This is a genomic window from Salegentibacter sp. 24, from assembly GCF_004362395.1.
In the GTDB taxonomy this organism is placed as follows: Bacteria; Bacteroidota; Bacteroidia; order Flavobacteriales; family Flavobacteriaceae; genus Salegentibacter.
Window position 1 is genome coordinate 1 of record NZ_SNWE01000002.1, and the last position, 230,686, is coordinate 230,686.

202 protein-coding genes, 3 tRNA genes and 1 pseudogene are annotated in these 230,686 nt (G+C 36.6%); 103 read left to right on the forward strand and 103 right to left on the reverse strand.

Annotated features, from left to right (window positions below; all coding sequences use genetic code 11):
• Positions 1 to 97 precede the first annotated feature (97 nt).
• The 6 genes from DET49_RS01375 to DET49_RS01400 all read left to right on the forward strand — a co-directional run bounded on the left by DET49_RS01375 (position 98) and on the right by DET49_RS01400 (position 8,318).
• On the forward strand, positions 98 to 2,122 hold the full coding sequence (locus DET49_RS01375) for a SusC/RagA family TonB-linked outer membrane protein (RefSeq protein ID WP_243729488.1): 2,025 nt from the start codon (positions 98 to 100) through the stop codon (positions 2,120 to 2,122).
• Between the two features lie 24 nt (positions 2,123 to 2,146).
• On the forward strand, positions 2,147 to 3,931 hold the full coding sequence (locus DET49_RS01380; RefSeq protein ID WP_133546369.1) for a RagB/SusD family nutrient uptake outer membrane protein: 1,785 nt from the start codon (positions 2,147 to 2,149) through the stop codon (positions 3,929 to 3,931).
• Positions 3,932 to 4,043: 112 nt separating this feature from the next.
• Positions 4,044 to 5,393, forward strand: a complete 1,350-nt coding sequence (locus tag DET49_RS01385) for a Gfo/Idh/MocA family protein (protein WP_133546370.1) — start codon at positions 4,044 to 4,046, stop codon at positions 5,391 to 5,393.
• Between the two features lie 18 nt (positions 5,394 to 5,411).
• Positions 5,412 to 6,938, forward strand: coding sequence for a TolB family protein (locus tag DET49_RS01390; RefSeq protein WP_133546371.1), 1,527 nt, complete (start codon positions 5,412 to 5,414; stop codon positions 6,936 to 6,938).
• Between the two features lie 27 nt (positions 6,939 to 6,965).
• Positions 6,966 to 7,721, forward strand: a complete 756-nt coding sequence (locus DET49_RS01395; RefSeq protein WP_133546372.1) for a DUF1080 domain-containing protein — start codon at positions 6,966 to 6,968, stop codon at positions 7,719 to 7,721.
• A 3-nt stretch (positions 7,722 to 7,724) separates the two neighbouring features.
• Positions 7,725 to 8,318, forward strand: a complete 594-nt coding sequence (locus DET49_RS01400; protein WP_133546373.1) for a DUF1080 domain-containing protein — start codon at positions 7,725 to 7,727, stop codon at positions 8,316 to 8,318.
• Between the two features lie 117 nt (positions 8,319 to 8,435).
• On the opposite strand, the gene DET49_RS01405 is transcribed toward DET49_RS01400, so the two are convergent.
• Entirely contained in the window at positions 8,436 to 9,308 is an 873-nt protein-coding gene (locus DET49_RS01405; protein WP_133546374.1) for an AraC family transcriptional regulator, read from the reverse strand.
• A gap of 572 nt (positions 9,309 to 9,880) precedes the next feature.
• Between DET49_RS01405 and DET49_RS01410 the strand changes: the two genes are divergently transcribed.
• The 7 genes from DET49_RS01410 to pncA all read left to right on the forward strand — a co-directional run bounded on the left by DET49_RS01410 (position 9,881) and on the right by pncA (position 16,890).
• A complete protein-coding gene (locus DET49_RS01410) occupies positions 9,881 to 11,719 on the forward strand; it encodes a sodium:solute symporter family protein (RefSeq protein WP_133546375.1) in 1,839 nt (612 codons plus the stop codon).
• A 606-nt stretch (positions 11,720 to 12,325) separates the two neighbouring features.
• Positions 12,326 to 12,727 (forward strand): glycoside hydrolase family 97 C-terminal domain-containing protein, encoded by a 402-nt coding sequence (locus DET49_RS01415; protein WP_410527955.1) that lies wholly within the window; start codon positions 12,326 to 12,328, stop codon positions 12,725 to 12,727.
• Positions 12,728 to 13,561: 834 nt separating this feature from the next.
• Positions 13,562 to 13,687: a hypothetical protein gene (locus DET49_RS18795; RefSeq protein WP_262707958.1), complete on the forward strand. Its 126-nt coding sequence runs from the start codon at positions 13,562 to 13,564 to the stop codon at positions 13,685 to 13,687.
• Between the two features lie 128 nt (positions 13,688 to 13,815).
• Complete coding sequence (locus DET49_RS18365) at positions 13,816 to 13,989, forward strand: helix-turn-helix domain-containing protein (RefSeq protein WP_166636521.1); 174 nt, start codon at positions 13,816 to 13,818, stop codon at positions 13,987 to 13,989.
• Positions 13,990 to 14,327: 338 nt separating this feature from the next.
• Positions 14,328 to 14,855 (forward strand): macro domain-containing protein, encoded by a 528-nt coding sequence (locus DET49_RS01420; RefSeq protein WP_133546376.1) that lies wholly within the window; start codon positions 14,328 to 14,330, stop codon positions 14,853 to 14,855.
• 14 nt (positions 14,856 to 14,869) lie between these two features.
• Positions 14,870 to 16,282 (forward strand): nicotinate phosphoribosyltransferase, encoded by a 1,413-nt coding sequence (locus DET49_RS01425; RefSeq protein ID WP_133546377.1) that lies wholly within the window; start codon positions 14,870 to 14,872, stop codon positions 16,280 to 16,282.
• The gene (pncA, locus tag DET49_RS01430) at positions 16,279 to 16,890 is read left to right on the forward strand and encodes a bifunctional nicotinamidase/pyrazinamidase (protein ID WP_133546378.1); all 612 of its coding nucleotides are present in this window, start codon (positions 16,279 to 16,281) and stop codon (positions 16,888 to 16,890) included. The genes DET49_RS01425 and pncA overlap by 4 nt, the downstream gene beginning before the upstream one ends.
• On the opposite strand, the gene DET49_RS01435 is transcribed toward pncA, so the two are convergent.
• Complete coding sequence (locus DET49_RS01435) at positions 16,877 to 17,656, reverse strand: THC0290_0291 family protein (protein WP_133546379.1); 780 nt, start codon at positions 17,654 to 17,656, stop codon at positions 16,877 to 16,879. The genes pncA and DET49_RS01435 overlap by 14 nt on opposite strands.
• Positions 17,657 to 17,858: 202 nt before the next feature.
• On the opposite strand from DET49_RS01435, the gene gdhA reads away from it, so the two are divergent.
• From gdhA to DET49_RS01465, 6 genes are all read left to right on the forward strand, one after another.
• Entirely contained in the window at positions 17,859 to 19,202 is a 1,344-nt protein-coding gene (gene gdhA, locus DET49_RS01440; RefSeq protein WP_133546380.1) for an NADP-specific glutamate dehydrogenase, read from the forward strand.
• Between the two features lie 82 nt (positions 19,203 to 19,284).
• Positions 19,285 to 20,004: a DNA repair protein RecO gene (gene recO, locus DET49_RS01445; RefSeq protein ID WP_133546381.1), complete on the forward strand. Its 720-nt coding sequence runs from the start codon at positions 19,285 to 19,287 to the stop codon at positions 20,002 to 20,004.
• Positions 20,005 to 22,410, forward strand: a complete 2,406-nt coding sequence (locus DET49_RS01450; protein WP_133546382.1) for a TonB-dependent receptor — start codon at positions 20,005 to 20,007, stop codon at positions 22,408 to 22,410.
• 145 nt (positions 22,411 to 22,555) lie between these two features.
• Positions 22,556 to 25,954 carry an isoleucine--tRNA ligase gene (ileS, locus tag DET49_RS01455; protein ID WP_133546383.1) on the forward strand — a complete coding sequence of 1,133 codons (3,399 nt, stop codon included), beginning with the start codon at positions 22,556 to 22,558 and terminating at the stop codon, positions 25,952 to 25,954.
• A gap of 4 nt (positions 25,955 to 25,958) precedes the next feature.
• A complete protein-coding gene (locus tag DET49_RS01460; RefSeq protein WP_133546384.1) occupies positions 25,959 to 26,342 on the forward strand; it encodes a TraR/DksA family transcriptional regulator in 384 nt (127 codons plus the stop codon).
• A gap of 148 nt (positions 26,343 to 26,490) precedes the next feature.
• Entirely contained in the window at positions 26,491 to 27,117 is a 627-nt protein-coding gene (locus DET49_RS01465; RefSeq protein ID WP_133546385.1) for a lipoprotein signal peptidase, read from the forward strand.
• Here the strand turns inward: DET49_RS01465 and DET49_RS01470 are convergent.
• From DET49_RS01470 to DET49_RS01495, 6 genes are read right to left on the reverse strand one after another with little or no spacing between them, the layout of a single operon-like run.
• Positions 27,114 to 27,536 carry a response regulator gene (locus DET49_RS01470; protein WP_133546386.1) on the reverse strand — a complete coding sequence of 141 codons (423 nt, stop codon included), beginning with the start codon at positions 27,534 to 27,536 and terminating at the stop codon, positions 27,114 to 27,116. The genes DET49_RS01465 and DET49_RS01470 overlap by 4 nt on opposite strands.
• Before the next feature lie 18 nt (positions 27,537 to 27,554).
• Positions 27,555 to 29,003: a PAS domain-containing protein gene (locus tag DET49_RS01475; protein WP_133546387.1), complete on the reverse strand. Its 1,449-nt coding sequence runs from the start codon at positions 29,001 to 29,003 to the stop codon at positions 27,555 to 27,557.
• A 49-nt stretch (positions 29,004 to 29,052) separates the two neighbouring features.
• Positions 29,053 to 29,622 carry a 5-formyltetrahydrofolate cyclo-ligase gene (locus DET49_RS01480; protein WP_133546388.1) on the reverse strand — a complete coding sequence of 190 codons (570 nt, stop codon included), beginning with the start codon at positions 29,620 to 29,622 and terminating at the stop codon, positions 29,053 to 29,055.
• The gene (locus DET49_RS01485; RefSeq protein WP_133546389.1) at positions 29,615 to 30,595 is read right to left on the reverse strand and encodes a succinylglutamate desuccinylase/aspartoacylase family protein; all 981 of its coding nucleotides are present in this window, start codon (positions 30,593 to 30,595) and stop codon (positions 29,615 to 29,617) included. Before DET49_RS01485 ends, DET49_RS01480 begins: the two co-directional genes overlap by 8 nt.
• 3 nt (positions 30,596 to 30,598) lie before the next feature.
• Complete coding sequence (gene rimK / locus DET49_RS01490; protein ID WP_075325212.1) at positions 30,599 to 31,471, reverse strand: 30S ribosomal protein S6--L-glutamate ligase; 873 nt, start codon at positions 31,469 to 31,471, stop codon at positions 30,599 to 30,601.
• Entirely contained in the window at positions 31,468 to 31,893 is a 426-nt protein-coding gene (locus tag DET49_RS01495) for an ATP-dependent zinc protease (protein ID WP_133546390.1), read from the reverse strand. The genes rimK and DET49_RS01495 overlap by 4 nt, the downstream gene beginning before the upstream one ends.
• A gap of 176 nt (positions 31,894 to 32,069) precedes the next feature.
• Here DET49_RS01495 and uvrC point away from each other — a divergent pair, with 176 nt between their 5' ends.
• The 12 genes from uvrC to DET49_RS01555 all read left to right on the forward strand — a co-directional run bounded on the left by uvrC (position 32,070) and on the right by DET49_RS01555 (position 50,872).
• Positions 32,070 to 33,869: an excinuclease ABC subunit UvrC gene (uvrC, locus tag DET49_RS01500; protein ID WP_133546391.1), complete on the forward strand. Its 1,800-nt coding sequence runs from the start codon at positions 32,070 to 32,072 to the stop codon at positions 33,867 to 33,869.
• Positions 33,870 to 33,907: 38 nt separating this feature from the next.
• Positions 33,908 to 36,136: a patatin-like phospholipase family protein gene (locus tag DET49_RS01505; RefSeq protein ID WP_133546392.1), complete on the forward strand. Its 2,229-nt coding sequence runs from the start codon at positions 33,908 to 33,910 to the stop codon at positions 36,134 to 36,136.
• Positions 36,137 to 36,355: 219 nt separating this feature from the next.
• On the forward strand, positions 36,356 to 37,528 hold the full coding sequence (locus DET49_RS01510; protein WP_133546393.1) for a homogentisate 1,2-dioxygenase: 1,173 nt from the start codon (positions 36,356 to 36,358) through the stop codon (positions 37,526 to 37,528).
• 44 nt (positions 37,529 to 37,572) lie between these two features.
• Positions 37,573 to 38,712 carry a 4-hydroxyphenylpyruvate dioxygenase gene (hppD, locus tag DET49_RS01515; RefSeq protein ID WP_133546394.1) on the forward strand — a complete coding sequence of 380 codons (1,140 nt, stop codon included), beginning with the start codon at positions 37,573 to 37,575 and terminating at the stop codon, positions 38,710 to 38,712.
• A gap of 302 nt (positions 38,713 to 39,014) precedes the next feature.
• On the forward strand, positions 39,015 to 39,794 hold the full coding sequence (locus tag DET49_RS01520) for a DUF3108 domain-containing protein (protein WP_133546395.1): 780 nt from the start codon (positions 39,015 to 39,017) through the stop codon (positions 39,792 to 39,794).
• 3 nt (positions 39,795 to 39,797) lie between these two features.
• Complete coding sequence (locus DET49_RS01525; protein WP_133546396.1) at positions 39,798 to 40,766, forward strand: tryptophan 2,3-dioxygenase family protein; 969 nt, start codon at positions 39,798 to 39,800, stop codon at positions 40,764 to 40,766.
• Between the two features lie 4 nt (positions 40,767 to 40,770).
• A complete protein-coding gene (locus DET49_RS01530) occupies positions 40,771 to 42,009 on the forward strand; it encodes a M23 family metallopeptidase (protein WP_208109603.1) in 1,239 nt (412 codons plus the stop codon).
• Positions 42,010 to 42,122: 113 nt separating this feature from the next.
• Positions 42,123 to 43,757: a glucose-6-phosphate isomerase gene (gene pgi / locus DET49_RS01535; protein WP_133546397.1), complete on the forward strand. Its 1,635-nt coding sequence runs from the start codon at positions 42,123 to 42,125 to the stop codon at positions 43,755 to 43,757.
• A 187-nt stretch (positions 43,758 to 43,944) separates the two neighbouring features.
• A complete protein-coding gene (locus tag DET49_RS01540) occupies positions 43,945 to 46,494 on the forward strand; it encodes a TonB-dependent receptor (RefSeq protein WP_133546398.1) in 2,550 nt (849 codons plus the stop codon).
• Positions 46,495 to 46,504: 10 nt separating this feature from the next.
• The gene (locus tag DET49_RS01545) at positions 46,505 to 48,211 is read left to right on the forward strand and encodes a hypothetical protein (protein ID WP_133546399.1); all 1,707 of its coding nucleotides are present in this window, start codon (positions 46,505 to 46,507) and stop codon (positions 48,209 to 48,211) included.
• Between the two features lie 99 nt (positions 48,212 to 48,310).
• On the forward strand, positions 48,311 to 49,954 hold the full coding sequence (locus DET49_RS01550; protein WP_133546400.1) for an Ig-like domain-containing protein: 1,644 nt from the start codon (positions 48,311 to 48,313) through the stop codon (positions 49,952 to 49,954).
• Between the two features lie 480 nt (positions 49,955 to 50,434).
• Complete coding sequence (locus DET49_RS01555; RefSeq protein WP_133546401.1) at positions 50,435 to 50,872, forward strand: hypothetical protein; 438 nt, start codon at positions 50,435 to 50,437, stop codon at positions 50,870 to 50,872.
• 154 nt (positions 50,873 to 51,026) lie between these two features.
• On the opposite strand, the gene DET49_RS01560 is transcribed toward DET49_RS01555, so the two are convergent.
• The 12 genes from DET49_RS01560 to DET49_RS01615 all read right to left on the reverse strand — a co-directional run bounded on the left by DET49_RS01560 (position 51,027) and on the right by DET49_RS01615 (position 61,339).
• The gene (locus DET49_RS01560) at positions 51,027 to 51,755 is read right to left on the reverse strand and encodes a hypothetical protein (RefSeq protein ID WP_133546402.1); all 729 of its coding nucleotides are present in this window, start codon (positions 51,753 to 51,755) and stop codon (positions 51,027 to 51,029) included.
• Between the two features lie 73 nt (positions 51,756 to 51,828).
• Positions 51,829 to 53,049, reverse strand: coding sequence for a GTPase HflX (gene hflX / locus DET49_RS01565; protein WP_133546403.1), 1,221 nt, complete (start codon positions 53,047 to 53,049; stop codon positions 51,829 to 51,831).
• Positions 53,050 to 53,272: 223 nt separating this feature from the next.
• Entirely contained in the window at positions 53,273 to 54,166 is an 894-nt protein-coding gene (locus DET49_RS01570) for a DUF3078 domain-containing protein (protein ID WP_133546404.1), read from the reverse strand.
• Between the two features lies 1 nt (position 54,167).
• Positions 54,168 to 54,680: a DUF2480 family protein gene (locus DET49_RS01575; RefSeq protein ID WP_133546405.1), complete on the reverse strand. Its 513-nt coding sequence runs from the start codon at positions 54,678 to 54,680 to the stop codon at positions 54,168 to 54,170.
• Between the two features lie 80 nt (positions 54,681 to 54,760).
• Positions 54,761 to 55,084, reverse strand: a complete 324-nt coding sequence (locus tag DET49_RS01580; RefSeq protein ID WP_133546406.1) for an iron-sulfur cluster assembly protein — start codon at positions 55,082 to 55,084, stop codon at positions 54,761 to 54,763.
• A 1-nt stretch (position 55,085) separates the two neighbouring features.
• The gene (locus DET49_RS01585) at positions 55,086 to 55,514 is read right to left on the reverse strand and encodes a SufE family protein (RefSeq protein ID WP_262707959.1); all 429 of its coding nucleotides are present in this window, start codon (positions 55,512 to 55,514) and stop codon (positions 55,086 to 55,088) included.
• Between the two features lie 100 nt (positions 55,515 to 55,614).
• Positions 55,615 to 56,853: an aminotransferase class V-fold PLP-dependent enzyme gene (locus DET49_RS01590; RefSeq protein ID WP_133546407.1), complete on the reverse strand. Its 1,239-nt coding sequence runs from the start codon at positions 56,851 to 56,853 to the stop codon at positions 55,615 to 55,617.
• 47 nt (positions 56,854 to 56,900) lie between these two features.
• Positions 56,901 to 58,217 (reverse strand): Fe-S cluster assembly protein SufD, encoded by a 1,317-nt coding sequence (gene sufD / locus DET49_RS01595; RefSeq protein WP_133546408.1) that lies wholly within the window; start codon positions 58,215 to 58,217, stop codon positions 56,901 to 56,903.
• Between the two features lie 72 nt (positions 58,218 to 58,289).
• Complete coding sequence (gene sufC / locus DET49_RS01600) at positions 58,290 to 59,042, reverse strand: Fe-S cluster assembly ATPase SufC (protein WP_133546409.1); 753 nt, start codon at positions 59,040 to 59,042, stop codon at positions 58,290 to 58,292.
• Between the two features lie 41 nt (positions 59,043 to 59,083).
• The gene (locus tag DET49_RS01605; protein ID WP_133546410.1) at positions 59,084 to 59,470 is read right to left on the reverse strand and encodes a lipoprotein; all 387 of its coding nucleotides are present in this window, start codon (positions 59,468 to 59,470) and stop codon (positions 59,084 to 59,086) included.
• A gap of 24 nt (positions 59,471 to 59,494) precedes the next feature.
• Positions 59,495 to 60,940, reverse strand: coding sequence for a Fe-S cluster assembly protein SufB (gene sufB, locus DET49_RS01610; protein WP_133546411.1), 1,446 nt, complete (start codon positions 60,938 to 60,940; stop codon positions 59,495 to 59,497).
• A gap of 69 nt (positions 60,941 to 61,009) precedes the next feature.
• Positions 61,010 to 61,339 (reverse strand): HesB/IscA family protein, encoded by a 330-nt coding sequence (locus DET49_RS01615; protein ID WP_133546412.1) that lies wholly within the window; start codon positions 61,337 to 61,339, stop codon positions 61,010 to 61,012.
• 271 nt (positions 61,340 to 61,610) lie between these two features.
• Here DET49_RS01615 and thiL point away from each other — a divergent pair, with 271 nt between their 5' ends.
• The gene (gene thiL, locus DET49_RS01620) at positions 61,611 to 62,684 is read left to right on the forward strand and encodes a thiamine-phosphate kinase (RefSeq protein WP_133546413.1); all 1,074 of its coding nucleotides are present in this window, start codon (positions 61,611 to 61,613) and stop codon (positions 62,682 to 62,684) included.
• 32 nt (positions 62,685 to 62,716) lie between these two features.
• On the opposite strand, the gene DET49_RS01625 is transcribed toward thiL, so the two are convergent.
• The 6 genes from DET49_RS01625 to DET49_RS01645 all read right to left on the reverse strand — a co-directional run bounded on the left by DET49_RS01625 (position 62,717) and on the right by DET49_RS01645 (position 66,828).
• Entirely contained in the window at positions 62,717 to 62,968 is a 252-nt protein-coding gene (locus DET49_RS01625) for a hypothetical protein (protein WP_133546414.1), read from the reverse strand.
• A gap of 72 nt (positions 62,969 to 63,040) precedes the next feature.
• A complete protein-coding gene (locus tag DET49_RS01630; protein WP_133546415.1) occupies positions 63,041 to 63,811 on the reverse strand; it encodes an alpha/beta fold hydrolase in 771 nt (256 codons plus the stop codon).
• A gap of 180 nt (positions 63,812 to 63,991) precedes the next feature.
• Entirely contained in the window at positions 63,992 to 65,284 is a 1,293-nt protein-coding gene (locus tag DET49_RS01635) for an aminopeptidase P family protein (protein ID WP_133546416.1), read from the reverse strand.
• A 22-nt stretch (positions 65,285 to 65,306) separates the two neighbouring features.
• A complete protein-coding gene (locus DET49_RS18370) occupies positions 65,307 to 65,522 on the reverse strand; it encodes a hypothetical protein (RefSeq protein WP_166636522.1) in 216 nt (71 codons plus the stop codon).
• Between the two features lie 74 nt (positions 65,523 to 65,596).
• Entirely contained in the window at positions 65,597 to 65,887 is a 291-nt protein-coding gene (locus DET49_RS01640) for a chaperone modulator CbpM (protein WP_133546417.1), read from the reverse strand.
• Entirely contained in the window at positions 65,884 to 66,828 is a 945-nt protein-coding gene (locus tag DET49_RS01645; protein WP_133546418.1) for a DnaJ C-terminal domain-containing protein, read from the reverse strand. The genes DET49_RS01640 and DET49_RS01645 overlap by 4 nt, the downstream gene beginning before the upstream one ends.
• A gap of 276 nt (positions 66,829 to 67,104) precedes the next feature.
• Between DET49_RS01645 and DET49_RS01650 the strand changes: the two genes are divergently transcribed.
• The 6 genes from DET49_RS01650 to DET49_RS01675 all read left to right on the forward strand — a co-directional run bounded on the left by DET49_RS01650 (position 67,105) and on the right by DET49_RS01675 (position 73,436).
• A complete protein-coding gene (locus DET49_RS01650; RefSeq protein WP_133546419.1) occupies positions 67,105 to 67,767 on the forward strand; it encodes a succinate dehydrogenase cytochrome b subunit in 663 nt (220 codons plus the stop codon).
• A 12-nt stretch (positions 67,768 to 67,779) separates the two neighbouring features.
• Positions 67,780 to 69,783, forward strand: a complete 2,004-nt coding sequence (locus tag DET49_RS01655; protein WP_133546420.1) for a fumarate reductase/succinate dehydrogenase flavoprotein subunit — start codon at positions 67,780 to 67,782, stop codon at positions 69,781 to 69,783.
• A 68-nt stretch (positions 69,784 to 69,851) separates the two neighbouring features.
• Entirely contained in the window at positions 69,852 to 70,598 is a 747-nt protein-coding gene (locus tag DET49_RS01660; protein WP_133546421.1) for a succinate dehydrogenase/fumarate reductase iron-sulfur subunit, read from the forward strand.
• 82 nt (positions 70,599 to 70,680) lie between these two features.
• Positions 70,681 to 71,835 (forward strand): methionine aminotransferase, encoded by a 1,155-nt coding sequence (locus tag DET49_RS01665; RefSeq protein ID WP_133546422.1) that lies wholly within the window; start codon positions 70,681 to 70,683, stop codon positions 71,833 to 71,835.
• A gap of 166 nt (positions 71,836 to 72,001) precedes the next feature.
• The gene (gene pdeM / locus DET49_RS01670) at positions 72,002 to 72,637 is read left to right on the forward strand and encodes a ligase-associated DNA damage response endonuclease PdeM (RefSeq protein ID WP_133546423.1); all 636 of its coding nucleotides are present in this window, start codon (positions 72,002 to 72,004) and stop codon (positions 72,635 to 72,637) included.
• A gap of 1 nt (position 72,638) precedes the next feature.
• The gene (locus DET49_RS01675) at positions 72,639 to 73,436 is read left to right on the forward strand and encodes a tryptophan-rich sensory protein (protein WP_133546424.1); all 798 of its coding nucleotides are present in this window, start codon (positions 72,639 to 72,641) and stop codon (positions 73,434 to 73,436) included.
• A gap of 39 nt (positions 73,437 to 73,475) precedes the next feature.
• On the opposite strand, the gene DET49_RS01680 is transcribed toward DET49_RS01675, so the two are convergent.
• Positions 73,476 to 74,834 (reverse strand): dihydrolipoyl dehydrogenase family protein, encoded by a 1,359-nt coding sequence (locus DET49_RS01680; RefSeq protein ID WP_133546425.1) that lies wholly within the window; start codon positions 74,832 to 74,834, stop codon positions 73,476 to 73,478.
• A 167-nt stretch (positions 74,835 to 75,001) separates the two neighbouring features.
• Between DET49_RS01680 and mfd the strand changes: the two genes are divergently transcribed.
• Positions 75,002 to 78,391 carry a transcription-repair coupling factor gene (gene mfd, locus DET49_RS01685; RefSeq protein WP_133546426.1) on the forward strand — a complete coding sequence of 1,130 codons (3,390 nt, stop codon included), beginning with the start codon at positions 75,002 to 75,004 and terminating at the stop codon, positions 78,389 to 78,391.
• A gap of 164 nt (positions 78,392 to 78,555) precedes the next feature.
• Here mfd and DET49_RS01690 read toward each other — a convergent pair whose 3' ends face one another.
• Positions 78,556 to 79,356: an NAD(P)H-binding protein gene (locus DET49_RS01690; protein WP_133546427.1), complete on the reverse strand. Its 801-nt coding sequence runs from the start codon at positions 79,354 to 79,356 to the stop codon at positions 78,556 to 78,558.
• Positions 79,357 to 79,467: 111 nt separating this feature from the next.
• Positions 79,468 to 81,783, reverse strand: coding sequence for a M28 family peptidase (locus DET49_RS01695; RefSeq protein WP_133546428.1), 2,316 nt, complete (start codon positions 81,781 to 81,783; stop codon positions 79,468 to 79,470).
• A 135-nt stretch (positions 81,784 to 81,918) separates the two neighbouring features.
• Between DET49_RS01695 and DET49_RS01700 the strand changes: the two genes are divergently transcribed.
• Positions 81,919 to 82,389 (forward strand): CBS domain-containing protein, encoded by a 471-nt coding sequence (locus DET49_RS01700; protein ID WP_133546429.1) that lies wholly within the window; start codon positions 81,919 to 81,921, stop codon positions 82,387 to 82,389.
• On the opposite strand, the gene DET49_RS01705 is transcribed toward DET49_RS01700, so the two are convergent.
• The 5 genes from DET49_RS01705 to DET49_RS01725 form a co-directional block, all read right to left on the reverse strand.
• Positions 82,386 to 82,733, reverse strand: coding sequence for a DUF2116 family Zn-ribbon domain-containing protein (locus tag DET49_RS01705; protein WP_133546430.1), 348 nt, complete (start codon positions 82,731 to 82,733; stop codon positions 82,386 to 82,388). The two genes, DET49_RS01700 and DET49_RS01705, sit on opposite strands and share 4 nt — an antisense overlap.
• A 78-nt stretch (positions 82,734 to 82,811) precedes the next feature.
• Positions 82,812 to 83,240 (reverse strand): DUF4174 domain-containing protein, encoded by a 429-nt coding sequence (locus DET49_RS01710; RefSeq protein WP_133546431.1) that lies wholly within the window; start codon positions 83,238 to 83,240, stop codon positions 82,812 to 82,814.
• A gap of 22 nt (positions 83,241 to 83,262) precedes the next feature.
• Entirely contained in the window at positions 83,263 to 83,880 is a 618-nt protein-coding gene (locus DET49_RS01715; RefSeq protein ID WP_133546432.1) for a DEAD/DEAH box helicase, read from the reverse strand.
• A 142-nt stretch (positions 83,881 to 84,022) separates the two neighbouring features.
• Positions 84,023 to 84,388 carry a cupin domain-containing protein gene (locus DET49_RS01720; protein ID WP_133546433.1) on the reverse strand — a complete coding sequence of 122 codons (366 nt, stop codon included), beginning with the start codon at positions 84,386 to 84,388 and terminating at the stop codon, positions 84,023 to 84,025.
• 21 nt (positions 84,389 to 84,409) lie between these two features.
• Positions 84,410 to 85,051, reverse strand: a complete 642-nt coding sequence (locus DET49_RS01725) for a hypothetical protein (RefSeq protein WP_133546434.1) — start codon at positions 85,049 to 85,051, stop codon at positions 84,410 to 84,412.
• A 354-nt stretch (positions 85,052 to 85,405) separates the two neighbouring features.
• Between DET49_RS01725 and DET49_RS01730 the strand changes: the two genes are divergently transcribed.
• A complete protein-coding gene (locus DET49_RS01730; protein WP_133546435.1) occupies positions 85,406 to 85,741 on the forward strand; it encodes a single-stranded DNA-binding protein in 336 nt (111 codons plus the stop codon).
• Here the strand turns inward: DET49_RS01730 and DET49_RS01735 are convergent.
• Both DET49_RS01735 and metG read right to left on the reverse strand, forming a co-directional pair.
• Positions 85,732 to 86,634 (reverse strand): histone deacetylase, encoded by a 903-nt coding sequence (locus DET49_RS01735; protein ID WP_133546436.1) that lies wholly within the window; start codon positions 86,632 to 86,634, stop codon positions 85,732 to 85,734. The genes DET49_RS01730 and DET49_RS01735 overlap by 10 nt on opposite strands.
• 71 nt (positions 86,635 to 86,705) lie before the next feature.
• The gene (gene metG, locus DET49_RS01740; RefSeq protein WP_133546437.1) at positions 86,706 to 88,793 is read right to left on the reverse strand and encodes a methionine--tRNA ligase; all 2,088 of its coding nucleotides are present in this window, start codon (positions 88,791 to 88,793) and stop codon (positions 86,706 to 86,708) included.
• A 166-nt stretch (positions 88,794 to 88,959) separates the two neighbouring features.
• On the opposite strand from metG, the gene DET49_RS01745 reads away from it, so the two are divergent.
• Positions 88,960 to 89,529: a hypothetical protein gene (locus tag DET49_RS01745; protein WP_133546438.1), complete on the forward strand. Its 570-nt coding sequence runs from the start codon at positions 88,960 to 88,962 to the stop codon at positions 89,527 to 89,529.
• A gap of 419 nt (positions 89,530 to 89,948) precedes the next feature.
• Here DET49_RS01745 and DET49_RS01750 read toward each other — a convergent pair whose 3' ends face one another.
• The 3 genes from DET49_RS01750 to DET49_RS01760 form a co-directional block, all read right to left on the reverse strand.
• The gene (locus tag DET49_RS01750; protein ID WP_133546439.1) at positions 89,949 to 92,018 is read right to left on the reverse strand and encodes a M13 family metallopeptidase; all 2,070 of its coding nucleotides are present in this window, start codon (positions 92,016 to 92,018) and stop codon (positions 89,949 to 89,951) included.
• 278 nt (positions 92,019 to 92,296) lie between these two features.
• A complete protein-coding gene (locus DET49_RS01755; RefSeq protein ID WP_133546440.1) occupies positions 92,297 to 92,776 on the reverse strand; it encodes a nuclear transport factor 2 family protein in 480 nt (159 codons plus the stop codon).
• A 73-nt stretch (positions 92,777 to 92,849) separates the two neighbouring features.
• A complete protein-coding gene (locus DET49_RS01760; protein WP_133546441.1) occupies positions 92,850 to 93,407 on the reverse strand; it encodes a hypothetical protein in 558 nt (185 codons plus the stop codon).
• 155 nt (positions 93,408 to 93,562) lie between these two features.
• Between DET49_RS01760 and DET49_RS01765 the strand changes: the two genes are divergently transcribed.
• Positions 93,563 to 94,522 carry an NAD-dependent epimerase/dehydratase family protein gene (locus DET49_RS01765; protein ID WP_133546442.1) on the forward strand — a complete coding sequence of 320 codons (960 nt, stop codon included), beginning with the start codon at positions 93,563 to 93,565 and terminating at the stop codon, positions 94,520 to 94,522.
• A 100-nt stretch (positions 94,523 to 94,622) separates the two neighbouring features.
• Here the strand turns inward: DET49_RS01765 and DET49_RS01770 are convergent, their stop codons facing one another.
• The 4 genes from DET49_RS01770 to aspS form a co-directional block, all read right to left on the reverse strand.
• Positions 94,623 to 94,817, reverse strand: coding sequence for a cold-shock protein (locus tag DET49_RS01770; protein WP_037318850.1), 195 nt, complete (start codon positions 94,815 to 94,817; stop codon positions 94,623 to 94,625).
• 105 nt (positions 94,818 to 94,922) lie between these two features.
• Positions 94,923 to 95,162: a hypothetical protein gene (locus tag DET49_RS01775; protein ID WP_133546443.1), complete on the reverse strand. Its 240-nt coding sequence runs from the start codon at positions 95,160 to 95,162 to the stop codon at positions 94,923 to 94,925.
• Positions 95,163 to 95,166: 4 nt separating this feature from the next.
• On the reverse strand, positions 95,167 to 96,879 hold the full coding sequence (locus DET49_RS01780; protein WP_133546444.1) for a chloride channel protein: 1,713 nt from the start codon (positions 96,877 to 96,879) through the stop codon (positions 95,167 to 95,169).
• 135 nt (positions 96,880 to 97,014) lie between these two features.
• The gene (aspS, locus tag DET49_RS01785; RefSeq protein WP_133546445.1) at positions 97,015 to 98,763 is read right to left on the reverse strand and encodes an aspartate--tRNA ligase; all 1,749 of its coding nucleotides are present in this window, start codon (positions 98,761 to 98,763) and stop codon (positions 97,015 to 97,017) included.
• A gap of 319 nt (positions 98,764 to 99,082) precedes the next feature.
• On the opposite strand from aspS, the gene DET49_RS01790 reads away from it, so the two are divergent.
• Positions 99,083 to 99,442 carry a toxin-antitoxin system YwqK family antitoxin gene (locus tag DET49_RS01790; RefSeq protein ID WP_133546446.1) on the forward strand — a complete coding sequence of 120 codons (360 nt, stop codon included), beginning with the start codon at positions 99,083 to 99,085 and terminating at the stop codon, positions 99,440 to 99,442.
• Positions 99,443 to 99,519: 77 nt separating this feature from the next.
• On the opposite strand, the gene DET49_RS01795 is transcribed toward DET49_RS01790, so the two are convergent.
• The 5 genes from DET49_RS01795 to DET49_RS01815 all read right to left on the reverse strand — a co-directional run bounded on the left by DET49_RS01795 (position 99,520) and on the right by DET49_RS01815 (position 106,771).
• Positions 99,520 to 99,984 (reverse strand): cupin domain-containing protein, encoded by a 465-nt coding sequence (locus DET49_RS01795; RefSeq protein WP_133546447.1) that lies wholly within the window; start codon positions 99,982 to 99,984, stop codon positions 99,520 to 99,522.
• A gap of 148 nt (positions 99,985 to 100,132) precedes the next feature.
• The gene (locus DET49_RS01800) at positions 100,133 to 103,606 is read right to left on the reverse strand and encodes an efflux RND transporter permease subunit (RefSeq protein ID WP_133546448.1); all 3,474 of its coding nucleotides are present in this window, start codon (positions 103,604 to 103,606) and stop codon (positions 100,133 to 100,135) included.
• A gap of 7 nt (positions 103,607 to 103,613) precedes the next feature.
• Complete coding sequence (locus DET49_RS01805) at positions 103,614 to 104,786, reverse strand: efflux RND transporter periplasmic adaptor subunit (protein WP_133546449.1); 1,173 nt, start codon at positions 104,784 to 104,786, stop codon at positions 103,614 to 103,616.
• A gap of 22 nt (positions 104,787 to 104,808) precedes the next feature.
• Positions 104,809 to 106,164, reverse strand: coding sequence for a TolC family protein (locus tag DET49_RS01810; protein ID WP_133546450.1), 1,356 nt, complete (start codon positions 106,162 to 106,164; stop codon positions 104,809 to 104,811).
• The gene (locus DET49_RS01815) at positions 106,154 to 106,771 is read right to left on the reverse strand and encodes a TetR/AcrR family transcriptional regulator (RefSeq protein WP_133546451.1); all 618 of its coding nucleotides are present in this window, start codon (positions 106,769 to 106,771) and stop codon (positions 106,154 to 106,156) included. Before DET49_RS01815 ends, DET49_RS01810 begins: the two co-directional genes overlap by 11 nt.
• A gap of 140 nt (positions 106,772 to 106,911) precedes the next feature.
• Between DET49_RS01815 and DET49_RS01820 the strand changes: the two genes are divergently transcribed.
• From DET49_RS01820 to odhB, 3 genes are all read left to right on the forward strand, one after another.
• Positions 106,912 to 107,886 carry a polyprenyl synthetase family protein gene (locus DET49_RS01820; protein WP_133546452.1) on the forward strand — a complete coding sequence of 325 codons (975 nt, stop codon included), beginning with the start codon at positions 106,912 to 106,914 and terminating at the stop codon, positions 107,884 to 107,886.
• Positions 107,887 to 108,102: 216 nt separating this feature from the next.
• Complete coding sequence (locus tag DET49_RS01825; protein ID WP_133546453.1) at positions 108,103 to 110,871, forward strand: 2-oxoglutarate dehydrogenase E1 component; 2,769 nt, start codon at positions 108,103 to 108,105, stop codon at positions 110,869 to 110,871.
• A 60-nt stretch (positions 110,872 to 110,931) separates the two neighbouring features.
• Entirely contained in the window at positions 110,932 to 112,206 is a 1,275-nt protein-coding gene (gene odhB, locus DET49_RS01830; RefSeq protein WP_133546454.1) for a 2-oxoglutarate dehydrogenase complex dihydrolipoyllysine-residue succinyltransferase, read from the forward strand.
• A gap of 255 nt (positions 112,207 to 112,461) precedes the next feature.
• On the opposite strand, the gene DET49_RS01835 is transcribed toward odhB, so the two are convergent.
• Positions 112,462 to 112,899, reverse strand: a complete 438-nt coding sequence (locus DET49_RS01835; RefSeq protein WP_133546455.1) for a retropepsin-like aspartic protease — start codon at positions 112,897 to 112,899, stop codon at positions 112,462 to 112,464.
• Positions 112,900 to 112,951: 52 nt separating this feature from the next.
• Here DET49_RS01835 and DET49_RS01840 point away from each other — a divergent pair, with 52 nt between their 5' ends.
• The 9 genes from DET49_RS01840 to DET49_RS01880 all read left to right on the forward strand — a co-directional run bounded on the left by DET49_RS01840 (position 112,952) and on the right by DET49_RS01880 (position 119,377).
• Complete coding sequence (locus DET49_RS01840; RefSeq protein ID WP_133546456.1) at positions 112,952 to 113,719, forward strand: TatD family hydrolase; 768 nt, start codon at positions 112,952 to 112,954, stop codon at positions 113,717 to 113,719.
• 50 nt (positions 113,720 to 113,769) lie between these two features.
• Positions 113,770 to 114,912: a 1-acyl-sn-glycerol-3-phosphate acyltransferase gene (locus DET49_RS01845; protein WP_133546457.1), complete on the forward strand. Its 1,143-nt coding sequence runs from the start codon at positions 113,770 to 113,772 to the stop codon at positions 114,910 to 114,912.
• Positions 114,896 to 115,924 carry an asparaginase gene (locus DET49_RS01850; protein WP_133546458.1) on the forward strand — a complete coding sequence of 343 codons (1,029 nt, stop codon included), beginning with the start codon at positions 114,896 to 114,898 and terminating at the stop codon, positions 115,922 to 115,924. Before DET49_RS01845 ends, DET49_RS01850 begins: the two co-directional genes overlap by 17 nt.
• Positions 115,925 to 115,996: 72 nt before the next feature.
• Positions 115,997 to 116,084 (forward strand) — tRNA-Ser (locus tag DET49_RS01855).
• 75 nt (positions 116,085 to 116,159) lie between these two features.
• The gene (locus DET49_RS01860) at positions 116,160 to 116,960 is read left to right on the forward strand and encodes a MotA/TolQ/ExbB proton channel family protein (RefSeq protein WP_133546459.1); all 801 of its coding nucleotides are present in this window, start codon (positions 116,160 to 116,162) and stop codon (positions 116,958 to 116,960) included.
• 14 nt (positions 116,961 to 116,974) lie between these two features.
• A complete protein-coding gene (locus tag DET49_RS01865) occupies positions 116,975 to 117,412 on the forward strand; it encodes a hypothetical protein (RefSeq protein WP_133546460.1) in 438 nt (145 codons plus the stop codon).
• A 4-nt stretch (positions 117,413 to 117,416) separates the two neighbouring features.
• Entirely contained in the window at positions 117,417 to 118,028 is a 612-nt protein-coding gene (locus DET49_RS01870) for an ExbD/TolR family protein (protein ID WP_133546461.1), read from the forward strand.
• A gap of 37 nt (positions 118,029 to 118,065) precedes the next feature.
• A complete protein-coding gene (locus tag DET49_RS01875; protein WP_133546462.1) occupies positions 118,066 to 118,548 on the forward strand; it encodes an ExbD/TolR family protein in 483 nt (160 codons plus the stop codon).
• A gap of 103 nt (positions 118,549 to 118,651) precedes the next feature.
• Positions 118,652 to 119,377 carry a porin family protein gene (locus DET49_RS01880; protein WP_133546463.1) on the forward strand — a complete coding sequence of 242 codons (726 nt, stop codon included), beginning with the start codon at positions 118,652 to 118,654 and terminating at the stop codon, positions 119,375 to 119,377.
• A 148-nt stretch (positions 119,378 to 119,525) separates the two neighbouring features.
• On the opposite strand, the gene DET49_RS01885 is transcribed toward DET49_RS01880, so the two are convergent.
• The 8 genes and pseudogenes from DET49_RS01885 to pyrH form a co-directional block, all read right to left on the reverse strand.
• Positions 119,526 to 120,131, reverse strand: coding sequence for a hypothetical protein (locus DET49_RS01885; protein WP_133546464.1), 606 nt, complete (start codon positions 120,129 to 120,131; stop codon positions 119,526 to 119,528).
• Positions 120,131 to 121,597: an RNA polymerase factor sigma-54 gene (gene rpoN / locus DET49_RS01890; RefSeq protein WP_133546465.1), complete on the reverse strand. Its 1,467-nt coding sequence runs from the start codon at positions 121,595 to 121,597 to the stop codon at positions 120,131 to 120,133. The genes DET49_RS01885 and rpoN overlap by 1 nt, the downstream gene beginning before the upstream one ends.
• A 142-nt stretch (positions 121,598 to 121,739) precedes the next feature.
• Positions 121,740 to 122,597: an RluA family pseudouridine synthase gene (locus DET49_RS01895; protein ID WP_133546466.1), complete on the reverse strand. Its 858-nt coding sequence runs from the start codon at positions 122,595 to 122,597 to the stop codon at positions 121,740 to 121,742.
• 168 nt (positions 122,598 to 122,765) lie between these two features.
• Positions 122,766 to 124,208 carry an asparagine--tRNA ligase gene (asnS, locus tag DET49_RS01900; protein ID WP_133546467.1) on the reverse strand — a complete coding sequence of 481 codons (1,443 nt, stop codon included), beginning with the start codon at positions 124,206 to 124,208 and terminating at the stop codon, positions 122,766 to 122,768.
• An 85-nt stretch (positions 124,209 to 124,293) separates the two neighbouring features.
• Positions 124,294 to 126,702: pseudogene (locus tag DET49_RS01905) on the reverse strand (efflux RND transporter permease subunit).
• A 78-nt stretch (positions 126,703 to 126,780) separates the two neighbouring features.
• A complete protein-coding gene (locus DET49_RS01910) occupies positions 126,781 to 129,234 on the reverse strand; it encodes a DUF5686 family protein (RefSeq protein ID WP_133546468.1) in 2,454 nt (817 codons plus the stop codon).
• A 189-nt stretch (positions 129,235 to 129,423) separates the two neighbouring features.
• Positions 129,424 to 129,978, reverse strand: coding sequence for a ribosome recycling factor (gene frr, locus DET49_RS01915; protein ID WP_133546469.1), 555 nt, complete (start codon positions 129,976 to 129,978; stop codon positions 129,424 to 129,426).
• Between the two features lie 30 nt (positions 129,979 to 130,008).
• The gene (pyrH, locus tag DET49_RS01920; protein WP_133546470.1) at positions 130,009 to 130,716 is read right to left on the reverse strand and encodes a UMP kinase; all 708 of its coding nucleotides are present in this window, start codon (positions 130,714 to 130,716) and stop codon (positions 130,009 to 130,011) included.
• Positions 130,717 to 130,933: 217 nt separating this feature from the next.
• On the opposite strand from pyrH, the gene DET49_RS01925 reads away from it, so the two are divergent.
• On the forward strand, positions 130,934 to 131,620 hold the full coding sequence (locus DET49_RS01925) for a zinc metallopeptidase (RefSeq protein ID WP_208109604.1): 687 nt from the start codon (positions 130,934 to 130,936) through the stop codon (positions 131,618 to 131,620).
• Positions 131,621 to 131,722: 102 nt separating this feature from the next.
• Here the strand turns inward: DET49_RS01925 and DET49_RS01930 are convergent, their stop codons facing one another.
• The 4 genes from DET49_RS01930 to DET49_RS01945 form a co-directional block, all read right to left on the reverse strand.
• On the reverse strand, positions 131,723 to 132,253 hold the full coding sequence (locus tag DET49_RS01930) for a ferritin (RefSeq protein ID WP_133546472.1): 531 nt from the start codon (positions 132,251 to 132,253) through the stop codon (positions 131,723 to 131,725).
• Positions 132,254 to 132,336: 83 nt separating this feature from the next.
• Entirely contained in the window at positions 132,337 to 132,651 is a 315-nt protein-coding gene (locus DET49_RS01935) for a hypothetical protein (protein WP_133546473.1), read from the reverse strand.
• A 43-nt stretch (positions 132,652 to 132,694) separates the two neighbouring features.
• Entirely contained in the window at positions 132,695 to 133,165 is a 471-nt protein-coding gene (locus tag DET49_RS01940; RefSeq protein WP_133546474.1) for an Lrp/AsnC ligand binding domain-containing protein, read from the reverse strand.
• A 50-nt stretch (positions 133,166 to 133,215) separates the two neighbouring features.
• Entirely contained in the window at positions 133,216 to 134,589 is a 1,374-nt protein-coding gene (locus DET49_RS01945) for a saccharopine dehydrogenase family protein (protein WP_133546475.1), read from the reverse strand.
• Between the two features lie 103 nt (positions 134,590 to 134,692).
• Here DET49_RS01945 and DET49_RS01950 point away from each other — a divergent pair, with 103 nt between their 5' ends.
• Complete coding sequence (locus DET49_RS01950) at positions 134,693 to 135,082, forward strand: DUF423 domain-containing protein (protein WP_133546476.1); 390 nt, start codon at positions 134,693 to 134,695, stop codon at positions 135,080 to 135,082.
• 76 nt (positions 135,083 to 135,158) lie between these two features.
• Positions 135,159 to 136,760, forward strand: a complete 1,602-nt coding sequence (gene pckA / locus DET49_RS01955; protein WP_133546477.1) for a phosphoenolpyruvate carboxykinase (ATP) — start codon at positions 135,159 to 135,161, stop codon at positions 136,758 to 136,760.
• A gap of 124 nt (positions 136,761 to 136,884) precedes the next feature.
• Here pckA and DET49_RS01960 read toward each other — a convergent pair whose 3' ends face one another.
• Together DET49_RS01960 and DET49_RS01965 are read right to left on the reverse strand one after the other, a co-directional pair.
• Positions 136,885 to 137,631 (reverse strand): uroporphyrinogen-III synthase, encoded by a 747-nt coding sequence (locus DET49_RS01960; RefSeq protein WP_133546478.1) that lies wholly within the window; start codon positions 137,629 to 137,631, stop codon positions 136,885 to 136,887.
• 28 nt (positions 137,632 to 137,659) lie between these two features.
• Entirely contained in the window at positions 137,660 to 138,337 is a 678-nt protein-coding gene (locus tag DET49_RS01965) for a DUF4271 domain-containing protein (RefSeq protein ID WP_317130292.1), read from the reverse strand.
• 85 nt (positions 138,338 to 138,422) lie between these two features.
• Here DET49_RS01965 and DET49_RS01970 point away from each other — a divergent pair, with 85 nt between their 5' ends.
• From DET49_RS01970 to DET49_RS01980, 3 genes are read left to right on the forward strand one after another with little or no spacing between them, the layout of a single operon-like run.
• Positions 138,423 to 139,157, forward strand: a complete 735-nt coding sequence (locus tag DET49_RS01970) for a polyprenol monophosphomannose synthase (protein ID WP_133546479.1) — start codon at positions 138,423 to 138,425, stop codon at positions 139,155 to 139,157.
• The gene (locus DET49_RS01975; RefSeq protein ID WP_133546480.1) at positions 139,154 to 140,497 is read left to right on the forward strand and encodes a dihydroorotase; all 1,344 of its coding nucleotides are present in this window, start codon (positions 139,154 to 139,156) and stop codon (positions 140,495 to 140,497) included. Before DET49_RS01970 ends, DET49_RS01975 begins: the two co-directional genes overlap by 4 nt.
• Before the next feature lie 19 nt (positions 140,498 to 140,516).
• Complete coding sequence (locus tag DET49_RS01980) at positions 140,517 to 141,029, forward strand: DUF4296 domain-containing protein (RefSeq protein ID WP_166636523.1); 513 nt, start codon at positions 140,517 to 140,519, stop codon at positions 141,027 to 141,029.
• Here the strand turns inward: DET49_RS01980 and DET49_RS01985 are convergent.
• Positions 141,026 to 142,042, reverse strand: a complete 1,017-nt coding sequence (locus tag DET49_RS01985) for an NAD-dependent epimerase/dehydratase family protein (RefSeq protein ID WP_133546482.1) — start codon at positions 142,040 to 142,042, stop codon at positions 141,026 to 141,028. The two genes, DET49_RS01980 and DET49_RS01985, sit on opposite strands and share 4 nt — an antisense overlap.
• Positions 142,043 to 142,125: 83 nt before the next feature.
• Here DET49_RS01985 and tyrS point away from each other — a divergent pair, with 83 nt between their 5' ends.
• On the forward strand, positions 142,126 to 143,421 hold the full coding sequence (gene tyrS / locus DET49_RS01990) for a tyrosine--tRNA ligase (RefSeq protein ID WP_133546483.1): 1,296 nt from the start codon (positions 142,126 to 142,128) through the stop codon (positions 143,419 to 143,421).
• A 232-nt stretch (positions 143,422 to 143,653) separates the two neighbouring features.
• On the opposite strand, the gene DET49_RS01995 is transcribed toward tyrS, so the two are convergent.
• From DET49_RS01995 to DET49_RS02010, 4 genes are all read right to left on the reverse strand, one after another.
• Positions 143,654 to 144,631, reverse strand: coding sequence for an acyl transferase (locus tag DET49_RS01995; RefSeq protein ID WP_133546484.1), 978 nt, complete (start codon positions 144,629 to 144,631; stop codon positions 143,654 to 143,656).
• Between the two features lie 63 nt (positions 144,632 to 144,694).
• A complete protein-coding gene (locus DET49_RS02000) occupies positions 144,695 to 145,039 on the reverse strand; it encodes a T9SS type A sorting domain-containing protein (RefSeq protein WP_133546485.1) in 345 nt (114 codons plus the stop codon).
• A 156-nt stretch (positions 145,040 to 145,195) separates the two neighbouring features.
• Entirely contained in the window at positions 145,196 to 147,166 is a 1,971-nt protein-coding gene (locus DET49_RS02005) for a hypothetical protein (RefSeq protein ID WP_133546486.1), read from the reverse strand.
• A gap of 41 nt (positions 147,167 to 147,207) precedes the next feature.
• On the reverse strand, positions 147,208 to 150,003 hold the full coding sequence (locus tag DET49_RS02010; RefSeq protein WP_133546487.1) for a TonB-dependent receptor: 2,796 nt from the start codon (positions 150,001 to 150,003) through the stop codon (positions 147,208 to 147,210).
• A gap of 175 nt (positions 150,004 to 150,178) precedes the next feature.
• Between DET49_RS02010 and DET49_RS02015 the strand changes: the two genes are divergently transcribed.
• Complete coding sequence (locus DET49_RS02015; protein WP_133546488.1) at positions 150,179 to 150,862, forward strand: response regulator transcription factor; 684 nt, start codon at positions 150,179 to 150,181, stop codon at positions 150,860 to 150,862.
• Positions 150,862 to 151,947 carry a sensor histidine kinase gene (locus DET49_RS02020; RefSeq protein WP_133546489.1) on the forward strand — a complete coding sequence of 362 codons (1,086 nt, stop codon included), beginning with the start codon at positions 150,862 to 150,864 and terminating at the stop codon, positions 151,945 to 151,947. The genes DET49_RS02015 and DET49_RS02020 overlap by 1 nt, the downstream gene beginning before the upstream one ends.
• On the opposite strand, the gene DET49_RS02025 is transcribed toward DET49_RS02020, so the two are convergent.
• Positions 151,879 to 152,937: a glycosyltransferase family protein gene (locus DET49_RS02025; protein WP_133546490.1), complete on the reverse strand. Its 1,059-nt coding sequence runs from the start codon at positions 152,935 to 152,937 to the stop codon at positions 151,879 to 151,881. The genes DET49_RS02020 and DET49_RS02025 overlap by 69 nt on opposite strands.
• 68 nt (positions 152,938 to 153,005) lie before the next feature.
• Between DET49_RS02025 and trmB the strand changes: the two genes are divergently transcribed.
• The 7 genes from trmB (at position 153,006) to DET49_RS02060 (ending at position 158,142) form a co-directional block, all read left to right on the forward strand.
• On the forward strand, positions 153,006 to 153,680 hold the full coding sequence (gene trmB / locus DET49_RS02030; protein WP_133546491.1) for a tRNA (guanosine(46)-N7)-methyltransferase TrmB: 675 nt from the start codon (positions 153,006 to 153,008) through the stop codon (positions 153,678 to 153,680).
• Positions 153,681 to 153,686: 6 nt separating this feature from the next.
• On the forward strand, positions 153,687 to 154,310 hold the full coding sequence (locus DET49_RS02035) for a LysE family translocator (protein WP_133546492.1): 624 nt from the start codon (positions 153,687 to 153,689) through the stop codon (positions 154,308 to 154,310).
• Between the two features lie 5 nt (positions 154,311 to 154,315).
• Complete coding sequence (locus DET49_RS02040) at positions 154,316 to 154,648, forward strand: MGMT family protein (RefSeq protein WP_133546493.1); 333 nt, start codon at positions 154,316 to 154,318, stop codon at positions 154,646 to 154,648.
• A 554-nt stretch (positions 154,649 to 155,202) separates the two neighbouring features.
• The gene (locus DET49_RS02045) at positions 155,203 to 156,336 is read left to right on the forward strand and encodes an Mrp/NBP35 family ATP-binding protein (protein WP_133546494.1); all 1,134 of its coding nucleotides are present in this window, start codon (positions 155,203 to 155,205) and stop codon (positions 156,334 to 156,336) included.
• A complete protein-coding gene (locus DET49_RS02050; protein ID WP_133546495.1) occupies positions 156,337 to 156,579 on the forward strand; it encodes a NifU family protein in 243 nt (80 codons plus the stop codon).
• Positions 156,580 to 156,608: 29 nt separating this feature from the next.
• Complete coding sequence (locus DET49_RS02055) at positions 156,609 to 157,670, forward strand: NAD(P)/FAD-dependent oxidoreductase (RefSeq protein ID WP_133546496.1); 1,062 nt, start codon at positions 156,609 to 156,611, stop codon at positions 157,668 to 157,670.
• Between the two features lie 136 nt (positions 157,671 to 157,806).
• Positions 157,807 to 158,142, forward strand: a complete 336-nt coding sequence (locus DET49_RS02060) for a 2Fe-2S iron-sulfur cluster-binding protein (RefSeq protein WP_133546497.1) — start codon at positions 157,807 to 157,809, stop codon at positions 158,140 to 158,142.
• Positions 158,143 to 158,186: 44 nt separating this feature from the next.
• On the opposite strand, the gene DET49_RS02065 is transcribed toward DET49_RS02060, so the two are convergent.
• The 7 genes from DET49_RS02065 to rplM all read right to left on the reverse strand — a co-directional run bounded on the left by DET49_RS02065 (position 158,187) and on the right by rplM (position 164,278).
• Positions 158,187 to 158,996: a DUF3050 domain-containing protein gene (locus DET49_RS02065; RefSeq protein ID WP_133546498.1), complete on the reverse strand. Its 810-nt coding sequence runs from the start codon at positions 158,994 to 158,996 to the stop codon at positions 158,187 to 158,189.
• 401 nt (positions 158,997 to 159,397) lie between these two features.
• Positions 159,398 to 160,576, reverse strand: coding sequence for an acyl-CoA dehydrogenase family protein (locus DET49_RS02075; protein WP_133546500.1), 1,179 nt, complete (start codon positions 160,574 to 160,576; stop codon positions 159,398 to 159,400).
• Positions 160,577 to 160,632: 56 nt separating this feature from the next.
• The gene (locus DET49_RS02080; protein WP_133546501.1) at positions 160,633 to 161,355 is read right to left on the reverse strand and encodes a tRNA1(Val) (adenine(37)-N6)-methyltransferase; all 723 of its coding nucleotides are present in this window, start codon (positions 161,353 to 161,355) and stop codon (positions 160,633 to 160,635) included.
• A 106-nt stretch (positions 161,356 to 161,461) separates the two neighbouring features.
• Entirely contained in the window at positions 161,462 to 162,289 is an 828-nt protein-coding gene (tsf, locus tag DET49_RS02085; protein WP_133546502.1) for a translation elongation factor Ts, read from the reverse strand.
• 88 nt (positions 162,290 to 162,377) lie between these two features.
• Positions 162,378 to 163,271, reverse strand: a complete 894-nt coding sequence (gene rpsB, locus DET49_RS02090) for a 30S ribosomal protein S2 (protein WP_133546503.1) — start codon at positions 163,269 to 163,271, stop codon at positions 162,378 to 162,380.
• Between the two features lie 165 nt (positions 163,272 to 163,436).
• The gene (rpsI, locus tag DET49_RS02095) at positions 163,437 to 163,823 is read right to left on the reverse strand and encodes a 30S ribosomal protein S9 (RefSeq protein WP_075325081.1); all 387 of its coding nucleotides are present in this window, start codon (positions 163,821 to 163,823) and stop codon (positions 163,437 to 163,439) included.
• The gene (gene rplM, locus DET49_RS02100) at positions 163,823 to 164,278 is read right to left on the reverse strand and encodes a 50S ribosomal protein L13 (protein WP_133546504.1); all 456 of its coding nucleotides are present in this window, start codon (positions 164,276 to 164,278) and stop codon (positions 163,823 to 163,825) included. Before rplM ends, rpsI begins: the two co-directional genes overlap by 1 nt.
• Before the next feature lie 390 nt (positions 164,279 to 164,668).
• Here rplM and DET49_RS02105 point away from each other — a divergent pair, with 390 nt between their 5' ends.
• A complete protein-coding gene (locus tag DET49_RS02105; protein WP_166636524.1) occupies positions 164,669 to 165,211 on the forward strand; it encodes a lipocalin family protein in 543 nt (180 codons plus the stop codon).
• Positions 165,212 to 165,373: 162 nt separating this feature from the next.
• On the opposite strand, the gene polA is transcribed toward DET49_RS02105, so the two are convergent.
• Complete coding sequence (polA, locus tag DET49_RS02110; protein WP_133546506.1) at positions 165,374 to 168,205, reverse strand: DNA polymerase I; 2,832 nt, start codon at positions 168,203 to 168,205, stop codon at positions 165,374 to 165,376.
• 493 nt (positions 168,206 to 168,698) lie between these two features.
• Between polA and DET49_RS02115 the strand changes: the two genes are divergently transcribed.
• Together DET49_RS02115 and DET49_RS02120 are read left to right on the forward strand one after the other, a co-directional pair.
• Positions 168,699 to 169,925 (forward strand): metallophosphoesterase, encoded by a 1,227-nt coding sequence (locus DET49_RS02115; protein ID WP_133546507.1) that lies wholly within the window; start codon positions 168,699 to 168,701, stop codon positions 169,923 to 169,925.
• A 79-nt stretch (positions 169,926 to 170,004) separates the two neighbouring features.
• Entirely contained in the window at positions 170,005 to 170,301 is a 297-nt protein-coding gene (locus tag DET49_RS02120; protein WP_133546508.1) for a thioredoxin family protein, read from the forward strand.
• Here the strand turns inward: DET49_RS02120 and DET49_RS02125 are convergent.
• Both DET49_RS02125 and DET49_RS02130 read right to left on the reverse strand, forming a co-directional pair.
• Positions 170,298 to 170,939: a polysaccharide deacetylase family protein gene (locus DET49_RS02125; RefSeq protein ID WP_133546509.1), complete on the reverse strand. Its 642-nt coding sequence runs from the start codon at positions 170,937 to 170,939 to the stop codon at positions 170,298 to 170,300. The two genes, DET49_RS02120 and DET49_RS02125, sit on opposite strands and share 4 nt — an antisense overlap.
• Positions 170,940 to 171,072: 133 nt before the next feature.
• Positions 171,073 to 174,381 (reverse strand): DUF2723 domain-containing protein, encoded by a 3,309-nt coding sequence (locus DET49_RS02130; protein WP_133546510.1) that lies wholly within the window; start codon positions 174,379 to 174,381, stop codon positions 171,073 to 171,075.
• Positions 174,382 to 174,617: 236 nt separating this feature from the next.
• Here DET49_RS02130 and DET49_RS02135 point away from each other — a divergent pair.
• Positions 174,618 to 174,690 (forward strand) — tRNA-Gln (locus tag DET49_RS02135).
• Between the two features lie 93 nt (positions 174,691 to 174,783).
• On the opposite strand, the gene DET49_RS02140 is transcribed toward DET49_RS02135, so the two are convergent.
• The gene (locus DET49_RS02140; protein ID WP_133546511.1) at positions 174,784 to 175,542 is read right to left on the reverse strand and encodes a DUF481 domain-containing protein; all 759 of its coding nucleotides are present in this window, start codon (positions 175,540 to 175,542) and stop codon (positions 174,784 to 174,786) included.
• Between the two features lie 181 nt (positions 175,543 to 175,723).
• Between DET49_RS02140 and DET49_RS02145 the strand changes: the two genes are divergently transcribed.
• From DET49_RS02145 to DET49_RS02160, 4 genes are all read left to right on the forward strand, one after another.
• Positions 175,724 to 176,950, forward strand: a complete 1,227-nt coding sequence (locus DET49_RS02145) for a PAS domain-containing sensor histidine kinase (RefSeq protein ID WP_133546604.1) — start codon at positions 175,724 to 175,726, stop codon at positions 176,948 to 176,950.
• 40 nt (positions 176,951 to 176,990) lie between these two features.
• Positions 176,991 to 178,022 (forward strand): response regulator, encoded by a 1,032-nt coding sequence (locus DET49_RS02150; protein ID WP_133546512.1) that lies wholly within the window; start codon positions 176,991 to 176,993, stop codon positions 178,020 to 178,022.
• An 85-nt stretch (positions 178,023 to 178,107) separates the two neighbouring features.
• Positions 178,108 to 178,851: a universal stress protein gene (locus tag DET49_RS02155; RefSeq protein ID WP_133546513.1), complete on the forward strand. Its 744-nt coding sequence runs from the start codon at positions 178,108 to 178,110 to the stop codon at positions 178,849 to 178,851.
• A 196-nt stretch (positions 178,852 to 179,047) separates the two neighbouring features.
• Positions 179,048 to 179,677 (forward strand): carbonic anhydrase, encoded by a 630-nt coding sequence (locus DET49_RS02160; RefSeq protein WP_133546514.1) that lies wholly within the window; start codon positions 179,048 to 179,050, stop codon positions 179,675 to 179,677.
• A gap of 186 nt (positions 179,678 to 179,863) precedes the next feature.
• Here DET49_RS02160 and DET49_RS02165 read toward each other — a convergent pair whose 3' ends face one another.
• The 8 genes from DET49_RS02165 to DET49_RS02195 form a co-directional block, all read right to left on the reverse strand.
• Positions 179,864 to 180,256 carry a group III truncated hemoglobin gene (locus tag DET49_RS02165; RefSeq protein WP_133546515.1) on the reverse strand — a complete coding sequence of 131 codons (393 nt, stop codon included), beginning with the start codon at positions 180,254 to 180,256 and terminating at the stop codon, positions 179,864 to 179,866.
• A 9-nt stretch (positions 180,257 to 180,265) separates the two neighbouring features.
• Complete coding sequence (locus DET49_RS02170; protein WP_133546516.1) at positions 180,266 to 180,547, reverse strand: hypothetical protein; 282 nt, start codon at positions 180,545 to 180,547, stop codon at positions 180,266 to 180,268.
• A 121-nt stretch (positions 180,548 to 180,668) separates the two neighbouring features.
• A complete protein-coding gene (locus DET49_RS18865; RefSeq protein ID WP_317130289.1) occupies positions 180,669 to 181,217 on the reverse strand; it encodes an acetyl-CoA hydrolase/transferase C-terminal domain-containing protein in 549 nt (182 codons plus the stop codon).
• 269 nt (positions 181,218 to 181,486) lie between these two features.
• Positions 181,487 to 181,672: a hypothetical protein gene (locus DET49_RS18870; protein ID WP_317130293.1), complete on the reverse strand. Its 186-nt coding sequence runs from the start codon at positions 181,670 to 181,672 to the stop codon at positions 181,487 to 181,489.
• 279 nt (positions 181,673 to 181,951) lie between these two features.
• On the reverse strand, positions 181,952 to 182,530 hold the full coding sequence (locus DET49_RS02180) for a YceI family protein (protein ID WP_166636525.1): 579 nt from the start codon (positions 182,528 to 182,530) through the stop codon (positions 181,952 to 181,954).
• A gap of 128 nt (positions 182,531 to 182,658) precedes the next feature.
• A complete protein-coding gene (locus DET49_RS02185; RefSeq protein ID WP_133546518.1) occupies positions 182,659 to 183,960 on the reverse strand; it encodes a hypothetical protein in 1,302 nt (433 codons plus the stop codon).
• A 24-nt stretch (positions 183,961 to 183,984) separates the two neighbouring features.
• Complete coding sequence (locus tag DET49_RS02190) at positions 183,985 to 184,572, reverse strand: YceI family protein (protein WP_133546519.1); 588 nt, start codon at positions 184,570 to 184,572, stop codon at positions 183,985 to 183,987.
• 265 nt (positions 184,573 to 184,837) lie between these two features.
• Positions 184,838 to 185,716 (reverse strand): cell division protein FtsX, encoded by an 879-nt coding sequence (locus DET49_RS02195; protein ID WP_133546520.1) that lies wholly within the window; start codon positions 185,714 to 185,716, stop codon positions 184,838 to 184,840.
• Between the two features lie 152 nt (positions 185,717 to 185,868).
• Here DET49_RS02195 and DET49_RS02200 point away from each other — a divergent pair, with 152 nt between their 5' ends.
• Positions 185,869 to 186,816 carry a ketopantoate reductase family protein gene (locus DET49_RS02200; protein WP_317130291.1) on the forward strand — a complete coding sequence of 316 codons (948 nt, stop codon included), beginning with the start codon at positions 185,869 to 185,871 and terminating at the stop codon, positions 186,814 to 186,816.
• Here DET49_RS02200 and DET49_RS02205 read toward each other — a convergent pair.
• The 4 genes from DET49_RS02205 to DET49_RS02220 form a co-directional block, all read right to left on the reverse strand.
• Positions 186,813 to 189,227 (reverse strand): glycoside hydrolase family 31 protein, encoded by a 2,415-nt coding sequence (locus DET49_RS02205; RefSeq protein ID WP_133546521.1) that lies wholly within the window; start codon positions 189,225 to 189,227, stop codon positions 186,813 to 186,815. The two genes, DET49_RS02200 and DET49_RS02205, sit on opposite strands and share 4 nt — an antisense overlap.
• Positions 189,228 to 189,331: 104 nt before the next feature.
• A complete protein-coding gene (gene glgB, locus DET49_RS02210; protein WP_133546522.1) occupies positions 189,332 to 191,242 on the reverse strand; it encodes a 1,4-alpha-glucan branching protein GlgB in 1,911 nt (636 codons plus the stop codon).
• Between the two features lies 1 nt (position 191,243).
• On the reverse strand, positions 191,244 to 192,512 hold the full coding sequence (locus DET49_RS02215) for a glucose-1-phosphate adenylyltransferase (protein WP_133546523.1): 1,269 nt from the start codon (positions 192,510 to 192,512) through the stop codon (positions 191,244 to 191,246).
• 2 nt (positions 192,513 to 192,514) lie between these two features.
• Positions 192,515 to 193,924, reverse strand: a complete 1,410-nt coding sequence (locus DET49_RS02220) for a glycogen synthase (RefSeq protein ID WP_133546524.1) — start codon at positions 193,922 to 193,924, stop codon at positions 192,515 to 192,517.
• A 712-nt stretch (positions 193,925 to 194,636) separates the two neighbouring features.
• Here DET49_RS02220 and DET49_RS02225 point away from each other — a divergent pair.
• A complete protein-coding gene (locus DET49_RS02225; protein WP_133546525.1) occupies positions 194,637 to 197,570 on the forward strand; it encodes a leucine--tRNA ligase in 2,934 nt (977 codons plus the stop codon).
• A 174-nt stretch (positions 197,571 to 197,744) separates the two neighbouring features.
• Here DET49_RS02225 and rimM read toward each other — a convergent pair whose 3' ends face one another.
• Entirely contained in the window at positions 197,745 to 198,272 is a 528-nt protein-coding gene (gene rimM / locus DET49_RS02230) for a ribosome maturation factor RimM (protein ID WP_133546526.1), read from the reverse strand.
• Positions 198,273 to 198,286: 14 nt separating this feature from the next.
• The gene (locus DET49_RS02235; protein ID WP_133546527.1) at positions 198,287 to 198,865 is read right to left on the reverse strand and encodes a 30S ribosomal protein S16; all 579 of its coding nucleotides are present in this window, start codon (positions 198,863 to 198,865) and stop codon (positions 198,287 to 198,289) included.
• Positions 198,866 to 199,124: 259 nt separating this feature from the next.
• On the opposite strand from DET49_RS02235, the gene DET49_RS02240 reads away from it, so the two are divergent.
• The 6 genes from DET49_RS02240 to DET49_RS02265 all read left to right on the forward strand — a co-directional run bounded on the left by DET49_RS02240 (position 199,125) and on the right by DET49_RS02265 (position 207,789).
• Positions 199,125 to 199,574, forward strand: a complete 450-nt coding sequence (locus DET49_RS02240) for a ferritin-like domain-containing protein (RefSeq protein WP_133546528.1) — start codon at positions 199,125 to 199,127, stop codon at positions 199,572 to 199,574.
• 551 nt (positions 199,575 to 200,125) lie between these two features.
• Positions 200,126 to 204,517 (forward strand): DNA polymerase III subunit alpha, encoded by a 4,392-nt coding sequence (gene dnaE, locus DET49_RS02245; RefSeq protein ID WP_133546529.1) that lies wholly within the window; start codon positions 200,126 to 200,128, stop codon positions 204,515 to 204,517.
• Positions 204,518 to 204,776: 259 nt separating this feature from the next.
• Positions 204,777 to 205,094, forward strand: a complete 318-nt coding sequence (gene trxA / locus DET49_RS02250; protein WP_133546530.1) for a thioredoxin — start codon at positions 204,777 to 204,779, stop codon at positions 205,092 to 205,094.
• Between the two features lie 102 nt (positions 205,095 to 205,196).
• Entirely contained in the window at positions 205,197 to 206,129 is a 933-nt protein-coding gene (locus DET49_RS02255; protein ID WP_133546531.1) for a DUF58 domain-containing protein, read from the forward strand.
• Positions 206,130 to 206,216: 87 nt separating this feature from the next.
• Positions 206,217 to 206,290: transfer RNA gene (locus tag DET49_RS02260), tRNA-Asp, on the forward strand.
• Positions 206,291 to 206,592: 302 nt separating this feature from the next.
• A complete protein-coding gene (locus DET49_RS02265; protein WP_133546532.1) occupies positions 206,593 to 207,789 on the forward strand; it encodes a site-specific integrase in 1,197 nt (398 codons plus the stop codon).
• A 59-nt stretch (positions 207,790 to 207,848) separates the two neighbouring features.
• Here DET49_RS02265 and DET49_RS02270 read toward each other — a convergent pair whose 3' ends face one another.
• Positions 207,849 to 208,091 (reverse strand): helix-turn-helix domain-containing protein, encoded by a 243-nt coding sequence (locus DET49_RS02270; protein WP_133546533.1) that lies wholly within the window; start codon positions 208,089 to 208,091, stop codon positions 207,849 to 207,851.
• Between the two features lie 84 nt (positions 208,092 to 208,175).
• Between DET49_RS02270 and DET49_RS02275 the strand changes: the two genes are divergently transcribed.
• Entirely contained in the window at positions 208,176 to 208,628 is a 453-nt protein-coding gene (locus DET49_RS02275) for a hypothetical protein (protein ID WP_133546534.1), read from the forward strand.
• 16 nt (positions 208,629 to 208,644) lie between these two features.
• A complete protein-coding gene (locus DET49_RS02280) occupies positions 208,645 to 209,457 on the forward strand; it encodes a hypothetical protein (protein WP_133546535.1) in 813 nt (270 codons plus the stop codon).
• Between the two features lie 15 nt (positions 209,458 to 209,472).
• Here DET49_RS02280 and DET49_RS02285 read toward each other — a convergent pair whose 3' ends face one another.
• Genes DET49_RS02285 through DET49_RS02295 form a run of 3 tightly spaced genes read right to left on the reverse strand, consistent with a single transcriptional unit; the run spans position 209,473 to position 211,647 of the window.
• On the reverse strand, positions 209,473 to 210,102 hold the full coding sequence (locus DET49_RS02285; protein ID WP_133546536.1) for a hypothetical protein: 630 nt from the start codon (positions 210,100 to 210,102) through the stop codon (positions 209,473 to 209,475).
• 40 nt (positions 210,103 to 210,142) lie between these two features.
• Complete coding sequence (locus tag DET49_RS02290) at positions 210,143 to 211,126, reverse strand: adenylate/guanylate cyclase domain-containing protein (RefSeq protein WP_133546537.1); 984 nt, start codon at positions 211,124 to 211,126, stop codon at positions 210,143 to 210,145.
• A 2-nt stretch (positions 211,127 to 211,128) separates the two neighbouring features.
• Positions 211,129 to 211,647: a hypothetical protein gene (locus DET49_RS02295; RefSeq protein ID WP_133546538.1), complete on the reverse strand. Its 519-nt coding sequence runs from the start codon at positions 211,645 to 211,647 to the stop codon at positions 211,129 to 211,131.
• 132 nt (positions 211,648 to 211,779) lie between these two features.
• Here DET49_RS02295 and DET49_RS02300 point away from each other — a divergent pair, with 132 nt between their 5' ends.
• The 4 genes from DET49_RS02300 to rpmH all read left to right on the forward strand — a co-directional run bounded on the left by DET49_RS02300 (position 211,780) and on the right by rpmH (position 213,778).
• On the forward strand, positions 211,780 to 212,427 hold the full coding sequence (locus DET49_RS02300; protein ID WP_166636526.1) for a sigma-70 family RNA polymerase sigma factor: 648 nt from the start codon (positions 211,780 to 211,782) through the stop codon (positions 212,425 to 212,427).
• Positions 212,428 to 212,739 carry a hypothetical protein gene (locus DET49_RS02305; RefSeq protein ID WP_133546540.1) on the forward strand — a complete coding sequence of 104 codons (312 nt, stop codon included), beginning with the start codon at positions 212,428 to 212,430 and terminating at the stop codon, positions 212,737 to 212,739.
• Entirely contained in the window at positions 212,723 to 213,535 is an 813-nt protein-coding gene (locus DET49_RS02310) for an ImmA/IrrE family metallo-endopeptidase (protein ID WP_133546541.1), read from the forward strand. The genes DET49_RS02305 and DET49_RS02310 overlap by 17 nt, the downstream gene beginning before the upstream one ends.
• Before the next feature lie 84 nt (positions 213,536 to 213,619).
• Positions 213,620 to 213,778, forward strand: coding sequence for a 50S ribosomal protein L34 (gene rpmH, locus DET49_RS02315; RefSeq protein WP_133546542.1), 159 nt, complete (start codon positions 213,620 to 213,622; stop codon positions 213,776 to 213,778).
• A gap of 101 nt (positions 213,779 to 213,879) precedes the next feature.
• On the opposite strand, the gene DET49_RS02320 is transcribed toward rpmH, so the two are convergent.
• The 4 genes from DET49_RS02320 to DET49_RS02335 are packed head-to-tail and all read right to left on the reverse strand — an operon-like array spanning position 213,880 to position 222,890.
• Complete coding sequence (locus tag DET49_RS02320) at positions 213,880 to 214,551, reverse strand: DUF4391 domain-containing protein (RefSeq protein WP_133546543.1); 672 nt, start codon at positions 214,549 to 214,551, stop codon at positions 213,880 to 213,882.
• Positions 214,552 to 217,785, reverse strand: a complete 3,234-nt coding sequence (locus tag DET49_RS02325) for a helicase-related protein (RefSeq protein ID WP_133546544.1) — start codon at positions 217,783 to 217,785, stop codon at positions 214,552 to 214,554.
• A complete protein-coding gene (locus DET49_RS02330) occupies positions 217,769 to 220,924 on the reverse strand; it encodes a type III restriction-modification system endonuclease (RefSeq protein ID WP_133546545.1) in 3,156 nt (1,051 codons plus the stop codon). The genes DET49_RS02325 and DET49_RS02330 overlap by 17 nt, the downstream gene beginning before the upstream one ends.
• 1 nt (position 220,925) lies before the next feature.
• Positions 220,926 to 222,890 carry a site-specific DNA-methyltransferase gene (locus DET49_RS02335; RefSeq protein ID WP_133546546.1) on the reverse strand — a complete coding sequence of 655 codons (1,965 nt, stop codon included), beginning with the start codon at positions 222,888 to 222,890 and terminating at the stop codon, positions 220,926 to 220,928.
• 159 nt (positions 222,891 to 223,049) lie between these two features.
• Here DET49_RS02335 and DET49_RS02340 point away from each other — a divergent pair, with 159 nt between their 5' ends.
• Complete coding sequence (locus DET49_RS02340) at positions 223,050 to 223,865, forward strand: DNA-deoxyinosine glycosylase (RefSeq protein ID WP_133546547.1); 816 nt, start codon at positions 223,050 to 223,052, stop codon at positions 223,863 to 223,865.
• Positions 223,866 to 223,939: 74 nt separating this feature from the next.
• Here DET49_RS02340 and DET49_RS18375 read toward each other — a convergent pair whose 3' ends face one another.
• Positions 223,940 to 224,116 carry a hypothetical protein gene (locus DET49_RS18375; RefSeq protein WP_166636527.1) on the reverse strand — a complete coding sequence of 59 codons (177 nt, stop codon included), beginning with the start codon at positions 224,114 to 224,116 and terminating at the stop codon, positions 223,940 to 223,942.
• A gap of 278 nt (positions 224,117 to 224,394) precedes the next feature.
• Between DET49_RS18375 and DET49_RS02345 the strand changes: the two genes are divergently transcribed.
• The 8 genes from DET49_RS02345 (at position 224,395) to DET49_RS02380 (ending at position 230,592) form a co-directional block, all read left to right on the forward strand.
• Positions 224,395 to 224,739, forward strand: coding sequence for a hypothetical protein (locus tag DET49_RS02345; RefSeq protein WP_166636528.1), 345 nt, complete (start codon positions 224,395 to 224,397; stop codon positions 224,737 to 224,739).
• Between the two features lie 114 nt (positions 224,740 to 224,853).
• On the forward strand, positions 224,854 to 225,720 hold the full coding sequence (locus DET49_RS02350; protein ID WP_133546549.1) for an AAA family ATPase: 867 nt from the start codon (positions 224,854 to 224,856) through the stop codon (positions 225,718 to 225,720).
• A gap of 4 nt (positions 225,721 to 225,724) precedes the next feature.
• Positions 225,725 to 226,708, forward strand: coding sequence for a DUF3871 family protein (locus tag DET49_RS02355; protein ID WP_133546550.1), 984 nt, complete (start codon positions 225,725 to 225,727; stop codon positions 226,706 to 226,708).
• Between the two features lie 18 nt (positions 226,709 to 226,726).
• Entirely contained in the window at positions 226,727 to 226,981 is a 255-nt protein-coding gene (locus DET49_RS02360; protein ID WP_133546551.1) for a hypothetical protein, read from the forward strand.
• 142 nt (positions 226,982 to 227,123) lie between these two features.
• Complete coding sequence (locus DET49_RS02365; RefSeq protein WP_133546552.1) at positions 227,124 to 227,948, forward strand: hypothetical protein; 825 nt, start codon at positions 227,124 to 227,126, stop codon at positions 227,946 to 227,948.
• Positions 227,949 to 228,118: 170 nt separating this feature from the next.
• The gene (locus DET49_RS02370; protein WP_133546553.1) at positions 228,119 to 229,504 is read left to right on the forward strand and encodes a primase-helicase family protein; all 1,386 of its coding nucleotides are present in this window, start codon (positions 228,119 to 228,121) and stop codon (positions 229,502 to 229,504) included.
• 3 nt (positions 229,505 to 229,507) lie between these two features.
• Positions 229,508 to 230,155, forward strand: a complete 648-nt coding sequence (locus DET49_RS02375) for an NUMOD1 domain-containing DNA-binding protein (protein ID WP_133546554.1) — start codon at positions 229,508 to 229,510, stop codon at positions 230,153 to 230,155.
• 134 nt (positions 230,156 to 230,289) lie between these two features.
• On the forward strand, positions 230,290 to 230,592 hold the full coding sequence (locus DET49_RS02380; RefSeq protein ID WP_133546555.1) for a hypothetical protein: 303 nt from the start codon (positions 230,290 to 230,292) through the stop codon (positions 230,590 to 230,592).
• The last annotated feature ends 94 nt before the right edge of the window (positions 230,593 to 230,686 follow it).

Consider the following 230,686-nt stretch of genomic DNA (forward strand, 5'->3'; position numbering starts at 1 on the left):
AGAAAAACAAACCAAAAAATTTCCTGATTCAACAAAAACTATAATTCAATCTGAAAAAATTCTTTGGCTAAACTACTCATGAATAAAGCGGGTTAGGGTGGGTGAAAATATTTCTTATGCACTTACTACCGACAATAGGATTTCTGTAATCGGGGAAAATCCGATTAACCATGCCTATCGGTCTCAGCCTATAATTCCAGTTTATGATATTGCAGGTAATTTTGCAGGTACCCAGGCTCCTTCTTTAGGTAACTCTCAAAATGCTGTAGCTATTTTAGAGCGGAACAGAAACAATTTTAGTAAAACCAGTCGCATTTTTGGAAATATTTTTGCAGAATTAAATTTCCTGGAAAAATTTACCGCAAGAACTAGTTTCGGTGGTAGTTATTCAAATACAAACGGACAGGTTTTTGCTTATCCAACCTATGAAAATGCTGAGAATACCACTTATAACCAATTAACTGAAAATGCCTTTACTGGATATAACTGGACCTGGTCTAACACCCTCCAATATCAAAATATCTTTAATGACTTGCATAATGTGACTGTTCTAGTTGGAACTGAAGCTTATCATAATCAGTTTGAAACGGTTAGTGCACTTACACAAGGTTACTATTCTTTTGATCCGGATTATGTAAACTTAAGTACTGGGTCCGGAACACAGACCAACTCTGGTTTTTATACTGAAGACGCACTTTTTTCTGTATTCGGTAGACTGGATTATACCTTTAACGACAGGTATCTGCTGGGAGCCACAATTAGAAGGGATGCCACTTCCAGATTTACCAATCCAAGACATGGTTGGTTCCCGGCAGTTAGTGCTGGCTGGAGAATAAGTGAAGAGGCTTTTATGGACGACGTATCCTGGGTTGATGAACTGAAACTAAGAGGAGGTTATGGTGTGATGGGTAATCAAAATAATGTTGATCCTGCCAATGCTTTTACCACCTACGGCGCAAGTAGAGTATCTTCTTATTATGATATAAATGGAACTAATAATTCGATTGTAGAAGGATTTCTGCGTTCACGAATTGGAAATCCCAACGCTAGCTGGGAAAAGAACATTAATGCCAATATTGGAATAGATGCAAATTTATTTAATAGTAAACTTCAGATTTCTGCCGATTATTATCGTAAGGATGTAGTTGACCTTTTATATAATCCAGAACTTACTGCTACCGCAGGGGTATCAACTGCACCCTATGTTAATATTGCAGAAATGAAAAATAGTGGTTTAGACCTGTCTGCTACTGCTTTTTTTGATTTTACATCAGAACTAAAAATGAATACCACACTTACATTTACAACTTTTGAAAATGAGATTGTAAATATAGCTGATGGGGTTTCTTATTTTGACCAGGAAGCACGCCGTTTTAATGGAAGTAGCATTGTTAGAAATGCAGTGGGACACTCTGTAGGACAGTTCCATGGTTATAATATAGTTGGATTCTGGAATAGTCAGGAAGAAGTTGATGCGGCGAACCAGGAGGCCCAAAATGCATTAAATAGCCCAGATGCCGAATATCAGTCAGATATAGGAGTTGGTCGTTTTCGTTATGAAGACATTAATGGAGATGGCGTTATTACAAGTGATGATAGAACTTTCCTTGGGAATCCTAACCCGGATTTCAGTGGAGGTCTTAACCTGGAATTCACCTATAAGAATTGGGACTTAAGTGCATTTCTTTATGGAGTATATGGAAATGATATCTGGAATCAGGTTAAATGGTGGCATGATTTCTATAGTTCCTTTAATGGAGCTAAGAGTTATACCGCACTATATGATTCCTGGACGCCAACTAACCAGAATGCATCTGCTCCTATACAGGAAACAGGCGGAAGTTTTAGTACCGCAAATGTGCCGAACTCCTATTTTGTGGAGGATGGCTCATACCTGAGACTTAAAAATATTCAATTAGGATATAACTTGCCAACCACAATTTTAGATAAGGTAGGATTAGATAGATTAAGATTATATGTACAAGGCGCAAATTTGTTTACGATAACTAATTATTCCGGAGTAGACCCAGAATTAACAGGTTCTGCTACGGCCTTTGGAATTGATGAAGGAGCTTATCCAACTCCTAAACAAATAATCTTAGGTGTAAATCTTTCATTATAAGATAATAAATTAAAAATTTCAGATATGAAAAAAATAGTATATACAATAGTTTGTTTAATGATGGGAGTGGGAATCTTCCATAGCTGTACAGAAGATTTTTTAGATAAACCTGCCTATGGAGCTTTGAGTGATGAGGTTTTAGCAGATGAGAAAGGTATTAATGCGCTTTTAATTGGCGCTTATGGTGCCCTGGATGGTCAGGATGAGAATAATGGTAGTGTTCTGGCCCTTGGAGGAGGTAATGCTTGGGAATCTACACCTTCTAACTGGATATATGGAGATATAACCGGGGGTGATGCCCATAAAGGTAGTGACGGAGGAGATCAACCTCCAATTAACTCCATAGCAACTTACAGTGTAGATCCAAGTAATGGGTTTTTTAACACAAAATGGAAAGCCTTATATGAAGGAGTGACTAGAGCCAATGCAGTTTTACGTTTACTTAATCAGGCGGAAAGTATTTCTGAAGCATCAAAAGCGAATATTGCCGGGCAAGCTCGTTTTCTGCGAGGCCATTATTACTTTGAACTAAAGAAAATGTTCAATATGGTACCATGGATTGATGAAACTACTGAAAACACCAACGTGCCAAATGATGTAGATATTTGGCCTATGATAGAAGAAGATTTTCAGTTTGCTTATAATAATCTTCCAGCAACCCAGGGCGAAGTAGGCCGTGTAAATAAGTGGGCTGCCGGGGCTTATCTTGGTAAAACTTACTTATACCAGGAAAAATTCCCGCAAGCTAAAACTGTTTTCACAGAAGTGATAAACTCGGGAGTAACCTCCAATGGATTAAGCTATGGACTTGTAGATAATTTTAACCATAACTTTAATGCTGAATTTGAAAATAACGCTGAATCGGTATTCGCTATTCAAATGGTAGCTAACGATGGTACAAATACAATTGCCAATTCAAACCAGGCATTAATGCTGGCATATCCTTATAATAGTCCTTTTAGATGTTGCGGCTTTTACCAGCCTACCCAGGACCTTGTAAATTCTTATCGTACTCAGGAATCAACAGGTCTTCCGTATATTGATAATTATAATAGTAATCCTGTTAAGAATGATATGGGGATTCTTTCAGATGAACCATTTACACCAGATACACAATCTTTGGACCCCAGACTGGATTGGACGGTCGGCAGAAGAGATATACCATATCATGATTGGGGATATCACCCGGGTTATGATTGGATAAGAGAGCAGTCATCTGGTGGTCCTTATGCTCCTAAAAAACACATTTACTGGCAGTATCATGCCGATACATATTCAGATCAAAGTGCTTGGGCGCCCGGAAATGCAATAAATGTAAATATAATAAGATTTGCAGATGTGCTACTGATGGCAGCTGAAGCGGAAGCTAGAACGGGAAATTTAGCTACTGCATTAGAGTATGTGAATATGGTGAGAGGAAGAATGGTCGATAATCCAGAGAATTGGCTTAAAGATTATGTGGACCCGGAAAATCCATTAGATGGTTTTTCTCAAGAATACGCTGCAAATTATAATATAGAAAGATATCCGGAAGGTTACTTTACTTCCGAAGAACAGGCGATGGAAGTAATCATGTATGAAAGACGTATTGAATTAGCAATGGAAGGCCATAGATTCTTTGATCTTGTGCGATGGGGTGAAGCCGAGGAAGTTCTTAACAATTATATAGAATATGAAGGTCAAATCACTACTGATGTTAGAGGTGGAGATTTTAGTGCCAACGATAGATATTTTCCGATTCCACAAAGACAAATAGATTTAAGTACCACGGCAGACGGACCGGTTCTGCAACAAAATCCCGGATATTAAACTTTGTAGACAACAATTATCTTAAAGAGAGTGTTTTTTAGCACCTTCTTTAATATTCAAATTTGCTTAACCAAACCAGGGGTTTAACCTATCCCTGGATAACTTATTAGTAATGAAAAAACAAAGACGTTCTTTTTTGAAGAATCTTGGGCTTGCGGGAGCTGCCGCAGCCTTTATACCTTCTGCTTTTGCCGCTGAAACTCAAAAAACATTGTTCCTGCAAAGAAATGCTGCAAATATATTCGGTGCTGAACCCCTGGGGCTGGCTTTAATCGGAGCTGGTGGAATGGGTGTTGCCGATGCCGAAACAGCACTGGAACACGATAATATTAAGTTGCTAGCAGTTTGTGATCTGTATGAAGGAAGACTGGAAGATTCTAAAACTCGATGGGGTGAAGATATATTTCTAACTAAAGATTATAAAGATATTCTGAAAAGAGAGGATATCGATGCAGTTATAGTTGCCACTCCAGATCACTGGCATAAACAAATAAGCATTGATGCATTAAAAGCAGGTAAACATGTTTACTGCGAAAAACCTATGGTGCATTCTGTGGAGGAAGGCCACGAACTGATCAATGCCTGGAAAAAATCGGGTAAAGTTCATATGGTAGGGAGCCAGGGTTTATCTTCCCTGGGGAATGAAAAAGCTAAACAATTACTCGCCCAGGGTGCAATTGGAGATATAAATTATGCCGAAGGTTTCTGGGCAAGAAATTCCCCTTTCGGAGCCTGGCAATATCCAATTCCGCCAGATGCGTCCCCTCAAACTGTAGACTGGCAGAAATTTATTGCCAATACCGAAGAACGTCCCTTCGATGCAAAAAGGTTCTTTCGGTGGAGGAATTATCTTGATTATGGTACCGGAATGGCGGGAGATTTATTTGTTCATCTTTTTTCCAGCCTTCATTTTATAACGGGTTCCATGGGACCTAACAAAGTTGCAGCTACCGGCGGGCTTAGATACTGGCACGATGGCAGGGAAGTACCGGATGTACTATTGGGAATGTTTGATTACCCCAAAACCGATAGTCATCCTGCCTTTAATCTTTCTTTGCGATGCAATTTTGTTGATGGTACCAGCGGAAGCACCTACCTGAAAATTGTGGGTAGTAAAGGTTCTATGGATGTTACCTGGGATGATGTAACATTAAAACAGAATGATGTTGCCGCTTCAAATGATCCTTTTATGGAGGAAAAGGCTAAGGAGCAGAATCAAACACGTAGTGACCGTAAAAAGATCCTTCCCCCCTCAGAAACATTATACCAGGTAGAAAAAGGTTATAAAGGGGCTCATTACGATCATTTTGCTAATTTCTTTCATGCTATAAGAACTAATGGACAGGTCGTAGAAGACCCGGTATTTGGATTCAGGGCTGCTGCTCCGGCTTTGCTTTGTAATGAAAGTTATCGGCAGGATAAATTTATGGGTTGGGATCCGGAGAAGATGAAAGTAATATAAGTCATTAAAATACTGCAGATGAAAAAACTAATCCTCGGAAGCTTTTTACTTTCCTTTTTAATTGCTGCTATTCCTTATGAAAATCAAATTCATAAAGTTTTGGATTCTGTCGAAAGAGATCTGGGTGATTTTGAGAATGAGGTTACTATCGGGGATACTTCTCCCATTGGGGAGCTGGAGTATAATCCAGATCTGCAGGAATATTTGTTTGTATTTACCGTAGATGCAAAACCAGTGGAATCTAACCCATTTCATTATCTATATAAATCCATACAAGGGGACTTTATTCTTAGGGCGCATTTAAGCTTTAAAGGTGAAACCGGTTCAGGATCAACTGCCGGATGGATAATTCGTGATAATCTGGGTTCCAAATCTGCTGAGGTTATTGCCCAGGTAGATAATTCAGGCACAGCTTCCCTTATAACCAATACAACTGTAAAATTAGAGGAAGTTCCCGTGCCTCAGGTAAATGTGTTGCAGCTTGAGCGAAGAGGGGATGTCTATTATTTTTCTTCAGCGAAATGGGGCGATCCTTTTACAACAGTAAAAATTGAAAATGAAAACCTGGAAAACGAGGTCTTCGCAGGCCTTTTCTTTAGCCCTGGAAATAGCGAAGCGAGTGGAAAAGTTATTGTAAGTAATGTTAGGTTCATAAAGCCTGCCGGGCCGGATTTTGAACAGTATCAGGAATATCTTGGAAGTAATTTGGAGGTGCTGAATGTGGAAACCGGGAAGCGGAAGATTCTATATACTTCTGCTCATTCCATTCAGGCTCCTAACTGGGTGAACAAGGATAGGGACTTGGTGTATAATTCGAATGGTTACCTTTACCGCTTTGATTTAAATTCTGAAAGAGTGGAGCAAATTGAAACGGGATTTGCAACCAGTAATAACAATGATCACGTTTTTTCTTTTGACGAAAGTATATTAGGGATCAGTCATCATAACCAGGAAGATGGAGGGGTGTCGTCCCTTTATATAATGGACCCTGCAGGAGATACACTTCCCGAGAAAATAACAAAAGATGGAGTAGGAGCTTCTTATCTGCATGGGATCTCCCCAGATAATAAAACCCTTCTTTTTACCGGAGATCGTAAGGGGAAAATGGATATCTACAGCATTGATATTGAAACAAAAAAAGAGATTCAGTTAACAGATACCGAATACCTGGACGACGGCTCAGAGTATTCTCCAGACGGGAAATATATTTTCTTTAACTCCAACCGTAATGGAAAGATGCATCTGTGGAGGATGAAACCCGATGGAAGTGAACAGGAGCAACTGACCTTTAACCCGAATCATAATGACTGGTTTCCGCATATTTCTCCGGATGGAAAATGGATCGCATTTATCTCTTTCCCTCCGGAAATTGATTCAGGAGACCATCCGTTTTATCAGCATTGTCTGTTAAGGTTAATGCCGGTAGATGATGGTAAGCCAAGAGTTATAGCCTACATATATGGCGGGCAGGGTACAATCAATGTCCCCAGTTGGTCCAGTGATAGTAAGCATATTTCTCTTGTTACTAATACCGCATGTTATTAAAACTTATTAAAACCATAAATGTTAATTATGAAAAAAATAATCTTAAGTGTCTTTACGGTTTCCGCATTGATGGCCTGTAAAAATTCTCCTGAAAATTCAGAAAATGAATCGGAAGTAAAAGCAGAAGCAAAGAAAGAACAATCAAGTGAGGAAGAAGAGTGGCAGTATCTCTTTAATGGCGAAAATGCAGATGGCTGGCGGGCATACAATGAGGAAGACAGAGCAGGCTTGCCTGATGGTTGGATCATAGAAGATGGCACCTTGAAGTCACTTGGTAAAGGAGGCGATATTGGGGGCGATATAGTCTATGGAGAGGAAGAATTTGGAGAATTTGAACTTTATCTCGAATGGAAGATTTCTCCTGAGGGAAATAGTGGTGTATTTTACCATGTGGTAGAGGATGAAAAATATGATGCGCCTTACTTTGCCGCTCCCGAATACCAGATTATAGATCAACTTGGTTTTCCTCAGGAACTTGCGTCATGGCAATCAATTGGAGGAGATTATGGAATGTATGATCCTGAATATAATGAGGATGATCTAAAAGAAATTGGCGAATGGAATTCCAGCAGGATCAGGTTTACCAACGAGAAAGTTACCTATTGGTTAAATGGCGAGAAAACCCTTGAGTTTGAACCCTGGTCTGAAGACTGGCAGAAAAGAAAAGAAGAAGGGAAATGGAAAGATTTCCCGGATTACGGGAAAGCAAAATCCGGACTAATTGGCCTGCAGGATCATGGTAGTTTTACCTGGTTTAGAAATATAAAAATCAAAAAACTATAAAAGATGAAGAATATAGGAATTTTATTAAGCCTTTCCCTGGTGACTTTAGTGGGCTGTAAATCGGAGGCGAATCTTTTTAATGGAAAGGACCTTGATGGATGGCAGGTGTATGGTACCGAAAAATGGTATGTGGAAGACGGTTTGCTGGTTGCCGAAAGCGGCCCGGATGCACAATACGGATACCTGGCGACCGAAAAGAAGTATGAAGATTTTGAACTGGAGGTGGAGTTCCTGCAGGAAGCTGATGGAAATAGCGGAGTGTTTTTCCGCTCAGATATTGAAGGCACAAAAATTTCAGGTTGGCAGGTTGAGGTTGCACCCCCAGATTTACATACAGGCGGTGTCTATGAATCCTACGGGAGAGGATGGCTTATTAAACCCGAGGACAAGGAAGATGTTCTCAATTATGGGGATTGGAATAAGATGAAGATAAGGGTTGAGGGTGATAAGGTGCAAACCTGGCTCAACGGGAAGGAAATGGTTGATTTTTCTGATGAGAAAATTGGTGATGCTAATGGAAAAATAGCCCTGCAGATCCACGATGGTGGTGGCATTAAAGTATTTTGGAGAAATATTAAAATTAAAGAATTAGAATAAGTTTTTTAGTGTAGTTAGCAGTGTTACAGTTGATTTGTTAGCTAGCGTCTGTTTCTTTGGGAACAGGCGCTTTTTTTATCTTCTTAAATCTGGAAATGTCTTTTAAAAGTATCATATCTAGAGCACTCTTTTTATTCCACTAAATTTATCACGGTACTGGCTTGGGGTACAGTCTTTACACTTTTTAAAAACACGGTTGAAATTAGCAATATTATTAAACCCACATTTAAAAGCGATCTCGGCAATGCTCAAGTCTTTTTCTATTAACCATCGTGAGGCATAACCAATTCTGGTATCATTGATATATTCTATAAAAGTTTTTCCGGTTCTCTTTTTTATAAAACGGTTAAAAGATACCTGGCTCATATTTACCAGTTCTGAAATTTCTGAGAGTAAGATCTTATTATGATAATTTTCCTGAACGTAATCATAGATTATTTTGATCTTGTCACTGTTTTCGAAATCCTTGTAGTTAGAAGTATAAGAAGATAACAGCCTTTGGTTTCTTGAGTTTGCCAAATCGTGAAGTATGGAGATAAGCTGTAGAAGATAATCTATACTATCAATTTTAGATAATCTAGTTAACTTGGGTTTTATTTCAGCAGTAATTTTTTCTGAAAATAGAATGCCATGGGCAGATCTTTCGAACATATCTTTAATAGGCTTCATAATACGTCTGCTAAGTAACTTGGAATCAAAGAGATTCTCGTTAAACTGAACGGTAACCTCGTGTATTTGGTTACTGGTACACTTGTGTAGTTGCCATCCGTGCGGTATATTTGGTCCTACCAGCACTAGTTCAATATTATTTATCTCTTCCATACTATCTCCCACTACTCGTCTTACCCCTTTTCCGTTAATTATAAGGTTGAGTTCAAACTCCGGATGAAAATGGATAGGAAAATCAAATTCGTTCTTAATTCGGTCAAAAACCAGAAAACTATCCTCAGGTGATAAAGGTGTGATTTCCCGGTGTATATCTTTATGCATAGTGAATAGGACTTGGGGTAGAAAGAATCTTACCAATAAATGATAAAATCATATAAAGTTAATAAAATGAAGCTTGCTATTTTTAAATTTTTCTAAAAACTAACTTTTAAAAAAATAGGATTACTAAATTTTATGGGCTAAAAATAAAATAAGATTTAATTAATCCTAATTATTTTTCTCTTCTATGGTATTAAAAATACTTTTTTTTGAATAAATAATCAAAATTCCTCATCTTCAAACCACCGTCTGTGCTTTTTTATTTCTGCAAAATATTAAAGGATAAACCTTGCTGATTAACAATCCTGAATGGAGATCAATTATAAATCAAAGAAAACAGGGTATCACTAAAGCAGGAATCGCTTTTGTCTACAAGAAGTTACGGCTTTCTGGTAAAGTTAGGAAGATAGTGGGGGAAAAGCTTTGAGAAAAAGTTATCGGAAAATTCGGATATTGCCCGGATATTGGTTAGGTGAAGTGCCTTCCCCACTCATTATTTTGCCTCTTATTAGGGAAATGTTGCCCAAGAAGGTTTTAAGGGAGTCGAAGAATTATTATTAACTAACATACCATTGATGCTACAGGGTCTTGATATCCTTATTATACTATCTTATCTAATTGGCACCATAGTTATTGGTCTGGCTTTTAGAAGAAAAGCTCAAAAAAGTAAAGACGATTATTTAATGGGGGGTAAAAGCTTGCCGTGGTATATGATGGGGCTTTCCAATGCTTCGGGTATGTTTGATATATCGGGTACCATGTGGCTGGTTACCCTCACCTTTGTGTATGGCTTTAAAAGTATTTGGATCCCGTGGCTTTGGCCGGTTTTTAACCAGGTCTTTCTTATGGTCTATCTCTCGGCCTGGTTGAGAAGGTCTAATGTAACCACCGGGGCCGAATGGATCCTGTTCAGGTTCTCTAACGGGCGGGGTGGTCGGCGGTCTCATGCCATAATAGTTATATTTGCTATTTTAAGTTGTCTTGGCTTTCTGGCCTATGGCTTCATTGGCTTGGGGAAATTTGTAGAAATATTTATTCCCTGGAACCTCGTTTCAACTTATATTCCATTTGATGTTCCACCTGCTTACCTTCCTCATTTTTATGGAATAATATTCACCCTTTTTGCTGTGTTTTATTCAGTAATAGGCGGGATGTCTGGAATTGTATGGACAGATCTACTGCAGTATACAATTATGACTGTTTCTTCTATTGCCATTGCGGTAATTGCCTGGCAGGCCATGGAAGAAAACACCCTTACTGTACCCGAGGGATGGTTTGATCCATTTTTTGACTGGAAACTAAATATGGACTGGTCTGGAATTATAAGTGAGGTAAATACCAAAATCGCCTCAGATGGGTATTCTCTCTTCGGAATTTTCTTTATGCTTATGGTCTTTAAAGGTATTCTCTCCAGTATTGCAGGGCCTGCCCCAAATTATGATATGCAGAAGATTCTATCGACAAAATCTCCCCTGGAGGCCGCAAAGATGAGTGCGTTTTCTATAGCCGCGCTTATTCCTACCAGGTATCTTATGGTGGGTGGATTTTCTATATTGGGAATCCTTTTTTACGAAGACCTAAAACTTAGCACGGCAGGAGTCATAGATTTTGAACAGGTTTTACCGGCAGCAATAGAACAGTTTGTACCCGTAGGTCTGTTCGGTCTGCTACTTGCCGGATTGCTGGCAGCATTTTTGTCTACCTTTGCGGGTACCCTGAATGCAGCCCAGGCTTATATTGTTAACGATATCTATTTAAAATATAAAAACCCGTTAGCCAGTGCTTCCAAAATTAAACTGATGAACTATTCCAGTGGAATTGTGGTGGTGCTGATAAGCATTGTTCTCGGTTTTTTTGTACAGGATGTAAATTCCATTTTACAATGGATCGTTTCGGCATTGTACGGAAGTTACGTGGTGTCAAATGTTTTAAAATGGCACTGGTGGCGCTTCAATGGGGAAGGTTATTTCTGGGGAATGCTTTCCGGAATAATCCCAGCCATGATTTTTCCAATTTTTACAGATACCTTAGATTTATATTATTTCCCCATTATTCTGCTTATCTCCATTGCCGGCAGTATCCTAGGAACCTACTCTGCCCCACCCACCGATAGGACCGTGCTCAAGGATTTTTATAAAAACACCAGGCCATGGGGTTTTTGGGGCCCAATACACCGTGAGATCACCGCAGAGGATCCAGAGTTCACTAAGAATAATGGGTTTAGCCGGGACATGGTTAATGTAATAGTGGGCACCCTCGGGCAAACCCTACTGGTAGTTATTCCGCTATACCTGATCCTGCATAAAACCCTACCCCTGGTGCTGTGTATTGCAATTTTGATCATATGCATCATTTTTATTAAGAAGAACTGGTGGGACCATATAAAACAAGAACCAAATATTACTAACCGTTAAGATCAACTTATGGATACAGAAAACACACCCCGGTCAAATCCCCGGTTACGATAAACTTCTCCAAAAGCATCGTGAGCTCCTAGAGACCCCTAATAAACCGGTGAATTTTTCCAACGGAATCTTTAAACGCTATAAAAATCCAATCTTTACGGGAAGCCATGTTCCGTTGGAGTGGCGGAAGGATTTTAATTCCAGTACCAATCCCCTGGGTTTAGAACGCATGGCATTAATTCTACATTTAACCCCGGGGCAATGAAGTGGAAAGCTAATTATGTGTTGCGGTATGGGTAGAAGGGAATGACCGGAAATCTTTCTTTGCTATAACCGAAAGTCCAAATGGGGTAGATATTTTTCGATTATGGGAGAAACCCATCCTGCTTCCCCAAGTGGAAATCCCGGACACTAACGTTTATAATATGCGACTTACCCGGGCTGAAGACGGATGGATCTACGGTGTTTTTTGTACGGAAAAAAAAGATCATAATGCCCCCTGCTGATACCACCGCAGTGGTTGCCAATGCAGGAATAATAAGAACAAAAGACCTTTTAACCTGGGAGCGCCTACTTGACCTTGGGTGACCGGAAAAAGAACTTTTCTAAAAATGGTTGAAAGCTATTTTCGATAATAACCTGACCTATCTCACCAATGATAATTTGAGCAGCCAGTTTAATGCAGACTGGTCAAACAAGCTCCTTATCTGTATTGATGATGTAACCATGTACAATTCTTTACAAATTGCAGCTGATTTACCTGAGAACTACGACAGGTTCCCTGATGCTTTTCAATTTATCAAGGATGTGGCAGTCGATAGTTGGTATTTAGAGGCCGAACCGGGTGATTATGTTACTGTTGCCAGAAAAGAAAGGTACAAAAATGAATGGTTTGTAGGAAGTATGACAGATGAAAATGAAAGGGAAGCCACATTTGATTTTAGCTTTTTACCGGAAGGAGAAGAGTTTGTAGTAACCATTTATGCTGATAAGAAAGACGCTAGCTGGGATAAATAGCCTCAAAGTTATACCATTTAAAAAGTTCTTATAACCTCGGAAACTGTATTAGATAATTTTATAGCCCGAGGAGGTGGTTTGGCCATTAGCATAAAGAAAGCAACCGAAAATGATTTGAATAAGCTTGATAGTGTGGAATAAAATTTTGGATTGAATAATCTTTAGCATTATGGTCTAGCAAAGGTAATAGGGAGATTTATTTCTATTTTTTTTACTTTAAGTTACCTCTTCAATGCTGAATTTTTTAAACTCCTATTTCTTTTAGCTATATTTAATAGCCTGAAGTGTTAGTGGTTATGGAAAAATTTATTCTTGAATTTGGAAAAGCACTGGCTAGACAAAGATCTGGGATAAATTTTTTCATTGAGGATAAAATAGAGGGGAATGTTACCAACGTGATTCTTTTTATCCTTGCTTTTTTTACTCTTTTCGTTACCAGCTTCAGTTTAATCTTTGGGATCCAGACTATCATAAATGGTTATGTCTATTATTTGATTCTTTTATAATCCTGCCGGTAATTTTGGTTTGGCTTGCTATATTCTATGAATCAGATAAGTACCTGGAGACCGACGGCATAATTTTAAGGTGGTACCCATTGAGAAATACCGGATACGTTTGTTTTGAATATATCAATCTTGATATATATTCTTAAGATTACTTTAAGGCCGGCTGGTGCCGCAGAAGATCAATTTCACCGTTGGAAATAAAAGCGGGGACTCCGCGAACCATAATATTCTCTTCGTCTTATTCGATGAACTATTAGATGGAGGAATCCAGGATCTTTCCGGTGAGAGGAAACAGGATTTTTTTCGATGACTGATGAATTCTTTCCTTATGAACAACGAACCGCTTAAAAAGAACACTGTAAAGACCAGTTTTTCCGTCTGGAAAAACGGCCAGGAAAAAATTAATTCCCGAAACCAGCGAAAATTCATTCGTCAGATGCTGAATAAAGAATAATTATAGCATAATTTCCTTCCTATTTGAATTATGCTATTGATTTATAGGTATTTGCTTTCCTAAGTTTGTCCTGTACAAAAATGTAAAAGGCCTTTTACTCATTTCTAATTTTAACCATATAGTTATGAATGAGTAAGGAACAAATAGTGGGTTTACTGGAAGATAGTAAAACCCTTCTTTCCCACACCAAGAAAGTAATGAACGTCGAAGACCTGGCACAATATACCGGGCTTTCCAAAAGTAAGATCTACAAGCTTACCCCGATGGGGAACAACCCCGAACATCCGCCAGAAGTTTTATGATAAGGACAAGATCGATGCCTGGCTCCTGGGCGAACCGGGCCTCTCCGATGCCTTCCTGGAGGATCAGTTCAACAAGGACCTGATAAAGAACCGGAAGTAGGCTTTTGCCTTTTACTCATCTCTTAAAAATGTTAACCCTATATTACTTACGAAGTGCACTGGGGGCTTCAAAGAAGCCTGGGCTGCAATTTCATATTTAACATGCATATTGGGCTTAGCTTTGTAAGTGATTTTGATACCAGTAGCACAGCTTTCTCTCCTACCTTTGGTCTGGCATTCGGATATCGCCTATTTTAATTTGTTTGAATTCTTAAGGTAGTTTTCGTAAATTCTGAATTATGAAAAGGACTATTCAGAATGTAGAAATTGAAGTTTCTAAAGGAGACATTGCCAGTCAGCCTGAAATTGAAGCTGTGGTAAATGCAGCAAATGCTCAACTCACCACTGGCGGTGGCGTGGCTGGAGCAATTCATAGTGCTGCAGGACCGGGACTTTATGAAGAGTGTAAGCCTCTTGCGCCTATCGCACCTGGAGAAGCCGCTATTACCAGCGCTTATAAATTACCGAACAAATATGTGATTCATTGCCTGGGGCCAGTCTACGGGCATGATAAACCTGCGGACAAACTGTTGGCAAATTGCTATAAAAATGTTTTGAAGTGTTCAGAAGAGAAGCAGGTGAAGTCTCTGGCTTTTCCCGCTATTTCTACCGGAGTTTTTGGTTATCCTATAAAAGAAGCGACCAGGATCAGTTTTAATACAATTTTAGCCGAAATCCCAAAGCTTAAACATCTGCAAAAGCTTAAATTTGTTTTGTTCAGTGAAGCAGATCTTGAAATTTATAAAGCGATGCTTGACGATGTTTAAACTAACTAAAAGCTATGCTAAATTTTTCAGCTACTTATACCGACCAGTATCAACTGGCGATGGCGCAGGTATATTTTAAAAAAGGCCAAAAAGATTACACCGCAATTTTTGATTATTATTTTAGAAAACTTCCTTTCAATGGTGGCTACGCAATTTTTGCCGGGCTTCAGGATCTATTGGAGATTATTGAAGATTTAAAATTTAGCGATAAAGACCTTGAATACCTTAAAAAGCAGGATTTTGATAATGATTTCCTGGAATACCTTAAAGATTTTAAATTCCGCGGAAATATTAATTCGGTTCAGGAAGGAGACGTGGTTTTTCCTACCCGGCCTGTTTTGCAGGTGGAAGCCAATATCATTGAAGCGCAAATAATTGAAACTATTTTACTGAATTTACTCAATTTTCAAACCTTAATTGCAACAAAAGCGAGTAGGATAAAATTGGTTTCGGGAGAGCGCATTTTGCTAGATTTTGGTTTGCGACGGGCACAGGGACCTGGAGGTTACTTTGCTACCCGCGCGGCTATTGTTGGTGGTTTTAATGGGACAAGCAATGTGGTTGCCGGACGGGATTTTGATATTCCGGTTTCTGGAACTATGGCGCACTCTTTTATTCAAAGCTATGATGAGGAAATCACCGCTTTTCGGGATTTTGCGGAAGGAAGACCAAAAGATTGTGTGTTGCTAGTAGATACTTACGATACGCTTAAAAGCGGTGTTCCAAATGCGATTACGGTCGCAAAGGAAATGGAGGAGCGCGGCCAAAAATTAATGGCTATTAGGCTTGATAGTGGAGATTTAGCTTATCTCTCTAAACAAGGCAGAAAAATGCTGGACGAGGCCGGACTCGATTACGTAAAAATTGCAGCTTCCAACCAATTGGAGGAAAATGTGATAAAAAGTTTGCTGGAACAAGGCGCAAGGATCGATGTTTTTGGCGTGGGGACCAACCTTGTTATTGGAAGTCCAGATGCCGCTTTAGACGGGGTTTATAAATTGGCTTATTCTCATGGGAAACCAAGAATTAAAATTTCTGAAAGCATAGTTAAGGTGACGCTTCCGCATAAAAAACAAGTGTATCGTTTAAGGGATGCTGAAGGAAATTGCGTTGGAGCCGATCTAATAACTCTTTTTGAAGAAAATGATATTGAAAATATGATACATCCCTTTGAGCCTTATAAGCAGATGCGAATTGGAGAGTTACAAAAAGAACCCTTACTTCAGTCAGTAATGGAAAATGGAGAAAATAAATTAGAGCATAAATCCCTTCAGGAAATTGCTGAATACAGCAAAAACAGACTTGGAGAGCTTTCTATAGAATATAAACGCTTTAATAATCCGCATATTTATAAGGTGGGAATTAGTGAAGCTTTAAAAGCGGAACGTGATAAATTAATTGCATCTTTTAAAATTAAAGAAAAATGAAAACCTTGATTATTATTGATCCACAAAATGATTTTATGCCTGGTGGGTCCTTGCCCGTGCCTAAAGGAGATGAAATTATTCCTGTAATAAATAATCTTCAGGAAAAGTTTGATTTGGTGATCGTTTCCCAGGATTGGCACCCTAAGGGTCACGCTAGTTTTGCGATCAGCCACAATGGCAAGAAGGAATTTGAAACAATTGATCTTGACGGAATTCAACAAGTTATGTGGCCAGAACATTGTGTCCGAAACACCTTTGGTGCCGAATTTCATAAGGACTTAAAAACTGCAAAAATCGAAGCTATCTTTAGAAAAGGAACCGATTCTGAAATAGATAGCTACAGTGCTTTTTATGACAATAAACATTTAAAATCTACAGGGCTTTCCGGTTATCTAAAAGAAAAGAAAGCAGACCATCTTTATTTCTGTGGTCTTGCTGCTGAAATTTGCGTGTATTTTACGGCTAAAGATGCCTTAAAAGAAGGATTTAATGCTACAATTATAGAAGATGCTACAAAAGCACTTGATACTGAAGATTTCGAAAAAGCAAAAGCTGATTTAGTGGAATTGGGAGGAGGAATTATTACTTCTGAAGCTATTGAAAGTTAATGTAGTATACATAACCCACATTGACCCAAAAAATATAATCGTTAAATTTGTTTTGAGGTGCATCAATATTTAAGCCATCAATCCAATCGTCACCATAATATTGGCCTCTCCCTTCAATCAGGAGATCATGTCTAAATCCCAATCGGTAACGTACACCGAACCCACCAATTATAGAATAAGTACTGCCGCGTTCAAAATTCATTCCGCCAACAAAAGTTGGAAAAACATTTTTGGGATTTTCCAAGGAACCTAAATCAGAATATGCATTAGCCTTGTAAGACACAAAATGTCCGCCTAAGCTTACATACGGAGAAAACATGTAGCCAGAATGGGTGAAATCACGAATTCGAAAAGGATGATATTCTAAATGTATTCCACCTTCAATAATTTCACTTTCCCCATGCATAGCTCTTAATAATTGTCCGCCAAGGGTTTGTTTTTTGGCAACGGGGCCAAAATGCTCTAGTTTGGAATAAAAATAATCCAGTTCATTTCTAATTCGAAAGTGATTAGTGAAAAAAGAAGTGGTTGCTAAGTAGTGGCAATCAGTTTTATAGGCAAAATTCATATAATGAGAAATCCCTACCCCGTAACCCGCATTATTAATATTGTTCTTTAAGTTCCACCGTTCACCATAATCTGTGAAAAAAGAGGCGGGTCCAGCCTTAACTGCGATTTCATGCGCAATTCCAAATTGAGAATAGCCCTTTATCTGAAAGAGTAGTATAAAAAATATAAGAGCTAAAAATATCTTGCGATGGTACATTCCTTCAGGCTTGAGCGGACAACAAATATATAAAAACTACTCTAAGGAAAAATCACATTAATTAACTGAATTATAAAACGCTCTATACAAGACGTTAATTTTATATGAAAAGATAAAAATTTGAGGTGATTTTTTATAGAACCCATATATTTGCAGTGCAAAACACAGCTTTTATTATAAACTATTTGTAGTATAACATAATATGGAACAAAATATACAAGCTTTCTTGGATAAAGTATCACAACGAAATCAAAACGAACCAGAATTCATGCAGGCAGTGCACGAAGTAGCTGAGACTATTATTCCTTTTATAGAGAAGAATAAAAAGTATCAGAACATGCAATTGCTGGAGCGCATGGTAGAACCGGAACGAGTAATTATGTTTAGGGTTTCCTGGTTGGATGACCAGGGAAATATTCAGGTAAATCGAGGATTTAGAATACAAATGAATTCCGCAATTGGACCCTATAAAGGGGGATTGCGTTTCCATCCCTCTGTAAATCTAAGCATTCTTAAATTCCTTGCTTTTGAGCAGGTATTTAAAAATAGCCTTACAACCTTGCCTATGGGCGGAGGAAAAGGTGGATCAGATTTTGATCCAAAAGGAAAATCTGATAATGAGGTAATGCGTTTTTGTCAAAGTTTTATGAATGAACTTTACCGTCATATTGGTGCAGATACCGATATTCCTGCTGGAGATATTGGAGTTGGAGGCCGTGAGGTTGGTTATTTATTTGGGCAATATAAAAGATTGCAAAATGAATTTACTGGAATTTTAACTGGCAAAGGACTTTCTTATGGCGGTTCCCTTGTTCGACCTGAAGCAACAGGCTACGGAAACGTATATTTTGCACAAAACATGCTAAGAACAAAAGATGAATCTTTTGAAGGAAAAACGGTTGTTATTTCAGGATCTGGTAATGTAGCTCAATACGCTGCCGAGAAAGCACTGGAATTTGGAGCAAAGATCTTAACGTTAAGTGATTCCGGTGGGTATATTTATGATAAAGCAGGGATTGATGAGGAAAAGCTTCGATTTGTTATGGATCTTAAAAATGTGAAGCGTGGAAGAATAAAGGAATATGTTGAAAAATATCCTACAGCTGAATATTATGAAGGTAAAACACCTTGGGGAGTGGAATGTGATGTTGCTCTGCCTTGTGCAACTCAAAACGAACTTTTAGAAGTTGATGCTAAAAAATTGGTGAAAAATGGTTGTATTTGTGTTGGAGAGGGCGCCAATATGCCATGTACACCAGATGCGGTTGAGGTTTTTAAAGAAGCAAAAATTCTATTTTCTCCCGGTAAAGCCTCTAACGCTGGAGGAGTTGCAACTTCCGGTTTGGAAATGAGTCAAAACTCTATGAGATATAACTGGACGTCTCAGGAAGTAGATAAAAAACTTCATGCGATTATGAACGATATCCATGATCGATGTGTTGAATTTGGAAAGGAAGAAGATGGTTATATAGACTACGTGAAAGGTGCAAATATTGCAGGTTTTGTTAAAGTTGCCGATGCAATGCTTGCCCAGGGAGTAGTTTAATTCTTACTTCTTATTAATTTAAATTGAGGTCGCTTTTTTAGCGACCTTTTTTAATTACCTTCGAAAGACGAAACCTTTAGAAATGCTTGTTACCACTCCAGCAATTGTAATTAGCGCGTTGAAATACGGCGAAGCTGATTTGATCGTAAAAGCGTATACTTATAGCGATGGTTTAAAGACATATATGCTTAAGGGCGTGCTAAAATCTAAAAAAGGAAAATTTAAAGCTTCCCATTTTCAGCTGCTTACACAATTAGAGATCGTAGCAAACCATCGCAATCAGGGTAGAATGGAATATCTAAAAGATATTAAAGTATTGTATTCTTACACCAGTTTGCATACCAATATAAAAAAAAGCTCAATACTGATATTCATTGCCGAAGTTTTAAAAAACGCAATTCGGGAAGAGGAGGCGAATCCACAGCTGTTTAATTATCTTGAATCCTCACTTATATGGCTGGATTTACACGACAAATTTGCTAATTTTCATCTACTTGTATTGTTGAATTTAACTCGATATCTTGGCTTTTATCCAGATGTGACTGCTAAAGAACATACTTATTTTAATCTTTTGGACGGTGTTTTTGAAATGAAAAGTATCAATAAATACTGCATTGAGGGACGAAATGTTGAGATTTTACGCCAATTCTTAGGCACAAATTTTGATGCTTTAAACGAGCTTAAACTTAATCAACATGGTAGATCGAACTTCTTAGATATGATGCTTTTATATTATGAGCTACATATTGAAGGGTTCAAAAAGCCAAACTCACTTGCCATACTCAACGAAATTTTTAGCTAAATGCGAAATCTAACAGGAGTAATTCTCCTTTTTTTTGTGGTTAATAATATCTTTAGTCAGGAGATCCAGGTTTTAGATGATGAAAGTCAAAAACCTCTTGCTAGTGTGGCATTGTATAATACTAATAAGTCTAAAAGCACGCTTACAAATTTTGATGGGATAGCTGATATATCGGCATTTGAGAACGATGAGGTGATACATTTCAATCACATTAATTACAGCGATAAAAGTTTAAATAAATCCCAGATTTTACAGAACAATAATATAGTCTTTCTAAGAAGTGATGGGAATGAGCTAGATCAGGTGATACTTTCCGTAGCTAAATTTGAGATGAATAAGGATGAAATTCCGCAGAGGATTGTTAGTTTTTCAGCCCGTGATATCATAATGTCAAGTCCGCAAACTTCTGCTGATCTTTTAGAAAATAGTGGTCAGGTTTTTGTTCAGAAAAGTCAGTTAGGGGGTGGAAGTCCTATGATTCGGGGTTTCTCCACCAACCGACTTTTAATTACAGTTGACGGTGTAAGAATGAATACTGCTATTTTTAGAAGTGGAAATCTTCAGAATATAATTTCTATAGATCCTTTGGCAGTAGAAAGCACTGAAGTAATCCTTGGACCGGGTTCCGTTGTTTATGGAAGCGATGCCATTGGCGGGGTAATGAATTTCTATACTTTAAAACCAAGATTTTCTTTTGGCCAAAAAACTTCTTTCTCCGGAAATGCATATTCCCGATATTCTTCTGCTAATAGCGAAAAAACCATACATACAGATATTAATATTGGGCGGGAGAATTGGGCATTTGTGAGCAGCGTAACTTATTCGGATTTTGGGGATTTAAAAATGGGTTCATACGGTCCCCAGGAATACTTGCGAAATGAATATGTTTTAAATAGAAATGGCGAAGATATTGTGGTTGCAAATAAAAACCCTAGAGTACAAAAACCCACCGGTTATGAGCAAATTAATTTATTACAAAAGATGAAGTTCATGCCACATCATGATTGGGATCTTAATTTGAGTTTGCTCTATTCTACAACTTCCAATTTTCCTAGATTCGACAGGTTGTCCCAGAAAAAAGACGGTTCGCTTCGTTCAGCTGAATGGTATTATGGACCTCAAAAATGGTTTATGGGGAGTTTTAAAATCAATAAAAAGGGTCACGGCCCAGTATATGATAAAGCCCAGATGACCGTAGCTTACCAGTTTTTTGAAGAAAGTCGTCATAACCGTGATTTAGGGGAAGTCTTAATGTTTAATAACAAAGAGAATGTGGATGCCTATTCGATTAATTTTGATTTTGAAAAATCTTTCGAAAAAAGCCGTTTGTTTTATGGAACTGAATATGTTTTTAATAAAGTAAACTCCATTGGGCATGTGCAAAATATTTTAACTGGAGAAGAAAATTTCTCAGCTTCAAGATACCCTGATAATTCATCCTGGCAATCAATTGCCGCGTATTCAACTTATCAATGGAAGATCAGAAAAAACCTTTCCTTTCAATCGGGTCTTCGATATAATCATATTTTAGTGGATGCTGAATTTGATAATTATTTATACGATCTTCCATTCCAGGAGGTAAATCTAAATACCGGGGCTTTAACCGGAAGTATCGGAATTAACTGGCAGCAAAACCGTTTTATCGGTTGGCGATTAAATCTATCAACAGCGTTTCGCGCACCAAATATAGATGATATTGGGAAAATTTTTGATTCTGAACCTGGTGCTGTAGTAGTGCCAAATCCAGATCTAAAACCGGAATATGCCTATAGTAGTGAGCTTGGTTTCGACTGGAGACCGGCAGAGAATATCAATCTTATAGCTACCGCTTTTTACACTTATCTTGATGATGCTATGGTGCGCAGGGATTTCAATTTAAATGGAGAAACCTTTATAGACTATCAGGGAGAATCCAGTCGGGTTCAAGCGATTCAAAATACAGCAGAAGCACAAGTTTATGGTTTTGAGGGGGGAATTGAAATCGATCTTTCGGTGGCTTTAAGACTGAGTACCCAAATAAGCATTATCGAAGGAGTAGAAGAACAGGAAGATGGTTCTAGAGCGCCCTTACGTCATGCTGCTCCTTTATTTGGTAACATGCATTTGACCTGGCATAAAAAAAGATTAAAACTTGATCTGTTTACGGAATATAACGGGCAGTTCGATTATGAAGATCTTGCGCCTTCAGAACAAGGAAAGGCCTATCTTTATGCAATAGACGTCAATGGAAATCCGTACTCACCTTCCTGGTATACCATTAATTTCACTGGGCAATATGAGCTAACAGAAAATTTGTTGGCAACCTTTTCTTTAGAAAATATTACCGACCAGCGTTACAGGACTTATTCATCTGGACTTGCTGCTGCAGGAAGAAATTTAATTTTTGCACTAAGGTATAGTTTTTAATCACTTTTCTTAATTCTAAAGGGTTTTGAAAACCTTTCTGTTTTTATTCAATATCAAATTCATTTAGACTAGCTTTTTCCGTTTTTCTAACCTGCTTTTTTCTTAAAATTGATTATTTTCGCACATCATTGGAAAAATCGATAAAATGAGCAATAAGTTCCCTGAATATAAAGGACTTGACTTACCGAAAATAGCTGAAGAGATATTAAGTTATTGGAAGGAGAATGATATTTTTGAAAAAAGCATTTCTACCCGGAAAGACAAGGAACAGTTTGTTTTTTTTGAAGGTCCACCTTCTGCAAACGGACTTCCGGGAATTCACCACGTGATGGCGCGGGCTATTAAAGATATTTTTTGTCGTTATAAAACCCAAAAAGGATTTCAGGTAAAACGAAAAGCTGGTTGGGATACTCATGGGTTACCTGTTGAATTAGGAGTTGAAAAGGAACTGGGTATTACAAAAGAAGATATTGGGACAAAAATTTCTATTGAAAAATATAATGAAGCCTGTAAAAATGCAGTGATGCGTTATACCGATGTGTGGAACGACCTTACCGAAAAAATAGGCTATTGGGTAGATATGGAAGATCCATATATTACCTATAAATCTAAATATATGGAAACTGTTTGGTGGCTGCTTTCCGAAATTTATAAAAAAGGCCTTATTTATAAAGGTTACACCATTCAACCATATTCACCAAAGGCTGGCACAGGATTAAGTTCCCACGAACTTAACCAGCCGGGAACTTATCAGGATGTTACCGATACTACGGTGACAGCGATGTTTAAAATTACTGATGCTTCCGCATCTTTAACAAAGGATCTCGAAGGCACTTTTTTAATCGCCTGGACAACCACACCCTGGACTTTACCTTCTAATACAGCTCTAACAGTTGGACGAAAAATTGAATATGTTTCGGTTCAAACTTATAATCAATACACATTTGAACCGATTACAATTCTGGTTGCTAAGGTTCTGGCTAAAAAGCAATTTAGCAAAAAGTTTACAGAAGTTGATACTGAAGAAAACTTAAAAGCTTACAAAAAAGGCGATAAAAAGATTCCTTTTTTAATCGGGGAAACTATTTTAGGAAAGGACCTTGTGGGGATAAAATATGAGCAGTTATTGCCATATGCATTACCTGCTGAAAATCCTGAAAATGCATTTCGTGTAATATCAGGAGATTTTGTAACTACAGAAGACGGAACAGGAATAGTTCATACTTCACCAACTTTTGGGGCGGACGATGCGCTTGTAGCAAAACAGGCTTCACCTGAAATCCCCCCGCTATTGGTAAAAGATGAAAATGGAAATCTTGTACCATTGGTAGATCTTCAAGGTAAATTTAGACCTGAATTGGGTGAGTTTGCAGGGAAGTATGTCAAAAATGAATATTATGATGAGGGACAGGCGCCAGAGAAATCTGTGGATGTAGAACTTGCCATTAAACTTAAGGAGGAAAATCGTGCTTTTAAAGTTGAAAAATACCTCCATAGTTATCCCAATTGCTGGAGAACCGATAAACCTATTTTGTACTACCCACTGGATTCTTGGTTCATTAAAGTTACCGAATTCAAAGAACGTATGTACGAACTTAATAAAGGTATAAACTGGAAACCGAAATCGACTGGGGAAGGCCGGTTTGGAAACTGGTTGGCCAATGCTAATGACTGGAATTTGTCCAGAAGTCGTTATTGGGGGATTCCATTACCGATTTGGAGAACGGAAGATGGCAAGGAAGAAAGGCTAATTGGTTCTATTGCAGAATTAAAAGAGGAAATGGCAAAGGCGGTAAAAGCCGGGCTGATGAAAAAAGATATTTTTGAAGGTTTTGAACCCGGAAATATGAGTGAAGAGAATTACGATTTGGTAGATCTTCACAAAAATGTAGTAGATCAAATCACATTGGTTTCAGATTCTGGAAAACCTATGAAACGTGAAGCCGATCTTATAGATGTTTGGTTTGATTCTGGTTCTATGCCATATGCGCAATGGCATTATCCATTTGAAAATAAAGAGAATGTAGAAGCAGGAGACAGGCAAGCTGATTTTATTGCCGAAGGAGTGGATCAAACTCGAGGTTGGTTTTATACCCTACACGCAATTGCTACAATGATTTTTGATGATGTAGCTTATAAAAATGTAGTTTCCAATGGCCTAGTTTTAGATAAAAACGGACAAAAAATGTCTAAACGTCTTGGGAACGCTGTAGATCCATTTGAGACTTTGGCCATTTACGGTCCGGATGCAACGCGGTGGTATATGATCTCAAACGCAAACCCCTGGGATAACCTAAAATTTGATATTGAAGGGATAGCTGAGGTCCGGCGTAAATTTTTTGGGACACTCTACAATACCTATTCTTTCTTCACTTTGTATGCGAATATTGATCATTTTACTTATGAGGAAAAAGATGTGGCTTTGGAAGAAAGACCTGAAATAGATCGGTGGATACTTTCAGAATTACATTCACTTATTAAGAGAGTGGATAAATTTTATGCTGATTATGAGCCTACCAAAGCAACTAGAGCCATTTCAGAATTTGTACAAGAAAATCTTAGTAACTGGTTTGTACGCTTAAGCCGAAGAAGATTCTGGAAAGGTGACTACCAACAGGATAAGATTTCTGCCTATCAAACCCTTTATACGTGTTTGGTTGAAGTTGCAAAACTGGGTGCTCCCGTAGCTCCATTTTTTATGGACAAGCTTTACAAAGACTTAAACAAGAGTACACATAAAGAGAACTTTGAGTCAGTACATTTGGCTGAATTTTCAAGGTTCGATGATAAATTTGTTGATAAATCTTTGGAGCGAAAAATGGAAAAAGCACAAACCATTTCTTCGCTGGTTTTATCGCTCAGAAAAAAGGAAATGATAAAAGTGCGTCAGCCATTGCAAAGAGTAATGATTCCGGTGCTTCACGACCAACAAAGGGAAGAAATTCGAGCGGTGGAAGACTTGATTAAATCTGAAGTGAACGTGAAAGAACTTCAGCTTATTGATGACGCTTCAGGATTACTGGTGAAGCAAATTAAACCAAATTTTAAGGTTCTTGGACCAAGATTTGGGAAGGATATGAAGTTGGTAGTCAATGAGATAAACAAGTTGACTCCCAAGGATATCAAAATGTTAGAGCGCGAAGGTAATATCGCTATTAACCTTAATGGAGAAATGATTAAATTAGCTGCAGAAGAAGTAGATATAACTTCACAGGATATCGAAGGCTGGTTGGTTGCAAGTAGTGGTAATATTACAGTAGCTTTAGACGTTAGTATTTCTGAAGAATTAAAAAAAGAAGGTATTGCGAGGGAATTGGTGAACAGGATCCAGAATATGAGAAAAGATTCTGGTTTTGAAGTTACTGATGCAATTGAAGTGACCCTACAAAGAGATGGTATTGTCGAGGATGCCGTTAACCAAAATATAACCTATATCAAGAATGAAACATTAACTGCAAGTCTCGAATTTGCGGAGGTGGTAACTGAAGGAGCCGAAGTGGCTTTTGACGATATTACTACTAGAATGTTTATTAAAAAACATTAGAATTATGGCAACTGAATTAAAAGAGCGTTATAGTGATGCCGAATTGGCTGAGTTTAAAGCCCTAATAAAGGGGAAAATCGAAAAAGCACAGGAACAATTGGCTATTTATCAAAATGCTTATAAAAATGACGGAAACAATGGTACTGATGATACCTCTCCTACATTTAAAGCTTTTGAAGAAGGTAGTGAGACTATGAGTAAGGAAGCGAATTCTCAACTGGCAATTAGACAGGAAAAATTTATTCGGGATCTTAAAAATGCCTTAACGCGAATTGAAAATAAAACTTATGGAATATGCCGTGTAACCGGGAAACTGATTGCAAAAGAGCGTTTAAAGTTGGTGCCGCATGCTACATTGAGTATCGAAGCAAAAAATATGCAGAAATAGAATTTTTCTGAATTTTATAAATAAAGCGTCCCGTGGCTATGCTTTGGGGCGTTTTTGTTTTAATTAAAAATGCTTTAGAAGGTGATTTTATCCAGTTTAAAATTAATAATATTACTATTTTAGCATCGTTTTAAATTCCACAGAGTTCATGTCCTTAAAAAAAGCGGGTATTATTATCATTTTGGTACTATTAGTAGACCAAATTTCAAAATTTTATATCAAGACAAATTTTGCGCTGGGCGAAGAAGTTCCGGTTTTTGACTGGTTTAGGATTTTATTTGTAGAAAATGAAGGAATGGCCTGGGGGACTAAAATCCCAGGGGAATACGGAAAGCTGTTTCTAACACTTTTTAGGTTGGTGGCTATTGTTGGAATAGGTTACTGGCTATGGGACTCGGTTAAAAAAAATGGTTCTAGAATTTTAATAACGGCAATAGCTCTAATTTTCGCTGGCGCTTTTGGGAATATAATTGACTCTGTTTTTTATGGAATAATCTTTAATGATAGTTATGGTCAGGTTGCTGAATTTATGCCGGCGCAAGGTGGCTACGGCACCTTATTTCATGGCAAGGTGGTAGATATGCTTTACTTCCCATTGTGGCAGGGAAATTTACCCCACTGGATTCCCTTGTGGGGAGGAAATTATTTCACATTCTTCGAACCTGTATTTAATATAGCAGATACCGCCATTAGTGCGGGTGTGATTTTACTTCTGCTGTTCAATAAGCGCGCCTTCCCTAAAGAAGAAGATGGCACTAAAAATGAAAATAACTAAGCTGCAGCATGTCCGTTGCGGTCAAAAATCTTTTCGAATTTTTTCAATTCTATAGGTTTGATTAAATAATCTGTTACCAGGTTAAAAGATTTTGCTCGTTCCAGATCTCTTGGATCTATCGAGGAGCTCACAACATATAGCGTGATTTTCTTTTCAAAGTTATTTTTTATTTTAATAAATTCATTAAGAAACTCCCAGCCATCCATTATCGGCATATTGATATCTAAAAAAATAATATCGGGAAGTTTTTCTTCGGTAGCGTTTTCCAGGATCAGTTTAAAATGATCCAAGGCCTCCATCCCGTTCTTAAAAATGAGAAGATTTTCTGAAAGTTTCTTGATCTCAATAATCTTCTTAACCAGGTTTACGTATATTTTGTCATCGTCAATAATACACGCCAATTCTACTTTTTGCCCCATGAGAATTAATTTAGTTTTTTAAAATTTAATCTTAAATGTAGTACCTACATCTACAGTGCTGGTTACCGAGATTGAACCACCAAGTGTTTCTACCTGGTTTTTGGTAATAAATAGTCCAATTCCACGTGAATCCAGGTTCTCATGAAAGGTTTTGTACATCCCAAACATCTTATCACCATATTGATCCAGGTCAATGCCTAAACCGTTGTCACTAACCTCCATAAATGGAGTGTCATTCTTAATGTAGGTCTGAATATAAATCACCGGTTTTCTTCCCGGATGTTTATATTTGATGGCATTTGTGATTAAATTTAGCAAAATACTTTCAAGATATTCAGGTATATAGCTAATTTCTTTTAAACCGTGAAATTCAGCTACGATTTTTGCATTTTCTCGATTTATTAAAGATGAAGTTGAAGCCATTACCCCACTTAAAGCTTTCTCGAAGGAAACTATGCGGCGTTCCTTTCTCAAAATAGTTTGTTTGTTTACAATTTCATTCAATTGATTTATAGCTAAATCCAGATTTTCAGAAATATCCGTTACATTGGGGATTAATTCTATTTTATCCGAATTGTTTTTTGCTTCTTTCAGCAATTCTACTATAAGGCAAAGATTACTACTGTGTGAGCGCAGATGATGCGAGACGATATGTGCGAAATTGAATAACCTGGAATTTTGGCTGGCAATGATATCTAATGAATTCTGTAGATTAAGTTCATTAACTTTTTGCTCGTTTATATCCTGAAAAACCCCGCGAATCCCTATTATATTTTGGTCCTCATTATATACGGGTTTACCAGTGGCACGGACCCAAAAATCTTTATTGTAAAGATTTCGCATTTTTAATTCTATTTTAAAAGGAATACCGTATTTCTCACATTTTTCAAAAGCTGAAATCACTACCGGGTGTTCCTCTGGGGCATAAAAACGAAAATGCTCTTGGTAAGGTGGTTGATAATCCTGGGGGCAATCAATTATTTTTTTGGTTACATTATCCCAGTATATATTCTGGTTTAGGATGTCAATGTACCAACCCCCGGTGTTAGTCATCTGAGCAGTCTCCTTATAATAAAAAAAGTTTTCTTCAATGGTGTACTGGTCACGTTTGCTTTGATGAATATTGACAAAAAGCAAAACAGCAGTTTCTTTGTTCTTTTCTTTATTCTTTAGGTTACGGCATTCAAACCATCGGTATTTTCCGTTACTGAGTTTTAGTTTTAGTTCTATGCTAAAAGCTTCGTTTTCTTCCGTAAGCTTATGAAAATAAAGTCTAAAATCATAACGATAATCCTGGTGTAAGATTTCCTTTAGAAAATACTCAAAATGAGATTCTGAAAAATTTGGTTTACCAACAAGGGTGTTAAAATGTTCCGACCAATTCACATCTTTGTTGAGAAGATTAATCTTCCAGTAGGCGATATCAAAATCTTCAAGAATGTTGTTTAATTGAAGGTCGTTTAGCATTAAAAAGTGAGAAAGTTTTTCTAAAAATAAAAGATTACTTCCTAATTCCCTAATTTTTAAAGCTATATATTTTATCTGGGGTAATGCAATAGTCTAAAGGAATATCACTACTAAATACTTCTTTAAATGCCGGTTCCGCATCAAAAAAGGAAAGTCCGATTTTTATTACTTTAGAATTGCATTCACTTAGAAAATTATCGTAGAAACCTTTGCCATATCCAATGCGATGGCCCTGGACATCAAATGCTAGAAGCGGTACAAATACGACATCTATTTGTTGTGGCGAAATTTGAATTCCACCTTCAGGCTCCGGTATATTCCAACGATTTATTCTGATTTTACTGTTGTCGGTAAGTAAGAAATGCTCTAATTTATGTTTTTTGATATTGGTTTTTGAAAGTACCACATTTTTATCTTTTCCTTGGAGAATATGAAGTATGTTGCTGGTGTCTACTTCTTTTTGTTTGGCTATGCTTAAAAAAAGATGATAAAATTCTTCTTCCCAAATTGGTAACAGCAGTAGTTGATTCGCAATTTCCAGGCTTAGTTCCTCTATTTTTTCTTGAGAGATTTCTAAGCGTAAAGCTTTGTATTTTTTTCTTAGTTCGGCTTTATTCATCTTTTGGTGGTGCTGAAATATGAAAGATCGCGTCGCCCTGGTAAACAATGGGAGATTCATTGATATTGATCACATAACCTGTGTTTATCGCCTTAACTTTATGTCTAAATTTTCCATACGGATCGGTTATAGTACCGATGTATTCCCCTTTTTCAACGTGTTTGCCGCAAGGAATTTTAATATGTAAGAGTCCACTGTATTTTGCGCGCATCCAGTTGGTATTTTCAATTACTACAGTTTCGGTTATCGCATCAGGGTATTCAAATTTTGGATTGAGCATTTCTAGAAAGCTTAAAATGCGCATTGCTCCTTCTACTCCGTGTTTGGCTATATCACGGTTGCTGTCCATAGATTTTCCACCTTCAAAAAGCAATACCGGAATACCTTTTTTAGCACAGGTTTCACGATATGATTTTGTAATTGTTTTAGAATGAATTGTGAAAGGTGCGCTGAAAATTCGGGCATACTTCAAACTTTGTTCATCGCCTCGTTTTACCCGGATTTGCGGTGCGTTAAACCTGCTTGCGCCGCCGGTATGAAAATCCAAACAGAAATTAGCCAAAGGAAGTATTTTCTTGACAAATTGAAATGCAAATCGACTGGCTAGGGAACCGTGTTTAGTACCGGGAAACATACGATTTAGATCTCGACCATCGGGAAATTCCCTGCGTAAATTGAGAAATCCGAAAATATTAACTACCGGAATACAAATTACTGTTCCTTTTTGAGGTTTATTAATTCCTTTGGAGATAATTTGGCGGACGATTTCTACTCCGTTAATTTCATCACCGTGAATGCCTGCAGTAATCAAAACTACCGGGCCGGGTTTTTTAGAGCGTTCAATAATTACAGGGACCTCTACTGAAGTTGTAGTGTAGAGTTTGGCCATATTGAAATTAATCGTGGCGCTTTTTCCCGGCTTTACTTTCTCGCCGAGGATTTCCAGAACATTGTCACTGGTTATTTTTGCCATGGGCTAAACGTTCCTTTCAATATATCTAATTATAGATTTGGCGATGTCTTTTCCAGTAGCTTTTTCAATTCCCTCTAATCCTGGAGAGGAATTAACTTCCAAAATTAACGGACCGCGTGCACTTTGTAGCATATCTACTCCGGCTACCCCAAGTCCCATTGCTTTGGTTGCTTTTACTGCAGCGATTTCTTCCTCATCGGTAAGTTCTACCACCTCGGCGCTACCACCACGATGAAGATTGGATCTAAACTCTCCTTCTTTTCCCTGTCTTTTCATAGCTCCAACAACGTGGCCATCCACCACAAAAGCTCTGATGTCTCCACCCTTGGCTTCCTCGATGAATTCCTGAACAATTACCCGAGCCTGTAAGCCATTAAAAGCTTCAATAACAGATTCAGCTGCATTATTGGTTTCGGCTAGAACAACTCCAACTCCTTGGGTTCCTTCCAGTAATTTTATAACTAAAGGGGTGCCTCCGACTTGTTTAATTACTCCAGAAACATCCCTGGAATAGTTAGTGAAAACAGTTTTTGGTAATCCGATTTTGGCCCGGGAAAGCACCTGTAAACTTCTTAGTTTGTCACGGCTTCTTACCAAAGATTCAGATTCTGTTGTGGTAAATGCACCCATCATCTCAAATTGTCGTACGACTGCGGTTCCGTAAAAAGTAACGGAGGCCCCAATTCTTGGTATTACCGCATCTACACCTTCTATATAACCACCTTTATAATAAATATTTGGTTTACGTTTCTCAATAACGATATCACACTTAAGAGGATCTATAACTTCTACTTCGTGTTTGCGTTTAGTAGCGGCTTCTACAAGACGTTTTGTAGAGTAAAGATGACTATTACGCGAGAGGATTTTTATTTTCATTGTTGTTTAAGATTGTAAGAAACGTCAGTTAATTCGGTGTCCACGATAAATTTTTTGGTAAGGAATTTTCGGCCAATTAATACCGGAAACCTCATTTCCTGTCGGGATGACAAAGAAAGGGAAATTTTATAGACCTTATTAAAAATTTTAATGGTTGATATTACCTGATATCTTTTCTGAATAATGCCATTACTACTGCGCACGAAAACGATATCATAATCTGTAAATGTAAACTTTTTTCCATTGTATAAAGGATGCTCTTCATCGAGGAAGGTGCATTCTAAAACTCCATCTTTTTCAACAATATTTTCGCAGTGAATAGATGAAGTGTAAGCGCCGGTATCAATTTTAATAGCGATATCGTTTAAATGCAACGCAGGAAATTCTGCTTTGTCAAAACGCCCAATTACTGTTTTCTTCATACCGCAAGATAATAAAATGCCTATGCAATATTTTTATAGAAATTATAAAATTTGAATGGTCTTAGCCCTGAGCAGGGTCGATTAAGCGCAATAAATAACTCGATTTAATACAAATTTAACATTTCTAAGCTTCGGCAATTTTAAAGCTACGCATAATAAATTTTACCTTTGGGAAGATGGAAACGCCTACCTTAGAAGTACAAGTACAAACCCTACCCAATAGTCCAGGAGTCTACCAGTATTATGATAAGAATGGAAAGATCTTATATGTTGGGAAAGCCAAAAACCTTAAAAAGAGGGTGACTTCCTATTTTACCAAACGTCATGATAGCCACAGAATTGGTGTGATGGTGAAAAAGATCAAAGAAATAAAGCATATCGTAGTGGCCTCTGAAACTGATGCTTTACTTTTAGAAAACAATCTTATCAAAAAGCATCAACCGCGTTTTAATGTCATGCTTAAGGATGATAAAACCTATCCCTGGATTTGCATTAAAAATGAACGTTTTCCAAGGGTTTTTCCCACACGAAAATTAATAAAAGACGGAAGTGAATATTATGGACCATTTACCAGCTTTAAAACGGTAAATACATTGCTGGAACTAATTAAAGGCCTTTACAAGCTTCGGACCTGTAATTACGATCTTTCCGAAGACAAAATAAGGCAGGGAAAATATAAGGTTTGTCTGGAATATCATTTAGGAAACTGTAAAGGGCCTTGTGAAGCAAAACAGGATGAAATAGAATATAACAGCAATATTGAGGCGATTAGGCAAATTGTAAAAGGGAATTTTAAAGATTCTTTACAACAATTTAGAGAGCTTATGAAAGAACACGCTGGAAAAATGGAGTTTGAAGATGCGCAGCGTATTAAAAATAAAATTGACGTTCTCGAAAATTACCAGTCTAAATCTACCGTGGTAAACCCAAAGATCACCAATGTAGATGTATTTTCTATTGTTTCCGATGAAGGCTATGGATATGTGAATTTTCTTCAGTTATCTCACGGCGCGATTATTAGATCTCATACCATTGAGATGAAGAAAAAACTTGAAGAAACCGATGAGGAATTACTTGAACTCGCAATCACGGAAATACGACAGCGTTTTAGTTCCAATTCAAAAGAAATTTATGTACCGTTCAAAGTGGATGCAGGAGAAGATGTGAAAGTAAGTATCCCGAAACTGGGCGATAAAAAGAAGATTGTAGATTTATCGCTTCGCAATGCCAAGTATTACCGCCAGGAGCGTTTTAAACAAATGAAGATTATAGACCCAGACCGGCATGTAAACCGTATAATGGCGCAAATGAAAGAAGATCTTAGGCTTAGTGCGGAACCAAGGCACATTGAGTGTTTTGATAATTCGAATATACAGGGAACCAATCCGGTTGCGGCTTGTGTAGTTTTTAAAAACGGAAAACCTAGCAAGAAGGATTATCGTAAATTTAATATTAAAACCGTTGAAGGACCAGATGATTTCGCGTCTATGGAAGAAGTTGTTTTTAGAAGATATAAGCGTTTGCTAAATGAAGGGGAAGAATTACCCCAGCTTATCATTGTTGATGGGGGGAAAGGACAACTTTCTTCTGGAGTGAAAGCTTTGGAAAATTTAGGTTTACGCGGGAAAATAGCCATTATTGGTATCGCAAAACGCCTGGAAGAGATTTTTTATCCAGAAGATACTATACCGCTTTACTTAGACAAAAAGTCAGAAACATTAAAGATTATCCAGCAGCTTCGAAATGAAGCACATAGATTCGGAATTACTTTTCATCGTAACAAAAGAAGTAAAACTGCGTTAAATACAGAATTGGAGAATATTACCGGAATTGGGGAAAAAACCGTTGTAGAATTATTAAAACAATTTCGTTCAGTAAAACGAATAAAAGAAGTTTCGGAAGTGGAGCTCGCTGAGGTTGTCGGAGTATCTAAAGCTGGAATAATATACAATCATTATCATCAACAAAAAAAATAGAACCAGCATATGGCTGGAGCCAAAAACAGGAAATACGGATGAAAAAACTTCTTATTTTAGTTCTTTTACTTATCACGTTTCCTGGTGTTTCACAGGAAGAAGAAGATTTAAAAGTAGGTCTTGTTTTAAGTGGCGGCGGTGCAAAAGGCCTTGCCCATATTGGAGCATTAAAAGTTATTGAAGAAGCAGGAATTAGGATAGATTATATTGGCGGCAGTAGTATGGGCGCGATTATTGGCGGGTTATATGCGGCGGGGTATTCGGCCCATCAGTTAGATTCTATTTTTCATGAAACCAATTTTAATATTTTAATTCAGGATAATATTCCGCGTAGCGCAAAATCTTTTTATGAAAAAGAGGATGACGAAAAATATGCACTTAGTCTTCCTTTTGATAATTTTAAAATTGGTTTGCCATCCGGACTTTCCCGTGGTCAGAACATTTACAACCTTATGTCTCAGCTTACCATGCATTTAGGAAATGTAGATGATTTTAGTGAATTACCTATTCCGTTTTTTTGTATTGCAGCCGATGTAGAAACCGGGGAGGAGGTAATTTTAGATGAAGGTTCCTTGGCTCAGGCCGTTTCTGCTAGTGGCGCAATTCCTTCTATTTTCAGTCCTGTAAAGATAAAGGGGAGATTGCTTACCGATGGGGGTGTGGCAAATAATTATCCGGTAGAAGAACTTAGAGAAAGAGGGGCAGAAGTTATTATAGGGGTAGATGTGCAGGATAGCCTTGTAAAAAGAGAGGATTTACAAAGCGTTTTCGATATACTTACCCAAATTAGCAATTTCCGAACTATTAGCGATATGAAGGAAAAAATTCCGAAAACAGATATATACATCAAACCAGATATTAGTCCATTTTCGGTATTATCTTTTGAAAAAGGTAATGCGATTATAGATTCTGGAAGGGTTGCTGCGTTAGAAAGGAAAGAAGAATTGGTGAAGCTGGCTGCAAGACAAGTAGGTGGGCGGCAAAATGTTGTTATTCCTGAAATAGATACCCTCCAAATTAGTACACTCACCCTGGAAGGTAATAATACATATCCACGGGCCTATATTTTGGGTAAGCTACGGTTAAATTATTTTACAGATTTCACATTAAGTGATCTTGGAGAAGGTATTAATAACCTTTCCGCCACAGGAAATTTTAACCGGATTAATTATCGTTTAATTCCTAATAACGATGATGGTTTATATACCCTTTCTATGAAGATTGAAGAAAGCCAAAACAAAAGCTTTTTACGGTTGGGTCTGCATTATGATGAACTTTATAAAATAGGAGCTTTAATTAATTACACAAGAAAAAGTCTGCTGCTTACCAATGACGTAGCTTCTCTTGATGTGGTTGTGGGGGAGCAATTCCGTTATAATTTCGATTATTATATCGATAAAGGTTTTTACTGGAGTATCGGTGTGAAATCTCGATTTAATAATTTTAATCACACGATTTCTTTTGATTTCGCCCAGGAAAATGCCGAGTTGGATGATATTGGCCTCAATAGTATTGACATAGATTACCGTGACTTTACCAATCAATTTTATGCTGAAACACTTTTTAAACAGGTTTTTTCTTTTGGGCTGGGAGCAGAGCATAAATATTTGAGAATTGCTTCAGAAACTATAGATGATCCAAATATGGAGGTTGGAAACAACACTTTATTTGAAAACAGTCATTTTTACAGTGCTTTTGGATACTTAAAATACGATTCCTACAACAATAAATATTTTCCATCTCGAGGAATTTATTTTGATGGTAACTTTCACGTTTATCTGTTTTCTTCAGATTATAATAATGATTTTAATGAATTTTCTATTGCTAAAGGAACTGTAGGTTACGCCTTTTCTCCCTTCAATAAATTTTCTACAAGAATTGCTAGTGAAGCCGGATTCAAAATAGGGAGCGATGGAGTGAATACACTTGATTTTTTTTTAGGCGGTTATGGAAACAACCTGATAAATAACTTCATTCCGTTCTATGGCTATGATTTTATAAGCCTTTCGGGAGATAGCTTTATCAAAGGTTTAGTGGAGTTTGATTATGAGATTTTCAGAAAAAACCATGTGATCTTAAGTGCAAATATCGCCAATGTTGGTAATAAATTGTATTCCACAGGAGATTGGTTTAAAATGCCGGATTATACAGGTTTTGCTCTCGGCTATGGTGTGGATACCTTTGTGGGACCTTTGGAATTAAAATACACTTACTCGCCCGAAATAGAATCAAGCCAATGGTTCTTTAGTCTAGGATTTTGGTTTTAAGCCTATTCTTAAGTTTAGGTCGACTTTTTAAAATTAATTTTTTAGTGTAATTTGGTTGGTGATCGTTTTGTATTTAGCTCCATCTAGTTTTTAAAGATGTTTTAAGAATATTTCCTTAAAAATTCACGATATTTGTTTTAAGCCAAAATAACATCGAAATAAATAACAAATTCTCAAAATTCTTTCAAAAACTGGAAGTTGAATTAAAAAAATCAGATTATGCCTTTTTATCATAAACTTGGTAAGATTCCTCATAAACGTCATACTGTTTTCAAAAAGCCAGATGGAACCCTTTATTATGAACAACTATTTGGAACTATTGGTTTTGACGGGATGTCTTCTAATCTTTATCATGAACATCGCCCTACTCAGGTGAAAGAGGTTAAAGGAAGTTATGACGTAAAACCTAAGATAGCGGCCGAGAACAACATTAAATCTTATCGTTTTAAAGGATTCCAGATAAAACCTAATCCCGATTATCTTGAAAGTCGAAAGGTGGTTTTAACCAATAGTGATGTGAACATCGTACTAGCTTCTCCCCAGGGATCTACAAATGATTATTTCTATAAGAATTCAGATTCAGATGAACTGCTTTTTATTCATAAAGGAAGTGGAAAATTAAGAACACATCTTGGTAACCTTGATTTTAAGTACGGAGATTATTTATTAATTCCACGAGGAACTATTTATAAAATTGATTTTGATGATGATAACAACCGGTTGTTCATTGTGGAATCAAGGAGACCAATATATACTCCTAAACGCTATAGAAACTGGTTTGGGCAATTATTGGAACATTCGCCATTTTGCGAACGTGATCTAAGGCAACCACACGAATTAGAAACAAATGATGAAAAAGGTGATTTTTTGATTAAAATAAAAAAGCAAGGCGAAATTTTCGATATGGTTTACGCAACACATCCTTTTGATGTGGTAGGCTATGATGGATATAATTATCCATACGCTTTTTCCATCCATGATTTTGAGCCAATAACGGGAAGAATTCATCAACCGCCGCCAGTACACCAAACTTTTGAGACCGATGCTTTTGTGGTATGCAGTTTTTGTCCTCGTAAATACGATTACCACCCAGAAAGTATTCCGGCACCATATAGCCATAGTAATATAGATAGTGACGAGGTTTTGTATTATGTAGACGGGGATTTTATGAGTAGAAACGATATTGAAGCCGGGCATATATCTTTGCACCCTGCCGGAATTCCACACGGTCCTCACCCAGGGGCTGTAGAACGTAGTATAGGCCAGGTAGAAACTGAAGAGTTGGCGGTGATGGTGGATACCTTCAAGCCATTAATGCTCACCGAAGACGCGATGAAAATCGCAGATGAGACCTATCATAAATCCTGGTTGGAAGAAAACCATAAGAAATAATAGAAGTGTCAAATAGCTAGTAAGTAGCAGTAAAAAATATTAAAATGAGTACTGATAATACATCACTAAAATTAGAAAAAGTAATTCAGGATGCAGAAGATTTTCTTCCAATACTGGGTACCGATTTCATTGAACTTTATGTAGGAAATGCCAAACAGGCTGCCTATTATTACCAACAAGCGTGGGGCTTTCAGCCAGTAGCCTATTCGGGTTTGGAAACAGGAAGAAAAGACAGTGTTTCTTATGTCTTACAGCAGGGGAAAATTAGAATAGTACTTACTTCCCCTCTTCAGCCCGAAGGGGGTATTAATGCCCATATCAATAAGCACGGTGATGGTGTGAAAATGATTGCGCTTTGGGTGGATGACGCCAGAAAGAGTTACCAGGAGACAATCAAAAGAGGTGCAGAGTCTTATGTAGCACCATATGTGATGGAGGATGAACACGGGAAAGCTGTGATTTCCGGTATTCATACTTATGGTGAAACGATTCACTTATTTATAGAACGTAAGAATTATGAAGGGCCCTTTCTTCCCGGTTATAAAACCTATGCTTCTAGGGTAAAAACTAATGACACCGGGCTAAAATTTATAGATCATATGGTGGGAAATGTAGGTTGGAATGAAATGAATAAATGGGTGGATTTTTACGCTAAAGTAATGGGCTTTGCGCAAATGGTGTCGTTTGATGATAAAGATATTTCTACTGATTACACGGCGCTAATGAGCAAAGTGATGAGCAATGGTAATGGGAGAATTAAATTTCCAATTAATGAACCTGCGGAGGGTAAAAAGAAATCTCAAATTGAGGAGTATATAGATTTTTATAACGGGGCTGGAGTTCAACATATTGCACTGGCAACGGATAATATTATTGAAACTGTAACCAAACTTAGGGACCGAGGGGTGGAATTCTTATATGTTCCGGAGACTTACTATGATACCTTACTTGATAGGGTGGGAAAAATAGATGAAGATCTCGAGCCTTTAAAAGAACTAGGCGTTTTGGTGGATCGAGATGATGAAGGCTATTTATTGCAAATTTTTACCAAACCGGTTTTGGACCGTCCAACAATGTTTTTTGAGATTATTCAGCGAAAAGGAGCCCAATCTTTCGGAAAAGGCAACTTCAAAGCTCTTTTTGAAGCAATTGAGAGAGAGCAGGATTTACGAGGAACCTTATAATAGTATTAAAATATTTAAATTAAGTAAAATTTAAATATCAAAAATTATCAACTTTAAAAATATTATGTTAAAATTAATTTTGGTATTGTATTAACTCTTTTAAATGCAGAGTTTTGCACTCGCATTTTTGGAGTGGTTACCAATATTGCATTTAATTTTTTCATAATTTAAGTTTTAGTTGGTTAATAAGACAAAAACCCCGTCATTAATTTGATGGGGTTTTTTGTTTTAATACATTTGGAATAGAAATTGTAAATATTCTTAGCCCAATCAATCTGAAAATCAGTTTATAAAATTTTGGTATGAAAAAAAGTCTATTTACAATATTCCTTTTTGTTTTAACAAGTCTAGCGCTTCAGGCGCAATCTCAGAAAGCTTTTGAAGGAGGGGAATGGTTTAAATTCAGAATACATTATGGTCCTTTTAATGCCAGTTATGCTACTTTAGAGGTAGATGAAACAAGTTTAAACGGCAATCCTGTTTATCATATAGAAGGCAAAGGGAAATCAACTGGGTTGTTGCATTGGTTTTTTAAAGTAGATGATAATTATCAAACTTATATTGACAAACAAACTGGGAAACCTTATAAGTTTATTCGGAAGATCGATGAAGGGGGGTATACTAAAGATTTGGAAATTGATTTTGATCATAATGATAATAGGGCTTATGTTTTAGATAAAAAAAACAACGAAAATCATACTTACACCACTCAGCCGAATGTGCACGACATGTTATCGGCATTTTATTATATTCGCAACAATATTGAAAATGACAAGCTTCAGCCCGGCGATGAAATGCATCTTAATATATTTATAGACGATGAAAACATGGATTTTAAACTTAAATTTCTGGGCCGCGAAGTGATAAGAACTAAATTTGGGAAAGTGGCAACCTTGAAATTTAGACCATACGTTATGGCTGGTCGGGTCTTTAAGGAACAGGAAAGTCTTACTTTTTGGGTAAGTGACGATGCCAATAAAATGCCTATTAAGATTGAAGCAAATTTAGCAGTTGGATCTCTTGATGCTGATCTGGATTCTTATAAAGGTTTAAAGCATCCGTTTAAAATAATTATGAATTAATACATGGAAATAAAGCCGGAAATTGCAGAGCGTATTTTTGCATTAGAAGAGAAGTTTAAAAATTCTGGCCAAGATCTGGCGTCTTATTTGGATGGACTTTTGTATGATAGGTATCTTACCTATTGGGATTATTTAAGTATAGATACCCTTTTAAGTTTGCAGAAAACCTTAACACATTTTCCTGATGAAAAGATTTTTATTTCCTACCATCAAATTTCCGAATTATACTTTAAACTTATAATTCATGAACAGCAACAAATAATTGATGCTAAAAATCCAGACGTGGATTTTCTAATCGAAAAGTATAATCGTTTAAATCGTTACTTTAGAATTCTTACAGATTCCTTTGATGTTATGATTAAGGGAATGGATAAAGAACAATTTCTAAAATTTCGAATGTCATTATTGCCGGCCAGCGGATTCCAATCCGCGCAATTCAGAATGATAGAGATGTATGCTACACCTTTAGAAAATCTGGTTTCTTTTGAAATTAGAGATCAATTTTCAGAAAGGAATAATTTAGAAGATTTGTACGAAAATATTTACTGGAAGAAAGGTGGTATAGATCTAAAAACTGGCGAAAAAACCTTGACCCTGAAGCAGTTTGAAAAGCGCTATACCGCACGTTTTCTAAGAATAGCTACGACATATAAAGGAGAAACACTATTTCATAAATATCGAGATCTTCCAGATTCGATTAAAAATAATAAGCTATTAAAAGAAGCATTGCGTAATTTTGACGTTAATGTAAATATTAACTGGCCCCTTATGCATATGGGTGCCGCTTATAGGTATTTAAATAAAGATGATAAAAGCATAGCTGCTACGGGAGGAACAAATTGGAAAGAATTTCTGCCTCCTGGCTTTCAGAGAAATAGTTTTTTCCCTTATTTATGGAAAAAAGAAGAATTAGATAATTGGGGCAAGGAATGGGTGAATCATATGTTTAACACTGAGAAAAAAAATTACTAAAAAATTGAAAAAACTTAGTTTCCTATTGGTAATGATGTTGGCTTTTACAGCCTGTGAAAACGAAACAAAAGAAACTGCTCTTAATAAGGAAAGAGTAGAAAAGAAAATGCCTAGACCCGTCGATAAAGAATTTGGGTTTACGCTAAATAAATATGAGGTCGTAAAGGATACCATCGAGTCTGGAGATAGCTTTGGCTACCTTCTTGATCAACACGGGGTGGACCGTGGAAAAATTTATCTGATTTCAGAGAAGGTTAGAGATACATTTAATCCTGCAAAAATTACAGCGGGTAAAAAATATATGATTCTAAAATCCAAAGATTCTGCAAATACCCCTCAGTATTTTATTTATCAAAATGATAAAATAAACTATACCGTGGTTGGTATCGGCGATAGTATTAGTGCGACTCGTAAAAAGAGGCCGGTAAGTATAAAGAAAAGAGAGATTTCTGGAGTAGTTAGTTCTTCACTTTCAGAAGCTATAGTAGAGCAAGGGCTTAGTAATTTGCTGGTTTACGAACTTTCTAATATATATCAGTGGAGTATCGATTTTTTTAAACTTCAGAAAGGCGATCAGTTTAAAATGATTTATTCTGAGAAGTATATCGATGACACTATTTTTGCAGGAATTGAAAATGTTGAAGCCTCTGTTTTTAAACATGGGGACAGATCTTTTTATGCCTTTGAATATAAAACAGATTCCATTACTGGGAAATCTAATTTTTACGACGAAGAAGGAAAAGCTTTACAAAGCTTCTTTTTAAAGGCTCCACTAGATTACAGCAGGATATCCTCACGCTACACCAAAAGAAGATTTCATCCTGTTCAAAAGCGTTGGAAAGCCCACCTAGGCACCGATTATGCCGCATCCCACGGCACCCCAATTGTAAGTACTGCAGATGGAACTGTGATCGCTTCAAGTTATACTTCTGGCAACGGAAATTATGTAAAAGTGCGGCATAATAGCAAGTACACTACCCAATATTTGCATATGAGTAAGAGAAATGTACGCCATGGACAACGCGTAAAACAAGGCGATGTAATTGGTTACGTGGGTAGCACCGGTTTGGCTACAGGTCCTCACGTTTGCTATCGTTTTTGGGTTCACGGCAGACAAGTTGATCCTTACCGCCAAAACCTACCAACTGCAAAACATATAGAGGATGAGCATAAAGATGAATATTTTGCTTCGATAGAGGATTTGAAAATCGCACTTGACGAAATACCATATAAAAAGATTTAAAAAAATCTTTAATGAATGTTATGAGTTGAAGAGAAAACTTTCATAAACGGAAAGTTTTATTACAGAAAAATGATTATAAAGTTAAGCGAGAGCTCCGGAAAAGAAAGAATTGAATGAAAAATATTAATCCAACCAAAACTACGGCCTGGAAAAAATTAGAAAAACATTTTAGTGAGGTGCACCAATTGCAGCTTAAAGAGCTATTTGAAAAAGATTCTAATAGAGCTTCGAGATTTTCTATTGCCTGGGAAGATTTTTACCTTGATTATAGTAAAAACCGAATTACTTCTGAAACCCGGGATTTACTTCTGGAATTGGCTAAAGAATGTGATCTATCTTCCGCTATTGAATCTTACTTTAAGGGCGATACGATTAATAAAACCGAAAATCGTGCGGTTTTACACACTGCCTTGAGATCTCCTGCAGATGCTGAGATAAATTATGATGGCAAAAATGTTGTTCCTGAAGTACAGGAGGTCAAAGAAAAAATTAAAAAATTCTCTAACAAAATAATAGGTGGAGAGAAAAAGGGATATACCGGTAAAGCTTTTACCGATGTTGTGAATATTGGAATAGGAGGTTCTGATCTTGGTCCGGTGATGGTGACTGAGTCACTTCAGTATTATCAAAACCATTTAAAAGTTCATTATGTTTCTAATGTGGATGGCGATCATGTTCATGAGATTATAAAGAAATTAGATCCTGAAACTACACTTTTTCTTGTAGTTTCAAAAACCTTTACGACCCAGGAGACCCTCTCTAATGCAACTACAATTAGAAATTGGTTTAGAAAAACTGCTCCCCAAAAAGCGGTAGCTGAACATTTTATAGCGGTTTCGAGTAACTTAAAGAATGTTGAGGAATTTGGAATTGCGATAGAGAATGTTTTTCCAATGTGGGACTGGGTTGGCGGCCGTTTTTCTTTATGGAGTGCAGTGGGACTCTCCATAAGCCTTGCTGTTGGTTACAGTAATTTTGAAGCTTTACTCAAAGGTGCTCAAAAAATGGACGAGCATTTTAAAAAATCGGAATTTATTGAAAATATTCCCGTTCAACTGGCTTTGCTGAGTATATGGTACAACAATTTTTATAAAGCTGAAAGTGAGGCGATAATTCCATATACCCAATACTTGCATAGGCTTCCTGCATATCTGCAGCAGGCAATTATGGAGAGCAATGGAAAAAGCGTAGACAGAAATGGAAATAGAGTGGATTACCAAACTGGAACTATTATTTGGGGAGAGCCAGGTACAAATTCTCAACACGCTTTCTTTCAGTTAATTCATCAGGGGACTAAACTAATCCCTGCAGATTTTATTGGTTTTAGGAAATCTCTGCACCAAGATGAAGATCATCATAATAAACTAATGGCTAATTTCTTTGCACAAACTGAAGCTTTGCTACAGGGTAAATCTAAGACTGAGGTTCAGCATGAACTTCAAGGCAGTGGGGTAACTAAAAGTACCATTAAGGAATTATTGCCATTTAAAGAATTTGAAGGGAATAAACCGACAAATACCTTACTCGTGGATAAGCTTACTCCTGAAAGTTTAGGAAAACTTATTGCTATGTATGAACATAAAATATTTGTACAGGGAATAATTTGGAATATTTTTAGTTATGATCAATGGGGTGTGGAATTAGGAAAACAGCTTGCGAGTGAAATCCTTGCCGAAATCAAAAATAAATCCATGAATGATCACGATTCTTCTACCAAAAACTTGTTAAAACTCTTTTTAAGAGAATAAATTTAGATTTGTTGATATCCTGTTGAAATCAATAACTGTCAATGAGTCAATAGGTTAAAAATTTGTTTTAGCTTTGTGCTGAATTAGATGTTAAAGTTAAATTTCTTAACATTCCGTTAAACTTTGGAAGATAGGATTTGGCTTCATTTGCATCGAAATTTAAACTCAAAACAAACAAATTTTAAACATGAGGAAATTATTACTCTTGGCCTTGTTTTTGACATCGGCTACAATTTTTGCTCAAGGAACTATTACCGGTACGGTAATGGATTCTGAACTGGATGGTCCGCTACCAGGTGCAACCGTAATGGTAGTAGGAACAAACAATGGAACCACAACGGATTTTGATGGCAACTTTTCTTTGAATGTAGATTCAAACTCAGGAGAAGTGAAAGTTAGCTTTGTTGGGTACACAACAAAAACTTTGGATTTTAATCTTACCAATGGGTCACAGAATTTTGGAGAAATAGGTTTAAGTCCAGATGCAGGTGCTTTAGATGAAATTGTTGTTACGACTTTTTCTTTAGCTATTGATAGGAAAACCCCTGTAGCGGTTTCTACTATTAAGGCCGGGGAAATTGAAATGAAATTAGGAAATAAAGAATTTCCCGAAATTTTAGAATCTACTCCGGGTATATATGTTCACAAACAAGGTGGAGGTTTTGGAGATGCCGAACTTAGATTAAGAGGTTTTGACTCTGAAAACGTAGCGGTGATGATAAACGGTGTGCCGGTCAACGATATGGAAAACGGTAGAGTTTATTGGAGTAACTGGGCTGGACTTTCAGACGTTACACAAACTATGCAGGTGCAGAGAGGTCTTGGTGCTTCTAAAGTAGCTGTACCTTCAATAGGTGGTACAATTAATATTGTGACCAAATCTACAGATATCGAAGAGGGTGGTAGTATTTTTGCGACTACTGGTAACGATGGATATCAAAAATATGGCGGAACTGTTTCTACTGGACTTTTAGAAAATGGTTTTGCTGCTACAGTTTCTTTGTCTAAAACAACCGGTAACGGGTTTGTGGATGGAACTGAATTTGAAGGATATTCATATTTTGTAAATCTTGCCAAGAGATTTAACGAGAATCATGAGCTTTCTTTTACTGCTTTTGGTGCTCCACAAAGACACGGGCAAAGAGAGACTTCTCATCTAATTGAAGTTTATCGTGCAAGTGAGCGAGGAATTAAATTCAATGGAGACTGGGGTTATCTAAACGGAGAAGTAAAGCACGTACAGGATAACTTCTATCACAAACCACAAATGTCATTAAATCACTATTGGGATATTTCTGATAAAACTGAATTATCTACTGCTCTGTACGCATCTGTTGGAACAGGTGGTGGTGGTGGATATGAAGGTGCCGCCAATTTGAGAAGTGTTGATTCCCCTTACAGAAGTGGATATTTACAGCCTTTAAACTTAGATCTTGTTGTTGAAGAAAATGTTGAAAATGGCGCCCTTGGTTCAGCAACGATTCTTTACAATTCTAGAAACGATCATGTTTGGTATGGCGCCCTTTCTACATTAACTACAGAGATTACTGAAGATATAGATTTACTTGCTGGGGTAGACCTTAGATATTACCAGGGAAAACACTTCCAAGAAGTAAAGGACCTTTTAGGGGGTACTTATTGGTTAGATCAAGGAAGTAATGAAAACAACCTGATAAACGTGGCAAGAGTTGGAGATAAAATCAACTACTATAATGACGGTTTGGTAAATTGGGTAGGTGGATTCCTTCAAGCGGAATATTCTAAGAATGACCTTTCTGCTTTTATTTCGGCAGCAGCTTCAAATACAGCTTATAAAAGAATCGATTACTTTAATTATTTAGATTCTGACCCGCAACAGGAAACTGATTGGATTAGCTTTTTTGCGCCTAGTGTAAAAGGTGGTGCAAACTATAATATAGACGATGCTCACAATATTTTTGCCAATGTAGGATTTTTTGAAAGAGCACCATTTTTTGATCAGGTTTTCCAAAACTTTCAAAATGATATTAATGACGAAGCGAAAAATCAAACTATTTTCAGTGCAGAACTCGGTTACGGTTTTAGAACTTCAAAATTAAGAGCTAACTTAAACGTATATAGAACTTCCTGGCAGGACAAACCTTTCACCCAATCATTTTTTGACCAGGAAACTGGAGAAAATTATTTCGCAAATATACTTGGGGTAAATGCATTACACCAAGGGGTTGAATTGGATTTTAGTTACAAACCAATAGATAATCTTACCATTAATGGTATGGCATCTTTCGGAGATTGGAAATGGGACAGTAATGTTGAAGACGTAATGATCTTTGATGAAGAACAAAATCCTGTCTTAGAAGAAGGGATAGATCTTTTCCTTGAAGATATTCCTGTAGGTGGTAGTGCCCAAACTACTATGGCCCTTGGTGGAGATTATGAAGCTCTTCCAGGAACAATAATTAGAGCAAACTGGACCTATGCTGACCGATTATTTTCAGAATTTGATCCTCTTGGTGTGAGTTCTGGAGATAACTATACTCCATGGGAGATTCCATCCTACGGTTTATTAGATGTTGGTTTAACTCATAAATTTGAATTTGGAGGATTAGACGCTACCTTGAATAGTAATGTAAACAATGTACTGGATACTGAATTTGTAAGTTTTGCATTTGATGGTGCAGCCTCTAATGCAGAAACTGCATCAGTATGGTATGGTTTTGGGCGTACCTATACAGTAGGATTGAAAATAAATTTCTAAAAATATAAAAATGAAAAATACTTTATACATTTTATTGCTTTTCATAGGGATAGCCATTACTGGTTGTGAACCTATGGAAGAGATTCATAACGACATTGATGAAGGACTAGAAAATGTTGAAGGATCTTTGGATTATACTTTGGTAGAAGAAGATTATACTGAAAACCTTGGACTTAGTTTTCCAAATTTCAGTTCAGAGGATGAGGCAAGGGAATTAATTCCGGTGCTTTTATCAGATCTTTATCCCGCATTGGGTCAAAACTCTTCTGTGAATGCTACTTTTAATATTTACGATCCAATTGTGGTCGAAGAATATATGGTGACTGCAGCGGATTATGAAGCAATAGGTTTAAGTGAAAATTATTTTTCTGGATTGGGAGATGTGATGGATTTCCTTGCATACCAATTTCCACAAGCGGAAGAGGGAGATTATGTAGAGTTAACATACAATACCCTAGCCGATGAGGTAGCCTATATGCTTACCGATACGGACTTTAGTTTAATAGAGGAAGAATTGGCTGACGAGTATCCACTCCCAGCTGCCAGCGCTTCTGAGTATGGAAACTTCGAGAGAAGAGAAAGTAATGATGCCTATTGGAGCAACGAAATGATTCTTGAGGCTGTCAATGTGGTTCTTTCAGAAAATATAGACGGAATAGAAGGTCAAAAATACAATGTCTCTTACGAAATCTATAATGGGGAATCAGGAACACAAAGTATGACTGTTCAGTTTAATGGAAATATGTATGTCGCCGTAGGTGGAACTCCTTATGAACTTACTACGGATGATTATGATTTTGTGGGAGCAGAACTACTTGAGGAATATCCTGGGCCGGCAGCAAACGCAGCGCAATATCATAGTTTTGATGTTAATGAAGACAGCGATAACTACTGGAGTATGGATATGCTTTTAGAAGCTTTCAATCTAGTTTTAAATGAAAATTATCCAGATGCAGCAGATGGTGATAAATTTGAAGTTAGTTATGATGTTTACAGTGGAGGGGTTTCCACTAGAGTTCAGGCTCTAGTTTTAGAAAACGGCACCTATATTGTGGATGAAGAAGCTGCAGTTTCTACTATTGAAGCTACAAATGTATTTGCATATACCAACGGAAGCTGGAACACTCCGCTTACTCTTGAAGAGGAGGATTATACGGCGATGGGGCAATCTTATCCTAATTTTGATGATGAAGATGAAGCGATTTATAAGCTTTCCATCTTTTTGGAAAATCAGTTTCCCTATGCCCAAGAAGGTGATTTTGTAGCCGTAGCTTACAATTTCTATTCAGGAGAAACTACTACTGAATATGCAAATTTCGTATTTGAAGATGGTGAATTCAATTACATCCCTAGTGTTGTGGAAAGAAGTCTACAGTTTGGAAATGACGGGACCGAATGGGTTCCGGATAATACCATTCGTTATTCACTTAGCGGAAGTGATTATGCTACAATAGCTTCTGCTTTAGCAGATGAATACCCTGCACCGGTTGAAAGTATGGGTAACTACTCTAACTTTGATCGAAGAGAGGGAAATGCTGCTTATTGGAGCGATGAGATGCTTCTTGAAGCTATGCGGGTACTACTTAATGATATTGCTCCAAATGCAGAAGTTGGTCAGCAATATGTTATGACATTCGATATTTACAATGGTACCAATACTACAGAATCATTAAGTCTAATTAAAAATGAAGCTGGAGTTTGGGTGATTAATGAGTAGCCCAAAATTCATATAAATAAAAAACCTCTTATCGGTCTTTATCGGTAAGAGGTTTTTATTTTTGATAAACTTTATATTATTAAAATTTAAAATCCAAAAATGAAAAAGTTCCTATTTTGTGCTTTTACAATCCTGGCTTTTGCCGGATGCAGTAGTGAAGACGATAGCTCAGACCCGATTGACAAACCCGAAATCGAAAATCCTGTGGCCATAGCAGATAAAGTTGCGACTTCAGAAAATGAAGAATTAAGTATTGAAAAAGAATTTTTACTAGAAAATGATGAAATTATAGATCGTGCTAGAATAAGTTTTTTTGATTCAGAATCTGCCGAGGGTGGAGAAATAATTGATAACCGAAATGGGACCTTATCTTATTTCCCTCCTGAAGGTTTTATAGGCGAAGATAGTTTCTCATATAAGCTATGTGTGCCTGGAAGTGAAAATCGTTGTTCTTCAGCCGTGGTCACGATTAATATTGGAGATGCGGGCGCTCCAATGGCTGAAGATGATACATACGAAACCGACGAAGGAAACGAATTTCGTATCAATAATTACTTATCTAATGACATTTTGCTGGATAATGCCGGAATAATAGAAGTTCAAACCGAAGATACCAATGGTACTGTTATATTGGAGGACGATGGCAGTATTACCTATATTCCATCAGAAGGCTTCTCAGGAAAAGACACCTTTATTTATACCATATGCGATAGTGATGAAGAGCCTGAGTGTGCTTCCGCTATGATTACGATGAATGTGATTGACCAGGGATCTCCTGTAGCAAATGATGACATTATAGTTGTTGATATGAACACTTCAGTATTCACGATCAACACTTTACTCAATAATGATGAACTTACAGATGATGCGGTAATTTCTTCTATAGACGGTAGTAATAGCCAGGGAACAGTAGTTTTAAATGAGGACGGTAGTATTTCTTATAGGCCTGAAGCCGGGCTTGTGGGGGAAGATACTTTTAATTATTCCATCTGTGATGATGATCAGCCAAATGCAACTTGTTCAACAGGTAAGGTAACTGTTACTTTAATAGATCCAGTTAGCTTTGATATTCCAGCTGAAATCGCTCAATATTACGATGGTCTTTCTATTTCTCAGGATAAGGATCTCAACTACAAAGTAGTTTCAGGTCTCACCAAAGAAATGCATACCACTATCCTTTCCTATGGACAACGTCACGAATTTCTTTATGAAGCTGATGAAGATCTGGATAATCCAGAAAATGTAATTTTAATGTATTCAGGAGAAAGCAGATATTGGAAAGAATATACTTCTGGTAGTAATGCTTATACACCTCAAACCTTTAATACTGAACATGTTTTTCCACAATCCCGTTTATCCAGTGATGAGGCTGTGACAGATTTGCATCACCTAAGAGTTGCGGATGCTGATTTAAATGGATTGCGTTCTAATTATCCTTATACCGATGGAAGCGGGGATTATGGATTAATAAACAATGCTGCTTTTTTTCCCGGTGATGAGTGGAAAGGTGATGTTGCTCGCATGATTCTTTACTTAAATGTTCGTTACAATGAAGATATAAGTAAAGTTGGAAATCTGGAACTTTTTCTTGAATGGAATAGGGAAGATCCGGTTTCAGCTTTCGAAATGCAACGAAACAATGTGATAGAAGGTGCACAGGGAAACCGTAATCCTTTTATAGATAATCCATACCTGGTAACCCTTATTTGGGGGGGGGATCCTGCTGAAAATACCTGGGATTAATTTTAAACAGTAAATTTTATTAAAAAGGGCCATCTAAAAGTTAATTTGGATGGCCTTGTTTTATTAATAAGTTAAGTGTAAAAAGACTTCCTTTAAGTGGTACTAATAAGATGCTATATGAAAAAGAAATGCTAGAGAATGTTTAAGCAATTTGTCTTGATCATAATCAAAGAGCAATTTTCCAGGAAAAAAATCTATTCCGTGTAATGGCTGATGCGAATTTCATGGACGAGCTTCTTATTATCTAAAATAGCCAAGGAAGAGAACATAAATACAAACATATAAGAGTGTTTTTAAGTTGATTTAATCCAAAGCGGGAAGATTATGTGAAATAACTACGCTAAAAACTGACAGTTTTTAAAAATTTATAATAAACTGTTTTCTTCCTAAAAATTGTAATTGATTAATCCTTATAAACTAAACAGCAAAATAAAATCGCCTTTTTGTAGAAAATCCTATCTTTACTAAAATTTTTCTTCTATGTATGCAACTGTACAATTTATTCATTCTTATTGGGCTTATTTAGTGCTTATTGTGCTTTTTGTAGCTGTCTTCAATGCAATAATTGGTTATGTTTCTAATAAGGAATATGGTGCGACTAATTTTAGAATCGCCCTTTTTACACTTATCATTTCTCATATTCAGTTATTAATAGGAATTATCTTATATTTTACTGCTCCCTATTTTTCTGTGCTTCTCGAAAAAGGCATGGGACCGGTAATGGCAGATCCAACTCTTAGGCTATACATTATGGAACATCCATTAATGATGATCATCGCAGTGGTCTTAATAACGATGGGATATTCCAAACATAAAAGTAAACTTACTTCAAAACCAAAATTTAAAACGCTGGCAATTTTTTACACCCTTGGTTTATTGATTATGTTATCACGTATTCCCTGGAGTCTTTGGTTTTAATTTATTAATTCATTTTCACCACTGGCAAGTTTCTGATAGATCCTGTTTAATTATTAAATAAATAATTGTATTGGAATCTGGTCAACCTGGATGTTTAAAAGGGGAGGTTTTATAATGTAAGAATCTTTCTTAATTGGGATATAATAGTGAATCATTATTTCTGATAAGCGTCATTATATGGCGACCAAATCTCATAAATAGGTTCTCCTTTGGAGCTTTTTCCTGTGTGATGCCAATTTCCATCCTTAACTTCAAATTGAAATTTCAGTCTAGCTCCTACACGACTGGAATCTCTTGAAAAGAATTCAATATTTTCGGTATAGTTCCCGTCATGGGCGGTATAAGTTCCGCCTCCTGAGCCGTGAAATTCTTTGGTGGCTGAATTAAAAGCTATCCATTGAAATCTGTTGCCACTCAAAATTTTCACAGTCCGCCTGCTAGTGGGAATCATCTTGTCTAGTTGGCCACCTCTTACACGGCCGGTAATTACCCAGTTTCCCGTAAGGATATCGGTTTTATCCGAAACCCTTTCCCAAATTTTCGTAGAAACTCCGTCGGAGATTTTTATTTTATTGGTATTTATCCAGAAAATTTTATAATCCTTTTCAATACCAATATTTTTAGCATCATAAGTGTCGAAATCTCTAATTTCAGTTAGCGTTTCGTCTATTAGGTTAAGTTCTCCTCCGGCAGCCCCTAAAAAATCATCTGTACTCAAGAGTTTTGATCCCAGGGCAAAATATCCGTCCTGAATAATCTTAACAACTTCACGATTGGTGACAATTTCACCGTTCTTTTGAATTAATTTCCAAGCACCATCCATTTGCTGAGCTGATATAATTCCAAAGCAGAAGAACAGGGGTAGAAAAATTGAATTTTTCATTGTAGTAACTTATAGACCTTCTCTAAGGTACATAAATTGCCGAAAAAAGAACTGATAATTTCGTGGGTTTATTTTACTGTTTTTCTCCGTATTTGTCATATTCCGGGTAGAGAAAATTATTATAGGGAAAACGAGTAATATGGATTTTGCGGACTGCTTCGTAAACTTTTCTACGAAAATCTTCCATATTTTCCTTGTTTAGAGCTGAAATGAACAAAACATTATCCCCCATTTTATTCATCCAAGTCTGCTTCCATTCTTTAAGGGTATAATGTGCTTTTGTCTTTTCAGTTATTAGATCATCATCTTCAATCTCTTCAGCTTCATATTGATCAATTTTATTAAAAACCATAATAGTTGGTTTGTCATTACTCTTAATTTCACTCATAATCTGATTAACGGATTCAATATGATCTTCAAAATTTGGATGTGAAATATCTACCACATGTAGTAGTAGATCAGCTTCCCTGACTTCATCTAAAGTAGATTTAAAAGACTCTACCAGTTGAGTGGGTAGTTTCCTTATAAATCCTACTGTATCGGTTAAGAGGAAAGGTAGATTGCGAATTACAACTTTTCTAACCGTGGTGTCTAATGTTGCAAAAAGCTTATTTTCAGCAAAAACCTCACTTTTGCTAATGGTATTCATCAGGGTAGATTTGCCAACGTTGGTATAGCCAACCAGGGCTACTCGAACTAATTGTCCTCGATTACCGCGTTGTACTTCCATTTGCTTATCTATGGTTTCTAATTTCTTTTTTAAAAGTGAAATTTTATCCCTTACAATCCTACGGTCAGTTTCTATCTCAGTTTCTCCGGGTCCCCGCATTCCAATACCTCCACGCTGACGTTCCAGGTGAGTCCACATTCCAGCAAGTCTGGGTAACAAATATTCGTATTGTGCAAGTTCAACTTGTGTTCTGGCATAACTGGTTTGTGCTCGTTGAGCAAAAATATCCAAGATAAGTGTGGTTCTATCTAAAACTTTACATTTCAGAATTTTCTCAATATTTTTCTGTTGAGCAGGAGAGAGTTCATCATCGAAAATAGCAGTCCCTACGTCGTTCTCGTCTACGAATTCTTTTAGTTCATTCATCTTCCCAGTCCCGATAAAAGTTTTGGGATTAGGCTTGTCCATATTCTGGCTGAACCGTTTTATCACTTCCCCGCCGGCGGTATAGGTAAGGAATTCTAATTCGTCCAGGTATTCTTCTAATTTATCGTGCCCCTGCTCTTTAGTAACAATACCAATTAAAACAGCTTTTTCGTGGGTAAGGTCAGTTTTTTCAATCATAAATACAAAGTTACACAATAGATTAGTACTGGGATTTTTACGGAAATCATTTCAACATTTATTTAACTAAAAAGTGTACTAAAATAACAAACCTGCTGGATTAGAGCAGGCTGTATTATATATCATCTTTGTTTTACAGTCACATTTAATTCATTTGTTCTTGAATTACAAAGGTGCTTGATAAAAAAGTATTACATGCTGGGTTTGATTATTTGAAAGACAATTAAAATCCATAATTGAATCCAATACCAAAAACTTCCCTGATTTGAAAACCCTGAACGGCATTATCGTCGTATATAGCCTGGAAAATCAGGTTAGTAGAAAGATAATCGTTGATTTTCATATTCATGTTCATCGTATAATCTAAATCGACGTTTTTGGGATTTTCAAGATAGTTGGAATAGAGGTTAAGCATATTTTCCATAGTTACATTTTCAATAATATCTATTTTAGCGTAACCTGAAACTGAAGCCCCAAATTCGAAACGCATTGCCTTGTCCGCATCTAGCCCAAAATAATCACCATCAACATAATCTGGTCGGGAAGTGAAATCTTTGTCACCAAACACCATTCGTCCTGTAGCAGGAGCGATGTTTAGGTATAAACGATCACTTTTTTTCCACATCATTCCGGGTCCAAATTGGAGATAGGCAGGAGATAAGAAGTTCGTATATTCTGTTCTGATGGTTTGGCCTGATTCAGGGTCTTCGCCGAATTTATAGCCTTTGGTGACTTGTGTTCTAAAATTAAGAAAGAGTGAATAAAACCAGTTTGATTCCTGAACTTGTTTTCCCGCAATCGAATTTAGTTCCAAACGATCACTGGTTTTTCTTGAAAAATCATCAGTGCGTTGCTTGGTTAATCCATAATCCAACAAGACCTTGTTATTCCAGGTAAAATCATCTTTTAAATAATTAAAATTATAGTCAAATAGTAAATTTCCTGCAAAATTTGATGTACCTCCTCCTGTCCATTCTTCATTAAAGGCTGATTGATTAAACAGTATGGAGATGTTACCTTCGGTAGTCCAGCCTTCTTTCTTGGCTTCTGTCTCTTCTTGTGCATTAATGTTAAAAACCCCGCTGAACAAAGCGAGGGCAAGTACTAATCTCTTCATCTTATTTTTTGGGTTTTTTATATAGTGGTACCGACGAACAGGCTTCGCCGTACATCAAGCTTTTTACTACTGGTTGTAGTTTTTCTATTAAAAGTAAATAGGCATTTTTTGGAACCGGTTTATTGGAACAACCTTTAATTATTACAGGTTTGTCCTTGAAATTACTTATATCCATTTTCTGTAAAACTTCCGTATACAAAACCGTTTCTAAGGTTTCCAAATCTCCATTGATCACTTTTTTAGCATAGGGCTGTAAATAAGTGGCCAGCAACATAAAGGCCCAGGCTGGAATTATCGCATCGGTAGAACAAGTAAGAGCTATATACTTATCTTGATACTGACTCCAGTCATGATTTTTGGCTTGCATTCTAAAATCTCCTTCCCGCAGAACAAAACCTTCCAACAGCCAATCCTTTACATCAAACAATACCCGTTGTCCCGGGGAATAATAATCTTCCAGGTTAAACGTGATTAGTTTACTACTAGCTATACGGTTTACAATTTCTTCGGCCATAATTTGGACTTAAAAATGAATGATTCACACAATTTTTGAATAGTTTATTTAAGTTCCCCTCTTCTTAAATTAATGGGCTTTTAGAGAAGACCTAATTCCAGTTTTGCTTCCTCGCTAATGAGGTCCTGGTTCCATGGTGGATCGAAAGTTATCTCTACCTCCGCATCTTTGACCATATCTATAGAAGCCACTCTTTCCTTCACTTCCTGGGGTAAACTTTCGGCAACAGGACAGTTGGGAGTGGTTAGAGTCATTAATATTTTTACTTCGTAATCGGTATTTACCATCACATCGTAAATAAGACCTAATTCATATATATCTACGGGGATTTCAGGATCGTAAATGGTTTTTAAAACCTGTACGATCTTTTCTCCCAATTCCTGAGTATCAATTTCTTTTTCCATCTTAATTGAGTTGTGTTTGATATGCCACAGCATACATTTTAAGTTGTTTGACCATACTTACCAAGCCATTGGCCCGTGTTGGAGACAAGTGTTCTTTCAGTCCAATATCATCAATAAAGTTTGTATTGGCTTCTATTATTGCAGAAGGGTGATGATTTGAAAAAGTTCTTATTAAAATGGCAACTATTCCTTTGGTGATTATCGCGTCGCTATCTGCGGTAAAAACTAATTTTTCATCTTCCAGTTCAGCATGCACCCATACTTTACTTTGGCACCCTTTAATAAGGTTTTCGTCAATTTTGTATTTATCTTGTATTAAAGGAAGTGCCTTACCGAGTTCTATCATATATTCATAGCGCTGCATCCAGTCGTCGAACATTGCGAATTCCTCTACAATTTCTTTTTGTATTTCTTGTATTGTCTTATTCACTGTTTTGCGTTTTTTCCGGTTAAAAGCTCCTGATATTTTAGATAAAAATATTAAATCTTTATCGCTTTTTTTACATTTTTTAATTCCAGAATTGTTTCTCTTAGGCTAGCATCGATTTGGCTTTTTTAACAGCTTCAATAAGCCGATCTATCTCTGCTTTAGTATTGTAAAACGAGAAAGATGCTCTAACTGTACCCGGAATTTTATAAAAATCCATAATTGGCTGGGCACAATGATGCCCAGTTCTTACTGCTATACCCATTTTGTCTAAAAGTGTGCCGATGTCGTAAGGATGGAGTCCCTCAATATTAAATGAAATCACCGCGGTCTTTTCTCTGGAAGTTCCATAAAATTTCATTCCTTCAATTTCATTAAGTTTAATGGTGGCATAATTCAATAATTCTTGTTCATAACGGGCAATAGTTTCGAATCCGATGGAATCAATATAATCTATTGCCGCTGCAAATGCAATTCCTCCACAAATATTAGGGGTTCCCGCTTCGAATTTATGCGGAAGTTCAGCATAAGTTGTTTTTTCAAAACTAACCGTTGCAATCATTTCCCCCCCTCCCTGATAGGGTGGGAGTTTGTTGAGCCATTCTTCTTTTCCGTATAATACTCCAACCCCCGTAGGACCGTACATTTTATGAGCAGAAACCACATAGAAATCGACATCCAGTGCTTGTAAATCGGCTTTAATATGCGGAGCCGCTTGTGCACCATCTATTAAAACAGCTGCACCTTTGGTATGAGCTTTATCTATAATTTTTTTAATTGGATTAATCGTTCCCAAAGCGTTTGAAACGTGATTTAAGAAAACAATTTTCGTTTTTTCTGATAGTAATTTTTCAAAAGATTCATAAATAAGCTCTCCCTGCTCGTTCATTGGGATCACTTTCAGGATCGCTCCCGTTTTCTCGCAAAGCATTTGCCAAGGAACAATATTGGAATGATGTTCTAATGCTGAAACCAGGATTTCATCTCCTTTTTTTAGAATGGAAGCAAAACCACTTGCCACAAGGTTGATTCCATGTGTGGTACCAGAAGTAAAAATGATTTCGTGCGCTTTTTTAACATTAAAGTGATGTTGAATCTTTATTCTTGCAGCTTCATATTTATCAGTTGCTTCCTGAGATAAGCTGTGCACCCCGCGGTGAATATTAGCATTGTAGTTTGAATAATAATTAACAATTACATCTATAACCTGTTGTGGTGTTTGTGAAGTTGCTGCATTATCCAGATAAACCAAGGGGTACCCATTGACTTTCCTCTCTAAGATAGGAAAGTCTTTTCTGATTTCTTCAACGTTAAAAGCTATATTATTAGTAGCAATGCTCATTATTAAATTGATTTGAGGATTCTATTAAAGCTACTCTAAATAGCGATCTATAGGTTGAATCCTAATTCTACACCCAGTTTAAGGGCTATAAGTTTATTTATTCTCTTTTTGATTTCTGGAATTTTCACACTTGCCAATACATTATTAGCAAAAGCATACATTAGAAGTCCACTGGCCTCTTTTTTTGGGATTCCACGTGACTGAAGGTAAAATAAAGCTTCTTCGTCTAACTGACCAATAGTACAGCCGTGGCTACATTTTACATCGTCTGCAAAAATTTCTAGTTGAGGTTTTGAATTAATCGTTGCTTTATCACTCAACAACACGTTATTGTTAGACTGGTATGCGTTTGTTTTCTGCGCTTCTTTTTCAACAACAACCTTCCCGTTGAACACGCCCACCGATTTTTCATCAAATATACCTTTGTAATCCTGATGGGACTCACAATTTGGTTCGATATGATGAACCAAAGTATTATGGTCTACGTGTTGTTTCCCTTCAATAATGGTAATACCTTTCATTGTAGAATCTATGCGTTCTCCTCTTTGATAAAAATTAAGATTGTTTCGCGTTAATTGTCCACCAAGAGAAAAAGTATGCACTGAGCAAAAACTTTCAGATTTCTGTTCGATGTAAGTATTATCTATTAATGAAGCCGAAAGCTTATCATTCTGAATCTTATAATAATCTACGATAGCACGTTTATCAGCGAAGATCTCGGTAACCGAATTAGTAAGAACTGGATGTTCGGTCAGACTTTGGTGACGCTCAATAATCTGACAATGAGAATTTTCGTCTACCACAATTAGATTTCGGGGCTGTACAAATAAAGAGGATTCATTTCCTGTAGAGAAATTAATAATCTGGATTGGTTTATCGGCCAAAATATTCTTGTGGATGTGAATAAAGGCTCCCTCCTTGGTAAAAGCGGTATTCAATGCATTTAATCCATTTTTTGGAGCAATTTGGTTGAAATAGTTATCAATTACCGGCTTATAAAGGTCTTTGTTTAAAGCAGATGACATTAGGCAAACATCAATCTTATCATGAGTAGTGCTGGATAAGTGTGATGAATAAATTCCGTCTATAAATACTAAATCATAAGTGTCTATTTCATGGATAAGGTATTTTTTAATATCCTTATATTCTATAGTATTTTCCTTTTTCGGAAAAAGATTGTAATTTTCTTTCAATACTGATTTAAGGGAAGTGTATTTATAATCTTCTTCCTTTCGGCTTGGGAAACCTAAAGTTTCAAAATCCTTAATCGCTTGATTTCTTATTTTATGAAGATCATCGTTGGCTCCTGTATACTCTTCTTCAAAAGCCAGGAAAGATGATACTAATTTTTCTTTTAATTCCATCGTCAATTCTTTTGTAATTTCCGCGAAGACGGAAAACTTAACTTTAATTATCGGGTTCTAAAAATGAATTGTTTAAACTGTTTTTTCAGCTTTTACCCATTCATAACCTCTTTCTTCCAGCTCTAGTGCAAGTTCTTTGCCACCAGATTTTACAATCTGACCGTCTATCATTACGTGAACCACATCTGGGGTAATATAATTAAGCAACCGCTGGTAGTGAGTAATTAGCAAAACAGCGTTGTCTTTACTTCTTAATTTATTAACTCCATCAGCCACAATTTTTAGCGCATCTATATCCAAACCTGAATCGGTTTCATCAAGAATGGCTAATTTTGGTTCTAACATGGCCATTTGGAAGATTTCATTTCTTTTCTTCTCTCCTCCGGAAAAACCATCGTTTAAAGACCTTGACAAAAATTTACGATCAATTTCCAAACTTGCGGATTTCTCTCGAATCTTTTTTAGCATTTCATTTGCCGGCATATCTTCTAGTCCATTAGCTTTTCTATGCGCGTTAATAGCAGTTTTCATAAAATTGGTAACAGAAACCCCTGGAATTTCCACCGGGTATTGAAAAGACAGAAAAATTCCTTTATGAGCTCTTTCTTCAGGGTCCATTTCTGAAATCTCTGTGTTTTCAAAAAGGATTTCTCCCTGTGTTTGTTCAAATTCTTCTTTCCCAGCTATTACTGAAGAAAGCGTACTTTTTCCGGAACCGTTCGGTCCCATTATAGCATGAACTTCTCCTGGATTAATTTCAAGATTAATTCCTTTTAAGATTTCCTTATCTTCTATACTAGCGTGTAAATTCTTTATTTTTAGCATAAATTCTCTGTATGCATCCCGAATGAATAGGGATTGGTTTATTATTTTTCTTGTTGTTCCAGAGACTTTTCAGTATCCAGAATTTTTAATATTTCTCTTATTTCTATATTCTCATCCCAACCTTCCTGCCTAGGGTTTGGAACAATTTTTCCTTTTATTTTAACCGAAACCATATCAAATTCTTCTTTCTGAAAAGGTTTGACCTGTTCGGCTAGTTCTTTGGAAATTGAGTCAATGCTGACTCCGTATACGAAATCATTTCCTCTTAAAATTGCCGCATCTCCTGCATAGATAAATTCCCCGGTAAGTGTTTGAATACTATCCTGAATTTTTTCCATTTCAGGCTGTTTCATTAACTCCTGACGACCTTCATCCTGGCAGGAAGATACCGTAAAGACAAGGCCAAGGATTAGCAAAAACTTCTTCATTTCTTCAATCTTCGTTTTACCAATTTATCCTACGGACCCTTCAAGGGAAATTTCTAATAATTTTTGTGCTTCTACTGCGAATTCCATAGGTAATTTATTTAAAACCTCTTTGCTAAAACCGTTTACAATAAGAGCGATAGCTTTTTCGGTATCAATACCTCGCTGATTACAGTAAAAAATCTGGTCTTCTCCAATTTTACTGGTAGTAGCCTCGTGTTCTACCTGACCGGTTTTGTTTTTAACTTCAATATAAGGGAAGGTATGTGCGCCACATTTATTCCCCATTAAAAGAGAATCACATTGTGAAAAGTTACGGGCGTTTTCCGCTCTTCCGTTTATCTGTACCAATCCCCGGTAAGAGTTTTGGGACTCTCCTGCAGAAATTCCTTTTGAGATAATAGTACTCTTAGTGTTTTTGCCAAGGTGGACCATTTTTGTACCAGTATCTGCCTGTTGGTGGTTGTTAGTTACCGCGATAGAGTAAAACTCACCAATGGAATTATCACCTTTTAAGATACAGGATGGATACTTCCAGGTTACTGCCGATCCGGTTTCAACCTGAGTCCAGGAAATTTTCGCCCCTTTTTCACATATTCCACGTTTTGTTACAAAATTGTAAACTCCGCCTTTCCCCTCCTTACTTCCGGGGAACCAATTTTGAACGGTGCTATATTTGATTTCAGCATCATCTAAAGCTACTAATTCTACCACCGCTGCGTGTAATTGATTTTCATCACGGGTGGGTGCTGTGCATCCTTCAAGATAACTCACATAACTTCCAGGTTCAGCAACAACGAGTGTACGCTCAAACTGACCGGTCCCGGCCTGGTTAATCCTGAAATAAGTTGAAAGTTCCATTGGGCATCTTACCCCTTTTGGTATGTAACAAAATGAACCATCGCTAAATACTGCGGAATTTAAAGCCGCGTAAAAGTTGTCGGTTTTCGGTACCACTGAACCAATATATTTTTTTACAAGCTCAGGATGTTCCCTGATTGCCTCAGAAATAGAACAAAAGATAATTCCTTTTTCCGCTAAGGTTTTCTTGAAAGTAGTGGTTACCGAAACAGAGTCCATGACAATATCTACGGCAACACCCGCAAGTTTCTTCTGTTCATCTACAGAAATTCCGAGCTTTTTAAAAGTATCCAATAATTCTGGGTCTACCTCATCTAAGCTATCGTATTTCGGTTTTTTATTAGGAGCGGAATAGTAAGATATATTCTGAAAATCCGGCTTTTCGTAATGTACGTTAGCCCATTCAGGTTCCTTCATAGTTTCCCAGTGGCGATAAGCTTCCAATCGCCATTGAGTCATCCATTCAGGTTCTTCTTTCTTTTTAGAGATTGCTCTAACAATGTCTTCACTTAATCCCACGGGGAAGGTATCCGATTCAATATCGGTATAAAATCCGTACTCATATTCCTTCGTTTCGAGCTCTTTTTTTAAATCATCTTCAGTATATGCCATCTCAATTTTTTCTAAAATTATTCAAGGTCTAAAATTAAAGAATTCAGAATTTTATTCCTTTTAAATCAACTACAGAGAAAAACTTTCTCCGCATCCACAAGTCCTTTGAGCGTTGGGATTGTTAAATACAAATCCTTTACCATTCAAGCCGCCGGAGAATTCTAAAACGGTTCCAGCCAGGTATAAAACGCTACGTTTATCTACCACTATTTTTACTTCGTTATCTTCAAAAAGTTTGTCATCTTCGGCCTTTGCTTTATCAAATTTTAATTCATAAGATAAGCCAGAGCAGCCTCCGCTTTTAACACCCACGCGAACAAAGTCGTTCAAATTATCAAAACCCTCTTCACTCATAAGTGTGGCAATCTTTTTTTTAGCGCTTTCGCTTACTTTTATCATAGCTAAAAAGATTAATTCTAAATTGGCTACAAATATACTACAAAACAAGCGGTTTACCATAGATAAGGTATATGTTTTAGGAATGAGATGATAAGCCCTACTGATTCTAATTTTACACCCTCTTTAATATATAAATAACTGTAAATTAAATAGTTTTGAAATATTCTTTATTTGTTCGGCAAACCTCGACCTGGCGTTTTTTAATCTATCCTCATCTTTATAATGACAGTTGAATAATATTCAGTTATTTTGCAAATTAAAATAATAAGTTATGATTCAGGATAGTCAGGATATGCGCACAAACCTTTCAGAATTAGGTGAATTTGGATTGATAGACCACCTTACCAAAAATTTCGAACCCAAGCTCACTTCAACTGTAAAGGGAATTGGAGACGATGCAGCGGTACTGGATTTTGAAAATCAACACGCCGTCGTTACTACTGATCTTTTGGTTGAAGGAGTTCATTTTGATCTGGCATATATGCCATTGAAACATTTGGGTTATAAAGCCGTTATGGTTAATGCATCAGATGTTTTCGCGATGAATGCGAAAGTAACACAGATTACTGTCTCGATAGCTGCATCCAACCGATTTCCGGTAGAAGCATTGGAAGAATTATACTCTGGAATCGCCTTGGCTGCAAAATTATATAATATTGATTTGGTGGGCGGCGATACTACTTCCTCTACTTCAGGATTATTAATTAGTATTACTGCAATTGGAGTAGCTGCCAAAGAAGATATTGTTTACCGAAGCGGTGCGCGACCAAATGATCTTTTGGTGGTTACCGGTGATTTAGGTGCTGCCTATATGGGATTGCAGATTTTGGAAAGGGAAAAGGAAGTTTTTAAAGCCAATCCTAACGCACAACCCGATTTGAATCCGTATAGTTACCTAATAGAAAGACAATTAAAACCTGAAGCTAGAAAGGATATTGGGCCATTGTTAAAAGAACTTGGTGTGAAACCAACTTCCATGATAGATATTAGCGATGGGCTTTCCTCTGAAATTATCCATTTATGTAAAAACTCCCAGGTTGGCGCGAATTTGTTCGAGGAGAAAATTCCTTTAGATCCTGCTGTAATCTCAGTATGCGAAGAATTTGATATAGACAGTACCACTATTGCTTTAAGTGGGGGGGAAGACTATGAGTTGCTTTTTACTATTTCACAGGAGGATTATGATAAAATAAAGGCGAATCCTAATTTAACCGTAATTGGGCATATGACGGAGGAAAAGGAAGGCATGCATTTAATAACTCGTGCCAATCAGAAATTACCACTTATTGCACGCGGTTGGAACTCGATGGAAGAGAGCAATGATAATTCTGAAAAGAAGGATTAAGGTTTTTAAAAATTAATTTTAAAACAAAATATTTAGGAAGCATGGGCAAAATGTTTGCGCTTTCTTTTTTTGTGTATTTTAGAAATGTAATCGTTCGTTTCTCTAAATTTTGGAGTTAAGCGAGCTAATAAACCGTTGGCAGTGTCGGTCATTTCCATTCCGCATTTCTCGCACTTATATTCGTGGACGTGATCTGTCACATTTTTTGATACACGTAGTTTATGTCCGAAAATGCTGCAAAAAACCTTTCCGAACGAAAATCTTATAGGGTTTGTTTCTTTCATAGAAGCTTGATTTTCTTGTTTCTAAAACTCTAAAGTATAAAATAAAGTTAAATCTTCGATAAAAAGTTAAAATTAATCGATTAAATGCATAATTTTCATTAACTCATTTTTGTTTTCCAAATAAGATAAATGCCCATTTGGAAGACTTTCAAACTCAACTTTACATCGTTTAGCTATGTTTTTTATTGTGTTAAAATCCAATACGGGATCTAGTTTTCCGGCCACAATAATTTTTTGTTTACTAAATTCCGCAAAAAGTCCGGTATGGTCTGTGCGAATTTTCATACCTCGTATAGCAGCGTGGATTCCTGCAGTTGTAAACTCCATTGCGCGATTTTTTATTTTATCAATTTCAGATTTAAATATTTTATTGTTTTCAGGGGTTAATAAATTTGAAATTGCCATACTTACAAAAGCCCTTTTGTTTTTAAGAACTAAAGCAGCCGCACGATCGCGATTGGCCTTACGTTCTTCAGAATCTGCCTGTGGGGTAGAATTGACCAACACCAAGCTATGCAGTATTGTAGGGAAAATATTTTGAAATTCCAAACTCACGTAGCCACCCATAGAGTGCCCCATAAAAGATGCCTTTCTAATGTTGAGTTCATCTAAAACAGATTTTACTGCCTTAGCCATATCAGCCATCGTATGAATTTCTGATATATTTCCTGATTCTCCATGTCCAGGAAGATCTATACAAATCACCTGTCGTATTGAGGAAAGTTCCTGGATAAAATCTTCCCATATTTCTTTAGACTCTAAAAAGCCGTGAAGTAAAATAAGCGGATTCCCGATTCCCCTGGTAGTAAAGGAGATAGGGGTGTTATTGTAGTTTGTTCTCATTATTTGTCATAATACAAAAAGCCACGATTTTAAAAAAACGTGGCTATAGTTTTAGTGCTTTTTGAAAAATTGTCAATGTGAAGGAAATTACCATTGAAATAATATCTTCAAAAAACAGGACTAGCTTTTAAGAATTCCCTTTTCAATTTGAAGATTCCGTGATTTCCAGTGTTGAGAAAATTAAGAATTCATAATTTCTTCAATTTCTTCAATTTCAATTGGAATATTGCGCATTAGGTTAAAAGGTTCGCCTTCTGGCTGAATTACCACATCGTCTTCCAAACGAATTCCAAAGCCTTCATCAGGTAAGTAGATTCCTGGTTCGACGGTGAAAACCTGGTTGGATTTTATAGGTTCAGTTAAAATTCCGTAATCGTGAGTATCTAAACCAATATTATGTGCAGTACCGTGCATAAAATATTTTTTATAAGCCGGCCATTTGGGATCCTCCTTTTGAACATCAGCTTTGTCCAATAAGCCTAAACCCAATAATTCTGAAGTCATTAATTTCCCGACTTCCTTATGGTATTCTGCCCATATCGTGCCTGGAACCAACCATTTTGTTGCTTCCTTTTTCACCTTATTTACCGTATTGTAAATCCTCTTCTGACGATCTGAAAATTTTCCTGAAACCGGGATAGTCCTTGTCATATCGCTGGAGTAATTCGCGTATTCTGCACCGGTATCTAACAGGATCAAATCTCCTTCTTTGCATTGTTGATTATTCTCGGTGTAATGCAGCACATTGGCGTTATTTCCGCTGGCGATAATTGGTGTATATGCGAATCCACGGCTACGGTTTCTTATCATTTCGTGCCAGTATTCGGCTTCAATTTCGTGTTCCCAAACTCCCGGTTTTGTGAATTTCAAAGCTCGGCGAAAAGCTTTTTCAGTAATATCGCAAGCTTTCTGCATCAGGTCCAGTTCAATTGGGTCTTTCACTGATCGTAAGCGTTGTAAAATAGGATTGCTTTTGGCTACCTGATGTGCGGGATATTTCTTCTTGCACCATTTTATAAATCGGTCATCTCGCGTTTCTGTCTGCACATTGGCGCGGTAATGTTCGTTGGTATTGAAATAGATCATCTCGCATTGCGACATTACTTCAAAGAAAATTCTCTCAAAATCCTGTAGCCAGTAAACCGTTTTTACACCGCTAACTTCCAGTGCTTTTTCCTTGTCTAATTTTGCGCCTTCCCAAACTGCGATATGCGGATTGGTTTCGGTTAGGAATAAAATCTCACGATGTTCAGGTTTAGGTGCATCTGGGAAAAGCACCAAGATCGCTTCTTCCTGATCCACACCACTTAAATAAAAAAGGTCACGATTTTGCTGAAAGGGCATCGTGCTGTCAGCGCCGATGGGGTAAATGTCATTTGCATTAAAAACCGCGAGACTCTTGGCTTTCATTCCTGCCATAAAGCTTTTCCGATTTTTTATAAATAATTTGCTGTCTATTTGATCGTATCTCATATTGTGATTTCTATTGATTCTTTTAGTGTTTTAATGCAGGTTTTATATTCCAGTAATAGAAGAAAAGACCGACAAAAACTCCAATGAAAAGACTGTGAAGTATTGTGTCTGAAAGTTCAGGGATGTTAAAATATTCCCTTCCATAGTCCCAGATTATGAAAAACATCCATAAAAAGAGTGTGCAGGTAAATGGGTTTTGAACTAATCTTATAAAAGTTTTTTTTATTCTATTATCCAAACCGTGCTATTTAAAAAATATTCTTTGATGTGCTACAAAGTTATTAATATCTAACAGAGTAAAAAGCTCTTATCTTATTCATATAAGCCTAACCTGTTTTTAAGCCTACGGTTTTGTTTCTGTAATTTTTTTACCTGTCGCAATAGATGCTCAATAGCTTCCAGTCCTTCTAAATTTATTTCCAGATCATAATGCAATCGCCACAACCTTTCAAATTCTGAAATTTCCTCGTTATGCACATACTGAGTTTTTTCTATAGTCACGATTTCAATTAAACCGCTCTCGTACAAGGATCTTACAAAGTTGTGTTCAACTTTATATCGAATATAAATCTCATCGGTGGGGATCAAATCTTCTAAATTCATGAGCGTAATTTTTGAAGTTCCTTAAACAATTCTTTTTCACGGGGACTTAAGTTTGTTGGCATCTGTATATTGTAAGTAATAATTAGATCCCCAAACTGGTCATCCTTTTTATATTTAGGGAAACCTTTTCCTTTTAATTTTACTTTCGTTCCAGGTTGGGTTTCAGCTTTTACGTTCAATTTCACTTTTCCGCTAAAAGTCTCTACGGTAATTTCACCGCCGAGTATGGCAGTGTAAAGATCAATGTCTATCGCTGCGAATAAGTTTTCTTTTTCTCTTTTGAATTTTGTGTTGTTTACAATATTAAAGGTAATAAAGAGATCACCTTTCGGTCCACCCTGAACGCCAGGTCCGCCGTGACCTTTAATTTTAATGGTTTGTCCGTTTTCTACACCCGCTGGAATTGTAAGCCGAATATTTTTTCCGTTTACCGTGAGGGTTTGTTTATGGCTAGTGTAAACATCGCTTAGGTTTAGCTGAAGTTCTGCATTGAAATCCTGGCCTCTAAAATGGCGTCCCCGGCCAGAACCTTGAGCTCTTGCGTTGCCGCCAAACATTTCTTCAAAAAAATCTGAAAAAGTATCATCATCAAAATTTCCTGAATACGAGTGACCGCCCTGGCTGCCACCAAAACCAGTACCTCCATAGCCCCCCTGGGAATATGCTCTTCCTCCTGATGTTTGTTGTTGCTTTTTGGCTTCTTCGTAAGCGTCAGCGTGTTGCCAGTCTTTTCCGTATTGGTCGTATTTTTTACGTTTTTCGGGATCGCTTAAAACCTCGTTCGCTTCATTTATTTGCTGAAATCTGAGTTGCGCTTCCTTGTCGTTTGGATTAAGGTCTGGATGATTTTTTCTGGCCAGTTTTCTGTATGCCTTTTTAATATCGGCCTGGCTGGCAGATTTATCTAATTCCAGTAATCTGTAGTAATCTATAAAAGCCATTAAAACTTATGAATTAGTGATGAAAATCTATCTTCTGAAATTACTAAAAAGTTAACTTACTTCCCGTTAAGTTTTTGCAAAATCAGGTATAAAATGATAAATATCATTCTGGAGAGCTTTTCTAAGTATATATGAGAATTATTCAAAATTCAATTCAACAAATATTAAACTTCTTTGTATTAGTTCTAAATAGCAGGTAATTTACATCTCAAAGTTTGTGAGTAACTCATTTGAGATGTATTTTTGCTGTTAAATCTCTATAAAATAATCAAACCAATGGGTGGATTTCTAAATTCAACCATAGCACGAAAAGTGGCTATGGCCTTATCGGGACTTTTTCTGGTCTTATTTTTAGCTCAACATTTCACAATTAACTTCCTTTCTGTATTTAGTAAAGACCTGTTCAATGAGGTTTCTCATTTTATGGGAACCAATTTTTTTGTGCAGGCTTTGTTGCAACCGGTTTTAATTTTTGGAGTGATTTTTCACTTTGTAATGGGTTTTATTTTGGAGGCAAAGAACCGTGGTGCGAGAAACATAAAATATGTGAAATTTAACGGGAATGCCAATTCCAGTTGGATGTCTAGAAATATGATCTATACTGGTCTAGTGGTTTTAGCATTTTTAGGGCTTCACTTTTATGATTTCTGGTTTCCGGAAATGATTCACAAATACATAGAATCCCATCCTGAAGATGTTGCTCGTTATTATGATGAGTTGGTAGCGAAATTCCAAAGCCCGGTTAGAACAATATTATACGTGGTTTCATTTGTATTTTTAGCCCTTCACCTTTATCATGGCTTTTCTTCCTCATTTCAATCTATGGGATGGAGAAATAAATATGCTAAAGGTCTTAGAGGATTTACCCAGGCTTATGCGATCATCATACCACTAGGATTTATTTTTATAGCCCTTTTTCACTATATTAATAACCTTTAATACGTAAGATTTATGTCAGTTTTAGATTCAAAAATACCTAAGGGGCCTCTAAAAGAAAAGTGGACCAATCATAAAAACAATATCAATCTTGTTAATCCAGCTAATAAACGTAATATCGACGTTATAGTTATTGGAACAGGACTTGCCGGAGGTAGCGCAGCTGCAACTCTTGCTGAATTAGGTTATAATGTGAAAACATTTTGTTACCAGGATTCGCCAAGACGTGCGCACTCTATTGCCGCTCAGGGAGGTATTAACGCTTCCAAAAATTATCAGGGAGATGGCGACTCAGATTATCGTTTGTTTTACGATACCATAAAAGGTGGTGATTACCGTTCCAGGGAAGGAAACGTTTATCGTTTAGCTGAGGTTTCCGGAAATATTATAGATCAATGTGTGGCACAGGGAGTTCCTTTTGCCCGGGAATATGGAGGTTATCTGGATAACCGTTCTTTTGGTGGGGTTTTGGTATCCCGTACTTTTTATGCCAAAGGACAAACTGGCCAGCAGTTGTTGCTTGGGGCTTATTCAGCAATGAACCGACAGATTAACCGTGGGAAAATCAAGCCTTATAACCGTCACGAAATGATGGATTTAGTATTGATAGATGGAAAAGCCAGGGGAATTATCGCCAGAAATATGATTACCGGTGAAATTGAACGCCACTCAGCTCACGCCGTAGTATTGGCTTCCGGTGGTTACGGTAATGTTTTCTTCCTTTCTACTAATGCTATGGGAAGTAATGTAACTGCTGCTTGGAGGGCGCACCGTCGCGGTGCATATTTTGCCAATCCTTGTTATACACAAATTCACCCAACCTGTATTCCGGTTTCTGGGGATCATCAATCTAAACTTACCTTGATGTCTGAATCACTTAGGAATGATGGAAGAATCTGGGTTCCCAAGAAGAAGGAGGATGCAAAAGCAATAAGAGAAGGTAAGAAAAAACCAACTCAACTTGCAGAAGAAGACAGGGATTACTACCTGGAACGTCGTTATCCTGCTTTTGGTAACCTGGTGCCACGTGATGTAGCCTCCAGAGCTGCCAAAGAGCGTTGTGATGCCGGTTTTGGAGTGAATAAAACAGGACAGGCTGTATATCTTGATTTTGCAAGTGCAATAGAACGTTACGGAAAAGAGAAAGCCTTTACCTCAGGAAATAAAAACGCTTCAAAAGAGGAAATTATAAAATTAGGAAAAGAGGTAGTAGCTTCTAAATACGGAAACCTCTTTGATATGTATCAAAAGATCGTAGACCAGAATCCGTATGAAACCCCAATGATGATATATCCTGCCGTTCACTATACCATGGGCGGACTTTGGGTAGATTATAATTTGCAGACCACCATTCCGGGTTGTTACGCTGCCGGGGAAGCTAACTTCTCAGATCACGGTGCTAACAGGCTTGGAGCTTCGGCATTAATGCAGGGACTTGCCGATGGTTATTTTGTATTGCCTTACACTATTGGTAATTATTTATCAGATGATATTCGTACCGGTGCTATTTCTACAGATTCTCCTGAATTCGAAGAAACCGAAAAAGCGGTAAAAGAGCGAATGGATAAATTGATGAATGCCAATGGAAACAAATCGGTAGATTCTTATCACAAGGAATTAGGACTGATTATGTGGAACAAATGTGGAATGGCCCGTAATGCAGAAGGTTTAAAGGAAGCTATAGAAGAGATTGCTGCGTTAAGAGAAGATTTCTGGAAAAATGTAAAAGTTCCTGGTACCGCAAATTCTAAAAACGCTGAGCTAGAAAAAGCAGGCAGGGTAGCAGATTTTCTTGAATTGGGAGAATTATTCGCCAAAGATGCGTTACATAGAAATGAATCTTGTGGTGGACATTTTAGAGAAGAGTACCAAACCGAAGATGGTGAAGCTTTAAGGGACGATGAGAACTTTAAATATGTTGCTGCCTGGGAACACAAAGGAAAACCATCCGATGCAGTTCTTCACAAAGAGGATTTGGTATTTGAAAATATAGAATTGAAAACAAGAAGTTATAAATAGAATTGAGATTTAAGTATTGGGTAATCAGCGCTCAATACTAAATACTCACTACTCAATACTTTTAAGATATGAAGCTTAATTTAAAAATATGGCGTCAGGAAAATGCCACTGCTAAAGGAAAAATAGTAGACTATCCTGTAGACGGGATAGACGGGGATATGTCTTTCCTTGAAATGCTGGATATTCTTAACGAGCAGCTGGTAGAAAAGGGAGAAGACACCATACAGTTTGATCACGATTGTCGTGAAGGAATCTGTGGTTCCTGTTCTTTGCAAATTAACGGTGAGCCCCACGGCCCCGATAAATTAATTGCTACCTGCCAGTTACATATGCGTTCTTTTAAAGATGGTGATACCATTTATATAGAACCTTTTCGTGCAAAAGCTTTTCCGGTTATAAAAGACCTCATTGTAGATCGTACTGCTTTTGACAGGATTCAGCAAGCCTGGGGATATGTTTCGGTAAATACTTCCGGAAATACCGTAGATGCGAATACTATTCCTGTTGAAAAAGAAAAAGCAGATGAATCCTTTAACGCTGCAACCTGTATTGGTTGTGGTGCTTGTGTAGCCGCTTGTAAGAATGCGAGTGCTATGCTGTTTACCTCAGCAAAAGTTTCTCAGTATGCTTTGCTACCACAAGGAAGGGTTGAGGCTACTGAGCGTGTTAAAGCAATGGTTAGGCAAATGGACGAAGAAGGATTTGGAAACTGTAGTAATACAGGAGCCTGTGAAATTGAATGTCCAAAAGGAATTTCTCTTGAGAATATCGCGCGTATGAACCGTGAATATCTTGCTGCCAGCACTAAAGGATAAAACTTCCTTAAATACGAACAAATCAATCCCAAATTCTTTTTGAATTTGGGATTTTTTATGCAACTTATTCAAAAATAGAGAAATGCCAGATTTTAAGAATCTTCCTTCAAAACTGCCCGCTGGGAAAACAAGTATATTTTCTGTGATGAGTGGATTGGCAAGGAAACACGATGCAATTGATCTTTCCCAGGGCTTTCCGAATTTCGAAACCGATGCCCATTTAAAAGAACTGGTTTGTAAAGCAATGAAAGAAGGGTATAATCAATACCCACCAATGAATGGTATTCCAGAATTAAGGGAACAAATAGTTGACAAAATTGAAAAGCTTTACGGCAAAAAATATAACGACGCTTCCGAAATTATATTTACAGCAGGGGCTACTCAGGCCTTGTATTGTGCTATAACCGCCTTTGTTCATCCTGGGGACGAAGTAATTATTTTTAAACCCGCATATGATTCTTACGAGCCAGATATTAAATTAGCGGGGGGGAAACCTGTTTTAATTGAATTAAAAGGAAAACAATTTGAAATTGATTGGCAGGAAGTGGAGGAAAAAATCACATCCAAAACCAGGATGATCGTGATAAATACACCACATAATCCTACAGGAACAATTCTTTCGAAAGACGATATGCAGCGTCTTGAAAAATTATTGAAAAACACTAATATCATTTTGCTGAGCGATGAGGTATACGAGCATCTTATTTTTGACGGGGAAGAACACCAAAGCGCCTCTAAATTTCCCGGTTTAGCAGAAAGGGCTATCGTTTGTGCTTCTTTTGGGAAAACCTTTCATAATACCGGTTGGAAAATGGGCTATTGCGTAGCTCCTGAAGTGTTAATGAAAGAAATCATAAAATTCCACCAGGCCACGGTCTTCTGCGTAAATCATCCTATGCAGCGTGCTTTTGCTGAATACCTGAAAAACCCTGAACATTACCTGCTTCTGGGCAATTTTTATCAGGAGAAACGCGATAAATTTCTTAAGTTAATGGAAGGTTCAAAATTTAAAGGAACGCCTTCAAAAGGAACCTATTTCCAGGTAATGGATTATTCTGAAATAACCAATGAACACGATGTCGATTTTTCGAAAAGATTGATTTCCGAAAAAGGGATAGCAACAATCCCGGTTTCGGTATTTCATAAGGATGGAAAAGACCATAATCAACTACGTTTTTGCTTTGCCAAAACAGAGGAAAGTTTGCAAATGGCGGCAGAGATTTTGCATAAGTTGTAATTGAATTGCAGAGTCGCCCTGAGTATTTGTCATTGCGGGGGGCAATAGCCGACGCAGCAATCTCTCGATATTGCTATTCAAAAAGAGATTACTTCTCCCCATTAGGATGGGGATCGTAATGACGTATTTTATTTAATTTTCAAGAAGGTTCTTCTTAATATTCCGAATGACGATATACCTCCAAAACCAGACCTTTGAACTTCATCCCAGCGGTGCCGCTTTCTGGAAGGAAAAAGCCATCCTCTTGATTAGCGATGTACACCTAGGGAAGATCTCCCACTTCAGGAAATTTGGAAGCGCTGTACCCCATAAAGCTATCAACGCCAATTTTCTAAGAATGAGTGAAGTGGTTGGAAAGTTTCAGCCAAAGGTGGTCTGTTTTTTAGGCGATCTTTTTCATAGCGATCTAAATAGCGAATGGAATTTATTCGAAAACTGGCTTAGTTTTGTAGAAGCCGAAGTAGTCTTAATCGCCGGAAACCACGATATTATTTCTCCATTAAAATATAAAGAATTAAGGGTCAAAATTCATTCTGAATGGCAATTGAATGGATTTTTACTGACTCATCATCCTGAAGAAAGGGAAGGTTTTTTCAATCTTTCCGGTCATATTCATCCAGGCTATCGACTCAACGGCAAAGGAAAGCAAAGTCTTAAATTGCCTTGTTTTTTCAAAAGAAAAGACCAGTTGATTTTCCCTGCTTTTGGAGAATTTACCGGTAATTTTATGATGAAATTAAATGAAGGTGAGAAAGCTTACGCTATAACCCAAAATGAAGTAATTTTAATAGAAAACAGCTAAAATGGAAAAACGTCTTGCAGTTCTGAATTTTATGTCAGTGATTTTAATTATCGCGGTGAGTTATATTTCCCAAACTGGAATCATAAATGATAACACGATGGGGAGCCTTAGCGTTGAATATTATAATTTATTCACCCCAGAAAGTTACGCTTTCGCTATTTGGGGGGTGATATTCTTTTCGTTATTGGCATTTTCCAGCTATCAACTCTTTCAGGCATTTTCAGCAAAAAAGGATTTGGATTTTCTTCGGAAAACGGGATACTGGTTCTTGATCGCAAACTTGGCAAATGCGGCCTGGGTTGTTACCTGGTTATTCGAATACACCGGACTTTCAGTTTTACTAATGTTTTTAATTCTTTTCTCTCTTATAAAAATTATCCTGAATACTAATATGGAACGTTGGGACGCGCCATTAAAAATCCTGGCTTTTAGCTGGTGGCCTATCTGCCTTTATTCAGGTTGGATAGCCGTGGCGACTATCGCCAATGTTTCGGCTTACCTTGCAAAAATTGACTGGACTGCGCCTTTCTTCGGAGAAAAACTTTGGACGGTGATTATGATTGTAGTAACGGTTTTCTTGAATATTGCGATAATCTGGCGTAGAAATATGCGGGAATTTGCAGCAGTTGGGGTTTGGGCTTTAATCGCTATCTATTTTAGGCATTTTGGGGAAATTCCAATTATAGCCTATTCTGCGTTAATTGGAGCGATAACTATTTTTTCCAATATTATTTATCACGGCTGGATGAATAAGGAAACCAATCCTATTACTAGGCTTTTCAAGAGAGAAGATTCTTAGTTGTTAAGATCGGTTTTCTATTTTTAGAGAGGTAAGCTTTCAAACCATTCCTTTTATATCACTTGCCCAGCTTGGGTAGGTAAAAATCATCTTTTTTAGCGTTCCACAATCTAGTTCTCCACACATCGCCATCACAAACATATTTATTATTTCTGCTGCTTCCGGACCCACCAGGTGGGCACCGATGACGAGTCCGGTTTTTGTGTCCACTAGCGTTTTATAAGCGTAGATCTTCTCATTAATGTGTTTGGCGTTAAACCAGTCGGGCACAAGTTTATGTTCCACAGTATAATCATAGCCTTGTTCTTTAGCTTCTTTTTCAGAGAGTCCCACGGAAGCTAATTTAGGCAGGGTAAAAACAGCAGTGGGCTGCGGTGGATAATGCGCTTTTTTAGGTTCTTTTTTACTGAGTAAATTTGCTGAAACTATTTTAGCTTCCTGGGAAGACAGTGGGGTTAAAGGCAAACCTTCACTAGCAGAAACATCACCGCAGGCATATACATTTTTGTTAGTTGTATTTTGCAGAAATTCGTTTACCGTAATTCCTTTTTTGGAGAAAGCCACGTTCCCTTCTTCGAGACCTAAATTTTCTATTGAGGGAACTCTTCCGGCAGTATTAAAAACCATTTCGGCTTTTGCCGAAACTTTTTTTCCATTCTGGTTTGCCTTTACCCTAAAATTCTTCTGTAGTTTTTCAATTTCATTTACTTCAGCATTAAGAATAAATTTGATTTCCAGCTCCTCTTCAGAAACTTGCTGGATATATTTGACCATATCCTCATCAAAACTAAGTAGCGGGCGGGGCGCATAATCAATCATCGTTACTTTAACCCCAAAACGGGCAGCGATATGTGCAAACTCCATCCCAATATATCCGGCACCAATGAAAATCATCGTTTCCGGTAATTTTTTTAATTCCAGAAAATCTTCACTAAAGAGGGCATGTTCTGCACCAGGAATCTTTAGCAGCATAGGTATATGGCCGGTAGCGATCACGATCTTATCGGCCGTTACTGTTTTCCCTTCTACAGAAAGGGTGTTTTCATCTAAGAATTTGGGAGATTGGTGATACATTTTAATATCAACAGCGGAAAGGTCTTTTTCGGTGGCTGCTGGAATAGCATCTACAAAAGTTTTTTTAAAGGCTATAAGATCGCTCCAGTTTACTTCGGGCATTTTAGTGATGCCTTTTCCCTGCATTTTAGTGGCTCGATCTAAAATTTCGGTAAAACCAACCAGAACTTTTTTGGGATCACATCCGCGATTTGGGCAGGTACCACCATATTCCCGGTTATCGGCAATGGCTACTTTTAACCCTTCCTTCGCACAATCTTTGGCCACCCCTTTTCCAGCCGTACCGGTACCTATTACAAATATATCAAAATGCTCTAATGCCATAATTATAATTTCTTACAGCAAATTAGGCATCTGAGCGCTTTGTTGCTGTTAGGGAAATGGTAAAACTTAGGGTAAAGGAAGATCATAATACAAATAGTTAAACCAAGTAACGTTAAATAATTGTTGAGGAGTTGCGCGGCAAAATTTCTGCAATTATCTTTGCGTCAATGAGTAAAACTATTATCGCCCAAAGCTTTGCACAATCCCCACATGAGCAGGAATTGAGGGAATCCCTTGCCTCTTCTGAAAAAAATCGTACTAAAATCCAACTAAAAGGCCTTACTGGTTCTTCATTTTCTTTTGTTGCTGCCAATGCATTTAAGGATTCGGGAAAGCCCTTTTTATTGATCTTTAACGATAAAGAGGAAGCCGCCTATTATTTAAACGATTTAGAACAATTGGTGGGAGAAAAAAATGTACTTTTTTATCCCGGAAGTTATCGTCGTCCCTATCAAATTGAAGAGACCGATAATGCCAATGTGTTATTACGGGCTGAGGTTTTAAACCGAATTAATTCCCGTAAAAAACCGGCGATAATCGTCACCTATCCCGATGCTCTATTTGAAAAAGTAGTTACCCGAAAAGAACTGGACCGCAGCACCCTTAAGATTTCTGTGGAAGATGAACTTTCTATAGATTTTGTAAACGAAGTTCTGTTTGAGTATAAATTTAAGCGGGTAGATTTTGTGACTGAACCCGGAGAATTCTCAGTTCGTGGAGGTATCATAGATGTTTTTTCTTTTAGTAATGATGAGCCTTACCGAATCGAGTTTTTTGGTGATGAGGTAGACAGCATTAGAAGTTTTGATGTAGAAACACAGCTTTCCACAGATATAGTGAAGAAAATTTCGGTAATGCCGAATGTTGAAAACAAACACCTTGATGAAATAAGGGAAAGTTTTCTAAAATATATTTCAGAAAAAACAGTGGTTTTTGTGAAAAATCTTGATTTGCTCACCGCCCAGGCCAATAAGCTTTTTAGTAAAGCTGAAGAAGCTTTTGGGAAACTTTCAGAAGAGGTAAAACACAGTGAGCCTAATGAGTTGTTTTGCAACGGAGAGTTGATTAAGGAACAGTTGGAATATTTCTCGGTTGTTGAGTTGAGTAATCAGGCGTATTTAGAACCGGAAGAAAGTATCGAGTTTCAAACCAAACCCCAACCTTCTTTTAATAAGCAGTTCGATTTGTTAATCGAGAATTTAATTGAAAATCAGGAGAAGGGATATACTAATTATATTTTCTGTGTTAGCGAACAGCAAGCAAAGCGTTTTCACGATATTTTTGATGACCAGGAGCAGAAAGTAAAATACCAAACTATAACTTTAGCCCTCTTTCAGGGTTTTATAGATGATATTGGTAAAAATGTTTGTTATACCGATCATCAAATCTTTGAGCGCTATCATAAATTTCATCTTAAGAACGGTTATGCCAAGAAGCAGGCTATTACACTTAAGGAACTTACCAATTTGGAAGTCGGTGATTATGTAACCCATATTGACCACGGAATAGGAAAATTCGGAGGCCTTCAAAAAATTGATGTGGAGGGTAAAATGCAGGAAGCCATTAAGCTTTTCTATGGGGAACGGGATATTCTGTATCTCAGCATTCATTCGCTGCATAAAATTTCGAAATACAACGGAAAGGACGGTAAAGAACCCAAGATGTTTAAATTGGGTAGCAACGCCTGGAAAAAACTTAAGCAAAAAACCAAGGCACGCGTTAAGCATATAGCCTACAATCTAATAGAACTTTATGCCAAACGTCGTCTGCAAAAAGGTTTTGCCTTTGGTCCAGATTCCTATTTGCAGCACGAACTGGAAGCTTCTTTTATTTATGAAGACACACCAGATCAAAGCACCGCCACCCAAGCTGTAAAAGAAGATATGGAAAATGAGCGCCCAATGGACCGTTTGGTTTGTGGTGACGTTGGCTTTGGGAAAACGGAAGTTGCGATTCGGGCTGCTTTTAAAGCGGTAGACAATGGGAAGCAGGTTGCCGTTCTAGTACCGACTACAATTTTGGCATTTCAGCATCATCAAACTTTTTCTGAACGCTTAAAGGATTTCCCTGTTACTGTGGATTATTTAAACAGGTTTAGGACAGCTAAGGAACGTCGTGAGACCCTGGCCGACCTGGAAAGTGGAAAAGTAGATATTGTTATTGGAACTCACCAGTTAGTTAATAAAGCAGTTAAATTTAAAGATCTTGGTTTACTAATTGTTGACGAAGAGCAGAAATTTGGGGTTTCTGTAAAAGATAAACTAAAAACCATTAAAGAAAATGTAGATACCCTAACCTTAACAGCAACGCCCATTCCCAGAACACTTCAGTTTAGTTTAATGGCCGCGCGTGATTTGTCTACTATTACCACACCGCCCCCAAACCGGTACCCAATAGAAACGAACGTTATTCGATTTTCAGAAGAAACCATAAGAGATGCGGTTTCTTATGAAATTCAGCGAGGGGGACAGGTGTTTTTTATTCATAATAGAATTGAAAATATTAAGGAAGTCGCTGGGATGATCCAGCGGGTGGTTCCCGATGCAAGAATAGGTGTGGGTCATGGTCAAATGGAGGGCAAAAAATTGGAGAAACTAATGTTGAGTTTTATTAATGGGGAATTTGATGTTCTGGTTTCTACTACAATCGTTGAAAGTGGTCTTGATGTCACAAACGCAAACACCATTTTTATCAATAATGCAAATAATTTTGGGGTTTCCGACTTACATCAAATGCGGGGTAGGGTAGGCCGAAGTAATAAAAAAGCTTTTTGTTATTTTATTACTCCGCCTTTTTCGGCAATGACAGAAGATGCTCGTAAAAGAATTAGCGCGTTGGAACAATTTTCCGAATTGGGAAGTGGAATTAATATCGCGATGAAAGATTTGGAAATTCGTGGTGCGGGGGATTTGCTAGGAGGTGAACAAAGTGGGTTTATTAATGAAATTGGTTTTGATACCTACCAAAAAATCTTAAACGAAGCCATTGAAGAACTTAAAGAAAATGAGTTCCAGGATCTCTATAGCGAAACTGAAAATATTGAAGATAAGGCCTATGTGAAAGATACGCAGATCGATACCGACTTTGAGGTTTTATTTCCAGATGATTATATCAATAGTATCACTGAGAGATTAAATCTTTATACACAACTTAATAAAATTAGTTCGGAAGAAGAGTTACAAAAGTTTGAAGCCGAAATTATGGATCGTTTTGGGGAATTGCCAACAGAGGCATTAGATCTGCTGAATAGTGTAAGAATAAAGTGGATTGCTGCGAGTATTGGTTTGGAAAAAGTTATTTTAAAACAAGGAAAATTAATCGGCTATTTTATCGCCGATCAGCACTCTATTTTTTATCAAACTAATATTTTTACAAAAGTGTTGCAATATGTGCAATCACACCGACATACATGCACGATGAAAGAAAAGAAAACCCGAAACGGTTTGCGTTTACTGTTAACTTTCGATAAAATTACTTCAGTAGAAAGTGCATTACAGGTCATGAAGCCTTTGGATTTTAGGATTACCGAAAAGGAGATTGAAGTTAAAACTTCTTAGTTTCTAAAGGAGAATCAGTATTCTGGACTATTTTTTAACTGGATTAACCCAATTTCTCCTTTAAAAAAGGAGATTTTAAAAAATTTTTAAATCTCGTTGTTTTTGGAAACAATTGAGGTTTTTAAATACGCTGTACTACTTATTTGAGAATCTAAACTGCTGATTTAAATAGCTTCTTCAAATTCATACTCCAAAAACTTTTTAATATTCACGGAACTTATTTTTTTTCCCCTGGAAACTTCGGTTTGATTAAATTTAGGCAAGTTTAAGTTCATTCTTTTGGCGACCTTGTGGTAATAACCTTCCTTGGTCGGATGATAAGGGTTAACTGCATTAAAGATTTTATTCCAGGCTTCTTTCTTTATGATCTCATATATAATTCCGATACAATCCTTTTGCTGAATTAAATTGACCGGAGCTTTAGGATCTCTTATTCCGGTTTTATTGGCAAGATATTTAACAGGGTGTCGTCCTGGGCCAATTAATCCCCCAAACCTGACCACAGAAGTTTGAAAACGATCATTTTTCAACAAAAGACTTTCTGAAGCAATTAGTTGCTTGGCTGCTTCTGAAGTACCGTTCGCTTTGTCTTCTTCAGTATATTCTGGAAAATATTTTTTGTCCTTATAAATGGAAGTAGAACTTACAAAAATCACTTTTTTAATTCCAGATTTTTCAATGTAATCTTTAATCCGACCTATTTTACCCACGAAATCGGCATTAGGATCTTTGCGCAATCCAGGAGGAATATCGATAATAAGAATTTCAGAATTTGCGAGAAAAGAGGTTAGATCCCCTTGGACTCCTTCAGTGAAAATTTTAATTTGATAAGGTGTAATACCGATATTACGCAACTCTTGCATTTTTTCCTGGCTTGTAACCGAGCCTTTTATTGCATGTTCTTTCTGCAATATCTTTGCCAATGGAAAACCGAGCCAGCCGGTTCCTAAAATAGATATGTTCATAAGCCCTCGAACCTCTATAAGGTGTTTTTAATGATTTTAAATAGCCCTCTTCAATACAATTTCAATTTAGGGAAATTTCAAATAAGTTTTTCCAAAGCTACGAAACCATAGTTATTCGGGGCTTATGGTTTTCTTAAATATTACAGCGTCATTAAGTACAAAAGGACGGGGTATTATCCTCTTCGGTCGTGACGGCACGTTTAGAGCTTTATTTTCCAATAGATCATAGCTGGATTCGTAGAGGATGAACTCTGGTTTTATAGTGTTTTTTAAACGGAATTTAAGTCGCAGTGTATCCCTGCCCGAAGCATGGTAAGTCAATATGCGCTCTTGCCATCTTCGCGTATGGATATGAAAATCGTCACTACCAAGACTAACCGAATCAGCCTGGAGTCCATTTACTTTAAATGATTCAAAATCTATTGTTCTTTCAGCAAATAGTTCTATGCGATCGGCTTTTCGGTTGGAATATATTTTTAATAAATAAGAATCTGTATTTCTACTAGAGTCGATTTTCTCCCAAATAATGTCAGGTGTATTAAGCTTAATTTTAGGAGCATTCTCGCGCCAGGTAAATCCGGAGCCATATTTACTGCTAAAAGTTTTGTTGTCTGAAGGTGCAATTAGCGGTTTTTCTCCAAAATACATTTTAGTCCATTCGTCTACTAAATTGTCATAAGAATACCAGTTTGCATTATTCTCATCGGCATCAAAAAGATAAACCAATGAATTGGGTTTGGGATATTTTTCAGTAAAATCAGCTTTAAAATGCGCGGTAATTAGGAGAATATTGAAAATTAAAAAACAGAAGACCGCAATTTTTTTATTGCTTTTGTAATATGCAAAAACCGGTAGTAACAATTGAAATAATAGAACTGTAAGTAATGCCGAAACAAATAAAATATTTAAGCCTAAGGCCACCGGAAACATTTTAATAAATGGAACGAGGATAAAAATTGCTGGGAATCCTAAAAATGCCATCAGTAAGGAATTTGGTGAACTCTGACGAATCATTATAAAAAATTGTAACAAGGCGAAATATGCTGGAATAATTAAGTATGCTGCACCTTTTAAAAAGAAGGCGAACAGGGTGCAAAGCAATATCCAAAAAATTAGAGGAAGAACAAATAGGTTGGCTTTGTCTTCAATATGTCTGAACCGGTAATAGGTGAAAAAAGAGATCAATAAGCTAAGTGAGGTAAAAGCTGCGATATAATAGTAGCCATTATAGGTAAAACCGTGCTCCATTTCTGAATATTCCGGATAGCTGTACAAAAGAATTTTCCACAAAACAAAAACGGATAAGGCGGAAAAAGATAAACTCACTACAAATGGTATAATGCTTTTTAAAATTGGTTTTAACTGAAGCTTATTTTTGGAAAATCCGTAACCAAGGAGTATAAAACAAAGAATGAAAGCAATAATAAGCATCGGGAAAATCCATGAAAAAGGATAACTGATAATCTGTCCTCCTGGAATATTAAAAAACACAACTTCTGCTTTTGTTTGAACTTCGCCTAATTTGGAATCTTTAAAGTAATTCAGAAGTGGCATTAAATAACTACCCTGATGGGCTAAAGTTTCTTTGTCCAAATTTTTGGGGGTATCAAGGGCGGTATGATAATCAAAATGATCGTCAATAAATGCGAAATTATAGCCAGGAATCTTTCCCTCTTCTCGTAAAACTGTGAGATCTGTATCGTTTGGGAGCATTTTATAAATGCTGTAAACCAAGGAATTAGTTACTGGGAATTCGGGGTCTGCTTTTTTAAAAGCTTTAATAAGACCAGCGTTTCCTGCATTGGTTTCCAAAAACATAAAAGAGTTTCCATCGCTGCCACGAGCTTCAAAATTAAGGGCAAGTTTAGCATCTTGTGCCCATGGGTGGTCTTTTATAAAAAGTTCAGCACCGCTTAAACCGAGTTCCTCGGCATCAGTAAAAAGAATGATAATGTCATTCTTGTGTGACTTGTTTTGGCTTAAGAAAGCGCGAATCCCTTCTAAAATAGTTCCTACGCCACTGCCTGCATCACTTGCTCCAGGTGAAGAATGTGGATCACTGTCGTAATGCGTCATAATTACCAAAGCTTCCCCACTTCCGGTGCCTTCCAGTCGCGCTAAAATGTTTTGGGGCCTTACCAGGGTCCCCCTTTTATTTAAAATATAATCTTCATGGGTCTGCGGTTGTAAACCCATTTTCTGGAGTTCTCCAACTATATAATTTCTAACACGGCTATGGGCTTCCGTGCCTACATAATGTGGTTTTTTTGCTATTCTTTTAACGTGATTGAAGGCTCGTTGGGTTGCAAAAGTGGTTTCGGGTGCATTTTCCTTCTCAATATGTTTTGGTTGACTACTATAAAAGCTGAACCAAACTGCAATAGCAATAAAAACAAAAGAAAATAGGCGAGGTATATTATTCAGCATAATTAAAAAAACAGATTGTTTTTAGCGGAATTAAAGATACTTAAGATTTTATGGAATATGTGACCTTCACAAGCGAGTTTAAGAATAATTAAATTTTCACTATATTTAAGTAATTAGTAATCAAAAAATTAAGGTATGGGTATTAAAAGTTTTCAGGGAAAAAGGGCGGCACCAGAGAAGCCGAAAAGTGCCCCAATGTTGGTAAGGGATTATATGAGTACTTCGCTAATTACTTTTAGGGAGCACGAAAATATTTTAGACGTGGCCGAGAAGCTCACCAAACATAAAATTTCTGGGGGCTGTGTTGTAGATGAAAATAATAAATTACTCGGTCTTATTTCTGAAGGGGATTGTATGAAACAAATTTCAGACAGTCGTTATTATAATATGCCTTTGGATGACGCTACTGTTGGGAAACGAATGACCTGTAATGTAGATACTATAGATGGCAATATGAATGTGATGGATGCCGCAAAACTCTTTATTGAAAAGCGTTTTAGAAGATTTCCAATTGTAGAAGATGGGAAACTTATAGGCCAAATTAGTCAAAGTGATGTTTTGCGAGCCGCAGTTCGATTAAAAAGCAATAACTGGCATATAAGCTAGTTCCTTTTTACCAATGCGTATATTCCATTATCCAAAGGAAGATAACCCTGATCGTAAAGAAAATAATAAACTTTGCCGTTTTTAGTAGTATAAATGCTGGTGAAATATTCAAAATTAAACCCTCGGGCGAGTAATTTAGTTTTGCTAATCGTGGTTTTTTCGTTTGGGTTGAATTCTTCTAAAATCCGATAGTTTTTTCGTAACAGGTTGTTTATATTTCTAACCAGGTTTTTCCGGTCTTTGTTACGACTATTGTGATAAGCATTTCGGCAATAATCGCTGCAGAATTTTTTATCTACACGTCCAAAGATTTTCTCACCACATTCTAGACAGAATTTTTGCATTTTTGCTTATTTTCACAATAAATATATATAAAAAGCTGAATAAATACTGATTTTCAAGTTTAAATGAATTTGTATAATCTATCTATTTTTAAGCATTTCCGATTGCCGGATCGGCATACTGTCTATAGTATTAAAAAGTTTTTCTGCAGAAATAACTTCGGTTTGAACTAGTTTTTCGTTTCCATCTAAACCAATCAAAATCACCAGAAAAATATTTTCTTCAGCATTATACTTCTTATAAAATAAAGCTGAATTATTCCAGTTTTTCTGCGCAAAACCTATATTGTATTTACCGGGTAAAATTCGGTAAATAATCAGCTGTCGATCATTTATTCCTCCCTGATGCTTTTTGAGTTCGCTTAGTTGTTGTTGATATTTTTTGTTATTTTCATCTTCAGTTACAATCAAAATCAAACGGTCTTTCCACTGGTGTTTAGTGAGATCTTGTCCGTTTACACTCAGAACGCATAAGAGAATTACTAAAAATAGATTTGTAGATTTTTGCATTATGTAAATTACAAAAAATCTCCTAAACTTTTATTCTTAGCACTTCGGCACGAGCCATAAATGAATCTTTTAAGCGTTCAATTTTAGAATTTATGGTTGAGGCAAAAACAAGGTACTGGCATTTGCTAATATGCTGCGGAATTCTGATAAGATCGTTATAATCGCTATTTTTGGTGAGAAATTCGGCATCTTCTACAGCTATGATTTTTAACTGACTTACATTAATTCCGGTAATTTTAAAAAGTTTAAATAGTTTTTTTGGAGTTGCAATTACGATATCAACACCATTGTAAATTTCATTTTTCTGTTTTTCTATATCTGGAGCATCAAAAGCGCTAAAGATTCTCAAATTCATATACTTTGTGAATTTCCTGAATTCTTCTTCCAAAGCCAGCGCGGCTTCTTTATGCTCTACAAAAATAAGCGCACGTGGCGCATCTTCAAAAGCAACACTTTCCAATTTTTGTATTGTACTGATAACTAAAGAAGTGGTTTTTCCTGAACCTTCAGGAGCTACTATAAAAAGATCTCTTCCGCTACTAATTTTTGGTAAAATTTGTTTTTGAAAAGGAAGTGGAGTTTGAATTTCCAGTCTTTCCAAAGCTTCTATAAGCGCAGTATTCAGTTTTTTAAAGGACATACAATTAATTTTTGAGCTATGATGTTTTCAATCTCTGATTAAGAGATGAAAAGCTTCTGAAGTATGTAAAGATAACTTTCCTTGAACTTAAAGTCCAATAAACATTCTTGCATTTTTAAAATTTAATGGATATAGTGGTTAATCAAATCCAATCCGGAATTTCAACACTACGCTGATCCTTTATATTACCCGTATGTTTGGTAGTAGTTGGCTCAAAAAACAAAACCCAGGCTTCTTCCTTGGCTACGGGATTGTGTTCAACACCTTTGGGGACAATATACATTTCACCCTCCCTAAGGTTTATTGTTTTATCTCGAAATTGAATCTGTAAATCTCCTTTGATAATCAGAAACATTTCATCTTCATCCTTGTGATCATGCCATAAAAACTCACCTTTTAATTTTGCTAATTTAACCTGCTGGCCATTAAGTTCCCCTATGATTTTAGGTGTCCAATATTCATTAAAAAGCTTGAATTTATCTTGTAGGTTTACTTTTTCTGGATTCATAGTTTCTGAAGTAATTGTGGTTTATAATTTGCCTTTAATAAGTTGTGTTAGTTTAGTTTCAATAGGGAAACCTTTGATTCCTTCTCTATTCTTCAAATAAGCAGCAATATCAAAATCGCTCATTGAATACGTTTCCTTAAGGCCTTCAATAATAATTTTCAAATAAAATTCGTGGGGCGGATTTATTTCATCTCTTAAATAATTTTCGTTTGTAAATGTAAAAATAGGGTGGTCTTGTTCCTCGCCCAGACAAATGATTTTTCCGTACCAGGAATTATTTTTCATTTCCAGACTACGGTTTTTAATTACTTTTTGAAGATCTATATCAAACTTACCGGTGAATTTTATTTCCTGTTGTACCAGATCAATAAATTGCTGCTCTGTGATGAGATACATCCTACCCAGGGTTTGTGAATTTTTGTTGAAATTAGATTTTATAAATGCGGCACCACCGCCACTCCAGGTTTTTGAAGACTTAGCAAAATATAGTTCCGCATCAATAGTAATTCCTTTTGAATTTTCGGGTAGGGTTTTGTTCCTGCAACCAGGATAAAAACGTTTGGCATTTGTCGGGCGCCCACCTCCAATATAACATCTAAAGCGGTCTTTAAGTAAATTAGAGCCATAGCAGGCATACCAAACCTTGGATTCTTCTTGTTGCATTTTTTTGCCACAAGTAATGATTTCTTATCGAAAATAGCAATAACCTAAGGCTTTGATTTGAAAGGTGGGGTGAGCTATGTGTATTTAAAATAGAAAATTTTAAGGAATTATAAGTAACTAACCGTGAATCAAAATAATTAATCAACTGAATAGAACTTCTCAGAATTAAACCTCTTAGTATTGGAAAAAAACCTCTCTTTTTAGAAATGAATTATTAGCATATATATTTCCAAACGTTTACAAACGCCTTTAAACGTAAACAAATAATTACCAACCGATTGCGACTAAATTTCCGTGCTATGTTTGTCCTGTTGAAATGAACTAATGATTTTCAATTTTTAAAATTAATATGTTATGAGCACTATTAGAAACAAAGTACAATTAGTTGGGAATGTTGGTAGGGAGCCAGAAATTGTGAACCTGGAATCCGGTAAGAAACTGGCTAAATTCTCAGTAGCTACCAACGAAAACTTCAAAAATGGTAACGGTGAGCGTGTAACCGATACCCAATGGCATAATATCGTGGCATGGGGGAAAACAGCAGAGCTGGTGGAGAAATATGTAAACAAAGGCAAGGAAGTCGGAGTGGAAGGCAAGCTTACTAGCAGAAGCTGGGAGGATCAGGATGGTACTAAACGTTATATCACCGAAGTAGTTTGCAGCGAACTGCTGCTTTTAGGTCAAAAATAGATCTCACGCGCTAGTCGGTAAGTGTTGGCATGAGCTTCAAGAATTATCTTTATTTCTTTTGAATACCCGCCACCCATACTGCATTGGACCGGAATGTTTAGATTGTGACAGGTTTGCAATACAAACCTGTCTCTTTCTTTACTCCCGTTTAATGTACAGGAAAGTCGACCTAGTTTATCAGTTTCTAAAATATCAACCCCGCTTAAGTAGAAGATAAAATCAGGTTTTTGCTTCTTGATTAAATCTGGTAAAGTATCTTTTAATATATTGAGATACTCCTGGTCGCCACTGCCATCTGGAATTTCAATATCCAGATCTGATTCTTCTTTTTTAAATGGATAATTTCCTTTCCCATGCATAGAAAAAGTAAAAACGGAAGGATCATTCCGAAAAATTTCAGCTGTACCGTTTCCTTGGTGTACGTCCAGGTCTACAATTAGAATTTTGCTCGCCAATCTTTCCTGTTGGAGATATCTAGCAGCAATGGCCTGGTCATTAAGTAAACAAAATGCTTCTGCGTGATCTGTAAAGGCATGGTGCGTTCCTCCTGCAATATTAAATGCGATGCCATGTTGCAAGGAATAATGAACGGCTTTCATCGTGCCGTCGGCAATTATCATTTCCCTGTTTACAAGTGCTTGCGAAAGTGGAAATCCACTTCTTCGAATTTCTTTGTTACTTAATTTTAAATCTTGTAAACGTTCAAAATAATCGGTTTGGTGAACATTTAGAATATATTTTGGATCAGGAAATTCAGGCTCAAAAAAATTTTCTTCCCTGCAAGTACCTTCGTGAATCAATTGCCTCGGCAGCAATTCATATTTTTCCATTGGAAAACGATGTCCTTCGGGTAAGGGATGGCAGTAAATAGGATGATAGGCGATTTTCAGCATATTAAAATGAACCTTCCAATTTTAAAAACCCACTGAGGTATTTACTATCATAAGGTCAGTAAAATCAAGAACTAATTTATAGTAGTTCCGGGCTCCACACCGTCTTCATCAGGATTTACAAAAATCAGTTTTCCAGCTGAATTTTCTGTCATTAAGATCATACCTTCACTTTCTACGCCTCTAAGTTTTCTTGGTGCTAAATTTGCTAAAACCGTTACTTTTTTTCCAATGATTTCCTCTGCTTTATAATGTTCCGCAATCCCCGAAACTATGGTTCTTTTATTTAAACCAGTATCCACTTTAATTACCATCAATTTTTTTGTTTTTGGCATTTTGTAAGCTTCAATTATCGTTCCTATACGTATATCCATTTTTGTGAAATCTTCAAAAGTGGCGATGTCTTTTTGAGGCTCTAATTTATTACTACTGGCAGCGTTTGCTGATTTTGTAGCCTCTAGTTTATCTAATTGTTCTTGCATCTGTGAGTCTTCTATTTTACTGAAAAGTAATTCTGCTTTTTTGATCTGGTGACCGGCAGGGAGTAAAGAATCACGAGTTGCAATCTTATCCCATTGTGAGAATTCTTGACCAGAAAGTTTACTTTCAACATCTGTAAAATTCAGCATTTGTTGAAGTTTTCTTGACGAAAATGGTAAAAAAGGTTCACTTAAAGTTGCTAAACCTGATGCAATTTGTAAAGCCACATACATCACAGTCTTTACCCGTTCTTTATCGGTTTTAATAAGTTTCCATGGCTCTTCATCGGCTAAATATTTGTTACCTAAACGAGCCAAATTCATTAATTCACCCTGGGCTTCGCGAAAACGATACTTTTCAATAGAACTTGCTATTACAGCTGGATATGCTTTTAGTTCGGCAATTGTTTGTTCATCAATTTTGGAATAATTGTTTGGTTTTGGAACGATTCCCGAGTAATATTTATTGGTCAATACCATTACACGGTTTATAAAATTCCCGAAAATAGCCACCAATTCGTTATTATTTCTTGCCTGAAAATCTTTCCAGGTAAAGTCATTGTCTTTTGCTTCAGGCGCATTGGCAGTTAAAACATAGCGCAACACATCCTGCTGATTTGGAAATTCTTCCAGATATTCATGCAACCATACTGCCCAGTTTTTGGAAGTAGATAATTTTTTCCCTTCTAGATTTAGAAATTCGTTTGCGGGAACATTTTCAGGTAATATGAAGTCGCCGTGCGCCTTAAGCATAACCGGAAAAATAATACAGTGGAAAACAATGTTATCTTTTCCTATAAAGTGTATGAGTTTGGTGTCTTTATCTTTCCAGTAAGGTTCCCAATCTTTGTTTTCTCGTTCTGCCCATTCTTTAGTAGAAGAAATGTAACCAATGGGTGCATCAAACCACACGTAAAGCACTTTGCCCTCACCGCCTTCTACAGGTACAGGGATCCCCCAGTCTAAATCCCGTGTGACTGCGCGTGCTCGCAGACCATCGTTTAACCATGACTTAACCTGCCCATGTACATTGCTTTTCCAATCATGAGCATGACCTTTTACAATCCAATTATCAAGCCATTCCTGGTATTGGTCTAAAGGTAAAAACCAATGTCTGGTTTCTTTTAAAGTCGGTGTTTCTCCAGTAATGGCAGATTTTGGATTAATTAAATCCGTGGCGTTTAGAGATGTTCCGCAGCTTTCACACTGGTCGCCATAAGCTTCCTGGTTTCCACATTTTGGGCAGGTACCAATTACAAATCTATCAGCCAGGAATTGCCCCGCATTTTCATCATAAAGTTGCTTAGTGGTTTCTTCAATAAACTTTCCGTCTTTAAACATTTTTTTAAAAAATGCCGAAGCTGTATCGTGATGAACCTTGGCCGTAGTTCTCGAATAATTATCAAAAGAAATTCCAAAATTTTCAAAAGATTGCCTGATAATGCCGTCGTATTTATCCACAATATCTTGAGGAGTAACGCCTTCTTTTTTCGCTTTTATAGTAATTGGTACTCCGTGCTCATCACTTCCACACACAAAAGCAACATCGTTGCCCTGCATTCGCAAATAGCGGGCATAAATATCGGCTGGAACATAAACACCGGCAAGATGACCGATATGTATAGGCCCGTTGGTATACGGTAATGCTGCTGTAATGGTATATCGCTGTGGAGTATTGCTCATATTTTGTATAAGTTTTATGAAGGCGCAAAGGTAAGCAACTCCTTAAAAATACGCGTTAAATTCTTGTAAAACACAGGGCAGCTGCAGCAAATGTTTCTAATTTTATCTTTTAAAATCAGTTTTGTAGTTATTAATGCTAAAAGCTTCAAAACCAAAAACCAAAGCAATGAAAAAAATAAGCTTAATAATTATTGTACTAATTGTGGCGTCCTGCGGAAGTACTAATAGAAAAACATCTGAAGATAAATTTGTAATTGAAAGTCTCACAGATTATGATGCTGATGAATTAAACGAGAACTATCCGGATGCAAATATTTATGAAGATGTCGGAATGTTCGAAGAAGGAACTGTAGAACGGGCATATTCGGTAATGTATCCAGATACCCCGGATGAATTGCATATTACCTGGAAAACAGAGGAACGAGAAGAAATTTTTGATATTCGATTTTCGGAAAATGGTAAATGGGAATCTGAGAAAGGAATAAAAATTGGAACTACTTTCCAAGCATTAAACAAACTTAATGAAAAGGAGATATCGTTTTATGGATTCGGCTGGGATTATGGAGGCGCTGTGATGTGGAATGATGGAAAGTTGGAAACCTCTAACCTAAGAGTATTTCTTGCCCCAGAAAGGAAGGTTGCGGATAAGTTTTACCGAGATTCAGTTATAGAGGGAAGTGAGGAAGAGATTGATAACTTGAATTTAAAAGTATCCAGTATTATGCTCATGAATTAGTTGTTTTTAATGGAATTCCCCTAGTTATATCATCCGAAATACTTCCTGAATTTACATAAGGTTCAGTATAAAACTTTTGGTGAATTAGATGAACGCCTCGCTGTAGAACACCTTTTTAAAAAGGCTTATGAAATTCTGGATTAAAATTATGTCTATAACAAGCGGATATAGAGATTTTGGCCTAATGCATAAACCTTTGGGGGTAGTAAAGACAAACTAAGAAGCACAACTGATTTTGGGGACCGGAAAAGTTCTGGTGAGCCTAAACAAATTCAGCGGCTTTATCTGCCGCTGAATTTTTATGATTAACAATTAGAACTGGAATCAGGTCTAATATTGTTTGAAATAAATTTTAAAAAAAAGAACCTCACAATCTCAATCTATGAAAGGAAAGTGAGGTTTTTAGTATATAAAAATTTCTACCAGATTTTCACCCTATTTTCGGGTGCAACATACATCTCATCATCTTCCTCAATATCGAAAGCTGTATAAAAAGCATCTATATTCTGAAGCGGAACATAAGCTCTATACATGCCAGGAGAATGCGGGTCAGTCTTAATTCGGTTTCTTAAAGCTTCTTCACGCATTTTGGTTCTCCAAACAGTCGCCCAGGACATAAAGAAACGTTGTTCAGGGGTAAAACCATCTATTTTACCTGGGTTCCCATGTTTTTCTAAATGTAGCTGTAAACCATCGTAAGCTGCGTTTACTCCCCCAAGATCCCCAATATTTTCGCCTAATGTGAATTCACCATTTATGTATACACTATCTAAAACTTCAATGCTGCTATACTGATCAGCAAGCTCTTTTCCAAGTGCTTCAAACTGTTTTAGATCTTCGTCCGTCCACCAGTTATTCAGGTTACCTTCGGCATCAAATCTCGAACCGCTATCATCAAATCCGTGAGAAATCTCGTGACCAATTACCGCACCTATTCCGCCGTAATTTACAGCTGCGTCCGCTTTATAATCATAAAATGGAGGCTGTAGAATAGCCGCAGGAAATACAATTTCGTTATAGCTCGGATTATAATATGCATTTACAGTTTGTGGTGGCATAAACCATTCACTCTTGTCTACCGGCTGTCCAAGATCGGCCATATTATCAGCCACTCTCCATTTGCTTGAATTCATCATATTCTGGAAATAAGATCCGCCGTTTTCCACTTTTACAATTTCCAGATCGCTATAATCTTCCCATTGATCTGGATAACCAACTTTTATCGTTGTAGTTCCCAGTTTTTCCTTAGCCTTTTTCTTGGTTTCTTCACTCATCCAACTTAAGTTATCAATTCGGTTTTCATAAGCCTTAATAAGATTAGCGATCATATCCTGTGCTTTTTCTTTTGCTTCAGCAGGGAAATGTTTGTCTACATATAATTTACCCAAGGCTTCACCTATCGTTCCGTTTATGGTTTGCAAAGCTCGTTCGTCTCGGGGACGCTGCTCTTGTGCGCCCTGCAATGTCTTGCTGTAGAAATCCCAGTTTGCTTTTTCAATTTCGGTTGAAAGCGTATTTGCAGCATCATTAAGTATGCTCCACTTTAAATAATCTTTCCAATCTTGGATAGCATCCCCATCAAAAACATCCTGAAGGGATTCTATATAGTTTGGTTGAGAAACGATAATGGTATCCATATTTTTGGCGCCAATTTCTTCAAAATAATTATTCCAATCAAAAGCAGGAACCATATTCTCAAGCTCAGCCACTGTTTTGGGATTATATGTTTTTCGAGCATCACGACGTTCCACTTTGTCTAATCGAGGTTCTGCCAAGCTTGTTTCAAAAGCAAGGATTCGCTTTGCTGCATTTGCAGCTTCTTCTTCTGAATAATCTAAATACTGAAGCATCCTGGTGATGTGTTCCTTATATTTCTCCCTTTTCTCCTTGGAATCTGAATCGTCGGACACATAGTAATCGCGATCTGGCAATCCTAATCCAGACGGATAGAGATATGCAGCGTTCATATTACTATTTTTTGCATCTGCACGAACTCCGAAAGAGAAAAATCCAACGCCACCATATTGTTGCATTTCAGTAAGAAATTCCTGCAGGTCTTCTATATTTCTGATAGAATCTACTTGAGCTAAATATGGTTTCACAGGATCAACTCCTTTTTCATTTCTGGCAAGAGTGTCCATAATAGTGTTATAGAGATATACCGCTTTGGCCTGGTCGCTAGTGGGATCAAGGCTATCACTGGTAGAAGCTTTCTCTAATAAAGCAAGGGCATCTTTGTTAGTACGCTCACGAAGTTCCATAAAACTGCCCCATGTCGTCTGATCTGAGGGGATTTCCGTAGAATCTACCCATTTCCCATTTACGTATCTAAAAAAGTCTTCCTGTGGTGAAACAGTTGTATCCATATACGCAAGGTTAATTCCGCGCACTTCTTCTTTTTCTTTGCTTTCTTTAACCTCGTTTTGGCAACTTGTTAGAGTTGCAGCTCCCAAAACGGTTAAAAAGAGCACATTCGTTATTTTTCTCATTTGTGGTTTGAATTATTATGTATTTGCGCGCTAAAGTACTAAAAAGGAGTATACTTAGTATTAGATTTTTTTAGGCCTGTGAATTAAACAACTTTTGTTATTTAGATGCATTTCTAAATTGCTTTTCTTCAATACCATCAATTGTGAAATAATGGGTTTAAATCTTAATTAAGCTTAATATGTCCAATCAATCGCACATAAATGAGAAGTTGTGGGAACAGTCTTTGCCACAAGGTACGAAACTACACACCAATCCATCGGCCCTTAGGTATGGGTAGTCATTGTTTAATTATAAGTTTTCTATCAAATTCTTTCTTTAGCTCAGTTACTTCTTGGACTTTTTCATTAGGAATCGTAATAGAGAGTACGTAGTGGGCGATTTTCCAACCTTCTTCGGTTTTTTGTATTACTCCGGAACCTCTACAAATTCCCATCTGTGTATTCAACAACTCATCAAACCAGGCCATTTTACAGTTTTCCACTATATAGATATTTCGTTCTATGGTTTGAAAATCCCAAGCCTTGCCTTGATCAAAATAGGGTTTTGAAAATTTTCGAAACTCATTATTTTGCCAGTTTTCGGTGGCATCGGTACCAATAAAAATGGCGTCTTTAGTCATCAAATTGAAATATTTTTCAAAATCGGCTTGAGCAGCAGCCTGGTGCCATTGATTAAGAACCGCATCTATATTTGGTTTTTCCTGAGCAGAAATACCCGTACTTAATACGAAAAAAAGTATTGTTAAAATATTTTTCATACAGAAAGATTTTGAATCAAGTTATCAAATTTTAATACATTGATAAGATAGTTGCTTAAAGAGGGGGTGGAATTTACTTTATTGAAATGGTATCATTTGAAATTGTATCTCTTTCAGCTTTAAATTCATCGAGTTCATCTTCAAAATCTTCCAGGGTTTTCAGGAATTGTTCATTAAGTTGAATCTTAAAATTATTGAATTCTTCGGGGATTTCTCCTGCGACTTTTGAAATAGCATCGGCATCTAATTCTCGGCGATTAGAAAGTTGGTCCAAAACTTTTGCTTTTGTAAGTAGGACATTGGCTCGAGCCCTCACTGCATTTGAACTTAATGAATCGGGTATACTGGCACAGAGGGATTCCATGACCTGAGCAATAGGGCGGGAGCTTTCTATTGTTTGCTCCAGATTATAATTCTTTAACTGGTCTACTTCATTCTGTGCGGCAATATATGCAAGCCATTGTACCACTTGTTCCCGGGCTTCAGGCAGTAATATCACTTCTTCGTTTGTAGTTTTAATAGGCTTGTGTAATGTCGTGGAATCTAACTCAGTAGTAATAGTTTTTTGATTATTAGGCGATTCTCCGCAAGACCAAAGAAAAATAAATAATATAAAACCCAGTATTTTCATGTAAACACAAAGTTAATCTAAAATTTTCCAGATTTCATAAAATTCCTCTCTCTAAAAATAAGCACCTAAAAGATTTCTAATAAAAGCAAAGGTTTCACCTGTTTCATTGCGAAAACCTCTTTGTAAATAAATATATTTGCGGAAAAATCAACACCATGGCCGGAAAAATTTTAATTATTGGAGCTTGCGGACAAATTGGAACTGAGTTAACTCTGAAACTGCGTAATCTATACGGAAATCAAAACGTTATTGCCAGTGATATAAAGGAGGGCAGCCGCGAACTTATGGAATCGGGTCCGTTTGAGCCAGCCGATGCTAATGATGCCCGGCGTGTTGAAGCTTTACTTGACCAGTACAATATTAGCCAAGTTTATCTTATGGCTGCTATGTTGAGCGCCACTGCAGAAAAAGCCCCGATGAAAGCATGGAGCCTTAATATGGATTCTCTTTTTCACATACTTAATTTTGCGAAGGATAAAAAAATTGAAAAAGTATTTTGGCCATCGAGTATTGCCGTATTTGGTCCAACAACACCTAAAAATGATACTCCGCAAACAACAATTATGGAGCCTACTACTGTGTATGGAATCAGTAAACAAACTGGTGAAAGGTGGTGCGAATATTTTCACAATAAATACGGAGTAGATGTAAGAAGTTTACGATATCCTGGTATTATAAGTTATAAAACCCTACCAGGTGGTGGTACTACCGATTATGCTATAGAGATCTTTCATGGTGCTCTGAAAAATAATGGTTACACATCATTTTTGGCGGAAGATACAGGTCTTCCAATGATGTATATGGATGATGCGATTAAAGCAACGGTAGATATTATGGAAGCACCATCACATAAGATAAGGGTGCGTTCTTCATATAATCTTTCAGCTTTGAGTTTTACTCCAAAAATCCTTGCGGAAGCAATTCAAAAAGAAATGCCAGAGTTTAAAATCGCTTATGAACCGGATTTTAGACAAAAAATAGCTGATTCCTGGCCTTCAAGTATAGATGATTCTGAGGCCAGAAAAGACTGGCAATGGAAACACGATTTTGATTTGGAAAGCCTGGTTAACGAAATGCTAGGCGGAGTATCTGAACAATTGAGAGCTGAGAAATAATTATTTTATACATTTAATAAAAACTAAATCAGGGAAATAGAAGCATAAAAAAAGCCGCTAATTAGCGGCTTTTCAAGTTCTTGAAATAGGATAATATATATTATTCTATAACGCGTACTTCCGCAGCGTTAACTCCTTTTCTACCTTCTACTTCAACGTACTCAACTTTATCACCTTCGTTCAAGCTCTCGCCATCTAATCCAGTAATGTGTACGAAGATGTCTCTTCCTGTTTCGTCGTTGGTAATGAATCCGTATCCTTTTGATTCATTGAAAAATTTAACTGTACCTTCCATCGTAATAATAAAATAAATAATTAATAAAGAGCAAAGTTAGTATAATATTATTGATGACAATGCAATATTTTTATTTTTCTTTTGAAGGTCTTCTAAAATCGAGATTTAATCTATCCCTTTGTCTTTCATTTTATCTATGTTCTCTTTAGTGAGAGTGTAGTCTTGGAGTCGTTTGCCCTTCCATCTAACATATAGGAATATAGGCATTAAAATAAATGCACTTGCTAGTACGGCAATGCCAATTATTTGGTCTCCCAGCATAACATCTTTAAAAGTTCGGTAATAAAACCCGACTCCAATGGCAATTAATATTAAAACACCTAAGATTTTTAGAAAAGTATTCATACTGTTAAACGGTTACTTCTATTAGTTTTTGACGGTAGGCGGTTAGTAATTTAGATTTTGAAATAAAACCAATATATTTACCATTCTCAACTACCGGAAGATTCCAGGCATTGGTTTCCTGAAATTTAGACATGATATCTTTTGGACTGTCTATAAGTAAGTCAATAATTTTTGGCGCTCGTTGCATAAGTTCACTAACCATGACTTCTTCATACATTTTTTGGTCGAACATTATCGGCCTTATATCATCTAATAAGATAATTCCTAAAAAGTTACGATTTTCATCAATAACAGGAAAAAGATTTCGGGAAGATTTTATAACGCCTTTATGAATAACATCGCCCAGATTCATATCTATATTTAAAGTCACAAAATTCTTTTCTATAATTTGATGAATATTTAGTAGTGTTAGCACCGCTTGGTCCTTATTATGTGTTAACAAATCACCACGTTTAGCAAGTTCCATAGTATAAACAGAGTGCGGTTGAAACTGATTTGTTATCATATATGAAATAGCTGCGGTAATCATTAATGGTACAAAAAGCTCGTAACCACCAGTAAGCTCAGCAATTAGAAAAATCGCGGTGAGTGGAGCATGGAGCACACCCGCCATTAATCCGGCCATTCCTACCATTGTAAAACTGCTTACGGAAATAGGGCTTTTTAATATTCCAAGGTGATTTACAATTAATGCAAAACAATGTCCCATTGCACTTCCCATAAATAACACAGGGGCAAAAATGCCGCCAACGCCTCCTGCTCCAAATGTAAGGGAAGTGGCGATAATTTTAAAAATCACAAGTCCTGCCAGAAGGGCAATTACCACCCAGATATTATCTAAATAATCGTTAAATAGATTAGTTCCTAAGGCATTAAGATAATCTTCTGCCAAGAGATTATTAATCACATTATAGCCTTCGCCATATAATGGAGGAATAAAATAAATAAGAATTCCAAGTCCAAGTCCTCCTATTAACAGCCGATAGAAAAGGGAATCTATTTTCTTAAAAGCATCTCCAATTTTGAAATAAATATGGGTAAAATACATAGAGCAGCCAGCAGCCAGCACTCCCAGTATTATATAAAAGGGGACTTCAGAAATAGTGAAATTGTCCTCAAGTTTAAAAGGTAAAATAATATCGGATCCGAAGAAAAAATATGAGGTGAGAATTGCTGAAACCGAGGCAATAAGCAAGGGCACCATAGAGATTAAGGTAAGGTCTAAACTAAAAACTTCAATAGCGAAAATAATTGCTGCGATAGGAGCTTTAAAGATGGAAGACATAGCTCCAGCAGCCGCACATCCTATTAATAAAGTACGGGAGCTTTGGTTCATCTTAAAAAACCTGGAAATATTAGAGCCCAAAGAGGCCCCAGTCGCTACGGTAGGTCCTTCCAGCCCTACAGATCCTCCAAAACCTACTGTTAAGGGAGCGGTAACAATTGATGCATACATTTGGAAGGATCGCATGATTCCTTTTCGGCGTGAAATGGCATAAAGGGTAGATGGAATACCGTGTCCAATCTTTTTTTTGAAAATAACTTTAATAATAAACAGTGTGAGGCTTAAGCCAATAAGCGGGAAAATAAAATAAAAAGCGTGGTGGTAATTTATAATTAGACTTCCTTCCAGTAAGCGCTGTATAAAATGAGTGAGATTTTTTATAACTACCGCACCCAAACCAGCGGTAAAACCTATAATAGCACTTAATATCATCAGAAATTGTTGATGACTTAAGTACCGGTTTGTCCAGTTGGAAAAACGGATTAATAATTTTGTAGCCTTGTTACCCACTCAAAAAAAATTAAGTGAAGATAAAAAATCCCCAGACGAACGGTGATTTTAATATCATTATAATTTTACCTGTAGATGAAGTTCTTTAAGCTGTGCTTCATCAAGTTTGGCGGGTGCATCTATCATTACATCCCTACCGTTATTATTTTTAGGAAAAGCAATAAAATCCCTAATACTTTCCTGACCACCAAGAATGGCGACTAACCTGTCAAAGCCAAAAGCAATACCGCCGTGAGGTGGTGCTCCGTATTGAAAGGCGTCCATTAGAAAACCGAATTGAGCTTTGGCTTCTTCTGGAGTAAAACCTAAGTAATCGAACATTTTGGCCTGGGTTTCTTTATCGTGAATTCTTATAGACCCACCCCCAATTTCATTTCCGTTCAATACTAAATCGTATGCATTGGCACGTACTTCTCCAGGTTTTGTTTGAAGCAACTCAATATCTTCTTTTTTTGGAGAAGTAAAAGGGTGGTGCATTGCGTGAAAACGCTTTGTTTCTTCATCCCATTCCAAAAGTGGAAAATCCACTACCCAAAGCGGAGCAAATTCACTGGCTTTTCTCAAGCCTAATTCGTTTCCTAAGTGCATACGCAATGCGCTCAATTGCGTTCTAGTTTTAGTAGCCTCACCAGCCATAACTAAAATAAGATCTCCGGGTTCTGCATCAGTAGCTGCAGCCCAGGTTTTTAAATCCTCTTGGGTATAAAATTTATCTACCGATGATTTCAAAGATCCATCTTCATTGTATTTAGCCCATACCAGGCCGTTGGCTCCTACTTGCGGTCTTTTAACCCACAATATCAGTTGGTCTATTTCTTTTCTTGTGAACGAAGCAGCCTTTGGAACCGATATTCCTACAACCAATTCCTGCTCATCGAAAACATTAAAACCTTTATTTTTGACTAGCTCATTCAATTCGACAAACTCCATCCCAAACCGTATATCGGGTTTGTCATTTCCGTATTTTTTCATCGCTTCATGATAAGTCATCCTTGGGAATTTCGCCACTTCCACACCATTGATTTTTTTTAATAGATGTTTGGTCAAACCTTCAAAAATATTCAGAATGTCTTCCTGCTCAACAAAAGCCATTTCACAATCAATTTGGGTGAATTCCGGTTGCCTATCTGCTCTTAGGTCTTCATCTCTAAAACATTTAACAATTTGAAAATATTTATCTATTCCCCCAACCATAAGTAATTGCTTAAAAGTTTGTGGAGATTGTGGTAGTGCATAAAACTGACCTTCGTTCATGCGGCTTGGAACCACAAAGTCACGTGCACCTTCAGGAGTTGATTTTATTAAATATGGAGTTTCAACTTCAATAAAATCCTGGTTTGAAAGATAGTTTCTTACTTCCATTCCTACATTATGGCGAAATTTCAACTTGTTTTTAACCGGATTTCTACGAATATCTAGGTAACGATATTTCATTCTAAGATCTTCACCACCATCGGTTTCGTCCTCAAGAGTAAAAGGCGGTGTTAGGGAAGAATTGAGAATATTAACTTCTGCCACCAAAACTTCAATTTCCCCTGTAGGAATATTTGTATTTTTTGATTCTCGCTCAATCACTTTGCCACTGACCTGAATTACATATTCACGACCTAATTTCTGAGCTTTTTCCATAAGAGTATTAGAGGAGCGTTCTTCATCAAAGATAAGCTGGGTGATGCCGTAACGATCACGCAGATCTACCCAAACCATAAAACCTTTATTCCTGATTTTTTGAACCCAGCCCGAAAGTTTTACTTCCTGGCCAATTGAAACAGCATTTAATTCCCCACAGGTGTGACTTCTATACATAATATTCGTGAAATTTTAAGTAGAGCAAAAGTAAGAAGTTCAAGTGGGTTTCCCGGTAAAATACATGGAGAAAATACGTATTAATAATCCTAATTATATGGGGGGTAATAATATTCACATCATTGAATTGAGGTCTCTCAATTCCTTTCGAATGATGGTTTTTTCTGCGACTTATTTGCTTCAGTCAAGATAAAATAAGCCGTTTAACTGATTGTATATTAAATTACTAAGTGTGTAATGTTAAATTAATGTTACGTGATTGTTGTTTTAAAGTAAACATTTGGTTATATTTGTAAAGTAAAGATTAAAGATCAAGACTATGAAAAAGATAAAAAACATATTAATGGCTGCCCTATTTACCTTTGGAGGGGCCGCTCTAGCACAAGAAAATCCGGAACCTAAATTTGAAAAAGAAGGAGACCTTATTAAAGGAACATTCTATTACCAAGATGGTTCTGTTAGACAAACTGGAACTTATAAAGAAGGAAAACTTCACGGGGAATGGATTGCTTATGATAATGAAGGAAAAAAGCAAAGCATTGCCACTTATACTGAAGGGAATAAAACTGGGAAATGGTTTTTCTGGACTTCAGATAAATTAACTGAAGTAGATTACGATAATAATCAAATTGCAGGGGTGAATACCTGGAAAAGCGATGGTACTTTAGCTGAAAATTAAATCCAATTTCTATATAAAATTAAAAGACCGCCTTTTCGGGCGGTCTTTTAATTTGAGATTATTGAGATTACTATTTCTTAGTTTTCTTTCACCAACACTGCGTCTACCGGATCTTCAAAGGCAATAAAAAGAACGCAGGGTGAATCACCACATTTAGCTGAATGTACTTTATTGGCGGGACCGTACGCATAAGAACCTGAAGTTAAAGTTTGTGGTTGTTCCCCTTCATAAATAACCTCCATTTCACCAGAGACAAGGATCATTCTTTCGGGAGAGGTGTGGGTGTGCTTGGGTATGTATGAATTAGCAGGTACTTTAAAAAAGATATCCGCATTTCTTTCAGCGGGATCTCCGTGCAGGACGGCAACGTTACATCCTTTCGGCATAAAATCGGGACAAGGACCCCATTTAAGATTTGAGTCGTTTTTTTCAAATGTAATGGAATTTTCAGAAGTTTCCTGAGCTAAAACCCAACAGGAAAAAAAGAGTAATAGTAAAAAACTATAAACTTTTAATTGAGCAGGTTGATTGTGAATTTTCATGATTTCCTGAATTTGATAGTTAAATTTTCCAAAGAAAATAATAGCATGCTTTTAATCCTTTAAATTATGCTAATTCAAAGAAAACTCAAACGGGGGTATACCTGTAAAATTTAAAAACCCCAAAGTTTTTGCTTTGGGGTTTTTAATGTTAAATTCTTGCTTCCAGTTTTCGTTGTTTCCGCTCTTTGCGTTTATTATGAGTTTTTACCTTGGCTCGTTTTACCAGATAAAACATAACCGGAACTACCACTAGGGTTAGAAAGGTTGCAAACACCAATCCGAAGATTACCGTCCAGGCCAATGGCCCCCAAAAGATCACGTTATCACCTCCAATAAAGACCTGTGGATTATAATCTGTAAATAAACTGAAGAAATCGATATTCAATCCTACCGCCAGGGGAATTAATCCCAGTACTGTAGTAATTGCAGTGAGCAATACTGGACGTAATCTTGACCTGCCAGCCCTTATTATACAGTCAAAATACTGTTCTCTTGTAAGGAGATCATCATCCTCTAAATTAAGGTCACGCTTTTTACGGTCTATAAGGATTTGAGTATAATCAATAAGGACAATAGCATTATTTACCACAATTCCTGCAAGGGAGATGATTCCCATCATCGTCATAATAATAATGAAATCCATCTGGAAAATAATTAATCCAAGGAATACCCCAACCAAGCTCAATAAAACTGCCATAATAATAATAATTGGCTTGGAAATCGAGTTAAACTGAGCAACAAGAATAAGCAGGATTCCTCCTAATGCTATTAATAAAGCTTTTAAAAGAAATGCCATATTTTCTTCCTGTTCTTCCTGTTCTCCGGTGAATTCTAAAGTAATATCTTTGGGAAGGTCATAACTTCTTAAGGCCGTTTGTAATTGACCCACGATTTCATTTCCATTATATCCCTGAAGCACGTTAGAGTAGAGGGTAATTACTCTTTTTAGATCTTTCCTTTTGATAGAGCTGAAAGAGGATGTAGATTCTTTAGTTACCAATGATGAAATTGGCACCTGAATTATATCTCCTGTATTTTGATCTTTAAAAGTAATGGGTTGATTAAATAATACGTTTTCATTGTATCGGTATTCATCGGCAAATCTTACGTTTATTTCGTAATCATCATCACCTTCTTTGTAGGTAGAAACCTCTTCCCCATAAATGGCTCTTCGTAGAGTTTGTCCTACCTGCGAAGTGGAAACTCCAAGTTGTCCTGCTTTTTTTCTGTCTACTTCTACGCTTAACTCAGGTTTAGATTTATTTACATCTATTTTAAGCTCTTCGATCCCGGCAATACTTAGATCGTTTATGTAAGAACGTAGGTCTTCAGCCTCTTGCAACATTTTTTCATAGTCCTCCCCTTTAAGCTCCATATTTATCGGATAGCCTGTTGGTGGGCCGGCAGCATCTTTTTCTACTACGATTGAAGCACCCGGGAATCCCTGTACTGCTTCGCGGACTTCAGAAAGGACTTTGCTACTGCTTACACCTCGCCTTTCATTAAACTCTCGCATAGATAACGTGATTTTAGCTTTGTGAGGCATTTCATTTTGTTGGCCGCCATCGGTTTGGGGGTTTCCAGCACCTTCGCCTACCTGAGAAATGGCTGACTCTACCATAAAGTTAAAACCATCCTCATCTTCAAATTGCTCAATGGCTTCAAAAATGCGTTGCTCCACCTTTTTGGTAAGTGCATTTGTCTTATGAATATCGGTTCCCTGCGGATATTCAATATAGGTGATAACTTGATTGGGTTCGTTTTCAGGAAAAAACAAGACTTTTGGTTGTACCAGGCCTATCAGGACAAAAGAAATAAAGAGCAGAAGTAAAGTTCCAAAGAAAAATACATAGGCTTTTTTTCCTCGTAGAGCATATTTAAGAGTTTTTTCGTAAGCATTCTCCATTCGTTTTAGTGCAGTGTATTGAAAATAATCTACCCCTTTTGATATAAAATATTTATATGCCCAAAGTAGAATAGCAGCTAAAATTAAGATATTTCCAAATGCTCTTATTGATCCTGCATCAATTACAAAACCTACAATAAGCAACAATATGCCAAATCCTCCAAGAATAGAACTAATTCTTATAAGTTTTTTCTTGGTGAATTCACCTTCCTCCGTTTTCATGAATTGGGAAGTAAGCATCGAATTAATTATAAGGGCAACAAAAAGTGAAGAACCTAAAACTATGGAAAGTGTAATTGGGAAAATCACCATAAAACTCCCAATAATTCCCGGCCATAAGCCCAGTGGAAAAAAGGCAGCCAGGGTTGTGGCCGTGGAAGCAATAATAGGCCAAGCAATTTCACCTAAACCTTGCTTGGCAGCCTGTTTTCTTGGCATTCCTTCATCCATTAAGGAGTAAACATTTTCAACCACTACAATCCCATTATCAACTAACATCCCCAGACCCATAACCAGCGCAAAAAGCACCATGGTATTTAAAGTATATCCCATACTTGAAAGGATAATGTAAGAAAGAAACATGGATAGAGGAATCGCGATTCCTACAAATAATGCGTTTCTAAAACCAAGAAAAAACATTAAAACCAACACCACCAAAATCACTCCGAAAATAATATTGTTGACCAAATCATCTACCTGGCTTCGGGTGTTGGTAGAAAGGTCGTTGGTAAGGCTGATGCGTAAACTTTCGGGAAGGTATTCTTCCTGTTCTTTTTTTACAATTTGCTTAATTTGATCCACTGCCTCAATCATATTCTTGCCGGCACGTTTTTTAACATCCAGCATAACTACCGGTTCACCATATTCGCGAGCAAAAGTAGTAGCGTCTTTTTCCTGGAAATTAATATCAGCAATATCTTTGAGAAAAATATTCCCTCCCTCAGTCTTTACAACAACGTTTTCTAGTTCTTTAGGATCTTCAATTTCGCCAATAATCCTGATGTTTTTTTGAACTCCACTGCTAATTATATTTCCTCCTGAAATTGTCCTGTTTTCGGCGCTAACCGCATTAATAATATCCGAAAAACTAACTTTTGAAGCCGTCATCTTATAGATATCTACCGCGATTTCAACCTCCATTTCCTCGGCACCCCGAATACTTGCTTCTTTAATCTGAGGAAGCAATTCAATGCGCTCCTGAAGATATTCGGCATACTCCTTTAACTGTTGTACGGTGTAGTCTCCCGTCAGGTTAATGTTTAAAATAGGTTGTTCTTCTGAAATATTCAGGTCGAATACATTTGGTTCTACCTTAGCCCCATTGTCTAAAGTAGGCCAGGTGGTTTCGGCTTTCACTAAATCTACCTTGTCTTTTACTTTCGTTTTAGCACTTTCTATCTCTACGTCTTCCTCAAATTCTACAATTACCAATGAGTAATCCTGAAAGGTAGAAGATGAAATTTCTTTAACTCCACCAATATCATTAAACTCCTCCTCAAGTGGCTCGGTTATAAATTTCTCAACGTCTTCGGCCGAGTTCCCTGGGTTAACAGAGCTAACATAGATTTTGGTTTCTACAACCTCAGGAAATGTTTCCCTAGGCATATTATAGTATGACATGAGTCCGCCAATCATAATAATAGCGATAATTACATAAACCGTCATTTTATTATTAATGGCCCAGGACGAAAGCTTAAATTCTTTATCTAAATTCATAGTTAACTTAGTTTCTTATTTTAACTTCCTGACCATCTCTAAGGTTCTTAGCGCCTTCTAGGATCAAGGTTGTACCACTTTGTATTCCGCTGGTTATTTCTATTTTGTTGTTATAGGAATAACCTGTTTCCACAATCTGTCTTTTTGCAATACCGATATTTTGCTTGCCTTCTTTTTCCTCAAGGATAAACACTACGCTTTCCCCCTGGGCATTTTTAAGTATTGCATTCTCGGGGATAACCACGGCGTTTTCTGCAGTATAATCGTTTAGTTTAAGGGTTGCTATTTGGTTAGGTCTGACCATTCCATTTTCATTAGGTACTGCTACCTGTATAGTGAAGGAACGGTTATTGGGATCAATAATATTTCCAACTCTTTTTACCTTTCCCTCAAATTCCCGTTCAAGGGAACTAATTTTAACAAGTACATCTGTTCCTTTGTTTATTTTGCTTAAGTAAGTTTCAGGTACAGCGGCTTCTACATACATATTTTTCAAGCTAACCAAACGGAATAACCGACTTTGTCCTGGACTTACAACTTCACCTTCTTCGGTGAAAATTTCATCAATAATTCCGCTAAATGGTGCTCTCACAACGGTTTTTTCTAGTTGGGATTCCAATCTGTTAACCGAATTTAACATAGATTCATAATTGGTTTTAGCCTCCAGAAATTGCATTTCTGAACCAATATTTTGTTCCCAAAGGCGCTTTTGCCTCTCAAAAGTAGTTTTAGCCAAATTGGCCTGGGTTTCTAATTGCGCCAATTCGCTTGAAAGTCCGCCATCATCAATGATGGCCAGTACCTCCCCTTTATTTACACGCTGGCCTTCTTTTACTCGTAAGTCTTCTAGGATCCCCGAAAATTCAGAATAAATAATGATGTTTTCATCTGTTGCAACATCCCCCTGTACCTCGGTGTAATGTTTAAAGAGGGTGTCGCCGACTTCCTGGATTACCACCAGGTCCAAACGTCTACTTTCGTCCAGACGTTCTATCGCCTGTTCCAGCTTGTCCAGTTTTTGAGTTAATTCGCTTTGTTCTTTGCTTAATTCAGCCTTTTTGGCCTTAATTTCAGTGAGGTTTTCATTTTCTATAAGTTGATCTATAGATTTTCCTTCCTCATTATTCCCACAGGACAGAAATAAAAGCGGAATACTTAATAAAATAGCTAACTTTTTCATTGTTGATATTTGCTGAGTATGTTTAATCTTCATTTTTATATTTACTTGTATCCAAAAGGTTTTCCAATTCAACCTTGGCGGTTATTACATTGAGCATAGATTGTAAATAATTCTGCTGTGCCTGGTAAAGTTGTCGTTGGGCCTCGCTTAGTTCAAAGCTACTGGCAAGACCTTCAAAAAATTTAATTTGATTTTTATTTTCTATCCTTTGAGCAAGCTCAAGATTTTTCTTTTGAACTAAGTAATTTTCAAGGCTAAATTCATAATCACTCTTGGCTGAATTGATTTGACGCTTTATTTCATTTTCGGTTCGTTGAAGTTCAATCAATGCCTGCTCATAAGCGATTTCTTTTTGCTGTGTTCTCGCGTTTCTCATTCCGCTACTGAAAATGGGAATATTTAAACTAACCCCTAAAATAGATTGCCCGAAATATTCCTGATCTTCATTTAAAAAAGTAAATTCCTGGCTGAAACCCTGTACACCATAATTAAGGAATCCACTTAAAGAAGGTAGTGCTTTGGCTTTTTCTAACTTTACTTCAATTTGACGAGATTCTGCTGTGTTTGCCGCTATACGATAATCTATATTTTCCTCAATGGGAATATCTTTTCGCAGGAGTTGGAGATCAAAATATTGAATCGCTAATTTTTCTAGTTCTTCAGTAAGAATAACCGGTGTATCAACCGGAATCCCCAGGGTCAGGTTGAACATTTCATAAGCAATATCAAGCATACGCATGCTTTTGCTTAAATTGTTTTTTAAGCTAAGTAAAGTGATCTCGAGCTGTTCTACATCTTCCTGCTCAGCAAGCCCACTTTTATAGATCTCGTTAGTTTCATCATAATTTTGCTGAACGTTTTCAACATTTTTCTTAAGAATTGCCACGTTTTCTTCAGCCAGTAAAACATTTCCGTAGGCATTAATCACTGCTTCTTTTACCTGAAGATTAGTTTTGGTTTTAGCGTTTTCAGAAATTTGAAGTAAAGTTTTAGCTGACTGAATCCCAACAATATAAGAGCCGTCAAAAATTAGCTGATTCCAGGTGGCGGTGGCATTTACATTTTGTTGAGTTCCAAAAGTAACCGGAGTAAAGGTGCCCGGCTCGCCACCAGTAATCTCTGCGGGTAGTAAAGTTACAGGTTGTTTAAGGTAATTTTGATAATCGGCGGTAGCGCTAATTTGTGGTAAACCCTGTGCAATAATCTCCCATTTTTGTTTTAAGGCTATTTGGATGTCTTTTTTCGCATTTATTGCGGAGTAGTTATTCTCTAGCCCAAATTTTATAGCTTCCTCCATAGAAAAGCTGTATTCTTCTTGAGTTTCCTGGGCTATACTATTTAGCGGAATCAGTAAAATTAAAAGGTATCTAATTTTCATTTGCTGGCTTATTAGAATTTAATAATTCATCTAGTGTGTTTAATCCTTTTTCAGTACAAATTGAGCTGAGATGATATTTTAAAAAATAGTCCATGAGCTTAGCATTGCTGTATTCCTCCTGTGGAAAAAGGTTTTTATCTTTTATACCTAGCATTCCCACAAAATAAATTCGGCTTATAAAAGAAATTGGAATATCTCCTTTATAATGCCCAGAGGTAATACCACGCTCAAGGTTTTTAATAACATTGCGTTGCACGATTTCAAATTGCTTTTCACGTAACGGGTAATATACTTCGGGGTAATATTTTTTTAACTGAAATTGGGGAGAACTCTTTTCGTTCTTTAGCATATCCATAGCGTATTTTTTCATCTCATAGGTCTCAACTATGGGGTTGAGGTTTCTTGAACTAAGTTTGGTAGTCCCAAGATCTATCTCTTTAATGAGATAATCTACTGTTGCCTTCACCAGTTTAGTTTTAGTACTAAAGTGTGCATATATGGTCTTTTTAGATATAGCCATTTGTTGCGCAATATCATCCATTGTTACACTTTTAAAACCAAGGTTTAGAAAAAGTTCCGCTGCATTTTTTAAGATATCTTCTTTCACTATTACTTTGAATTTCGCGCAAAATTACAATTTGGAAACTTATAAAACAACGAAAGTTTCCAAAGTTTTCATTAATTTAACTTGTTCATAGAATTTGAAGTACTTTCAATTATGTATTTTAGCCCGAAAATTTTTTTAATATGATGTCCATTTCTCAATATAGAGAAGCTTTTCAGGATTATTTAGATCTTAAAGTGCAGGTGAAAGAACCTAAAAATCTTTATGAACCTATGCACTATATTCTTAGCCTTGGCGGGAAACGCTTAAGACCTGTTTTAGTGCTTATGGCTACAGAAATTTTTGAAGCTGATTATAAAAAAGCTTTTGATGCAGCTCTCGCGATTGAGATTTTTCATAATTTCTCGCTGGTTCACGATGATATTATGGATGATGCACCTTTGCGTCGGGGACAGGAAACCGTTCACGAACGATGGGATATTAATACCGGAATTCTTTCGGGAGATGCCATGTTGATAAATGCTTATCAGCTATTTGAAAATTATGAAGGAGAGACCTTTAAGGAACTGGCACGATTGTTTACCAAAACGGCGATGCAGGTTTGTGAGGGCCAGCAATATGATATAGATTTTGAAACCCGCGACGATGTAGGTATCGCGGATTATCTAAAAATGATAGAATACAAAACCGCCGTATTGGTAGGTGCTTCCCTGCAAATGGGAGCGATAGTTGCAAATGCTTCTAAGCAAAGCAAAGAAGCGGTTTATGAATTTGGTCGTTTGCTTGGTATCGCATTTCAACTTCAAGATGATTACTTAGATGCCTTTGGAGACCCTGAAACTTTTGGAAAGCAACCCGGAGGGGATATTATTGAAAACAAAAAGACTTTCCTGTATTTAAAATCCTTGGAAACCTCGAGGAAAAGTGAAGCACGCCAATTAGAGCATTTGTACACGATAAATCCTGTAGAAACTACGGGTAAAATTGAAGCCGTAAAGAATTTATTTGAAAATAGTGGTGCTGCAGCCTTAACTCAGCTTGAAATAGAAAAATATACTAACAAAGCTTTTGAAATTCTGGATAAAATTGACATTTCGGAAGAGAAAAAACGACCTCTTAAGGAGTTTGGGGAAATGCTGATGAAGCGTAAAGTTTAATTTGGAACTCTTCTTTATTGAGAAATTCTTAATAATAATACGATTAAACCTTGAATATTTTCAATCAACACATAATTTTAGACATATCCTGGAGTTTTCACTATGTTAAACTTCTTATAATTCATAAGATAAATATATAGTTTGCTGCAGGCTGTTTTTTCTAAAAATTGTATTTTTGCTACGTTTTATACTCAAAAGAAACATTAGTTTCAACTTATGGATAGATTTTCATTTCTTAATGCTGCTCATACGGCATACTTCGCCGAACTTTACGATCAATATCTCCAGTACCCCGATAGTGTAGAGCCCAGTTGGAGGGCTTTTTTTCAAGGTTTTGACTTTGGAATGCAACAAAACGGTGTTTCTACGGAAATAATGGAAGAAGCTCCTGTTAATTTTCAGGAGGGTGAAATACCTGAACACGTTACAAAGGAATTTAAGGTAATTAGGCTTATAGATGGTTATCGAACACGCGGGCACTTATTCACTAAAACAAATCCGGTTAGAGAACGCCGCAAGTACCGGCCCACCTTGGCTATTGAGAATTTTGGTCTAGAAGATAGTGATTTGGATACCAAATTCAACGCTGGCGATATGCTCGGCATTGGACCAAGCAGTCTTCGGGATATCATAAAACATCTTGAAAAGGTTTATTGCGAATCAATTGGAATCGAATATATGTTTATTCGAAAGCCGGAAGAAATTCAATGGATTCAGGATAAACTGAATAAGAATGAAAATCATCCAAATTTTAGTGATGATCAAAAAAAGAAGATCCTGAAAAAATTAAACCAGGCGGTTTCTTTTGAATCATTTTTGCATAGAAAATATGTGGGACAAAAGCGTTTTTCACTAGAAGGTGGTGAAAGTTTAATACCGGCATTAGACGCACTTATTGAAAAAGCTGCAGATTATGGTGTAAAAGATTTCGTTATGGGCATGGCTCACCGAGGACGATTAAACACCCTTACCAACATCTTTGGTAAAAGCGCTAAGGATATTTTTAGTGAGTTTGACGGAAAGGATTATGAGCAGGATATATTTGACGGAGATGTTAAATATCACCTTGGATGGACTTCCTGTCGACAAACCGATAGTGGAAATGAAATAAATATAAATATAGCCCCAAATCCTTCCCATCTGGAAGCGGTAGGATCTGTTGTTGAAGGTATTACAAGAGCCAAACAAGACAGGCATTACCAAGGGGATAATATGAAAGTGCTCCCAATATTAGTGCACGGCGATGCAGCCATTGCCGGACAGGGAGTAGTTTACGAACTCGTGCAAATGGCTCAGCTGGAGGGTTATCAAACCGGTGGGACCATTCACATTGTAGTAAATAACCAAATAGGGTTTACAACCAATTATTTGGATGCGCGATCATCTACGTATTGTACCGATGTCGGAAAAGTAACCCTTTCTCCAGTTTTACATGTTAATGCAGATGATGCTGAGGCAGTTGTGCACGCAATCTTATTTGCTCTGGATTTTAGAATGAAGTTTAAGAGGGATGTTTTTATAGACTTATTAGGCTATAGAAAATATGGACATAATGAAGGGGATGAACCTAAATTTACGCAGCCGAAGTTATATAAGGCAATTGCTAAGCATAAAAATACGATGGATATTTATGCTGAGAAGCTGAAATCTGCCAATATTATTGATGATGATTACCTTGCAAAACTAGAAGAAGAGTATAAGGCTGGTCTGGAAGAAAACCTGGAAGATTCCAGAAAGGAAGAAACTACCAAGATCACTCCATTTATGCAAGATGAGTGGGAAGGTTTCGATAATGTTTTCGAAGATGAGATGATGAAGGAAATAGACACTACCTATAAGATCAAGGATCTTGACAAGGTGGCTAAAGCCATTTCTCAACTTCCGGGAGAGAAGAAATTTATGCGTAAGGTGAAAAAGATCATAGACCTGCGTCATACACAATATTTTGAAGAGAATAAGCTAGATTGGGCTATGGGCGAACATCTTGCTTATGGGTCTTTAATGAAAGAAGGATTTAATATTAGAATTAGCGGCCAGGATAGTGAAAGGGGTACTTTTTCTCACCGTCACGCGATAGTAAAAGTAGAGGATAGTGAAGAAGAAATTATTCTTCATAATAATATAGAAGGCAGAGATGGGGATTTCTTTGTTTATAACTCTCCGCTTTCAGAATATGGTGTGATGGGGTTTGATTATGGGTATGCCATGGCGAGCCCGAAGACCTTAGTTATTTGGGAAGCTCAATTTGGGGATTTTGTTAATGGTGCGCAAATCATGATAGATCAGTATATTTCTGCCGCTGAAGATAAGTGGAAATTACAAAATGGATTGGTGCTTTTCTTACCCCATGGTTATGAAGGGCAGGGTGCAGAACACTCCTCGGCTAGAATGGAACGTTTTCTTCAGCTTTGTGCGAAAGATAATATGTATGTTGCAGATGTGACTACACCAGCAAATATGTTTCATATTTTGCGCAGGCAGATGAAAGCTGGTTTTAGAAAGCCATTGGTGATATTTACACCAAAAAGCTTACTTAGACATTCGAAAGTGATATCAACTAAAGAGGATTTTGCTGAGGGAAGTTTTCAACCTTTAATAGACGATCCAGTAGCGAAAGCTGAAAACGTTAAGTCATTAGTTTTTTGTACAGGTAAATTTTATTATGATTTATTGGAATATAAAGAAGAAAATGAACGTGATGATGTGGCCCTGGTGCGAGTGGAACAATTGTTCCCGTTACCGGTTGATAAAATGAAAAAGATGATTGCGAAATACAAGAATGCAGATGATGTTGTTTGGGCGCAAGAAGAACCGAGGAATATGGGTGCCTACGGGCATATGTTGCTGCATTTTGATGAAGCTAAAAACTTTAGAGTATGCAGTAGAAAATTCTATGGTTCTCCAGCTGCTGGAAGTTCCGTAAGGTTTAAGAAGCGTCACGAAAAAGTAATTGCATGCGTTTTTGATAAAACAGTAGAAAATTAATATTATAAATAACGAATCAAATGTTTTCGCCTGGCGGAAACTTTAAATAAAAAAAAGATCATGGCCTTAGAAATGAAAGTTCCTTCTCCGGGAGAATCTATAACCGAAGTTGAAATAGCCGAATGGTTAGTTGAAGATGGCGATTACGTAGAAAAAGATCAAGCAATAGCTGAAGTAGATAGTGATAAAGCTACATTAGAACTACCGGCAGAAGCAAGCGGAATTATTACGCTTAAAGCGGAAGAGGGTGACGCTGTGGCCGTGGGGCAGGTTGTTTGTCTTATCGATACCGAAGCTGAAAAACCAGGTGGGAGTGGTGATAATAAAGAAACAAAAGACAAAGAAAATTCTAAAGGTGGATCTTCAGATAAAAAAGATGAAGAGGATAAGGACGTGGCTGATACCAAGTCAGAAGAACCTTCCAAATCCTCTACACCTTCCCAAAAACAGGATTCACACGCAAAGGGTAGTCCATCACCTGCGGCTAAAAAAATCCTTGATGAAAAAGGAGTTGATACTAAAGATATAGAGGGTAGTGGGAAAGACGGACGCATCACAAAAGAAGATGCAGTTCAAGCAAAAACTTCTATGGGAAGTCCTGGTAGAGGAAAACGAGGGGAATCAAAGAAGAAAATGTCTATGCTGCGCAGAAAGGTAGCTTCTCGTTTGGTGTCAGTTAAAAATGATACCGCGATGCTTACTACTTTTAACGAAGTAGATATGCAGTCTATCTTTAATTTAAGAAAAAAATATAAAGAAGAATTTAAGGATAAACACGGTGTAAGTTTAGGCTTTATGTCTTTCTTTACTCTTGCTGTTGTAAGGGCGCTTGACCAGTTCCCAGGGGTGAATTCCATGATAGATGGAGATCATCAGGTAAGCTTCGATTATAAGGATATAAGTATTGCTGTTTCCGGACCAAAAGGTCTAATGGTTCCGGTAATTAGAAATGCTGAAAATCTAAGTTTCAGAGGTGTTGAAGATGAGGTAAAACGCCTTGCCGTAAAAGCTCGCGATGGAAAGATTACTGTGGATGAAATGACTGGAGGTACTTTTACTATTACTAATGGAGGTGTGTTCGGTTCTATGCTTTCTACTCCGATTATTAACCCTCCTCAAAGTGCTATTTTAGGCATGCATAATATAGTGGAGCGTCCAGTGGCTATAGATGGCCATGTTGAGATTCGCCCTATTATGTATGTAGCGCTTTCTTACGATCACAGAATTATCGATGGTAAAGAATCTGTTGGTTTTCTAGTGGCAGTTAAAGAAGCTATAGAAAATCCTGAAGAATTACTGATGGATAATGATGTAAAAAGAGCACTTGAACTTTAAACATCTCTTTTTGTAAACCAAAAAATAAAGGCAGCCATTTGGCTGCCTTTATTTTTACCAGTAATAACAAATTAAAACAAACATAAATTGAGTATGTTTAAAAATAAAACGCATACAATAAAAATACCTAAGAGTACGTAGATAAAATTTTCGCGGAATTTATTTTTAGATACACTTGACATGGGCTAACATTAATTTCTTCAAACTTAAATAACATCAGTCCCAGAGTCAAGGGGATATTTCCCCTTTTAAATTTTATTTTAAATAAAGTGATGGGTCTTTATAGTCTATAACTGCTTTCCCTTTTCTTAAGAGATCGGCGCCAATAATACCATGAACTTTTTCGGCCTCGTGATTTATCAGGGCTTCGTTTACATGTCTTAAATCAAAAAGGACGAGGTCTACTTTTTTTTTCTTCCATCCTTTTATTTCAATTTTGTTCTTCTGAGCGATTTGTGTGAGCATATTGGTAGCACCTGCTCCGGCAGCCTTTACATCACTATCTTTGGCAAGAAGTTTAAAGTGCTCTACGGCTTCCAATCCTACGCAGGTACTGGAGGCTCCAGTATCTAAAATAAAACTCCCTTCAATATTATTAATTTTGGCAATCAATTCTAGATGCTGAGTTTTGGTGTACTTTAGTTTTATGCGCTTAAATCCTTTTTCTTTAAGTAATTTTTTTAAAGATGACATTCTTTGTGTTTTTCGCAAAGATAGGTCTTCAAAATAAATTATTTTTGCTTTTATGATTTTAACCGACACACATATACATCTTTATAGTAAAGATTACGAAAAAGACAGAGACAAACTTATTGAAAATGCCTTTGCACAAAATATAGAACGGTTTTTTCTGCCAGCCATAGATTCGGAAACCACCGAGGCGATGTATGAGCTTGAAGCTGATTATCCAGAAAATGTTTTTTTAATGATGGGTTTGCACCCTACACATGTTCAAGAGAATTTTGAAAAAGAATTGAAGCATGTAGAAGAACAGTTTGAAAAAAGAAGATTTTACGCGGTGGGGGAGATTGGAATAGATTTGTATTGGGATAAAAGCACGTTGGAAATTCAACAAGAAGCATTTAGTAGGCAAATTAAACTCGCTAAGAAATATAAATTACCCATTGTAATTCACTGTAGAGATGCTTTTGAGGAGGTGTTTGAAATTTTGGAGAACGAAAAAAGTAAAGATCTCTTCGGTGTTTTTCATTGTTTTACCGGCAGTCTGAAAGATGCTAAAAGAGCGCTTTCTTATAATTTAAAACTAGGTATTGGTGGAGTGATTACCTTTAAAAATGGAAAAATTGATCAATTTCTAAATGAAATTCCATTAAAGGAGGTCGTCTTAGAAACCGATGGACCCTATTTATCTCCATCGCCATTTCGCGGGAAACGTAACGAACCAGAACACCTATTAAAAATAGCAGAAAAGCTTGCTGAAATTTATCAAAAACCATTGGTTGACATAGCTGAAATCACAACTCAAAATTCAAAAGATATTTTTGGGATATAAAGGAGGTTAAAATTAAAATTTGTTCATTTGCCTAGCTAACACAATATTGCGTGAAAAAATTTGAAGACATAAGATTTTATAACGATGATGAGGTGCAACCTGCATTACAGGAGTACATAAGGCACCCAATGGTTAGAGCGCTTTTACAGTTTACATTTCCTGAGAAAACTTCGGAAGAAATTAGTGCTATATTAGGTGAATGTCATTCTATTAGAGATTTTCAAACCAAAGTTATTTATAGTTCCGTGCTAAAAGTAATTGAAAAAAGTACCGAGGGCCTTACTTATAACGGTTTTGATAAATTGGATGACGATCAGGCATATTTTTATATCTCAAATCATCGTGATATTATTCTGGATACTTCGTTGTTGAATACTACGTTGTACGAACAAAATCTTATAATGACTGCTTCAGCCATTGGAGACAATCTGGTACAGAAACCTTTTTTAATGGCTTTATCACGATTAAATAGGAATTTTCTAGTAAAACGTGGAATTAGTCCAAGAGAAATGTTGAAAAGTTCTATGGTGCTTTCGGAATATATTAAAAAGCTCCTTTTAAAGGATGGGCGATCGGTTTGGATGGCACAACGAGAAGGTAGAACCAAAGACGGTAGCGATTATACGCAGCAAGGTGTGCTAAAAATGCTAGCGATGGCCAAGGGTAAAAAGAGTCTGAGCGAATATTTTACAGAACTCAAAATTGTTCCAGTTGCGATATCCTATGAATTTGATCCTACAGACATTTTAAAAATGCCAGAAATTCTTGCTAAAAGAATGAAAGAGGAATATGTAAAATCTGCCAACGAAGATTTTAATTCCATTATGCAAGGTGCAATGGGTAATAAAGGTCGGATTCACATAAATGCAGGTGAAATATTAGGAAAGGAAGTTTTTGAAAAAATTGAAAAGCAGCACAATTCTATTAACGCTCAGTTAAAAGCAGTTGCCGCAAAAATAGATCATCATATTTACAAAAATTATAAATTGTGGCCAGCGAATTATATTGCATTCGATTTACTCAAAAATTCAGAAAACTATGCTGGTAAATATTCAGACAAAGAGAAAAGGCAGTTTGAGCGCCGCCTTAGCCGAAGGGTAGATGTGAAAAACCCCCTGGAGCTAAACAGTTATTTATTAATGTATGCAAATCCTGTAATTAATAAAGAAGCGCTTTATGAAGAAAAGAGCTAAGATCCTACTTATTTATACTGGTGGAACTATTGGAATGATCAAGGATTACGATACGGGAGCCCTTAAAGCTTTTAATTTCGGTGAATTATTACAAAATATCCCTGAACTCAAGATCCTTGAACACGAAATTGACACCCTAAGCTTTGGTGATCCTATAGATTCCTCCAATATGAATGTGGAGTGCTGGGTAAAAATTGCGACCACTATAAATGATAATTTTGAGATCTATGATGGATTTGTAGTGTTGCATGGAAGCGATACCATGTCCTATACAGCCTCTGCCCTAAGTTTTATGTTCGAAAATCTTACAAAGCCTGTAATATTCACTGGGTCTCAGTTGCCTATTGGTGATCTTAGGACGGACGCTAAGGAAAATCTTATTACAAGTATTCAAATTGCCGGGTTGCAGAAAAATGGGAAACCGGTTATTTCTGAAGTTGGACTTTATTTTGAATATAAATTATACAGAGCGAACAGAACCACCAAGATAAATGCAGAACACTTTCAAGCTTTTGCTTCCTTAAATTACCCTCCTTTGGCTGAATCCGGTGTTTATCTTTCCGTGGACCATAAAACATTATGGCGTCCTAACCGAAGACAGAAAACAAAATTGCATACAGGATTTATTAATGAAATAGTTGTATTAAAGATTTTTCCGGGAATTAATGCTAGTACCGTGGAGTATATTCTCGCTAAACCTGGTCTAAAGGGGGTTATTCTTGAAACTTACGGTAGTGGGAATGCGCCCAGCGACGATTGGTTTTTAGATATTTTGAAAAGAAAAATAAGTGAGGGGTTATATGTAGTAAATGTTACCCAATGTATTGGGGGGAGCGTAGTGATGGGTCAATATGAAACCAGTGTTCAGCTTAAAAAAATAGGAGTGGTCTCCGGAAAAGATATCAGTACCGAGGCAGCAGTCGCAAAATTAATGTACCTTTTAGGAAAAGAATTGTCTCCAAAAGTATTTAAAACTATATTTGAAACCTCTCTTCGAGGGGAAATGTCATAAAATTAACGGTAGATGCTTGATGAAGTATATTTTTTTTCGTTATTTGGCGCACCGTTTGGAAAACGTTAAGAAAGAGAGGTGGCCGAGTGGTCGAAGGCGCACGCCTGGAAAGTGTGTATACGCCACAAGCGTATCGAGGGTTCGAATCCCTTCCTCTCTGCAATTATTATATTTTTATTAAAAATTTATTTTTATATCTTTAACCCTTTAACTAATTAAATTAAGACAAACAGTAATGAAAAGATTATTTTCTATTTTGGTAATCGCCGCGGTGATGGTACTTGGAGCCGGAAACCTAAATGCGGCCAATAATGTTAACACATTGCCTGGTACAATTGTAAATTTTGTACAAGATGAAGAGGCTGCAACTGCTGCAGATGATGCAGAAGAAACTCTTGGTTTTCATCAAGAACTTAAAAAGCGTTTTATAGAAGGTGGTCCTGCATTTATGGGGATTGTTCTTTTATGTTTAATTCTTGGGTTGGCTGTGGCCATTGAGAGAATTATCTTTTTAAACTTATCTACTACTAATACTAAGAAATTAGCTAAAAATGTAGAGGATGCTTTAAACAGTGGTGGTATTGAAGCCGCTAAGGAGGTTTGCAGAAATACAAAGGGGCCTGTGGCTTCTATTTATTATCAAGGTCTTGACCGCGCAGATGAAAGTATAGATGCTGCAGAGAAATCTGTTGTGGCTTATGGTGGTGTGCAAATGGGACAGTTAGAGAAAAACGTTTCCTGGTTGTCTTTATTTATTGCTGTAGCTCCTATGCTTGGTTTCATGGGTACTGTAATTGGTATGATTACTGCCTTTGATAGAATTGAAGCCGCAGGTGATATGCAGCCGTCTCTTGTTGCCGGAGGTATTAAAGTGGCACTTCTTACAACCGTATTTGGTTTGATCGTAGCTATTATTCTTCAAATATTTTACAATTATATTATCGCTAAGATTGATAGTATTGTAAACGATATGGAAGATGCATCTATCACTCTGATCGATATGTTGGTAGCCTACAAAAACAAAAAAAGAATCTAAGACCAGATTAAATTATGACTTTACATAAAATATTAAAATATGTATCCATCGTTATAGGCGTTATAGGTCTTATCCTTCTTGGGAGGATCCTTGCCGAAGACGGTGATGCAATAGTGGCCTCGGCCGATTTACAGAACAGTCTGCTTACTCCAATCATGTATTTGTCTTACCTGGTATTGTTGGTTGTTCTTGTTTTAGTCGGAATCTTTGTGATAAAAGGCCTGTTTAAAGGAGATATTAAAACCACTCTTATTGCTATCGGTTCGTTTTTAGCGGTTATTTTGATTGCTTATCTTATAACCGACGGATCTCAAATGACGCTGAAAAATGGAGATATACTTTCTGCTAGTTCGGCGCATTGGATAAGTGCAGGTTTGGTGACTTTCTATATCCTTGCTGGGATTGCAATCTTAGCAATGGTAATATCAGGAGTTAAAAAATTAACTAAATAGAGTTATGGCTAGAAGAGATGCACCAGAAGTTAATGCCGGTTCTATGGCCGATATTGCTTTCTTACTACTAATCTTCTTTCTGGTGACAACTACCATTGAGACGGATAGTGGGATAAGTAGAAAGCTACCCCCATGGCAGCCGGAAGAGGAAGAACCACCGGTAATTAAAGAACGGAACATTTTCCAGGTATTGGTTAATGCAAACAACCAATTGCTTGTTGAAGATGAGGAAATGGAGATCGGAGAACTGAGAGAGGCAGCTGTTAAGTTTCTTGATAATGGAGGAGGAAAAGGGGATGAAGCCTGTGACTTTTGCCAAGGACCAGGAGACCCCAGTTCATCTGTAAATCCACAGAAAGCTATTATTTCTTTGGTAAATAATAGAGGAACGGAGTATGGAACATATATCGCGGTTCAAAATGAACTTGTTGCGGCTTACAACCAGTTAAGAAATAGGGAAGCACAACGTTTGTTCGGAACTACTTTTGATGCGATGGAAACCAGATACAATGACCCACAAACTAGTGAAGGCACCAAGGAGACTTTGAAGGAAAGAATTGAATTAATTCAGGATATGATCCCTCAAAAACTTTCTGAAGCTGAGCCAACGAGTTAATAGCCTTAATATTAAAACTTAAATTTAAGACTCAATTATGTCTAAATTCAAAAAGAAAACAAGTGAAGGGCAACCAGCCATTAGTACAGCATCTTTACCGGATATTGTATTTATGTTACTGTTCTTCTTTATGGTTGTTACCGTTATGCGCCAGAATACATTGATGGTGCAGAATAAGTTACCATTTGCCGATCAGACTGAAAAGCTGGATAAAAAGGATTTGGTAATGTACATCTATGCTGGAAAGCCTAGTCCACGTTACCAGGAAACCTTTGGTTCTGAGGCAAGGATTCAGTTAAATGATAAATTTGCTAGCGTTGACGAAGTTCAACAGTTTATCTTTGCTGAAAGAGAAACTAAACGAGAGGAGTTAATCCCATATCTTACAACTGCTCTTAAAGTGGATGAGGAAACAAATATGGGATTGGTTTCAGACATAAAGCAAGAATTGAGAAAGGCAGAAGCCCTTAAAATTAATTACACCACCAAAGAAGGTGATGCATTGCAAAATGTTGAATAACGACCAATAGGTCATTTTTTCAGAACTGTATAAACATCCTGTCTAAATTTAAATATTTGGCAGGATGTTTTTTTATATTTAGAATTATATACTGCGGTTTAAAATGAGAGACTTAATCACTGGTTTTTTTTTCTTTTTATTTCTTAGCGCTCCTTTAACTGCACAGGTTGATGAAGAGGATAGCTCCTGGAGTATTCCTGATTCAGTGCCATATGTAATAGATAGTTTATACAGAGAGGATCAATTTTATATTGGATTCACTTTTAATCTTATAAGTAAAAAGCCAGAGTTTATTTCTCAATCTGGTTTCTCCGGTGGTATTCATTTAGGTTTTACTCGCGATTTTCCCTTGAATGAGCGCAGAAATATTGCTCTGGGTGCTGGATTAGGATGGTCCTGGAATAGTTATAGTCAAAACCTCTTTATAGGAGAAGATGAAAGTGGAGAAACTATTTTTAGAAGCCTAACCAACGATTTGGACTATAGTACCAATAGGTTTTCTACACAACTTATAGAAGTACCAATTGAATTTCGGTGGCGTACATCTACGGCAGAAACATATAAATTCTGGAGGATCTATGCCGGATTAAAATTTGGTTATATCTATAATTTTAGAAGTAATTTTGTACAGCCTGAAAATCAGGTAATTCAGACTGATGTTCCTGAACTTGACCCTTTCCGTTACGGAGCCACTTTCACATTTGGCTATAATACCTTTAATTTTCATATTTACTATAGCCTTAATTCGCTTTTTCCTGAGGCAAAAATAAATGGTGAGATTATAGATATTTCCGTTTTTAGAGTAGGACTTATGTTTTATATCTTATAAAACCTAGTTCAAAACCCACAAATGCTTAGTTTGGGATATATGATCACTTTAACGGGATTATAATTACAAACAACCGATGACTAAAAAATATAGAATAGAATTACTCAAGGGCTTAGACACATTTCTAGAAAACGAAATAGGTAGCCGTTTACATCCAAAAGTATAGAACCAGAACCTGAGGTACTACCCCGCATACCAAACCAATAAAAAGATCGGAATAAGTATGTGCCCTATAGTACATTCTCGAAGAAGCTGACAAGCCAAGGGCGAGTATTAAAAAGCTTACGGTATAGGTTAGGTTAATTTTGAAATTTAAACTTATTCCAAGTAAAAAAACTATAAGCCCACTCATAGCCATCGTATGAAGGCTTGCTTTAATGTGATAAAACACCAGTAAAAAGACCAGTAAGGTTGAAAAAAGAATTCCAACAAAATAATAATAAAGTGCGGCGTAGTTATAGTAATCTAATATCTGGTTTAAAACCATGGTTATTAATATCGCAAAAAAGGCTAAAGGCCATTTGCGTTCCGTTACATTCTCTAGAAATATTGATTGAACCTTCCCGAGATTTTTCAAAAGAAAATAAAATACAATTGGAATAAACACGGTAAGAATAGTAATAGCAAGAAGTTTGGCCTTTATCAATTCAACAGGAAAGTAGCGTGGTGCAAGCAGAAAATAAAATGAACTGCCAGCGAGCGGAATCCAAATAGGATGAAAAAGAAATGAAGCGCTTTTTAAAAGGAATTTCATTAAATTTCTTTTCGTAATCTGGCTACCGAAATATCTAACTGCTCTCTGTACTTGGCTACGGTACGCCTTGCTATAGGATAACCTTTGTCCTTTAAAACCTTAGCTAATTTTTCGTCGGTAAGAGGTTTTCGCTTGTCTTCTTCCTCAATTGACATTTCTAGTATTTTCTTGATCTCTCGGGTGGAGACATCTTCACCCTGATCGTTTTTCATAGATTCGGAGAAGAATTCCTTTATAAGTTTAGTGCCATATGGAGTGTCAACATATTTACTATTGGCTACTCTGGAAACCGTAGAAACATCCATTTCTATCTCATCGGCAATATCCTTTAGAATCATAGGCCGTAGGTTTCGCTCATCACCGGTAAGGAAATATTCCTTTTGATAATTCATAATTGAACTCATCGTCACCATTAAAGTCTGCTGGCGTTGTTTTATAGCTTCAATAAACCATTTTGCTGCATCGAGTTTTTGTTTTATAAACATCACTGCATCTTTCTGCGCCTTAGTCTTTTCCTTAGATTCTTTATAACCTTTCAGCATATCGCTGTAATCTCTTGAAACGTGCATATGGGGAGCATTTCTTCCATTTAGGCTGAGTTCTAGATCTCCATCCGCTATTTTAATTGTAAAATCGGGAATGACGTGTTCTACCATCCTTGTATTACCAGAATAGGAACCTCCGGGTTTTGGATTTAGATGTTCAATCACATCTATGGCTTCTCGAAGTTCATCCTCAGAAATATCGTGTCGAGATAGAATTTTGTTATAATGCTTTTTACTGAACTGGTCAAAAGATCGTTCTAAAATGTCTTCAGCCATTTCCACCGCTTTTGTGGGCTCTCTGCGTTTCAATTGAATTAGAAGACATTCCTGGAGAGATCTTGCGCCTACGCCTGCCGGATCGAGTTCCTGAACCTTTTTAAGGACTTTTTCAACTGCTTTTTCATCAGTGTAAATATTCTGGGTAAAAGCAAGGTCATCAACAACATCTTGTAATTCCCTTCTTAAATATCCACTTTCGTCTACGCTACCTACTAAAAAGGCAGCAATCTGTTCCTCAGTTTCATCAAACCTAAGTGTACTTAATTGGGTAGTTAAATATTGGGTGAAAGAAGTTCCAGAAGCATAAGGAACGCTCTTCTCATCATCATCCGGACTGTAGTTATTAGCTTGAAGCCGGTAGTTTGGAACCTCGTCATCACTCAAATATTCATCTACATCAATTTCAGCTTCTATAGATTCTGTTCCTTCATCTTCCCGGTCCCTGTCATTATAATCGTCTTCATATTCCTCAAATTCATCCTTAGTTTCCACCTTGCCATCTTCCAAAGCCGGATTTTCTTCCAACTCTTGTTTTATACGCTGTTCAAAGGCCTGGGTAGGAAGTTGTATAAGCTTCATCAGCTGAATTTGCTGAGGGGAAAGCTTTTGCGATAATTTGAGATTTAATTGCTGCTTAAGCATAAATTTATTTTACTTTTTAATATTTCACTAAGTGAAATTTAATTTATTTCGACATGAGGTTGAAATATATCGTTTACTACAAAAATAAGCAAAACAGAGCTACACAGCCTTTGGCATAGTAAATGATTGTGGTAAAATTTTGTTAAGTATTCTGAATATACTTAAATTTATTAGGAAGCGGGAGTTCAAATATCATATTTTTTTTGGTTATGGGGTGTTTAAATTCCAAGCCGGTAGCCGCTAAAAATAAACCTTCTTTTTTTTTGATTTCTGAAGTTTGCCCGTAAAGTTTATCTCCTAGAATTGGATTGCCATTTCCTGCTAAATGAATTCTTATTTGATGAGTTCTTCCCGTTTTTGGAAAAGCTTTAATCAGGGTGAAGTTTTTACTTCTAAGCTGAAACTGTTCTAAAACTTCAATTTTAGTTTCAGCCTCCTTATTATCAATTGGATCATTTAAAATAAATGAATTCAAAAGGCTTCCAAAAACCAATGTATGATAACTTTTTTGAATATTTTTTTCTTCAAAAAGCCTGTTTAAATCTACCTGGACCAATTTGGTCTTGGCAATAATCAATAGGCCTGAAGTAGGGTTGTCTAATCGGTGAACAGGCAGGGGAGTTGGTAATGCATCTATTGCAGTGGTTTTCTTCAAATTAAAAGGAAGGGCATTTTCTAAAGTTTTAAAGTAATTGCCACTCGTTGGTATTCCTGCCGGTTTATGCACCACTGCAAGGAAATCATCCTCAAAAAGGATTTCCAATTTTAAATTAAATACTTTTTTGACAGGGTTTTCAGCTTCAAGTAATTCCAGTTTTTGACCTTGTTTAATCCAATCTGAAGTTTCTGCAGGTTTTCCATCTAAAAGAATTAGTTTCTTTTTTAAAGCTTTTTTAAGTGAACTTTTAGTTGGAATAGATGGGAAGATAGAAAATGCATATTCCTGTAACCTTATCTTATCAGGAACAGCGGGAACAATATGAGTTTCTTTAATTTTCAATAACTATAGTCTTTTTAAAATTTAAGGTTTTGATAGAAAGGATAATAACCATATTCACCAAGTGGTTAATTTTTAGCATTTTGCTTCTAACCACCCCCTTAATTTTGAAAATTAATTAAAAACCTCACAGTGTTTAAGAACTATGAGGTTTGATCATATCTACGGCTATTAAAACTCAGCGTTTCCCGGAAATCTCGGGAAAGGAATTACATCCCTAATATTTCCCATTCCGGTTACAAATTGAACTAACCTTTCAAAACCAAGTCCGAAGCCACTATGGACACAGGTTCCAAATTTGCGGGTATCTAGGTACCACCATAACTCTTTCTCGTCTATATTTAATTCCTTCATTTTACTTTGAAGAACCTCTAAACGCTCTTCTCTTTGGGAGCCGCCAACAATTTCTCCAATGCCCGGGAAAAGTATATCCATGGCCCTTACAGTCTTTCCATCCTCATTAAGGCGCATATAAAAAGCCTTGATATTCGCCGGGTAATCGAATAAAATCACCGGACATTTAAAATGTTTTTCCACTAAATAACGTTCATGTTCACTCTGTAAATCAGCACCCCATTCTTCAATTATGTAGTTGAATTTCTTTTTTTTATTTGGTTTGCAATTTTTAAGAATTTCAATTGCTTCAGTATAACTTACCCTTTTAAAATTGTTGTCTATGACAAAGTGAAGCTTCTCCATTAGTCCCAATCCGCTTCTTTCAGCTTTTGGTTTTGCTTCTTCTTCAGTCTTAAATCGTTTGTCCAGGAAGTCGAGATCATCCTTGCAATGCTCTAAAATATATTTAAGCACGTGTTTTATAAAATCTTCCGCTAAGTCCATATTCCCATCCAAATCACAGAAAGCCACTTCGGGTTCTATCATCCAGAATTCTGCTAAATGACGGGAAGTATTGGAATTTTCAGCCCTAAAAGTAGGTCCAAATGTATATACCTGCCCCAGACCCAAAGCATAGGTTTCAGCCTCTAATTGACCGGAAACCGTCAAATTTGTTTCTTTACCGAAGAAATCTTCATGAAAATTGATACTCCCATCTCCATCCCTTGGCGGATTTGCCATATCCAAAGCGCTAACTTTAAACATTTCACCCGCACCTTCTGCATCACTTCCTGTAATAATGGGTGTATTTACGTAATGAAAGTTATTTTGCTGAAAATAACTATGTACGGCAAAAGACAGTTTAGAACGCACGCGCATAATGGCTCCAAAGGTATTGGTGCGTACTCTTAAATGAGCCTGTTCTCTTAATTTCTCAAGACTATGCCGTTTTGGAGAAAGAATCGTAAGTTTTACCTCCTCTGGATTCGCATCACCAAGGATATTGAATTCTTTTACTTCAATTTCGACTCGTTGTTGATTTCCCTGGCTTTCAACCAAAGTTCCTTTTACTGAAATTGCAGCGCCAACAGTTATGCGCTTTAACTCATCCTGATCAAAATTTTCAAAATCTATTACACATTGCAGGTTGTTAATGGTGGAACCATCGTTCAAGGCAATAAACCGATTGCTCCTAAAGGAACGTACCCAACCGTTCACCTCAAATTCCTGTAAAAATTGATTGCTGTCCAATATTTCAGCAATTTTTGCTCGTATCATTTATGGTAGATTTAGAAAAAACAAATATAATTTTTCCGGTTCAGCTTGCCAAGCAAGCCTGTTTTTATTAATTATTTTCTCAAATTTAAGCTTCTTCTTTTTCAATTTCATCCTCGTCTTCCTCTGTATCAATAATTTTCATTGCAGGCTCTTTTAAAACTTCTTTGTTAGCAATATTTTTTTCTAAGGAAAGTAACAAAGAGGGGAGTAATAGCAGGTTGGCCAGCATTGCAAAAAGTAAAGTTGCCGAGACAAGGCCTCCAAGGGCTACTGTTCCACCAAAACTACTAATCATAAATACCGAAAATCCAAAGAATAGAACGATGGAAGTATAGAACATACTAACTCCGGTCTCGCGTAAAGCCGCGTAAACCGAACGCTTTATTTTCCAATTGTTAGCTTTAAGTTCCTGTCTATATTTTGCCAGAAAGTGAATGGTATCGTCAACAGAAATCCCAAAAGCTATACTAAAAACCAAAATTGTAGAAGGTTTTATAGGTACTCCTAAAAAGCCCATTAAACCTGCGGTTACCAGTAAAGGCAGTAAGTTTGGGACCAGGGAAACCAATATCATCCTAAATGATCTGAACATCCAAGCCATAAATAATGCGATAAGTAAAATGGCTAGTGAAAGGGATATAAGTAAATTCTTTATTAAATAATTGGTTCCTTTTTGAAAAATTAGCGCCTTTCCGGTTAGAGATACATTGTAACGTTCTTCGGGGAAAATTTTATTTATTTTTGGGAGCAGATTTTTTTCAAGCTCCTGCATCTTATCGGTTCCGATATCTTTCATATAGGTAGTCATCCGGGCATATCTGCCTGTACTGTCCACATAAGATGCGAGAAGATTTTCGCCTGAAGAGAAACCTTTTGTATACGGCATTATAAAGTTTTGTTCCTGTGAAGTTGGTAACTGAAAGTATTCGGCTTCTCCATTATAAAAAGCCTATTTTGAGTATTTTACCAGTCTCGTTATTGAAATTGGTTGCGAAAATTCAGGAATTTCAGCCAGATAGTCTTCTAGTTCCTCCATTCGCTTTAACGTAGCCAATTGTAAGACACCGTTTTTCCTTTTTGTATCGATTAGAATTTCTAAAGGCATTACGCCGTCAAATTCCTCTTCAAAGAATTTAATATCTTTGAAAAATTGAGCCTCTTTTGGCATATCTTCTAATAAACTCCCAGAAGTTTTTATAGTGTAAATGCCAGTTATACTCACCACAAGCAATACAATTGAAATAATATAAATACTGATACGACGATGTCTAACCATTTGTTCCATCCAGCCTACAAAACCCCCTATCCATCGCTTATTGAGATGTTTTAGATGTTTGCGGCGAGGCATATTCATATAGCTGTAGATAATAGGAATTATCAGCAGGCTGAGAATAAAGATGGCAACAATATTAATGGAAGCTACAATTCCAAATTCTTTTAATAGTGTACTATCGGTAAGAATAAAAGTTGCAAAGCCTGAAGCCGTCGTTATATTGGTCATTAAAGTGGCATTTCCCACTTTTGTTATTACCCTTTGCAGGGATTTTGCCTGATTTCCATGTTTTTGAATTTCCTGCTGGTATTTATTAATTAGGAAAATGCAATTGGGAATTCCTATTACAATAATTAAAGGCGGAATCAATGCGGTAAGTACCGTGATCTCATAGTGCAATAAACCAATGACCCCAAAAGCCCACATCACGCCTATACAAACCGTGATCATTGAAATGATTGTTGCCCGAATAGATCTAAAAAAGAAGAAAAAAATGAGAGAAGTTACGGCAAGAGCTGCAAGTATAAAAAGCTCAATTTCATCTATTATATTTTGAGCATTCAGGGTTCTTATGTAAGGCATTCCCGATACTTTTATATCGATGCCGGTCTTTTTTTCAAAGTTATAGATAAGTGGCTGCAGTTCATCTATGACGAAGGTTTTTCGTTGCTTTGAATTTACGATGTCCTTATTTAAGTAAATCGCAGATTGCACCGTATTGGAATGAGCACTGTAAACCAGATTCTTGTAAAATGGCAGCTGGTTATAGAGTTGGTTTTGATACTCCTGAAGTTCTTTTCTCGTAGGGTTTTCTTCAGTGATAAAAGGAACCATCTCAAAACGTTTGGGATCTTCAAACTTTTTTAACTTCTGAAGATTACTTACTGAAATAACATATTCTACCGCAGGGTATGATTCTAAGGTTTTAGTGAGTTTTTTCCAAGCTTTAAAATTTTCGGGTTTAAAGAGCGCAGAATCTTTTACACCTAAAAGTATGAGGTTTCCTTCTTCTCCAAATTTATCCAGAAATTTATTATATGCGATATTTTCCTGATGATCGTCTGGTAAAAGATTAGCTTCAGTATAAGAAAAACGCATATTTTTCCATTGTGTAGAGAAAAACACCGTAGTAGCGATAATAATTAAAAGGATAATAATCCTGTTGCGCAGAATTAATCGCGCAACCGAGTTCCAGAATCCGAAACTAAAAATCTTGGCCATGGGAAGTTTTTAAGCGAGCGCAAAGGTATAAAAAGGATGCCTATTTATCGGGTTTTAAGCCATTAAACTACCCTACTATTAAATATCTAAATGAAAAGTGAACTTAAAAGCGAAATTTTCACTGAAAGTAGGTAGGCTGTAAGGTCCGTAGCGGTAGGCTACCCCCAGGCCAAATCCTACAAGTATTTTTTGCAATTCCATTCCGATCTCATGATAACCTTCTTTTAAACTCTTAAATGGAATACTATGTCGCCCAGGATTGCTAATGTCGCCAATGGCGTGTCGGGAAATAAAAACAAGCTCAGGCTGAACTAACCTGTGAATATTCATAGGTCTTAATTGATGTTTAATATGTAACATCGCCTGTTTGTTACTAAAGAATTCGTTGTAATACATCGTTTCGAAACTGCGCCTTCCTGTAACTGAAAATCTATTTAAAATTCCTTCCTTAGCCGAACTGTTAGGTAAGGAATGATATAAATGTGTTAGTGGAACTTCTCCCGTGGCATAGTTTCCCTCCAGAATAATTTCAGTGCGAGATTGGTTAAGTCTTTTAATTTCATGTTCTACCAATAAACCAAACTTGGTATAATCAAAATCACTTTTAAATATTCCTGAAATTCCCTTGGAGATTTGTCCTGTGAATTTGGGATAACCTTTCTTTATTAGCTCGGTCGAATTTGGTGTTTTTAAAAAGGTGGCAAATGGTCTCCATAAAAATGAAAATGTAGCTTCAGAAAGTTCGTATTCAGAAAATTCTTTACCGTTAAGAAAAAATGTATAATCCTTGGTTTGGGAAATATCGCTTTTAGAAAACTGAATTTCGGTCTTGAAATTCGAGCCAAATCTATGAGTAATACCAGTGCTTATTGTACGATGCTCATAAAAGAAATTAATGTTAACAAAACGCGGTTCTACAATAGAAAAATCGTTTATCCCTCTTAAATATTCGAAGCTTCCAGTTTCTACAATATCACGGGTGTAATTGATTTTAAGGTCGGTTTCCGTTACTTTATTAAGATGTACTGCGGTGCCAAGGTTATATTTAAACATTTCGTCTTTAGTTCCATAAACCAAGTAACCATTTAAACTAAATTTCTCTGAAACCTGATCGTTTGTTTTTCCCCCAAACCCTAGGCGTATGCCCTCATAATTATTAAATTTAAAAAATTTACCCAAGGCAAAGTCCCAAAATCCAACTGGGTAATAACCTGTAGATATAGAATTTTGAAGTGCTAATTTTTCTTCTATATTTTTTTCTTTTATAAGTATTTTTGCACGATGGCGGCTGAGTTTGTTTTGCAGGCTTAATTTTTCAGTTCTGTTTTTGAGCCAAAAGCTTTCATCGTATCGATTGGCTTCTGGTTTTACTATAATTTCAGCCGAAGTTTCCAATCTTTCCTGTGAGTTCAACTGAATATCATAATTTGTACTGCTAGCATTTAAATACAGATCTGGATCGTTTTTCCCAGGTTTAAGAATATTGTTTAAAATAGATGCTTTCCTCTGAAGTGTTCCTGTTGTTATGACACCTCCAAAAATTGAAATGGCCTGAACACCATTTCCAGGACTTATTGTTGTTTTTTGAGTTTTTGGGAACCATAGATTTTCTACGGGGAAATATTTATATTTCTGGTTTATTTCCAGTTTAATTGTTCCTAAAAGTTGAGCTTTTGCCTGTTGAATTGCAAAAGTTGCAGTATCTAAATAAAGAACACCTTCAAGTCCTGCAACCGCTTGTTGCCTCTTTGGTTTGAAATAAATTACATAAGCTGGACGCGAAGACTCCGTAGTATCTAAAATTTTGAAGGTATAATTTTTAAATGCTGATTGCCGTAGGGGTCCTATATAATCCGTTTCGAAAATGCGGAAATCCTTATCGTACATTGAAAATGGATTAACTGAAAGGGCAAGAATTTCATAAACCGGTTTCTCGAATCCAGCGGTAGTTAAAGCTTGAACTTCCTCTCTTAAACCATCATCTTGCCTAAAATAAAACCTGGATATTTTTTCTGAAAAATAAGTAGCGGCTGAGTTAATAACTGTAGCTATTTCAAAATTAGTGCTATCGGTTTGCATTTTGAGCACATCAGAATGGTTGTCGATAATAAACTTGCTGTAATTTTTAAAATTGAAGCTTTTCAGTTTTTCCTTGGGATCGTTCTGAGCCTTGTGTGCAATTGCTTTCTTAATTATTGCATTCGCTTTATTGTCTAAGGAGGAAATATTTACGGGATTAAGGCCCTCAATTTTCGGCTTTAATTTAACCCTCACGAACTCTACGTTTTTTGAAACTTTAAAAGTCTGCGTTTCGAAACCTACATATGAAATTTTTAATTTGGTTTCTTCTTCGGGCAGAATAAGGGAGAAACTACCATCTATTTTACTTAAGGTTTCTTGATTGTTATATTCAATTTTAGCAAAGGCTAGGGGATCGCCTGTTTGGTCATTTACAATCCTTCCCTGAAGCTGTTGCTGAGACAATGCTGTGCAGGAAAAAAGCAGAAAAATAAGCAATAACAGGTGACGCATAGGTTTTTCTGGATTGTAAAGAAAACTGAACAGGCCGTTTGAAAAGTTTTAGAAACGTCATCCTGCCTGTCTGTAAGGATGAAACTTGTTAGAAATAGACACCTCTTAAGGGGTTAAAACAAGTTTGGTCTGACGAAATCAAAAACTTTCACACAGCCTGTAATTTACTATTAAGAAACTGACTTTTTATTATATAGTCATAATTTCTTTTTCCTTGTTTTCCAGGATCGAGTCAATACGTGTAATATGCGCATCTGTTAATTCTTGTACCTCATTTTCAGCATCTCTCAGCAAATCTTCAGAAATATCCAGTTTCTTTAATTCATTGTTAGCTACTTTCCTTTCGTTTCTTACTCCAATTTTGGCGTCTTCAGCTTCCGCTTTAGCCTGCTTAGAAAGTTGTTTTCGACGCTCCTCGGTTAGTGGTGGCACGTTTATAATAACATTTTCACCATTATTCATAGGATTAAAACCAAGATTGGCCATCATAATTCCTTTTTCAATATCAGAAATTAGTTTCTTCTCAAACGGCTGAATTGAAATAGTTCGCGCATCTGGAGTATTCACATTAGCAACTTGTTGAAGAGGAGTTTGAGCTCCGTAATATTCTACCATTACACTACCAAGCATTGCCGGGTTGGCTTTACCTGCACGAATATTTTGTAATTGCTTCTTAAGATGATCAATTGCTTTGTCCATACCTTCCTTAGCACTGTCTATAATAAATTCAATTTCGTCTTCCATTTTTAAAATATTAGTTGATCGTAAAAAATTTTATAAATTAACTTTTGTACCAATTCTTTCGCCGGTTACCACTTTCAAAAGATTCCCAGGGGTATTCATGTCAAAAACAATAATTGGCAATTCGTTTTCCTGACTTAAAGTAAAAGCTGTAGTATCCATTACTTTAAGACCTTTCCTAATCACATCGTCAAATGATATGAAATCGAATTTTGTTGCTTTTTTGTCTTTTTCTGGGTCGGCATTGTAAATTCCGTCGACACGTGTTCCTTTTAAAATTACATCGGCGTGAATTTCAATAGCTCTTAAAACGGCAGCAGAATCTGTAGTGAAATAAGGGTTTCCTGTTCCCCCTCCGAAAATGACTACTCTTCCTTTTTCTAAATGACGCATGGCCTTTCTCCTAATAAAAGGTTCGGCTACTTCATTAATCTTTATGGCTGATTGTAACCTGGTTTGAATACCGGCATCTTCTAAAGCACTTTGTAGCGCCAAACCGTTTATTACAGTAGCAAGCATTCCCATGTGGTCACCTTGCACACGATCCATTCCTTTACTGGCTCCGGCAACACCTCTAAAAATGTTTCCACCTCCTATAACTATAGCTACTTCTATTCCTTTATCTGTTACTTGTTTAATCTCATCGGCATATTCTGCCAATCGCTCTGGATCTATGCCATATTGACGCTGTCCCATCAACGCTTCTCCTGATAATTTTAATAGTATTCTTTTGTATTGCATAGCCTTTTTGTAGTGATTGGTGCAAATATAGGTAATATCTTAAATTGAAAAATAACATATTCACAATCAATCTTCCGCTAATTACTTAATTTTTTATTGAAGCCTAAGTTTGTTTTCAGTTAAAATTGGGTAATTTTTTTTGGAAAGTCAGTCTTGGATTTAGAATTCAAATGGCGAGGTTTTTGCTATATTTGAATTACTAAAAATCGAAAAAATCATGTTAGGATATTATATAATTGCAGGCCTCATATTTATTGTGAGTTTGTATGTAAGCAATAAACTGAAGAGTAAGTTTAAAAAATATTCCAAAGTTCATTTACAAAATGGAATGAGCGGAAAAGAACTCGCCGAAAAAATGTTGCGGGACAATAATATTACTGATGTAAAGGTGATTTCCACTCCTGGTAGGTTAACCGACCATTATAATCCGCAAAAAAGGACGATAAACCTTTCAGAAGGTGTTTACAGTCAAAGAAACGCAGCAGCGGCAGCGGTAGCAACTCACGAAACCGGTCACGCAATTCAACATGCGAACGCCTATAGCTGGTTAACTATGAGGAGCCAGTTAGTGCCAGTAGTAAGCGTAGCTTCAAGATTTTCACAGTGGGTTATTTTCGGCGGATTGATTCTTATGGCTACTACAGCTATTGGAAGCACCGTATTGCTTATAGGAATCATCTTATTCGCAATGGGAACTTTATTCAGTTTTATAACTTTACCTGTAGAATATGATGCGAGTAAAAGGGCTCTGGCCTGGCTAGAAACGGAAAATATGGTTTCAGGTGAGGAACATAAAGCTGCTGAAGATTCTTTAAAATGGGCTGCAAGAACCTACGTTGTGGCTGCAGTCGGTTCATTAGCCACCTTGCTTTACTTCCTGAGTATTTATATGGGGAGGGAATAATATTATAATTTTGTATTCAAATTTGTAAAAAATAAACCCGCTTTAGCTAAAGCGGGTTTTATAATATATGAGATTCTTTAATAATCTCGGAATTACATAAATTTATTTCTGACTTTTATTCCTGATATTAGGAATACGCTCGTCAAGTAATTTAAGTCCAAGGCCTTCGGTGCCCATAAGATCAAACAATTCAAGCGCGCGTCGCATAGTTTGTTCTTCTTCCATTTGTTCCGCAATGAACCATTGTAGAAAATACTCTGTTGTAAAATCATTTACTTTTCGGCATTTACCTACCAGGTTATGGATTGATTTGGTTATCGAGATTTCCTGGTCCAAAGCCGTTTCAAAGATTTCTTCTAAAGACTTAAAATCATGATTTACATTGCTAACTTCAGGAGAATATGCAGTACCACCATTATCATTAATATACCTAAAAATCTTCATCATGTGCTCTCTTTCTTCCGCGGCCTGTTCATAAAAAAAATCGGCGCTATTAGCAAGTGCGTTATGGTCGCACCAGGATGCCATTGCTAAATATGCTGATGACGAATGCGCTTCTTTTTCAATTTGCTTATTTAAAAGATCCATGATTTCTACATGGATACTCAATTTCTGTCTTACTAAATCTTTCATCGTTCATTTTTTATAAATTTAACCAAATGACCAGTAAGAACCTAATTGCAAATAGAATTTAGAAGTAGTCTAAAGTGAAATAATCAAAAAGGAGTAGTTAATAAGGAATTTAACTCCAGCATTGCGAAAGATCCTGTTATGAATTCCTTGAGGTCTATGCATTCTAAAGTACTAAAAACGAAAAAATGCTGTCTATTGCAGAGCATCAGCATTTCCAAACCGTGTGGGTTTTGTCCGTTAAAATGTGCATTAAGGTCAATTTCTTTGACCTGTTGTCTAAATGCTAATAACTGACAAAAACTAAGCTTGATTCTTTTATGTGGAAATTCTATGAAAAAGCACCGCTGCTTATCGCATTGATAAGAAATAAAGAATTGAGACTGGTGTAATACTTTCATCCTGGTGTCAAAATTAATTCTTATTTAGAATAAATCCAAAGAATTAAATTTTGATTTGCCTTTTTATTTGTTGATTTAATGAAATAAAGGTTTCAGTCCTCGAAACTCCTTCTATAGCTTGAATGTTTTTATTGAGCACATTCATTAAATGTTCATTGTCTCGGCATAAAATCTTAAGAAAAATAGACCAGTTTCCAGTGGTATAGTGACATTCTATTACTTCTGGAATTTCACTGAGTTGTTTTACGGCTTGCGGATTGCTCACCGCTTTATCTAAGTAAACCCCCACAAATGCCATGGTTTTATATCCGAGCAAGCGGGGGTTGATCATAAGTTTAGAGCCTTCAATTAAACCGGCTTTTTCCAATTTCCGTAAACGTTGGTGTACTGCTGCACCGGTAATTCCAATATTTCTGGCGATCTCAAGGATGGATTTCTTGGCATCGTCCATTAAAAAATTTAAAATGGTTTTATCTATACCGTCTATGACAACAGTTTCGTTTACAACTTTCATACGGGAGGCTAGTTTAATTAAAAAGCTAAAGTAGCAAATTGAATTTAAATTTAATTCCCTACTTCTCCAAAAGGATTATATCCCAGATACTCGGTTTCAGTTTCTTTGAATATAATATCGTGTTTTTTTAATTCCTGTAGGATTGGCTCATAAACCTCTTTCTTAATAGGAAGCTGAACCCCGGGCGTGGTAATTTCACCTTTTAGAATCTTTAAAGTTGCTATGGCTACTGGAAGTCCCACAGTCTTTGCCATAGCTGTTTCGGTTTGGTCTTTCCCAATATGAACCATAGTGGCATCTATTTGTTTTTTCTCACCATCTTGTTCGTAACCAAATTTATGGTACATTACAATCATATCTTTATCATCCGGGGAGAGGCTCCATTTATCCATTAGTATTTTCTGAAGAGCCTGAGCGGGAGTAGCCTCCTTAATTCCAATTTTCTTTTTTGGATTGAAAAGATCTAATTCCATCAATTTTTCCCACATGGAATCGTCCTGATCTATTTTTAGATTATGTCTCAGTTTGAGTTCTACCGTATCGGTGGGTGAATAGGGAAGAAAGGAATTTACAAAATCTCGATAGCTCATATTCTCGGAATCTTTCATAGTAAAACTATCATCTGTCATGCCCAATTGTACAAACATATTCCATGCACGGCTAAACCCAACTCGTCTAATTGTACCTCGGTAGAGTGTAAGTACATCATCTAAACCGTAGATACTCATATAATCCAAAGAGTTCCTATTGGCGTAGCCTTCGAATTTTCCATAACCTTGTATGTGTAAAAATTCTGTTCTTCTAAATAATCTATGGTATGGGATATATTTGAATTTCCCTTCCTGAATAAATTCTGCCACCCCGCCCTGGCCTGCAACTACTACATTCCTTGGATTCCAGGTGAATTTGTAGTTCCAAAGATTGGTGTCGCTTTCAGGAGCAACAAGCCCCCCAGTGAATGATTCGAATAAAAGCATTTTTCCTCCTTTATCACGAATTCTATCTATAACCTGCATCGCACTCATATGGTCTATACCTGGATCTACCCCGATTTCATTCATAAATATGAGTCCATTTTTTCTTACTTCTTCATCCAAAGCTTTCATTTCTTTGCTGATGTAGGATGCAGTTACCATATTCTTTTTGAACTTCACGCAAGCTTTCGCAACTTCTATATGAAATCGAGCTGGAAGCATAGAAATTACTATGTCGGCATTCTTAACTGCGTTTTCTCTGCTTTCAGAATTAAACACATCTAAGAAGAAAGCCTGGCAATTTTTTCTATTTCCACAAGCTTTTTTAGCTATTTCAGGATCAATATCTCCAATTTTTAAGAAAACATCATCTGTCTCGGCTTTAGACAAAAGATGATCAATTAAGACGGAAGTAGATTTTCCCGCTCCGATAATTAATATACTCTTCATTCTGTTGTTTTTTATTGCCCTTTATGGGCTTTTCATAAAATAAATTAGTTTTGTGTAGTGGTAACGAATGTATTAAATCTTTAACTCATGAAAAATAACTTTGATGAATAGGAAATTTATAGTAACCGGAACTATTTTCGGACTTTTAGCAGTGATCATTGGCGCTTTTGGTGCCCATGGTTTAAAGCCCTTATTGGTTGAATCCGCCAGGGAATCTTTTGAAACTGGAGTGAAATACCAAATGTATCATGCTTTACTTATGCTTTTTATCGGAAATTCCACACTAAGGCCATTTCGTTATCAAAAGCCGATATTTTTTCTTCTTTTATCCGGTGTAATTTGCTTTTCGGGCTCTATATATTTACTTGCTACGAATAATTTAACACCTGTTGACTTTAAAGGTATTGCATTGGCCACCCCTCTGGGAGGTACGTTATTAATAGCCGGATGGATTTTTTTATTCTTAGAATTCGTGAAAAGTAAAGGGAAATAATTTAAGAAAGTTTAGCAGTTTATCTCTTTAAGATTTATAATTTTGTACCCATAAACAAACCACACACTTTAAATTTATGGAAGTACATACCCAAACTACGAAAACGATTTCGTTAGAAAGTTACGGGATCAATAATGCCAGGGTACATTATCAGTTATCTCCTGAAGAACTTCATTATGATACAATTGAGCATGGCCTTGGAACTGAAACTAATTCAGGTGCTTTAGCCATTAACACAGGAGAATTTACCGGAAGATCCCCCAAAGACCGTTTTATAGTAAAAGATGAGATTACTCGCGATAAGGTTTGGTGGGGGGATATCAACATTCCCTTTGAGACAGCTAAATTCGATAAGCTTTATAGAAAGGTTGCAGAATACTTGTCAGATAAGGAAATCTATGCCCGTGATGTTTACGCCTGTGCCGAAGAAAAATACCGCCTGGATATTAGGATCGTAAATGAATTTCCCTGGTCTAATATGTTTGCCTATAATATGTTTTTAAGACCGGAGGAAAAAGAATTAGAGAACTTTAAGGAAGAGTGGTTAATTCTTAATGCACCTGGCTTTAAAGCAAATCCTGAAATAGATGGCACACGACAGGAAAATTTTGCAATTTTAAATTTTAGTAGAAAGATCGCTTTAATTGGAGGAACCGGTTATACCGGCGAGATTAAGAAAGGAATTTTTTCAGCCTTAAATTTTATTCTACCGGTATATGAAAATACGCTCCCTATGCACTGCTCTGCGAATGTGGGAGAAGAAGGAGATACTGCTATTTTTTTCGGGCTTTCCGGTACAGGGAAAACCACCCTGTCTGCTGACCCAGAGCGTAAACTTATCGGGGATGATGAACACGGCTGGACCAAAGAGAACACGATTTTTAATTTTGAAGGAGGTTGCTACGCAAAAGTTATAAACCTTACCGAAGAAAATGAACCCGATATTTACCGGGCCATCAAACCGGGCGCCATTTTGGAGAATGTTATTCTGGATGATGAAGGTAATGTAGATTTTACTGATACGAGCATTACACAAAATACAAGGGTAAGCTACCCGATTAATCATATAGATAACATTCAGGTGCCTTCGGTAGGGAAAAACCCAAAAAATATATTTTTCCTAACGGCTGATGCTTTTGGAGTTTTACCTCCAATTAGTAAGCTAACACCAGGTCAGGCTGCTTATCATTTTATTAGCGGTTACACGGCTAAAGTTGCCGGCACCGAAGCAGGTATAGATGAGCCGGTTCCGAGTTTTTCCGCTTGTTTTGGTGCGCCTTTTATGCCTTTACATCCCACAAAATATGCCGAGATGTTAAGCGAGAAAATAAAAGATGCTGGTGTAAATGTTTGGTTAATTAATACCGGATGGACTGGCGGACCTTATGGATCGGGTAGTCGAATGAAATTAAAATATACAAGGGCAATGATAAGTGCGGCGCTAAAGGGCGAATTAAAAGATACTAAATTTAGCAGGCATAGTGTATTTGGCCTTCAAATGCCACTAAATTGTCCTAATGTGCCTGAGAAAGTTCTAAATCCCAGAAATACATGGAATGATTCTGCAACATACGATAAGAAAGCAGAGGAACTGGCAAATTCCTTTAAAAAGAACTTTGAAAAATTTGAAGCTTATGCTAATGAGGAAATAATGGACGGAGGCCCGACTTCCTCTTAGCGTATTATTTTTAATTAGTTAATTGAATCAAAAAAATCCGGTGTAAAATGCACCGGATTTTTTATTTACATATCAATGGAAGAAATACTAAATCTTCAAGTGAGATTTAAAATACTGCTGTATGTTATTTTTTATTTACTTCTGCAATATATTTCTGCAGGGCCATGGTCATAGATGGGGTATCTGGCGTAGGTGCCTTTATGTTAACAGTTAGCCCGTGTTCTTTTGCTGCTTTAATTGTAGTATTACCAAACACGGCTATTTTAGTTTCTTTCTGTTCAAAATCAGGGAAATTCTCAAAAAGAGATTTAATTCCGCTAGGACTAAAGAAAACTAAAATATCATAAGTTACATCACGCAGGTGGGAAAGATCACTTACAACGGTTCTGTAAAAAGTAGCTTGTTTCCATTCGACGCCTAATTTGTTTAAAGTTTTAGGAACATCTGGCTTAAGCATATCTGAAGATGGTAATAAAAACTTTTCGTTTTTATATTTTTTTATTAGGGGGGAGAGGTCGGCAAAAGTCCTTTTTCCCACGTAAATTTTTCGCTTACGATAAACCACATATTTCTGTAAGTAATAGGCTACAGCTTCACTCAAACAAAAGTATTTTAGGGTATCGGGTACCTTAAATCGCAAATCTTCGGCTATTCTAAAAAAATGATCTACCGCATTACGACTAGTAAGGATAATTGCTGAATATTTGGTAAGGTCTACTTTTTGCTGGCGAACCTCTTTAGAGGAGACACCTTCTACGTGAATAAAGGGTATGAAATCAATTTTTACTTTTTGTTTTTCCTCAAGCTCAAAATAAGGAGAGTTCTCTACTTTAGGTTCGGGCTGAGAAACTAAAATTGTTTTCACTTTCATATATCAATACTTTTATTTGATCCTTTGTTTAAATTGTAATTAGCTTGTACAAAATAATATAAGGGGCAATTTCGAGAGCGCAAAGGTACAAAATAAAATAAAACCAATTACCTGTAATAAGGGTTTGATTTTTACGGTAGATTAATAACAGGCTAAAAATATTGGTTAGAGCTAAAATACCTAGTAACGTATATAGGATGATGGCAGTCGGAGTGTAGGTGTAAACAAATATTAAGCTGGGTATTAATAAGATAAGTCCTATAAAATTCCGGTAACTAATTTTTTGATATAGGTAAGAATCAATATAAGTATCAAGATTAAAAACGTTCCCAATAATCTTTTCCAGTCCAATTTTTAGCAAAACGAAGCTACCATAAGCCGTAGCAATTCTTATGAAGACAAAGACCGGATTTAGGGTTGAGTCTTTCCAAAAGAAATTGAAAACCAGGTAAAATAGTAATGAAAAAGAGATAAGATGCACAAAGAATAGTAAAATGTTAAAAGGATGAAAAGCCTTGTTCTTCTTTCCTCTAAACATCATAAATTTGTTTGAAGAAAGGAGTGAAAGAAAATCCTCAAATCGTTGTGGATATGCTGTTTTTACAATGGCTAGCAATAGAAATGCCCCCACTAGCGTTAGAGTGATCCAGTCTAATGAAACAACATTTCTTTCTACAGCTTCCAGGATTAAAACTTTTATGCAAATGTATAATTATTTTGAGGTTAAATCATGAAGAGTAAGCCGGGAAACGAAGATTTAAAATGCATACATTTGTGCAAAAATTAGTGAAATGGTAAAGGGGATAGTCATTGTACCCACCTTTAATGAAATTGAGAACATTGAGAAACTAGTTAGAAACGTGTTTTCTCAACATAAAAAATTTCATATTTTGGTGGTGGATGATAATTCTCCAGATGGTACCGCAACCCGAGTGAGAACATTGCAGGCTGAATTCCACGATCGTCTTTTTCTTGAAGAAAGAATTGGGAAATTAGGATTGGGATCAGCTTACATACACGGTTTTAAATGGGCGCTGAAGAGGGATTATGAGTATATTTTTGAGATGGATGCCGATTTTTCTCATAATCCTAACGATCTTGCTCGACTATATAATACCTGCAAAAGGAATAATGCCGATGTTGCCATAGGGTCACGGTATATTACTGGGGTAAATGTAATAAACTGGCCTATGAGTAGAGTGCTATTATCCTGGTTGGCATCGAAATATGTTAGATTTGTAACCGGAATGGATATTCACGATACCACAGCTGGTTTTGTTTGTTATAAAAGAAAAGTTTTGGAAACTATAGGCCTGAATAATATTCAGTTTGTTGGATATGCTTTCCAGATCGAGATGAAGTTTAAGGCGTATTTGCTGAAATTTAAATTAGAGGAAGTTCCAGTTATCTTCACGGATAGAACACGAGGAACTTCAAAAATGAGTGGTTCTATAATTTCTGAAGCCATTTTTGGGGTAATAATAATGAAGATTAAAAGTCTTTTTAAGCAGATTAAATTGAAATGAAGAAGGTCTTAATCAAGAACGCGAAGATTGTAAATGAGGGTAAAATTAAGGAAGCCGATGTTTTTATTGAAGGCGGAATAATTAAAGAAATTGCCGAAAGCATAAGTGCCAAATCCCCGGATGTCCAAATATTTGATGCGGAAGGTACCCATTTGCTGCCTGGGGTAATAGATGATCAGGTACATTTCAGAGAACCCGGACTCACGGAAAAAGAAAATATTGAAATGGGCTCTCGTGCCGCTGTTGCTGGCGGTATTACATCTTTTATAGAAATGCCCAATACGATCCCTCAAACTACGACTATTGAAAGACTAGAAGAGAAGTTTAAGCTGGCTGAAGCAAAATCTTATGCCAACTATTCTTTTATGTTTGGGGGAACTAATGATAACCTTGAGGAAATTCTAAAAGTGGATCCAAAAACCACCGCAGCGTTAAAATTATTTTTAGGCTCTTCTACCGGTAATATGTTGGTAGATGATGAAAAGGTTTTGGAACAAATTTTTTCAAAATCTCCATTACTTATTGCGGTGCATTGTGAAGATGAAGATACCATCCAAGAAAATCTAAAGGCATGTATAGAGCGATATGGCGAAGATATTCCAATTGAATTACACCCAAAAATTAGAAGTGAAGAAGCCTGTTATAAATCTTCTTCAAGAGCTGTTGCACTAGCCAAAAAAACCGGTGCAAGATTGCACGTTTTTCATGTTTCTACGGCAAAGGAACTGAGTTTGTTCAGCAATAAGAAAAAGCTTAAGGATAAAAAGATTACGGCTGAGGTTTGTATTCATCATCTTTGGTTCAACGATTCCGATTATCAGAAAAAGGGAACTTTGATTAAATGGAACCCAGCTGTAAAGACCAAAATGGATCAGGAAGCTTTAATGAAAGCTTTAAACGACGATTTGTTGGATGTGGTGGCAACAGATCATGCGCCACATACAAGGGAGGAAAAGAAAAATGTATATACCAAAGCTCCCAGTGGTGGCCCCTTGGTACAGCATTCCCTTACTGCCATGTTGCAATTCCATCATCAGGAGAAAATTTCATTAGAAAAAATTGTAGAAAAAATGTGTCATAATCCAGCTATATTATTTCAAATAAAAGATCGTGGTTTTATTCGGGAAGGTTATAAAGCTGATTTGGTGCTAGTGGATCTAAACGCACCCTGGGCGGTACAACCCGATAATATTCACTATAAATGTGGCTGGTCTCCTTTTGAAGGAGTTACCTTTAAATCTCGAGTGACCCATACTTTTGTAAATGGGAATCTAGTGTACAAGAATTTCAAACATCAGCCTTTTGCGCCTGTGGCAGAGCGTTTGCAGTTTGATCGATAGTATGTTAAAAAAAATATTTTTGTTATTTTGTATATCGGTAATATTTACTGCTTGTCAGGATATTGGTAATTCTGGAAAACCTGAAGACCTCATACCCGAGGAAAAAATGGTAGATATAATTGCTGAAATTTCCCTAATGCAGTCGGCAAGAAATTTTAATAAGCGAATGTATGAAAATACAGGGATTGAAGGAGAAGAATATATTTTTGAGAAGTACAACATAGATAGTGTTCAGCTTAGGCGTAGTAATGATTATTATGCTGATAATTATAAAATTTATCAACGTATTTATGATAGTGTGAAACAGAATTTAGAAAGAATAAAAGTGAAATTGGATTCCCTGCAGAAGCGGGAAGAACGTATTAGAGACTCAATTTCCAAGGCAAAACGAGATTCATTGAGAATAATAGAAGATTCACTAAACCCGGAAGAAAAAAGGAATCAAAAAATTATAGATGCTATAAATAATAAGAAGGATTCGCTTGATAGAACAGTTACTGACAGTCTGCCTGAACCAGTATCCAGAAATTAAGATTTATCTTTCTTGTAAAATTCCGCGGTGTCAGTGATCACCTTTTTCATAGGCGAAAATTTATAACTGAGTCTAGCTTTAATTTTTTTGTTTGAATATATAGAGTGGTAAAATAAAGTGTTTACCGTATTTCTGGTAATACCTCTTTCCGCACCAAAAAACCCGCCTATTTTCTGAAAAAACCAAGCCACCCAGAGCATCCATTCCCTTACTTCTTTTTTAGGGCCAGATTTACCCAATGCAGCTGCAGTCTGCTTTAAAACAGATTTAAAACTCATATTTTCTGAGATCAAGATGTAATCTTCATTTTTAATTTCAGAGTTCATAAGCTCTTGCATGACCCTCACAACATCATTAACTCCAACAAAACCAGTGATTTTAGGGAAATAGTAATTCAGTCCCTTATCAATTCTTGAGAAAATTTTTCCAGTACCCCTATCCCAGAACCCTGGCCCAATAATAATTCCCGGTTTCACTATTACAGTAGAAACACCTTCCTGAGTACCCCGCCAGGTTTCAATTTCAGCGCCATATTTAGAAATTGCATAGTCGCTATGGTTCTCTTCAGCATTCCATGTCGTTTCCTCAGTAATTTCCGTGCTGTTTAAACTTCTGCCAAGAGCTGCAACGCTGCTTACATAACAAAGTTTCTCAATATTATTGGAGATACAAAGGTTAACGATGTTTGCGGTGCCTTCAATGTTGACTTTTCGTAATCTTCTTTCATCTGCAGGATCAAAAGAGACTAAAGCGGCGCAGTGATAAACATGCTTTATATTTTTAAATGCTTTAGTGAGTCGTGGTATGTCCGTAATATCAGCTTCAAACCATTCAATTTTATGAAACAATGATTTGTTATCCTCTTGGGGAGAATTATAATAATTGAAAACGTGTTTAACCGATGCGAGGTCGCTGTTTTTTCTATGAAGCGCTCTAACTTTTTTACCGGCTTTTAATAAATTCAGCAATAAATGTGAACCTACCAGTCCGGTGCCGCCTGTTACTAAAATCATTTGGTAAATATACCAAAACGACTTAGGAAAAATAAGAGTTTATGGTATCTTTACGGCTATTTTTGAGTTAAATTACTGGAATTATGAATAAGAACTTTGTAGAAGAACTTACCTGGAGAGGCATGTTGCACGATGTAATGCCTGGCACTGAAGAACATTTGAAAGAAGGTATGCGCGCCGCTTATGTTGGGATTGATCCTACTGCCGATTCCCTACACATTGGGCACCTGGTTAGTGTGATGATGCTTCGGCATTTTCAGCTTTGCGGTCACAAGCCATATGCTTTAATTGGTGGTGCTACAGGCATGATTGGTGACCCATCAGGGAAATCTGCAGAACGAAATTTACTTGATGAAAAAACCTTGCGTCATAACCAGCAGGCCATAAAAGATCAGCTGTCCAAGTTTTTAGAATTTGGAAATAAGCAGAAGAATGCCGCTGCTATGGTTAATAATTACGATTGGATGAAGAATTTCAGTTTTCTTGAATTTATTCGTGATGTCGGGAAGCATATTACGGTGAATTATATGATGGCCAAAGATTCAGTTAAGAAACGCTTGTCTTCTGAAGCTGCTGAAGGAATGTCCTTTACGGAGTTTACTTATCAACTTGTTCAAGGTTATGATTTTCTGCATTTATTCAGAGAAAATGATTGTACGTTGCAAATGGGGGGAAGCGACCAGTGGGGAAATATCACAACTGGTACAGAAATGATTCGTCGTATAGGAAATGGAAAAGGTTACGCTTTAACCTGCCCATTAATTACGAAAGCTGATGGGACGAAATTTGGCAAAACCGAAGGCGGAAATGTTTGGTTAGATCCAAAGCGCACTTCGCCTTATAAATTTTACCAGTACTGGTTAAATACAAGTGATACTGATGCTGAAAAATATATAAAAATTTTTACTTTATTAAGTAAATCCGAAATAGAGAAAATTGTTGCAGAGCATAAAGAAGCGCCGCATTTGCGTGTACTTCAGAAAACTTTAGCAGAGGAAATAACGATTATGGTTCACTCTAAAGAAGATTATGATAACGTGGTAAAAGCTTCTGAGGTGCTCTTTGGAAAAAGTACCACTGCCGATCTAAAATCCTTAGATGAAGCTACTTTTTTAGACGTTTTTGAAGGTGTGCCGCAAGCTGAAGTTGCCAAAGTTGAGATAGAAAACGGATTGGATATGATCGCAGCTCTATCGGCAAAAACTGATTTTTTACAGTCTAACGGGGAAGCTAGGAGAGCGCTTAAAGAGAATTCAGTTTCTGTAAATAAAGAGAAAGTGAAGGAAGATTATATAATTACTTCTCAGGATCTTATCAATGATAAGTATATTATTATTAATAAAGGGAAAAAGAACACCTATATAATTAGAGTGATTTGAGTTAATAAATTACAAAGCCCCATAAACAAAAGGTCTATGGGGCTTGCAACTAACTAACCAATCTAATATGAAAAAATTTCACTTAGCCTGTAAGAATCAATTCAATTTATTCAAATCTAATCTTACATTTAGTAAGTCGATAGAGCTTTAAAAAATTTACAGAATTTAGCATACTTTAACTATAAAATTCTGATATTTAGCTTTTTATTAGATGGTGTTCAGTGGCTATAAGTCACAACATTAAAAGATTACATCCCCGAATATCACTATTATCGAATCTTCCAAGAATTTCCGTGTTGTCGTCCTTAACTTTTCTGCCTAAATCTTGAGTAGCAATGAATGAACAAGAGTTAAAATTAGCCAGGTCTATTACATTTAATCCGCCAGTCTTATTCTTAGGGAAGTAACTCAAAGGATCTTCGGGATCTCGAATAAGGATTTTCATCCATGGAGGTGTTTCAAAAATGCCATCCCCTATAGAATATGCTTGAGAAAGAAGTTCTGTCATTCCGTATTCGCTATTGACTTCCTGCAGACCAAAACCTTTAGCCAGAATTTGGTGTAATTCTTCCCTTATCATTTCTTTCCGTCTACCTTTCATTCCACCTGTTTCCATCACGATGGTATTTTTTAAATCAAAATGGTAAGTTTCAACTAGATCAAGTAAAGCAAAAGAAACGCCAAGTAAAAGGATTTTTTTTCCGGCTTGATCTAGTTCTTTAAGTTGTTTTTGGAGTTTATCAAGATTATCTAAGTAAAATCCACTTTCGCGGTATTTACTACGTTTAATTAAATTATCAGCCATATAAATGAGCGATGAGCCTTTACGTTCCAGATATGATGGTAGAAGTGCTAAAATAACCAAATCTTCAGGCTCACCGTAGAATAATCGAAAGGCTCTTAAGAAACTTTCCTCATAAACTTTTAGATCGGTTACATAGTGTTTACTGGGAGTATCGCTTGTAGTTCCGCTGCTGGTGAAAATAATTTCTTCTGAATTTTCCCCGGAGATTACTTTTTCTTTTTTAAAAAATTCAATGGGCAAGAAAGGAATTTCCTCAATGCTTGTAACGTTTTTAGGGTTTCGCTTTAAGAGCTCACAAAATTTTCTGTATACTTTGTTATACTGAAATTGATATGAAAATACTTCGAGCGTTATTTTAATAAAATCTTTTCGATTAGAAATATTAAAAACTCTTTCAGATAACATTCCTGAGGATTAATTTTTGAAAAGTGAAGTTAAGAAATACCGGAAAGACCTAAGAAAAGAATTTTACCTGACTACCAGTTTTCTGGTAGCAGTGGCTCTTTCCTCTTTAATTTTTAAAATATAAATTCCCGGGCTAAGGTTAGAAACATCCAGCTCCTTTCCTCTTATTTTAGTGCGGTGCACAGGTTTACCTAAAACATTATAGATTAGGATATCCTTTTCTTTATTTTGAGAAGTACTGATATAAACTTTGCCATTGGTAACCGGGTTGGGATATATAGACAGACCCTCTATAGGAATTTCTGTCCTATTCCCAGAACTGGTTTTCTCCTGAGCATTCGCTGCGTTTGGAGCGGTGAATGAGAGGAAAACAGCCAATATGAAAGTATAGAAGTAGTATTGCTTCATTCTTTATTATAGAGGTTTTTACAAACTTACAATAAAAATTCAAAAATCTTGCCAGATTTATTGTGTAATAAATATTAATTTTTTATTAAAAAAGGCTGCCCATTTGGACAGCCTTTTTCTTGGCTAAAAAATTATATAACAATAAAGTATATTCAATTACTCTACCCAGTCAAACACAGCTATATCGACACTGGCGTCAGCGTCGTAGATTGCATCTAATGTTGCAATTTCCCCTTCGATTTCAATTGCTGAAAGATCAGTTCTTCCATCTTCGGTTATATCAATTGCAGTGTCGTATCCGGAAAGTGAAAGACCAGTTATAATAGCACCAGATTGTGCCTTAAATTGTAAAGCAAGGCCGCCTGTTTCAGATACTGCGGTAAAATTCTCAATTATTGGAAAACCATTAACACCATCTGCTTCAAGTGCGGTAGAAAAGTTTTCTATGCTATGGTAAACGTAGGTATTGGTTATTTTACCATTCCAGGCTTCTGTCCAGTCTACAGCATCATCTTCATTGTTTTCTAAATAAAGATTACTGGCAGACACTGATCCTCCAAAAAATTCAACACCATCATCCAATCCATTAAGAATAGCGATATTTTCAATACTTGTTCCGGAACCAACTGCGTATAGTGATAGACCATTGTACTGAGACTCTGAATTAATTTGTGCCCCTGCATCAGAAAGTATGAGATAGTTGATAGAACCAGAATTGTCCTCTGGGTTATCACCTCCATAAATGATACCGCCAACTTCTGCCGTGGCATCAACTCCCGCTGTGGTTTCAGCATTCCCGGCAATTACAAGCCCACCCCAGCTTCCAGCTTCTCCTGTAGTAGAAGACATTACTACTGGGTTATCTTCAGTTCCCTGAATATCTATCATTGCTCCTTTTTGAACTACCATGTAAATACTGCTCCCTGCCTCATTATCATCACTTCTTGCGGTAATTTTAGTTCCTGCTGGAATTGTTAGTTTCGCGCCATCTTCTATAGAAACTATACCATTAATGACATATTCTGAATTTGCATCTAAAGTATAATCTTCATCAATAGTACCAGGAAGTACAGATAAACTTCCGCGATTATCTACCCAATCAAATATTGAAGCTTCTACAGTTGGTGTGGCAGTATACTCCATATCCAATTCAGCAGTAGCACCATTTATTTTTATTGCTGAAAGGTCTGTTCTTGTTTCTTCGGCTATATCTAAAGCAGTATCGTATCCAGAAAGTGAAAGTCCAGTAATAGTTGCTCCTGATTGTGCTTTAAACTGTAAGGCAAGACCTCCAGTAGAAGAAACAGCAGTAAAATTCTCTATAGTTGGATTTCCGTCAACACCATCGGCTTCTATTGCAGTAGAAAAGTTCTCAATGCTGTGTAATACGTATGAATTGCTAGCTTTCCCGTTCCAGGCCTCGGTCCAGTCGATAGCATCATCTTCATTATTCTCTAAGTAAAGATTATTAGCTGATACCGAACCTCCAAAGAATTCAACCCCATCATCGGAACCATTTAAGATTGCAATGTTTTCTATGGTTGTTCCTGAACCAACGGCATAAAGTGAAAGTCCGTTGTATTGTGATTCTGAATTTATTTGCGCTCCAGCATCAGTAATTACAAGATATTCTATAGAACCTGAATTGTCTGCAGGGTCGCTTCCGCCATAAATGATACCTCCAACTTCTGCCGTTGCATCAACACCAGCTGTAGTTTCTGCATTACCGGCAATAACAAGTCCACCCCAGCTTCCTCGCTCGCCGTTAGAAGACCTCATAATTACAGGAGCTGAAGATGTACCCTGGATATCTATCATAGCTCCTTTTTGAACAACGATATAAACACCTGTAGCATCTTCATCAGTATCTGCAACAATTTCAGTACCGGCAGGAATTGTTAATGTAGCGCCTGTTTCAACAGAATAAACACCTGTAAGATTATAAGTTTCACTAGCATCTAGCGTTCGATCTTCTTCCAAACTGCCATTTAGTTCGGTTCCTTCTCCTACTGGAGTTGGATCGTCGTCATCCAGTCTTTCAAAATCGTCATCGGAGCTACAGCCCATGATGGTAAGCCCTAGAAAAAGGCTGAATGCTGATAGAAATCTTCTTTTAAAGTTTTTCATAATCTAAGTTTTAATAAAATTGAATGGTTAAATATTTATGGTTAAAATGAATAGTTGACTCCAAGGCTAAAAATTGCACCTCTAGTGTAAGACCTTACCGTTTGTGTAGTTTCTATACCTGTAGAACTAGGCCTAATATCCTGTACTCTCTCTATTTCGGGGTTTAAAAGGTTTTCACCCTGAAATTGAAGATCCCAGTGATCTCCAAAGCTTTTGCTTACTACAAGGTCTAAGGTTACAAAGCCTTTTTCTATAATTTCATCGTTGTAAAAAACATTTTCCTGCGTTTGCGCCTCTGGTGCGCCTAATGCATATATTTTGTCCGAAGCATAATTTCCTACTAAAGAAGCCCTAAATGGATCTTCTGATTCTGTAGAAAAATTTAAGGAACTGTTGAAGATCCAATCTGATGCTCCCTGTAAACCTATTTCGCTTTTATTATTGTATCTAAAGGTTCTTATAAAAGTACCATCTTCATATACATCTTTAAGTCCTTGTTTATGCCACATTCTAGTTGCATTAAAAGCAAGTTCCAGATCTAAACCTTCAGGACTTTCATTATCAATTACATTTAATCTTGTTTCAAGTTCTAAGCCATAGATATTTGCTTCTTCTCCTGCATTGAAATAAGAAAATACACCTGCAGAACCCCTATCCTGAACTTTGTTAATAGGATCTTTAATATTTTTATAGAATCCCGTTAAGGAAACAAGTTGACCTGAAGTTGGGAAAAATTCATATTTCAAATCGAAATTTAAGTTATTGGAAGCTTCTAAATCTGGATTTCCTCTGGTTACCTGTCCAGTTTGTGAAACATACTCAAATGGAGCAATTTCCTTAAATTCTGGCAGAGTGATAGTTCGGCTTGCTGAAAACCTAATATTGGAGTTGTCACCAGGAGAGTATTTTACATTTAATGCCGGGTAAATATTGCTATAAGATTTATTGGAAAACTGTGGGCGGTTTGCCGGGTAATTGTTCACCCTGAAATCTACATTGATCTCATCTTCCTGAAACCTTGCTCCAAGATTAACATTCCAGTTATCCTGTCCGTAATTAAAATTTACAAACCCACCATAAGATTGTAATTCACCCTGATAAAAATCTGGGGTAAGCTCATTAATTTCAAGGTTTTCACTTCTAAAATTATCTATGGTAAAAATAGTGGACAGATTGTCTAATGAGTTGGGGTTAAAAGTGTTGGTGGGTCTTTCTATAACTCCAAAAAAACGAGAAACAAAATCTCTTTGTTTATTTCGGAAACTTCCTCCGAAATCTACAAAAACCATCTTGCTGTCTTCTTCTATTGTATTAGAAAAAGTAATCCTGTCCTCTATATAAGCATTAATTTCATGGTCCTCAATTTTTTGCGATGATTTTCTTTGTTGATAACCTCCTGTTCTTCCTAATTGAATAAACTCTTCACCATCAAAATTCACCTCGTTTCTAATACGATTTGGTTCATCTGCATTAACAAGGTTGTAGCCTACGCCCCAATTCAACTCATTATTACTGAAAAAATTATGTGTACCGTGCAATTGATTTATCCATATTCTGGTTTGGGTGATATTTTGATCACGTACAAACTGGTTAAGTCCCTCTGCTGGGTTGGTTTCTTCGAAAACAACGCCCTCACCGTTTCTACCACTTTCATATACTTCATCGGTAAGTTTGTTTATAAAAAGGCTAGTGGCTTTTAGTTCGTGATTATCATTAAATTCGTACAGTATATCTAATAAACCGGTGGTATTGTCCGTCTTCGTGTAGCTCTCTACATCTGTGAAATAATCGTAACGGTTATTGTTTCTATATTCGGTAAATATTCCTGCACGGTATTCAAATTCGTTAGAGTGTGATGCTGTTAAAAGCATTTTTAGCTTATCGCCAAATTTCTTTCCAGCAGTTAATGCATATCTTCTATTAATAGGAAATTCTGCTGTTTGGGGGTCCCATGATTGATTATAAAGGGTGTATTCAATTGGGATATTTTGCTGATGGAAACCAACATAAACATTCTCTTGATTAGGACTTACTTTAAAATTTCCAAACTGTCCTGCGGCATTTGTATTTACACCAACTTTAATTCCCAGGTCAAGTTCTTCACTTCCTACCAATTCCCGGGATTCAATATTTATATTTCCAGAAGCCTGGTCTGCAGAATAAGAAGGTGAATATGTTTTAGTTATTCCTACACTTTTAATAACGCGCGTTGAGAAGAGACTTAGATCAATATTTTTACGATCCACATCGTCAGATGGAATTGGTAAACCGTTTAAGGTAGTGTATAGGTAACGATCGCCCAAACCTCTTACAAAAATATCTCCAGAAGCTTCACTACTGGTAACTCCTGCTATTTTGGTAGTCGCTGTACCGGCATTAGAAACCCCAATTTTGGCTAATTCCTGAGCACCAATACTTTCCTTAATTTGAATAGCGCTTTTCTGTTCCAGAAGTAAGGCAACTTCAGAATCCTGCCTGGAAACAGTAGAGATAATGACCTCATCAAGAGAAGCAGCGCTTGCTCCAATTCCGGTGTTTACTTCGGTTACTTTACCAGCAACAACTTCTACATTTGGAACCTGCAAAGTTTCGTAACCTACAAAGCTAAATTCAACGGTATAGGTGCCAGGCTCAATATTTTTCAAGGAATATAATCCGTCAAAATCTGTAGTTGTTCCCTTATTTATTTCCTTTATAATTACATTAGCAAAAGGAAGAGGCTGGCCCTCTACTTCATTGTCAGATAATTTTCCGGCAATTGTACCGGTTGTTTCTTCTTGTGATTGCATAACCATACTTAAAAAAAGCAGGGTAAGGATAGATAGATAATTCTTCATTTCTGTGTTTAGTTCTCTGGCGCAAATTAACGGCAGTATTGTAAAGCCTTTGTTAAGTACAAATTATGTGTTTATGATTATAATGTTAGCTTAAGGTTACCAAAGATGTAGAGGTTACTAAAGTTCAAATTTATGGTTACTTTTACCTCGTATTTACCAATTCAACTTAACCAAAATGAAAAAAAAGGACATTAAAATCTTACTGGTAGACGATGAGCCAGATATCCTGGAAATTGTTGGGTATAACCTTTCGGCAGAAGGATACCAGGTAATTACTGCCGATAATGGTGCCGACGCTGTGAAAATTGCTAAGAAGAAAAAGCCACAGTTGATTATTCTAGATGTTATGATGCCAGAAATGGATGGGATTGAAGCTTGTGCACAAATAAGAAAACTCCCGGAACTGGAAGAAACAATTATAACTTTTCTTACTGCACGTGGTGAAGATTATTCACAAATGGCTGGTTTTGATGCTGGTGCCGACGATTATATTACCAAACCTATAAAACCCAAAGTCTTAGTAAGTAAAGTAAAAGCTCTTCTTAGAAGGTTTAAAGATGATACCGCTTCCTCGAATATTGTAAAAATAAAAGATCTAATTATCAATAGGGATGAATATAAGATAATCAAGGATGGAGAAGAAATTATCTTGCCCAGAAAGGAATTCGAATTACTTTCTTTATTAGCCTCAAAACCTGGAAAAGTTTTTAAGAGAGAAGATATCTTAGATAATGTCTGGGGTGCAGAAGTAATAGTAGGTGGGCGAACTATAGATGTTCATATCAGGAAACTTCGAGAGAAAATTGGGGACGAATGTTTTAAAACTGTTAAAGGAGTAGGCTACAAGTTTGTTGTTTAATGGCAAAAAAGTTTAAACGCTCATATAAATTCGCAATAAAGACTTCTCTGTATATCACGCTTTTTTTGAGTGTGGTGTTAGCGGGGTTTGCTCATTTCACAACTGGCCTTATAATTAAGCCGTTTTTCAGCTTTATTTTAATTACATATTTAGTTTGTTTCTTTATTATTCAATATAGGGTAGAACATTTTATTTATAAACGAATTAAAAAGATTTACGATAATGTTTCCCTTTTAGATTCTACTACCTTAAAACCAAGTCAGGTCACTACCGATATGGCAACACTTACTCGTGAAGTCGAAAAATTCACAAAGGACAAGAAGCTGGAAATAGACACGTTAAAAGTTCGTGAGGAATATAGAAAAGAATTCATGGGAAACGTTTCTCATGAACTTAAAACACCTCTTTTTACTGTTCAGGGATATATTCTTACGCTTTTGGATGGTGCAATGAAAGATAAAGCGGTGCGAAAAAAATACCTGCAACGTGCCAGTAAAGGTGTAGAACGCCTAATTTATATAGTTCGCGACTTAGATATGATTACCAAGCTGGAAACAGGGGATCTTCATTTAGAGAAAGAGGATTTTAATATCGTAGATCTTGTTCAAAGTTCTTTTGATCTTTTAGAAATGAAAGCTTTAAAGAAAAATATTACGCTGACCTTCGATATTGATTATGAAGCACCTATTTGGGTCTATGCAGATAGAGATAGGATTCAGCAGGTGTTAACCAATTTAATTGTAAACTCCATTAAATATGGAAAGGGAGGTGGAACTACAGAAATTAGTATAGAAAACCTCATTAAAAACAAGGTTATTGTTCGTGTCACAGATAATGGTGAGGGTATCGAAAAGGACAATTTGCCTCGTGTCTTTGAACGTTTTTACCGCGTGGATAAAAGTGGTTCAAGAAAGGAAGGTGGATCTGGTCTAGGTCTCTCCATTGTTAAACATATAATTGAGGCTCATGATGAGAAAATTTATGTAGAAAGTGTTTTTGGCGTGGGAAGTGAATTTTCATTTACCCTGGAAAAGAGTAAAAATATTCCTGAAATTGATCTCGAAGTCGATCCTTTTCAAGCTTGAAAAATCGTCTACCTTTTCTAGTTGAGAGAGTTCAAAACTTTCCTGGGTGCAAAATGGAGCAATACCTAAATTCATAAATCTTCTGGCTAAATATTCCTGTTCGAATTGCCCTGGTGTTGGAATAAAAAATACCTTTTTTTCCAATTTTGCTAAATCCATAATGCTAGAATATCCTGAACGACAAATGACAATTTCACTACTAAGAATTGCTCGCTCAAGCTCCTTAGAAGTCAAATAATTTTTTATAACAATATTTTTGTTTACCGAAGAATTAACTGTATCGTCTATAACGCCTCTAATAAAAATGATCTTTTTATCTGATTTTTCGAAGGCAACCAGTAATTTTTCTTCTAAGATAGTTCGCTGAGGTTCGGGTCCAGATAAGATTATTGCGTATTTGTATTTTGTTTTCTGTGGTAGTTTATGGAAACGGCTTAGAGGGCCTATGTATTTTACATTTTTGGGCATTTCCTTCATATGCCCCATAACTCCACTTAGGTTATGAATTCCGGCTACGTCGGGAATCCAGCATTCATCAAAATTTGAAATGTATTTCTGGTGAAGTTTACTGCTTAAATAAGTAGTATTTCCACTTAGGACGTTAAACTGATGTGTTATAAAAGCACATTTTATATGTTTATACCTGCAGCCTGGTCGGTTATCTGAAATAATTCCATTTATATGATATTCTTTAACAAGGCTTTCAATAATTTTTTTCTCCTGTTTTATCGCTTTAAATATACGGGGGCTTTCGGCAATTAATTTCCATTTGAAAGAACTGCCAGATTTACTGTAGGAGATATGATAAGATGGAAGTATAAAATTTTCCATGGATGGAAATTCCTTTTTTAATAATTCCAGTGCAGAGCCATCAGAGGCAATTAAGACTTCAAAATCATTCTTTTGTAATTCGTTGATTATAGGAATACAGCGTGTAGCATGTCCAAGACCCCAGTTTAAAACCGCCACTAAAATCCGCTTCTTATTCATATATCAAATATATTATTAATGGCCTGTGCGCTATTTTCTTTAATTTTACCAAAATATTAAATTAAGGCGTGGGAAGTAAAAATAAATTAAGACGATTCAGGGAGAACGAAGCATTTGAAAACGTTATCCAACCCTCCCGAGAAGAATTGGAAAGAGATCAGTTTAGTTTAAAAGGTAAATGGAAACAGGAGTTTTTTAAGAATGATAATCCTATAGTACTAGAATTAGGCTGTGGAAAAGGCGAATACACCATTGGCCTTTCCAAACAGGATGCTGCAAAGAACTTTATTGGAATAGATATTAAAGGTGCCAGGTTTTGGCGCGGAGCAAAGACTGCAATAGAAGGTGATTTTAAGAACGTTGCTTTTCTAAGAACTCAGATTGAATTAATAGATTGTATTTTTGCCGAGAATGAGGTAGATGAAATTTGGATTACCTTTCCGGATCCTCAAATAAAATACAAGCGTACCAAGCACAGGTTGACCAATACTAAATTTCTTCAGAAATATAAATATATTTTGAAACCTGAAGGACTGGTGAATCTTAAAACCGATAGCGAATTTATGCACGGCTATACCCTAGGCCTGCTTCACGGGGAAGGTCACGAGATTATATATGCCCACCACGATATCTACAAAAATGAATATTCACCTAAAGCGGTTACAGAGATCCAAACTTTCTATGAAAAACAGTATCTTAACCAGGGAAAACCTATAACTTATATTCAATTTAGGATTAAATAAGTCTCTTTGGAGGAAACAAAACTTTTTCTAATTACTTATTTCGCAGCCTTACTCGGGGTAGTGCCACCAGGTTTGGTGAATATGACAGTTGCTAAAACCTGTGTGGAAAAAGGTAAGAAAAATGGACTTTACGTTTGCTTAGGTGCTACAATTGTTGTGATTATTCAGGCTACCGTAGCTGTATTACTGGCTAAATATATTTTCGGTAATGAATTTGTGCAAAATATTCTACTGCGCGCTGGGCTGGTAATTTTTATTCTCTTGACGGTTTACTTTTTTATCCAGGCAAAGAAACGCGGAGGAATAGAACATAAATCTAGCAAAGCAAATTCTAATAGCATTTTTAAAGGAATGCTTGTCGCTGCGCTAAATATCTTTCCTATTCCTTATTTTGTGGCTATTGCTGGAGCATTAGATATAGGTACTGGTGATGCCTATGATTGGTCTCGAATTTTTGCTTTTGTTTTAGCGGCCTCCACGGGAACTTTTACCACACTTTATCTATACGTAATCTCTTTTATTAGAATAGAGAAACAAGCTGAGGCATTTTCTAAATATTCCAACTACTTTATGGCAGCCTTAATGTTGGTGCTGGTAATTGTAACGCTTTTACGAATCTATTATTCTTAAAAAAAATGACCTTGCAATCTAATTTTTTTGATCGCGTTTATGGGGTAGTAAGACAAATCCCCAAAGGAAAAGTCACTTCTTACGGCGCAATCGCAAAAAGCGTAGGTGCTGCAAAAAGTGCCCGTATGGTTGGTTACGCTATGAATAAAGTTAAAAATACTGAGGATATCCCTGCGCACCGTGTCGTGAATAGAAATGGCTTGCTTACAGGGAAAAGCCATTTTGGTGATCATAGCGCCATGGAGGAATTGCTGGCCTCTGAAGGAATTAAAGTAAAAGATAATAAGGTACAGGATTTTGAAAAACATTTTTGGGATCCTATGAAAGATTTGAGCTAAAATTTTGTTCTGAAAGTTTGAATATTGGAGGGTAAAACCAATTCATTAATTCAGCCGGTGTATATGCGACAAACACTACCCTTGTGAAAATATATATTAGTCAATTACCTTTGAAAAGGCTTCCTAAATTGAACAAACTATATAAGCATATCCAAGGATCTTATGATCCCAATACTGCTTACAAGGGGTAGATTCTTTTTTAAATTGCCAAATTTAAAATATACACCATAGGGATATAAATGCAGTTAAAATATCTTAAAACAAGGAAGAAGTATATCGACTGGTTATTTTTGGGACATAATCAGACACGAAATAAAAATGGGATGAGTAATTGCTATTCTTGAATTCTGCGACCCCTGAACCCTAGTCAATTGATCTGCAATCGGAGGCCAGTTAAACCATACATCAATTATAGACAAATACTTCGTATTCTTAGCTTTTACCCCTATATTTGCGTTTAGAATGAATCTATATAAGCTGGTGAGTTTAATTAGAAGACTCTTTAATTCAGCAAAAAAACATCTTGATCTTTTCAAGATTATAAAATTTTATAAATGAAGCTAGACAGGAAAGAAATATTAAAATCCTTAGAAACCATTTCTGTAGCCGGTGAAGGTAAAAATATGGTGGAAAGTGGTGCTGTTCAGAATATAATGACCTTTGGCGATGAGGTGGTTGTAGACCTGGTGCTGCATAACCCTGCTTTACACATAAAAAAACGGGCCGAGGTTGATATTATGAAAGCTATCCACGAGCATGTGGAGCCAAAAGCCAAAGTTAAAGTAAATATAAAAGTTGAATCTGCTGATAAAAAACCGGAGATTAAAGGGAAAGCTATTCCTGGTATTTCCAATATCATAGCCGTCGCTTCTGGAAAGGGAGGTGTAGGCAAATCTACTGTAACCGCTAATCTCGCAGTGACTTTATCCAAAATGGGTTTTAAAGTAGGGATTTTGGATGCCGATATTTATGGTCCATCGATTCCAATGATGTTTGATGTAGAAACCGAAAAACCACTTTCGGTTAATGTGGATGGAAAATCAAAAATGAAACCTGTAGAAAATTACGGGGTAAAAGTTCTTTCTATTGGTTTTTTTACTAAACCTAACCAGGCAGTAGTCTGGCGTGGACCAATGGCTGCAAAAGCACTGAATCAAATGATTTTTGATGCAGCCTGGGGCGATTTGGATTTTCTATTAATAGATCTTCCTCCAGGAACAGGGGATATTCACCTATCTATTATGCAATCACTTCCAATAACCGGCGCGGTTGTGGTAAGTACACCGCAGAATGTGGCTTTAGCAGATGCGAAAAAGGGGGTTGCTATGTTCCGCCAAGAAAGTATAAATGTGCCAGTTTTGGGAATAGTTGAGAATATGGCGTATTTTACTCCCGAAGAACTTCCTGAAAATAAATATTATATTTTCGGTAAGGAAGGTGCTAAAAATCTTTCAGAAGATATAGATGCCCCGTTTTTAGGTGAAATTCCATTAGTGCAAAGTTTACGTGAGTCCGGTGATATCGGTCGCCCGGCAGCTTTACAATCAGCAACGCCACTTGAAACAGCTTTTGAAAATATTACCCGAAATATGGTTCAGGAAACAGTAAATAGAAACAAGAGTCTGCCTCCAACTGAAGCCATTAAGATTACAACAATGGCGGGATGTAGTGCAGTTAAAAAGAAATAAATGACGAGCGAAGAAGTTAAATTAAACGTAGAAAAAGCCCTTGCCGAAATTCGACCATTCTTGGAGAGTGACGGGGGTAACATTTCCCTTATCTCTATAGAGAACGATCGATTGGTTAAAGTTCGTCTGGAAGGCGCTTGTGTAGATTGCACGGTGAACCAAATGACCCTCAAATCTGGGGTGGAAATGACCATTAAAAAATATGCGCCCCAGATAGAAAGTGTTGTGAATATTCAAAAGTAGGCGCCTGGCTTACCAAATTTGCAAATAGCATGATTAAAACCGATATAATTATAATTGGCGCAGGGCCAACAGGCCTTTTTGCGGTTTTCGAAGCAGGATTATTAAAATTAAAATGCCATCTGATAGATGCGCTGCCACAACCTGGTGGGCAATGTTCAGAGATCTATCCAAAAAAACCCATTTATGATATTCCGGGATTTCCGGAAGTTTTGGCCGGAGATCTTGTTGCCAATTTGATGGAACAAATAAAACCTTTTGAACCTGGATTTACCCTTGGCGAAAGAGCACAAACGATAGATAAACAGGAGGATGGTAGTTTTATTGTAACTACCAATAAGGGAACAAAACATCAAGCCCCGGTGGTAGTAATTGCCGGCGGGCTGGGAAGTTTTGAACCTAGAAAACCGCCTATTGCCAATATAACTGATTTTGAGGATAAAGGCGTTGCTTATATTATTCGGGAGCCAGAGGTCTATCGCGATAAAAAAATAGTGATTGCCGGTGGGGGGGATTCAGCCCTGGATTGGGCTATTTATCTAGCAGATATAGCCGAAGAAGTTTCACTGGTTCACAGGAGAAAAGATTTCCGAGGCGCTTTAGATTCTGTAGAGAAGGTTGAAGAACTATCAAAAATTGGGAAAATCAATCTTATTACGGATGCAGAGGTTACCGATCTACAAGGAGAAGAGGAATTGGAAAATGTGGTCATTACTCATAAAACATCAGCTTCAGAAAAAGAGATCAAGAAAACCGATTATTTCATTCCTTTATTCGGGCTGTCACCTAAATTAGGTCCTATTGCAGATTGGGGGCTGGAAATCGAAAAAAATGCGATTAAAGTTGATAACGCCTACGATTATCAAACCAATATTCCAGGAGTTTACGCAATTGGAGATGTAAACACTTACCCGGGAAAATTAAAGCTTATTCTTTGCGGATTTCACGAGGCTGCCATTATGTGTCAGAGTGCTTACCAACGCATATTTCCAAATAAGAAATACGTAATGAAGTATACCACTGTTAGTGGTGTAAGCGGATTTGATGGGAGTAAAAAGGAAGCTAAAAAAGAAATAGTAAAAAGTATAAATTAAAATGAACGACTGTTTGGGAATTAAGTTATAGATGCCATAAGAAGGAACTAAAGGGCTATATAATTATATATAATTATATATTGTTTTAGACCTAGTGTGATGACGAATTTTGAAATAGTCTAACTTTATGTAAGTTATGTCTGATATTAAAATAACTATTATAGACAGGGAAGGGGAAGCTCACGTGGTAGATGCCCCAACAGATATGAATATGAACCTGATGGAAGTAGTCCGTTCCTATGAACTGGCACCTGAAGGAACCATTGGCATTTGTGGGGGAATGGCAATGTGCGCATCCTGTCAGTGTTATATCCTTAATTTTGAACATATGATGCCCGAACAAAGTATCGAAGAGGAGGATATGCTGGATCAGGCATTTTTTGTTAAGGATAATAGCCGCTTGAGCTGCCAAATTCCAATTACGGAAAAATTAGACGGCTTAGAAGTGAAACTTGCTCCTGAAGCACCATAATAAGCTTGGCTACATAGATTTTAAAGAGCTGTGGCTAGTAGGATTTAAATAGTTTGCAATTTTTTAGCATCCGTGTTTTTCGAAATTTCCTTTTCGATACCTTTGTAAAGTTCCAATCTGGCATCCAGTGCTTCTTTGGCCGTTTGAGTTACTTCTGTCCATTTTTTATTGTCATCCCCACATAGTTCTTCTACAATTTTTAAAGCCATTGAACCATGCCTTTTTCTATCTAAGTTTAAATGCCGATCAAAATAATATTTAAAAAGGCTTAAGTCGTCATTTGGGAAATTATGCTGAACCTTTTTTATAAGGGAAGGGAACAAATCCGGAATTACGCCTTGTCGAGCAAAGGTAATGGCCGATGCTATTTTATGAGGGCTTTCCTCTGTAATTACCTCAAAAGTATTTTTAAGAAAGATCTTAATATTGTGGGGGAGCTTTGTGGCTGCGATTAGAAGAAAAATATCTGTTCCGTGGGTTACCTGAAGTAAAAAATTTTTAATCCTTTCAGTGTCAGCACCACTCTTTTCCATTGCCTCCAGGTACATTTCAAAGTGGCTCTGGTGATTACCGAAAAAATTCACGTCGGTTTCTTTGTCTAAAACAATTTCATTAATTAAATACCGGATTTCGGGGTTACCAACAGGTACCCAGGGATTTGTAGTTTTTGTGAGTTTTTCCTGTAATGCAGTAAGTAAAGACATAAAATCCCATACAGCAAAAACGTGATGCTGCATAAAAATTTGCAGATGCTTTGTGGTGGTTATTTTCTGATATAAAGAATGCTCCAAAAGTTGGTTTAATTTCGGTTGGAGCTCTTGATTTACCTCGTTTATCCTATTTTTGTATACCATGTGGCAAAACTAAGATTCTCCTTAGAAATTATAAAATTTAAACATTCATTTAAAATTGAATTAACGCTCAATTTCAGCTTTTTAAAGTATATTCAAATATGACGAGCCAGTTTTTAAATTCATATAATATTATCGTATTTTATTCTAATAAATCAAAAGAATATTTACAGTTAGATGGGGTTGTAGCCAGGAAACCAAAACCACTAAAAAAAGATTGTTGTGAAAAATACAAAAAGGGCAAACGCTGTAAACGCTGCCCTTGTTTTGATTTGCTTTGACCTTGGTATGAAATTGTTTTAAGATCTTATAACTACATTAATTTGCATTTTAAAATAAAACCAGCTGGATGTATCGAGCAAATTTGGAGTGTATATTTCAATTACTTTCAAATGGCTTATTTTTTATTGAAAGGCAGGAATGCCAGTAATATCCATTCCCGTAATTAAAAGATGTATATCGTGAGTGCCTTCGTAAGTAATTACACTTTCAAGGTTCATCATATGTCGCATAATACTGTATTCCCCGGTAATCCCCATTCCACCAAGAACCTGTCTAGCTTCGCGGGCAATAGTTATAGCCATTTCCACATTGTTTCTTTTGGCCATAGAAATTTGGGCTGAGGTGGCTTTTCCTTCATTTCTTAATACCCCTAATCGCCAGGCCATTAATTGCGCTTTGGTAATTTCCGTAATCATTTCAGCTAATTTTTTCTGCTGTAGTTGGGTGCCTGCAATTGGTTTGTCAAATTGAATCCGTTCTTTTGCGTATCGCAAAGCTGTGTCATAACAATCCATAGCTGCGCCTATAGCGCCCCAGGCTATTCCATATCGGGCGGAATCCAAGCAACCTAGTGGAGCACCAAGCCCACTTTTATTTGGCATTAAATTCTCTTTTGGAACTTTTACGTTATTAAAAATAAGTTCGCCCGTAGCGCTGGCACGGAGGGACCATTTATTATGTGTTTCCGGAGTGGTAAAACCTTCCATCCCGCGTTCTACAATAAGTCCATGAATACGGCCATTTTCATCCTTTGCCCAAACAATGGCAATATCAGCAAAGGGTGCATTTGATATCCACATTTTGGCACCATTTAAAAGATAGTGATCACCTTTATCTTTAAAATTTGTTGTCATCCCTGCAGGATTAGAGCCGTGATCTGGCTCGGTAAGGCCAAAGCAACCCATAAATTCACCAGAAGCCAGTTTTGGTAAATACTTTTTGCGCTGTTCTTCTGTTCCGTATTTATAAATGGGGTACATCACCAGGGAACTTTGTACGGAGGCAGTAGAACGCACGCCACTATCGCCCCGTTCAATCTCTTGCATAATAAGTCCATAGGAAATTTGGTCTAATCCAGCTCCACCATATTCCTCTGGAATATAAGGGCCAAAAGCACCAATTTCTGCTAAGCCGCTAATTATAGATTTTGGGAATTCTGCCTTTTGCGCGGCATCTTCAATGATTGGGGATACTTCACGTTTCACCCATTTTCGTGCAGCATCGCGAACTATCTTATGTTCTTCGGTAAGTAGCTCATCTAAATTGTAGTAATCAGGAGCCTGGAAGTTATCTGTTCTCATTCGTGTGGTGTTTTACACAAATGTAACCAAGCTTTTTAAAGCAAACAATTTTAAGATTATAATTTAAGATAGAAGTCTTTTACGAGATTTTTGTAGGTTTCCGTATAATTATGTCGTGAAATTTCAATAAAAAGTTCATTTTCCTCTGGTTTAACTTCTTTAAAACTGAAGCTTAATAGGCTTCTTTTAATTTTTGATGTTTCAGAACCACGCACCCTGGTTATTTTTTTTGGAAGTAGCCCAAATTTTCTTGCCATGGATATGAAACTTGTTTCTTCTTTATGGGGAATAATAGTATTGAATTCACCATTTTGATGAAGTAATTTTGAAACGCCTTCAATTAATTCTGAAAAAGGTAGCGCTTCAGCAAAACGAGCCTTATTTCTACTTTTACTATCTGAGGTGTAATTTTCGACATAAAAGGGAGGGTTTGAAATTATAAGCTCATATTTTTCCTCATCCTGCATTTCTTCAAAGAATTCTTCAAAAGCTGCGTGATAACAAAAGAGTCTGTCGCCCCAATTACTTTGCTCAAAATTATCCACCGCTTGTTCAAAAGCATCATTATCGATTTCTATAGCGTCAATGAGTGGGGCTGGAGAGCGCTGAGCTAGCATTAAAGCAATAACCCCGGTTCCTGTGCCAATATCAAGAATACTGTTAGGTTGATGATCCAGAGAAGTCCAGGCCCCCAGTAGAACTCCGTCAGTACCTATTTTCATTGCACAGCGGTCCTGCGCTATTTGGAATTCTTTAAACTTAAATGATTTATTTGACATATTGCAAAAATAGAAAAACCGCTTCTTTTATGAAGCGGTTTTGAGTTTATTAGAAATTTCCAGCTTTACTGAAATAAATTTGGGTATAAGCTAAGGAAATATAATTTTATTCTCCTAAAGCAACTCTTTCAAAGGCTACTACTTCAAGATCTGAATCTACAGATTTAACGTAATCAGAAACACTTTGTTTTCCGTCTTTAATAAAAGCTTGGTTAACTAAAGTGTTATCTTTAAAGTAACGCTGAATTTTTCCTTTAGCTATTTTATCTAGCATGTCTTCAGGTTTTCCTTCCTGACGCAGAGTATCCTTAGCGATCTCTACTTCTTTATTTATGGTATCTTGATCTACGCCTTCTTCGTTAAGTGCAATTGGATTCATGGCAGCAGCCTGCATAGAAACGTTTTTTGCAGCTTCTTCAGCTCCTTCCGTTTGTTTTGAAAGACCTGTAATTACAGCAATTTTGTTACCTGCGTGGATGTAAGAACCAACAAATGGTGCTTCAAGAGTTTTAAATGCTCCAATTTCTATTTTTTCACCAATTACACCGGTTTGCTCAGTTAATTTATCTTGTACAGTAACTCCGTTGTAATCTGCTTGAAGTAATTCTTCCTTTGAAGAAACTGTTAAGGCTATATCTGCGAAATTATTGGCCATTTTAACGAAATCATCATTTTTAGCCACAAAGTCGGTTTCACAATTGAGAGAGATAATAACACCTTTTGTGTTGTTATCATTTACTTTAGCAATTGCAGCGCCTTCTGCTGATTCTCGATCGGCTCTTTTAGCAGCAACTTTTTGACCTTTTTTACGAAGTACTTCAATAGCTTTATCAAAATCACCATCTGCCTCAACAAGTGCCTTTTTACAATCCATCATACCGGCACCAGTAGATTTTCTTAATTTGTTTACTTCTGCGGCGGTTATTTTAGCCATAGTATTGTGTTTTATTTAAAAAGTCGCTTAGAGACCAACTGTTAGGAAAGAAACTAAACGACCTTTTGGATGTTATAAAATGTTGTTTTTATTCTTCTTCGTTAGAGGAAGCCTTGTCTAAGGTTTCTTTTTTAGACTCAAGTTTTACATCTTTCTTGGCCTCTTTCATTGCTTTTTTATCTTCAGCATCTTTAGAAGGAGCTTCAGCTTCTGGTTGCTTTACAGCAGATTTTGAGGCTTTAGGCTCTTTTTCTTCATCTTCTGATTTATCTTTTTTAGATTCTTTTGAGGCTTTTCTTTCAGAAAGGCCCTCTACAATAGAATCTGCAACATAAGAAACCACTTTGTTGATAGACTTTGAAGCATCGTCATTAGATGGGATCACGTATTCAACCTCGCGAGGATCTGAATTCGTGTCTACCATAGCGAAAATTGGAATGTTTAATTTTTGAGCTTCTTTAATAGCAATGTGTTCACGAGTGATATCAACTACAAAAAGCGCTCCTGGAAGTCTACTCATTTCAGAAATGGAACCGAGGTTCTTTTCTAATTTGGCTCTTAAACGATCTACCTGCAGGCGTTCTTTTTTAGAAAGTGTATTAAAAGTACCATCTTTTTTCATTCTATCAATAGAGGCCATTTTTTTTACGGCTCTACGAATAGTAACGAAGTTGGTAAGCATACCACCGGGCCAGCGCTCGGTAATGTATGGCATATTAGCTTTTTCAGCTTGTTCGGCTACAATTTCTTTAGCTTGTTTTTTGGTAGCTACGAAAAGTATTTTTCTACCGCTGGCTGCAATCTTTGCAAGGGCATCTCCTGCCTCCTGCATTTTAGCAGCACTCTTATATAAATTGATGATGTGAATCCCGTTTCGCTCCATGTAAATATATGGGGCCATATTTGGGTTCCATCTTCTTGTAAGGTGTCCAAAGTGTACACCTGCATCAAGTAATTCTTTTACTTCTACTTTGTTTGCCATTTTTGTAATAGTTTACTTTCTGTTGAAGATAGCAACACGTAAGTGGCTGTATTTAAACAAGGCCTTACCTGTTTAGATGCTAAACTAACTCCCGATAGCAATTGGGATAACAACAAAATTCTTTTTAATATTAAATGAACTTTGGAATATATATTCCAATAAAAATTAACGTTTAGAGAACTGAAATTTCTTACGGGCTTTCTTCTGTCCGAATTTCTTACGTTCTACCATTCTTGGATCTCTGGTCATTAAACCTTCTGGTTTTAAAACTGCTCTGTTTTCTGCATCCAGTTCTACCATCGCTCTTGCTAGTGCAAGACGAATAGCTTCAGCCTGTCCAGTAATACCACCACCGTAAACATTTGCAATAATGTCAAAATTATCGTCATTACCTGTAAGATTAAGGGCCTGGTTTACTTTGTAAAGTAAAGGACCGGTGGTAAAGTAGTCTTTAAGATCTTTTTTATTTACGCTGAATTTCCCGCTTCCCTCGGAAACGTAAACTCGCGCAACCGCCGTTTTTCTTCGGCCAATTTTGTGAATAACCTCCATTACTTAAGATCGTTTAAGTTAATAGTTTTAGGTTTTTGGGCAGTATGATCATGATCTGTTCCTGCGTAAACCTTTAAATTTCTAAATAGGTCTGCTCCAAGTTTGTTTTTTGGTAGCATTCCTTTTACTGATTTTTCGATAAGTCGCTCTGGATTTTTCTCGAATAATTCAGCGGCTGTTAGACTTTTTTGTCCACCCGGGTAGCCAGTGTGTCGAATGTATTCTTTAGAATCCCATTTCTTACCGGTTAAGTTGATTTTTTCTGCGTTGGTAACGATTACGTTATCACCACAATCAACGTGCGGGGTGAAGTTAGGTTTATGCTTACCTCTTAGTAGCTTGGCTACTTTAGAAGATAGGCGGCCCAACGTCTGTCCTTCAGCATCTACGTGTACCCATTCTTTGGTCACGGTAGCCTTGTTGGCTGATACTGTTTTGTAGCTTAATGTGTCCACACTAATTAAATTTACTTATTATTAAACATTCCATTCCCCGTTCCCTACATAATTCATGTGGGGAAATCGGGGTGCAAATGTACAATTATAAATTCATATAGCAAATCCGAAATTAATTAATTTATTCTGAGGGAGATAGCTGTGCATCTGAAATTTATGATTTGGAATTTATACCTGTAATTTTGAAGGTTTGGATGGTATTTAGGGTGGTTTACTACTAGTAGATCTAGAAATAAGTCGTCAAAAGGCATTAAAATAACGTTAAACGGTATTTTTAATGTTAAAAAAGTCATAAAAATCGTTTAATGCATCCTATCTTTGTCGTCTCAAATTGATTTAGCTATGAAAAATCTACTTAATTTAATTTTTTTTTGTAAAGTATTTGGGCTGATGCTTATAATAGTATCCTGTGAACCTAATCAGGATCATGTGGCCACAGCTGAAATTAATGCTACTAATGTTATGGCTACTATTACACCTCAAGATCTAGAAGGGGAATGGCGCCTTTCTGCTATGAATACCGATACCGTAGTAGATCTTAATAACGATGGTGTATTTAATAAAAACATCTTATTGGAAACTGATTGTTTTCAAGATATGGGCGTTATTTTTTTTGAAAACGGAGATATGTTAACCACTAATTCTAAACTTGACTTTAAAGCAGGGGAGACCAATCAGGATTTTAAATGTCTTTCCGGGAGAACAGATTCAGGTAGCTGGGATGTTGAAAATGTCAATAATGAGGAGCGTCTTGTAATTACAATGACTATTGATGGAACTACTCGTACTCATTCTAGAATTTTAGAACGTACCACGGATACTTTTTCTTTTGATATCAGTAAAATGGAATCCAATCAATATTATGGGAACCCTGATGGCACGGATGCTGAAGATGTAACCGTTTTATCTTTAGAATACGCCAGGGTAAAATAGCAACCTAACCAATAGTTTGATAGAAAAACCTTGCAGCTTCGTCTGTGAGGTTTTTTATTGCCCACGTCATACAAAGATAATAGATTTAAAACGCATTCCTGGTTGAATTTACGATCTACCTTGTAATTGTCCAGGTGGAAATTCTCTTTAAAAGAAAGATCTTTAATGTGCTTCTAGCCAGTTATTGCCTTCACCCAATTCTACATCTAAGGGGACTTCCAATTTATAAGCGTTTTCCATTTCATACTTAATCATTTTCTTTACTTCCTTTATTTCATCCTTATAGGCATCAAAGACTAATTCATCATGTACTTGCAGGAGCATTTTGGTTTTAAAGTTTCCTTCACTGAGTTTTCTATAAATATTAATCATTGCCAGTTTGATAATATCGGCGGCACTCCCCTGTATTGGTGCGTTTACTGCATTTCTTTCGGCAGCACCTCTTACTACCGCATTTTGAGAATTGATATCTTTCAAATAACGCCTTCTGCCTAAGACGGTTTGCACATAACCGTTTTCCCTGGCAAAAGCCACCTGGTCGGCAATGTATCCGGTTAGTTTAGGGTAAGTTTTATAATAGGTTTCGATAAGCTCTTTTGCTTCAGAGCGAGATAAATTGGTTTGATTGCTCAAACCAAATGCTGAAACGCCGTAGATTATTCCAAAATTCACGGTTTTTGCATTACTTCTCTGCTCGCGGGTTACTTCATCTATATTTACATTAAACACCTGAGCTGCGGTAGAAGCGTGAATATCTTTGCCTTCCTTAAAGGCTTTAATCATATTATCTTCGTGGCTCAGAGCAGCAATAATTCGTAATTCAATTTGAGAATAATCGGCAGCGAGCAAAAGATGGTTTTCATCACGTGGGACAAAAGCTTTTCTTACCTGCTGTCCGCGTTCGGTTCTAATGGGGATATTCTGCAGGTTCGGGTTGTTTGAACTCAACCTTCCTGTCGCAGCTATAGTTTGCACGTAATCTGTATGAATCCTTCCAGTACTCTTCTGAAGCTGCTTTGGCAATGAATCTACATAAGTGTTTTGCAATTTTACCAAAGCACGATACATCAATACATCCTCAACGATCTTATGTTCTTTTATTAAATTAGAAAGTACGTCTTCACCAGTGGAATATTGACCGGTTTTGGTCTTTTTAGGTTTTTTAACTAATTCCATTTTTTCAAAGAGGATGAGTCCTAATTGTTTTGGGGAACTAATTTTAAATTCCTCTCCGGCTTCTTTATAAATATTTTGTTCCAATTCTTTAATGTCATTATCTAAAGCATTAGAAAGGGATTTCAGGAAATTTTTGTCAAGTTTAATACCTTCTAGTTCCATCGCGGCAAGTACCCTAACCAGCGGAATTTCAATTTCATCAAAAAGTTTTCTGGTTTCTGCTTCTTTTAATTCCTGTTCAAAAAATTTTTTAAGCTGAAGGGTAACATCTGCATCTTCAACTCCATACTCTTTTTGATCTTCCAGTGGTACATCCCGCATCGATTTTTGATTCTTTCCCTTTTTTCCAATTAATTCTGAAATAGGTTGCGGACTATAATTTAAATAGGTTTCAGCAAGGATGTCCATATTATGGCGCATATCTGGATTTATAAGGTAATGCGCAATCATCGTATCAAAAAGATTTCCTTTTATTTCAATATTATATTTTGCTAAAACCTTAATATCATATTTAAGGCTCTGTCCAATTTTTTCAATTTTTTCATCTTCAAAGAATGGCCTTAATTCTTCAATAAGTTCTTTCGCTTTGTCCTGCTCACTGGGGAATGACAGGTAAAAGCCCTTTCCAGGTTCCCAGGAAAATGCAATGCCTACCAACTCGGCTTCCAGAGCATTTAAGCTGGTAGTTTCGGTGTCGATGCAAACGCTTTGCTGCTTCATCAAATTTTGAAGGAATAATTCCCTGGCCATTTTAGTCTTCAGGCTCTGGTATACATGGGGGGTATCTTTTAAAGTTTTTCTTCCGCCTGTGCTAGCTTCAATTTTTTCTGAATTATCACCTCCAAATAAAGAAAACTGTCCTTCGCCAGCAGTTTTGGAAACCTTTTTAGCGGAGGGAGAGTTTGTGATCTGGGTTTGTTGATGGTCGACTTCTCCGCTAAATAGTTTTATAAATTGATCCTTAAGTCTTCTAAATTCAAGTTCATCGAAAATCTCCTGAACCTTTTCGGCATTGGGTTGGGAAAGTTCATAATTTTCAGCGTGAAATTTCACATCACAATCGGTAAGAATAGCGGCAAGTTTTTTAGAAAGTATTCCTTGTTCAGCGTGACTTTCTACTTTTTCTTTCATCTTGCCTTTTAACTGGTTAGTATTGGCCAGCAATTCTTCCATACTTCCGAACTGTTTAAGAAATTTTTTAGCGGTTTTTTCACCTACTCCGGGGAGTCCTGGAATATTGTCTACTGCGTCGCCCATCATTCCTAAGAAATCAATCACTTGTTCGGGGCGTTCTACCCCAAATTTCTTCTGAACTTCAGGAATTCCCCAGATCTCAATCCCGTTACCCATTCTTGCAGGTCGGTACATGAAAATATTATCGGTCACCAATTGTGCAAAATCCTTGTCTGGAGTGACCATAAAAACCTGGTAATCTTCTTTTTCGGCTTGTTTGGCAAGGGTTCCAATTATATCATCGGCTTCGCAACCGGGTAATTCTATCACGGGAATATGCATAGCTTTTAAAATATCCTGGATGATAGGAATTGCTTCTTTTATAGGTTCGGGAGTGGCATCGCGATTTGCTTTATATTCGGCAAACATTTCGGTTCTTACCTCACTGCCTTCTTTATCGAAACAAACCGCAAGATGATCTGGTCTTTCGCGCCTGATAACATCGAAAAGGGAATTCATAAAACCCATTATTGCAGAAGTGTCAAAACCTTTAGAATTAATTCTTGGGTTTTTAATAAAGGCATAATAACCTCTAAAAATCAGGGCATAGGCATCAACAAGGAAAAGACGTTTTTGAGCAGGCATATTTTTTGGGATATTATTTTTCTAAATATTCCAAAACTACAAAGATATTATCATACAGGCTTAGGGCTTACTAAAAACTTGAACATTAAAATTTTTGAAAATTATAAATTTATGCGACCGATATTTTTCTTTACTATAGGCTTTGCAGGGAATGCAAGGGTAGTTTGCATTCCTATAATGTTTTATGGCAATTAAAGCTGAAGTACTTTTGTAAAGAATACCCGGAAGTTATGCTACAAGGGGTAGCAATGGAGTATTATCTGATCATCCTGATTAACTTCCTTTTTTGTTTTAGTGAATGATTTCAGTCAATAGGCTTGAAAAAAAAAGTTTATCATCAGTATAGTTAAACCTTATAGCTGAAAAGCATTTCTGGCGCTATTTTAGGAATGCAAGCAGTTGGGTTAGAGCGTTATTCTGGCGTTAAATTAAACCTAAACGAAATCAATAAAGTGAGGAATAAAAGTATATTCGCAAAAAATCTGGTGCACTTATGAGATGGATAATCTTCATAATATTTTACATTTTTATAGAAATTTATGCTTATCAGGCTTTGAAAACCTTAACCCGGAATTACTGGGTGGTAATTCTATATTTTATCGTAACACTGGCAGTATTAGGAAATTTCCTTTATCAATGGTTAACACCGACAGATGGGAGTGTACTGACAGGAGCTCGAGGTTATGCCTTTGGCTTTTTACTCTCTATAATGCTATTCAAGCTTTTCCTGACGGTGATTATGCTTGGAGAAGATATCTTCAGATTAAGCCTGGGGGGACTTGAAAAATTATTTTCCTCGAAAGAAACGTTCTCGATCCCATCACGAAGAAAATTTTTGAGTCAGCTGGCCATGGGTATTGCGGCGATTCCTTTGGCTTCGGTTTTATACGGAATGTACCAGGGACGGTATAATTTTAGGGTTCTTAATTATACGCTATATTTTGAAGATTTGCCCGGATCGTTTGATGGTTACAGGATTGCGCAAATAAGTGATATTCATAGTGGGAGTTTTGATAATGAAAGAAAGATAGGGTATGGTGTAGACCTGCTCAATGAACAGGAAGCCGATTTGGTACTTTTTACCGGTGATATGGTGAATAATGAAGCTTCTGAAATGGACCCCTGGAAAAAAATGTTCGGCAATATAACAGCAAAAGATGGTGTTTATTCTATTCTGGGTAATCATGATTACGGCGATTATAAAAATTGGCCCTCCAAAGAAGCCAAAAAGAAAAACCTTGAAACTTTAAAGGAAACTCACGCTAAAATGGGATGGAATCTTTTGCTAAATGAGCATAGGTTTATTGAGCGCAGCGGTGAAAAAATCGCATTAGTTGGTGTTGAAAACTGGGGTGCAGGGGGATTTAAAAAAGAAGGTGACCTGGATAAGGCGGGTGCAGGGTTGAAAGAGAATGATTTTAAAGTTTTATTAAGTCACGATCCTTCTTACTGGCAGGAAAAGATTAAAACGGATCCGAACAATTATCATTTAACACTAAGTGGCCACACCCATGGTATGCAATTTGGAATTGAGATACCTGGGTGGTTTAAATGGAGTCCAGTCCAATACCGCTACCAGAATTGGGCGGGGATATACGAAGAATTTGGGCGGTATATCAACGTAAACCGCGGATTTGGTTTTCTGGCTTTTCCCGGAAGGGTGGGAATCTGGCCGGAGATTAGTGTCATTGAACTCAAAAAAGGTTCTAAACCTGCATAATCTGCAGAATTTACTATATTTGAGTAAGTGATTGCTCCGGAAAAAAGAATGAACTAATTTTAAAAGAAAAAATTATTCGATGTCAAAATTTGGTGAATTAATAGATCTAAATATTCCGGTGTTATTGGATTTTTATACTCATTGGAATGAAGGTTCTAAAGCTATGAACCCGGTCTTGCGAGAAGTAGCTGCTTCTATGGGTAACAAAGCCAAGGTGATAAAAATTGATGTGGATAAAAACTCTCAGCTTGCCGAGGCACTTCGGGTAAAAACCCTACCAACGCTAATGATCTATAAATCCGGGGAAATGAAATGGCGACAAAGTGGCGAGCAAGATGCGGCTACCTTAGTAGGTATTCTTAAGGAATATGTTTAAAGAGACTTAAAAATGAAACCCTTCTCCTTATAATATTTCAAAACTTTTGGTAAGGTGAATTTTAAGTTCCTTGAAGCTTTAATACTATCATGAAAAACAATGATGCTTCCTGCGGAAGCGTTTACTATCACATTTTTCAAACATTTTTCTTTAGAAATTCTCTTCTCAAAATCTCCGCTTAAAATATCCCACATAACTATTTGATACCCCAGTTTAACAAGAGTCTTAGCTTGAGAGTTTTTAATTTTTCCATATGGAGGACGAAAAAGTTTTGGTTTTGATTTTTCTAGGTTATTTTGCCGGCTAATAATTTCTTCAGTTTGTAATATGTTGGCGAGATAATAATCAGTTTTGTTATTCCAGCCGTTTAAATGATTATAAGTATGGTTTCCTACACCGTGGCCGTGGGCTGTAATTTGAGAGAAAATAACAGGATTTTTTTTTATATTATCACCTACACAAAAAAAGGTTGCTTTCGCATTGTGTTTTTTTAATTCATTTAAAACCCAGGGGGTGATTTCGGGCACTGGGCCATCATCAAAAGTGAGGTAAAGACTTTTGTCTTCCTTGAGTCGTGTAATCCTGTTTGGGTAAAGCTTTTTTAATATAGAAGGATATTTAGCTAAAAATAAATTCATAAATAGGAGCAGGTTGAAAGATTGTAAGCTTATTAAAATCCAGAATGCACTTATCTTACCTTATGAATATTGGAATATAAAGGAAACCTACAGTGCTTTTGGATACTGTAGATTTCCTTAGTCTTAATTTCTGTTATTCTTCCTGGGAAGAATCTATTCTAAGGGGATTATTTCCCTGATTTAATTCCGGGTTGAGTCTTTTCTGAATTACATTTTCCTGTGGGTCTTCAACATCAGGAATGATTTCTTCTTCTTCTCCATAAAAATGGCGAAATAATTCTAGATATTCGTTGAATTCTTCTGCTTTTTCTTTTAAGATCTCTTCATCCTGGTGCACGACCAGTAAGTCTACTAAGGCACGATAACGCTCAATATTTGAAACAATTTGGTTAAAATAGCGATATTGCCGGTCTATATCCCAACTACTGTAATACTCCAGTCTCTCCTGGTATTTCTTAGCTATTTTTTCCCAAAGTTCTCGTGCTTTTTCAGGTTCGCCAACTTCATAATAACCACTCACATAAGGTTCTAACAGGGCGTAGTATTTGTAATGCTCAACGGGCATATTCTCCATTGCAAGATCAAGTACCTTTTCTGCCCTGGTAGTGTCCTGTTCATTTAACAGGTTTTCTACTAATCTGGCCAGATTACTTCTGTAAGTAATGGCATTTCTGCGTGTTTCAGTATCATGATAAATCTGGTCAGATCCCATATTTCCCCAATCCCAATCCATTACGATATCGTACATTTTTTCGGTATTGATTCTTCCCATATCATAAGGGTTTTGTCTGTCTATGGGGGTTTTAATGGGAACAAGTTTATATGCCAGACCTTCTAGCTGCAGATATTCTTTCATCCATAAATAATCTTCGTCGCTAAAGCTTCCGCCAGAAAAATAAATAGGTCGTTCCCAATTATTATTGGCAATGATATCCAGCATCATCAAAGTGTTTTTATAAATGACGTCTGACTCGATCCGAACAATAATTTCATCGACTATTTGATCGGCAAAGCGTTCTTCTACGATTCCGTTTTCCAGAACAGCTTCTTTGTCAACCGGAATACTGATATTTTTAGTTGGAAAAGTATTTATCATTTGGCCACTCTGTAATTCGGCCTGAGTTCTAGGATCATCATTCTGGATATAATTTAACCAGGTTTTAATTGGAATAGTGTCATTGGTAACTTCTTTGAAAAAGACGGCGTCATTAACTCCATTGTAATCCTCATTTTCAAATTGTGAGGGGATTGGATCACTCTCAAATGCTTTCCTCTTCATCTGGTCTATATACCAATCTGTAGCGAAAAGGCTAGTGTTTATTACCCGTACATCGGTACGATAACGCTCTACCTGTTGTGCATACCATAATGCAAAAGTATCATTATCACCAATAGTGAAGATGATTCCATTTTCATCTACAGAATCTAAATACATTTTAGCCATTGAAAGTGTGGAATACCTGCCACTACGATCGTGATCATTCCAATTTTCTGAAGCTAAAAGCACTGGTACTGCTAAAAGCGAAGCAACAATTACAATTGGCGCTACAATTTTTGGTTTAAGGAATTTTTTAGCCCAGTCAAAGAGCGCGTAGACCCCGAATCCAATCCAAATAGCAAAGACGTAGAACGAACCTACCAGGGCATAATCACGTTCCCGAGGCTCAAAAGGTCTTTCGTTTAGGTAAATCTTTAAGGCAATTCCGGTAAATAGGAAGAAAACGAGTAAGACCCAAAAGTTATTTTTATCTCGCTTAAGCTGAAAAACAAGTCCAATCAGACCTAGAATTAGGGGTAGGAAATAATATGTATTCCGGGCTTTATTATTTTTTACATCACTGGGAAGATTATCTTGAGGGCCCACGTGCATCTCGTCTATAAAATCGATACCACTAATCCAGTTTCCGTCCATATCGGTATATTTTCCCTGCACATCATCCTGTCGTCCTACAAAATTCCACATAAAATAACGCCAGTACATATATCCAATCTGATATTCTAACAAGTATGCAATATTAGAAGCAAACGAGGGTTTTTCTATATTAAGATAATCTCCAAACTGCCTTAGAAAATTATGATAATCGGTATTATCCAGTTCTCCGCTGGAAAATCGGTTTTGAAATTCGTTTACAGCACTTACCAATCTTTCTTCTCCCTGGTATTCCGGCTTTATAGTGAAATCCAGTGGGCCGGTAAAATCCATGTAATTGGCCGCATGTTGTGTACTCCACATTCTGGGGAGAAATGTTTTGTGTGAATCATCCAGATTTTGTCTGGCATTCTTATAATCGTTAACAATAATATATTCACCGGCCTCTTCATCTTTTTCATATTTAGGTTGACCATCGATATAAGGATTGTCTTCATCCAAACCGGCATACATTTCAGAGAATTGAGGTCCATAAAATAGATGTGTTTCACCATATTGTTCCCGGTTGTAATAAGCTAACAGTTCACGGGCATTATCTGGACTGTTTTCATTTATAATAGTGGGTGCGTTAGATCTTATGGGTAGCATTACCCAACTTGAAAATCCAATTAGGATAAAAAGGATACAAAGGAATAATGTATTTAATTGAAAATAATTTTTCTTCCGGGTGTAGGAAATTCCATAATAAAAAATAGCGATAATTATCAAAAGCGCGATTATAGTGCCTGTGTTAAACGGAAGCCCTAGTGAATTGGTAAAAAATAATTCTGAAGCCGCAAAGAAGGTAAGCGTATAGGGTAGAAGTAATTTAAAAATAAACATCAAAACGGCTACTACTACGATATTAGCGATTATGAAATTCTTTACGGTAATCTTTTTATAGTTTTTAAAGAAATATAAAAAACCGATAGCAGGAATGGTTAGGAGACCTAAAAAGTGAACGCCAAAAGATAATCCTATAACTAACGAAATTAAGATTAACCAACGATTCCCCCGGGGTTTAAACATATCACGTTCCCAGAGTAAACCTAAATAAAACAACAGCGCCATAATACAGGCGGCCATAGCATATACTTCAGCTTCTACGGCACTAAACCAAAAACTATCGGTAAAGGTAAAAGCAAGTGAGCCCACCAGGGAACTACCTAATACAGCCATTTTATTGCCCGGATTTAATTTTTCAATCGGTCCTGCAATTTTTAAAACCAATAAACTAATTGACCAGAACATAAATAATACAGCAAAAGCACTAGAAAGACCGGACATAAAATTGATCATTAGTGCAATCTGCGAATTATCCGGAGCGAAAGTAGAAAAGAAGGCGCCAAGCATTTGGTAAAATGGCGCTCCTGGTGGATGACCTACTTCAAGGTTTGCGGAAGTTGCGATATATTCCCCGGCATCCCAAAAACTTGCGGTTGGTTCTAGGGTAAGGGTGTAAGTGGTAAGTGCAATTAGAAATACCAGCCAACCTGATATTTTATTCCACTTCTTGAAGTTAAAATCTGTCATTTTTGAATACAATTGAATCCTATGTGGCGAATTTAATAATAAAATTATGAATGCTTTAGTAACGGACTTTAAAACGATATATTTTCTGAAAAGCCGGGTATTAAAGCTGTTTTATAAGCTTTGATCCTGCAGATTTCACGCCAAAAACCTACTTGTAAAAAAATAGCTTTCAATTTTTATAGAAAAAGTTTGCGCAATAGAAAGTTTGTTTTAAATTTGCATCCGCATTACAGCAATGGCCTATGGTGTAACTGGCAACACGTCTGGTTTTGGTCCAGAAGAGTCTAGGTTCGAGCCCTAGTAGGCCAACAGAATTAACCGGGAAGATTTATTTCTTTCCGGTTTTTTATTTTTTATAGTTAATATGTGTTTTGAGAAGGATTCAATGGTACTTCATTATTCCTACAAGCTGAAACCCATTCCAATTTGTAACTGCGAGGTGTATTCCATGGTGTTTAGAGGTGTCTGACTGTCAAAATAATAATCATAAATCATAAATACTTTAAACCAATTTACCAGAGGAATGTCTAGCCGGAACTGTTCTAGGATCCTATAATCTTCAAGGTTTTTATAGAGTGGTTGGTAATACACCGTATTAGTGATAGAAAAACGATTGGTTTTTGAGAGATAAGATAGTGATAAATAGGAACTGTTACGATGATTGCTATTTGTAGTTTGGGCCCTATCGCTGTATTCAATTTCATACATATAACTATTTCCCAAATAGGCTGAAATATATTCACGACTTATCCACTTTAGCCTTAATCCGGCACCTAAAAGGTTTCTTTGTTCAACCACCAGAAGTTGGTTGTATTGTCCTTGTAAAAAAAATTCACCTCTTAATAGCTGACTGAATTTGTAATTAAAACGGGTATGTAGAAACCAGGAATTTTGCAAATTTCCTTCTTCTGAATCTATTAATTTATAATTTCCAAGAAAGAGATAAGTTTTCTTTAAATCTTTCGATTTGAATTGTGTAGTTAAGGTGGCGTTAATCTGATTCACTGAAAGACCATCAGTATTGGAATGATTAAAAGCAAAATCGGCATTTAATACAAACCTGATAGAATCAGTTTGAAGTCGCTTGGTTTCAATATTTACTAATTGAGAATGTGCAAGTATTGGAAATATAAGAAGTAGGAAAACAAATTTTTGAGACATTTCATCTAATTGATGGACAAAGATAAAAACAAAAAGTTAGTTGTAATGAAATCAAAAAGTTTAGAACCATTTGTTTATTTTACTTAATTCTTCTAGAAAAATTAAAAACTTCTTTCCTAAATAATTCGTTAAACAGTTTGTAATTTAGTTCCGATAAAACCTAACAAATTAAATTGTGGCTATAGAATTTTTTAGAGAGAACGAGCAAATATTTGATACTTTATTTGAAGCCGCTTCAGAAGGCGTAATTGTTGTAGATAATCAACAAATTATAATTTCTGCGAATAAGGCTGCCCTAAGTATGTTTGGTTATAACAAGGAAGAACTTTTGGGCGCGAATCTAAATATTTTGATCCCGATGCGCTATAAAGCTAATCATCATGAACATTTTGATAAGTTTATGGCTCATAGTGAGAAAAGGCAAATGGGGCATGGAAGAGATTTATTCGGTGTAAAAAAGAACGGAACACAGTTTCCTGTAGAGGCAGGGTTGAATCCTTTTGAAGTAGATGGAGAGCGATTTGTGATGTCCCTTATTGTAGATATAACGGTTAGGAAAGAAAACCAGCAGCGAATTAGGGAACTTAATGCAGAGCTGGAAGATAAGATTAAAATAAGAACTCAGGAACTTAGAAATACGGTGAATGATCTTGAGACAGAAATTACAAAAAGAAAGGAAGCCGAAAAGCGTATAAAACTGGCACTAAAACAGGAAAAGGAGCTCAATGAATTAAAAACGAAATTTCTCTCCCTGGTTTCTCACGAATTTAAAACTCCTTTGAGCGGAATCCTAACCTCGGCTACTCTAGCTGAAAAATACACTACTACTGATCAACAAGAAAAAAGAACAAAACATCTTAGCACAATTAAAAATAAGGTACACTATCTAAATAACATCTTGAACGATTTTCTTTCTTTGGAACGCCTGGAATCCGGAAATGTAAACTATAAATACACAACTTTTAGTCTCAACAAGTTAGTTAATGACTTGATATATAATGCGAATGTAACTTTAAAATTTGGTCAGGAGATAGAATATGATAATGAGATGGAGGATGTAGTGCTGTATCAGGATGAAAAAATCCTAGAACTTATTCTGTCAAATTTAATTGGAAATTCCATTAAATATTCTCCGGAAGATTCCACTATATTTTTTAGAATATTCCCAAAAACGAATAAGGTTATTTTCGAGGTGGAAGATCAGGGAATGGGAATTCCAGAGAAAGATCAAAAGCATATTTTTGAGCGTTATTTTAGGGCTGAAAATGCCCTGTTAAACCAAGGGACTGGTATCGGACTCAATATTGTAAAAGTACATGTGGAAAATATGGGAGGTACAATAAGTTTTCAGAGTATAGAGAATAAGGGCACAAAATTTACCGTAACATTACCTAATCAAAATAGATGATAGCCAATTTTATTTTGGTGAAAATTGAAAATTGCATAGAATGAAAAAAATACTTTTAATTGAAGATGATGTAACCGTTAGAGAGAATACAGCAGAATTGTTGGAACTTTCAAATTATGAAGTAATAACTGCACCTGATGGAAGGAAGGGTGTAATTAAAGCCAAAGAAGTAATTCCGGATATTATTGTCTGTGATATAATGATGCCGGAGCTGGATGGCTATGATGTGCTTACCAAACTATCAGAAGATCCAGAAACCAATGGAATTCCTTTTATTTTTCTTTCGGCAAAGACCGAACATAAAGATGTAAGAAGAGGAATGGACCTTGGAGCCGATGATTATTTAACCAAGCCATTTGAAGAAGATGATCTTTTAAGCGCTATTGAAAGCAGGTTGGCAAAAATAGAAATTCTAAGGGCGCAAAAAAGCGATAATATAGGCGAGAGTGTTCAGAATCTTTCCGCTTTTCGTGAAATGATGAGAAATGGGGAGAGAATCAAATTTAGAGCCGGTGAAAATATTTACGAGGAAGGAAAATCCTCACTTCATTTTTACATGATCGAACAAGGAGTAGTAAAAGCTCACAAATTTGATAGCCGCGGTAAAGAAATGATTACTGAACTGTATAAAGATGGTGATTTTTTTGGTAACCTTAGCTTTAATAAAAGTTCAGCTTACGGAGAATTCGCAACGGCTATGGAAGATAGCTTGCTGTACGTGGTTTCTAAAGATGATTTGCGGGAAATTCTAAAGAATAACAGCAATATTAGTATGGAATTGTTGCAGGATATGGGTGATCATTTAATGAGTGTTAAAGAGCAGCTTATGGAAATTGCATATGCTTCAGTAAGAAGAAAAACAGCCCGTACCATTCTGCTGTTTGCACATAAAATAAAGAAAAATCCCTTGCACAGTATTAGAATTTCCCGGGCAGATCTTGCCGGAGTTGCAGGTATTGCTTCAGAAACTTTAATTAGAACCTTATCCGATTTTAAAAAAGAAGGTCTTATTGAAATTGAGGGTAGAAATGTGAAATTATTGGATGTTGAAAAACTAGAGCAAATTAGTTAATTCTCAAAAGAACTGATGGGGGTCATATTTGGGATTGATCTTTCACGCTATTTTTGGCCAAAATTAGCGCTGAAAATTCACGCCCATGAATGTTTTGTTACTTACAGATTTTTCTGCACAGGCATTTAATGCCGCTAGGTATGCCCTTAATTCAACTTTTGGAGCGTCAATTTTTTACGTACTTCATGCATCATCTGGAGAAGCCACAACGATAGGCGAGTCACTTGTAAAAATGATAACAAAGCTTCAGAAAGAACCTGCAGCTAAAAAACATTCTTTTTCATCGTTACCATTCTCTGATAACCTTATAAATGCCACCCGAAAAGCAGTTGCCGAAAAAAAGATAGATCTCATTGTTATGGGAGCATCAGGGAAAAACACCTCTAATATCCAGGGATTGGGGGGAAATACCTGTAATGTGGTAAAAAAGGTGAAGTGCCCGGTTTTAGTTGTTCCAAATTGTGAATTCTTAAAATGGGAGAGACTATATCTTCCGATAGATTTACGATTTCCGGTGAATATTGAAGCTTTGCGATTATTACAGAAATTGCCAGTTGCAGAGAATGTTGCTTTAGATGTATGGGAATTCGATTTAAACAATTCCGGGGCGAAGATTAGCGATTTCAGGTTGCCCAATTTTAAATTATCACGCAAAACACTATATAAAGAATCAGATTTTTTAGAGCAATTCTGGCCAGAAGCCAATGCGAAGGCCAACCTTATTGTACTTTTTGCCCGTCAACTACATATTTCTGAAAAACTTTTAAATCGAATTTCTGCAGTCGAAACTAAAAGACAAAACCTTCCAGTACTTATTCTGCACGGTTAAACTTTTAAATTTTGGTTAAAATTTCTTTTTACTCTGAAAAAATGGAGTTTTAATGATATCACTTTTGCTATTTAAAGCAGAAATCTCTATGTTTATGGCTAGTACCAAAAACTAATTTCTGCTTTTAATTCAAAAGAAAAAATTCGGGAAAAGCTTTTTGTAAATCAGGCTATAATTTTACTTATATATAAAATAAATGGAAATAAAGGAAATTTTTAAAAACAATCAAAACTGGATCGAGGAAAAATTAAAAATAGATTCAAATTACTTTAGTGATCTTTCCAAAGGCCAAAATCCGGACATTCTTTATATTGGTTGTTCCGATAGTCGTGTGACCGCTGAAGAACTGATGGGGGTCTCGCCAGGTGATGTTTTTGTACATCGGAATATTGCTAATATGGTTCCAAATACTGACCTAAGTGCAATGTCTGTAATAGATTTTGCTGTTGCTCATCTAAAGGTTAAGCACGTAGTAGTATGTGGACATTATTTCTGTGGAGGTGTAAAAGCCGCTATGCAATCTCAAGATCTTGGTATTCTGAATCCTTGGTTAAGAAACATTCGTGATGTGTACCGGATTCACCAAGATGAGCTCGATGGAATTAAAGATGAGGAAGAGCGCTATAAAAGATTAGTTGAGTTAAATGTGCAAGAGCAATGTATAAATGTTATTAAAACCGCAGAGGTTCAAAGGGCATTTTTGGATAGAGGTATAAGCGTGCACGGTTGGGTTTTCGATATTCATTCTGGTAAGCTAATTGACCTGGAAATAGATTTTTCAGAAATCTTAAAAAATGTGATGAAAATTTATCATTTAGATAGTTAAATTATTATAGTTGTTACGATCATTTCTTCAACTAAAAAAATAATGGTTTATAAGTTAACTATGTGGATCGTCGAGAAGTTTCTGTGTTAATTCTTGGACTAAAGTCTGTTTTAAATATAGTCGTCGATTTAAGAAAAATCAACCTGGGTATAACATAAAAAGACTAGAGCATTAGCTTTAGTCTTTTTATACGCTCTTCTCTCTGCTCTGGAACATTTTCAAATATAAATGTGAAGACATTTTTTGGGCATTATTTTTTGCGCGATTCGCTAATTCACCTTCATATAACTCATCTATGGTCTCAAACCACAAATTTAACCAGATTCCAAAATGATAGGAGGAAATCTCGTGATTGTTTTCCTTGTCTACTTTAACGTGAACCTTTTGCGGATTACCTTTGTAAAGTGCTTTAAAGAAAAGATTACTCTCCCAGAAATCAGTTAATTTCTCGAGATGTATGTCCCAGTCTCTTATAACCTCATTGAAAAAATGACCAATTTCGGGATCCTGCCTTACTTTTTTGTAAAACCCGGAGACTAGTGAATACACGTCTTCCCGGGTTTTTATATCATTTTTCATAATAAATTTTTAGAAAATATTTATTAAAATAAAGATAGAGGAAATAGCGAGGCTTAGCAATAGTGTGTTAAATATGACCTTTGGTCTAAACTGGGCCAAAATTACGGTGTTAAATGCCATACAAACAGCTACAACAATGAATAGTTGAAACATATCTATAAAAGTATGACCATTCATTAATATTAACATAGCAGCTACAGATCCCAAACAACTGGATAGGATAATTCCAATAGCTGAATACCCTAAACTCATTTCTTTAAAATCAGTCAATAAATTCTTGTAAAGTTGCATAATATTTTGTTTTTGATTCTGAGGTAAAATTAAAACTCAGGGAGGGAGAATCTTATGAGCAAAATCATAATTGTATAGAAAAATACGGAGTGGTTTAGTTTCTTGATGCCGCAAAATCATATTAAAATCTTTTAGCGAAATTGTTTAAAGAATCCTTTTCCAACTGCTCTCTGTGATGGGGATGAGCTATGGAAATAAGCTGTTCTTCTCTTTGTTTCAGATTCTTTACGTAAATATTTTCTAACCCATATTCAGTAGCGGTGTAATACACAGGCGCCTGGGTAGCGGTTATACCTGCGCCTTCTTTAAAAAAAGGTGCGATTTTAGAAATACCATATTTGGTGATTGAAAGCATTGCGATAAGAGGTTTGCCGCCTTCAAAAAGGGCTGCACCTCTTAAAAATCCATTTGACCTCCCCCACCCGAAAACTGAAAATTTCCCAATAGTATCGGAACGAACCTGGTCAGTAAGGTCTATTTTTATTGCTAAATTTATTAGGGAGATTTTTGGGCTCTGCCTGATTAAGGAGGTATCGTTGGTATATACAGCTTCTTTAAAATGGGCACCAGGTTTATCGTCTATAAAATCATAAAGATCTGTTGAACCTATAGCAAAATAGGTAACAAGTTTTCCGGTTTTTACTTTTTGATTTGCACCTGTACTTACCACGATTTAATTAAGGGTAGAATTCCATCTGAAAACATTTAGGTATGAATTCCCAGGTTTTTATGATTTTGCAAATTGTTTAGAATTACATTAGGGATGCCGCCAACACCCATTTGTAAAGTAGTACCATCGTCAATTAATTCCGCTATATGTTTTCCAATTTGTGTTCAATTCCTTTAGGCGCTGTAATGCTTGGGAAAAAATAGGTTTAATTACCTCCAACGCCGCATCAATTTGATTACTGTGAATTATTCCTTCACCGTAGGTTCTAGTTACTTTTGAGGATTGACCTGGGTGATTACTTTTTTAGCTTTTTGAATAGCCGGTAAGGTAATATCAATAGAAACACCAAGGGAGCAATACCCATGTTTATCGGGGGATACCCGGATAAAAGCAACATCTAAGGAAAGAAGATCCCTTCTAAAAAGATTTTGAATCTCACTTAAAAATATTGGAATATAGGACCCTTAATAAGTGTTAAGTGCTTTTCGGACAACTTCGGCTATAAAACAGCTGTTAATTCTGAAGGCTTTTGTGTAAGGTTCCTTGGTGTATTTTGCGTTTCCTTCAGTATGGATTTGTATAATTTCAACATCAATCAACTCATTATAGTGTTCATACAGAGCATCAATCAAGGTGGTCGGGGCCATTGCTGCACCCTGAAAAACACACCGTCTCCATATTTTACTATTGTAACAATTTCGCAGGGCGATAGGATTTTAAGAATTTTCGCTTCTTTAGGTTTGAATATTCAGGTTGAAATTGATCACGATTTCCTCTTTCAACTCGATCAATCCAAAAATTTTACTAGGTGCTTTTAGATTAAAATCTGTAATATTTAAATGAAGTTTTCCATCAAAGCAAAGTTGCTTATTTCTGGTTATGTCTACCGGGAACTTATAATCCTTGTCCACGCCTGCAATATTGAAATTTATAGTAACCGTGGTATTATCTTTCGTGCTCATATCTATTTTTTTAAGTTTGAGCAGGATTTTTGGAAATCTTTTAGTCTCTAGGAGTTCGTGAAAATCTTTGTTTATTTGTCGGTTTCCGCAGTCAAAATCGGAATTTTCTAAGGGTAATACGCTGTTTCTAAAATTTAGAATATCACCTTTTTCTATAAAATGCACTTTAAAACTATCATTTTTAAAATTAAACGTATTAAAATCACATTCAAATTCGTTAATGTTTGTAGTGCCAGAAATACTCAGTCGACTGTTGGGGAGGATTTTAATTTCCCTGGTTTTTAAACCAGATTGTGCTATACCAGAAATAGTAAGAAATAAAGCGAGTAAAAATAGAAAGTGAGTTTTCATCCTGGTTAAGTTTAGGGGTATCATTATTTAAAATAAATAGTTACATCCTGATTGTATAATACCGAAAACAGTAAATAAAAAGCCCCGGCGAATCTCTTAGAGATAGCATCCGGGGCTCAACATTCAACTTAAAAACTAATCGCTGCTTCTAGCGTAATTCCGTTGAATTGTCCTCCAGCGTGAATGTCTCCTGTAGGATAATCGTTGTACTCCTGGTTAACATATTCCAGTTTTGCAAGAATGTTTTTTGTCATAAACCATCCTGCGCCTAATTGGAAACGGTTTACACTTATATCCTCTCCAGTTGCCATTTCACCATTAACGGTATTATAACGTCCACCGAAGTAGAAGTCTTCCTGAACCCCGAATCGGTAAATAAGTTCACCTGAGAGTTGGGTATAGTTTCTTGTATCAGATTCACCTATGTCTTTTCCGCTTGTGGTTTCATAGATTCCGAAGAATTCAAGACCACCAAATTTGATGAATGGGTTGATCATAAAGGAAGTCATCTCGTTTTTGAAAGAAGGAGCTATACGTCCTGCTCTAAATCCATCCCCACCATCAGCGTTTGTCATTACGTTGTAATAACGGCTTCCTGCTCGGTCTCCTGTGTAAAGGTAGTTGCCGCGGGAATAGTTGTGCCCACTGTGAAAAAGAGATCCTGTTAATCTAAATCTTAAGTCTTCAGAAAGCTGGTTGTCATACCCAACTTTTGCAAGAAAAGATGGGTCGGTTTCTCCATCACCAGATGTAGACTGGTTCAATTTACCGTTAGTGAAACCAAGCATACCTAACCAAGGGCCGTTGAACATATAAACTTCTGCACCAACTTCTGTGGTGAAACTATCCATTAAGTAGTTTCCTACAAATGGGTTATAAAGTGCCATAGCGTTATCAGTTCTTCTAAAGTGTGCATCACCATAGTTGTTTTCCATATGACCAATTTTAAATCTTAGGTGATTCATAAGGCCTGAAGCAAATCCTTCACTGATGAAGTTTAATTCGTCTATCTGGATATATCCACCTTTCACATAAGCTTCCGTATGGTGTTGAGATGAAAGATAGGTTCTAAGATGCATTCTTACACCATCATAAAGTAGAACATCAAGGTCAAGGTTTGCAGTAGCTAGGTTAAAATTTCCTTCAAGCTCCGGAAGATTTCCGGCGGCGTTCTCGTGATCTAAATCCTGGAACTGTATGGTAGAGGCACCACCAACTCTTACTTGGACACCATCAAAATAAGTAATTTTATCTTTTGGGGCCTCAAATTCATTGATTCCACGTTGATCTGGTTCTCTGAAGTTAGGTAGATCTCTATCCCATATAGATTGTTCTTTTACCTCCACATCTACTTCAACTTCTTGAGCATGTGCCTGAAAGCCTGCGGCCATCATAAGGGCAAAACCGAAATATTTGATTGAATTTTTCATTGTAATAGTTTTTAAATTGAATAGTTATTTAGAAAATGTTGATTTGAATTTAATATTTAGGTCTTCTCCTGTGGTTATTGTTCCAAACATAGCAGTAGGGGGGACCACTTTATAATGTGTCATATTGATGCTTTCTTCTCCGGTAATTTCCAATTGGTCGCCGTTAAGTTTTGCGGTAAATTCTACAGGAACCTGTTTAGAAATACCCGATATTTTTAATGTTGCAACCCCGTTTACTTTAAAAGTGTCATTGCTGCTGGCTTCAATTTTTTTAACCTCATCCAGCTTGAATTCTATGTTTTTATATTGATCAGTATTAAGCGCTTTATAGGCATTTTTATCCATTCCGCCTTTTCCGCTTTCTAAACTTTCAGCTGCAACTGTTACCTGGAGATTCGGAATTCCTGTAAGTTTCCCATTTTCTGTAGTAATTGTTGCTTCTCCTTTTTTTGAAGTAGCTTTCATTTCCCAATCGTGTATATTAGAAGTTCCTTCAACAATAATTTCAGAAGAGTTATTCATTTTGAAATTCTGGCCAAACATACTTCCTGCAGTTAGCAGCATAAGAAATACACCAGTAAGTAATACTTGATATGATATTGAAATTTTCATGATATTAGGTTTTTTAGTTCGGTACAAAGTTGGGGTAGAAATAGAGCAGAATCTATGACGAGAATCAGGTTTGATGATGTTTTTTAAGATGGATTCTGAGAGCTACCCTATAGAAGGTTGTAGTGTTCACAAGGGATTTAGTAATCTAAAACGTTTGCGAACTCCGGCTATAAATTAACTTTAGCCGGGAAAAAAATAGTATAATGCAGAATGCAATGTCAAATTATACTATTTCTGAAGAAAAAATAAAATCAGGACTCTCCTCTTAATAATAGAGCTCGTCGGTTTTTAGGTTTAGGAACCTTGAAGTAGCAAAAAAAGTACTTAACCAGGTAATAAGGATTCCCATAATAAAAACGCCTATAAATAAAACGGCAAGTATTTTGACATCAGAAGCTAATGATAGCTGGGGGAAACTATTGTTGAGGTAATAAAGGGCTCCGGCCATTCCGATAAGAGCAATTATTGCACCGATCATTCCAAGCTTTACACTTTGCCAAATAAAAGGTCTACGAATAAAACCTTTGGTGGCGCCCACCATCTGCATGGTTTTTATAATAAATCTTTTTGAATATACCGAAAGTCTAATTGAACTATTGATAAGCAATACTGCGATAAAAGTGAAAACTCCGCTGGCAATGAGCACCCAAAAACTAATTTTTTTTACATTCTCATTCAAAAGTGCGATAAGCGGTTTATCATAGATCACTTCATCCACGAAGTTTTTAGAAGTAAGCTCAGCCGCAATTGCATCAACTTGCTCACCCGAGACAAAATCGGCATTCATATAAACATCAATGGAGTTCTGTAAAGGATTATAGCCTAAAAATTCCATAAAATCTTCCCCTATTTCCTTGCTGTGAGCTTCTGCAGCTTCTTCTTTGGAAACATAAGTGGTAGATTTTGTGTAATCAGCCATTGCTAAGCTTTTTTTGAGCTGTTCAATTTCAACCTCTTTGGCTGTATCTTTTAAGTACACAGTAAGTGCGATTTGTTCTTTAAAATGGTCGGCTACTTTCTTGGTGTTCAATACCAGTAAACCCAACATTCCCAATAGAAAAAGTACTAAAGCAATACTAATGACTACTGAAAAATAAGAAGATACCAGCCGGCGTTTCTGATATTTTTCAAAAGATGTGCTCATAGGGAACTTTAGATTTTTTTTTGTAAAAATATAAAAGTTAAGCGTTCAATTTATTTAAAACGTTTAAAGTTTAAAAAAATTAGTGATGGGATGAAATTTTTCTTAACCAAGGTAGTAATAGTTAGGTATGTTGCAGCAGTAATTTTATCTTTATGATGAAAATTACGAACAATATGAACATTCTAATCTTCGGAATTGGTGGAGTTGGAGGGTATTTTGGTGGTAAACTTGCACATGCAGGTTTTCAGATTACAATGATAGCCAGAGGAAAACATTTGGATAAAATTAAGAAAAACGGACTCCAAATTGAAAGTATAAATGGCGATTTCAAAGTTAAACCTTTCCTGGCCACCGATAATTTAGCAGAGGTTACTGCACCGGATTTAGTGATTTTAGGAGTTAAATCATGGCAAATTACGGAAGTGGCACATCAACTTAAACCTATTATTGGAGAGGATACAATGATATTACCCTTACAAAACGGGGCCAATAATGTAGAAAAACTTCTGGAAATTTTTCCAAAGAAAAATGTACTTGCTGGGCTTTGTCATATAGTGAGTTTTGTTGAAAAACCAGGAACGATAAAACATGTGGCCTTTGAGCCGCGTATTACTTTTGGAGAGATTGATAATTCTAATTCAGGAAGAATTCAACAATTAAAATCCTTGTTTAACAAAGCGGGAATCACCAATTTAAATCCAGAGAATATTCAGTTGGAAATATGGAAGAAGTTTTTATACATCACAACGGTTAGCGGATTAGGTGGATTGACAAGGGTTGCAATAGATAAAATAAGAGAAAGCGAATATTTATATGATTTGCTCCAAAAAACAGCCAATGAAATTAAATTGGTAGGGAATGCCAAAGGAATTCCTTTAACAGATCAAGATTTGGAAAAAACCTTTCAAATTATTCAAAATCAGCCGTCTGGAACAACCGCTTCCACCCAAAGGGATATTATGGATGGGCGACCATCAGAGCTTGAAAACTTCAACGGATTTATTATATATCAGGCTGAAAAATTAAAGATTTCAACACCCGTAAATAAAATGATTTACGAGTGTTTACTGCCTATGGAATTAAAAGCAAGAAATATTTAATTATTCCCATTCTCTCCATTGAAGTCCAATTCTGTAAAGTTTTCATCAATTATCATGGTAAGACAACCATTGATTTGCAGGTGTTCTAAAGATTTGGTTTCGTTATCAAGCTGAATAGTTTTTATTTCAAACGGTAATCCGTGGATTTTTAACTTAAATTTTTTACAATCTCCATCGAAAGACCCCTCTTTATGTTGTTGAATAATTAACTGATTTTTTCTTCCAGTAAGTTTGAAACTTCTTAGACAAAAACGTCCTTTAGTATAATCGTAGCCATCGTGGGCATCTTCAAAAAATTGAGAATCTTCTTTACCTTTTTTATAATAAACTTCTAAAGTAATTTCTTCTATCTTTTTTTCTCCTACATGCTGTTGCACTGGGTATTTTGGAATGATTGCACCTTCTTTAATAAAGACGGGCATGCTATCAATATCGGCATCAACCCACATCTCCTTGCCCCCCGTTACTAATTCATCGGTCCAGTAATTATACCATTTTCCTCTGGGAACATACATACGTCGCCCTTTTGCGTTGGGCTCTATGATGGGACAGACAAGAATGCTATCGCCAAAAATAAATTCATCTATTCTGTAATGTGTATTTAAATCTTCCTGATCAAACATTACCAGAGATTTTACCAAAGGCACGCCTTTTTCGGTATAATCCCAAAATGCGGTATAAAGATAAGGCAGTAACTGATATCGTAATTCAATAAATTTACGTACGATATCAGTAATATCTTCGTCAAATGTCCAAGGTTCCTGGTCGCCGTGATCTCCGGAAGAATGCACTCTAAAAAACGGATGAAATGTGGCTAACTGAATCCATCTGGTAAAAAGTTCGCCGTGGGGTTGTTCGGCAAAACCACCAATGTCACTTCCTGCAAATGAAAAACCTGACATCGCCAGGCGCTGCACTTGTACGTTGGCAATCCATAAATGTTCCCAGTTAGCTATATTGTCCCCGGTCCAGGTTGAAGTATAACGCTGGGTGCCTGAGTATGCTGCTCTTGTAATAACAAAAGGCCTTTTTGGATGAGAGAATTTTTTCACCCCATGATAGGTGGCCCTTGCCATTTGCATTCCGTAAATATTGTGAGCTTTTCTATGACTGCAAGCATTTCCGTCGTAATCATGCCTTACATCGTGGGGAAAAGTTTTATTAGGAACTTCCATTACTGCCGGCTCGTTCATATCGTTCCAGATGCCTTTTACCCCAATATCTTCAATTAATTCTTTAAATAGGCCAGACCACCATTCCCTCACCTTTGGGTTGGTGAAATCTGGAAAATAACATTCACCGGGCCAAACCTTACCTTTTATGTAAGGGCCATCGGCACGTTTACAGAAGTAATCCTTTTCAAGTCCTTCTTTATAAACCCAATAATTTTTATCAATTTTAATTCCGGGATCGATAATAGCAACAGTTTTAAATCCATCGGCTTCAAGTTCCTTTACCATTCGTTTTGGATCGGGGAAAAATTCTTTGTTCCAAGTAAAACACCTGAAACCTTCCATATAATCAATGTCAAGATAAATAGCATCACAAGGGATTTGTAACTCCCTGAATTTTGATGCTATTTCCTTTACCTTACTTTCAGGGTAATAGCTCCATTTGCATTGATGAAATCCTAGTGCCCAAAGCGGAGGTAAATCCGGTTTTCCGGTTAGATCGGTGTAATATTCAACTACATCGCTCATTTTTGGGCCATAGATGAAGTAATAATTCATCTCGCCTCCCTGGGCCCAGAAACTGGTTACAAAACGTCGTTCCTGTGCAAAATCGAAATATGATCTAAAGGTGTTGTCAAAGAAAATGCCGTAAGCTTTTTTATTATGAAGGCCCGTATAGAAAGGAATAGTTTTATAAATAGGATCGGTATCTTTACCATAAGCATAAGAATCGGTTACCCAATTCTCAAAGCGTTTGCCCTTTAGGTTTAAATGTCCCGGTTTATCGCCCAGGCCAAAATAGCTTTCCCCATCGTGAGAAACTTTACTCATTTTTACGATATCGCCACCAAATTCGTAACTATCTTCCCAATGGAACCCCAATTCATCTTCGTTGATTAAAGTTCCGTCAGCTCGATCGTAAATTTTTACTTTTAAACCATTTTTGGAGACTTCACAGATTATTTTGGTAGTATTGATACAGTAACAGTCTTCTTTCTCTTCAATATCTAATTGATTGTATCCAATACTTGCGTGCTTAGTGATAGCATACGAAAAATCCTTAGCGAACATTCCTGTAGTAGAATATCTAAAACGCAGCAACCCATCTCTAAGGATTGTGATTTGCAGTGCCACATCATTTTCTGTAATAAAGTGCAGGGTATCCACATCCTTACGAAAGGAAATTACGTTAGATGGAAAAGCATTTCCTTTTTGTTCTAACTCGGTATTTGTGATCATATTTTATCGTGGTTTACTGTGCGATAAAAGAACAGAATAGTTTTCATATATAGAATAGTATTCACAAAATATTTATAAGCGTTTATTAACTATTACTTTGTTTGCTAATCAGAATACTTAAATGCAAGCATCGCCAAAGGCGCAATATCTATGGCTGTGGAATATTTTCTGGAATGCCACTTTTCTGTTGTAGTTTTTTTAGGAGTGTTTAAATAATTTCCTGTACCATAGAATTTTTTATGGTCGCTATTAAAAACTTCCTGGATTTTTCCAGGTTCCGGCAACCCAATTTGGTAATTTTCACGCGGAATAGGGGTTAGGTTACAAACAATGATCAAATTATCCTTTGGCTGATTTCCTTTTCTGATAAAACTTATTACTGAATTCTCAGCATCATTGTAATCAATCCATTCAAAACCCTCGGGTACAAATTGTTTTTCATATAAAGCAGGCTGCAATTTATAAAATTCATTTAAAGCTTTTATCAATTCCTGCATTCCATTGTGAGAGTCGTATTCTAATAAATGCCAGTCTATACTATTATCAAAATTCCATTCTTCACTTTGTCCGAATTCACACCCTTGAAATAATAATTTTGTACCTGGATGTGTGAACATATAGGAATAAAGCACGCGTAAATTGGCAAAACGCTGCCAATGGTCACCCGGCATTCTTCCTAAAATGGAATGTTTGCCATAAACTACTTCATCGTGAGACAGTGGAAGCATAAAATTTTCAGTAAAGGCGTAGGTGAGTGAAAAAGTAATATCGTTCTGGTGATGCTTTCGATAAATAGGTTCTTTGGCAAAATACTGGAGTGTATCATGCATCCAGCCCATCATCCATTTCATTCCAAAACCGAGACCACCTAAAAACACTGGTTTGGAAACCCCGCTATGAGCGGTAGATTCTTCAGCAATAGTTTGAACATCTGGAAATGAAGCATAAACTTCTTTGTTAAATTCTTCCAGAAATGAAATTGCCTCTAAATTTTGATTCCCTCCTAGTTGATTCGGCTCCCATTCTCCTGCTTCCCTAGAGTAATCTAAGTAAAGGATAGAGGCCACAGCATCTACCCGGATGCCATCTATATGAAATTGTTCTAACCAAAATATAGCATTGCTAATTAAAAATGCTCTTACCTCGTTTCTGTTATAATTAAATATTAGACTTTTCCAGTCGGGATGGTAGCCTCTTTTGGGATCCGGGTGTTCATAAAGATGTGTGCCATCAAAATAGCCAAGTCCATGGCTGTCTTCCGGAAAGTGCGAGGGTACCCAATCCAAGATCACACCAATATCATTTTCGTGAAGCTTATCCACTAAAAATTTAAACTCATCAGGATAACCAAATCGCGAAGTGGGCGCAAAATAACCGGTAATCTGGTATCCCCAGCTCGGATCATAAGGATATTCCATAATGGGCATAAATTCAACGTGGGTAAAGCCCATTTCTTTTACATATGAAACCAAATCTGTGGCAAGTTCCCAATAGGAAAGCGAACGGTTTTCATCAGTTTTCTTCTTCCAGGAAGATAAATGCACTTCATAAACTGAAAACGGCGCGTCTAAAGAATTGTGTTTCTTTCTCTTTTTTAGCCAGGATTTATCTTTCCATTTGTAATCGTCTTCCCAAACCACCGAAGCCGTATTAGGTGGATGCTCACAGCGTCTGGCATAGGGATCTGCTTTTTCGGTAATAACCTCTTTATGGTTACTGTGGATTTTATACTTATATAGATTCCCCTTTCCAACATTAGCAATAAAACCTTCCCAAATTCCGCTGCCGTCCCATCTTACATTAAGTGGATGTTCGCCATCCTGCCAATGATTAAAATCACCAATCACTGAAACCTGTTTTGCGCCGGGAGCCCAAACTGCGAAATAAGTTCCTTTAACCTTATTTAATGTAATAGGATGGGAACCGAATTTTTCGTATAATCTGAAATGTTTCCCCGACTTAAATAGGTTAATATCAAATTCTGAAAATATACTGTGCGTTATAACTTTTGACATATTATCCTATAGTTGTTCCGGGTGATAGCACCGCTTCTTTTTTGAGTACTACAATTCCCTCTTTTATTACGTAAGCATCTGTTTCATCATCCGATAAATGCGGACCACCGTTGATAGTGGTATTATCTCCAATTCTGCAATTTTTATCGATTATAGCGTTATTAATATTACAGTTTTCACCTATTCCCGCAAGAATCTCAATTTTATTACCCTCAATTTCTTCCAAAGATTCATAAAAATCGGTTCCCATCATATAACAGTTTTTCACAACAGAACCTTTTCCTATTCTGGATCTCACGCCAATGACCGAAGATTCAATTTCACTGGCGTGGATAATACAACCTTCCGCAATAACCGCCTTTTTTAATTTTGTACCTGAAATTTTGGAAGTCGGCAGAATTCTTGCCCGTGTATAAACACGGTTTTCCATGTCATATAGATTGAATTTGGGGATATCTTCCGTTAAACCAATATTGGCTTCAAAAAAAGATTCTATATTTCCGATGTCGGTCCAGTAACCTTCAAACTGGTAACTACAAACTTTTTTATTTCCAATTGCTTGAGGAATTATTTCTTTACCAAAATCTACGGTGTTGGGGTTATCCATTAAATCAACCAACAATTGACGATTAAAGACATAAATTCCCATAGAACCTAAATAGGATCGGCCTTCAGCTTCCATTTCTGAACCAGTTGGCGAAGTCCAGTCTGGTAAAAGTTCTGATTTCGGTTTTTCAATGAACGAGGTGATATTGTTGGTTTTATCGGTTTTCATAATTCCGAAACTAGGAGCATCCTTAGCATTAACGGGAACCGTACCAATAGTAATATCAGCGCCGGTATCTATATGTTGCTGGACCATTTTATTGTAATCCATATGATACAACTGATCCCCAGAAAGAATAAGGAAATAATCAAATTTATGTTTTTTAAAATGGTGCATTCCCTGTCTTACGGCATCTGCCGTGCCCTGGTACCAGGTTTTATTGTTTGGGGTTTGTTCTGCTGCCAAAACATCGACAAATGCCGAACTAAAAAAACTGAAATGAAAGGTGTTTTTAATATGTTTATTCAGCGAAGCAGAATTAAACTGAGTTAGCACGTACATCCGTTTAATATTCGAATTAATGCAATTGGAGATGGGAATATCTACCAACCGATATTTACCCGCAATAGGAACTGCTGGTTTGGATCTACTTTCTGTTAATGGGTGGAGCCTGGTTCCCTGACCCCCTCCAAGAATAACCGATAATACTTTGTCGTTTAACATGTTTAGCCGATTTTAAGTGAGTTATACAAATCAATATATTGTTGAGCTGAAACTTTCCAGGAATGGTCAATGCCCATAATATGTTTTCTGGTTTTTTTGAATGCAGGTTGATCTTTATAAAATGGGATAGCCCTTTTTAAAGTGTTAATGATGTCTTTCTCAGTAGCCTTCTGGTGATTAAAACCAAAACCATCTTCTTCCATATCTTTAACGGTATCTTTTAAACCACCAATACTTCGAACAACGGGAATGGTACCATAGCGCAAGGAATACAATTGATTAAGTCCACAGGGTTCTACACGGGACGGCATTAAAAGAAAATCGGCGCCGGCATAAATAAGATGTGAAAGGCGTTCATCATAACCAATAAAAGTATTATAAACACCTTTATGTATTTTCGTCAGGCTTGCTAATTCGCTTTCAACTTGGGGGTTTCCAGAACCCAAAATTAAGATGCTGCAATCTTTTTTGGACAAAACTTTATTCAAAACCCCAGGTAAAAGATCCGCGCCTTTTTCATAAACCAGCCTTCCAATAAAAGCAAACAAAGGTTTTGAAACTGAAAAACCAAATTCCTTGCAAAGCCATTTTTTGTTTGCTTTTTTCCCGGTTTGAAAGTTTTTTGAAGAATATTTTTTTACAATAAATTCATCGGTTTCCGGATTCCAAACTTTTGAGTCTATTCCGTTTAAAATGCCAATACATTTTTCATTTTCATGGCTTAACAAACTTTCCAAACCATTTGCGGATTCTTGTAATTCCTCCATATAACTCGGAGAAACCGTGGTAACCCTCCAGGAACATTTTATTCCTGCCGCTAATGGATTTATAACCCCATCCCAATCCAATAAACCAATGTGAGAAATGTCAAAAGCAGGGATATAATGTACTTTATCGTGTGAGAACCATCCCTGATACTGAGCGTTATGAATTGTTAGAATTACGGGAATTGTATTAATCGACTTATATTTTAAACATTCTTGCGCCATAAAAGGAATAAGCCCCGTATGGTGATCATGGCAATGAATTATAGTAGGTTTGTCCTTTAAGGTAAGAATCCAGTCCATTACTGCGATCTGGAAGGCTGTAAAGCGTGCGGTGTCATCTTCTGAATACACGAAATCCTTAAATAAAAGATCTGGAATATCCACAAACAAAACTTCAATATCCAAAACATCTTTTTTTGTTTTCAGGATTTTAAAAGGATATATTTCTTTTCCGAGAATCAAATTTGATTCGTAAACATTTTGAAATTTATGAGTTGCAGTAAATTTATTATCATAAAAAGGCATCACTACCTTCGTGTTAACCCCGGCTTCAAATTGATATTTAGGCAAAGAACCTACAACATCGCCTAATCCTCCAACTTTTGCGATTGGGTAACATTCAGCGCTTACGTGTATCACGTTCATAGAAAAAATTTTGAAAAAACTAGAATTAATTAGGTTGTTTATTAGTGAATTTAGAAATCTAAATTTTGAAAGGCTTATAGATTCAGTCCCCTTTTTTCACCAATTCTCTATAAATTTAGTAAAATAATGGGATTCCCCATAATCATAAATTCGTAAATTAATTCCATTATTCGCTTTAATGAATAGTTAAAATATATAAAAACTGAACTTCCGAATAATTCCTTTGTTCAGTCTCAGCCTTAGTGATCTTATGCCAAATTCCGTGAAGATCTATCTTTCAGGCTTATGGCTTATTTTATTGATAGTTCTTTTTACTTCTTTTGAGCGGTTTTTATAAGATCGAGATTATATCCGAATATTTTGAATGGTTTCTTAAAGAAGAGGTTTTTGCAGGAAATCAGTTAGTTTTATCGGTTTAAAATCCTTCATTGATAGGTCTATTAATCATTTAATTGTTTTTTATTATTAATTGGAATCAGCTTTTAAGCAATATGCTGCACTCTGAAAGTTTAGTGACTCAAGTGTATAAATTTTGGATAAGGTTAGGTTTTACAAACTCCATTAGAATTTTTTCCAATCTTTGAAAGAGTTATTTGAAATTAAGTCTTATTCCATTCTGCCTAAATTCTCAAAAGTGGTTTAAAATTGTAAATTTGCAGCTAATTATGTGGAGTCGCTTTGCGCTTAACCTATAGGAAAGATAAATAAAACAATGAGTTACAACTTTAACGAAATTGAAGCCAAATGGCAAAAATACTGGGCAGAAAATACGACATTTCGCGCCAGTAATTCATCAGGGAAACCAAAATATTATGTTTTGGATATGTTTCCTTATCCATCGGGTGCAGGGCTTCACGTGGGACATCCATTGGGATATATTGCAAGTGATATTTACGCACGCTACAAGCGCCATACAGGTTATAATGTATTACATCCTCAAGGTTATGATAGTTTTGGCTTGCCGGCAGAACAGTATGCGATTCAGACCGGGCAGCATCCAGCCCTTACTACAGCAAAGAATATTAAAAGATATCGGGAGCAGCTTGATAAAATCGGCTTTTCTTTTGATTGGAGTAGGGAGGTACGTACCAGTGATCCCGAATATTACAAGTGGACGCAATGGATTTTTATACAGCTTTTCGAATCCTGGTATGACTTAGAGGCTGATAGATCGCGACCTGTTCTGGACTTAGAGGAAATATTTGCAGCCGAAGGTAATTCTCGGGTAAATGCTGCCTGTGATGATGATGTAGAAAAGTTTTCAGCAGATACCTGGAATAATTTTACAACGGAAGGAAAACAAAAAATCTTACTCAAATACAGACTTACTTATTTAGCTGAAGCAGAGGTAAATTGGTGTCCTCAGCTGGGGACAGTATTGGCGAACGACGAGATAGTAAACGGGGTTTCCGAGCGTGGCGGTTATCCTGTAGTTCGCAAGAAAATGACCCAGTGGAGCATGCGAATCTCTGCATTCTCAGAACGCCTCTTGCAAGGTCTGGATCAACTGGACTGGTCCGAGAGCTTAAAAGAAAGTCAGCGAAACTGGATTGGTAAATCTGTTGGTGCTATGGTTCATTTCAATTTATATGGGGAGACGCTCAAACTAATTCAGGATGATGGAAGCCTTTCTGAATATCAGGCAAGGATATCCGTTTTTACAACTAGACCTGATACTATTTTCGGTGTTAGTTTTATGACTTTAGCTCCGGAGCATCATTTGGTTAAAAAAATTACGACTGCACAACAAAAAGCAGAAGTCGAAGCTTATATCGCTGCCAGTGGAAAGCGTAGTGAACGCGAACGAATGGCCGATGTGAAAAATATCACGGGAGTATTTACCGGGGCTTATGCAGAGCACCCTTTTACTAAGGAGCCTGTGCCAATCTGGATCGGAGATTATGTGCTTGCAGGATACGGTACTGGAGCTGTAATGGCTGTGCCCTGCGGCGATCAGAGAGATTATGATTTTGCTAGGCATTTTGAAATCCCAATTCCTAATATTTTTGATAATGCCGATATTTCTCAGGAAGCTTTTTCAGCAAAAGAAGGGGCTGTAATTGCGAATTCTGATTTCCTGAGCGGACTTGAATACAAAGAAGCACTTCAGAAAGTAATTTTGGAATTAGAAAAAACAGGACACGGTTACGGTAAGACCAATTATCGTTTGCGTGATGCAGTATTTAGCAGACAGCGATATTGGGGGGAACCTTTCCCTGTCTATTATGTAAACGGGTTGCCACAGATGATAGATGCGAAGCACTTGCCTTTGCATCTTCCTGAGGTTGAGAAATATCTACCTACAGAGACTGGTGAACCACCATTAGGTAACGCCTCTACCTGGGCATGGGATACTAGCATTAACGAGGTGGTCGGTAATGAAAAAATTGACGATAAGACAATTTTTCCTCTAGAATTGAATACAATGCCAGGATGGGCTGGTAGTTCCTGGTATCTTTTTAGATATATGGATGCCGATAATGAGAATGAGTTTGTCTCAAATGAATCTCAAAAATACTGGGAGAACGTCGATTTATATATTGGAGGAAGCGAGCATGCTACCGGCCATTTATTATATTCCCGCTTCTGGACAAAATTTCTTTATGACCGCGGGCAGCTATCAGTGGAAGAACCGTTTAAAAAGCTTATTAACCAAGGTATGATTCTAGGTGAAAGTGCTTTTATCTACCGGGTAGATAGCCGTCCTGATGTTTATGTTTCTTACGATATAATTATGGATCTCAAGGATCCTAAAAAAGCTGAAAGTGCGTTTAAATTGATTCAGAATTTAACAGGTCTTTCTCAGGATAATTTAAAGTTTGATAAAATTCACGTCGATGTGAGTTTGGTTAATTCATCCAATGAATTAGATATTTCTAAATTTAGGAATTGGCAGCCAGAATTTAAACACGCTAAGTTTGTAGCCGATGCAGATGACATTATGAGAGTTTCCCGGGAAGTCGAAAAAATGTCAAAATCCAAATATAACGTGGTGAACCCGGACGACATATGTGAAGATTATGGAGCCGACACTTTAAGGATGTATGAGATGTTTCTTGGTCCCTTGGAGCAGGCCAAGCCCTGGAATACAGCCGGAATAACCGGTGTGCATAATTTTCTTAAAAAGCTTTGGAAGTTGTATCACACCAAAGAGGAATTTGATGTTTCCGAACAAGAGGCTTCAGTCGAGTCTTTAAAAACTTTGCATAAGACAATAAAAAAAGTGACTCAAGATATTGAGGAGTTCAGTTTTAATACTTCAATTTCTACATTTATGATTTGCGTAAACGAACTTACGGTTCAAAAATGTAATAGCCGGGAAGTATTGGAGCCCCTCACAGTACTTATCGCACCTTATGCGCCCCATATTGCGGAAGAACTTTGGAGCAAGTTTGGAAATTTGGAATCTGTAGCTACCGCCAAATATCCGGTTTTTGAAGAGAAACATCTGGTAGAAAGCACCAAAAATTATCCAATTTCTTTTAATGGAAAAATGCGTTTTACAATGGAGCTCCCTTTGGATATGAAAAAAGATGAAATTGAAAATACAGTTATGGAAGATGAGCGTACTAAAAAACAATTAAATGGTCGTAGTCCGAAAAAGGTTATCGTTGTTCCTGGTAAAATTGTGAATATAGTTGGATAGAAAGAATTTGAAAATAAAATCCGTTTTCTAAATGTTAGGAAGCGGATTTTTTAGTCATTTTTACCAGGGAAGCGCGACTGGAACAATTTGTAGTTTGAGCAATGTGTTTTTTGAATCTCGTCTTTTATCTTCTTCCAACCCTCCCATATTATGACAAGGACTAAAGGAAAATTGCTACCCAAGATAAAGATCAATCAATCCTTCGGGGGTTGTTAAATGTATAGTTTTGTTTTTCTTATCTATTTTATCTATAAACTCATCGTTCATCGGGATAAGAATTTGCTTTTGGTCTTTATGAATTTCAAAAAGAGCCTGTGAAGTACTGTCGTTTATGGAAGTGATTTTGCCAATATTGCCATGGGTTGTATCTAAAACGTCAAAACCTATAATCTCGTGAAAGTAGAATTGATCGTCTTCTAGTTCCGGAAGCATAGTGAGTGGAAGATAGATTAGGGCGCCTATAAGATCTTCAGCATCTTGCTCGGTTTCGATATCTTCAAACTTTACCCTTAGCAGGGTGCTTTTCTGTAAATTACTTCGTTCAATAAAAAATGGAACCAAGTTCTCATTATATTCAATAAGAACTGATTCCATTTCTGTGTACATCTCGGGCACATCGGTATCTAATTTAATAAGCACCTCGCCCTTAAAGCTAAATTTACCAACGATTTTACCTAAAAAGAAACATTCGTCTTTAGTCATCGCTAGTTAGAATTTTAGCCTTTTTTCTCTTCGGTTTTTGCTTCTTCGGCAGTCTCTTGCTCAACTTCCTTTTCCACATTTGCCTCTGGTTCACCTTCTTCGGTTACTGCAGCGCCTTCAGCTTCGGCAGCTGCTGCCGCGTCCGCTTCTTTTGCTTCAGCTTCACGCTTAGCGTTCACTTCTTTTTCAGCATCAAGAGCTTTCTTTCTTGCTTCCTGCTCCTCTTTAGAAAGGTTGTCTTTCTTAGCAGTGATTTTAGCCTCTTTTTCCTCCAACCACGCTTCGAATTTCTTCTCAGCCTCATCTTCAGTTAAAGCACCTTTTTTAACGCCACCTGCTAGGTGTTTTTTTAATAAAGCACCTTTGTATGAAAGAATAGCACGAGCCGTATCTGTTGGCTGTGCACCATTCTCTAACCATTTTACCGCTCCATCTATATCTAACTCAATAGTAGCTGGGTTGGTGTTGGGATTGTAAATTCCTAATTTGTCTAAGAATTTACCATCTCTTTTGGCACGTGCATCTGCTGCTACGATCCAGAAAAAAGGTTTTCCTTTTTTACCGTGTCTTTGTAATCTTAATTTTACTGGCATAAAAATTAAATTGTGGGGTTCCCGACCCCGGTTATTAATAAGGCTGCAAAGATACTATATTTTTCTATTTAACAAGGAGTTGGCCAGAAATATATTTTTTGTTTTCAATCAACTAAAACAAAAGAAAATTGGGAGGTTTTTTAGTTAAAATCACGGGTGGCTGTTAAAAGCAGTTAATTAGTGCTAAACCCTGTTAAACAGGTTGTTGCTATGGTTTATGCAAGTTATCTTTATATCAAGAATTTCAAAAAGAAGATAAATGAGTTATTCTGAGAAGGTTTCTAAGAAATTAAATGCGTTGCTTGAAAAGAATTATGACGCCGAAAAGGGTTTTAATTATGCTGCTGAAAATGCTCAGGATCCGCAGCTAAAAGCTTTTTTTTCTGAGCGGGCTCAGGAACGTTACGATTTTGGCCACGAGCTTAAAACTGAAATCCGCAATTTTGGGGAAAATCCCGATAAAGGTTCCAGTTTAGCCGGGGATGCCCATCGTACGTGGATGAACCTAAAGACAAGCCTTTCTTCAGATAAAGATGAGGCAGCCTTAGAAGAAGCAGTTCGGGGAGAGAAGGTAGCAGCTGAGGAATATGAAGAGGTTTTAAATGATCCTGAAATTCCACCATCTACAGCTAACCTATTGCTGAAGCAGAAAAATGGAATTATTGCCGCCCTGAATAAATTACAAAGCCTGGAACTGAGGTTTAATTGATTAATTTGTAAAACAGAAAGAAATCAAGAGATAGATCCATTAGAGACTTTAGAAAAGAAATTATAGGTGGTAAAGTCACGCGAAGAAAACAGAGCTAAAAATTCATGGTAGATTAATTTTTTTGGATAGTAATAGAATAATGGTTCTTTTGCTGGAAAAAATCTTTACTGCATAAAAAGCGGCTTAAGAAATTTATAAGGAAATAACCAAAGCAAAAGATTTAACCCCAACCTTAGAAAATTAGCCGATAAGAACATACCATGCAAAACAGTATTATTAACACACAAGTGTACGAACAGATGTTTGATTGAAGTAGTAGTTTTTAGTGTTCGTATAGGCCTCACAGGTAGCCGGAAACGGTGTTTGTGAGGCTTTTTTTATTTCCAAGAAGTGTATAGGACATTTAAAGTGCGGAATATGAACCGTTAATAAATCCTGATAAATTAACTTGAGGCTGCGCTAAATTATATGTAATTTTAACCTCGATGCAGGTGCTTATTCTTCTGGATTAATCGCCTGAAATTCAGCTTAATTCCTAATTTCAACCGAACATGTACCTTATTTTTGATACTGAAACAACCGGTCTTCCCAAGCGCTGGGATGCCCCCCTTACCGATTCTGAAAACTGGCCTAGATGTATACAAATTGCCTGGCAGGTACACGACGACATGGGTAACTTGATAGAAAGTCAGGATTATTTGGTAAAGCCGGAAGGGTTCAATATTCCTTATGATGCCGAGAAAGTTCACGGAATTTCTACTGAGCTTGCAGCAGAAAAAGGAATTCCCCTGGCTGAAATGCTGGAGAAATTTCAGGAAGCTTTAAAGAAGACCAAATTTGTAGTAGGCCAAAATGTAGGGTTTGACCTAAATATTATGGGGGCTGAATTCCATAGGGAAGCAATGGAAAATACCCTGCAGCAGTTGCCGATTTTAGACACCTGTACGGAAATTACTGCCCAAATGTGTAAGATTCCCGGTGGTCGTGGAGGAAAATTTAAATTACCCACCTTAACCGAATTACACGAATTTTTATTTAATGAGCCCTTTATGGAAGCCCACAACGCTACTGCGGATGTGGAAGCGACCACCCGTTGTTTTCTGGAGCTTGTAAGACAGCGAGTTTTTACTAAAGAACAGCTAGATGTAACCGCAGATTATTTTGAAAATTTTTCAGAAGCAAATCCGCGGTCGATAGAGCTTATGGGGTTAAAACACATCAACCTTAAAAAAGCTTCGGAGGAAATAAGAAGAAGACTTCAGAAACAGCAGCCTAGCGACGAAATTACCACCGAGGAGATCGAGGAAAATCTCGAAAAACTTGATGAAGTTCCTTTTGCGCATTTGCACAATCACTCGCAGTTTTCGGTTTTGCAATCGACAATTAGTATAAAAGACCTGGTAAATGTTGCTGCTTCGCATAATATGCCTGCAGTAGCACTTACCGATCATGCGAACATGATGGGAGCTTTTCATTTCGTGAAAGAAATTGGCGAGTATAATAAGTCGATTAAAGCAAAAAATGAAGCGGCACTTGCAAATAACGAGCCTGCCCAGGCAAGGGAGTTAAAAGGAATTGTAGGTTGTGAATTCTTTGTCTGTGAAAATCATTCCGATAAATCTCGTAAAGATAATGGTTACCAGATAGTTATGTTAGCCAAAAATAAAAAAGGTTATCATAACCTGGCAAAGATGTCTTCAAAAGCCTATACTGATGGATTTTATTATGTTCCAAGAATTGATAAGGAAATTATAAAGCAGTACAAAGAGGATATCATTGTGCTTAGCGGTAACCTTTATGGTGAGGTGCCAAGCAAAATTCTAAATGTAGGGGAAAACCAGGCCGAAGAAGCTTTGTTGTGGTGGAAGGAAGAATTTGGGGACGATTTTTATATCGAAATTATGCGCCACGATCAGGAAGACGAAGATCGGGTCAATTCAGTTTTAGTCGATTTTGCTAAAAAACATAAAGTAAATCTGGTTGCTACTAATAATACTTATTACTGCGCAAAGGAAGATGCCAACGCCCATGATATTCTATTGTGTATAAAAGATGGGGAAAAACAGGCTACGCCAATTGGTCGCGGGCGGGGCTACCGTTATGGTTTGCCTAACCAAGAATATTATTTTAAGAGCGGAGAGGAGATGAAAAATCTCTTTAAAGACTTGCCCCAAGCTATTGGCAACGTGCAGGAAGTAGTAGATAAAATCGAGCCTTTTGAATTGGCACGGGATGTTTTACTTCCGGCTTTTAAGATTCCAGACGAATTTTTAGTCGATGAAGACAAAATAGACGGTGGGAAGCGCGGGGAAAATGCCTACTTGAAACATATCACCTTTGTTGGTGCTAAAAAGCGCTACGGTGAACTTACTCCTGAAATTGAAGACCGACTTAATTTTGAACTTTCAGTAATTGAAAACACTGGTTATCCCGGCTATTTCCTTATTGTGGAAGATTTTATTCGTGAAGCTCGAAACCTCGATGTTTCGGTAGGACCAGGAAGGGGGTCTGCGGCCGGAAGTGCCGTGGCCTATTGTTTGGCAATTACCAATATTGATCCCATTAAATACGATCTGCTTTTTGAGCGTTTCCTGAATCCCGATCGTGTAAGTATGCCCGACATTGATATTGATTTTGATGATGAAGGCCGAAGCCGGGTAATGGAGTACGTAATTAAAAAGTACGGAGCCAATCAGGTAGCGCAGATAATTACCTACGGGACCATGGCCGCTAAATCTTCCATTCGAGATACCGCCAGGGTACTTGACCTTCCGTTAGGAGATGCAGACAGAATTTCAAAATTGATTCCTACCATGTCCAAGCTTGGAAAGATTTTCGGGATGGACGAAAAAGAATTGAAAAAGAAATTTAGGAGTGAAGATTTAGAAAAGGTCAATGAGCTTTTAAATATTGCTGAAGGAGACGATCTTGAAGCGCAAACTGTAAATCAGGCGAGGGTTTTAGAGGGTTCAGTTAGAAATACCGGTATTCATGCCTGTGGGGTAATTATAACACCAGGTGATATTACCAATTATGTTCCGGTATCAGTAGCAAAGGATTCCGATCTTTATGTAACCCAATTTGATAATTCGGTAGTTGAAAGCGCCGGGCTGCTAAAAATGGACTTTTTGGGGTTAAAAACATTAACCCTGATTAAAGATACCGTTCAAATTGTAAAAGGTAGACATAATATAGATTTAGTTCCCGATGAGTTTCCATTGGATGATGAGGAAACATACAAGCTATTTCAACGCGGTGAGACAGTAGGGATTTTTCAATATGAATCCCCGGGAATGCAGAAGCATATGAAAGACCTCAAACCAACGGTTTTTGATGATCTTATTGCTATGAATGCCCTATATCGGCCGGGACCGATGGAATATATCCCCAGCTTTATCGCTCGTAAACATGGTAGCGAAGAGATTGCCTACGATTTACCGGAAATGGAAGAGTACCTCCAAGAGACATACGGAATTACGGTTTACCAGGAACAGGTCATGTTACTTTCGCAAAAACTGGCCGGTTTTAGTAAAGGTGAAGCTGATGTTTTGCGTAAGGCGATGGGTAAGAAAATCTTCGCTTTGCTTGAGCAATTAAAACCTAAATTTTTGGATGGGGGAGAAGCAAAAGGTCACCCTCGAGATATTTTAGAAAAAATTTGGAAGGACTGGGAAGCTTTTGCAGCATATGCTTTCAACAAGTCACACTCCACATGTTATGCCTGGATAGCATATCAAACTGCTTATTTAAAAGCGCATTATCCTGCCGAGTATATGGCAGCGGTACTTTCTAACAATATGAATGATATTAAACAGGTTACTTTCTTTATGGAAGAATGTAAGCGAATGAAACTCGATGTGCTGGGGCCAGATGTAAATGAATCCTTTTATAAATTTTCAGTAAATAAGGATTATGCGGTACGCTTTGGAATGGGGGCTATAAAAGGCGTAGGGTCAGGTGCGGTGGCTACAATTGTAGAAAATAGAAAGTCCGAAGCCGGACATTATAAATCGATTTTTGATATGGCAAAAAGAATTGATTTGCGTTCGGCTAATAAAAAGGCCTTTGAAAACCTGGCCCTTGCAGGTGGTTTCGACGGCTTTGGTGATACACACCGAGCGCAATACTTTCATGATGATGGTGATGGTATTACCTTTTTGGAGAAAGTAATAAAATATGCCGCAAAATATCAGGAGAACGAAAACTCTTCCCAGGTTAGTTTGTTTGGGGAAGCAAGTGAAGTGCAAATTCCCGAACCTTTTGTTCCTCCTTGTGAAGAATGGGGGACCATGGAAAAACTGAGAAGAGAGCGCGAAGTAGTGGGAATTTATATTTCTGGCCACCCGCTGGACGATTTCAAGTATGAGATGGATTATTTTTGTAATTCTAAACTTGGGGAGTTTAATGATTTGGAGAAATGCGTAAACCGAGACCTTACCTTTGGAGGCGTGATAAGTGATGTTCAGCACAGGGTTTCAAAGATGGGAAAAGGATGGGCGATGTTTAGCGTAGAAGATTATACTGACACCTATGAATTTAGAATGTTCGGCGAAGAATATTTGAAATTCAGGCATTTTCTGGTACCAAATTCCTTTGTCCATATTAAGATCTTTGTAAAAGAAGGCTGGACCAATAAGGAAACTGGTAAAAAAGGGGAGCCGAGAATTCAGTTTAATAATATTTATTTGCTACACGACGTGATGGATCAGTTTGCCAAAAAACTAACCATACAACTAGATATTGCCGATCTTCAGGAAGAAAAAATCAATTGGTTTAAAGATATCTTTAGAACCCATCGCGGCGAGCATAAATTGAATTTTGTGGTTTATGAGATGAAAGATCAGGTAAAACTGCATATGCCCAGTAAAAAGCAGAAAGTAAAGATTACCCAGGAATTATTACAAACCTTGGAAGACGAACATGTGATGTATAAATTAAACTGATTTTTTAGTTACCGATATTCTTTTACTTAATACATTTAATGCTCAAGTAATAACAGCTTACTATTGAAGGCTATGTAATATATTTCTGGCTAAGCTAAAGTGCCTGCCTGGGAGCTTAACAACGTATTGTGTACACTGATATAAATGCTTCATAAACGAGCTGAATAAGCATATAACCAAATACAATATCGCTTGTGTAAGGAAAGCAAAAATATTTGACTAATTTTACACTTTAAGTATAATAGAAAAACAGACAATTATGGCTATTGAAATAACTGACGCAAATTTTGAGGACCAGGTGCTAAAAAGCGACAAGCCTGTAATGGTAGACTTTTGGGCTGCATGGTGTGGACCTTGTAGAATGGTAGGACCAATTATTGATGAAATTGGTACTGAATATGAAGGAAAAGCCGTTGTAGGGAAACTGGATGTTGATGCCAACCAGGAGTTTGCTGCGAAGTACGGGGTAAGAAATATTCCGACTGTGCTTATTTTTCAAAATGGTGAAGTGGTAGGTCGCCAGGTTGGTGTGGCACCTAAAAACACTTATGCTGAAGCTTTAGATGAATTGCTATAAGTTTTAGTATTTTATATAATTTGAAATCCCGGACTTGTGCCGGGTTTTTTATTGAATGCTTTTTAATTATAAAATAGCGGCTTTTATTTATCTTAGTGGGGTATGAATTTAAAGGAAGAAATATATCATTCGACTGCAGGTTTCACTAAACTTGAACTTTTGGCAAAACAGGTAGTGGAAGGTTATATTTCCGGAATTCACAAAAGTCCATTTCACGGGTTTTCTGCTGAATTTGCCGAGCATAAGATTTATAATAATGGAGAAAGTACCAAGCACATAGACTGGAAGCTTTTCGCGAAAACGGATAAACTCTACACCAAACGCTATGAAGAGGAAACCAATTTGCGATGCCATTTTATAATGGACAATTCCGGATCAATGCACTATCCCGAAGTGAAGAAATTTTCGATAAACTCAATTAATAAAATTGGGTTTTCGGTATTATCCATAGCTAGCATTATGCAGGTTTTAAAGCGCCAACGTGATGCGGTTGGACTTAGCATATATAGTGATGAATTCGAGTTCTATGCCCCCGAAAAGGGCAGTGATCGACATCAACACATGCTATTGAACGCTCTGAATAATAGCCTAGATAAGAAAACAAATCATAAAGAGACAAAAACCTATACTTTTCTTCACCAAATTGCTGAAAAGCTAAAAAAACGTTCCCTGGTTTTTTTATTTACTGATATGTTCCAGGCCGATACCGAAGAAGTAGCCCTTTTTGAAGCTTTACGACATCTAAAATTTAATCAGCACGAAGTGGTGTTGTTCCATGTAATGGATAAAAAACGTGAATTCGATTTTGATTTTGAGAATAACCCTAAACGCTTTACCGATGTGGAAACCGGAGCTGAAATAGATCTTTATTCCGAAAACATCAGGGAAAGCTATCAGGAAGCTGTACAAAAATATGTTTCAGATCTCAAATTAGAATGTGCGAAATACAAAATTAATTACGTAGAAGCTGACATTAATACTAACTTCGATAAAATTTTGACCACTTATTTTATTGAAAGACAAAAGTTTGCTTGAGGGCTTAAAATAAATGCTGAAAAAACTTTCAAAAAAGATTTGTGTAATTATAAAACAGGTGTATATTTGCACTCGCAATAAAGCAATGGTCTGGTAGTTCAGTTGGTTAGAATACCTGCCTGTCACGCAGGGGGTCGCGAGTTCGAGTCTCGTCCAGACCGCATAAAGAGAGAGTCCTAAGAAATTAGGACTTTTTTTTTGCCATAAAATGAAGTTGTGTTGTGTTGCCCAAAAATTTGGGTTTAGGGTTGAAGCACTGATTTTATTAGTGTGGAACCAATGATAAGCTTTTTTCTGTGTATGCGGGAAGAAGCTTTTTTACTTTATACACATTTCTACTCATTCTCTCCTTTTAGTCAATTTGTTAACTTTTTCTCTCCAAAAAAGGTAGCTAAACGGTACCCAAAAATTCCTCTGGTACCCACTTTTTATAAAAATCAAAAACTAACCAAATACAAAAACTATGAAAATCTTATTTTTAATCCAGTCTAATAAAATTAATAAAGCTGGGCTAACCTCGTTGTGGTGTAGAATAACCTACAATAAGAGAAGGAAACAGTTCTCTACAGGAACTTATATTAAACCTGGGTATTGGGATAAAGAAAAACAGAAAGTCATGGATGAAGCTGAAAATTCCAAAACAGTAAATTCTCAAATAAGCCTGATTAAGCAAAAACTTGGTCAGGCTTTTTTAATGCTTCAAATTCAAGAAGAACCGTTTGATGTAGAAGATGTGTACAAAATCTATAGTGGTGAGAACGTGAAGAAGGAGATGGGCGTTATGGCTGTTTATGAAGAGCATAATGCCTATTATAAAAAATTGATAGGAAAAGATATTAAAGAAGTGTCTTGGCAGAAATTTGAAAATACCAAAGGTCACCTCAAAAAGTTCATTCAGTGGAAGTTCAAGAAGAGGGAAGTAAAGCTCAACAGCTTGAAATTTCAGTTTATAAAGGACTTTGAATACTATCTGAGAACTGAGGAGAATATGCAGCAGAGTACCATCAATAAGACCTTACAGAGGTTCAAGAAGATGATCAATTTTGCTGTAGCACATGAATATCTTGATAGGAATCCATTCCTAATGCATAAGCCTAAACCAGTAAAAAAAGAGATTGTGTATCTTTCTAAGGATGAGCTTTCCCATCTACAAAAAAAATATTTAGGGAATAAGCGGTTGGAGGAGGTGAGGGATTGTTTTGTTTTCTGCTGTTACACGGGATTGGCATTTAAAGAAATGAGTGCTCTTAGAAAGGATCATATTGTAAAAGGGAGAGATGGAAAAAATTGGATAAGGGTTGAAAGGCAGAAAACTGGTAAAACTATTTCAGTTCCTCTTCTACCAAAGGCGCAAGAAATTCTTAATAAATACAAGAATGAGTTGGTTGATAAGAAAGTATTACCTACTAAAACCAATGCGCATTTTAATGCCTACCTAAAGGAAATAGCCGACCTGTGCGAGCTTAAGATAAACCTGACTCATCACATTGCCAGAAAAACCTTTGCTACTACTGTGTTGCTTTTAAATGATGTTCCTATGGAAGTGGTGAGTAAGCTTTTGGGTCATTCCAGAATAGGGATTACCCAAGCTCATTATGGGCAGATTTTGGAAGAAAAAGTACAAAGTGAAATGGAGAAATTAAAAAATAGATTAAAATAGAGAAGAGCACTCGAAAGAGTGCTTTTCTTCATTACGGAAAACCGTAAAAGAGAATCAGGTTATTTACCTAAATTGTTTGTGAAATCAAAAAGATTTTTAACTGGAATCTTCAGGATATTGGAAATACCATTACAGTTACCAATGGAAGTATTGATTATTCCACGTTCAATTCTGCTGATCTGGGATATTTCTACTCCAAGATCATTAGCTAATTGTGCCTGGGTAAATCCTCGTGCTTTTCTAAGCTTTCTTAGGTTCTTTCCGAATGCAATTAAAAATTCTTTCTCATTTAAATTTTCCACGAGTTAAAATTCGTGGAGCTCGATGTTTATGTTATAGGCATATTTGCCTATTTTTAACTTAATTATAACTTACCAGTTTTTCAAATGGACTTAAAAGAACAATACCCCAATTATATCCTCGCTATTAATCAGATGAAGGACACCACAGATCTAACTCAGTGTAAGAGCAATTCAAAAGTTATTTCCCACGGGATGTCCTACATAGTGTACGGTAATAAATTAGCAGATATTTATATAGACCTTAGTAAACATGAAAATTTTGTTTACGTCTCATTTGCCAGTTATAAAGGTTTAACTGAAAAAGCAAAAACTACAGGTGAAAGGATATATGAGGATTTATCTGTTGAAGAATGGATTGGAACTATTGCTGATGTCATGAATAAGCACAATGCTAATCCTAATCATGCTCAATTGGTAATGGATTTTACCAGGAAAAAAGTCAATGGTGGTCAAACAGCTTCTGTGAAAAATTCTGGATGTGTGGTTACATTACTTTTACTGATTATACCCGTGGCTTCTTATTTCTTTTTAACCTAACCAAATACTAATAATTATGAAAGCAGTTAATTACTCCTGGTGGATAGGAGCTATTATTTCCACAATATTAACTTTAACCTTGACGGGTGGACCTGCCCAAGACAATCCTGGCATGCTAATTTTAATAGGTGTCATTAACGGTGTCTTCTGGGGTTGGATAATAGGATTAATTATTGACAAATTGATAGCTAATTTCCAAAGGAGAGATCTTGTTCCAGAAAAGGTTGCAAATGTTCAAATACAAAATAGAGAACAGGAAAATTCTTATAAAGGACAAAAGAAATATGTTTCAATGGATGCAGAAATTGCTTTCGGAATGGCAGAGATTGTGACTGGAAATAGAACAAATAGAACATCTTCACCAAAAAATGTTTTAAGATGTGATGGATATTATGTTGCTTCTAAAAATGTAGAAGGTTATAATAAAAATTTTCTTTTGTTTTTTACCTCCAAAGGATTTGTGGCTCTGGCAGAACCTGAAGAATTTGATACTTCAGATTATTCTAATGAAGATTATAAGCAAGTAATAACTGAAGGAGAGAACTTATCGGAAATTGAAGTGTCAAACCATTTAACAAATTATTTTCAAGAGGAGGATTTTATTTCTATGAAGTTTTATGATCCTACAGAATCCTCCAATATTGACCCAATTGAGAAGGTTTCCTATGAGGATCCGGTAGTATATAATAAGTGGAGTGGGAAAATCATTCCTAATGGTCTCCTGCTTGATCTAGAGGTTAGTAGATTTAGTTATGCTTTAAAGGATTATGAAAAGCAACAACCCATCCATAACCTTAAATTCAATTTTGTTCCGGTAGGGATGAACTAATCAAAATTATACCCCTTACAGTATTGTAGGGGGTATTTCTTTAGCTCTTTTATTGAAAATCTTTAAATCTTCTTTGAGTCTTTCTTTGCCAAGTGGAAGGAGTTTATAAATAATTTTCCTGCAACACTTTTTATATTTCCGATTACCACAAATAGGACAAATATGATAGGAAGGAAAATCATGATTCCCTAAGGCTGCTTCCAAGATTCTTTTAATATGTAAAGGATCAACTAAAGAAAATGATTCTCGATAATATTGAATTATTCCTTGATCAAAATGGGCATACTCACCATTCGCATACTCTCCGCTAAGCTTTTTATAGTGGTAATTGGCAAAGAACGGATATATCACATCCGAATAGAATTTTTTTAGCACAATACCTCTATTCTTCATCATGATTAAATTATGAGGAATGGACAAGCAGCATTCGCCTTTTGCAGAAATATGGTTATCCCAGTGGCGAAAAATTTTTTGACTTTTTTCTATTACTATAGGTATGGTGTAAGGATAATATTTCTTTGAACAGGAAATGGTGATCTGATAGCTGTCAAGAAATTCTCCTGCTACTGTTATTATGTTAACAAAACCCGTTAGTAAAACGGTGTCGGAAGACTCTCCTTCATTTATTTCGAAGGTATAATACAAATCAAGGAAATCTTTAAGATCCTTTTCGAGTTCTATATTATTAAAAGTCAAAATATGGCTTATTTTGGGCGGCAATAGGTTTTAAATCTTTCAAATCCGGTTTAGATTCTTTTGCAAAATTAAGACTTAGCACAATTGCTCCATATCTGTCTTGCACAGCGATCCCTTTTTTGACCAGGTATCTTTCCCAGTTGAAGTCGAAGTGGTTGTACACCCTGCCATCTTCATAGTCCCATATAGGATTCTTTTTTTGAATAAAATAATCTTCTCCTTGGATTTGATTTACAATATTTTGTCCTACAACAATGCCATTACTTGATGCCTTTGCTTGCATCTTTGGAGCTAGGCTTGTATGTAAGCTACAAGTTGTAATCTCTCCTGTATTACCTATTCCAGAATATATCCATCTCACCTGATTATTGTGACCTAAATCTAAGCCTCCACGTGTATAAATCTCCGTAATACTGTTTTCTTCAAAATATTCTCGTAAATCGTTTTTAACAAAGTAAGAAATCATTGCAAAAGCTTTCAAAGCGTCCTCTGTGGCAGTCTTTTTATCAATACTCTTACCTCCAAAATATACCATTAGACCATCCCCCTGAATTCTTTGAACATATCCTCCACAATAATTAACTGCAAATATTGAAGCCTTTACTATGCCTTCAGTTATTAATGATACGGTAGCTTTGGTAAATCTATTGAACAACCGGGTGCTTTCCTTAAGATCAATGAAACCAGAAATTATCCAATGATCTTCTGATTCACCCGTTTCTTTCAAATACTGAAAATCTGGATGATTCCCTAAGCGAGGTACGTTAGTTATTTCTTGGTCGCTGAATCCTTTCCTAAGAAGAATTGTCTCATTTAGCTGCTCCAGACCAGGAAATTGATTTCTTAGATTTTGTATGTGGGATAAATCAAATTGCGATTCATCAATTTGACCTCCATACATCCTTTGTTGGCTTTTAGGATCATTATGAATAGCTTTTTTAATTACATCGAGGTAAGGGTTAAAAATGTTCATATTTAAAGGTTAAAGGTTAAAAAAATTATTAATGGGATTAAAAGAAAGAATTGAACAACAAGGGAATAACCAACTATATTCAGCTTTTTAAATTTCTGAGTTAAACCCTGTGACAGGATATGTACTTGGGACCTAAGATCCTTCATATCTTGCTTGGGATTACAGTTTTTAGATGCACTGGAAAATTCCTTAAAAGTTTTGGAACTCACGCTTCCAAAGTAGTAGAGGGACTCAGGCTTTGTTGAAAAAAACGGTCTACTCGTTACAGCTAAAAGAATTAAATTAACAATACCGGCTAGGAGACAAAGCCCTGTCGTAAAAGCGGCTATTGGCCAAATACTTTCAAGGATATCGGGATGAGAAACCATAGCTATTATACCTCCGCTTAAAAAGGTATTTATTGCAATGTAAACTGCAGACTTATTATTTACGCTATCATAATAGTGGTCAAGTCTTTGGATGGTTAGAACCAGGCGATCTCTCTCTCTATTATCTTCAAATTTTTCGTGCATTTTTTCCAATGATGAATTTTTTCGTTATGTTTGAGTCCCTACACTAATAATGACCCCTCAGTATTATATGTTTAATGTGTGACAGGAGGAGGAATTAAATTTTGCTTGTCACACATTTTACATATAACATTAAGTAGTAGAGTGAAAATAGATATTGAATACCAACTGTTGTTAATTGCCTGTAAGGAAGAAAATCCAAAAGATGCAGAGCAATCTTTATCTATTTTATATGAGGAGTTTCGTGAATTTGTTTATAATGTGGTAATTAAATTTCTCCATTCCCCTCTACATAAAGAAGAAATTGCGCAGAGTGTTACCAACGACGTTTTTTATTTTCTATACCAGAAACCGGAATGGAGTTTCGACCCTGAAAGGCATACGAAATCTGAAGGTGCATTCAAAGCTTATCTGGCTACAGTAGCACGAAATAAATTATATGAGACTCTTAGAACCCATGTTAATTGGGAAAAAGAGGATGTAATTTATGATGATGATCACACCTTATTTGAAGAAGAATTAAGTGAAAATGAATTTGAGAATATCGACAACCTTGTATCTGAAAATAATCAAATTATTGATGAAGTGCTAAACACTTTTTCTCCACGAGATAAGGAAATTATTCTTACTTATTTTTTATATTATGAGAAGGGGAAGAATCTTCCTGGCAGAGTTTTAGATGAGATGGAGGCCATTCATAAAACGACCCGGCCAAATATTAGGCAAATTGTGAGTCGAGCTAAGAAGAAAATTAAAGAATTGGCAATTGCCAAGAACCTAAAAATTACCTAAATGGTGAAGGAGAAGAATAGATTTGCAGAATTGCTTCGTAAGCATGGTTATGCAATGCCTACATCTGAAGAAGAGGTCGGGAATTTTGAAAATAAATTTGGTTCAGAATATGAATCTCCAAAAAAATGGAGTAGTGTTAAAGAAATTTTGAACAATAAAGGTGGGTTTATTAAAAACCTCTCCCATAGACCCTTCAATTCTGATGATGGTTCAGCAATTAGTTTATCTATGGCTGCAAGAGAAGGAAAGGAAATTTCAGATGTCATTAAAAACAAAATGAAGGAAGATCGGAAGAATGCAAAAAAGAAGTGATTTCCTTTCCCATTATGATAATGAATATTTGAACAATCTAGCTAGTGGAATAGCAGATTATTATTTTCCACATGGACGCATAGAACCCGAAATTATTTCTATCAAAAATAATATTACCTTCTCATACGGGGAATATGGAGCCTGTTTTGATGGTTTAATTGAATGTGAGGAACAATCATTCCATATATTTATAAACACAGATCGTTTAAAACATGGCTATTCAGATAGAGCACGCTTTACTTTCGCCCACGAATTAGGACATTATTTTATTGATGACCATAGAAATGCTCTGCTTGAGGGGAGATCCCCCAGCCATTCCTCTTTTACAGGGTTTGTACGTAAAAATCGTGCAGAAAGGCAAGCTGATTATTTTGCTTCCTGTCTGCTTCTGCCAGAAACCAGATTTAAAGCTTTTTGTTTCAGAAAAAAATTTGACTTTAAAATAATCCGGGATCTTTCTAAATTTTTTGGAGTGAGTATTTCTGCTACGGCTCTAAGATTTTGTGCGATAGGGAATCATCCTATTATGGTCGTTTATTCCCATAATAATAATATTAAGTGGTACTGGTATTCCGAAGATTTTCCATTTAAAGCACTTAAATATGGAAAAGATAGACTTCCTGAAGATACGGTTGCTGGAGAATATTTTGAACTTCAACGTCAGCCTAAAACAGTACAACCTGTTTTTGCTATGGACTGGTTTAATATATGGAATAGCAGTCAGGCCGAATTACCATTTTTTGAGCAGTGTATTTTTAATGGAAAACACTGTTTAAGTATTATTTGGGAAGAGTAAAATCTAATTCGAGATGGTCCCATAAAGTTTTCTATATTTGTCTCCCCGCCTAAAAATAACCATGGGTATAGATAATAACGAGTAATGAAGAGAACATTTCAACCATCCAAAAGAAAGAGAAAAAACAAGCACGGTTTTAGAGAACGGATGTCTAGTGTCAATGGAAGAAAAGTATTGTCTAGACGCAGATCCAAGGGTAGAAAAAAATTATCAGTTTCGTCAGAGAATAGGCATAAACATTAATAATTTTTTTTAAATATACCTGTCTACTCAGAGAAAAATTATTTGTTTCTGTAAAGGTACCTTATGAGCTCGAGTAAAACTTGACAACTTGACTTGTCAACTTATTTCATCGTTTTCAGAGTACTACTTAATAGAGCCTTAAGCTCCTTTTTCTTTTTATTCAATTCCTGATTCAGTTCTACCTTATCCCTAAATTGAGTTTTAGAGCTTTTAATTTTCCTTTGTAGCTGGTCAATTGCAGTTTTCAAAGTTGCTTGTTTCTCCTGGTTTTCTACTAAGTCTGCCAGGGATGAAGTTTTATTCTCGCCTGCTAATTGGTAGCAAAATCCTTCATACACATTATCAAGGCTTTTCTTTAAGGGTAGTGAATATCTATGCATTTCCTCTTCCTTCATCCATTCTGAATTGAAGGTCCAATCAATTACAGAAATATTCTCATTAACTGGATGAGGGTGCTTGGTAGAGGTGGAAAAATAGTAATCCTCATCAGAGTTCACCAGAAATATTATAGGGTAGGGAATAGATTTATCTATAATATCCAAGAGAGCCTGTACCTTTTCATTCTGTTTTAATTCAACATAAAATATCTGGATCTCCTTAACTTCTTTGGCAGGTAGGTTGGTGGTGGTCTCAGATAGTTTGTAAGACCAGGTGATCCTTTTAATAAGATCTGTAAACAGTTGTTTTTGTTTACTATTTGTAAAGGAGTCAAAAGCATTTTTAGGAACCACGCGGTTCACTTTTACTTTGTCTGGGAGATCAAAAAATTCCATCTATTTCACGATTAAAAAAGAGATTAATTTAAAGTCCTCTATACCTTTTAATTTATCCTGTAAGGCTGTTGTGCCACCTGCCTGAAATAAACTCATTACATCTTTCTCTTCCTCTCTTTGTAAGATGGTACTGATGCTTTGTTTGAGTAGCTGAGAATATTTATTCATTTCCTGGTAATCATCGGTCTCATCACTCAATGTTTTGCAGAGATCTCCCAGGGGAGAACTTACCCCCTTACAAGCCATACGCATTGAATCTAATATCTTCTTTGGCTCTACGTGATTATAGACTACTTCTCCATTATTCCGCATATAAACCAGGTAGTAGGGGTGCAGCCTGTTCAGCTTATTTATGTTGACGCTGCTATTGATATTCTTCAGGATGAAAATTACACCGGGGGAAAGGTGTTCATTGGATTTCACAACTGTGTGTAATCCTTCTGGAATATTCTTCAGCTCTCCGTTGGCTTTTATAAGATTAGAGAGGTCAATTCTGAAGTCATTTAGTCCAAGGTCTGTAATACTCACTCCTTCTTTGAGATCTTCCAGGTCAAGAACTTCATCTCTTAAACTTTGTAGCTGGATCTTACGGTACTCAAGATCCTTTTCTTTTGTATTAAGGATATTATCATCCCCTGTACTGGTCATATTACTAATGAGCATCTTACTTTCTACCCTTTGCTTCAAGTTAATGTAAGAATCAAGAGTAATATCTGGCCAGAAATTTACCATTGTAATACTCTCATTCTTTGAACCAATACGATCTATTCTACCAAACCTCTGAATAATACGCACAGGATTCCAATGGATGTCATAATTAACGAGGTAATCACAATCCTGTAAATTTTGTCCTTCAGAAATACAGTCTGTAGCAATAAGGATTTCTATAGAGTCTGTAATCTTCGGGTAAAGCTGATTCTTATCTTTTGAAATAGGTGAGAAGCAAGTAAGAATTGCATTAATATCCGGAGGTACTTGTTTAGAAGTACTTAATTTTCTGGAGCCTGTTATAAGTGCACTATGAATTCCATATTTCTTCTTGAAGTGCTCTTTAATGTACTCGTACAGATAATTTGCAGTGTCTGCGAAAGCTGTAAATACAATAGCTTTTTTGTTGCCGGGATTTAAAGGATTTTCAATTTTATCTTCCAGAAGTGATATAAGCTTCTGAAGCTTCACATCGTCCTCCCCTGCAATATCCACAATTTTACTCCATAGGTCATTTAGGATGAAAAGATCTTCCCCTAAATCCTCTTCCCATTTAGTAGTATCCATATCAGAAATATGAACCTTTATTTTCTTGCCTATTACCTGTTCTTCATCACCCCAATCTGATTCCCAATCAAAATTTTCATCATCTAGCCGTGACAGAATCCCTTCGTAATCTCCACCATCCCCTTTTTTAATAGTTTTCATTACATTTTCTATCTGGGAAATAACATTCTCAAGGGTAAGGCGGAAAGAATCTACAGAACTTTCCAGCCGTTTCAGAAGGTTGATACGCATTAAAGTCCTCAAACTATTATCCCTGTCCATTTGGGATAATCTTCCTGATCCAGACCTTACTTCTTTATCATATAGATCTGCATATGACTGAAGCTTGCTTGGCAGGATATAATTTAAAGGAGTATATATGGATAAATTTAGAAGCGTGAGTTTTTCAGCAATCTCCTCATAGGTGATCCCATTATTATTTGTAAGAGGGGACTGGATAGAGAGAGGTTTATTCCTTTTTGGGAACTTTCCAATATCTGTCGTATCGTAATAGGTGGTAATATGTTTTCTGGATCTTGCTATGGTCAAGGAATCCAGGATTTCAAAAAAGTCGAAATCAAGCATATCCAGAAGTTTCTCAGTGGTTCTTTCCTCTGTTTCAAACTTACTCCAGGCATTAAATGCTTGTTGAGCTCTTCTAAAAATTAGATCAATACTGGAAGTGGTGTCAAGTCGATTGTCAATATTTGCTGCTTCCCCTTCATAGGCTAAAGCTAATTGATTCTTTAGATCATTGAACCGATTATTCACCGGGGTAGCAGAGAGCATCATAACTTTCGTTTCAATTCCTTCCTTGATGATCTTTCTTAGAAGTTTTTGGTACCTATTCTCCCTATCTGCATTGGGATTATTATTTCTGAAATTATGGGATTCATCTATAACTACTAAGCCATAGTTGCCCCAGTTCACATTTTCCAGTTGCCTTCCATTACTCACTCCTCTTTCCCTGGAAAGATCTGTATGGAAAAGAACGTCATACCTTAATCTGTCTTTAGCAAGTATATTATTCTTGTCATTATACCTAAAGGTGTTCCAGTTTGCTTCTAATTTTTTAGGGCAAAGAACCAGAACATCCTTGTTTCGCATCTCATAGTATTTTATAACTCCAAGTGCAGAAAAGGTTTTTCCTAAACCTACACTGTCTGCAAGAATACAGCCCTTGTATTTCTCCAGTTTATTAATGCTTCCAATAACAGCATCCTTCTGGAAATTATAAAGTCGTTCCCAAATAACAGTTTCTTTAAAGCCTATCTGATCATCCGGTAGGGTTTCTAACGAGATATCATCCAGGAAGTCATTAAAGATGTTATAAAGGGTAATAAAGTAAATGAACTCAGGACTGTTTTCTTTGTAGGCGCTCTCAAAATAATCCTGAACCTTATTTGTTACGTCGGTAAGATCATCATTGTTTTCCCAGATCTGGTTGAACCACTCTAGATATGCTTTACTGTCGGGGAATTTTGTTTTTTGTATGAGGGTAGGAAATCCCTTTTTACTGGTAATCCCGAGATCTGAAGTTGTAAAACTATTTACATTGGTATAAGAATAAGCTTCACCATTTCCATTCTTTAAGTGGATCATTCCGTTAAGCTGCTGATTGCTATGCTTATTGGTTTTAAATGTAACCTTCTCCTTTACCCATTTTGAACATTCCTTGGCAATGGCTCGTTGATTAAGCTGGTTCATCAACCTAAGCTCAAATTCACCACCACATAATTCAGATTCTTTTACAATATGTGGAATGTAAAATTGCCTGCTGTGCTTTTTAAATTCTTCTTCTATAAAAGTAGGAGAGGTAAAGATAAATCGCAGATCTTCAATTTTGCCTAACTCTTTTTTTAAAGCTTCAAACGCATAGATAGAAAAGGAAGCGGCTGCAATACTAAGTTTGCTGCCTTTCCTAATACTCTGCTTTAGATCGTCACCTAAATGAGTATTTACATTATCTATTAGCTTCATTCATTTGTTTTAGTTGCACAATATCCATCAGCTTTTCATAGCTGCTTACTTTTTCAAACCGCACCTGGTTACCACTTATTTCTTTAAAATGTTCTGTGGCACAGTGAATCTTCAGTTTTTCAATTTCCCTCAAATCCATATCTGAGTCTGAACCTTTTGTTTCAGCTACAAAATAAACTTGCTTCACTTTGTCCTTGTCAAATACTATAGCCCAATCCGGACTGTAGTTTGCAACCGGTGTAGAAACAGTAAAGCTTTTAGGTAACTTGGCATAAACTACTACTTCAGTACTGGTCTCTAAGGCTTTGGCGAAATTGGACTCAATTTTTGAATCTGAAGTTAAGAAGTCATAGATATGCTTTTTAAGCAGATCAGAATCCCTTAGAGTTGATTTATCATTCGTAAAGACCGTCTTAGCATCGTGCCTTTCTTCTGTTTTATGGTAGATGATATTATTGATGATTAGGCTTGCCTTCACCTCATTTATTAGCTTACTACACTTTGAAATAAACTCCTCGGGGTTTTTACGGATCAGCAGGAATTTCTCCTCTTTAATAGCTTTTAAAATTGCAACAATGGTTCTTCTGGTAAGGTTGGTGTGAACTTCAATCTCTCCAACTATATCGTATAAGGTATTGGTGTAAAGGTCATTCTTAATTTTCAGGTATTCCCGATTGGATTCCCTTACCAAATCACCTTCTTCCATTTGTTTTTTGGTACCATCCTGTAGTTCCCCTGTTTTGACCTCATAAATCCTGTCACCAATATTTAGCTGGGCATTTATTTTGATCTTACTATCCTCAATAAGTAATGCGGTGTCAAATTTCACCTCATAAATGGTCTTCAGATTTATTTTCTCCCATAGTTCCTGAAATTCCTTCTTATGGAAATTTTTATTGGTGTTTAGAACTACAGTCTGCCGTTCATCTTCAGGTTTAAATTCTTCCCCGGTGTAAACAGATTTTAGAAGTTTGGTAACTGCTTCCTGATATGGTTTCAATTCATAGGGTAAAGGCACTTCATTTTTCTCAATTAGTTCTCTTCCAACATCAGTGATCTTATCGTCAATATCAATTATACCATTAGCAAAAAGAGTTTTATTCAGGTAATTTGATTCTTTTTCAGTTATCCGATGCTCCTCATCTTTTTCATTTTTAACCAACTTTCCAATGAAGTAGTTTATATCGGCTTTTTGTGGTCTGTCCTTTAAAGTTTCAGCAATCTCCTTCTGTAGCCCTTTAGCAAAGGCTTCATAACTTTCAGACGCGATAACAGTAAGCTTGTTGATCTCGTGGACCTGATCTCCTACTGTGTCAAAGTCAAGACGTGTACCATTCTTATTTACACATAAGCGCATACCTCTTCCTACTTCTTGCCTTCGCCTGGTAAGACTACCTGTTTCAGGATTTTTTAGAGCACATATCTGGAAGACGTTTGGATTATCCCAACCTTCTTTTAAAGCAGAGTGAGAGAATATGAAACGTGTAGGCTCCTTAAAGCTTAACAAGCGTTCCTTATCCTTCATTATTAGATCATAGGCACTAATATCTTCTGAATCTTCTGAACCTCTCTTTACCGTTGGATCTGTTAATCTATTCTTCTTATCTATTGAGAAATAACCTTGATGCACTTCTTCAGCATCATCTCGTTTTAGGTACTGATCATAAGTTGGCATATAACCTTTATGCACATTCCCTGGGTCTGTCTCTTTTAGATAATCATTATAATCTTCCTGGAAAATATCAAGGAACTCGCTGCGCACCTTATTGTATTCTTCTTCAAAAATTCGAGCATATTCTCCCAATGCTTCCTCCCCATCTACATCATAAACACGATACTTTTCAACAGAATCTATAAAAAATAGAGACAAGACCTTTATTCCTTTTTGGTATAGCTGCTTTTCTTTTTGTAGATGGGAAAGGATACATTCTCGTATCTGGACTCTTCGGAAAGCATTTTCATCCTTATCATTCAAAATATCTCCAGGATATATGTCCTGCCCGGCAACAACAATTTTATTGAGATAACCATTAATTTCTGTAATGGTTTGGTTCTTATAAGCAGGCATATTACCTGAATTCTCATACAGGTTAAAACCTTCTTCAACCTTCTCCCTTTTCTTAATGATAGAACCTGAGGTTGTTCTTTTTTCGTATTCAATAATAGCATAAGGAGGTTTAGACGTGCTTAGGCTAATACCCTCCAGGTACAAATATCCAGTAGTTCCTGTAGATCCTTTAAGGTTAATACCTTTGACCTGGATCTTTTTTACCAGGCGCCTATTGTACGCGTCTAAAGCATCTAAGCGATATATTTTATTATAATCTTCTTTATGGGTTGCAGAATAACGGATAGTAAATAAAGGATTAAAATCCTGCATACTTTCCAGTGTTTTTTTGCCATCTACAGATTGAGGTTCATCTATAATAAGAATCGGATTGGTCTGAGAGATAATTTCAATAGGTTTCCTGGTGCCGAATTGATCTAATTCCTGATAAATTCTCCTGGCATCTTTTCCCCTGGCATTAAAAGCCTGTGTGTTGATGATCATTACACTAATTCTGCTATCTGAAGCAAAATTTTCAATATCCTGTGGTTTGCCGGAATTGTAAATAAAAGGATTGATCTTATGACCATACAATTCCTGAAAATGATCCTGAGTAACTTCAAAGGATTTATAAACCCCTTCCCGAATTGCTATACTTGGAACAATGATTATAAATTTACTCCAACCATATTTTTTCTGAAGTTCATACATTGTACGGATATAAGTATAGGTTTTACCAGTACCCGTTTCCATTTCAATGGTCAAATTATAACCAAGTTTGACTCCCTTAGGGCGTTCTATCTTCTGACTCTCGTGCAGGTCATTTTCTTTTTGTACCTGTTGGATATTCTTGAGAAGTTGACTTTCTGAAACCTGAATAGAACTATTCCTGTAACCAATATCCTCCAGAACCTCATTTTCAAAGGCAGATGTTTGGGTAATACCCGCAGCAACCTGCTTTGCTTTTTTTAGAAGATCCTTACTCCGTTCCAGGGTGAAGCGATTCGTTTTTAAAGCTTGACCTTTGAAGCAATTAACAACAGCTTCAACTGCCTGTACCTGAAAATCCTGTTCTTTAAATTGTAATTTCATTTTAAATAACTTTCATTTCAGTTTCAGGACTTAGCTGCTTAAGAAGCTGTTTTACATTTGTCTTAGCCGTATCATCTTTAAATCCACTATCTTTAAATACTACTCTTAAAGGAGCATCATCCGCAATAGCTTTAGCAAACTCTTCATCTACTCCTTCATCAAAACAAGCATAGAGAGAATTTCCGGCAACTTTAAACACTTCTTTTCCTGAAATTTCTTCACGTTCTATTTTTAGAGATAGGGGCAGACCCCAATCAACCATTACCTGTGCAAGTAGATCATCCGCTGTTCTGTCTGGTTTAACATTATCTGCAAATAACTCTAAGTTATCCTGTAAATATTCTTGGGGTTTATAATAGACGTCTTGCATATTGCTATCGTCCAGACGATATACTCTAAAGCCGTAATCTAAATCTGCTCCGGTTTCTTCTTTAATTTTTTTGCCTGCTCTACGTATACGTTCTTCACCTATTTCACAGATATTTTTATATCCTGCTTTATAGGCATCACTATTTTTATCTGTCAGCTCAGGAAGTTGAACCAGTATAAACCTTCGTCTTCCATTATCAATACTATTGAGGTTTATGGTCGATTGCGCTGTACTTGCTGATCCAGAAAAAAAATCAAGAATTATATTTTCTTGATCATCTAAGACTTCAACGCCTCCAAGGATTTCTTGAAGAAGAGAGGTTGGTTTTGGATGCTCTATGTATGATGATGTTGATTCAAAAATTTGTCTTACTTCATTTTCTCCATTGTCATTATTGACGATATGAGATTTTTGCACGTCTGTGCTCATCTTATATAAATGTCTCTTAAATTGAGGTGTTTTGTTTTCATCTTTCCCAAAGACTATTAAATCTTGCTCTAAAAGGCTTTCCATTGTTTCTTCCTTCCATCTCCACCCTCTTGCAGGCTTATTACATATTTTCTTTGTTATGGGATGTATTATATCATACATAGGACCTGTTCCTTGTGGCCAGGCAGCATTGTCTTCACGAAAAACTAAAAATTCATTATTTTTTATTTCAACATGCTTGTACTGAGAAATACCTTTGAATTTTTTATTGGACTTATAAAATGATTTTAATTCCTCTTGTGCTTTCTCCAATGTCGGCTTAGAATTATTCCATTTTTGTTGCAGGGCCATAACTTCTTTATAACCAGGTTTTGGAACTCTGAAACCGAGGCGGGATTCTCTTCTAAACTGTTTGTTTTTTGCATAGCACAAAATATATTCATGCGTTGTTGCATATTCCTTTGAATCATTTTTTGAAGTATTCTTAGTCCATATCAAATTTTCAATCGAATTAATGTCGCCAAATATTTCGTCACAAATTCGCTTCAAATTATGAATTTCATGTTCATCAATAGATATAAAAATTACACCGTCATTTGCCAAAAGGTTTCTTGCCAATTTCAATCTTGGATATATCATGCTTAACCAATCAGAATGGTAACGTCCCGACGTTTCAGGGTTAGCTACTAAACGAAGATTAGATTCATCTTTTTGTCCACTTTCCACCAATTCTTCCTTAACTTTTTTACTAAAGTTGTCTTTATACACGAAATCGCTTCCTGTGTTGTAGGGAGGGTCTATATAGATCATCTTAATTTTACCTAAGTAACTTTCTTGTAGGAGCTTTAGAACCTCGAGGTTGTCTCCTTCTATGTACAAGTTTTCAGTGTTATCAAAATCTACAGAATCCTCACGAACGGGCCGCAGAGTTTTTGTAGTAGGTAGATTGGCAGTCACAATAGCTTCTCTTTTTCCAGGCCATTCCAGTCGATACCTTTCTTTATTCCCTTCTACAATAGAATAACTCAACTCCTGTTTAAGAAGATCAAAGTCTATGGCTTTACCATCAGCACTTTCAGTAACGCAGTTGGGAAGTAAGGCAGCAATCTTTTCAATATTTTCATTCACAAGATCGGGGGAAGCAAGATCTAATTTTTCTACGCTCATATAGCAGGTTTCATATTCAAGGTTAAACTGAGATCGCGGAGTAGGGTGGTGCAATCGTAGCAACTACAATTTTAACGTTTCTTTTGGGAATTAGCAATTTTACCGCCAGGTATTTATCCTAAAGTTTTTTCTTAATTTTCTTTTTCAAAATTAGATGCAATGGCAGAAATTATCAGGAATAGAACTATTAGACCATCCACAAGATCTGCAAGCTCAGCCTATAAAATAAAGACTGATAATGTTGGTAGCGGTGATATTTTAATAGTGAATATTGACCACGAAGATGGAGGCTTTAATCAATCATATACTTTTAAAGGGGTAGAATTGGGAGGAAGAAATAGTATTCATTTTAAGGTCAAGGAAACCTCTGGAAATATTATAATAGAATGGAGTGGAGTGGAACCGCTTAAGTCTGGAAGTTTTGGAAAGGAAGTAAATATTCCCAAGCCTAAAAAGATACCAGCTACAGAAAAAATAATAAAACAGGTAGGTTCTAATCCCAAAACGTCCTTTCCACCCATTGCAGATAAGGATACCGAAATTTTAATATTGGGTACAATGCCAGGTGAGAAATCGCTCCTTTTACAAGAGTATTATGCCCATCCCAGAAATAAATTCTGGAAAATTCTATCGTCCATTACTAAAGAGCCATTCCCCTTCACCTACAAAGAAAAACAGGCTTTTCTATTAAAGAACAAATTAGGGATTTGGGATGTTGCACATTCCGCCCACAGAAATGGAAGCTTAGATTCTGCTATTCAAAATGAGGTTCCTAATGATATAGCCGGTTTTATTAAAAGTCATCCTAAACTAAAAGTTATTGCCTTTAATGGAGCAAAGGCAGAATCTCTGTTTGATAGGTATTTTGACAGATCAGGAAAGATTACCTATGTCTCCCTGCCCAGCTCCAGCCCTGCTAATACTGGGTTTGCTTTTGAAAGTTTGGGTGAAAGGTGGAAGAAGATACTTAGTTAAAATTTCTCCTACTTATTATTAGGAACGGCTAAAAGTTGACAAGTTGACGTCAAGTTTTTTAAAGCCATTTAAACCTATATTTCAGAATCGTCACCCAATTGTTTAGAGACTTTTTGCTCTAGATCAGTGAAGTTTTTATCTAATTCTAAAAATTCCTTCTCCAATTCGGCTGGATCGTAATCTGTGTTTTCTAACTGATAAACCAATTCATTAAGTCTCTGAGAAAGTTCCCGTATTCTGTTTGAAAGCATTGTTGTAAATGATTTATAATTTGCCAAAACTAAATTTTTTTTTCAAAATTTTTACCTCCTTTTTTTAATGAAAGCGCATCTTAATCTAAAGTACACCCCCGGGTCTAATTAAATTTTGGGCGCACCCCCGCCACCGCCATTTCTCTCCAGGTAAATTCTGTCCTCCTTCAAAGGTTTTTTATAAAAGAACCTAAACCGCCCTCACGGGCTTTCAACCCCCACTCGGCTATGGTCTTGGGAGATAGTCTCCAATAATTAATTTTAAAATCTTAAGAACTATGGTTACGATTGTAGATTACAAATCTTACGAAAAAGAAGATGGTGGTATTTTCCACGCACTTGTTGTTCAAGGAGGATTGGAAGCTGTAAAAAGCAAAGAAACAGGGCAGGTTTATTTTACTGCTAAAACTGCACAGGTATCAAGCACCTTTGATGAGGCTTCTTGTAAATCTCTTATTGGGACACAGCTCCCTGGAAAAATCAAGAGGGTTCAGGTAGAACCTTATGAATACACCAATACCATTACTGGTGAGATTACTACCTATTCTGAAAGAAACGTATTCGTTACAGAGGAAGAGGAAATATTGGAAAATAACCTGGAGGAAGAAAGAATGGTTATTTGATTCTTCAGGTTTAATAGAAATCAGAAAGAGCTTCTAATCATAGGGGCTCTTTTTTTGTATCACTTTGTTAGGTAAGGTCTACCACAACCTTAATGACAGCTAATAATCTAAATTATGAAATTAAAACAAGCGCAGCGAAGCCAGGTGAAATTAAGAATTGGCTTAAGCGGTCCCAGTGGATATGGAAAAACTATGTCTGCTCTCTTACTTGCCTACGGCATCACTCAAGATTGGAAAAAAATTGCAGTAATAGATACTGAAAACAATTCAGCCTCACTTTACTCCCATCTCGGCGAGTTCAACGTTTTAAATCTTGAAGAACCTTACACTCCACACCGATATATTGAAGCCATTAAAACCTGCGAGGATGCTGAAATGGAGGTGATAATCGTGGACTCCATATCTCACGAATGGTCTGGCAAGGGAGGATGTTTGGAAATGCACGAAAAACTAGGAGGCAGGTTCCAGGATTGGGCTAAGGTAACCCCATTACATAACCAATTTATTGATGCCTTAGTACAATCTAAAAGCCACATTTTAGTATCCACCAGACGAAAAGTTGATTATTCCCTTGATAAGGATATGAACGGAAAAACACGTGTAATGAAGTTAGGTACTAAGGAAATACAGCGTGAAGGGCTAGAATACGAATTAACCGTAAACTTTGAATTCATTAATGACAATCATCTGGTAAAAGCTTCCAAAGACCGCACTGGTTTGTTTATGGATAAGCCAGAATTTGTAATAAACCAGGCTACAGGTAAGAAATTAAAATCCTGGTGTTCTGAAGGTGTTTCATTAGAAGCTATAAAAAAGGAGATATCAATGTGCCATAACCTTGCAGGGCTTAAGCACATCTATGATAAATACCCTTCCCTGCACAAGGAATTATACCCTTTAATAATTGAGCGAAAAAACATTATTGAAGACAGTAATTCACAGGTAATCGAAGAAAACAAAGTACAACAACCAAAAAATTAAAAAAATGGAATTAATCACAAGATCCCCGATACAAAATCAAATGGTAGAGGAAAAGGAGGTAGTATCTTCCAACAAAACAAATTTTATTGAAGCAAATACAAAAAAGGTTACGCTGAAACATTTAAAAGAAGATTGTGTAGTGCCCGTATTTGCTCGTGATAATGAGAGTACAATTAGTCATTATGAATTTATTTTAAAAACCAGGGAGATAGCCCAGGATTTATTTCCCGAATTCAGTGTCTCTGAGCCTGAAATAAGAACTTCCCACTTAATTAAAGGAAGGATTCCCTCAGCAATAGGTATTCCAGCAAAAGAACTTAAATCTCATCAGATAACCAAATATTACGAACGCTGCGCTTTTGTTATGGAAATTCCTGAAGTTGTGGAAAATGTGAATGGAAATAAGCTTGCCTTAACAATCGGCGGGGTTAGAGCGTACAACCAGGAGAATCTTTTTAGTAAGAAAAGTCCTGAAAAGTTCAAGGTGTTCATAGGTTTTAAAAATATGGTTTGCACCAATCTATGTATTAGTACAGATGGTTTGGCAGATCAGATAAGGGTTAATTCATTAAACCAGTTATCTGAAGCAGTGGAGAACTTACTGGGCCAGTATAATCGAATGAAACATCTGGGAATGATGGAACGTATGAGTAGGTATGAACTTACTCAGGCTCAATTTGCTCATTTCATTGGTAAACTGAGAATGTACCAGTTTATGGATAAGACGGAGCAGAAACAATATTTCCCTGTTTCCTTGAATGACAGTCAAATTAATACGGTTGTAAAGAATTATTATCACGATCCTAATTTCTCCCGTAAGGAAGATGGATCAATTAATATGTGGAGAATTTTTAACCTTCTAACCGAGGCTAATAAAAGTTCTTACATCGATCAGAATCTGGAACGTAATGTAAATGCTTACGACTTAACCCTAAACCTGGTTAATTCGCTGCAAAACAGAACTGGAAATTGGTTCCTGCATAATTAATTCTATAGCTTTTTTGTAATGAGCGAGGATGAATTAGCAGATGTTTTAAGGTATAGCTCGCCTGATACCATTTACATTATCACCTGGAATAATTTACTCAAAAAACTCTTTTGTCCTTTTCGAGTGGTGGTTAAACACCAGATTGGGGAACTTGAAAAATGTGAGGTGGTTTGGGTTGACAGTGTTAAGGTAACGGTGAAATTAAAAACCGTTTTTATGGTAAAAGGGCGAGCATACTATTATGATCATTTTGAGATTTTAGATCCAGATTAGGATCTGGGAGTTATGCTGTATTTTGGATAACCAACCTTTTGAGACGGTTTCTCCTTAAAAACAAAACCACTGAAAACGGAATCTAGATTATTATATTTGCCGCACAGTACTATCTAGTGCTGTGTTGGTAAATATTATAGCTATGACTTTAGATCCAATAATAGTGGATGCAAAGATTCCAGAGATAATTAATAGAAAATATTTTTCTCTTCAAGAGCAGTTATTTTGGCTATTCGCGCGAAAGATCACAGCGACTATTATTGATGCTGAAAGTTATAGTGTTCACGTGAATGCTGATAATGAATTCCCTGAAACCAGGTATGATTTTACCAGAACATTATCAGATTATATTGCCGATGATGTTGATGAAAAATTTGGTAATCTCAAGGTCGAGCTTAATAGGTATTTAGTTACTCTAAAAAGTTCTGCTTCTAAAAATTTATTTATAGATTTAGTTTTAAATCAACTCCAATGGGTAGAACAGCAAGTGGAGCAAATCGAAGCACCGGAAAAGTATCTTGTTATTATTAAAAAAAGATTTTCTCAAAATATCCAGGAATTAAAAAGTACTCATATTAGTAGTAAGTATGATGTGAAAGAAAAAAAGAAGACCTGGAACATCCAGTATCTACGGAATTTTGAGGAGGATGAGGGGCGTTTTGAAGATTTTTACAAAAGGTTAAAGGACGAGGGTTTGGTAGAAACCAACCTTACATATTTTAAACAATTCTTCAACGACAAAGAGCCATCAAAAAAGATTAAATGGGCAGGGATTAAAGCACAACTTGTAACCTTTATTATTGAGTTGCGAATTAAAAATTGCATTAAAACATATCGCGAATGGAGTGCCTTTTCAAAATGTTTTGAAGCTGATTTCTCTATGAATAAACTAAGCTCCGATACACCTTTAACAAATAAGGACGAGATTAATAAAATAAAAGATATCCTGGCTGAACTGGATATCTAATTACCTGAGGCAGAAAAAAAATACAATATTTTTCTGCTGATTTTACAACTTGCCACCCTTGTTATTACCTGAACCAGATCTACTGCAGGTAAATTTCAACTTTTTACTACATATAGTTTTGCTTCCAATTCAGACCACGAGGGTTCTGGAGCTAACATAAATAAACAACAATGGAAGTACAAAAACACACCGGCACGACCTTTTATTCAGTCGATCCAAAAACTGGAAAAATATCATTGAGTTATGTAAAAGTAATTATGGTTCTTTCGGAAGCAGGCTTCTGCCGAATTAAGGTTGCCGAAGGAGATTATGTAGTAGTTAGAAGTATGGATAACAGGATTCGAAGAGTTTACAATGATGAATTAATTGAATTTCTCCGAGATTACCTTTTAATGTCAAATCCAAAAATTGAGGTTTTTGAAATTTTAATCCAAAATATAAACTCCCTAATTCAAAAAAGTAGGCTAAGTTTTCTAAGTGAAAGAAAATTAGAATCTGATATGGATAATTCACAATCCTCCAGATTTTATTTTAAAAATAAAATAATGCTGGTTGAAAAGGATGTTATTAAAGAGATTGAATATTCAACTCTAAAAAATACAATCTGGGAAAATCGCATTAGATCCTGGGAAATTGGAGAAAAACCTGATGGTACAGGTCAGTTTGAATCATTCTGTTTTAAAATATCAGGTAGTTGCACTGATAATTTTCAACGTCTGCAATCCATAATAGGTTACCTCCTACACCGCTATAAAAATCCTGCATTGACCAAGGCAGTACTTTTGTACGATAGTAAAATGAAAGAGACTGGGCTTGCCGAAGGAAGAACGGGAAAAACCTTAGTAACACAAGCTATTGGCCTCTGTAGAGAAATTGTGACATTTGATGGAAAAAACCTGAAGGAAAATAGCAATTTTCAATTCCAAAAGATCGAATTGACTACAGATCTTATGTTATATGATGATGTCCAGCCTAATTTTAATTTCTCTTCCCTTTTTGCCCTAATAACAACCTCAATAGAGATTGAACGTAAAGGAAAGAGCGCCTTTGACATACCGTATTCCCAATCGCCAAAAGTCTTAATTACATCAAATACATATGTGAAGGGACCTGGGGGATCTTCAGATAGAGGACGGAGATGTGAGTTTGAATTGGCAAATGTTTATTCAGACAAATTTTCCCCCGTGGATGATTTTGGGAATAAATTCTTCGAGGAATGGGACGCTGAGGAATGGGATCTTTTCTACTATTTTATGATGGAATGTGTGCAAGTTTTCCTGTCAGAAGGAATAATAGAAGGCAACCAGAAAGAAAATGCTAAGAGTAGATTAGAAAATTTGACCTCAAAAGTTTTTGTTGAAGCGGTAATGGAATTGTGTGATCTTGATGAATGGATTGTTCAACAAGATTTTGTGGAACTCCTTCAATTAGAACTTCCTGATTTATCACCTCATATGTTTACCAAATGGATGAAGTTGTATTGTTCTGAAATGGATTTAACCCTTGAAAAGAGGAATTCAGGAAGTGTATATTCTTTTAAACTCTGTAAAAATTAGAAGATGAAGATTATATACAAGGCCATAAATAAGTTGACAAGAAAAATATATATAGGAGCAACTATAAAAACTTTGGAAAGTAGGATAAAAGATCATTTACAAAAGGCGAGACTAAAAACTGGAGGTGAATTCCAGGAAGCAATTAGGACTTATGGCCCGGAAGCCTTCGAGTGGGTTCAAATTGACACCGCAGACTCTAATAATGAATTGGCAGAAAAGGAAAGAGAGTATGTAATTAAATTTAATTCAAAGGAGGATGGCTATAACGCTGACCGTGGAGGAGGGGTGAAAAAGAATATTTTTATGTATGATCTGGAAACTGGAGTCATCTTGTCAACTTTTTCATCCCTTTCAGAGGCAGCAGAATTTGTTGGATTAGATAATAAAACCATCAGCAAAGCTTGTCTTGGAGAGATTAAAAATTGTGGTGGTTATTCCTGGAGCTATACACTATCTGAAAATTTTAAACCAGAAGAAGATAAGCGAAAGAAAAAGGTTTTTCAATTTTACTTGCACGGAGAATTTGTGCGAAGTTATAAGTCCGTATCTGAAGCTTCAAGGTTCACTGGGATCAATAGCTCATCAATAGCTAAATGCTGCCGGGGAGAGTATAAATATGCTGGGGAGTATTATTGGGAGTATGAGGATTAATTCAAAAGGGGACGGCAGAGATGCTGCCCTTTTTAATTTTAATAAGGAAAGTCCAACCTATTTAATATTTAAATATTCCCAAAGGATTGAAATGAGGAAATAAGGATATAACTTTGACCTTAAGAAATATAACAATGAAGAATTTAAATCAATATAGTCATAGGGTGAGCATTTTATTTAATGAATACCTTCAAAACCGTGTTGATCTGGATGAATTTATCCAAAAGCTTCGTGCCCTGGAAAATCTTTACAAGCAAAACCTTAAAAGTGATACCCAAGAAAATTTTATGTGGTTTAAATTTTCTGAGGATGATACCCTTGTAACCACAATTGATGACCTTGAGAGGGATTTATCCAACTCAAATAGAAATTTCACATTGGAGCGAATGAGAGAAGCTATAAATCTTGACAACGACCTATTCATTTACTATTCTTAGAATTTAGATGTAGAAGGGATGTCATGACCTGCATAAATTTAGGGACAGAGGGTTCGAGTCCTAAAGGTAAAAATGTTTGCACCGAATGAATATT

Bases quoted from the DNA above. Each gene is read 5' to 3' on its own strand.
- DET49_RS01380 (WP_133546369.1), top strand. From the start codon at position 2,147: ATGAAAAAAATAGTATATACAATAGTTTGTTTAATGATGGGAGTGGGA.
- DET49_RS01385 (WP_133546370.1), top strand. From the start codon at position 4,044: ATGAAAAAACAAAGACGTTCTTTTTTGAAGAATCTTGGGCTTGCGGGA.
- DET49_RS01390 (WP_133546371.1), top strand. From the start codon at position 5,412: ATGAAAAAACTAATCCTCGGAAGCTTTTTACTTTCCTTTTTAATTGCT.
- DET49_RS01395 (WP_133546372.1), top strand. From the start codon at position 6,966: ATGAAAAAAATAATCTTAAGTGTCTTTACGGTTTCCGCATTGATGGCC.
- DET49_RS01400 (WP_133546373.1), top strand. From the start codon at position 7,725: ATGAAGAATATAGGAATTTTATTAAGCCTTTCCCTGGTGACTTTAGTG.
- DET49_RS01405 (WP_133546374.1), bottom strand. From the start codon at position 9,308: ATGCATAAAGATATACACCGGGAAATCACACCTTTATCACCTGAGGAT.
- DET49_RS01410 (WP_133546375.1), top strand. From the start codon at position 9,881: ATGCTACAGGGTCTTGATATCCTTATTATACTATCTTATCTAATTGGC.
- DET49_RS18795 (WP_262707958.1), top strand. From the start codon at position 13,562: ATGAACAACGAACCGCTTAAAAAGAACACTGTAAAGACCAGTTTTTCC.
- DET49_RS18365 (WP_166636521.1), top strand. From the start codon at position 13,816: ATGAGTAAGGAACAAATAGTGGGTTTACTGGAAGATAGTAAAACCCTT.
- DET49_RS01420 (WP_133546376.1), top strand. From the start codon at position 14,328: ATGAAAAGGACTATTCAGAATGTAGAAATTGAAGTTTCTAAAGGAGAC.
- DET49_RS01425 (WP_133546377.1), top strand. From the start codon at position 14,870: ATGCTAAATTTTTCAGCTACTTATACCGACCAGTATCAACTGGCGATG.
- pncA (WP_133546378.1), top strand. From the start codon at position 16,279: ATGAAAACCTTGATTATTATTGATCCACAAAATGATTTTATGCCTGGT.
- DET49_RS01435 (WP_133546379.1), bottom strand. From the start codon at position 17,656: ATGTACCATCGCAAGATATTTTTAGCTCTTATATTTTTTATACTACTC.
- gdhA (WP_133546380.1), top strand. From the start codon at position 17,859: ATGGAACAAAATATACAAGCTTTCTTGGATAAAGTATCACAACGAAAT.
- recO (WP_133546381.1), top strand. From the start codon at position 19,285: ATGCTTGTTACCACTCCAGCAATTGTAATTAGCGCGTTGAAATACGGC.
- DET49_RS01450 (WP_133546382.1), top strand. From the start codon at position 20,005: ATGCGAAATCTAACAGGAGTAATTCTCCTTTTTTTTGTGGTTAATAAT.
- ileS (WP_133546383.1), top strand. From the start codon at position 22,556: ATGAGCAATAAGTTCCCTGAATATAAAGGACTTGACTTACCGAAAATA.
- DET49_RS01460 (WP_133546384.1), top strand. From the start codon at position 25,959: ATGGCAACTGAATTAAAAGAGCGTTATAGTGATGCCGAATTGGCTGAG.
- DET49_RS01465 (WP_133546385.1), top strand. From the start codon at position 26,491: ATGTCCTTAAAAAAAGCGGGTATTATTATCATTTTGGTACTATTAGTA.
- DET49_RS01470 (WP_133546386.1), bottom strand. From the start codon at position 27,536: ATGGGGCAAAAAGTAGAATTGGCGTGTATTATTGACGATGACAAAATA.
- DET49_RS01475 (WP_133546387.1), bottom strand. From the start codon at position 29,003: ATGCTAAACGACCTTCAATTAAACAACATTCTTGAAGATTTTGATATC.
- DET49_RS01480 (WP_133546388.1), bottom strand. From the start codon at position 29,622: ATGAATAAAGCCGAACTAAGAAAAAAATACAAAGCTTTACGCTTAGAA.
- DET49_RS01485 (WP_133546389.1), bottom strand. From the start codon at position 30,595: ATGGCAAAAATAACCAGTGACAATGTTCTGGAAATCCTCGGCGAGAAA.
- rimK (WP_075325212.1), bottom strand. From the start codon at position 31,471: ATGAAAATAAAAATCCTCTCGCGTAATAGTCATCTTTACTCTACAAAA.
- DET49_RS01495 (WP_133546390.1), bottom strand. From the start codon at position 31,893: ATGAAGAAAACAGTAATTGGGCGTTTTGACAAAGCAGAATTTCCTGCG.
- uvrC (WP_133546391.1), top strand. From the start codon at position 32,070: ATGGAAACGCCTACCTTAGAAGTACAAGTACAAACCCTACCCAATAGT.
- DET49_RS01505 (WP_133546392.1), top strand. From the start codon at position 33,908: ATGAAAAAACTTCTTATTTTAGTTCTTTTACTTATCACGTTTCCTGGT.
- DET49_RS01510 (WP_133546393.1), top strand. From the start codon at position 36,356: ATGCCTTTTTATCATAAACTTGGTAAGATTCCTCATAAACGTCATACT.
- hppD (WP_133546394.1), top strand. From the start codon at position 37,573: ATGAGTACTGATAATACATCACTAAAATTAGAAAAAGTAATTCAGGAT.
- DET49_RS01520 (WP_133546395.1), top strand. From the start codon at position 39,015: ATGAAAAAAAGTCTATTTACAATATTCCTTTTTGTTTTAACAAGTCTA.
- DET49_RS01525 (WP_133546396.1), top strand. From the start codon at position 39,798: ATGGAAATAAAGCCGGAAATTGCAGAGCGTATTTTTGCATTAGAAGAG.
- pgi (WP_133546397.1), top strand. From the start codon at position 42,123: ATGAAAAATATTAATCCAACCAAAACTACGGCCTGGAAAAAATTAGAA.
- DET49_RS01540 (WP_133546398.1), top strand. From the start codon at position 43,945: ATGAGGAAATTATTACTCTTGGCCTTGTTTTTGACATCGGCTACAATT.
- DET49_RS01545 (WP_133546399.1), top strand. From the start codon at position 46,505: ATGAAAAATACTTTATACATTTTATTGCTTTTCATAGGGATAGCCATT.
- DET49_RS01550 (WP_133546400.1), top strand. From the start codon at position 48,311: ATGAAAAAGTTCCTATTTTGTGCTTTTACAATCCTGGCTTTTGCCGGA.
- DET49_RS01555 (WP_133546401.1), top strand. From the start codon at position 50,435: ATGTATGCAACTGTACAATTTATTCATTCTTATTGGGCTTATTTAGTG.
- DET49_RS01560 (WP_133546402.1), bottom strand. From the start codon at position 51,755: ATGAAAAATTCAATTTTTCTACCCCTGTTCTTCTGCTTTGGAATTATA.
- hflX (WP_133546403.1), bottom strand. From the start codon at position 53,049: ATGATTGAAAAAACTGACCTTACCCACGAAAAAGCTGTTTTAATTGGT.
- DET49_RS01570 (WP_133546404.1), bottom strand. From the start codon at position 54,166: ATGAAGAGATTAGTACTTGCCCTCGCTTTGTTCAGCGGGGTTTTTAAC.
- DET49_RS01575 (WP_133546405.1), bottom strand. From the start codon at position 54,680: ATGGCCGAAGAAATTGTAAACCGTATAGCTAGTAGTAAACTAATCACG.
- DET49_RS01580 (WP_133546406.1), bottom strand. From the start codon at position 55,084: ATGGAAAAAGAAATTGATACTCAGGAATTGGGAGAAAAGATCGTACAG.
- DET49_RS01590 (WP_133546407.1), bottom strand. From the start codon at position 56,853: ATGAGCATTGCTACTAATAATATAGCTTTTAACGTTGAAGAAATCAGA.
- sufD (WP_133546408.1), bottom strand. From the start codon at position 58,217: ATGGAATTAAAAGAAAAATTAGTATCATCTTTCCTGGCTTTTGAAGAA.
- sufC (WP_133546409.1), bottom strand. From the start codon at position 59,042: ATGCTAAAAATAAAGAATTTACACGCTAGTATAGAAGATAAGGAAATC.
- DET49_RS01605 (WP_133546410.1), bottom strand. From the start codon at position 59,470: ATGAAGAAGTTTTTGCTAATCCTTGGCCTTGTCTTTACGGTATCTTCC.
- sufB (WP_133546411.1), bottom strand. From the start codon at position 60,940: ATGGCATATACTGAAGATGATTTAAAAAAAGAGCTCGAAACGAAGGAA.
- DET49_RS01615 (WP_133546412.1), bottom strand. From the start codon at position 61,339: ATGATAAAAGTAAGCGAAAGCGCTAAAAAAAAGATTGCCACACTTATG.
- thiL (WP_133546413.1), top strand. From the start codon at position 61,611: ATGATTCAGGATAGTCAGGATATGCGCACAAACCTTTCAGAATTAGGT.
- DET49_RS01625 (WP_133546414.1), bottom strand. From the start codon at position 62,968: ATGAAAGAAACAAACCCTATAAGATTTTCGTTCGGAAAGGTTTTTTGC.
- DET49_RS01630 (WP_133546415.1), bottom strand. From the start codon at position 63,811: ATGAGAACAAACTACAATAACACCCCTATCTCCTTTACTACCAGGGGA.
- DET49_RS01635 (WP_133546416.1), bottom strand. From the start codon at position 65,284: ATGAGATACGATCAAATAGACAGCAAATTATTTATAAAAAATCGGAAA.
- DET49_RS01640 (WP_133546417.1), bottom strand. From the start codon at position 65,887: ATGAATTTAGAAGATTTGATCCCCACCGATGAGATTTATATTCGATAT.
- DET49_RS01645 (WP_133546418.1), bottom strand. From the start codon at position 66,828: ATGGCTTTTATAGATTACTACAGATTACTGGAATTAGATAAATCTGCC.
- DET49_RS01650 (WP_133546419.1), top strand. From the start codon at position 67,105: ATGGGTGGATTTCTAAATTCAACCATAGCACGAAAAGTGGCTATGGCC.
- DET49_RS01655 (WP_133546420.1), top strand. From the start codon at position 67,780: ATGTCAGTTTTAGATTCAAAAATACCTAAGGGGCCTCTAAAAGAAAAG.
- DET49_RS01660 (WP_133546421.1), top strand. From the start codon at position 69,852: ATGAAGCTTAATTTAAAAATATGGCGTCAGGAAAATGCCACTGCTAAA.
- DET49_RS01665 (WP_133546422.1), top strand. From the start codon at position 70,681: ATGCCAGATTTTAAGAATCTTCCTTCAAAACTGCCCGCTGGGAAAACA.
- pdeM (WP_133546423.1), top strand. From the start codon at position 72,002: ATGACGATATACCTCCAAAACCAGACCTTTGAACTTCATCCCAGCGGT.
- DET49_RS01675 (WP_133546424.1), top strand. From the start codon at position 72,639: ATGGAAAAACGTCTTGCAGTTCTGAATTTTATGTCAGTGATTTTAATT.
- DET49_RS01680 (WP_133546425.1), bottom strand. From the start codon at position 74,834: ATGGCATTAGAGCATTTTGATATATTTGTAATAGGTACCGGTACGGCT.
- mfd (WP_133546426.1), top strand. From the start codon at position 75,002: ATGAGTAAAACTATTATCGCCCAAAGCTTTGCACAATCCCCACATGAG.
- DET49_RS01690 (WP_133546427.1), bottom strand. From the start codon at position 79,356: ATGAACATATCTATTTTAGGAACCGGCTGGCTCGGTTTTCCATTGGCA.
- DET49_RS01695 (WP_133546428.1), bottom strand. From the start codon at position 81,783: ATGCTGAATAATATACCTCGCCTATTTTCTTTTGTTTTTATTGCTATT.
- DET49_RS01700 (WP_133546429.1), top strand. From the start codon at position 81,919: ATGGGTATTAAAAGTTTTCAGGGAAAAAGGGCGGCACCAGAGAAGCCG.
- DET49_RS01705 (WP_133546430.1), bottom strand. From the start codon at position 82,733: ATGCAAAAATTCTGTCTAGAATGTGGTGAGAAAATCTTTGGACGTGTA.
- DET49_RS01710 (WP_133546431.1), bottom strand. From the start codon at position 83,240: ATGCAAAAATCTACAAATCTATTTTTAGTAATTCTCTTATGCGTTCTG.
- DET49_RS01715 (WP_133546432.1), bottom strand. From the start codon at position 83,880: ATGTCCTTTAAAAAACTGAATACTGCGCTTATAGAAGCTTTGGAAAGA.
- DET49_RS01720 (WP_133546433.1), bottom strand. From the start codon at position 84,388: ATGAATCCAGAAAAAGTAAACCTACAAGATAAATTCAAGCTTTTTAAT.
- DET49_RS01725 (WP_133546434.1), bottom strand. From the start codon at position 85,051: ATGCAACAAGAAGAATCCAAGGTTTGGTATGCCTGCTATGGCTCTAAT.
- DET49_RS01730 (WP_133546435.1), top strand. From the start codon at position 85,406: ATGAGCACTATTAGAAACAAAGTACAATTAGTTGGGAATGTTGGTAGG.
- DET49_RS01735 (WP_133546436.1), bottom strand. From the start codon at position 86,634: ATGCTGAAAATCGCCTATCATCCTATTTACTGCCATCCCTTACCCGAA.
- metG (WP_133546437.1), bottom strand. From the start codon at position 88,793: ATGAGCAATACTCCACAGCGATATACCATTACAGCAGCATTACCGTAT.
- DET49_RS01745 (WP_133546438.1), top strand. From the start codon at position 88,960: ATGAAAAAAATAAGCTTAATAATTATTGTACTAATTGTGGCGTCCTGC.
- DET49_RS01750 (WP_133546439.1), bottom strand. From the start codon at position 92,018: ATGAGAAAAATAACGAATGTGCTCTTTTTAACCGTTTTGGGAGCTGCA.
- DET49_RS01755 (WP_133546440.1), bottom strand. From the start codon at position 92,776: ATGAAAAATATTTTAACAATACTTTTTTTCGTATTAAGTACGGGTATT.
- DET49_RS01760 (WP_133546441.1), bottom strand. From the start codon at position 93,407: ATGAAAATACTGGGTTTTATATTATTTATTTTTCTTTGGTCTTGCGGA.
- DET49_RS01765 (WP_133546442.1), top strand. From the start codon at position 93,563: ATGGCCGGAAAAATTTTAATTATTGGAGCTTGCGGACAAATTGGAACT.
- DET49_RS01770 (WP_037318850.1), bottom strand. From the start codon at position 94,817: ATGGAAGGTACAGTTAAATTTTTCAATGAATCAAAAGGATACGGATTC.
- DET49_RS01775 (WP_133546443.1), bottom strand. From the start codon at position 95,162: ATGAATACTTTTCTAAAAATCTTAGGTGTTTTAATATTAATTGCCATT.
- DET49_RS01780 (WP_133546444.1), bottom strand. From the start codon at position 96,879: ATGATATTAAGTGCTATTATAGGTTTTACCGCTGGTTTGGGTGCGGTA.
- aspS (WP_133546445.1), bottom strand. From the start codon at position 98,763: ATGTATAGAAGTCACACCTGTGGGGAATTAAATGCTGTTTCAATTGGC.
- DET49_RS01790 (WP_133546446.1), top strand. From the start codon at position 99,083: ATGAAAAAGATAAAAAACATATTAATGGCTGCCCTATTTACCTTTGGA.
- DET49_RS01795 (WP_133546447.1), bottom strand. From the start codon at position 99,984: ATGAAAATTCACAATCAACCTGCTCAATTAAAAGTTTATAGTTTTTTA.
- DET49_RS01800 (WP_133546448.1), bottom strand. From the start codon at position 103,606: ATGAATTTAGATAAAGAATTTAAGCTTTCGTCCTGGGCCATTAATAAT.
- DET49_RS01805 (WP_133546449.1), bottom strand. From the start codon at position 104,786: ATGAAAAAGTTAGCTATTTTATTAAGTATTCCGCTTTTATTTCTGTCC.
- DET49_RS01810 (WP_133546450.1), bottom strand. From the start codon at position 106,164: ATGAAAATTAGATACCTTTTAATTTTACTGATTCCGCTAAATAGTATA.
- DET49_RS01820 (WP_133546452.1), top strand. From the start codon at position 106,912: ATGATGTCCATTTCTCAATATAGAGAAGCTTTTCAGGATTATTTAGAT.
- DET49_RS01825 (WP_133546453.1), top strand. From the start codon at position 108,103: ATGGATAGATTTTCATTTCTTAATGCTGCTCATACGGCATACTTCGCC.
- odhB (WP_133546454.1), top strand. From the start codon at position 110,932: ATGGCCTTAGAAATGAAAGTTCCTTCTCCGGGAGAATCTATAACCGAA.
- DET49_RS01835 (WP_133546455.1), bottom strand. From the start codon at position 112,899: ATGTCATCTTTAAAAAAATTACTTAAAGAAAAAGGATTTAAGCGCATA.
- DET49_RS01840 (WP_133546456.1), top strand. From the start codon at position 112,952: ATGATTTTAACCGACACACATATACATCTTTATAGTAAAGATTACGAA.
- DET49_RS01850 (WP_133546458.1), top strand. From the start codon at position 114,896: ATGAAGAAAAGAGCTAAGATCCTACTTATTTATACTGGTGGAACTATT.
- DET49_RS01860 (WP_133546459.1), top strand. From the start codon at position 116,160: ATGAAAAGATTATTTTCTATTTTGGTAATCGCCGCGGTGATGGTACTT.
- DET49_RS01865 (WP_133546460.1), top strand. From the start codon at position 116,975: ATGACTTTACATAAAATATTAAAATATGTATCCATCGTTATAGGCGTT.
- DET49_RS01870 (WP_133546461.1), top strand. From the start codon at position 117,417: ATGGCTAGAAGAGATGCACCAGAAGTTAATGCCGGTTCTATGGCCGAT.
- DET49_RS01875 (WP_133546462.1), top strand. From the start codon at position 118,066: ATGTCTAAATTCAAAAAGAAAACAAGTGAAGGGCAACCAGCCATTAGT.
- DET49_RS01880 (WP_133546463.1), top strand. From the start codon at position 118,652: ATGAGAGACTTAATCACTGGTTTTTTTTTCTTTTTATTTCTTAGCGCT.
- DET49_RS01885 (WP_133546464.1), bottom strand. From the start codon at position 120,131: ATGAAATTCCTTTTAAAAAGCGCTTCATTTCTTTTTCATCCTATTTGG.
- rpoN (WP_133546465.1), bottom strand. From the start codon at position 121,597: ATGCTTAAGCAGCAATTAAATCTCAAATTATCGCAAAAGCTTTCCCCT.
- asnS (WP_133546467.1), bottom strand. From the start codon at position 124,208: ATGATACGAGCAAAAATTGCTGAAATATTGGACAGCAATCAATTTTTA.
- DET49_RS01910 (WP_133546468.1), bottom strand. From the start codon at position 129,234: ATGCGTCACCTGTTATTGCTTATTTTTCTGCTTTTTTCCTGCACAGCA.
- frr (WP_133546469.1), bottom strand. From the start codon at position 129,978: ATGGAAGACGAAATTGAATTTATTATAGACAGTGCTAAGGAAGGTATG.
- pyrH (WP_133546470.1), bottom strand. From the start codon at position 130,716: ATGCAATACAAAAGAATACTATTAAAATTATCAGGAGAAGCGTTGATG.
- DET49_RS01925 (WP_208109604.1), top strand. From the start codon at position 130,934: ATGTTAGGATATTATATAATTGCAGGCCTCATATTTATTGTGAGTTTG.
- DET49_RS01930 (WP_133546472.1), bottom strand. From the start codon at position 132,253: ATGAAAGATTTAGTAAGACAGAAATTGAGTATCCATGTAGAAATCATG.
- DET49_RS01935 (WP_133546473.1), bottom strand. From the start codon at position 132,651: ATGAAAGTATTACACCAGTCTCAATTCTTTATTTCTTATCAATGCGAT.
- DET49_RS01940 (WP_133546474.1), bottom strand. From the start codon at position 133,165: ATGAAAGTTGTAAACGAAACTGTTGTCATAGACGGTATAGATAAAACC.
- DET49_RS01945 (WP_133546475.1), bottom strand. From the start codon at position 134,589: ATGAAGAGTATATTAATTATCGGAGCGGGAAAATCTACTTCCGTCTTA.
- DET49_RS01950 (WP_133546476.1), top strand. From the start codon at position 134,693: ATGAATAGGAAATTTATAGTAACCGGAACTATTTTCGGACTTTTAGCA.
- pckA (WP_133546477.1), top strand. From the start codon at position 135,159: ATGGAAGTACATACCCAAACTACGAAAACGATTTCGTTAGAAAGTTAC.
- DET49_RS01960 (WP_133546478.1), bottom strand. From the start codon at position 137,631: ATGAAAGTGAAAACAATTTTAGTTTCTCAGCCCGAACCTAAAGTAGAG.
- DET49_RS01970 (WP_133546479.1), top strand. From the start codon at position 138,423: ATGGTAAAGGGGATAGTCATTGTACCCACCTTTAATGAAATTGAGAAC.
- DET49_RS01975 (WP_133546480.1), top strand. From the start codon at position 139,154: ATGAAGAAGGTCTTAATCAAGAACGCGAAGATTGTAAATGAGGGTAAA.
- DET49_RS01985 (WP_133546482.1), bottom strand. From the start codon at position 142,042: ATGATTTTAGTAACAGGCGGCACCGGACTGGTAGGTTCACATTTATTG.
- tyrS (WP_133546483.1), top strand. From the start codon at position 142,126: ATGAATAAGAACTTTGTAGAAGAACTTACCTGGAGAGGCATGTTGCAC.
- DET49_RS01995 (WP_133546484.1), bottom strand. From the start codon at position 144,631: ATGTTATCTGAAAGAGTTTTTAATATTTCTAATCGAAAAGATTTTATT.
- DET49_RS02000 (WP_133546485.1), bottom strand. From the start codon at position 145,039: ATGAAGCAATACTACTTCTATACTTTCATATTGGCTGTTTTCCTCTCA.
- DET49_RS02005 (WP_133546486.1), bottom strand. From the start codon at position 147,166: ATGAAAAACTTTAAAAGAAGATTTCTATCAGCATTCAGCCTTTTTCTA.
- DET49_RS02010 (WP_133546487.1), bottom strand. From the start codon at position 150,003: ATGAAGAATTATCTATCTATCCTTACCCTGCTTTTTTTAAGTATGGTT.
- DET49_RS02015 (WP_133546488.1), top strand. From the start codon at position 150,179: ATGAAAAAAAAGGACATTAAAATCTTACTGGTAGACGATGAGCCAGAT.
- DET49_RS02020 (WP_133546489.1), top strand. From the start codon at position 150,862: ATGGCAAAAAAGTTTAAACGCTCATATAAATTCGCAATAAAGACTTCT.
- DET49_RS02025 (WP_133546490.1), bottom strand. From the start codon at position 152,937: ATGAATAAGAAGCGGATTTTAGTGGCGGTTTTAAACTGGGGTCTTGGA.
- DET49_RS02040 (WP_133546493.1), top strand. From the start codon at position 154,316: ATGACCTTGCAATCTAATTTTTTTGATCGCGTTTATGGGGTAGTAAGA.
- DET49_RS02045 (WP_133546494.1), top strand. From the start codon at position 155,203: ATGAAGCTAGACAGGAAAGAAATATTAAAATCCTTAGAAACCATTTCT.
- DET49_RS02050 (WP_133546495.1), top strand. From the start codon at position 156,337: ATGACGAGCGAAGAAGTTAAATTAAACGTAGAAAAAGCCCTTGCCGAA.
- DET49_RS02055 (WP_133546496.1), top strand. From the start codon at position 156,609: ATGATTAAAACCGATATAATTATAATTGGCGCAGGGCCAACAGGCCTT.
- DET49_RS02060 (WP_133546497.1), top strand. From the start codon at position 157,807: ATGTCTGATATTAAAATAACTATTATAGACAGGGAAGGGGAAGCTCAC.
- DET49_RS02065 (WP_133546498.1), bottom strand. From the start codon at position 158,996: ATGGTATACAAAAATAGGATAAACGAGGTAAATCAAGAGCTCCAACCG.
- DET49_RS02075 (WP_133546500.1), bottom strand. From the start codon at position 160,576: ATGAGAACAGATAACTTCCAGGCTCCTGATTACTACAATTTAGATGAG.
- DET49_RS02080 (WP_133546501.1), bottom strand. From the start codon at position 161,355: ATGTCAAATAAATCATTTAAGTTTAAAGAATTCCAAATAGCGCAGGAC.
- tsf (WP_133546502.1), bottom strand. From the start codon at position 162,289: ATGGCTAAAATAACCGCCGCAGAAGTAAACAAATTAAGAAAATCTACT.
- rpsB (WP_133546503.1), bottom strand. From the start codon at position 163,271: ATGGCAAACAAAGTAGAAGTAAAAGAATTACTTGATGCAGGTGTACAC.
- rpsI (WP_075325081.1), bottom strand. From the start codon at position 163,823: ATGGAGGTTATTCACAAAATTGGCCGAAGAAAAACGGCGGTTGCGCGA.
- DET49_RS02105 (WP_166636524.1), top strand. From the start codon at position 164,669: ATGCTTATAATAGTATCCTGTGAACCTAATCAGGATCATGTGGCCACA.
- polA (WP_133546506.1), bottom strand. From the start codon at position 168,205: ATGCCTGCTCAAAAACGTCTTTTCCTTGTTGATGCCTATGCCCTGATT.
- DET49_RS02115 (WP_133546507.1), top strand. From the start codon at position 168,699: ATGAGATGGATAATCTTCATAATATTTTACATTTTTATAGAAATTTAT.
- DET49_RS02120 (WP_133546508.1), top strand. From the start codon at position 170,005: ATGTCAAAATTTGGTGAATTAATAGATCTAAATATTCCGGTGTTATTG.
- DET49_RS02125 (WP_133546509.1), bottom strand. From the start codon at position 170,939: ATGAATTTATTTTTAGCTAAATATCCTTCTATATTAAAAAAGCTTTAC.
- DET49_RS02130 (WP_133546510.1), bottom strand. From the start codon at position 174,381: ATGACAGATTTTAACTTCAAGAAGTGGAATAAAATATCAGGTTGGCTG.
- DET49_RS02140 (WP_133546511.1), bottom strand. From the start codon at position 175,542: ATGTCTCAAAAATTTGTTTTCCTACTTCTTATATTTCCAATACTTGCA.
- DET49_RS02150 (WP_133546512.1), top strand. From the start codon at position 176,991: ATGAAAAAAATACTTTTAATTGAAGATGATGTAACCGTTAGAGAGAAT.
- DET49_RS02155 (WP_133546513.1), top strand. From the start codon at position 178,108: ATGAATGTTTTGTTACTTACAGATTTTTCTGCACAGGCATTTAATGCC.
- DET49_RS02160 (WP_133546514.1), top strand. From the start codon at position 179,048: ATGGAAATAAAGGAAATTTTTAAAAACAATCAAAACTGGATCGAGGAA.
- DET49_RS02165 (WP_133546515.1), bottom strand. From the start codon at position 180,256: ATGAAAAATGATATAAAAACCCGGGAAGACGTGTATTCACTAGTCTCC.
- DET49_RS02170 (WP_133546516.1), bottom strand. From the start codon at position 180,547: ATGCAACTTTACAAGAATTTATTGACTGATTTTAAAGAAATGAGTTTA.
- DET49_RS02180 (WP_166636525.1), bottom strand. From the start codon at position 182,530: ATGAAAACTCACTTTCTATTTTTACTCGCTTTATTTCTTACTATTTCT.
- DET49_RS02185 (WP_133546518.1), bottom strand. From the start codon at position 183,960: ATGAAAAATTCAATCAAATATTTCGGTTTTGCCCTTATGATGGCCGCA.
- DET49_RS02190 (WP_133546519.1), bottom strand. From the start codon at position 184,572: ATGAAAATTTCAATATCATATCAAGTATTACTTACTGGTGTATTTCTT.
- DET49_RS02195 (WP_133546520.1), bottom strand. From the start codon at position 185,716: ATGAGCACATCTTTTGAAAAATATCAGAAACGCCGGCTGGTATCTTCT.
- DET49_RS02200 (WP_317130291.1), top strand. From the start codon at position 185,869: ATGATGAAAATTACGAACAATATGAACATTCTAATCTTCGGAATTGGT.
- DET49_RS02205 (WP_133546521.1), bottom strand. From the start codon at position 189,227: ATGATCACAAATACCGAGTTAGAACAAAAAGGAAATGCTTTTCCATCT.
- glgB (WP_133546522.1), bottom strand. From the start codon at position 191,242: ATGTCAAAAGTTATAACGCACAGTATATTTTCAGAATTTGATATTAAC.
- DET49_RS02215 (WP_133546523.1), bottom strand. From the start codon at position 192,512: ATGTTAAACGACAAAGTATTATCGGTTATTCTTGGAGGGGGTCAGGGA.
- DET49_RS02220 (WP_133546524.1), bottom strand. From the start codon at position 193,924: ATGAACGTGATACACGTAAGCGCTGAATGTTACCCAATCGCAAAAGTT.
- DET49_RS02225 (WP_133546525.1), top strand. From the start codon at position 194,637: ATGAGTTACAACTTTAACGAAATTGAAGCCAAATGGCAAAAATACTGG.
- rimM (WP_133546526.1), bottom strand. From the start codon at position 198,272: ATGACTAAAGACGAATGTTTCTTTTTAGGTAAAATCGTTGGTAAATTT.
- DET49_RS02235 (WP_133546527.1), bottom strand. From the start codon at position 198,865: ATGCCAGTAAAATTAAGATTACAAAGACACGGTAAAAAAGGAAAACCT.
- DET49_RS02240 (WP_133546528.1), top strand. From the start codon at position 199,125: ATGAGTTATTCTGAGAAGGTTTCTAAGAAATTAAATGCGTTGCTTGAA.
- dnaE (WP_133546529.1), top strand. From the start codon at position 200,126: ATGTACCTTATTTTTGATACTGAAACAACCGGTCTTCCCAAGCGCTGG.
- trxA (WP_133546530.1), top strand. From the start codon at position 204,777: ATGGCTATTGAAATAACTGACGCAAATTTTGAGGACCAGGTGCTAAAA.
- DET49_RS02255 (WP_133546531.1), top strand. From the start codon at position 205,197: ATGAATTTAAAGGAAGAAATATATCATTCGACTGCAGGTTTCACTAAA.
- DET49_RS02265 (WP_133546532.1), top strand. From the start codon at position 206,593: ATGAAAATCTTATTTTTAATCCAGTCTAATAAAATTAATAAAGCTGGG.
- DET49_RS02275 (WP_133546534.1), top strand. From the start codon at position 208,176: ATGGACTTAAAAGAACAATACCCCAATTATATCCTCGCTATTAATCAG.
- DET49_RS02280 (WP_133546535.1), top strand. From the start codon at position 208,645: ATGAAAGCAGTTAATTACTCCTGGTGGATAGGAGCTATTATTTCCACA.
- DET49_RS02290 (WP_133546537.1), bottom strand. From the start codon at position 211,126: ATGAACATTTTTAACCCTTACCTCGATGTAATTAAAAAAGCTATTCAT.
- DET49_RS02305 (WP_133546540.1), top strand. From the start codon at position 212,428: ATGGTGAAGGAGAAGAATAGATTTGCAGAATTGCTTCGTAAGCATGGT.
- DET49_RS02310 (WP_133546541.1), top strand. From the start codon at position 212,723: ATGCAAAAAAGAAGTGATTTCCTTTCCCATTATGATAATGAATATTTG.
- rpmH (WP_133546542.1), top strand. From the start codon at position 213,620: ATGAAGAGAACATTTCAACCATCCAAAAGAAAGAGAAAAAACAAGCAC.
- DET49_RS02320 (WP_133546543.1), bottom strand. From the start codon at position 214,551: ATGGAATTTTTTGATCTCCCAGACAAAGTAAAAGTGAACCGCGTGGTT.
- DET49_RS02325 (WP_133546544.1), bottom strand. From the start codon at position 217,785: ATGAAGCTAATAGATAATGTAAATACTCATTTAGGTGACGATCTAAAG.
- DET49_RS02330 (WP_133546545.1), bottom strand. From the start codon at position 220,924: ATGAAATTACAATTTAAAGAACAGGATTTTCAGGTACAGGCAGTTGAA.
- DET49_RS02335 (WP_133546546.1), bottom strand. From the start codon at position 222,890: ATGAGCGTAGAAAAATTAGATCTTGCTTCCCCCGATCTTGTGAATGAA.
- DET49_RS02340 (WP_133546547.1), top strand. From the start codon at position 223,050: ATGGCAGAAATTATCAGGAATAGAACTATTAGACCATCCACAAGATCT.
- DET49_RS18375 (WP_166636527.1), bottom strand. From the start codon at position 224,116: ATGCTTTCAAACAGAATACGGGAACTTTCTCAGAGACTTAATGAATTG.
- DET49_RS02345 (WP_166636528.1), top strand. From the start codon at position 224,395: ATGGTTACGATTGTAGATTACAAATCTTACGAAAAAGAAGATGGTGGT.
- DET49_RS02350 (WP_133546549.1), top strand. From the start codon at position 224,854: ATGAAATTAAAACAAGCGCAGCGAAGCCAGGTGAAATTAAGAATTGGC.
- DET49_RS02355 (WP_133546550.1), top strand. From the start codon at position 225,725: ATGGAATTAATCACAAGATCCCCGATACAAAATCAAATGGTAGAGGAA.
- DET49_RS02360 (WP_133546551.1), top strand. From the start codon at position 226,727: ATGAGCGAGGATGAATTAGCAGATGTTTTAAGGTATAGCTCGCCTGAT.
- DET49_RS02365 (WP_133546552.1), top strand. From the start codon at position 227,124: ATGACTTTAGATCCAATAATAGTGGATGCAAAGATTCCAGAGATAATT.
- DET49_RS02370 (WP_133546553.1), top strand. From the start codon at position 228,119: ATGGAAGTACAAAAACACACCGGCACGACCTTTTATTCAGTCGATCCA.
- DET49_RS02375 (WP_133546554.1), top strand. From the start codon at position 229,508: ATGAAGATTATATACAAGGCCATAAATAAGTTGACAAGAAAAATATAT.
- DET49_RS02380 (WP_133546555.1), top strand. From the start codon at position 230,290: ATGAAGAATTTAAATCAATATAGTCATAGGGTGAGCATTTTATTTAAT.